Below are 228,610 nucleotides of genomic sequence, written 5' to 3'. Positions count from 1 at the left end.
TGCGGCCGAACAGTAGCAGCGTCCACAACTACTCTGACGTGCGGTGGAGTTGGCCCGGACGCGATCCGGCGAGGCGCGCGGCGGTGGGCGCGGGCCGCGATACTCATCCAATATCCGGCCGATACACGGCGGCACTGAACTGGCCGCATGCCCCCTTCCGTATCGGTCGTCATCCCGGCCCACAACTGTGCGCGCACGCTCGCCGCCTGCCTGGATTCGGTCTACGCCCAGACCTGTCGGATCCACGAGGTGATCGTGGTGGACGACGGCAGCACGGACCGGACCGCCGAGGTCGCCCGGGGCTACCCGTGCACCCTGATCCGCGGCGACGGGAACCGCGGGGTGTCGGCGGCACGCAACACCGGTATCGCCGCCGCCTCCGGCGACGTGCTCTTCTTCCTCGACTCGGACGAGGCCCTGACCCCGGACTCCGTGGCCAACGCCCTGGAGATCCTGGACGCGGACCCGGCCTGCGGCTGCGTGCACGGCGTGATCGCGCCCGACCCGCTCTTCGACGACGGGCCGGTCGAGCACTACAAGGTGCTGCACGCCCACTGGTGGCGCGCCAAGGGTGTCGGCGCGGTGGAGACCGCGTTCTTCGCCCAAGCGGCCGTGCCCCGGCGGGTGTTCGACCATCTCGGCGGCTTCGACGAGCGGCTGCGCGACTCGGAGGACCTGGAGTTCAGCGACCGGCTCGCCCCGCACTACCGGATCGTCCTCACCGACCGGATCGTCGCCCGCCACGACGAGGAGCACCGCATCGGGCCGCTCCTCGCCGAGACCTTCCGGCGGGCCCTGCTGCTCGTCCCCGCGCTCAGATCGGCGCGCCGGGGCGGGCGCAGCAACCTCACCGCCAACACCCCGGCCTCCGTCGCCACGGCCGCCCTGCTGCTCGCGACCCTGCCGTTCGCCTTCTGGTACCCCCTGCTGCCCGTGGCCGCGCTGCTCGCCTTCTGCGCCGCCAACGCCGGGCTGCTGGGGTTCGTCGCCCGTCACCGGGGGCCCTGGTTCGTGCCGTTCTTCGTCGGCGTCCATCTGCTGACCCACACCGCTCTGCTCACCGGTGCCGCACTCGGCGCCGTGCGCACGCCCGGCGGGGCGCCCTCCCGGCGCACCGCCCCCGGGACGGAGGTCGGCCGTTGATGGACCGACTGCGCCGGCTGCTCACGCCCGTCATCGTGGTCGCCGCCCTGATCGGCGTCTACGTCGTGGTGCGCAACGAAGGGGCGGACGCCGCACGGGAGTTCGCGAGGCCCGAGGCCCTCGTGCTGCTGGCGCTCTCCGTGCTCGCCAATGTCGGGGGCCTGGTCCTCGCCGTGCACGCCTGGCGGGTCCTCATCCCCGGCGAGCACCCCATCCGGGGCCTGTACGCCGCGAAGATCTACTTCCTGGGGCAGCTCAGCAAGTACGTGCCGGGGCGCGTGTGGGGCGTCCTCACCCATGTCGCCCACGGCCGTGCGGCAGGCGTGCCCGGGGCCCAGATGACCTCGGCCTACCTGCTGAGCCTCGCCCTGACCATCCTCACCGGTGCCGGCGTCAGCCTGCTCGCCGCGCCCGCCGCGATGCCCGACCAGTGGCTGTGGCTGTGCCTGCCCGCCCTGTTCTTCGTGGCCTGCGTGGTGTGGCCGGCGCTGACGACCCGGCCCGTCACGGCCCTGGCACGGCTGGCCCGCAGACCCGTCGAACCGGCTCCCGACGCCGCGGTGCGCCGGGCGATGCTGCTGGCCGTGGCCTCCTGGCTGACCTCGGGGCTGCACCTGTGGCTCCTGGCGGTCGCGCTGGGGGCGCCGCTGGGGGCGGGTCTCGCCGCGGCGGTCGGCGCCTTCGCGCTCGCCACCGTCGTCAGCAGCCTCGCCCTGATCGTCCCGGACGGCTGGGGCGTACGCGAGCTGACCATCACCGCGGCCCTGGCCACCGTGCTGCCCGGCGGCACCGCCGCCACCGCGGCCATCGCGAGCCGTGTCGTCTGCGTCCTGGCCGAACTCGGCAGCTCGGCCGTCGTCCTGGCCTGGGCCCGGCTCAGGCCCGCGCCCCACTTCCCCGAAACCCCGCGGCCCGTACCGGCCCGGTCCGAAACTCCGATGGGAGAAACCCGTGTACACCCTTGACGGCGCCGAACAACTCGAGGTCGGCGAGGTGCACGACCTGTACCGGCGGTACGTGAACAAGAGCCAGGTGTCCCTGATGACCTCGTTCGGCTTCGGCCGCGAGCTGGTCGACCACGCCGAAGGCGCCTACGTGACCCTGCGGGACGGCCGCCGGATCCTCGATGTGACCGGTGGTGTCGGCGTCCTCAACCACGGCCACAACCACCCGCGGATCCTGGCCGCGCGGGAACGCTTCGCCCGCGACAAGCGCATGGAGGTCCACAAGACCTACTTCTCGCCCTACCTCGCCGCGCTCAGCCAGAACCTCGCCGAGGTCCTCCCCGGCGACCTGAACATGTCGTTCCTGCCCAACTCCGGTGCCGAAGCGGTCGAAGGCGCGGTGAAGCTGGCATACAAGTACCACAACGGCAAGCGCCGGACCGTCCTGCGTGCCGACTGCGCCTTCCACGGCAAACTGCTCGGCTCCGGCGGCCTGACCGGACAGAACCAGTTCGCCTTCCCCACGATCCCCGGTATCGACACCTTCGACTACGGCGACCTGGACTCGGTGCGCGCGGCGATCGGCCGCCACCCCAAGGACGTCTACGCGATCCTCGTCGAGCCGTTCAGCGCCTCCACCATCCAGTGGTGCTCGGAGGCGTTCCTGCGCGGGCTGCGGGAGCTGTGCACCCGGCACGACATCGTGCTGATCTTCGACGAGATCTACACCGGCTGGGGCAAGACCGGCAGCATGTTCCACTTCATGCGCTACCCCGACCTGATCCCGGACGTGGTCACCACCTCCAAGTCCTTCGGCGGCGGCAAGTCCTCCATCTCCGCCTACGTCGCCCGCGAGCCGGTCTTCCGCAAGGCGTACGACAACCTCGGCGACTCCCTCCTGAACTCCACCTCCACCACGTACTACGGCTTCGGCGAGGAGTGCGCGACCGCCCTCGAAGCGGTCAACATCGCCGTGGAGGACGACTATCCGGCCCGCGCCCGCGCCATCGAGGCCGTCCTCGAACCCGGGCTGGCCCGCCTCGCCAAGGAGTACCCGGACGCGATCGGCAAGGTCGCGGGGGCCGGCGCGCTCTGGGGCGTCTTCATCGACGGCGGGCCCAAGATCCTCGACCTGGTGGCACGGCTCGCGCCGGGCGGCATGGCCAAGGACCCCCGTTTCAAGGCCAAGTTGGTGACCTGCGCCGTGATCAGCGCCCTCTACGAGGACCACGGCATCTTCGCGTACTACACCCTCAACGGCCGCAACCCGCTCATCCTCGGCCCGTCCCTGGTCACCGAGCCGGTCGACGTGGAGCGCACCGTCGACGCGCTCGGCGAGGTCCTCGAACAGAGCCTCGGCCGTCTTGTCACCCGTTTCATCAAGCAGAAGGTGAGCTCACAGTGGTGATCACGATCACCGGTGCGGCGGGCATGCTCGGCGGCAGGCTCGCCGAACGTCTGCTGGCCGACGGCCACGAGGTCCGCGGTGTCGACCTGCGCCCCGGTCCCGGCGTGCGGTTCGTCGGCGACATCCGCGACCGCGAGGTCATGGCCCGCGCCCTGGACGGCGCCGACGTGCTCGTGCACTCGGCCGCCGCCCTGCCGAGCTACCCCGACGAGCAGATACGGTCCATCATCATCGGCGGCACCAAGAACGTGTTCGCCGCGGCCGCCGCGGCGAGGACGCCGCGCGTGGTCCACATCTCCTCGACCGCCGTGTACGGGCTGCCGAGCGTGGTGCCCACCACCGAGCAGTACCCGCGCGAGCCCGTCGACACCTACAGCCGGGCCAAGGCCGCCGCGGAGGAGGTCGCCGAGCGGTATCGCGGCGACGGGATGTGCGTACCGATCCTGCGGCCCAAGACCTTCGTCGGGCCCGGCCGCATGGGCCTGTTCTCGATGCTGTTCGAGTGGGCGGAGGAGGGCCGCAACTTCCCCGTCCTCGGCAAGGGCGACGTCCGCATCCAGATGTTCGCCATCGACGACCTGATCGACGCCGTCGTCACCGTGCTGGGCGCGCCCGACGACACGGCCAACGACACGTACAACCTCGCCGCGGCCGAATTCGGCACGATCCGCGAGGACTTCCAGGCCGTCCTGGACGCGGCCGGGCACGGCAAGCGCGTCATAGGCCTGCCCGCGCGCCCGGCGCTCGGCGTGCTCAGCGCCCTGCAGAAGGCCAGGCTCTCCCCGGTGTACGGGCGGCTCCTGCACAAGCTGATGGACGACTCGTACGTCAGCATCGACAAGGCGCACACGAAGCTCGGCTTCACGCCGAAGTACTCCAACCAGGACGCCGTGCTGCGCACCTACGAGTGGTGGCGCACCGCCCGCCACGAGACCCCCACGGGCGGCGCGACCGGCCGCACCAGCAGGGACCCGTGGAGTCAGGGCCTGCTGACCGCCGCGAAGATCTTCTTCTGAGGGGCGCGCCATGACCTTCCTCGACACCCGGGCGAATACCGCCCCGGCCGGCGACGGCCCCCGGCCCGCCGGGCCGATCGCCCTGATCCGGCCCGGCCAGTGGCCCAAGAACTTCCTGGTCGTGCCGCTCCCCCTGCTCGGCGCGGCCTGGAGCTGGAGCGCGACGGGCCGGGTGGCCGTCGCCACGGCCGCCTTCGTCCTCGCGTCGTCGCTGGTGTACGTCGTCAACGACATGGCGGACGTGGAACGCGACCGGCGCCACCCCGTCAAGCGCCACCGGCCGCTGGCCTCGGGCCGGGTGAGCATGCGCGCGGCCGTCGTGCTGGGCGCGGCCCTGGTGGCCCTGCTCGCCCCGCTGCTCGTCTGGCTCGGGCCCGCGGGCGCCTGGCCGGTGCTGCTCTACCTGGTCGTCAACGCCGCCTACAGCTGGCGGCTCAAACACCTGCCGCTCCTCGACGTGTTCATCGTCGCCTCCGGATTCGTCCTGCGGCTGCTCGGCGGCTACGAGGCGAGCGGCACGCCCGTCGCCGGCTGGCTGGTGCTCACGGTCCTGACGCTGTGCCTGGTCCTCATCCTCGGCAAGCGGCGGCACGAGCTCGGCGTGTCCGGCACCGGGCACCGCCCCGCGCTCGTCGGGTACTCCGCCCACTTCCTGGACCTGATGCTGGTGATGTGCTCGGCGCTGACCATGGTCGGGTACCTGATGTACCTGCGCACCGAATCCGACTACGCGGCCGGCGTGCTGATCACGGCGCCCTGCGCGCTGTTCGCGCTCTTCCGCTACCTGCAGATCGTCGTCGTCAAGAGCGAGGGCGGCAATCCCGTCCGCACCCTGCTGCGCGACCCCACCATGATCACCAATTCGTCGCTGTGGGCCGCGCTGCTCGTGGCGTTCCAGATCGCCTGAGAGGACCGTTATGGCTGCACCCCTCGTGTCGGTGGTCGTGCCCATGTACAACGACCGCCGCACCGTCGACCTGTGCCTGCGCTCCATAGGGGAACAGACCTATCCGAAGCTGGAAGTGATCGTCGTCGACGACGCCAGCACCGACGACTCCGCCGAGCTGGCCGCCGCGCACCCCGTCACCCTGGTGCGGGCCGAACGCAACGGCGGCCCCGGCGCCACCCGCAACCTCGGCGTCCGCCACGCCACCGGCGAGATCGTCTTCTTCCTGGACGCCGACCTGACCATGCACCCGGAAGCGGTCGCGCAGGCGGTCGAGCTCTTCGAGGAGAACCCGTCCTACGCCGCGGTGTTCGGCATCCCCGACAAGGAGCCGCTGTTCGACGAGGGCCTCGTGTGCGACTACCGCATCCTGCAGTACCACTACTGGCGCAAGAGCGCCGAAGGCCTGGTCAGCGGCGGCTTCTACGCGCTCGGCGCGGTCCGCCGCGCCGCCTTCCTCGAAGCGGGCTGGTTCAACCCCCGGCTGCGCCAGACCGAGGAGATCGACCACGCGGAACGGCTCGCCGCCCGCCATCCGATGCTGCTGACCTCCAGGATCCGCGGCCGTCTCTCCGACGAGAGCAGGATGCGGCCGCTGCTGCGCAAGGCGTTCGTCCGCAGCAGGCTGCGGGTGCCGTTCTACCTGGACCGGGGCCGCGCCATGCAGGGCATGGAGACCGGCGGGCGCGCGGTGGCCTCCGTGCTGGCCGCGCTCACCCTGGCCAGCCTGCCGTTCGCGCTGGTGTGGCCGGTGGCGGCCCTGGTCCCCGCGCTCGGGCTGACCGTCTGTGTCCTGGCGGACCTGGGCCAGTACACGTTCGTCGCGAAGGAGCGCGGTCCGGCGTTCCTCGTCTTCTTCACCGCGTGCCACCTCCTGATGAACACGGCCGTGGTCGCGGGCCTGGCCGCGGGCCTGGGCCAGTGGGCGCTCAGCGGGCGCTTCCGCCGCATGTACCAGCAGGAGGCGACGGCGTGACGCAGGCAGCCGACGCCCCGGTCGCCGGGGAGACGGTCCCGAAGGAACCGGCCTCCGAGCAGCCGGCCCCCGCCGCCCCCGCCGCCCCGGCCGACGGGCCGGGGGTGGACGAGCCGGGCCGGGGGCGGCGGATCGGGCGTCTGCTGCGGCTCTGGTACGGGCGCGTGCTGCTCGTCGCCGCCGGGCTCTGGCTGGTGTACGCGGTCGTCCGGTGGCTGGTCAGCGGCCGGTGGCACTGGGCGATCCTGCTCGACGCCACGCCGCCGGTCCTCCTGGTCGCCGTCCCCGTCCTTCTCCTCACGGCCAGCGCCCTGGCCTGCGGACGCCGCAGGCCGTGGGCCGCCGCGGCCTCGTCGGCGGGCCTGCTCCTCGCGCTCACCACCGGCTCCGGCCTCAACTGGCCCGCACTGTGGCGCGATCCGGGCCCGGTGCCGCCCGGCGCGCTGCACGTGGTGTCCCTGAACACCCAGTACTGGGGCAAGGCCGCGGGTGTCGACCGGCTGTACGCCCTGCTGCACCGCCAGAAGGCCGACGTCTACCTCCTGCAGGAGCACGTGGCCTGGACGCCGGGGCGCGGCGAGGACGGGTACATCCGGCTCGACGACGACGCACGGCTGCGCGCCGAGTTCCCCGGCTACTTCATCGCCCGCAGGGGCGAGTTGCTCACGCTCTCCCGGTTCCCGATCGCCGCCGAGCCGCCGGTCGGCCCCGGCGCCGAGCTCGACGCCGCCCCCGGCACGCCCTTCAACCGGGTCTTCCTCAGGGACAAGGTGCTCCGCACCGACCTGCGGCTCGGCAAGAAGACCCTCAGCGTCTACAACACGCACATCACGGTGCCGCTGGCCCTCGACAACCTCAACCCGTTCTCGGGCTTCGACTTCGACGCGTACTTCCGCCGCAAGGCCGCCTGGCGGAAGGAGGAACTGCGGGGACTCGAACGGGACGTGGCCGGCAACGGCAACCCGGCGGTGATCGCGGGGGACTTCAACTCGACCGCCTCCATGCGCGACCTGGACGGGCTGCGCGCGACGGCCGACGACGCGCTGCGCGCGAACACCGACTTCGTGCCGCTGAGCTGGAAGTTCAACGCACCGGCCGAGTTCGAGATGAGCGGCCTGTTCAACCGGTCCCTGCCCTTCTGGCGGCTGGACTGGGCGTTCACCGCAGGGCCGGTCGATCTGCACCGGTACGACTTCAGGCCGACCGACGGGATCTCGGAGCACCGGATGCAGGACCTGTGGCTCTCCCTGTGACCGCGCCGGGCCCCGCCGAGAGGGCCACGACCTGGATTGACGCGCCGCACGGCCTGTGTGAGCCTGCCCGTCGTCAGAGGTCCGGCGACGGGGGGTCGACCATGCGTGCCATCACGGTGACGCCATGAACGAGACGGCAGCACCGGGAGTGCTCTCCCACCCCTACCGGGCCTGCACGCTGGCGGTGAGCAGCACGTTCGTGCTGGTCGCCTTCGCCGGTCTGGCACTCAGCACGGTGATGCCCGTCGCCGTGCAGGACCTCGGCGGCCTCGGCCTCTACGCCCTCGCGTTCGGCGGGTTCCTGACCACCGGCATCGTCGGGACCGTGCTCGCGGGCGGCTGGGCCGACCGGCGCGGGCCCGCGCCCGCCCTGTGCGCGGGGCTGCTGTGCTTCGCGGGCGGCGCGGTCATGTCCGGCGCCGCGCAGGCCATGTGGCCCTTTCTGCTGGGGCGTTACGTCCAGGGTCTCGGCGGTGGCGCGGTGACCGTGGCGCTGTACGTCGTCGTCGGCCGCGCCTATCCGGCGGCACTGCGCCCGCGCATGTTCTCGCTGATCACCGCGTGCTGGATCGTGCCGTCCATGGTGGGCCCGCCGATCGCGGGGGCGGTGACCGAGCGCCTCTCCTGGCACTGGGTGTTCCACGGCATCGCCCTGCTCGGCGTCCTCGCCCTGGCGCTGCTCGCCCGCCCGCTGGCCCGCCTCACGCACCACGGTGCCGCCCCGGACGGCACCGACGGCACTGATGGCACCGACGGGGGCGGCCTGCGCGTCGGGCCCGCGCTCGCCGTGGCCGTCGGCGCCGGCCTGTTGCAGTACGCGGGCGCGGAGTCCGCCCCCTACCGGTGGGTGGCCGCCGTGGCCGGACTCGCCCTGCTGGTGGCCCGGCTGCGCCCGCTGCTGCCCGCGGGCACGCTGAGCGGACGGCCCGGCATCCCCTCCCTGGTGCTGCTGCGCGGCGTCGCGGCAGGCGCCTACTTCACCATCGAGACGTACATCCCGCTGATGCTCGTCAACGAACGGCAGTGGTCGCCGGGGCTCGCGGGCATGTCGCTGACGGGGGCGGCACTGACCTGGTTCGCCGCCTCCTGGCTGCAGGGACATCCCGGGCTGCCCTGGCCGCGCGAGCGGGTCGTGTTCGCCGGGGCACTGATCCACGGGGCGGGCGCGGCGGTGACGCTGAGCGGCGCGCTGCGCGCCATGCCCGCCGCGACCGTCGCCGTGGGCCTGCTCGTCGCCGGCTTCGGCATGGGCCTGCTGCTGCCCGGGGTCGGCGTCCTGACGCTGGAACACTCGCCGACGAACCAACAGGGCCGCAACTCGGCCGCGTTGCAGCTGTCCGACAACCTGTCGAGCGTGCTGCTCGTCGGCGCCTGCGGGGCGCTGTTCAACGTGGCCCACGTGCGGTCGGGCCAGGACTCGGCGGCGTTCCTCGCCGTCTTCGCCGCCGCTCTCGCCGCGGCCGCGGCGGCGGGCCCGCTCGCCCGCAGGATCACCCCCGCACGCGCAGAAGAGGAGAAGAACGATGCGACGCTATGAGCTCGTCGGCAGGCACGACATCCGCCTGGTCACCGACGCCCCGGTGCCGGTGCCCGGGCCTTCGGAGGTCCTCGTGCGGGTGCGGGCCTGCACCGTGTGCAACCGCAGCGACCTCGCGTACTACCACTACTACGGCCTGCGCGAGCACTGCGCCCAGGGCTGTTACGGACACGAGATCGCGGGCGTCGTCGAGTCGGTCGGGGCGGGCGTCACCCGGGTCTCCCCCGGCCAGCGCGTGTTCGTACGGACGCCGTTGACGACGGGGTACGCCGACTTCGCCCTGGCCCGCGAGATATCCGTGGGCGCGCTGCCCGACAGCGTGCCCTTCGAGCAGGGCGCCATCCTCCAGCTCCTGCCGCTCGCCGTGCACGCCACCCGCGGCGTCCGGCTCGGCGACCGGGTCGCGATCGTCGGGCAGGGGCCGGTCGGCCTGATGGCGCTGCGCGTCGCGGCACTGCGCGGGGCCTCGCACATCGCGGCGGTCGACCTCGACGACTGGCGGCTGCGGCGCTCGGCCCTGCTCGGCGCCGACGCCACCCACCGGGTCGACGGGTCGGCCGAGCAACTCCGCGCCGTCGGGGACGGCTTCGACGTGTCCGTCGACGCCGTGGGGACGCCGACGACGCTGAACGCGTGTGTGGGCCTGGTGCGGCAGAACGGCCTCGTGGTCATGCTCGGCACGCACCACGTCGACACCCACGTCACCGTCGACCTGGTGACCTGGGAGCGCAAGGGGCTGCGCGTGCACAGCTCCGCGGAGCCCGTCGACACCGCGCGGGCCGAGGCCCTGGCGACCGCCGAACGCATCGCGCACACCCGGGAACTGCACCTGCCGCGGATCCTCACGCACACGTACGCCTTGGACGAGCTGCCCAAGGCGATGGAGCGGCTCTCGGCGAGCCGCGCCCTGTACCCGGACGCCGAGCAGGCGCCGTACGACGGGCCGCCGCAGGAGACGCTGAAGGTCGCGATCGTCCCGTGAGATGGGGCGTGGCCGGGTACGGCGACATCGTGGCCCGCCGGGTGCTGCCGGCGCTGCGCGCGCTGGGCGAGGAGCCCGTGTTCCTGTGGGGCCGGGATGCGGCCCGTGCGGCGCGGGCGGCGCGGGAGTGGGGCGTCGCGGCGGGCGGCAGCGATCCGCGGCGGCTCGTGGCGGGCACGGACGCGGTGTACGTGGCCACTCCCGTCGTCCACCATGTGCCGTTCGCCGAGCGGGCGGTGGCCGCCGGTCTTCCCGTCTTGATCGAGAAGCCGCTGGCGGGGGCGCTGGGCGCCTCCGCCGCGCTCGCCGACGGGTGGGCGGGAGCGGGCGTCGCGTACTACCGCAGGCTCTCCCCCGTCGTGGCGGACCTGCGCCGGCGGCTGGAGGGGTGGCGGCCCGAGCGGGTGGACGTGCGGTTCCGCTGCGCCTTCGAGCCGGGCCCGGACCATCCGATGCGCTGGCGCACCGATCCCGCCGTGGCGGGCGGCGGGGTGCTCGCCGACGCGGGCAGTCACCGCATCGACCTGCTCCTCATGCTGTTCGGGCGCCCCGCCGAGGTGCGGGCACGGCTGAGCCGCCCCTTTCCCGCGGGGGCCGAGCGCGTCGCCGATCTCGCCCTGGAGTGGCCGGGGTTGAGCGCCCGCTGTGTCTTCGAGTGGGGCGAGGCCGCCCCGGTGGACCGCATGGCCTTGCACGGCGGCGGCCGTTCGCTCGTCCTGGACCCCCTGGACGCGTACGCGCCGGACGCCAATCCGCATCTGCCGCTCGTCGCCGACTTCGTCGCGGCCGTGGCGGCGGGGCGGCCACCGGTGTGCCCGGTGGCCGATGCCGCGCTCGTCGACGACGTGATCGTGGCGGCGGGCCGCTCGCACGCCCTGGGCGGGACGCCCGTCAGGCCGTGGCCGCGATGAACTTCTCCCGGTCGCCGTAGCCGTGCGCCGGTGCCCAACTCAGCGGTTCGATGTGGGCGTTGAACGGAACACCGTCGTCCCGGGTCATCTCGGGGCGGGGATGGTTCAGGTGGAGCAGGGGGTCGGTGTAGCGGAGCAGCGTGGCGGCGGCGCCGAGGCGGGCGACCACGTCGTCGTCCTCGCCGCCCCATCCCTCGTACCGCTCGTCGAAGCCGCCCACCGCGTGGAACACCTCGGTGCGCACCCAGACGCAGCCGCCCGGCGGCTCGCGCAGGAGCAGGCCGCGCAGCACGGACTCGGGCACATCCGCGGCAGCGTCGTCGTTGCGCAGCGCGATCGCGCGGAGCGTGGACGGCTCGTCGAGGGAGAGCGACCAGCGGAAGGTCAGGTGGGCGCCGTGGTCGCCCTCGCGCAGCCGCTCGGCGTTGCGGGCGACGAAGTGCCGGTCGACGAGGATGTCGGCGTCCAGGACGCAGGTGTACGGGGTGTCCGCGGCGGTCGCGACGACGCCGACGTTGACCGCCCACGCCTTGTTGAACAGTCCGTCCTTGCGGGCGAACACGTAGTCGTCGACGAGGTCGGCGAGGATCTCGCGCGAGCGGGGTTCGCTGTCGGTCTCCACCACCGTGATCCGGTGGGCGGGACCGCCCTCCTGGTCGGCGAGGGCGCGCAGGCAGGCCAGCAGGTTACGGGTGCGCAGACCGCCCGCGCGGTCCCGGAAGGGGATCACGATGCGGACGGCGCCGGGCCCGTCGGGGCGCGGGCGTGCGACGGGGGCGGCGGTCGCGGCGGACGGCTCGGGTGCCTCCGGCGACGTCGCTTCGGGTGCCTGCGCGGTGTAGTCGGCGCCGAGGTGGTAGTCGATCCAGATGTGCCGGTCGGCCTCCGCCACCGCCTGCGCCAACTGGTCCGCGCTGTCCGGGCGTTCGGCGAGACGTGCGGCGAGGGCCTCGCGCAGCGCGTGCTGTGCCGCCGCGCGCGTCGGGTCGGCGAGCACGTCCGCGTACGGGCGCGCCGTGGCGGGTGTGTCGGCGACGCATGAGGTGAGTGCGGCGTCGACCTTGCGGTAGTGGGCCTCGCTCTTGGCCCAGTAGTCCGCGGCGATGCCGGGCACGGCCGGGTCGTGGGCCAGGACCGCGTAGGCGGTGAGGCGTTCGGCGAGGTGGGGCACGGACGGCTCGGGCGGCGTGGACATGTGCGTACTCCGATCGACGGGGCCGGGGGGCCGGGGCTTCGGTGGTGCCGGCGGGGTCATGCTCCGTCGTCCGCCGACCAGGGCCGCAGCCAGCGGGCGTCGGGCGCGTCGCCCGAGCGCATGAAACGGACGTCGACGGAGAGCCGCATGGCGTCGGTCGTCGTGTCCAGCGAGGCGTGGATGATCTGCGGCACGTGCACCATGAGGTCGCCGGCGGAGAAGTCGGTCCACAGCCAGCGGCGCCCCAGATGGCGGGCCGTCCGTTCGAGGTCGTGGCTGATGGGCCGCCGGTCGTCGGGCCGGTCCGTGGTGTCGCGCAGCGGCGCGTACTCCTCGGGCGCCAGCGTGTGGGAGCCCTCCAGGTAGACGAGCGGGCCGGTCCGGGGCGGGCAGTCGCCCACGGGGATCCATGTGGTGAGCACCTGGGGTGACGCGCCGTCCATGTAGTCGAGGTCGACGTGGGCGCGCGAGGCCCGGTCCGAGCCGCGGTGGAAGTGGCGCAGGATGCGGCGGGGCAGCATCTCGACGCCGCCGCCGAGCAGGGTCTCCGCGAGCCCGGCGAGCCGCGGCGTCCGGAGGAACCGGAGGAAGGGTTCGGACCGTACGAAGGTGTGGGCGGGGTGCCCGGCCACACCGTATGCGGGGAGCCCGGCCGGGACGCTGCCGGAGAAGACGCCGTCCTCGGGGTCGGTGCCCGGGGCCAGGTAGCCGGCGGGGAAGAGCGAGAAGTACGCGCCGCGCAGCCGCAGCACCTCGGCCCGGTCCAGGACGCCGGGAAGGTACAGGTAGCCGTCGGCTCGCAGGCGTGCGCGCAGGGCGTCGGCGTCGCCCTCGTGGAACAGGTCCGCGCTGGGGGTGAGCGGGCCGAACAGGTCCGGTGTGACGCTGATGGGCACACCGTTCGAGTGCAGGGTCGGATGCGGCGTCATGGCGGCGGTCCTTCGGTGGGAGGAGGCGGACAGGGCGGGGCGGGGCTCGGCGAGCCGGTCAGTACACGCCCTCCACCGACTCCTCCGCGTTCCCCTCGAAGGGCCGTACGGCGGCCACGCCGTCCCACGGGAACCAGGGGTGCGGGCCCGTCCGCACGGCGCTGTCGCGCTCCAGGAGGTTGGGGATGAAGAGGTCCTCCAGCAGCGTGGTGACGCGCACCCGGCCGCGTTCGCCCACCGCGACCTCACGCCAGGGGGCGTCGGGGTCGACGACCTTCTGCACCGCGAACGGCGGCGGCAGGTGGTACGAGTGGGTGCTGCCCTCGGGCAGGGCGGGCCCGCCCGCCACGGCGTCGGCCTGCAGGGCGTGACCGACGAGCGTGTTGCCGTACGTGTCGATCCACTGGACGCCCACCAGGTGTTCCTCGCGCAGGAACTGGGCTTCGGCCGGGGTGCAGGAGGTGCCGCCGGTGCACACGGCCCTGACGCCGTACGTGTGCAGGGGGCGCGGCAGCCGCATGGCGAGCTCGATGAGCAGACGGGGGGTCGTGAACAGCAGCGCGGGCCGCTCGGCGGCCAGCAGGGGGAGGGTCTGCGCCACGAGGTGGTCGGTGTAGGCGCGGGTGTCGTCGCCCGAGCGCAGCGCCGCCTTGACCCAGCGCGGGTCGAAGTCGATGGCGTGCACCGCCCCGCGCATGCTGTCCGCGAGGCCTTCCACGAAGTGTCCGTAGGCGTGCGGACCCATGGGGGTCATCGCCAGGATGTCGCCGTCGGCGAGGCCGCGCGCCCGGAGCATGATCCGGTAGATCTCCACGTCGTACGCGAGCCGGGTGACGTTGACGATCCGGCAGGGCGTGCCGGTGGTGCCGCCGGTCTCGAAGATCCTGAAGGGGCGGTCGCGGTAGCCGTGCGGGCGCAGGTCGCGGGCGCGGGCGGCGCGCAGTTCGGCCTTGTCGAAGAGGCCGAAGAGCTCCAGCGCGGCGAAGCCGTCGACGTCCCGCACGGGGTCGAAGCCGAGGGAGTCCCTGCGGGAGAGCCAGAAGGGCGAGCCCGTCCCCGGCGAGAAGTGCCACCGCATCATGCGGCGGGTCCAGGTGTCGAGGTCGACGGCGAGTTCCGGCACGCGCTCGCGCATCGCGGCGTACGCCGTCTCCGGGCCGTTCCGCACGGTCGTCGTCATGGTGTCCCCCTCCTTGCCGCCGCGTCGGGCAGCGGCCGGTACACGAACAGGGACCCGTCGGTGATGGCCGCGGCGGCCGGTCCCGTGGCGCTGACGACAGCGGCGAACGGGAACGGCACTTCGTGGCCGATCAGCGGATGCGGGCCCGTCTGTCGCCGTCCTTGGTCGATCAGTACGAGCTGAGGCAGTACGTAGGTGTCGCCGCCGGGGCCCTCGGCGACCGCGGGCGTACGGGTCAGGATCCGGTCCTCGGGGGCCAGCCGGTCCGTGACGGAGCGGGCCGTGCGGTGGGCCTCCTCCGGCTCGCGGAACGCGGTCAACGGCCAGACGGGGTCGGCCGGTTCGGGACGGATGGCGTCGAGCGCCGCCGCCAGGGCGGTGGCCAGCGGTGCGGCGGGTCCCGCGCAGACGACCGTGCGGACGTTGCTGCAGAACCGTCCGGAGTCGGCCGCGATCAGCGGCAGCAGCCAGTCGACCGCGTCGGCCGTCACCGACGAAGCGGGCACCAGCGCACAGCCGCGGCCGGGCCCCCGCACGGTGAGGGCGGCCGAGGCGCGGACGGATGCCGCCAGGCCGGCGCCGCCGAAGACGATCTGCCGGTCGGTGAGCGCGATCAGTCCGGTGAGGGCCTGCTGCCCGGTGGGGTAGAGCGCGAGCCGCTCGGGCGGCCAGCCCGCCGCGAGCAGGGCCGCGACGAGCCGCGCGGCGGAGAGCGGCTCGCGTCTGCTGGGGCGCACCCAGACCGCGGCGGAGCGCTCCGCCTGCTCCAGCACGGATTCGAGGCAGGTGAAGGTGTTGCCGGGCAGGGAGACGAGGGCGAGCGCCTCGTCGGGAACCGGGATGTGACGGTTCGTCAAAGTGCTGCGGAGCATGCCGCACCACCGGTCGACCAGGGCCGCGGGGAGTCCGGCGGTCCGCCACAGGGCGGTGCGGAACTGGTCGCCGCTCTGCGGGCCGAGGCCTCCCGGGGTGAGCACGCCGTGCTCGAACAGGTCGAGGGCGCGCAGCAGGAGCGCGCGGCGGTCCGCCGGTGCGGGTGGCAGGCCGGGGGCGACGCCGTCCCACCAGCGGCGGTCGGCGGCCGCGACGATCTCGGGGACCAGGCAGAGGCGGACGCCCCCTTGTCCCGGCGGCTCCGCCGTGTCGAGCGAGGGCTGCCAGGTGCCGCGGCGGAATGCGTGGAGGAGCGGGGGTGGCGTCATGGCAGCTCGCTGCGGAGCGCCGCGACCACCCGGGCCTGCTCGTCGTGGGTGAGGGACGGGTACAGCGGCAGGGCGATGTGGTGGCGGGCGAACCGGCGGCCGTGCGGATGGGCGGACGCCGGGTCCTCGTCACCCTGCTCGGTGAAGTAGGGGTGGTCGCACAGGAGGTGGTCGTAGACCTCTCCGGCGAGTTGCACACCGTGGCGTTCGCGCAGCCGCTTCTTCAGCAGGTCGCGGTCGACGGACTCGTCCAGGTGCACGAGGTACTTGTAGTAGTTGCTGTGCGTGCCCGCGGGCACGGTGTGGGCCCGCGGCGCTCCGGGCGCGTCGAGCAACGCGTCGTAGTGCGCGGCGAGTTCGCGGCGGGAGGCGAGGGTGTCCGCGAAGCGTTCCAGGTCCACGGTGCCGACGGCGGCGTGCAGTTCGCTCAGCCGCCAGTTGCCGCCGGGCCGGTCGTGCAGGGTGGAGCCCTGCGCGCTCTTGCCGTGGTCGCGCCAGCGCCGGATCTGCTCCAGGTCGTCGGGGTCCTGCCCGGTGAGCAGTCCGCCCTCCCCGCTGATGGCGACCTTGGTGGGGAAGAAGGAGAACGCGCCGAAGCGGCCGAGGCTGCCCGCGGGGCGGTCGCCGAGGGCGCTGCCGAACGCGTGGGCCGCGTCCTCCAGGACGGGGATGCCCCGCTCGTGGCACTGGTCAAGGATGCCGTCGAGCGCGGGCGAGACGATGCCGCCGATGTGCACGGGCACCACGGCGGCCGTGTCCGGGTGCCGGTCGAGCGCCGAGCGCAGGGCGTCCGGGTCCATGCCGAGGCCGTCGAGCTCGATGTCGACGAAGCGGACCCGGGCACCGGCACGCACGGCGGCCGCGGCGGTCGCGAAGAACGTGTTGACGGGGGTGAGGACGGTGCGCCCGGCCACGCCGATCACGCGCAGGGCGATCTCCAGGGCGGCGGAGCCGGACGCGACGGCCGCGCCGGGCGTGCCGGTCCAGTCGCGGGTCAGCTCCTCGAAGCGGGCGACCAGCGGACCCTGCGTGAGGATGCCGGAGGCGAGTGCGGCATCGACCCGGTCGAGCACGGCCCGCCGCTCGGCGGGCTCGAACCGGATGCGCTGGGCGGGTACCGGCGGGCTCGGCCGCACCTCGGTGGCGGCGAGCCGGCGGGTGAAGAAGTCCACCGTGTGCCCCACGTGGGTGCCGTGCCCCATGGGGAGGGCGAGGATCTCCGGCTCCGGGGCGACGGCCGCCGCATACCCCGCGCGGACCGTGTCGGCGGCGCTCCGGGCGTCGTCGGGGTCGAGGTCGGCGTCGGCCGTCCCGTACTGGAGCATCAGGGGTGCGGGGGCCAGGGCCGCGTACAGGTCGGGCAGGTCGGCGTACTCCAGGATGCCGGGCAGGACCGCGCCCTCGAAGCCGGTGAGCAGGCGGGCGTACAGCGCCGGATAGGTGCCGAGGTGGCTCGCCGCGCAGACCGGCAGCGGGCGGTCGGCGAGGAGGGCCGTGTGCAGGGCGACGGCCGCGCCGAGGCTGTGCCCGAACAGGCCGATCCGGTCCGGGTCGGCCGACGGGTGGGCGCGCAGCACGTCCAGGGCGCCGAGCGCGTCGCCGACGAGGGCACCGAGCAGGGAGCGCCCGGTCAGCGCGAACGCGTGGGCGAGCAGCGGGCCTTCGTCGCGCCCGGCGAGCCGTTCGGCGTCGAGCCCGCCGGCGATGCCGTGGTCGAAGGTGAGGGTGGTGAACCCGGCCCGCGCCAGGTGTTCGGCGACGTTGCGGTCCGGGTGGTCCGGTGCGGCCTCGCCGGTGAGCTGGTCCAGGCGCGCGTTCTTGCCGCCGAGCACCAGCACCGAGGGGCGCCGTCCGGCGCCCTCCGGGGAGAGCACCGTGGCGCGGAAGGTGCCGCGCTCGGGCGATGCGAGGGTCAGCCGCTCGTGGCGCAGGCCCTCCCGGGTGCGGATGTCGGTGTCGGTGACGGTGAGGGGGGCGCGCCGGACGCGCGCGAGCCGCTCGACGGTGGAGCGGACCCGCGCGGCCACGGGGACGTGGCCGTCCGGGGCCGCGGGAGAGCGCAGCGCGGGCTCGGTGGCGAGGAGCCGACGCACATGGCTGATCTGCATGGTGATGGTGGAACCGGTTCCGTGAGAACGTGCGGAAATGTACGGGGAGTCCGTGAGAGCGTGCGGAGAAGTACGAGGAGTTGGAGCCCTGCTGACGCCGGGTCAGATGAAGTCGGCGTGTAGCGTGCTCGGGACCTCCACGGCGTACTGGTCAAGGGCCTGGTCCAGATGCACCTGCCCGCGGTGCAGGCGCTCCAGGAGCTCGTTCTGCGGGCGGTAGAAGCACGACTTGCACAGGTCGGTGCGGCGCGGGTTGGCGGCCTCCCACTCGGCGCGCGGACCGCCCTCCAGGACCTGCGCGTAGCCCTGCTCCAGCACATTGCCGATCAGGTAGCGGCTGTTGAGGTGGACCTGCGGGCACGGGTAGAGGTTGCCGTCGGCGCCGACGGCCGTGACGAACCGGCTGTAGTGGCAGCGTTCGAAGTCGCCCTCGACGGACTCGACCTGGTCCATCGGGCCGCGGTCGAGCTTGGGGACGGACACCTCGTACGCATCCGTGGACAGCTGCGCCGCCTCGCGCAGGGCGTCCGCGATGTCCGGCATCACCGTCTCGATGGTCTCGTGGCCGAGCGCGCTGTAGAACTCCGGCTCGAAGCGGACGTAGTGCGCCCCGGACTCCAGGCCGATGCGGGCCGCGTCGAGGATCTCCCGGTGGTTCTGACGGGTGATCACGAAGTTGAAGCCGATGCGGAAGTCCGGGGCGACGGCGTTCTCGCGCAGCCGGCCCACCGCGCCGATGAAGGACGCGAAGGTCTGCTCGCGGTCCCGGGTGATCTCGTTGAAGGTCGCCTCGGTCCCGGCGTTCAGGCCGATGCGCACCCAGGTGTGGGTCGCGGCGACGACGTCGGCGACCTTGGGCCTGCCGAGCCGGGAGCCGTTGGTGATCAGACCGATGCGCAGTCCGGCCTCGTGGGCCGCCCGGCTGATGTCCCCGTACCCGGGGTGGATGGTGCACTCACCGCTGCCGCAGAACGTCACCGCGCGGCCGTCGTTGGCCGCGAACTCCCGCATCAGGGTGATCGCCTTGTCGGTGGCGATGGAGTCCTTGAACGAGAACAGGTCGTAGAACTGTTCCTCGTTGGGAGAGTGGAAGTTGCAGAAGTTGCAGCGCATGTTGCAGGCGCCCATGATGCCGATCCGCATGTGGATCGGCTTGAACTCCTCGCCCGCCGTGAAGCGGCGCAGCAGGTCCCCGTGCGCCATGACCTTCTGCGGCGAATGTGCCTCGTCGAGGCTCACGACCGGCAGGGTCTCCCTGCCCTCCACGAGGACGACCCCAGCGTTTTCAGACTCACCAGAACTGCTCACGAATCCCCCCCAGGTGCGCCTTTTCGGCGCATGTTCGATCGCTGGGTTGTGACCCTAGGAGGGCCTCTTCGACGGTGTCAATAGGTCTAGACAAGCGTCGGGGTCCGCCCCGATTTGCCTGCCTTCAGGCCCACTTGGGCGGCTGCGGCACCCCAACTCCGTCCACCATTTGATTACTCCGCGTATCCGCTTGACACCCCAATAGGTCCATACCAAGCTTGCGCGCAGTCTGAGCAGTAACACCATGGCCGCTTCCCCTCAGGTGCCCGGATGTGGGCGCCTCGAGCGGGAGAAGCGGTTGTCATGCGTTGGATCGGATGCGTCGCACGGCACCGACGACTGCTCGGAGGATCACGTACGGGGGGAGTCACTACTGTGCTCATTCATGCTCTGGGCCCACTGCGCATCACCGCAGACGGAGCCCAGGTTCACGTCGGGGGCAGACGGACCAAGATCGTCCTGGCCGTCCTCACGCTCGAGGCCAACTGGGTCGTCAACATCGACCGCCTCGTCGACGCCGTGTGGGGCAACTCCCCACCGGCCAGCGCTCGTACCCAGATACGGATCTGCGTCTCGGGCATGCGGCGGGTCTTCGCCGCGGCCGGCGAGCCGGATCTGATCGAGACCCACCCCTCCGGGTACTGCCTGCGGCTGTCGCGCTCCGACCTGGACGCCACGGTGTTCGAGGACCAGGTCGACCGGGCGCGGTCGCTCGCCGGGACGGGCCGACTGGCCGAGGCCGTACTGGAGTTGCGCGGCGCACTGTCCCTGTGGACGGGCCCCGCGCTGGCCGGTCTGGCGGGCCCCGCGGTGGAGTCGGGCGCGCGCCGCCTGGAGGAGACGCGGCTGCGCGCCATCGAGGAGCGCATCCGTCTCGAAATGGAACTCGGCAGGCACCGGGACCTGATCGGCGAGCTCGCGGAGCTGGCCGCGGCACACCCGTACCGCGAGCATCTGCACGCCCAGCTGATGCTCGCCCTGTACCGCTCGCACCGCACGGCCGAATCGCTGGCCGTCTACCGCAGCATCCGATCGACGCTGGTCGAGGAACTGGGCATCGAACCGGGGCCGGAGCTGAGCGAGTTGGAGCAGGCGATCCTGCTCGGCCTGCAGACGGTCGAGGTGTGCTGACGCGCTCCCCGCACGTGCCGGCGACCCGGCGGCGGGGCGGTGCGAGCCGGGGGTGACGAGCAGGGCCGTTCCCCGGTGGTGGGCTCCGCGGCGGGAGCGCGCCGGCCTCGTCCTGCGGTGCGCGAGGTACGACGGGACGCGGTGACGCGCGACGTCCGACGAGGTGTGTCGGTGCGCGAGGTCCGACGAGCGGGCGGCCGACCGAGCCGGCCCGCTCGCCTCCCCTCCGGACCTCGCGCACCGACCGGGCCGCGGCACGGTCAAGGCGAAACGTCCCTGCCGTACCGGACCGGTCAGGAGGTTCAGGACGTGGGGTGGGCCGTGATGGTGCGCGGGTCGCTGCTGCCGGTGAAGATCTCGACCATCATCAGGAGTTGCTCGACGAGCGGCTCCGGCACGACGGCACCCGTGCCGGAGCCGGAGAAGTACCCCCAGACCGCCTTGCCGGAGAGCCCCGGCGCGGTCCAGCCCCACACGTCGCTCGCCGCTTCGACGACACGCAGGCCGACGCCCCTGCCGGACAGCCGCGGCGTGGCCGTCCCGGGATCGAAGACGGCGCACGTGAGGTCGCGGCCGTCCCGGAGCAGGGTCACCATCCCGGCGCTCGGGAAGGGCTGCGGGCAGAGCTGTCGCGGCCCGTGGGTCAGCGCGTTGCCGACGAGTTCGTCGACGACCGCGCGGGCGCGTGGGGCCAGGTCGTGCAACTCCCAGTTCTCCAGCGTCGACCCGACGAAGTCCCGGGCCGCCTCCTTGGACTCGGCGCTGTCCACCAGGAGGCAGCAGGCGGAGTAGGCAAGAACGTCACAGTCAAGGGCCAGGCCATCGGTCCAGCCCACGGTTTCCGTCATCAGAACTCCCCCTACCCGAAAGGGAACTTGGCGGAATAAGTCCCCTCCACCCATGGTGATGTGGCGCACTTACATCTGCAAGCACATCCGCAAGTACAATCGTAAGTACGCCTGCACGTGCAGATGTACTTGCATCCGGAATGGCCTGCCCCGTCAGGTGCGGGCTCGGGGCGAGGTCAGGGGGTCCCTATGCAATCTCGGCACGACTGCGACACGGAATATGACAACGGCATTCCTGCCGCGAACATTCTCGGAGTCAGCTGGCGCAAGAGCGGTCACAGCAATCCGAACGGCGAATGCGTGGAGCTCGCCGTCCTGGCGGGCGAACAGGTGGCGGTGCGCAACTCCCGCTTCCCCGCAGGGCCCGCGCTCATCTACACCAAGGCGGAAATCGCGGCTTTCATCCGGGGCGCCAAGAACGGGGATTTCGACGATCTGGACCTGCCCAGGAGCTGACAGGAACGCTGTACAGACGAACAGACCCGGTGCGACACTGACCCGACGGACGAGCGGGTCACCAGAAGGGCGAGGCGGCGCAATGTCCTCTCCAGCAGAAGGTGTTCCGCAGGTCGGGGGCTCCCTCGCGCAGCGGCGCGGCGGCCCGACCGTCCTGCGCATCGTGCTCGGCACCCAGTTGCGCAGGCTGCGCGAGAGCCGGGGCATCACCCGTGAGGCGGCCGGCGACGCGATCCGCGGCTCCCACGCGAAGATCAGCCGGATGGAACTGGGACGGGTGGCGCAGAAGGAGCGCGACGTCGCCGACCTCCTGACGCTCTACGGAGTCCTCGACCCCGACGACCGCGCCGGGTACCTCGGGCTGGCGAAGCGAGCGGGCACCCCCGGCTGGTGGCAGCAGTACAGCGACGTCGTGCCCAGTTGGCTGGAGACCATCCTCGGCCTGGAGGAAGCCGCCTCCGTGATCCGCAGCTACCAGGTCCAGTTCATCCCCGGCCTGCTGCAGACACCGGACTACGCGACCGCCGTGGCGAGCCTCGGCGAGGCGCAGGGCTCGCTGCGCGACATCAACCGCAAGGTCGAAGTGCGGCTGCGCCGCCAGCAGTTGATCACCCAGCCGGGCGGCCCGAAGCTGTGGTTCGTGATCGACGAGGCGGCGGTGCGCCGCCCCATGGGCGGACACGCGGTGATGCAGGAGCAGATACGTCACCTCATCACGATGGCCCAACTGCCGCATGTCACCGTGCAGGTGGCGCCGCTCGAAGCGGGCGCGGCCACCGCGGTGGGCGGCCCGGTGACGATCCTGCGCTTCCTCGAACCGGACCTGCCGGACATCGTCTACCTCGAACAGCTCACCAGCGCGCTGTACCTGGACAAGCGTGCGGACGTCGAGAACTACATGCTGGTGATGGACCGGGTGTGCACCGCCGCGCCGGACGCGGTGGCCAGCATGCGCTTCCTGGAACAGCTGCTCGACTGAGACCGGCCCCGGAACAGCCGCCCGGCCGACACCGCCTCAGGGCTTGCGGGCGACCGCGCCGAACTCGTCCACCTGCGCGGGCTCGCCGAACGGAGTCGCCGGGGCCCGCCACCGCGAGCACGACACCACGCCCGGCTCCAGCAGCTCCAGGCCCTCGTAGAAGAGCGCCAGCTGCTCGGTGCCGCGCAGGTGGTAGGTCGGCCGGCCGACCTCGTTCCACAGGGAGATCGCGTGTTCGAAGGCGGCCCCGGTGATCACGTTCGTGCCGTCGGCGGAGACGAGGTGGCTGCCCGGCGGCAGGGCCGCCATCAGCCGCCGCACGATGGAGACGGCCTCGGTGAGGTCCTCCACGTGCCCCAGGACGTTGAGCAGGATCAGGGCGATCGGGCGGTCGAAGTCCAGCAGCCGCCCCGCGCGCTCCACGATCGTGTCGGGGTCGCGCAGGTCCGCGTCCAGGTAGTGGGTGGCCCCCTGCGCACTGGACGTCAGCAGGGCGCGCGCGTGGGTCAGGACCATCGGGTCGTTGTCCACGTAGACGATCCGCGCGTCGGGGGCGGTGCGCTGGGCCACCTCGTGCGTGTTGTCGAGCGTGGGCAGCCCGGTGCCGATGTCGAGGAACTGGCGGATCCCCCGCTCCCCCGCGAGATGCGTCACCGCCCGGCACAGGAAGGCGCGGGAGTGCCGGGCGATCGGCACGATGTCGGGGTATATCCCGACGAACTGGTCGCCGACCGCGCGGTCGACCTCGTAGTGGTCCTTGCCGCCGAGCCAGTAGTTCCAGATCCGCGGCGAGTGCGGCACGGTGACGTCGACGGCCGCGTCGACGCGGCCCCCCGGACCGGTCACGGCGTCTTCGCTCACGAGGGCATCTCCCGACGGGAAGCAGGTACGACACCGCACAACCTAGCGGGGCGGGGTGGGCCCTGACCATCGGTTCCCGGGCACGTCAGGCGGGGGACGTACCCGCTGTCCCGCGCGGGAACGGGTAGGGAGTCCCCGACAGATCCTTCCCGCCCGCACCACGAGGACCCCGTATGAGCGCGCCGCACCCGGCCCCCGCCCTGCCCCACGTCGACGCCGACGCCCTGACCCGGCACGTCTCGATGTCCGCCGCCGTCGACGCCCTGGAGTCGGTGCTCGCCGCCGGGCTCGACCCGGAGGCGGAGCCGCCGCGCGGGGTCGTGGACGTCCCGGGCGGCCACCTGCTGATGATGCCGTCGGCCACGGCCTCGTACACCGGCGTCAAGGTCGCCACGGTCACGCCCGGCAACGCGGACCGCGGGCTGCCCCGCATCCAGGGCCTCTACCTGCTGCTCGACGGGGTGACCCACACGCCGCTCGCCCTCCTGGACGGCATCGCGCTGACGTCGCTGCGCACCCCCGCGGTGTCCGGGGTGGCGCTCCGGCACCTGGCCGTCGCGGACGCCGAACGGCTGGTCGTCTTCGGGTCGGGCCCGCAGGCCTGGGGGCACGTCGAGGCGGTACGGGCGGTGCGGCCGTCGCTGCGTCACGTCGACGTCGTCGCGCGCGACGCCGGGCGGGTGGCGGCGTTCGTCGACCGCTGCCGCGCCCTCGGACTCTCGGCGGACGCCGCGGCTCCGGACGCCGTGGCACTGGCGGACGTGGTCTGCTGCTGCACGACGGCGCGCGAGCCGCTCTTCGACGGCGCGCTGCTGCCCGGCCACGCCGCGGTCGCCGCCGTGGGCTCCCACGAGCCGGACGCCCGCGAGGTCGACGCCGCCCTGGTGGGCCGGTCCACGGTGGTGGCGGAGTCCCGCGCGGTGGCGGCCCGCGAATGCGGCGACCTGGTCCTCGCGGCCGCCGAGGGCCCCTTCGACATGGCGGGTCTGCACACGCTGGACGCGCTGGTCAGGGGTGCGGTGAAGGTCGAGGAGGGGCGGCCCCGCCTGTTCAAGTCGGCGGGCATGGCCTGGGAGGACCTCGCCGTTGCGGCCGCCGCGTACGAGGCGTGGACGGCCGCCGGCTGAGGCGCTCAGGCCGCGACCGTCACCGCGTGCCGGACCACCGCGTCGAAGAGGTACCCCTGGGTGTTGTGCACCGTCGTCTCCGGCTGGGTCCTGCCGGTGCTGTCCGACGCGCGGGAGAGGAGTTCGGCGGGGCCCGTCCTGTCGGGCGTCCAGGGGACCGACCAGCGGGTCCACGTTCCCCGGTAGGAGGGGTCGTGCAGGCGGGCGCGCCGCCAGGTCCCCCCGCCGTCCGTGCTGACCTCGACCCGGGTGATGGCGCCCGACGCGGACCAGGCGCGGCCGGTGAGGCGGTGGCGCCTGTGGGCCGGCAGGGTCGCGTTCCACGGCAGCTCGAAGGCCGACTTCAGGGTCTGGCGGGTCAGCGGGGCGCTGCCCTCGGGCGGGTACGCCTCGCCGAAGAGGCGGTACAGGTCGGTGTTCCACGGCGAGTACAGCGGCGTGGCCGACACCTCGATGTCGCCGACCCACTTGATCGAGGAGATGCCGATCCAGGAGGGGGCGAGGACGCGGACCGGGTAGCCGTGGTCGGGCGGCAGCGGGGCGCCGTTCATCTCATACGCGAGGAGGACGTCGTCGAGCGCCTTGGAGACGGGCATCGGACGGCGCACCCGGCCGTAGTTCGTACCGGTCGAGGTGAGGTACTCGTCGTCGAGGCCGCGCGGCATGACGTCCACCGCACGGTGCGAGAGGCCCGCGAGGCGCAGGACGTCGGCGAGGCGTGCGCCGCGCCAGCGGGCGGTGCCGATCGCGCCCAGGGTCCACGCGGTGCCCGAGGCGGGCTGGTGCTGCTGGGTCGTGTAGAAGTTGCGGCCGTTGCCCGCGCACTCGACGAAGGCGGTGCGCGTCACGGAGGGCAGCCGCTTGAGGTCCGCGAGGGAGAACGTCCGCGCCTTGCCGGTCAGCCCGTCGCCCCAGACGGTGAGCCGCCAGGTCTTCGCGTCGACGCGGGGCGTCGTCGTGTGGTTGCGGACGAAGAAGTGCGAGACGGGCGTGGTGTGGCCGGTCTCCGCCAGGGCCTCGAAGCGGGTCTCGGCGTTCGTGCCGTGGATGATGAACCGCTCGGGCGGCAGCGGCTTGACGATGCCGGGGCCGGCGGCGGCGCTCGCCGCGGGCGCCGACAGGCCGAGGGGCACGGCGGAGGCTAAGCCCGCGGCGGCGAGGAGGCGCAGGAGATCGCGACGGTCCGCACCGTCGGCGCGCGCCTCCCCGGCCAGCCACTGGTCGAGTCTTCGACGGTCGTAGGACGACTCCGATTCCGGGGTTTTTGTCATGGCCACACTGTAGGAGGCCGGGGCGTCGGCCACGGGCCGTTCGCCCTGATCGTCACACGCGCGAAAACTTCCGGGACGGCTCCCGTTCCGTCCGGGTTCCTTCCGGGGCGGCTCCCGTTCAGGGAGTCGTCGTCGACACCACGTAGACCATCGGGTGCTGCGCGTTCGAGCGGTCCACGACGACGTCCAGCGTCGGCGTCGGGTCCTTCTGCTCGTGGGTCAGACCGGACCAGGGGCCGGGGCCGGTGAATTCCCAGCCGACGACCTTCTGGTCGCGCTTGCTGATGGTGATCTCGTTCTTCTCCAGCGCGTCCTGGGTGGTGCCGACCCGCTTGAGGAACTTGTCCAGGCCCTTGTTGCTGGTGAGGAACTGGACGTAGAGGCGGCTGGTGCGCCAGTTGTTCGTCTCGTAGTAAGCGACCTCTTCGGAGTACGCCGGGATCGGCACGTCGTACAGGCGGCGCTGGACCTTGGAGGGCCAGCCCGCGGTGAGGCCGGTCGCGGAGTACTTGTCCTCCTTGTCGCGGCCGCTGTTGCGGCTCTGGTTCGCGGAGATCACCAGGTAGCCGGCGGGCACGCCGATGAGCAGCACGATGATGATCGCCGTCAGCCAGCGGCGGCGGATCATGTGGCTGCGGTCCTCGGTCTTGCCCCCGCCGCGCTCCGGCGGCTCGGGGGCGCCGGGCAGGTCCGGGGACGAGGGCTGGCGGGGCACGGTCATCTACTGGGTTCCCTGGGCGGTGCGGTCGTTGGTGCGGCGCGCCTCGGCGTAGCGCTCGTAGCGTTCGTAGCGCTCCACGCGGCGCCGGTTGGCGCGGCGGAAGCGGCGGGCGACGAGCCGGGCCAGGTCGGCGGCGCCGACCATGCCGGCCTCGGGGCCGAGCTGGGCGCGGGCGATGCGGGCCTCGGGGCGGTAGCCGCGGCCGGTCAGATGGCGGCGGAAGGCGTCGCGGGCCGGGCCGATCAGGAGGTCGTCGGCGGCCGAGACGCCGCCGCCGATCACGAAGCAGGACGGGTCGAGGGCGGCGGCGAGGTTGGCGATGCCGACGCCCAGCCACTGGCCGATGTCCTGGAGCAGCTCGACGCACATGGCGTCGCCCTCGCGGGCCAGCTCGGTGATGAGCGGCCCGGTGATGTCGGGGACGTTGCCCTTGACCCGCTCGATGATGCCGTACGCGACCGGGGAGTCGGCGGCGGCGAGCTCGCGGGCCTCGCGGACCAGCGCGTTGCCGGAGCTGTACTGCTCCCAGCAGCCGCGGTTGCCGCACGGGCAGCGGTGGCCGCCGGGGACGACCTGCATGTGGCCGAACTCGCCGGCCACGCCGAACTTGCCGCGCTTGACCTGGCCGTCCTCCAGGATGGCGCCGCCGATGCCGGTCCCCAGGGTGATCATCACCAGGTGGTCCTCGCCGCGGCCCGCGCCGAAGCGCCACTCCGCCCAGGCCGCGGTGTTCGCGTCGTTGTCGACCATGACGGGGACCGCGAGGCGGCCGGAGATGCGGTCGCGCAGCGGTTCGTTGCGCCAGGACAGGTGGGGGGCGAAGAGCACGCGGTTGCGGTCCGCGTCGACCCAGCCCGCGGCGCCGATGCCGACGGCGTGCACGTCGTGCCGGTCGGACAGGTCGAGGACCAGCTCGACGATGGTGTCCTCGACGACCTTGGGGCTCTTCGACTTGTCCGGGGTCTCCGTGCGGAGGGTCTCCAGGATGTTCCCGTCGGGGTCGACGACGCCCGCCATCACCTTGGTGCCGCCGATGTCGATGCCGACGGTGTTCACGCGGGGGGCCGTCAGGTGCGATCGGCGTTCCCGGGTGCCCACGGTCCGCAGGACGGTGGCTCGGGCGGAGCCGCGGTGCGCGAGGTCGCGGTAGGTGCTCATTGCGGCGATTCTGCCTCACTCTCGCGGGGGCGCGCACAACGGGATGCGGGGCCGGAGTTCCCCGAGGGGCTCGGGGAGCTGTGCCGTCGGTCATGAACTATCGGGGGCCGTGGGGCGACGCGGGGGACGCGTCTGCCGCTGGTCGGTGGCCTGGCGCGGCGTTCCCCGCGCCCCTTACCGGGCACGCCCCACGGAATGTCGGGGCCAGAATCGCCCCAGGGGCGGGGTACTGCGTCTGCCGCTTGCTGGTGGCTGAGCGCGCCGTTCCCCGCGCCCCTTACGGGGCACGGCCTCACGGGAGCCCGAGGTCAGGGTCGCCCCACCCAGGGGCGCGGGGTACTGCGTCTGCCGCTCGTCGGTGGCTGAGCGCGCCGTTCCCCGCGCCCCTTACGGGGCACGGCCCACCGGGGCCCGAAGCCAGGGTCACTTCAGGGGCGCGGGGAACTGCGCGAGCGGCCACGAACGGTGCCGCGGCCGGGGCGCGGGGGCGACCCGGCAGACGCGACCGCGGCCCGGCGCGGGCCGGGGCGTCAGGCGGGGTCCCGGCCCTCCAGCTCGTGGCGGAGGTCGTCCAGTTCCGAGCCGCCCGCCATCTGGCGGGTGAGTTCGTCGAGGGTCACCTCGGCGCGCGTGTAGCTGCCGAACATCGTGCCGCGCTTGAGCAGCACGAAACGGTCCCCGACCAGGTACGCGTGGTGCGGGTTGTGCGTGATCAGGACCACGCCGAGCCCTGCGTCCCGCGCCGCCGCCACGTACTTCAGGACCACGCCGGACTGCTTGACGCCCAGCGCGGCGGTCGGCTCGTCGAGGACGAGGACCTTCGCGCCGAAGTAGACGGCGCGCGCGATGGCCACGCACTGGCGCTCACCGCCGGAGAGCGTGCCGATGGGCTGGTCGACGTCGCGCAGGTCGATGCCCATGCGCAGCAGCTCCGCGCGGGTCGTCTCGCGCATGAGGTCGACGTCCATGCGGCGGAAGGGCCCCACGCCCTTCGTCGGCTCGGAGCCGAGGAAGAAGTTCCGCCAGACCGGCATCAGGGGGACCACCGCGAGGTCCTGGTAGACCGTGGCGATGCCGAGGTCCAGCGCCTCGCGGGGCGAGCCGAGCCGCGTCTCCTCGCCCTCGATGCGCAGCACACCCGCATCGTGCCGGTGCAGCCCCGCGATGATCTTGATGAGGGTCGACTTGCCCGCGCCGTTGTCGCCGAGCACGCAGGAGATCTCGCCCGCGTGCACCTCCAGGGAGACCCCTTCGAGGGCGCGGATGTTGCCGTAGTACTTGCTGACGTCGTCCAGCTCGACGAGCGGGGTGCGCCCGGACTCGGCGGCCACCGCGTCGGTCTTCGTCATGTCCGTGGTCACTTCGTCGCCTCCGCGCGCTTGCGGACCCAGTGGTTGAGCAGGGTCGCCAGGAGGAGCATCACGCCGAGGAAGAACTTGAACCAGTCCGAGTTCCACTCGGCGAACACGATGCCCTTGCTGACCATGCCGAAGATCAGCGCGCCGACGGCCGCGCCGACCGCGGAGCCGTAGCCGCCGGTGATGAGACAGCCCCCGATGACGGCGGCGACGATGTAGATCAGTTCGTTGCCGACGCCCTCGCCGGACTGCACGGTGTCGTACGAGAACAGCAGGTGCTGGCCGGAGATCCAGGCGCCGAACGCGACACCCATGTAGAGGCCGATCTTCGTCTTGGCGACCGGGACGCCGACCGCGCGGGCCGCGTCCTCGCCGCCGCCGACCGCGAAGATCCAGTTGCCGACGCGGGTGCGCAGCAGGATCCAGGTGGCGACCGCGATCAGGCCGAGCCACCAGAGGATGGTGATCTTGAAGTCGACGCCGCCGACGGTGATCGTCGAGGCGAAGACGTCCTTGGCCGAGGAGAAGCCCTCCATGTCGGAGATCGACTTGGTGGACACCGTGCCGCTGATCAGCTTGGTGAAGCCGAGGTTCATGCCGGTCAGCATCAGGAACGTGCCGAGCGTGATGATGAAGCTCGGCGGGTCCGTGCGGGTCAGCATCACGCCGTTGAAGACGCCCACGGCGAGCGTGACCAGGAGCGAGACGCCGACGCCCACCCAGACGTTCGCCGTCATCTGGTAGCTGAACATCGAGGACACCAGGGCGGACGTCGTCACGAGGACGCCCGCGGACAGGTCGAACTCGCCGCCGATCATCAGCAGGGCCACCGGCACCGCCATGATGCCGAGGGTCGATGCGGCGTAGAGGACCGTCGCGAGGCTGGTGGCCTGCAGGAAGCTGTCCGCGACGATCGAGAAGAAGATGAAGACGGCGATGGCGCCGACGACCGAGCCGAGCTCGGGGCGGCCCATCAGCTTCTTCAGCGGCGAGCTCCGCACGAGCCGCTCGTCGGTCCCGGCATCCGGGGCGGGCGCGGGTGCTGTCGCGGTCATCGGGTCCCTCGCTTCGCGTATTCCTCCAGCTCGTCGGCCTGGTCCTTGGTGACGATCTGCGGTCCGGTCAGGACGGGCTTGCCGCCGCCCAGGACGTCGGCGTTGTACTTGTACAGCCACAGCAGGTCGACGGCCTCGTAGCCCTGGAGGTAGGGCTGCTGGTCGACGGCGAAGCCGAGGGAGCCGGACTTCAGGCCCGCGGCGACCTTCTCGTTGAGGTCGAAGGTGTCGACCTCGGCCTTGCTGCCCGCGCTGTCCGCGGCCTTCACCGCGGTGTCCGCGAAGGGCGCGCCGAGCGTGACGACCGCGTCGACCGACTTGTCGGACTGCAGCTTGGCCTCGATGGAGGACTGCACGTCGGGCATGTTGGTGCCGGTCACGTACAGGTTCTGCAGGGTGCCGTCGAAGGTCTTCTTGGCGCCCGCGCAGCGCTGCTCGTGGCCGACGTTGCCCTGCTCGTGCAGGATGCAGAGCGCCTTCTTCTTGCCGCGCTTGTTGAGCTCCTCGCCGACGGCCTCGCCCGCGATCGTCTCGTCCTGGCCGATGTGGGTGAGCGCGCCGAACTTCTTGGACTCCGCGGAGCCCGAGTTCACCGTGATCACCGGGATGCCGGCCTTCTCGGCGCGGGCGAGGGCGCCCTTCATCGCGTCCGGCTTGGCCAGCGTGACGATGATCCCGTCGACCTTCTTGTCGATGTAGGAGTCCACGAGCTGGGCCTGCTGCTGGGCCTCGTCGTCGTGGGCGTACAGGAACTTGATGTTGTCCTTGACGGCGGCCTGCTTGGCACCGCTCTGGACGATGTCCCAGAAGGTGTCGCCGTCGCCCGAGTGGGTCACCATGCCGAACGTCCAGCGCGGCGTGTCGACCGCCGCCCTGCCACCGGCGGCCGCCTTGCGGGCGTCCTCCGCGCGCTTGCCGCCGGTGCTGCTGCACCCGGTCAGTCCCGCGGTCACGCCGAGCACCGCCACCAGCACGGCCCCCACCGCGCGTACCCCTGTCTTCACCCTTGCCACGACGCCGTGCCCTTCTAGCTCTACTGCTCTGTGCGACCGGTCCGGATCCCCGGCCCCAGCCGCCCAAGTATCGACCACGCGGATCACGCGTGTGTTCATCGGGTACCGCGAGCGGTGTACTTCTCCAGCTTCGGCACATCCTTCCCGGTGACGATGGCGGGTCCGGTGAGGACCGGCTTGCCGCCGCCCAGCACGTTGGCATTGGTCCGGTAGAGCCACAGCTCGTCCACGGCGAGGTATCCCTGCAGGTAGGGCTGCTGGTCGACGGCGAAGCCGACCTCCTTGGCCTTGAGCCGCTTCACCACCTCGGCGTTCAGGTCGAAGGTGTCGACCTCCGCCTTGCTCCCCGTCTCGTCCCTGGCCTTCACGGAGTACGCGGCGATCGGCGCGCCCAGCGTGACGACGGCGTCGATGTCCTTGGTGGCCTGCAGTTTCGCGCTGATGGAGGACTGGGCGCCGGGCGCGTTCGTGCCCTCGACGTCGAGGTTCTCGACCGAGCCGTCGAAGGTCTTCCGGACGCCGGCGCAGCGCTGTTCGAGGGACACGTTCCCCTGTTCGTGGATGACGCACAGGACCTTCTTCTTCCCGCGCGTGTTGAGCTCCTCGCCGACGGCCTCGCCCGCCACGGACTCGTCCTGGCCGATGTGGCCGAGCGCCCCGAATCCCGCCGAGAACTCCCCGCCGGAATTGATCGTGACGACCGGGATCCCCGCGGCCTTCGCCCGGGCCAGGACGGACCGCATCGCCTCGGGCTTGGCCAGGGTGACGACGATCCCGTCGACCTTCTTGTCGACGAAGGACTGGACGAGCTCGGCCTGGCCCTTGGCCTCCTTGTCGTTGGCGTAGAGGAACTGCACGTTGTCCTTGCTCGCCGCCTGCCGGGCGCCGCTGCGCACGATGTCCCAGAAGGTGTCGCCCTCGCCGGAGTGCGTGACCATCGCGATCTTGAGGCGGGGCGTGTGCACCCCCTTGCCGCCCGACCCGTCGCCGGAGCGGTCCTCGTCGCCCTTGCCGCCGGAGCCGCTGCAGCCGGCCGCGAGCGCGGCCACCGCCAGACAGGCCGTGACACCTCTCGCCGTACGGGATGCGCGCATGATGGACCACCCCTCGTCTCCCGGCCGCCTCGGTGCGGCTGGGGGAGTTCTAGCGGTGGGCGAGCGCGAGCGTCAATGGCTTTGTCAGAACATTCTGACGACTGTTACGGCCGGACGAGGAGCTGGAACTCGAAGGAGTAGCGCGCGGCGCGGTAGACGTGCGAGCCGTACTCGACCGCCCGGCCCGTGTCGTCGAACGTGGTGCGGCGCATGGTGAGCAGCGGGGCACCGGCGGGCTCTGCGAGCAGGTCGCCCTCGTCGGCGGTGGCGGCGCGGGCGCCGACGGACTGGCGGGCGCTGTGCAGGGTGTGGCCGGCGGCGCGCATCAGGCGGTACAGCCCGGTGGCCTCCAGGTGGGCGCTGTCCAGGTCGAGGAGGCCGGTGGGCAGGTGGTTGCGCAGGTGGGCCATGGGCTCGCCGTGGGCGAGGCGGAGCCGCTCCACGAGGTGCACCTCGTCGCCCTCGGCGACCCCGAGGGCGGCCGCGACCTCTGCGGACGCGGGCTCCAGGGTGTTGCGCAGGACGCGGGTCTCGGGGCGCTGGCCGGCGGCCTCCAGGTCGTCGTAGAGGCTGCTGAGCTCCAGCGGGCGCTTGACCTGGCTGTGCACGACCTGGGTGCCGACGCCTCGGCGCCGCACCAGCAGGCCCTTGTCGACGAGGGACTGGATGGCCTGGCGGACGGTGGGCCGGGACAGGCCGAGCCGTCCGGCGAGCTCGATCTCGTTGCCCAGGAGGCTGCCCGGGGTCAGGGCGCCGCGCTCGATCGCCGCCTCCAGCTGCTGGGCGAGCTGGAAGTAGAGCGGGACGGGGCTGCTGCGGTCGACGCCGAGCCGGAGGACCACGGTGGGGTCCTTGACCGACGAGCCCTGAGCTGCTTTGGCGACTGGTTTGGACACGGGGCGAGCGTAGTCCCAGGAGATGATGACGGGAAGTTCTTAAGTTCTGTTGTCAGGACAAAGGATTGACAGGAGGGTCCGGCGTCGCGAGGGTGGATCCATGCGCATCGGACTGATCGGAACGGGCCGTATCGGCACCTTTCACTCGGCGGTCCTCGGCCGTCTCCCCGAGGTGACGTCCCTGGTCATCGCCGACGCGGACGCCGCGAGGGCGACCGCCCTCGCGGCCCGGACCGGGGCGCGGGCGGCCTCCGTGGACGAGCTCTTCGGCGCCGGGCTCGACGCCGTGGTGATCACCGCGGCGACCTCGGCGCACGCCGAGCTGATCGGCAGGGCGGCCCGGGCCGGGCTCCCGGTGTTCTGCGAGAAGCCCATCGCCCTCGACCTCGCGGGCACGCTGGCGGCCCTCGCCGAGGTGGAGACCGCGGGCACGGTGCTGCAGCTCGGCTTCCAGCGGCGCTTCGACGCGGGGTACGCGGCGGCCCGCGAGGCGGTGCGCACGGACCGGCTCGGACGGCTGCACACCGTACGGGCGATCACCTCGGACCCGAATCCGCCGCCCGCCGCGTACCTGCCGCTGTCCGGCGGCCTGTACCGCGACTGTCTGGTGCACGACTTCGACATCCTGCGGTGGGTGACGGGCCGCGAGGTCACCGAGGTGTACGCGACCGGGTCCGACGCGGGCCCCGCGATGTTCCGCGAGGCGGGCGACGTGGACACGGCGACCGCGGTCCTCACCCTCGACGACGGCACGCTGGCCACGGCGACCGCGACCCGGTGCAACGGCGCGGGCTACGACGTGCGGATGGAACTGGCCGGCGAGCGCGACCAGGTGGCGGTCGGCATGGACGAGCGCACGCCGCTGACCTCGACGGAGCCCGCGGGCCCGGCCGCCCCGCTCAAGCCCTGGTCCGGCTTCCTGGAGCGCTTCGCCCCCGCGTACGAGGCGGAGCTCGCCGCCTTCGTCGATGTCGTCGCCGGGCGCAGGGCGAACCCCTGCGACGGCCGCGAGGCGCTGCACGCGCTGCGGATCGCGGAGGCGTGCGAACGGTCGCGGCGGGAGCGGCGGCCGGTGCGGCTCGCGGAGATCGCCGAGGGCTGAGCCGCCCGCTCAGGCCGTGGCGAGCACCGTGCCCTGCGCGATCGCGGACAGCGTCTCCGTGCCGTCGCCGCGCACGGCGAACAGCTCGCAGCGCACCACCGCCTGACGGCGTCCCGAGTGGACGACGACGGCGCGGGCGACGAGTCGGTCGCCGGTCGCGGGACGTACGTACTGTATGGAGAAACCTGAGGTCAGCACCGCAGGCCCCAGGGTGGTGCCCGCGGCGAACGTGATGCTGTTGTCCGCCGCGTAGGCGAGCACGCCGCCGTGCACGAAGCCGTTCTGCTGGCGCAGTTCCTCGCGGATGCCGATCTCCAGCGTGGCGGCGCCCTCGCCGAACCGGGTGATCCGGGCGCCGACGAGCCGGCTGAACGGCTGGGCGTCCAGGACCTTCCGGGCCATGGCCAGGTCGATGGGGTCGGCCGCGGGCGGTTCGGCCTGAGGCCGGTCGGCGGGGACCTGATCGGCGGGCGGGTGGTCGTACGGCGGCTGGTCGTACGGCGGCTGGTCGGCGGGCTGTTGGTCGTGCGGCGGCCGCGCGGCCGAGGGGTCGGTCATGTCCGACTACTACCACCGGACGGGAAGCCGCCGCACCCCCCGGATCAGGGTGCCCGGCAGCCACTCCCCCGGCGGGCCGTCCGGAGCGAGGCCGGGGCAGCGCTCCAGGAGCGAGCCGAGCGCCGCCTTCGCCTCGATCCGCGCCAGCGGGGCGCCCAGGCAGTAGTGCAGGCCGTGGCCGAAGGCGAGATGGCCCTGCGGGGCGCGGCGGATGTCGAAGCGGTCCGGCGCGGGGAAGCGGGCGGGGTCGCGGTCGGCCGCGGCGAGGCCTATGCGGACGACGGCGCCCGCGGGGATGACGAGGCCGCCCAGCTCGGTGGGCTCGGTGGCGAAGCGGTACGTCGCGCTCTCCACCGGGCCCTCGAAGCGCAGGGCCTCCTCGATCGCACCGTCCAGCAGGGACAGGTCGGCGCGCAGCGCGGCCAGTTGGCCGGGGTGGGTGAACAGGGCGTGCATCGCGTTGGTGATGAGGTTGACCGTCGTCTCGTGCCCGGCGATGAGCAGCACGAAGGCCATGGCCCGCAGCTCCTCGGGCGAGAGCCGGTCGTCGTCCGCGTCGTCCGTGGTGCGGATCAGGGCGCTCAGCAGGTCGGCGCCCGGCGCCGAGCGCTTGTCCTCCACCAACGCGTCCAGATAGGCGGCCAGTTCCTCGAAGGCCGCGCGCTCGGCCTCCTGGGTGGGCGAGGCCACCACGCCGTTCGACAGGCGGCGGAAGGCCGTGCGGTCCATGTCGGGGACGCCGAGCAGCTCGCAGATGACGGTGATCGGCAGCGGGAAGGCCAGCGCCTCCACCAGGTCGGCCCGGCGGGTCCGGTCCGGCCCGCCGTCCTGGAGCATCGCGTCCAGGAGGTCGTCGGTGATGCGCTGGACGCGCGGGCGCAGGGCCTCGACCCGGCGGGCGGTGAACTCCCGTGTGACGAGCCTGCGCAGGCGGGTGTGGCGGGGCGGGTCGGCGATCAGCAGATGCGTGCCGATCAGCTCCTCCTCGTGGAAGGTGAAGTGCGCGGCCGCCGACGACTTGGCGAACCGGGGGTCGGTGAGCGCGGCCCTGCCCTCCTCGTACCCCACGATCAGGTAGGTGTCGCCGATGTCCTCCGGCGGTGGCAGGCGGACGCGGTGGACGGGACCGTGGGCGCGCAGGTCCGCGTAGACGGAGTGGGGGTCGTCCTTGAAACGTGTGCCGTACGTCGCCAGGTCGACGCTCTCCGCCATGGGGTCCTCCTCCGGGGTGGTCATCCGACCAACGCGCCGGTGACGGTGATCAGTTCCCCGGATCCGGTGCGGCGGGCTCCCGGCCGGACCGGATCAGCCGTCCTGGTCCAGCAGTCCCGCGTCGTGCGCGAGCAGGGCGATCTGCACCCGGTTGTTGAGGTCCAGCTTCGTCAGGATCCGGGAGACGTGCGCCTTGACCGTGGCGACGCTCAGGAACAGCTCGGCGGCGATGTCGGCGTTGGAGCCGCCGCGGCCGACGGCGACGGCCACCTCGCGCTCCCGCTCCCCCAGCGCCGCGAGCCGGTCCAGCGCCCGGCGCCTGCGGTCCAGTTGCGGGTCGACGCCGGTCACCCGGGTGATCAGCTGCTGGGTCACCGTGGGCGACAGGACGGGCTCCCCGGCGGCCACCGCGCGGACCGCCGCGATGATCTCGGCGGGCGGGGTGTCCTTGAGGACGAAGCCCGCCGCGCCCGCGCGCAGCGCCCGCAGCACCTGCTCGTCGGCGTGGAAGGTGGTCAGGACGATGACCTCGGGGGCGCCGGGGCGCCTGCGCAGGGCCTCGGTGGCGGCGAGGCCGTCCATCCGGGGCATGCGGATGTCCATCAGGACGACGTCCGGGCGGAGTTCGCCGATCAGCGGGGCGACCTCGGTGCCGTCGCCGGCCTCGCCGACGATCTCGATGTCGGCCGCGCCGCCGAGCATGAAGGAGAGTCCGGCACGCACCAGCGGATCGTCGTCGACGAGCAGCAGCCTGATCGGTTTCATGGCGCCCACGGTAGCCAGGCCTCCAGGCGGAATCCGCCGTCGGGGCCGGGACCGTGGCCGAGCCTGCCGCCGGCGAGCGAGGCCCGTTCGGCGAGTCCGATCAGGCCCTGGCCGGAGCCCGGCACCTCGGGCACGGGGCCGGGCGGCGCCGGGTTGCGCACGGACAGGGCCAGGCCCTCGCCGGGCGCGCCCGTGACGGCCACCGTCACCACGGCGCCGGGGGCGTGCTTGCGGGCGTTGGTCAGGCCTTCCTGGGCGATGCGGTAGGCGGTGCGGCCGAGGGCGGCGGGGACGGCCGCGGGGTCCGCGACGCGGTTGTCGAGGTCGACCTTCATGCCCGCGTCGCGGGACTCGGCGACGAGGGTGTCCAGGGCGGTGAGCGTGGGCTGCGGGCGGCCCGCGGCGTCCTCGTCGCCGCCGCGCAGCACGCCGATCACCTGGCGCAGGTCCTGCAGCGCCTCGTGGGAGCTCTCCCGGATGACGCCGGCCGCCCGGACGATCTCCTCGCGGGGGGCGTCCGGGCGGAACTCCAGGGCCCCGGCGTGCACGCTGAGCAGGGTGAGGCGGTGCGCGAGGACGTCGTGCATCTCGCGGGCGATGTTCTCGCGGGCGAGCCGCTGGGCCTGTTCGGCGCGCAGGGCGGCCTCGTTCTCGGCGCGGACGGCCCGGTCGCGCAGGCTGAGCAGCAGTTCGCGGCGGGAGCGCACGAACATGCCCCAGCCGATGACCGTCGCGGTCAGCAGCACGCCGAAGGCGATCGCGATCCCGTAGGGCATGCCCGGGTCGGGGCGCAGCCAGTAGGTGAGGGGGACCACGGCGATCGAGGCGCCGCCGATCCACGCGACGTACCGGAAGGGCCGGTGCACCGCGAGGGTGAAGAGGGCCACGGCCGCCGCGCCGCCCGCCGTGTCGGAGGCCACCGAGACCGGCACCATCGCGAGGGCGAGGCCGACCGGCCAGCGTCTGCGCAGCCAGACCGCGGCGCAGGCGGCCGCGCCGAGGACCTGGTCGAACGCGGCGACGCCCGGGGAGACGTGCGGGTTGCCGCTGACCGCGTCGGCGCCGATCATCCCGATGAGGACGGCGGCGAGGAAGCAGCTGAAGTCGGTGATCCAGTCGCGCGCGGTCCGCCGCGTCCGGCCCCCCTTGCGGCCGGGGTCGAACTCGCGGGCGACGGCGGAGGGCAGGGTCCAGGGGTTTTTGGCCAGGGGGCCGCCGCCCGGATCGGCGTGCGCCGTCGCGGGACCGGCGGGCGGCACGGGCTCGGCGCGGGGCCCGGACCCGGTGCTCTCGTCGGGCCGGGGCCGGCGTGGGGGTTCAGTGCCGCTCATGGTCGACAAATCTACGCACCCGGGGTGCCGACAGGCGCGTCGCGCATGTGATCGTCGACCAAAGTCGCGCAGGTGGACGACTTTCGGACCGGCGCGCTCCGGAGATCCTCGCCCGGCGGCGGATGCCCGCGCGGAACGTGCGGGGCGAGGATCCTGCCATGAAGCAGCTACTGGAGTTCCTCGGCGTGGTCCTGTTGATCCAGGGCGTGATCGGCCTGGTCAACAGGACCACCGGCGAGCTGCGCGGCTGGGGCCTGGTGCAGCGCGCCGCGTTTCTCGACGGGTACGAGATGTACGCGAGCGTCACGCTGCTGGTCCTGGCCGTCGCCGTGTTCGCCGCCGCCGGGAGCGGGCCGCGGGACTGAGGCGTACGGCGGGGAGCCGTACCGCCTGCCGACCTGTGGGGAGGTCAGCAGCCGTGGTCGACGAGGTCGAACGAGGCGTAGTGGTCGGCGGTGTAGTAGTCCTCGTCGTTCTTCTCGCCGGTGACGATGCGGCGGGCGCCGCGGTCGTCGGAGCCCGGCGTGACGACCGTGTACTCGTGGTAGTAGCCGGAGCCCTGCTGCGGCAGCTCACCCTCGCGGTTCTGGAAGACGGTGCCGTCCTGCGGGAAGGGGTAGGGCCCGCCCTTGTCGATCAGGTCGAGGGTGTCGTGCGCCTGGGCGGGCAGCTTGGAGAGGCAGATGTCGCCGACCGCGGCCACGGAGTGGCTGACGGGGGCGGCCGGGGCTGCGCTCGCGGTGGCCGCGACGGGGCCGCCGACGAGGAGGGCGGCGGCGAGGGCGGTGATGCTGACGATTCGTGGTGGGGGGATTCGCATGGGCCCAGTGTGACGCGCGTAGAGGTTGGCGTGTCAACGTCAAGTTCGTGAAATTTTCCGGGAGTTAACCATCCGGCACCGCACCTCCCCCGAACGACCCCCTCGACGCGAACCTCAGCGCACGGCCCGACGCCCCCAGCTGGTCCCCGCCAGCACCAGCAGGCCGCCCGCCAGGCCGAGCGCGCCCAGCCGTTCGCCGCCGATCGCGATGCCGACCGCCGCCGCCCAGAGCGGTTCCGTGCCGAGCAGCAGGCTGACCCGGGAGGGCGAGGACCTGCGGACCGCCCACATCTGCACGAAGAACGCGAACAGCGTGCAGCAGACCGAGAGGAAGAGCAGTCCCGCCCACTCCCGCGCCCCGAAGTCCGCGGCGGCCGACCACGGCGCCGCTCCCGTGCCCGCCGCGGCGAGCAGGGCGAACACCAGGACCGCGGAGCCCAGTTGGACCGTGGTCAGCGGCAGCGCGGCGGCGCCCCGCACGCCCTTCATACGGGCCATCGCCAGGACGTGCGCGGTCCGGGCCAGCGCCGCGAGCAGGATCAGCAGGTCGCCCGCCGACGGCCGGGTGAAACCGCCGCCCTGGGTCAGCAGGACGACGCCGAGCACGGACAGCCCGGCCGCGGCGAGGAACGCGCGCGGCGGCCGGGTCCTGGTCAGCGCGGCCTCGGCGAGCGGCGTGAAGATCATGGTGAGGCTGATGAGGAGGCCCGCGTTGGTCGCCGAGGTGTGCACGACCCCGTACGTCTCCAGGAGGAAGATCCCGCCGAGGATCAGTCCCAGGATCCCGGCTCCGCGCCACTGCGCGCCGGTCAGCGCGCGCAGCGGTCGCAGTCCCGCCACGACGAGGGCGGGCAGGACCACCGCGAAGCGCAGCACGAGCACGGCGACGACCGTGTGGGTCGTGGTGATGCCCTTGGCGGCGAGGTAGCTGGCGCCCCAGACGGCGGCGACGAGCAGCACGGGCAGATCGGTGAGCCAGGCGCGGCGCGGGGCGAGCGCGGCGGGGGTGGCGAGCGTCGTCACGGGCGCGGTCTCCAACGGGCGGTGCGGTGCTCGGGTGTGGAGACGTCGGCGGCTCGCACGCGGAGCGCACACGGTATCCGGCGAAGATCACGGCGGAAAGGCCCCGGACGCGCGCCGTCGTCCGCCCGCGGGCCCACGACGACCGGGCCGCGACCGTTCCCGCTGGTCAGCGGCGGACCTTGGACGTTCCGCCGAGGGGGCGCGAGGTCCTTTGGTCGGGACCGCGCCTTGCGGGCGGGGGCGGCGCCGGACTTGGCTGGCCGGGCCCGGCACCCTCCAGGAAGCGACGGACCTCCATGCCCGACGGCTGCACGCCCTGGCCCGAGATCTTCACCGACCGCTACTGGGCGGCCGGGCACTGGCGGGGTGTCACGCTGGACAACCTGCTGCGCGACTGGGCCCTGGAGCACGGGCCGCGGACCGCGCTCGTGCACGGTGACACCCGGCTGACCTACGCGGCCCTGAACCGGCGCGTGGACCGCACGGCCGCCGGATTCCGGCTGCGCGGGCTGCGCCCCGGCGGGCGGGTCGTCGTCCAGCTGCCGAACGTCCCCGAGTTCGTCGTCACCGTGTTCGCGCTGCTGCGGGCCGGTGCCGTCCCGGTGCTCTGCCCGGTCGCGCACCGCACGGCCGAGGTCGCCGCGACCGTGCGGGCCTGCGAGGCCGTCGGCTATGTCGGACCGGCGACGCGCGACGGCTTCGACCACCGGGCGATGGCCGAGGAGATCGCGGCGCGGAGCCCCTTCCTGCGGCGGGTGTTCACCTACGAGCCGCCGGGCACCTCGTCCCCGTACGGCGGGATGGCCTCCGACGCGGCGGGCTGTCACTACTTCCCGCTGGGTTCCGTGGACGCCCCGCCGGAGCGGGCACGCGCGGGGCGCGCCGACCACGTGGCGTTCCTGCTGCCGTCCGGGGGCGCGGCCGGGGCGTCCGTGCTGGTGCCGCGCACCCACGACGACTACGCCTATCAGGCGCGGGCCGCCGCCGAGCTGGTCGCGCTGACCGCGGACGACGTGTACCTCGCGGCGCTGCCCGCCGGGTCCCCGCTCGCCCTGGGCTGCCCCGGCATCGTCGGCACGCTCGGCGCCGGCGGCACCGTCGTCCTGGTCGAGGACGCCGGGCCCGCCGCGTGTCTCGCGGCCGTCGAGCGGGAACGGGTCACCCTCACGTCCGTGACGCCCGACGCCGCCGGGCGCTGGCTCGACGCGCTCGGCGCGAGCGGTGCCGACCTGAGCAGCCTGCGGCTCGTGCAGTTGGGCGGCGCGCCCCTGGACCGGGCGGAGCGGGCGCAGGCCGAGCGGACGGGCCGGGAGCTCGGCTGCCGTCTCCAGCAGGTCGTCGGCACGGCCGCCGGACCGCTCGTCCTGACCAGGACCGACGACCCCGACGAGACGGTGCTCGGCACGCAGGGCAGGCCGCTCTCGCCGGACGACGAGATCCGCGTCGTCGACGCCGACGGCCGGGACGTGCCGGACGGCGAGAGCGGCGAACTCCTGGCCCGGGGCCCGTACATCCCGCGCGGCTTCTACCGGGCGCCCGACGCCGACGCGCGCTCCTTCACCGCCGACGGCCACCTGCGCACCGGCACGCTCGTGCGGCGCACCCCCGCCGGGGACCTGGTGGTGACCGGCCGCCTCGGCGGGGCCCGGCGGGACGCCCGGAGCACGCGGGACCGGGGCGCCTAGAAGGTGCCGTACTCCGGGCGTCCCGCGCGCTCGTACGTACTGATGACGACGCCTGTGGAGGTCGTCCGGGAGCGGGCGAGCCGGAAGGCGGTGGGCAGGCCGCCCTCGGTGAACAGCCGCTTGCCGGCGCCGAGGACCACCGGGAACGTCGCCAGGTGCATGCTGTCGATCAGGTCGTGCGCCAGCAGGGTGCGGGCGAGCGCGCCGCTGCCGTGGATCTGCAGTTCGCGCCCGGGCCGCTCCTTGAGCGCGGCGACGTCCTTGACCACGTCGTCCCGGCCGATCAGGTGGGTGCCCTGCCAGTCGGCCGAGGTCAGGGTGGTGCTCGCGACGTATTTCGGCAGCGCGTTGAACCGGGCGGCGACCGGGTCGGCCGGGTCCGTCCGGTGCGGCCAGTACCCGGCGAAGATGTCGTACGTCCCCCTGCCGAACAGGAAGGCGTCCGCCCGGTCGAAGACCTCGGTGACGAAGGCGCCGAAGTCCTCGTCGTCGTAGGGCACCGACCAGCCGCCGTGCGTGAATCCGCCGCCGGTGTCCTCCTCGGGGCCGCCCGGGGCCTGGAAGACGCCGTCCAGGGTGAGGAACTGGGTGAACGTGAGCTTCATGGCGAGCGCCTTCTCTCGGTCGTCGTCCGTCTCTCACCCACTCAGACCCCGATCGGGGCGGGAAGTCATCGCCGGTGCCGCCCGGCCGCCCGGTGCCGCCGCAGCTACGTGTCCGATGACCGCCAGCCCCCACCCGCCCGGACGACTTTGATTGAACCCGCAAGCACTTCTCGCCCACAGCGGCGGACACCCACAGATTTCCCGGAAGTCACGCGGAAGAGGTTCGGACATGTCTTCATTCACCGGTCCCACAGGCCCCACCGGCCCCACCGGTCCCACCGGATTTACTGGTCTCACTGGTCTCACCGGCAAGACGGCTCTGGTCACCGGCGGCAGCCGCGGCATGGGCGCGGCGATCGCGCTGCGGCTGGCCGCCGAGGGCGCCGATGTGGCGCTCACCTACGTGCGGCGCGAGGACGCGGCACACGAAGTCGTCACGAAGATCGAGTCGATGGGCCGGCGTGCCGTCGCCGTCCGGGCGGACGCGGCCGACGCCGGGGACGCCGCGGGCGCCGTGGAACGCGCGGCCGACGACCTGGGCGGCCTGGACATCCTGGTGAACAACGCGGGCATCGGCGTGCTCGGCCCGATCGGCGAGCTCTCGCTCGGCGACGTCGACCGGGTGCTCGCCGTCAACGTCCGCTCGGTGTTCCTCGCCTCGCAGGCGGCCGCGGGGCTGCTGCGCGACGGCGGCCGGATCATCTCCGTCGGCACGGCGCTGACCCGGTACGCGGGCGGTCCGGGCGGCACGCTGTACGCGCTGAGCAAGTCGGCGCTGACGGGCATGACGAAGGCGCTCGCGCACGAGCTCGGCAGGCGCCGCATCACCGTGAACCTGGTGCAGCCCGGCCCCGTCGACACGGACATGAACCCGGCCGACGGGCCGTTCGCCGAGGGGCAGCGCGCCGGCACCGCGCTCGGCCGGTTCGGCTCGGCCGACGAGGTGGCGTCCCTGGTCGGCTATCTCGCCGGCGCGGACGCGGCGTACGTCACGGGCACCGAACTGACCGTGGACGGCGGCCACTCGGCGTAGCGCCGCCCGGACGTGGGTGCGGGGCGCACCGGGGCTGTCCACCCGGTGCGCCCCACGTTCAGCGGGGGCGGATCAGCCGCCCAGCTCCTGGTGGCGGGCGGCCAGCTTGGCCGCGCCCGCCTCGGTCAGCGAGCCGTACAGACGCAGCCGCGAGATGCCGCCGTCCGGGAAGATGTCGATGCGCACGTGCGTGCCGACGACCGGCGCGTCGAGGACGAAGCGGTGGTTGGTGTCGGGCTGCAGGCGGGTGCGCGGCAGGGCCTCGACCCACTCGCCGCTCTCCCCGTCGCGTACCGAAAGGGACGCCCAGCCCGCCGAGTTGCCCTTGAGGTAGGCGGTGTCGATCTCGACGACGCGGACCTCGGCCTGCTGGACGAGGCGGTAGCGGATCCAGTCGTTGCCGGTGTCGCGGCGGCGGCGGGTCTCCCAGCCGTCGTCCATCTTGCGGGAGCGGCCCGGCTGGATGGTGTTGGTCGCCGGGGAGTAGAAGCGGTCGGAGGCGTCCTCGACCTGGCCGCCGTTCTCCAGGGCGACGACGTCGAACGCGCCGAGCGCCTCGAGCCACTTGGGGTCGGCGACGACCTCGCCGTACACCCGCAGGCGGGCGATGCCGCCGTCCGGGTGCTGGTTGACGCGCAGGTGCGTGAAGCGCTGCTCGACGTCCACCGCGAAGCCGTTGGCCGCGTGGCCGCCGACCGGCGTGCGCGGGACGAGGGTCGTCCACTTCACGTCGTCCGCGAGGAGCTCCTCGGGGGTGGGCGAGCCGGCGACGCTGGTGCCCTCGACCGAGACGGCCTGCGGGTAGTTGCCGCGGAAGTGGGCGGTGTCGATGACGATGCCGCGGACGACGCCCGGGGCGCCCAGGCGCACCAGCGCCCAGTCGTGGTCCTCCGCGGTCGGCCAGGGGTGCTCGCCGGAGACGCCGCGCCTGCGGCGGGTCTCCCAGCCGTCCATGACCTTGCCCTTGTGCCCGAAGTGCTCCGGGTCGAAGACGGCGTCGTGCGGCAGGAGCAGGTTCTCGCGCATGGCGAAGAACTCGTCGTTGGCGGCGATGACACCGGCGCCGAGCTGCCGGTCGGCGAGGTTGGCGTACTGGGTGAAGGGGAAGTCGGCCGTGCGGTAGTCGGCAAAGGGCTCGCCGCCGCCGTAGGGGCTCGCGTCGCCGGTGAAGGAAGGTATCGCCGTCACTGTCTCAGTTGTTCCTTTCCAGAAGTCGGCCTGCGGGTTCGCTGAACTCGCCGCCGTGCAGGATGCGTTCGCCGCGCAGCCAGGTGGACTTCACGACGCCGCTGAGGGTCTTGCCCGCGTACGCCGTGACCCGGTTCCGGTGCTGCAGCTCCGCGGGGTCCACGGTGAAGGTCTCGTCGGGCGCGAGGACCGCGAAGTCGGCGTCGCGGCCGGCCTCGATGGCGCCCTTGTGGCCGAGGCCGACCAGTTCGGAGGTGCGCGTCGACATCCAGCGCACCACGTCGTCGAGGCCGTGGCCGCGCTTGCGGGCCTCGGTCCAGATGGCGGGGAGGCTGAGCTGGAGCCCGGAGATGCCGCCCCACGCGGTCGCGAAGTCGTCGGTCTTGAGGTCCGCGGTGGACGGGGAGTGGTCCGTCACGATGCAGTCGATGGTGCCGTCGGCGAGGGCGTCCCAGAGCAGGTCCTGGTTGGCGGCCTCACGGATGGGCGGGCAGCACTTGAACTCGCTGGCGCCGTCCGGGACTTCCTCGGCGGTCAGGGTGAGGTAGTGCGGGCAGGTCTCGACGGTCAGCTCGACGCCCTCGCGCTTGGCGGCGGCGACGAGCGGGAGCGCGTCGGAGGACGACAGGTGCAGGACGTGCACGCGGGCGCCGATCCGCTTGGCGACGGCGATGAGCCCCTCGATCGCGGTGTCCTCGGAGATGCGGGGCCGCGTCTGGAGGTAGTCCGCGTACTTGGGCCCGGCCTTGTGCGGGGCCGCGTCGAGCTCGTGCGGGTCCTCGGCGTGCACGATGAGCAGCCCGCCGAACCCGGCGATCTCGGCCATGGAGGCGGCCAGCTGGTCCTGGTTCAGCTCGGGGAACTCGTCGACGCCCGAGGGCGAGAGGAAGCACTTGAAGCCGTAGACGCCGGCGTCGTGCAGCGGCTTGAGGTCCTGGACGTTGTCCGGCAGCGCGCCGCCCCAGAAACCGACGTCGATGTGCGCCTTGCTGCGGGCGACCTCCTGCTTGGTGCGCAGGTTGTCCACCGTCGTGGTGGGCGGCAGGGAGTTGAGCGGCATGTCGACCAGGGTGGTGATGCCACCGGCGGCCGCGGCGCGGGTGGCGGTCCAGAAGCCCTCCCACTCGGTGCGGCCGGGGTCGTTCACGTGGACGTGCGTGTCGACCAGGCCGGGCAGCAGCGCGTCGTCGCCGAAGTCCTCGAGCCGCGCGCCGTCCGGCACTTCGGCGTCGTACGCGCCGACAGACACGATCGTCCCCGCGGCGACGGCGACCGAGGCGGGCCGAATCCCCTCGGGGGTGACGACCCGGGTCGAGCGGAGCACCAGCTCCACCGTCGCGTTCACGTCTACGTCCCTTTCGGACACCCGCGTCCCCTCTCTTCTGTTCCGCTACACAGACCTTTTGCTTCCGCTTAACGGAATTCAACGTTCTGTTGAAGGAGTTTTCACGCTTGTCCGCGCGACGTCAAGGGTGGGCTTCGGCACCCCGGCGCCCGACCGGCCGGATTCCGCTCCGCACTGGACGTTTCCACAACGTGGAATTAAGATTCCGCTTACCAGAACGTAGCTATGCACAACGCGGGCGTCGGGGTTCCCGGGACAACCCCGCGAAGACACGGACAAAGGACCCCTGACCGGCGACGACGGCATGACGAGCAAGAGTCCTCGCGAAGAACCGAACGGTAGGCTGCTTCCTTGCCCGCCAGCACCGAAAGGAACGCGCCGTGCCGACGTCAAGCGCCAGCGACGCCCCTGCTGAACCCGCCGCCTCCAAGACCCCCGCCGCCAGCGGTGGCGTCCAGTCCCTCGAGCGCGCCTTCGATCTGCTCGAGCGGATGGCGGACGCGGGGGGCGAGGTCGGTCTCAGCGAACTCTCCGCCAGCAGCGGCCTGCCGCTGCCCACGATCCACCGCCTCATGCGCACGCTGGTCGCCTGCGGGTACGTGCGCCAGCAGGCCAACCGCCGCTACTCCCTCGGCCCCCGCCTGATCCGCCTCGGCGAATCGGCCTCCCGCCTGCTCGGCACCTGGGCCCGGCCCTATCTGGCCCGGCTCGTCGAGGAGACCGGCGAGACGGCCAACATGGCTCTTCTCGACGGCGACGAGATCGTGTACGTCGCGCAGGTGCCGTCCAAGCACTCCATGCGCATGTTCACCGAGGTCGGCCGCCGCGTCCTGCCGCACTCCACGGGTGTGGGCAAGGCGCTCCTGGCCAACACCTCGCCGGACGAGGTCCGGGCGCTGCTCGCCCGCACCGGCATGCCGGCCGCCACGGAGAAGACGATCACCACCCCGGAGGGCTTCCTCGACGCGCTCGAGGACGTGCGCCGCACGGGGTACGCGGTGGACGACAACGAACAGGAGATCGGCGTCCGGTGCCTGGCCGTGCCGGTCCCCGACTCCCCCACGGCCGCCGCGATCTCCATCTCCGGGCCCGCGGGCCGGGTGACGGAGGCGGCCACGGACAAGATCGTGCCGGTCCTCCAGCAGGTGGCGGTCGAACTCTCCGCCGCGCTCGCCTCGGCGGGCCCCGGGGCCTGACCCACGCCACGCCCGACGGCCCGTCCCGCCACAGCGCGGACGGGCCGGAGCAGCCTTTCCCCTCGGGCCGGCCACTCTTCTCCTCCGGTCGGCGACCCTCCCCCCTCCGGTCGCCCCCCTCCGGCCGTCCCGCCCCTCAGGCAGGCCGCTCCCCTGAGGCCCAAGGCCTGCCGCTCCCCTCAGGCTCGCCCGCGGTCGCCCGCCGCCTCCGCGATCATCCCGCCGGTAGGGGCGCCGCGCCGTCCGTCAGGCGGCCGTCCGCCATCTCCGCCACCCGGTCCGCGACGCCGAGCCGCGCCCGGTCGTGCGTGACCAGGACCGTCGCCGTTCCCCGCTCCCGGGTGAGACCGGCCAGCAGATCGAGGACCGCCGCGCCCCGCTCGTGATCCAGCGCGCTGGTCGGCTCGTCGACCAGGAGCACGGCGGGACCGTTCATCAACGCCCGTGCGATGCCGACCCGTTGGCGCTGCCCGCCGGACAACTGGTGCGGCCTTCGCCCCGTTTCGCCCGAGAGCCCCACCGCGGCCAGCAACTCCCGCGCCCGTTCCCGCACCTGGCGGGCCTGCCCGCCCCGGCGCCGCCGCCCGTCCACGTGCGCCATCAGCTCCAGCTGTTCGAGGGCGGTCAGCGAGGGCAGCAGGTTCGGCTGCTGGAAGACGATGCCGAGGCGGCGGCGCCGCAGCTCGGCCTTCTCGGCCCGGCTCAGGCCCGCCGTGTCCACGCCGTCGAGCACGACCCGCCCCCGGTCGGGCGTGACCAGGGTGGCGGCGACGGCGAGCAGGCTCGACTTGCCGGACCCCGAGGGGCCGACCACCGCCGTCATGGTCCCGGCGGGCACGTCGAGCCCCACCCCGTCGAGGGCGGTCAGCCGCCCCGCGCCGTCGGGGTACGTCAGCGTGATGTCGGTCAGCGACAGCGAACGGTTCATCGGGCACTCCCCAGGGCCACCAACGGATCGACGGCGGTGATCCGCCGCACGGACAGACCGGCGCCGAGCGCGCCCAGGGCGACCATCACCCCGGCCGGCCACAGCACGGTCGACGGTTCCAGGACGAACGGGACGTCGCCGCCGCCGAGCGCGCCGCCCACCGCCACGGCGATGCCCGTGCCCAGCGCCGTCCCCGCGACGAGCACCGCCACGGCCTGCCCCAGCGCGTCCCGCAGCAGATACGGCGTGGCGGCGCCCAGCGCCTTGAGCACCGCCACGTCGGCGCCCCGCTGGATCGTCCACACCGTGAAGAACGCCCCGATGACCAGCGCGGAGATGACGAAGAGGAACCCGCGCATCAGCTGCAGCGACCCGTTCTCCGCCCGATAGGAGCCGATGGCGGACAGCGCGTCGCCGAGCGAGGCCGTCTCGGTCCCCGCGGCCTCGTCCCCCGCCGCCAGATCGACGCCGTCCCCGGTGCGCAGCGCGATCACCGTGGCCTGATCGTCCACCGACGTGCCGCGGTGCCCGAGCGCCTGCCAGTCGTCCAGCGCGAGCCACACCACGGGCGTGTGGCTGTACGAGGCGTCCGAGGCGATCCGCGCCACCCGCTCCTCGACCCCGCGGGGCCCGATTCTCACCGTGTCGCCGACCCGCACGTCGAGGTCGGCGGCGGCCTTGACCGACAGCACCGCCCTGCCGGGCGCGATGCCGTCCGGGGCGATCCCGGAGTCCGGCGCGACGCCGAAGGCGGAGACCGCGCCGGAGCGCCCGCCCGCGGTGGCGTCCAGCGTGCTGATGCCCACGGGCTGCGCGGAGACCACCCCCGGACGCCCGGCCCACCGCTCCCAGGCACGCCGGTCCACCTGCGAGTCCGTGAAGGAGACGGACCGGCCGTCGGACGGCGCGGCGAACGCGAGGTGGTCGGCGGGCAGGCCGGTGATCGCCGAGGTGTTCTCCCTGGCGAGCCCGGCGGTCAGCCCGGACAGCAGGCCGACGAGCAGGGTGATCAGCACGACGACGGTCCCCATCAGGGCGAACCGCCCCTTGGCGAACCGCAGGTCTCTCCATGCGACGAACATGCCCCCACCCTCCGGCCGGACCCCGCCCCCGGGCATCGCGCCGCGGCACGCTTCCCCCGCATCGAAGTGCGGGGCCGCCGGTCAACCTTTCGATTGACGAGCGACGCCCGCCGCGCCCGTACCGTGGAGGGCGACCAGCGCGCCGCCACCGCCCACCGGCCGGCCGCCCGCCTCCCACCCCACCGGACCCGCCACCCGCCATGCCCCCTCTCCTCCCCCTCCCCGGCACCGGCACCCGCGCCGCGACGGGCCCCCGAACGCCCGTGGCGCCCGCCCTGCGCGGGTGCCTGCACGCCCTCCTCGCGGGGCTGCTCGCCCTGCCCGCGGTGAAGGCCCTGACGGGCGCGGGCGACCCGGCGGCGCACCCCGTCGCCGTCCTCGCCGCGGCCCTGGTGACGGGCGCGGTCTACGCCGCGGGGGCGGCGGGCCCCGCCGTCGCCCGCTCGCCGCGCGCGGCGGCCTGGTGGCTGGCGGCGCTCGCCGCGAGCTGGCTGGTGCTGCTCGTGCTCTCCCCCGACGGGCTGTGGGCGGCCTTCCCGCTGTACTTCCTGCAGTTGCACCTGCTGCCGCCCCGCTGGGCGCTGCCCGCCGTCCTCGCCACCGCGGCCGCCGCCATCGCGAGCTTCCTGGTGCACAGCGCGCGGATCACGCCGGGCAGCTTCATCGGACCGCTGCTCGGCGCCGCCGTGGCCGTCGCCACCGTGTACGGGTACGAGGCGCTGTACCGCGAGAGCGAGCACCGCCGCGAGCTCATCGACGAACTGATGGCCACCCGCGCCGAACTCGCCGCCGCCGAGCGCACCGCGGGCACGCTGGCCGAGCGGGAGCGGCTGGCCCGGGAGATCCACGACACGCTGGCGCAGGGCCTGTCCTCGATCCAGCTGCTGCTGCGGGCGGCCCAGCGGACCCTCGGCCCGGACTCCCCCGCCGCGCCGCACGTCGAGCAGGCGCGCGCGGCAGCGCAGGACAATCTCGCCGAGGCCCGCCGGTTCGTGCGCGCGCTCGCCCCGCCCGGCCTGGCGCACGGCTCGCTCGCCGGGGCCCTGGAGCGGCTGAGCACGACGAGCCGGGAGCCGCGCGTCCGCTTCTCGCTCAGCGGTACGCCGACGGAACTGCCCACGCCGTACGAGGTGGCGCTGCTGCGCGTCGCGCAGTCCGCCCTCGCGAACACCGTGCGGCACGCCGGGGCCGGCCGCGCCGAGATCACGCTGACCTTCATGGACACCTCCGTCACGCTCGACGTGGTGGACGACGGCCGCGGTTTCGACCCGGCGGGCGCTCGGCACGGGGACGGGAACGGCGGGGACGGCGGGGACGGCGGGGACGGCGGGGACGGCGGCTTCGGGCTCGTGGCGATGCGGTCACGGGCGCGGTCGCTGGGCGGCACGTTCACCGTCGAGTCGGGTCCCGGGCAGGGCACGGCGGTGGCGATCTCGCTGCCGCTGCCCGCGCGGGCCGGGGAGGCGGCATGACGGAGACCCACGGCGGCGGGCCCACGGTCCGGCTGCTGCTCGCCGACGACCACCCTGTGGTGCGCGCCGGACTGCGCGCGGTGCTGGCCGCCGAGCCGGACTTCGAGATCGTCGCGGAGGCCGCGACGGCGGAGGCGGCGGTGGAGCGGGCCGCGGCGGACGGCGTCGACGTGGTCCTCATGGACCTGCAGTTCGGCGCGGGCCTGCACGGCGCCGCCGCGACCGCGCGGATCACCGCACGGCCGGGGGCGCCCCGGGTCCTGGTCCTCACCACGTACGACACGGACGCGGACATCCTCGCGGCGGTGGAGGCGGGCGCGGCCGGCTACCTGCTCAAGGACGCGCCGCCGGAGGAACTGGCCGCGGCGGTGCGTACGGCGGCGTCCGGACGTTCGGCGCTGGCGCCGGCGATCGCGCACCGGCTGATGGACCGGATGCGGGCGCCCGCACAGGCGCTGAGCCGCCGCGAGCTGGAGGTGCTGCGGCTGGTGCGGGACGGTCTGTCGAACCAGCGGATCAGCAAGGAGCTCTTCCTGAGCCAGGCCACGGTGAAGTCCCACCTGGTGCACATCTACGCCAAGCTGGGCGTGGACTCGCGCACCGCGGCGGTCGCCGCGGCGACGGCCCGGGGGCTGATCCGCAACCAGGGCTGACGCACCCGCCCCGGGTCTCCCCGGAGCGACGGGCCACCCCGGCAGGAGCGGCCCGCGCGGCGCCGCGCCCTCGTTCTGCAGAACCGATTCGCCGGGCTCAGCGACCGCCGGGGTCGCCGAACATCTCCACCGCCACGCGCACCCCGGCGAGCCCGGCCGCCAGCGCGCTGACGGAGCCGATCGCACCGGCCACGAGGAGCAGGGACCGGCGCATCCTGGGGATCTCGGGGGCGCCGCCGTACGCCATCTCCGCGAGGGCCGCGAGCTCGTCCTCGGCGATGCCGCGGTCGGCGAACTCGGCCGGGTGGGCGGCGAGCTCGCGGCGCAGCCGGGACACGGCGGCCCGCAGCTCCGCCACCCGTGGGTCCTCTTCGCTCCCGGCCACCCGTTCCCGCTCCACGCTCCGCACCACTGCTCTCCCCCTCGCACGCCCTCGTGCGATGTCCTCGTGCATGTCCTGCGGCCCCGTGGTGCTGGTCGGGCACGTGGGGACCGCGGGTCAGTAAACCGTCCCCGATACGGGATGCGCCACTTCACCGGCGCCTCGCGGCGTGTATCCAGGAGGCATGACGACAGATGCGAGGAACGAGCGGACCGACGGGGCGGGAGAGGTCGTCGGGCTGCTGCTCGCCGCGGGGGGCGGGCGACGGCTCGGCGGGCGGCCCAAGGCGCTCCTGGAGCACCGGGGCCGGCCGCTGGTGGAGCACGCGGTGGACGTGCTGCGCGCGGCCGGGTGCGAGCGGGTCCACGTGGTGCTCGGCGCGTCCGCCGGCACCGTGCGCCGGCGGGCGTCGCTGCCGGGCTGCGTCCTGGTCGACAACCCGGACTGGGCGGCGGGCATGGGCTCGTCGCTGCGGGTCGGCCTCGCCTCGCTGCGTACGACGGGGGCGGCGGCCGCGCTCGTCTCGCTCGTCGACCAGCCGGGCATCGGCGCGACGGCCACGGCGCGGGTGCGGGCCGCCTACCGCTCGCCGGGGACGCTCGCCGCTGCCGCGTACGACGGCCTCCGGGGGCACCCGGTCCTGTTCGGCAGCGCGCACTGGGCGGGGATCGAGGAGCATGCGGTCGGCGACCGGGGGGCACGCGACTACTTGCGGGAGCACGTGGGCGAGATCACGCTCGTGGAGTGCGGGGACGTGGCCGAGGCGTACGACATCGACACGGCGGCGGACCTGCGGCACCTGGCGCCCCCGCCCGAGCCCGGTCAGGGGCCCGGAATCCCGGCGTCCGGGACGCCGGACTCCGCGGCCCACATGGAGTGACCGGCATGGCACTCAGCGACACGTTCTGTCGACGAGAAGAATCTCGACGTCAACAAACCATTGAACTTCCACCATGAGGAAACTAGTATCCACTGACCAGAAGGCCCGTTACCTCGGACGGGGCCCTACAGCCGTACCTCGGCTCCTGTGGCACCCAGTGCCACCGCGTCTGCCCGGCGGCTCGGCCGGCACCGTCCGTGCAGCTCTCTGAAGGAAGTGACAGCTCATGTCCGCACTAGCGCCGTCGCCGCTGGCCATCGTCGACGCAGAGCCCCTGCCCCGGCAGGAAGAGGTGCTCACCGACGCGGCCCTCGCCTTCGTGGCAGAGCTGCACCGGCTGTTCACGCCGCGGCGTGACGAGCTCCTCGCCCGCCGCGGCGAGCGCCGTGCCGAGATCGCCCGCACCTCCACCCTCGACTTCCTCCCGGAGACCGCCGCGGTCCGCGAGGACGACTCCTGGAAGGTCGCGCCGGCCCCGGCCGCGCTGAACGACCGCCGGGTGGAGATCACGGGCCCGACCGACCGCAAGATGACCATCAACGCCCTGAACTCGGGCGCCAAGGTCTGGCTCGCGGACTTCGAGGACGCCTCCGCCCCCACCTGGGAGAACGTCGTCCTGGGCCAGCTCAACCTCACCGACGCCTACGAGCGCCGCATCGACTTCACGGACGAGCGCACCGGCAAGTCGTACGCCCTCAAGGGCGCCGACGAGCTCGCGACCGTCGTCATGCGGCCGCGCGGCTGGCACCTGGACGAGCGCCACCTCCAGGTGGACGGCCGCCCGGTCCCCGGCGCGCTCGTCGACTTCGGCCTGTACTTCTTCCACAACGCCAAGCGCCTCATCGAGCTCGGCAAGGGCCCGTACTTCTACCTCCCGAAGACGGAGTCGTACCTGGAGGCCCGCCTCTGGAACGACATCTTCGTCTTCGCGCAGGACTACGTCGGCATCCCGCAGGGCACGGTCCGCGCGACCGTCCTGATCGAGACGATCACCGCCGCGTACCAGATGGAGGAGATCCTCTACGAGCTGCGCGACCACGCCTCCGGCCTGAACGCGGGACGCTGGGACTACCTCTTCTCCATCGTCAAGAACTTCCGTGACGGCGGCTCGAAGTTCGTCCTGCCGGACCGCAACCTGGTCACCATGACCGCCCCGTTCATGCGGGCGTACACCGAGCTCCTGGTGCGCACCTGCCACAAGCGCGGCGCGCACGCGATCGGCGGCATGGCCGCGTTCATCCCGTCCCGCAAGGACGCCGAGGTCAACAAGGTCGCGTTCGAGAAGGTCAAGAACGACAAGGACCGCGAGGCCGGCGACGGCTTCGACGGCTCGTGGGTCGCGCACCCGGACCTGGTCCCGATCGCCATGAAGTCCTTCGACGCGGTCCTGGGCGACAAGCCCAACCAGAAGGAGCGCCTGCGCGAGGACGTCGAGGTCTCCGCGGCCGACCTGATCGCCATCGACTCGCTGGACGCGAAGCCCACCTACGACGGCCTGGTCAACGCCGTCCAGGTCGGCATCCGCTACATCGAGGCCTGGCTGCGCGGCCTGGGCGCCGTCGCCATCTTCAACCTGATGGAGGACGCGGCCACCGCCGAGATCTCGCGCTCGCAGATCTGGCAGTGGATCAACGCCGGTGTCGTCCTGGAGAACGGCGAGACCGTCACCGCCGACCTGGCCCGCAAGGTCGCCGCCGAGGAGCTCGACGCCATCCGCGCCGACATCGGCGACGAGGCCTTCGCGGCCGGCAAGTGGCAGCAGGCCCACGACCTGCTCCTGCAGGTCTCGCTCGACGCGGACTACGCGGACTTCCTGACCCTTCCCGCGTACGAGCAGCTGCGCTGACCTCGGCGTCGCACCCGCTCCTCCCCGCCCCCGGCACCGCACAGCGCCGGGGGCGGATTGCGTGGTCCCACGACCAATCCGGCGCGCCGTCGGCTCCGGATCAGTCGTGTACGTAGGTCTGCGCCCTGGAGGATCACCGCGTGAATGAAGTCGTGCCCATCGGATCCCGCTCCGCCCCAGGTCCCGATCTCCAAGAGCTCGTCGGCCGGGTCGCCCGCGGTGATCAGGAGGCCTTCTCCGGTGTCTACGACGCCGTGGCGGGCCCGGTCCTCGGCGTGGTGCGCGGCGTGCTGCGTGACCACGCGCAGTCCGAGGAGGTCGCCCAGGAGGTCCTGGTCGAGGTGTGGCGCACCGCGCCGCGCTACCGGCCGGACCGCGGGTCGGTGATGAACTGGGTGCTCACTCTGGCGCACCGGCGCGCGGTCGACCGCGTCCGGTCCGTGGAGGCGTCCCACGCGCGGGAGCACAGGGCCGCGCTGCTCTCCCAGACCCCGGAGTTCGACGAGGTCAGCGAGCAGGTCGAGACGCGGCTGGAGCGCGAGCAGGTGCGCCGGTGCCTGCGCAACCTCACCGAGGTCCAGCGGCAGTCCGTGACGCTCGCCTACTACCGGGGCCTGACCTACCGGCAGGTGGCCGAGCTCCTGTCCCTGCCCTTGGGCACCGTCAAGACCCGCCTGCGCGACGGACTCATCCGGCTGCGCGACTGCCTGGGGGTGACCGCGTGAACACCGCTGCCGACCTGCACACGCTGACCGGCGCCTACGCCGCCGATGCCTTGGACGACGACGAGCGCGCACAGTTCGAGGAACACCTGGCGCAGTGCTCCTCGTGCGCCCAGGAAGTGCTCGAGCTGACCGAGACCGTCGCGCGGCTCGCGGCTGCGGCGTCCGTCGCGCCCCGCCGTGCCCTCAAGGACGAGGTGCTCACGCGCATCGCCAGCGTCCGCCAGGACGTCCCGCGCGGCGAGCCCGCACCGGGTCCGAGCGCGGCGCCGCGCCGGGCGCGCCGGTTCTCCCGGTGGGCCCTCGCGGCCTGCCTCGCCGCCGCGGCGGCCTTCGGCGGCACCGCCGTGTGGCAGCACCAGCAGGCGCAGGACGCGCGGGACGAGGCCCGCCAGGCCCAGGCGCAGGCCAGGGAGCAGTCGCAGCAGCTCGCCGAGGTGCTGGCCGCCCCGGACGCCAGGACCCGGACCGGCGAGCTCGGTGACGGGGCGAGCGGCACGGTCGTCGTGTCCAAGGACCTCGACAAGGCCGTCTTCGTGGCGGACGGCATGGCACGGCTGCCGGGCGGCAAGGTCTACCAGCTGTGGTTCAACGAGGGCGGGACCATGCGGTCGGCCGGGCTCATGGACGCGGGCCGGGCGACCGAGGCGGTGCTGATGCAGGGCAAGGTCGGCGGGGCCACCGGCATGGGCATCACGGTGGAACCGGCGGGCGGCTCGGCCGAACCGACCTCCTCCCCCGTGGCGCTGATGAACTTCCCGACCTGAGGGCGGCGGCGGGCCGGGCGGGGGCTGAGGCCCCTCGGGGCCGGGCGGGGCGGAGACCCCTCGGGGCCGGACACGGTGGGCACCCCGAGCATTACAAGGGGTGAAATCGGGACAAAAGCAATCCGTATCCCCACCCGCTCCGGATTACGTGTGCGTCGGTCACCCGGCCGACCGCCACGCTCCCGGGCCAGCCCGGGACGACCCTCCACCGAGGAGGAACCGATCATGACTGTCCACCGCACCCGCCACGCACGCCGCACCACGGTCTCGGTCCTCGCCGCGCTCGCCCTGCCGGTCTCGCTCGGCCTGCTCGCCCCCGCGGCCCACGCCGACAGCATGTCCGGGCCCTTCGGACCGGCCTGTTCCGCGGTCCCCGAGGACGGCGCGGGCAGCTTCGACGGCATGGCGGACGACCCGGTCGCCACCGCCGCCTCCAACAACCCGGAGCTGTCCACGCTGGTGACCGCCGTCAAGAAGGCCGGCCTGGTCGACACGCTCAACAACGCCAAGGACATCACCGTCTTCGCGCCGACCAACGCCGCCTTCGCGAAGATCCCGAAGGCCGACCTGGACAAGGTCCTGGCCAACAAGGACCAGCTCACCAAGATCCTCACGTACCACGTGGTGGCCGAGAAGATCGCGCCGGACAAGCTGGCCGACGGCACGTTCAGGACCATGGAGGGCGGCAACCTCACCACCAGCGGCTCCGGCGAGTCGTACAAGGTGAACGACAGCGCCAAGGTGGTCTGCGGCAACGTCAAGACGTCCAACGCCACGGTGTATCTCATCGACTCGGTGCTGATGCCGAAGATGTGACGCGCGGGCCCGGACGACGTGGCCTCCGACAGCGGTTCACGGACCGCCGTCGGAGGCCACGTTCACTCGATCGGGGAATCGACCAATCCGCCCGGCCGTCGGCCCCGGATACCCCACGTGAAGACAGCGTGGAAAGTCCCCCGGCCGCACGGCGGTTGGCGGCGTACGGCGGCCGGCGCCCTCAGCGGCGCCCTGGCCGGGTTCGCCGCCCTCGCCGTGGCCGAGCTGGTGTCCACGGCCGTGCGGCCCGAGGCCGGGCCCGTGGTCGCCGTCGGCGGAGCGGCCATCGACCGCACCCCCGCGGCCGTCAAGGACTGGGCGATCCAGGAGTTCGGCACCAACGACAAGCTCGTCCTCAAGTCGGGCATCCTCGCGGTGCTCGGTCTGCTGGCCGTGGCGCTCGGCCTGTTCGCCCTGTACCGGCGCAGGACCGGCTCGGCGGGCGTGCTGCTCTTCGGGGTGGTCGGCGCCGTCGCGGCGACCTCGCGCCCCGACTCCACCGGCCTGGTGGACGCGCTGCCGTCCCTGGTGGGCGCGCTCGTGGGCGCGGTCCTCCTGTACGTGCTCGTGGGACGTCTCGCCCTGCGACCCGCCCCGGCGGGGGACGCGGCGGCGGAGACCGGGTGGGACCGGCGCGGTTTCCTGATCGCGGCGGGCGCGGCGGCTGCCGCGTCGGCGGCGGTCGGCGGTCTCGGCAGGACGCTGGGCGCCTCGCTCGGCAAGGACGCCGTCGCTTCCCGCAAGGCCGTCACGCTCCCCGCCGCCGCCTCGCCCGCCGACGCCGTGCCCAAGGGCGCGCAGGTGCGGGTGGCGGGCGTCAGCCCGTTCGTCACGTCCGCCGACGACTTCTACCGGGTGGACACCGCGCTCGTGGTGCCGAAGGTGAACGCCGACACCTGGCGGCTGCGGATCCACGGCAAGGGCGTCACGCGCGAACGGACGCTGTCCTTCGCGGACCTCCTCGGACGTGAACTGATCGAGCGGGACATCACGTTGACCTGCGTGTCGAACGAGGTCGGCGGCCCCTACGTGGGCAACGCCCGCTGGATCGGGGTGCGGCTCGCGGACCTGCTCGACGAGTGCGGTGTGCGCCCGCCCTCCCGGGGCGGCCCGGCCGACCAGTTGGTGGCCAGGTCCGTGGACGGCATGACCATCGGTACGCCGGTGGACGACGTCATGGACGGCCGGGACGCGATGCTCGCCCTCGGCATGAACGGCGAGCCGCTGCCGTTCGCACACGGCTTCCCGGTCCGCATGCTGGTGCCGGGGCTCTACGGCTACGTGTCCGCCTGCAAGTGGATCCAGGACATCGAGCTGACGACGTTCGACGACTACGACCCGTACTGGGTGAAGCGGGACTGGGCCCGCAAGGCGCCGATCAAGACCCAGTCCCGTATCGACACCCCCAAGCCGTTCGGCAGGCCGAAGGCCGGGACCGTGATGGTCGCCGGGGTGGCCTGGGCACAGCACCGCGGCATCGACAAGGTCGAGGTGCGCGTCGACGACGGGCCCTGGCAGGCCGCCGAACTGGCCGCGGAGGACAGCAGGGACACCTGGCGCCAGTGGTCCTTCCGCTGGCGGGCCACCCCCGGCAACCACACCCTCACGGTGCGGGCGACCGACCGTACCGGCGCGATCCAGACCGCGCGGCGCACCCGCACGATCCCCGACGGGGCGAGCGGCCGGCATTCGGTGGTGGTCACCGTCGACTGACCAGGGCTCCGCGAGCCCTTCCCCCCGCCGCAACACCCCCTCACGAAACCCTCGCCGCGGGCAGCAGCCCCGGCCTACTCCAGGAGATTCACCATGAACACCTCGTCCCGCCGTGTCCGCCGTGCCGCCGTCGCCGTCGCCTCCGTCGCGTTCCTGCCGCTGGCCCTGACGGCCTGTTCGGACGACAGCAAGGACAGCGCGTCGTCCGACGCGTCCAAGTCCTCGTCCGCCGAGGAGAAGAGCTCGTCGAGCCCGTCCGACGAGATGGGCACCATGGCCAAGCCGTTCGGCCCGGGCTGCGCCTCGGTGCCGAAGGACGGCAAGGGCAGCTTCGACGGCATGGCCAAGGACCCGGTCGCCACCGCCGCCTCGAACAACCCCGACCTGTCCACCCTGGTGACGGCCGTGAAGAAGGCCGGGCTCGTGGACACCCTGAACAGCGCCAAGAACATCACCGTGTTCGCGCCGACCAACGACGCGTTCTCGAAGATCCCGAAGGCCGACCTGGACAAGGTCCTCGCCGACAAGGCCCAGCTCACCAAGATCCTGACCTACCACGTCGTGGGCCAGAAGCTGGAGCCCAAGGACCTGGAGAGCGGCTCCTACCCGACGCTGGAGAAGACCAAGCTGACGACGTCCGGTTCGGGCACGTCGTACAAGGTCAACGACTCCGCCAACGTGGTGTGCGGCAACGTGAAGACGTCCAACGCGAACGTCGAGATCATCGACACCGTCCTGATGCCGAAGAGCTGACCCGCACCGCGCCTCCCGGCTGACGCCGGCCGCCCGTCCCCGGTGGCCCGCGTCAGCCGAGGTGTCTGGACCAGTCCTGCTCGGCCGCGGGTTTCCCGTGCAGGTCGGGCACGCGCTTGAGCCAGGCGGGGCGGGCCTTCTCGGTGGCGGCGGCCCGCCGGGCGTCGGCCGCGGCGAGTTCGTCGCGGCCGGGGAAACAGGTGGGCAGCCAGGCCGCCGAGGCACGGGCGCGGGCCAGGAGATGGTTCACGTACGCCTCGCGGACCGCGTCCGGGGAGGCGAAGCCCGGCTCGTCGGCGAGCCACGCGTCGGGCACCAGCGCGGCGATCCCGCGCAGCGCGGACCGAGTGACCAGCGGCGCCAGTGCGGCGTCGGCCGCTGCCATGTCCGGGCCGTACCCGCCGAGGGCGTGGTGGCGGAAGTCGTAGGTCTTGTCGGACGCCGAGCTGCCCCAGCGGTGGTGGAAGACCAGGGCGGCGCCGTGGTCGATGAGCCACAGCCGCGGCTCCTGCACGCCGAACGTGGGCCAGATCATCAGGTTCGAGCTGTGCACCGTGCGGTCGACGTTCGCGGTGAGGGCGTCCAGCCAGACGATCTTGCCCGCCTCCAGCGGGTCGACGTCGATGGCGTCCGGGCTGAAGTCCTTCGCGCCCGGCAGCAGGTCCATGCCGAGGTTGCGGCCCGCGCTGGCGTGCAGCAGGTCCTGGACCTCCTGGTGCGGTTCGTCGGCGGCGACGGCCGGGTCGAAGTCCACGAGGACCAGCTCGGGAAAGCGCAGGCCCAGCAGGCGCGCCAGCTCACCGACGATGATCTCGGCGACGAGCGCCTTGCGGCCCTGGGCGGACCCGGTGAACTTCACCACGTACGTCCCCAGGTCGTCGGCCTCGACGACACCGGGCACGGAGCCGCCGGTGCGCAGCGGCTCGACGTAGCGGGTGGCGGTGACCACTCTCAACATGTCCTCGGGCCACCTTCCCCTTCACTTGTCCGGACCACGGCCTTCCCGACGGTGCCGGGGCTGGGGCGTGAGGTGTGCATCGTAACGAAGGTCAAGTCTGGCGCCGGACTCCGGCTGGGGCGGCGGTTCGTGGGGTGAGCAGGGGCTCGGCGGTGCTGGTCGTCGAGCCCCTGCCGGACTCGTGGCGGACTCAGTGGAGGACTCGCTCCACGAACGCGTCGAGGTTGCCGCGCAGGCGCTCGATCTGCTGCTCGACGGTGAGGGACTCCTCCATGCGTCCGCCCGGAGCCGCCTTCTTCCTGCCCCTCACGTACAACGAGCAGTCCAGGTCGCTGCAGATGTACAGGCCCACCGAGTTGCCCGCGCGGCCGGCCGGGCCTGCCTTGGGGGCGGTCATCAGGGAGACGCCGCTGCCGGGGTGCGTGGTCAGGCACAGCGAGCACAGGCTGCGGCGCAGGAAGCCGCGGTTGCCGGAGGCGGAGCGCAGGGACAGGCCGACGAGCTCTCCGGCACGATCAAGGACGAGATACTTGCGATCGGGCGCGGACAGGTCGAACCAGCCCAGGAAGTCCAGGTCGTCCCAGTGGTCGAGGTCCGCCAGGTTCTTGGGCAGGGGGAGGCGCTTGGCCTCGCCCTTCGAGCAGTTGACGAACGAGGTCCGGATGTCGTGCTCGGTCAGGGGTTTCATGGAGAGTCCTAGGTGAGGTGAGGTGAGGTGAGCTGAAGTGAGGTGCGCGCTTCGGCGTCGTGGCCGGTCGCGTCGCCCTGGGCCGGCACGCCGGCGGGGGCCGTCGCGTAGAGCGGCATGAAGGTCAGGCCCGTGCCCGGGCCGAGGAGCAGCAGGGCGGGCAGCAGGCGAGCCGCGATCCGGGGCGTACCGATGACGGTTTCTTGGTCATGTTGATCACGCTTGTTTCGTGTCGAGGTGCTGTCGGGACGGCCGGGGTCGGTCGCATGAGGACGACGGGCCGGTGTACGCAGCACGGGGACACGGCAGCGTGGCGGGGCAGCGGGTACCGCGGAGAGCACCCGGGCCTGCCTCACCGCCTGTGTGTCACACGCGTCGGCGCTCTGCTGGGCGTGCGGCTGAGCGAAAAGGCCGAGATCACGGTGACCAGCAAGAGGAGGGCCCGTCTTCGGGCACGCGCCCCCGCAGCCCGCGCGGCAGATCAGAGGAACCGAGCAGGCCGGGACGTCTCGTGGCACGGCATCTCAGGAAGACGCCGAGGACAGGAAACGAGTAAGGGGGAAGAGTTACCGCGCGCCGCAGAGGAGGGAGGGCACACGGCCTGAGGCAACTATGGCCGCAACGCATTCGGCACGGTCCATGTCTCTCGCCTCCTTCCGGGCAGGGCACGCGGTGCGTGTCGACGCCGAGCGCGCCGAGCGGGGCGGCAGAAACCCTGCCGCGCGAAATCCGGGCCAGGCTACCCCACCGCTTCGACCGCGTGCCCGGAATTACCGACCGCCCGCTCGCAGGGAGGGAGGGAGGGGGGGAGGGGGGAGGGGGGGAGGGAGGGAGGCGGAACGCTCGCCTTCGCAGCCGGTGCGCGGCGGGGAGCCGAGTCCTTCGCCGGTGCTCCTAGCGGACGTCGCGGAAGTCCTCGGCGTCTCTGACCAGGAGGGCCAGTTGGACCCGGTTGTCGACGGAGAGTTTGGCGAAGACGGCGGTGGTGTGAGCTTTGACCGTGGCGACGGAGATGCCGAGGCGGGCCGCGATGTCGGGGTTGGCGAGGCCGTCCGCGATGGCATGGGCGGTGTCGCGTTCGCGGTCGGTGAGCGCGGCGAGGCGGCGGCGGGCGTCCTCGCGGGTCTCGGCACGGACGTACGAGGAATGCGGGGCGGTGGCCGCGGCGATCACGCGGGCGGTGACCGACGGGGAGAGAACGGGTTCTCCGGCGGCGACGCTGCGAATGGCGTCGGCGATCCTGGCCGACGGGGTGTCCTTGAGGACGAAGCCGAGGGCGCCCGCACGCAGGGCGCCCAGGACGAGCTCGTCGGCGTCGAAGGTGGTCAGCATCAGGACGGCGGGCGGAGAGGGCCGGGCGAGGATGTCCCGCGTGGCGCTCAGCCCGTCGCGGCCCGGCATCCGCACGTCCATCAGGACGACGTCCGGACGGTGCCGGTCCACCTCGGTGAGGGCGCCGTCCCCGTCGGCGGCCTCGGCGGCGACGGTCAGGTCCGGCTCGCCGTCGATGACCAGGCGCAGCGCCAGACGGGCCAGTTGGTCGTCGTCGACGACCAGGACGCGGAGCGGTTCGGCCCGCTGCTGGTGGCTGTCCAACTCATGCTCTCTTCCCGCGGTGGTCGGGCCAGGGTAGCCGCGCGGTCAGGAGGTGGCCGCCGTCGGAGGTCGGGCGGTGGTGGAGTTCGCCGCCCGCGAGGGTGACGCGTTCGGTGAGGCCCAGCAGGCCGTAGCCGGAGGACGGCAGCGCCGTGCCCCGGGGTGCGGGCGCGGGCGAGTTGCGTACCGTGACGCGCAGCCCGTCGCCGGGGGCGCCTTCGACGGTGATGCGGACGCGGGAACCGGCGGCGTGCTTGGCGGCATTGGACAGGCCCTCCTGAGCGACGCGGTAGCAGGTGCGGCCGATCGGGTCGGGAGGGTCGTGGCGGACCGAGCCGGTATAGGTGACGTCGAGTCCGGCGGCATGCGCCTCGGCCACCAGGTCCGGTATCAACTCCATCGAGGGTTGGGGCGGTTCGGGGCGTTCGGGTTCGGAGCGCAGGACGCCGAGGACGTCGCGGAGTTCTTCCAGGGCCTGGTGCGAGCTGTCCAGGATGGAGCGCACCAGCATGCGGTTCTCCTCCGGGGTGAGGTCGCCGCGGTGGTCCAGCACTCCGGCGTGCAGCGCCACCCGGGAGATGCGGTGGCCGAGGACGTCGTGCATCTCCCGGGCGATCCGGGTCCGCTCCTGGGACCGGGCGTGGGCGGCCCGTGCGCTCTGCTCGCGCTCCGCGCTCACGGCCCGCTCCCACAACGACCTGACCTCGGCGCGGCGGGAGCCGATGGCCAGGCCGACGGCGACGGCGATGCCCGCGCTCAGCGCGGAGAGCAGCAACGCCAGCCAGGGCGAGGGGGGTTCGCCCCGCACGGGGTAGAGCCCCATGGCGCCCTGGGCGGCCAGCAGGTAGGTCGCCATGACGGAACCGGTCCACACCGGCCGCCGGTGGGCGGCGATCGAGGTCAGCGCCAGGAAGGCGGCGCCGGTGGCCAGGACCGACACCGCGGATGCGGCCACGGCGACCAGGGCGGTGGGCAGGGGGTGGCGCCGGCGCCGGGCGAGCGCGGCCAGAGCGACGAGGGCCACCAGCGGGTCACCGGTGACGAACCAGTAGCCGCCCTCACGTACGTAGCCGTACGGCATCTGCATCGCGGTGAGGAACCAGAAGGGAACGCCCAGTGCCGCGGCGGCCAGCAGACGCCAGGCGTGGCGCCGGGCCCCGTGGCCGGGTGGGGCCGGTGCGGCCCGCGTGATCGTCGTCGCCATGGTGCCATTGTCGCGAGCGCGCGCGGCCCGCACAGCCTCCCGAAGAGGGGCCACCTCCGACCTGGGTCGGAGGTCGACCTCGCCCTGGGGCGAAGGCAGCCGCAGCCCGACGGCCGATGTGCGCGGCGGGACCCGCACAGCAGGCTCGTGGGGCAGCCGGATCGACACCCCACGCCGCCGGGCGGGGGTGCGGCCGGACGGACGACCTCGCCCCCAGGAGGACACAGATGCGCCGCATCACGACCCTCGCCGTCGCCCTCTCCGCCACCGCGGCCACGCTGACCGCGGTACCGGGAGCCTCGGCGACACCCCCGTCACCGCCGCCCCTGCAGTGGAAGCCGTGCCCCCAGGAGCGGCCGGCCACGGCCGAGGCCAAGGGCACGGGCACGGCCACGGCCACGACCAAGGGCAAGGGCAAGGCCGGGGCTCCCGGCGAGTTCCCGCCCCTGGAGTGCGCGAAGCTCGCAGTGCCACTGGACTACGCAGATCCCGCAGGCCGTCAGATCGAGATCGCCGTCTCGCGGCTGGCCGGCACGAAACCCGAGCGGCGCCGGGGCGTCCTGCTGACCAACCCGGGCGGACCCGGCATCCCGGGGCTCGGCTACCCGGCCGTCCTCGCCGCCACCGGCCTCCCGCAGAAGGTGCGTGACACCTACGACATCATCGGCTTCGACCCGCGCGGCACGGGCCGGAGCGCCCCCGTGAGCTGCGGCCTCACCCAGGAGCAGCAGGACCGAGGGAACTTCCCCGCCTACGCCCGCACTCCGGGTGACGTCGTCCGTGAGGCCGGTCGCGCCCGGGGCATCGCCGAGCGGTGCGCCGCCTCGCCCTCGGCCCCGGTGCTGCCGCACATCGGCACCGCCGACACCGCCCGCGACATGGACCGGCTCAGGGCGGCGCTCGGCGAACGGCGCATGTCGTTCCTGGGGGCGTCGTACGGAACCCACCTGGGCGCCGTGTACGCCTCGCTGTTCCCCGGGCGCGGGGACCGGATCGTGCTGGACAGCAGCCTGGGGCCGGGCGGGTACGACGCCGGGGCGATGCGGATGCTGGGCCGCGGCATGGAGGAGCGCTTCCCGGACTTCGCCCGGTACGCCGCCGCTCATCCCCGGTACGGCCTGGGCAGGACTCCCCGAGAGGTACGCGCGAAGTACTTCGAGCTGGCCCGGCGGCTGGAGCGGGAACCGGCCCAGGGATTCGACGGGACGGCCTTCCGCGGGATCACCTTCGACCGGCTCTACCTCGACGCGAACATGCCCGAGCTGGCCGCGCTCTGGCAGGCGCTGGACACCGGCAAGCCCGTGCCGGAGCTGCCGTCCAGCCCTGACGCGGAGCAGTTCATGTCCGCGCGATTCGCGGTGATCTGCGGAGATGCCGCCTGGCCCCGGACGCTGCGCGCGTACCAGCGCGGGGTGGCGGCCGACCGCAAGCGCTACCCGCTTCTGGGCGGCTCCACGGCCAACATCGGTCCGTGCGCCTACTGGCCGCGCTCCTGGGTCAAGGATCCGGTACGCGTCAGCGACCGCGGCCCGGCCAACATCCTGATGGTGCAGAACGAACGCGACCCGGGAACACCGCTGGCCGGTGCACACGCGATGCGGCGGGCGCTCGGCAAGCGGGCGGTACTGGTCACCGCCGACCAAGGCGGCCACGGCGCCTACCTGTACGGCGGCAACGGCTGCGCCGACGACGCCGTGACCACGTACCTGACCACCGGTGAACGTCCCGCACGGGACCGCGCCTGTGCAGCCGAGCCCGTGACCCGCGGGCGCTGACCGACGGGCGGTCGCGGGCGGCGACGCGCCGCGCCGCCGGGTCGGACGGCTGTTAGGTCGGGCGCCGTAGAAAGATCGACCGCTGGTGTGTGATCCGTCCGCGGGGGCAATCGGGCGCTTACCTGATGGATGCCATGTCAACCGGGGAGGGCGCTGTGCAGGCGAAGGCGAAGGCGAAGGCGAAGGTCCGATTCTCGAAGACGACTGCGTACGGTGTGGTCGGCCTGTTGGCCGCCGCGACGTTGGCCGGGTGCGGGTCGGGGGACGATTCCGGCTCCGACGCGAGGTCCGGGGACACGAAGACGGACAGCACGACGAGCAGAACCGCCGAGCGGTCGTCCTCACAGGTGGTGCGGGCGACCAACGAGAAGACCAGCCGGGCGGGTTCCGCGCGCCTGGAGATCACCTCGACGGTCAGCGCGGGCGACGAGACGCAGAAGATCACCGGCAAGGGCGTCATCGACCTCGACGACGGCACGAGCAAGCTCACCCTCGGCAAGCCCGGCCGACGCATCGAGCAGCGCGTCGTGGACCAAGTGCTCTACCAGAAGCCGCCGAAGGGCGAGGCCGGTCTGCCCGGCGGCAAGTCGTGGATGAAGATCGACCTGAAGAAGCTGCGCGCCTCCGGAGCGAGCGGGGGCGATCAGGTCAGTGACCCCTCCGATTCCTTCGCCTACTCCAAGTCCCTGTCCGAGAAGGACGTGCAGAAGGTCGGCCAGGAGTACATCGGTGGCGTGAAGACCACGCACTACCGGGTCTCGGTCGACATCGACAAGCTGGCCCGGGGTGACGAGAAGGAGGCCGAGAAGCTGCGCGAGCAGCTCGGCGAGACGGTTCCCATGGACTTGTGGATCGACACCGAGGGCCTGACGCGTCGTCAGCAGATGGAACTGAAGGCTCCGTCCGACAAAAGGCCCGGCAAGAGCCCGGACAAGAGCTCCGACAAGACCAGCAAGGCGGCGGGCGCCGCCGGGATGAAGAAGGCGACGGTCGTGATGGACTTCAGCGATTTCGGGACCGATGTCGCCGTCGACGCACCCGCGGCCACCGATACCGCGGACATGACCGACCAGGTCGTCGCCCAGGGCCGGCAGAAGGCCTGAACCGTCCCCGCACGGCGCACCGGTCGTCCTGACGCACGGCCCGGCGGGCTCCGCCGAGCGGGGTGCTGTCGGCGAGCGCGGGGCAAGTAGCCTGGTTCGGCGGCCTGGGACTGCCAAGGGGAGGGACGACGGGTGCACCGTGCTCGCGAGAAGGACACCGGCCGACACGTCTTCCGGCGTCATATCGGTCCGCCCCGGGCCCTCCACGGTGATCTGATCTGCTGGAAGTGCACGGCTCCCTGCATCGCGGTGGGCGCCCGCCTGCGCGAGGGGCAGCCGGTGCAGGCGCACTACCGCCTGGAGGGCAGAGGGCACGATGCCTCCTGCCCCCTCGATCCGGACACCGTCGCCGGGCGCGTCGCCCGCCGCTCGCACGGCCTGGCCGAGGTGGATACGGGCGGAACCGTGCAGCTCACGTTGCCGCGCCGCCTCGACGACATGCTGCCGCCCGGTCCGGACCACGGCACCGGACCCGCGACCGAGACCGAGGCCGAGACCGAGGCCGAGGAGGACTCCGTCGCCCCGGGCCGGCCCCTCCTGCCTCCTGCCGTCGCCACCGCGGCCGAGATCGCGCAGTTCCTCCAACTCCACGACCACGAAGCGGAGATCGCCGCCCGGTTCCACGTTCACCCGCACCAGGGGCGACTCATACCGTGGACGGATTTCTGCTACGGGCCCCTGCCCGAGTCCTACACCCGGCTCTTCTCCCGCTTGCGGACCACGCCCCACCTGCCCCACCCGGTCGCTGTCGTGGGCACGGTCCAGCGCGTCAGCCGGGACAGCAACTACAGCCCCTTCGCCGATCTCGCCGTCGGCGTCCCCTCCCGGGCCGGACAGTTCCATGTGACGGTGCGCTCCGATCTCGCCGACCTGATGGAGCCCCTGGCCGTAGGCACCGACGTCCTGGCGGTGGGCGGCTGGGAGATCTACGCCCGCGGGTCCACCCCCGCGCTGCGCCTGTGGGTCGACTCCCCCTGGCAACTGGCCTTCTGGCACACCGCCGAGGACGGCACCCAGACGCCGCCCCGCTGCCCGGCACGCGTGACACCCGCATACGAGGCGATGGAGCGCTGGCGAAATCCAGCCCCACAGCCCCGCCCCACCCCGACACCGCGGGCCCCAGCGCCCACCGCGCAACCGCCCCAGCCTCCCGAGCTCCGCCGTCCCGCACCAGAGCCCCACCCTCCGGCACCCGAGCATGAACCGGAACCCGAACTCCACCGTCCGGACCCCGAACCCCACCGCCCCGCACCCGAGCATGAGCCGGAGCCCCACGACTCCCCGGCGGAGCCCCCGGCACCGCTCGACGAGGCGGCCCCACCGCGGCAGCCTGTCGCCCTCACGCCGCCGTCACCTCCCGGGCCACCGGAGCCGCGCGACCCGTCCGCGCCGCCCTCCGCCCGGCCCGAGCCTGGCAGCACACCGCCACGCCGCGGGATCGGCCAATGGCTCCGCCGCCGACGAAGGCCCAGCTAGGGCTTGTCGTTGGGATCTCCGGTAATCGGCCGGGGCGGCTGACCGGAAAGTCGATCGCGATGTCGCTCGTGGCATCGGCGCCGAGGACGTCCGTACGGGCTCACTGGAGCAGTTCGAAGTGAGGGTGGTACGGGGATGCCGGACAGATGTGGAGCTGCAGGTTGTTGCCGCCGGTGATGTCGATCAAGGTGAAGTTGCCATCCCGTGCGCCCAGGGCCGGCGGGCCCGGGGTCGGCCGGTCCTGCTCGGCGATCCAGGTCGCGCTGCCCCCGTCCCATTCCGACGAGGCGATGGTGAGGAGCGGGACCGCCTCGGTGCCGCACTCGGGGCAGGAGCGGTCGATCGGGTCGGTGGGGCTCCAACGGGTCCAGCCGCCGGTCTTCCAGCCGGGGGCGGTGCAGAGGTTGTTCAGGTAGAGCTCGCCAGGGTCGTCCGCGTACGTGTCGTACCGCGCGGAGTCGATCGTCTCCCAGCGGCTCATGTCGTCCAGCTGGTCCCGAAGTTCCTCGCTCAGCTCCGAGGGGTGGGGGTATTCGACGACCTGCTCCGGTGAGAACAGGCACGGCTCCGGGAGGTACCAGCCGTCCTGGACGATCGGCGGCTCGGGCGGTGCCTCGAGGACGTCGGTGACGGTTACGGAGGACCGCCAGAAGAGGGCGGTCTTGGGGTGGGCCATCTCGTGGTCGAAGGGGCACCACAGGACTTGGAGCAGGTCCGCGTCGGGCGGGCAGGGGAAGGGGACGTCGCGGGCGTACAACTGGGCGACGGGCACGAGAGGGATCGGGCCGTCGAACCATGGGCGGCCCACCTTGATCCGATCCAAGATCTCCTGTTCCTCAGGAGTCCGCTCGGGTACCCAGGGATCGAGGTCAGGGCGCTCGGGTGCCTCGGGGTCGGGGTAAAGGCGCTCGGCCGCCGCGGCGAGGACGCGGCGCTGGAGCCGGACGTCGTCCGGGGAGTTGATTCTGAGCGACGCATGCCTGTCATGCGGTTCTTCGCAGTACGGCCACGGCTCGTCGGCCGGCCACAGAAGCGGCCCGCCGACAGAGCTGTCGTGCACGGTCGGCGATCCCGGCCGCGGGTGCAGCCGGGTCGCCCTCCGCGCCAGCGAGGCCAGTTGAGGGAAGAGCGCGGTGACATCGAACGGCCGGGGCGGGGTGGTGAATATGGCGTTCATAGCGGTGATGCTGCCACCGGTGTCTGACAGTGGGTGGACTCGATGGGTGGGCTGATCCTCGGCGGGCCGACACCCGGCAGGGTTCCGGGTCGGCGGGCGGGCCAAAGGAAGATTCGTCGGCGGCCGGCGGTCGGCCGAGCCGAAGTCGCATCGAACGTAAGTGCTACAATCGAGCGCCAGACGCTTAGGACAGCAGGCGCATGGCCGCCGCGGTGAACTCCCGTATCAGGGTGGAAATCCGGGGCGGTCTTGTCATTCCTTTATTCCGTGAAGGACGCCGCATGTCCCAGCCTTTCGACGAACAGCCCCGATACACCGTGGTCACCCATCAGCGCAGCGCGGCATGGGTCGTCGAGCTCGCCGGCGAGGTGGATGCCAGCAGCATCGGCGATCTGGAAGAGGCCACGTCGCACGCCCTGCGGATGCAGGAAGGGCCCCTCGTCTTCCACTTGGCGGGCCTGCACTTCGCCGATTCGACCTTCCTCAATCATCTGCTGAAGACCCGGGCCGAGCGCCAGGTGATCCTCTCGGCCACGCCGCCACCGATTCAGCGGCTCCTGGACCTGACCGGCGCCGCCATCCTCTTCGAGGCGCACCCGTCCCTCGAAAGTGCCTATGCCGCCGCCCAGGAAGGCCCACGGGCTTCTTGACGCCGCCCGCCGCCCGCCGCCCGCCGCCAACCGCCAACCGCCCCGAAATTCGATTGGGCGCATGACTTTTACCCCAAAAGTGTCTGCGTGAATGTATTCCGATGTGTCGGGTATCGGTGGAGTCATCCATTCTCGATGACCGGAGGGATGGCACCGATGCATCCGAAGCGGGCGATCAGGAAATGGCTGCAGCGACACGGCCGCCATACGGCGAATGCGGCGGCGAGGCCGGGCTCACGGGCAGCGGCCCGACCGCACTTGAGCCGGTCACGCCTTCCCGCCCTGCCGGCGCAGCGGAGTCGGCCTCCGCTCTAACGGGCGCGCGCTGTCGCGAAGCCCCCCCGACCGCCCTCGTCCAGAGCCGACCTGCTCCCGTGATCCCGCACGCGGCCGCACCCCTGCGTCCGCGTGCGGGGCGGCCCCCCGGGCCCACGGCAATGAACCAGCAACAAACCCTTCGCGCCCCGTGCATGGATCCGGCCCGGCCCCACGCCTAGCGTTCGTGTCACCGCCACCACCGCCGTCGCCCGTCCCGCACTCAGACGAGAGGGTCACTTTGTCATGAGCACCTCTAGCCCGTCCGGCAGCGCCTCCGGTCCCACCCGCCGCGGTGTCCTCGGCACCGCCGCGGCCGTCGCCGCCGGTGCCACCCTGCCCGCGCTCGCCGCCTCCCCCGCCCGCGCCGCCGCCGCCCGGCCCAACATCCTGCTGATCGTCACCGACGACCAGCCCAAGCAGACCGAGTGGGCCACCCCGAAGACCGTCGACTGGCTGACCGGCCACGGCGTGCGCTTCACCAACGGGCACGTCACCACCCCGCTGTGCGCGCCGTCGCGGTCCTCGGTCTTCTCCGGCCGCTTCGCCCACAACCACGGCGTGCGCAACAACGGTGCCTCGCACGCGCTGGACCAGCACACCACCCTGCAGCGGTACCTGAAGGACGCCGGCTACCGCACGGGGCTGTTCGGCAAGTACCTCAACTCCTGGAACGTCGCCGACAATCCGCCGCACTTCGAGGACTTCGCGCTGCTCAGACCCTCGTACGTGGACGGCACGTTCAACGTGAACGGGACGGTGCAGACCGTCACCGGCTACACCACCACCGTGGTCAGGAACCGCACCCTCGCCTTCCTGGACAAGTCCCGCTCCGACGACCGTCCCTGGTTCGCCTACGTCACCCCGTACGCCTCGCACGGCCCCCGCACCCCGGAGGCCAAGTACGCCGGGACCGCCGTGCCCGCCTGGGACGGCCGCCCCTCCGTGCCCGAGAGCGACCGCAGCGACAAGCCGCCCTACGTCCGCAACGCCACCCAGACCCTGGCCGACGGCCGCCGGGTGCGCGCCGAACAACTGCGCACCCTGCGCTCGGTGGACGACGCGGTCCAGGCGTTCCACGACAAGCTGGCGGACCTGGGGCAGCTCGACAACACCCTGGTCATCTACATCGGCGACAACGGCTTCAACTGGGCCGACCACGGCCTGACCGGCAAGGGTGTCCCCTACCGTCCCGCCCACGAGGTGCCGTTCTACCTCTCCTGGCCCGGCGGCGGGCTCGGCGGCGGCACCACCGACAACCGCATCGTCGCGAACATCGACATCGCCCCGACCGTCCTCGACGCGGCCGGCATCACCCCGGACACCCCGCACGACGGCCGCTCCCTGCTCAGCGGCTACTCCCGCGACCACCTGCTCATCGAGTGGTGGAAGCAGGGCACGGGGGAAGGGCAGCGGACCTGGTCGTCGTACGTCGCCAAGGACCGCCAGTACACCGAGTACTACGACCTGCACACCGATGCCTCGGGCAAGGTGACCGGCACCGGCCAGGTCGGCTTCCGCGAGTACTACGACCTGCAGGCGGACCCGTACCAGCTGAGCAACAGCCTCTACCAGGCGACGCCCGCGCAGGAACGGGCCCTCGGGATCCCGGGCCTCGCGGCCGCGCTGGCCGCGGACCGCACCGCCTGACGGCACGGCCCCGATACCGGCATACCGGCATACCGGCAACCGGCACACCCCCTGTCCGTCCGGCCGTCGGGCCCCTGCCGCCCGACGCCTGACGGCACCCCAGGAAGGAACCCCCGATGAGCCGCCACTGCTGCGCCCCCGCCCGCTCCACCGCACCGGGCCGCACCACCCTGCCGCTGCTCGACCGCGGCGCCGGGGAGCAGCACGACGGCCGGTCCGCCGGGGAGCGGCCGGGCGGCGGCGCCTTCGCTCCGCTCCTGTCGCTGCCCGGCGGGACCTTCCGGATGGGCACCGAGGACGCCGACGCGTTCCCCGAGGACTGCGAAGGGCCGGTGCGCACGGTCGGGGTGGCGCCGTTCCTGATCTCCGCCACGGCCGTCAGTCACGCCGAGTTCCGCGCCTTCGCGGACGCCACCGGCTACCGCACGGAGGCGGAGCGCCACGGCTACTCGTTCGTCTTCCGCGGCAGCCTCACCGCCGAGGCCCGCCGGTGGGCCGAGTCCGTGCCCGGTGCCGACTGGTGGCTCGCGGTGCCGGGCGCCTGGCACCGCGAGCCGGAGGGCCCCGGATCGCGCTCGGACGACCGCCTCGACCATCCCGTCGTCCACGTCTCCTGGCACGACGCGCAGGCGTACTGCGCCTGGTCCGGCACCCGGCTGCCCACCGAGGCCGAGTGGGAGTACGCCGCCCGCGGCGGCCTCGACCAGGCGCGCCACCCGTGGGGCGACGAACCGCCCGACCCGGACCGTGCGGTGATCTTCCGCGGTACGTTTCCGGACGGCCCGACGACGGCGGTCGGTACCGCGCCCGTACGCTCCCTCGCCCCCAACGGCTTCGGGCTGCACCACGCCGTCGGCAACGTGTGGGAGTGGACCGGCGACCGCTTCGCTCCCGGCTCGCCCGCGCGGGCGCTGCGCGGCGGCTCACACCTCTGCCACGCCTCGTACTGCAACCGCTACCGCTGTTCGGCGCGGACCTCCAACGCCCCGGACTCCTCGACGGGTCACACGGGCTTTCGCGTGGCGGCGGATGCCCGTGACGGCGCCGGCGGCGCTGGCGGCTCCGCTTGATCCGGTGTCGCGCGGGTCAGGTGGCTCCGGCCGCACAGCCGCGCAGGGTGGCCTCGGCGAGGGCCGCGCCGTCGTTCGGGGAGGGCTTCACATGGTCCTCGCACCAGCGGTGGACGTCGTCCGCCATGCCGGACCCAGGTCCTTTGCCCTGTCTGGTCAGTGCGGCGGCCTCGTCCCGGCCGCGGGACCAGCGGTCGTGTGCCGTGGTGTCGGGGGCGTACGGATTGCCCGTGGGAAGGGCCGGGTCGGGCCGGGGCCTGTCGTTGTCGGTCTGCGCGGTGGCGATCCAGCCGACCAGCAAGGCCAGGGGCAGGCCGATCACGAGCGCGGCGAACCACCAGCCGGTCCTGGGTGTGGTGCGGCGGCCGACCGCGCGGGCCAGCAGTGCCAGCGGCAGCAGCAGTACGACCGCCAGGAGGGTGAGGATTCCTGCGCCGGATCCCATGGTTCGGGTGCTTTCCGTTCGTTCAGGGCCGGGTGACCGCCCGCCCGGGGCGGAGCTCCGGCGGGAATGCGTGTGCGGGGGCGGGGCCACTGCCCCGCCCCCGCACACGGGACACTACGGCGTCTCGTTCTCGATGAACCCCTTGCCGGGTTCGTCGCAGTGCACGAGACCGGCCGGGACCTTGCCGGGCCCGTCCCCGATGACGGGGATGGGCGCGTCGACCGCCCACGGGTTGCCGCCGCTGCCACGCCCCATCACGTCGCACTTCCCGAAGGCGTGCCCGTCGATGGCGGTGAGGCCGGGGATGTTGGAGAAGTTCTTCCAGTCGCCGACCTGGATCCGCTTGTTCGACGGACGGCCGAGGTTGTCGGTCATCTTGTCGTCGACGTACAGGTACAGGTCGGGCATGTAGCTCTGGAAGACGATGCCGTTGGCCGGGTTGGCGTCACGGTTGTTCGCGAGGTGGGTGGGCTTCACCGACCCGTCGGCGCAGAAGGCCGCGGCGATGTCCTGCCAGATGGGCGGGGCGTTGCCGATCGAGCTGCCGAAGGTGTTCACGTCGCCCGAGTTCTTGAAGAACATCGAGTAGATGTCCCCGGCGAGGTTCTTCACCGTGTAGTTCATCTCGGTGTTCGCCTTGATCTTGTCGACCCACGCCTTGACGTTGTCGTTGATGTACTTGTTGGCGACCATCGGCCGGTAGCCGTGCACGCCGCCTCCCACACCGCGGACGTCGACACAGGTGTTGTCCGAGTTCAGGCGTGCGCCGCGGAAGTGCGGGAAGTACGCCTGGCCCGGGGTGTCACCGGTGGTGTACGGCGAGACGTGCTGGTCGCGCCCGAACTCCAGCGCGTCGGGCGTCGTGTAGCTGATGTTCGGCTTCGCGATCCCGTAGTCCGCCTCCACCGCCTTGATGAAGTCCGTGACGAAGTGCGGCAGGTGGGCGTTGCCGACCCGGACGCGGTAACCGGCGGACTCGCTCCCGGAGATGATCTTCCCCGAGGAGTCGTCGACGATGTAGCTGACGTCGATGTCACTCTTGATCTTGTAGCTGTTGTCGCTCTGGTAGGCGACGCTGGCCGGCTTCGAGGGGTCCGGGCGGAGGTTGGACATGGCCATCCACACCGGGATCGACATGCTCGGGGCCGTACCGTCGGCGTTGGGCTCCTCCCCGCCGGCCTTGATGTCCTTGTACCAGTCGTCGGCCACGTCGTAGGTCCGCTGGCCGACGCATTCGCCCAGCGGGGTCGTCCCGGTGCAGCGGGCGGCGGAGGTGATGCCCTGGTACTCCACCTCGGGGTTGTCCCAGCGCGGCCCGCGGTAGGCGTGGCCCTGCGCCCAGCGGAAGAGGGTGGTCGAGGTGCGCAGCGGCGTCTCGATCACCTCGGGCATGCTGCCGTCGAGGTCCTGGTTGGGGTCGAAGATGGCCGCGGCCGTCAGGCTGCGCTCGACGAACCGGCCCTTGATGGGCGTGACGGCGACGGCGTCGTAGGCGATGTCCTTGTCGCCGGTCGCGTCGGGGGCGATGGTCGACAGGGACACCTTGGGCTTGCCGTCGAACATGAACGCGCCGAGGGAGACCCAGCGGTTCTTGTCGCCGTTCTGGTTGAGGACGCGGGTCTTGACGCCCTTCGCGGTGTGGATCTTGTACTGGGCGCGGGTCTCCTGCGCCCCGTGGTCGGGCAGGTGGACCCAGACCTTGGCCGGGCCGTCGACGGTCTTGCCGAGCGTCCAGCTGCCGGTGAACTCCAGGCGGCGGCCCTTGGCGTCGTCGGACCGGGAGTGACCGAAGTAGAAGTGTCCGCCCGCGCCTGCGCCGAGCTGGTGCAGGTCGACCTTGGCGGGCCAGCGGTTGGGGCCGCCGAGCGTGGGATGGCTGCCGTCCCCGTCACCGAAGTCGATCGAGAACGAGCCTTCGTTGGTCCATGACGTATTGGCACAGCGCTGCGCCGGGACGTCCGAGGGCAGGTTGTCCACGATCATCGAGCCCGCCGGAAGACCCGCGTTGGGCGAGCAGTTGGGCGGATAGGCGGTGCCGTCGGGCTCCTCGGCCCAGTCGGCGGGGAAGCGGGTGAAATCGTTGCCGCAGGAGTAGTCGCAGTCGGTCTTCCAGGTGGAGGGCATGTGCCACCAGCACTTGAAGTCGTCGCGGGTGCACGGTCCCATGCCCGGCTCGTTCTGCGCGCTGTCGGAGATCTTGCCGGGCGTGCAGTCGTTGCCGACGTCGCAGAAGGTGCTCTCCGGCGGCTTGGCCTTGGCGCGGTTCTGGACGGCGCTGCCCTCGATCGAGGCTCCGCCCTCCTTGCCGTTCCACCAGGCCGCGCGGAAGGCGGGGACGAGCTTGCCGGGGGCCTCGAGGAAGGACGGCGGGTGCGCGGCGAAACCGATCACCTTCTCCTGGTACGGCCAGTCCTGCGGGTGAGCCGCGTCGGAGGCCTCCTCGTTGCCGGCGCTGTCCTCCATGAACGGGGAACGGGCGGCGTCCCACATGGGGTTGGCGGGGTTGTTGGCCCAGCCCACGCCCCAGGGGCTGCCGTCGCCCTTGTTCGGGTAGAAGCCGGCGTTGTACGCCCACAGGGCGAACGACCAGTTCTCGATCTTGGCGGGGTTGCCGTTGTTGATCTGCAGCCCGGCCTTCTTGGTGTCGTTCCACTTGGCGACGAGGATCTGCAGGCCCGCGGCGACGTTGGTGGCGTAGTCCAGGGCGACCGCACGCTGCTTCTGGTAGTCCCAGGCGGCACCGCCGTGGCCGTCCTCACGGCCGGCCATGCGCATGTGGTCGGTCACCTGGGTGATGCCGTAGCCGCAGTCGGCCTCCGGCCAGGCGATGTCCCAGTCGTTGTCCGTGTTGCCGTCGTAGTAGTCGATGCCGTAGTAGTTGCCGATCAGCGGGCTGCTGGAGACGCCGGGCACGGCGACCCGGGACGCCTGCCACATGTTGGACTCCTGCGCGGTGACGCCGAGCATCACCTGCGCCGGGACGACACCGCCGCCCTCCAGCTCCGGCTTCTTGAACAGGGTCTGCGGCTGGTACGCCGGCATCCCCAGGTCCTTCCAGTTCGCCGGCCGGCTGATGTGCGCGTTCAGGTTGCCGCGCAGGGCCTGGTTGACCGCCCACTCCACCTGGCGCGGCTTGGGCTGGGTCGCCTGGTTGCGCGGATCGTTGCGCGGCACGGAGCACACCCGCTCCGACTCCACGATCTCGTTGCGGTCCTCGGCCAGCGTGCTCACACCTCCCTTCGCCTTTGCCTCGGCCTTCGCCGGGGGTGCGCCCTTGGCGGAGGTCAGCGCGGGGCTCATGGCCGAGCCCTCGTCGCGGGTCCGCGGCGTGCGCGCCAGGGGAGGCACGGTGAACCGCGCCTTCTTCCCGCTGTCGACAGCGGTCAGATCGACGCTCACCGCACGCGTGGCGTCCGGCTTGTCGGCGCGGATGAGCGCGCCCTGGCCGTCGGACCAGGTGGTCCTGGTGACCACGGCCTCGCCGCGGGTCGAGACCCTGGTGTCCATCGGGGTCCGCGTCAGCTGCGCCACGCCCGACGGCAGGGTGCGGCCCGGCACGCGCTGGGCCTTGCCCGTCAGGAACACCTTTCCGGCGCCCCGGGTCAGCCCGGTGCCGTGCAGCGGTCCTTCGGCGAACGCGCCGGCCTTCGCGGTGCGCACGTGCGGCGTGTCGATCGCCGACGCGGTCAGGCGCTTGGCCCGTACGGTCGTGGAGCCCGCCGCCGTGCGGTCCAGGAAGACGACACCGCCGTCGGCGTCCGCCGCCACACGGTGCGGAACGGTGGAGGTGTTCAGCAGCGGCGTCTTCCGGCCACGGCCGTCGACCTTGACCAGCTGTGCGCCGGCCGCGCCGACGATCGTGCCGTCCGCGGTGACGACGGACGACGTCAGCTGTCCCTTGGTCTCGATGGGGGCGGACACCTTGCCGCTCACCGCGTCCAGCTTGATCAGCCGGGTGGCGTTCTTGCCGTCGCCGCCGGCCTGCGTCAGCACGGCGCTCTCCCCGGCGCCGCAGCCCGGGTTGAAGTGGGCCAGCGTCGTCTGGGTCCGCAGTTTGGTGACCTCGCCCGAGGCGAGGTCCACCACGGCCGTGAACGCGCCGCGCGCCATCAGCTCGGCCTCGTTGGTGAACGTGCGCGGGGCGTAGACCACCACCGCGCGCTTGCCGGACGCGGTCACGCACGCGTTGCCGATCCAGGAATCCGCGTCGAAGCCGGGCTCGGACAGCGAGGCCGTGGTGCGCCACTGGTAGCCGCTGCTCTCCGACGCGGTCAGCAGGTGAAAGCCCTGGGCGTCCCCACTCGTGGTCCAGGCGATGTCGCCCGACTTCTTGTAGTCCTTGCCCAGGACGGCCGTACGGTCGGCCGTCGGCACCGCGTCGCGCTGCTTCGGCTGCGGCTCGGACTGCACGGACGGCGACTTGCCGACCGTGTCATCGGCCCAGGCGGATGCCTGGACCACCCCTCCCAGCACGGCCCCGGCGACGACGGCCGCCAGGGGGACACGTGCTCTCCCACGGAATCTCAACGATTCTCCTCGATGTGAAGCGGCCCTGCGGCATGCAGGACCGTCCGGGCCCGGGCGCGGATGTGCGCCGAGCACGGTGACTTGAGCCGAATGCCGGTGTGCGGGCCGGCGCCCGGAGCGACGCTCCGGGAGAAGTACGGGGCCGGGCCGTCCGTGACGGCGCCTGTGGCGGCGGGTGACCCGCGCGCGCGACCGGGCACGGGGCTCTGTGGCGGGCAGTCGCCCTGCCGGGGCCGTACCTGCCCCGGGACATACGGGGCGCACCCCCGTCCCGTGCCAGCCGGACGAGGGTGCGCGCGTCAGTCCGTGTCAGCGCCGGTGCGCGCGGATGCGCGGACCGGCCTGCCGTGCGCTCAGGCGCAGGGCGAGGAGGGCGACGACACGGTGAAGACGTAGCCGCCCTTCCAGTTGATCAGGTTCGCCGTGCCGGCCTCGTTCTTCATGAGGGCCGTGATGGTCACGCACCGGCCGCCGACCGCCTCGGTGCTGCTGCGCACCGGACCGGCGTAGGAGGAGAAGTCGCCGCTGTCGCGGTCACCGGCGCTCGGGCTGTCCCCGGGGTACATGCGCAGGTCCATGAAGTTGGCGCCGCCGGGCGTGTTGTTGTCCAGGATGGCGCAGGCGCTGTTGCCCTTCATGTAGAAGAACAGCGTGCCGTAGCGCTTGTCGGCGTTCGGAAGCGCCTTGGCGTCCACGAACTCGTAGCCGGTTCCGCACACGGTGGCCGAGGCGAACACCTCGGCCTCGTTCTCGGCGGCGAAGGCGCGCGCCGAAGCCTTCGCCTCGGACGAGATCACCGGGCCCGCCTCGGCCGCCGTGGCGGCGGGCGCGGAGACGCAGGTGGCGGCAAGGGCAGCCACGGCCATACACACACGTGTCACCGTGGAACGAACAGAAAGCATGGATCCCCCCAGAAGAAAGCAACTTCAGTTGCGTCGGCCCCACTTCGCGATCGAAGTAAAGGCGAGGTGAAGGTAGCCACTCATGCTCTTCACAGGCAACCGGTCTAGACCTGGCTTGATCCCGCCGCGCGTCGCGTTCTCACTCAGAGGACAGGAACGCATTCCGCTTGCCGCGCTTTTCAGCTCCGTTGCATCTCGTTTGGCCGGATTGGGACGTCACTCTCCGTCGAGAGGTGAACTGCGTCACACTCCCTGGTTCCAATCGAGCCGGAGTACGGCGAGGTCGTCGGAGTGCCGTCCGGCGTTGAGGGCGTGGGTCTCCTTGATGAGGCGGTCCACGTGGGCGGCCGGATCGGTGGGCGGCAACTGGTCGATGAGGGTGAGGAGTCCGTCGACGCCGAGCCGCCGGCCGGCGGTTCCGCTGTGGCCTTCGGTGAGGCCGTCGGTGTAGAGGGTGAGCGCCCCGCTGGCCGGGAGCGGGATGACCGTGGAGGGCCAGCTGCGCAGGTCGGGAGCGATGCCGAGGGCGATGCCGTGGGCGGCAGCGGCCTCGCGGGTCCCCTCGCCCGTGGTGAGCAGCGGTTCGTGGTGGCCGGCCAGGTGCAGGGTCGCGGTACCGGCGTGCTGGTCGAGGGTGAGCAGGGTGCAGGTGGCGAAGAGCGGGTGGCTGCCGCGTTCGGCGAGCAGGATCCGTTCCATCAGGTGCAGCAGGTCCTGTCCGCGGTGCCCGCCGAGGATCAGCGAGCGCCAGGCGATGCGCAGGCACACGCCCAGCGCGGCGGCGTCCGGGCCGTGCCCGCTGACGTCACCGACGACGGCGTGCAGCAGCCCGTCGTCCCCCTCCACGACGTCGAGGAAGTCCCCGCCGAGCAGGGCCATCGCGGCACCGGGCAGATAGCGGGTGGTGACCCGCACGGTGGAGGTGCCGAGCATCGGCTGGGGCAGCAGGCCCCGTTCCAGACGGGCGTTCTCCTCGGCGCGCAGCCGGGTGGCCTGCGCCTGGGCGTTGGCGCGTTCGGTCTGGCTGCGATAGACGGCGTAGCGGACGGTGCGGTCCAGCAGGTCGGCCTCGACCTTGCCCTTGACCAGGTAGTCCTGGGCACCCGCGGCCATCGCGTCGGCGCCCGCCTGGGCCTCGGACAGGCCGGTGAGGACGATGACCGCGGTGTGCGGGGCGAGGGCGCGGACGGCGGTGACCGCGTCGATGCCGGACACGTCGGGCAGGTGCAGGTCCAGGAGCACGCAGTCGACGGCGCCCGCGCCCAGGTCCGGGCGGGCTTCGGCCAGTGTCGTGCGCGTGACCAGCTCGAAGCGCAGCCCGGTGTCCTGGAGGAGCTCGTCGACGAGCAGGGCGTCGCCCGCGTCGTCCTCGATGAGCAGGATGCGGTACGGCGGTTCGCCGGCGGGGTCGCCCGGCACGGCACCGAGAGGAGCGGTCACGAGGACAGCTCCGCCGCGGCGCGGGTGGCTTCCGGCAGGGTGGAGAGGCCGGGGACCTCCGGCGGCTCGGGGGCCAGGGTGAAGGTGATGCGCGCGCCGTCCCGGTAGCCGGGGTCGACGGCGATGGTCCCGCCGTGGAACTCGACGATCTTCTTGCACATGGCGAGGCCGATGCCGCTGCCGGAGTAGGTGTCCTTGGTGTGCAGCCGCTGGAAGATGACGAAGACCTTCTCCACGTAGTCCGGCGCGATGCCGATGCCGTTGTCCGTGACCGTGAAGGCCCACAGCTCGCCGTCCTGCCGGGCCGTGATGTGAATGGCCGGCGGTACGTCGGGGCGGCGGAACTTCACGGCGTTGCCGATCAGGTTCTGCCAGAGCATGCCCATCTGGGTGGGATCGGCGACCAGGGTCGGCAGCTCGTCGTGCGTGATGACGGCCTCCGCCTCCTCGATGCCCACGCTGAGGGAGGACAGGGTGCGCTTCAGGACCTCGTTGTGGTCGACGCTCTGGTGGGTGTTGTGCAGCCGTCCCACGCGGGAGAAGTCGAGGAGGTCGTTGATGAGGACCTGCATGCGGTTCGCGCCGTCGACCGCGAAGTCGATGTACTGGTCGGCGCGTTCGTCGAGCTGGCCGCCGTAGCGGCGCTGCAGGAGCTGGGTGAAGCTGGAGACCTTGCGCAGCGGCTCCTGCAGGTCGTGCGAGGCGACGTACGCGAACTGCTCCAGCTCCGCGTTGGAACGCTGCAGATCGGCGGTCTGCGCGTCCAGCCGCAGCCGGGCCTCCTCGGTGAAGGCGAGCTCGCGCACCAGGCGCCGGCGCATGAAGTCGATCTCGCCGCTGAGGTGGCGCAGGTCGGCGGGGCCTATGGGGGTGATGGGGTGGTCGAAGTCGCCGCCCGCGATGGTGCGGGCGTCGGCGCCGAGCTGCTCCAGCGGGCGGGTGATGCCGCGGCGCAGGCCCTCGAAGATGATCGCGGTCAGGATGAGGATGAGCGTCCCGATCGCGCCGAACACCCAGTTCCGTACGGTCATGGTGGCCATCAGGTCGTCCCGCGCCTGCAGGCGGTCCGCGCGCAGCCGCTCCTGCTGGCCGGCCATCGCCTTGCGGACCTGGTCGAAGGACTCCTTGCCCTCCGCCGCGCGCTCGGTGGCGAGCGCGGAGGCCGCGCCGGGCGTCGCGGCGGCGATCGGGCGGGCGATCCGCTCCTGCCACGTGTCCAGGGCGTTCCGCACGGTCTCCAGGTCGTTCAGGCGGTCCCGGTCGCCGTCCAGGAGCTCGGTCAGGCTCGCGGCGTACGCCTTCTGCTCGGTGAGCCCCTTCCGGTAGGGCAGGATGAAGTCCTTGGTGCCCGTCAGTCCGTAGCCGCGGATCCCGGTCTCCTGGTTGAGGACGGCCGACTCCAGGCGGATGGCCGTGGTCAGCGCGGGCGAGCGCACGTCCACCAGCTCCTCGCTGAGCGTGGTGGTGCGGCCCAGCACCCATGTCCCGAGCGCGCCCAGCGCGGCCAGCACGGCCAGCGACAGGGCGACTCCCACCCGCAGCCAGCGCCGCGTCGTCCACGCGGACAGCCCCTGCCCCTGCGGGTGTCGTACCTCGCCGCTCATCTTCAATGCCCCTTGGTGTGTGGCCGCTTGAAGGTGCGGCGCCGACACTATATCGGGCCGACAACTGTTGTTGTCACCATCCGTGGCAGGGCCTAGAGTTCCGGGCATGCCAGACAAGAACTTCCAGCTGCGGGCCGACCCCCAGGAGACAGCGGCGATCGCGGACACGGCGATCGCCGGGCTCGCGCAGCGTCTGGCGCGACAGTTGCTGCAGGACCCGGCGCTGCCGGCGGCGGCCGGCGATTCGGCTCCGGCCCTGGCCCTGCTCCACCTGCTCGACCATTTCCAGCATGCCGCCGAGCGGCTCCAGCAGGACGCCGCCGCCGCGGCGGCCCGCGCGGGCGCGGGCTATCCGCAGATCGGCGCCGCCTGCGGCATTTCCCGCCAGGGCGCCCGCCGCCGCTGGCCGGGACTCTTTGACCACTCAGACGAAAAACCCACGGAGCGTCCGATGATGACGACCCCCGCCCGCCCCTTCGACGTCCTGCTGGTCGAGGACGACATCGCCGACGCCATGCTCATCGAGGAAGCCCTCTCCGAGCGCGGAGCCCGCAACCTCGTCCAGGTCACCGACGGCGTCGCCGCGCTGGAGCACCTGCGCGCCCCCGACAGCCCCCGTCCGGACCTCATCGTCCTGGACCTCAACATGCCCCGCATGAACGGACGGGACCTGCTCAAGGTCCTCAAGAACGACGAGAACCTGCACACCATCCCCGTCGTCGTGCTCACCACGTCCACCGCCCCCGACGACGTCACCGGTGCCTACAGCAGCCACGCCAACGCGTACGTCACCAAGCCGGTGAACCTGGACGAGTTCGAGCAGGCCGTGCAGAGCATCGACGCCTTCTACCTCGACACCGCGGCCCGCCCCCGCCCCTGAGGCCCGCGGGCGGCAGACGCGAGAGGCCAGACGCCAGACAGGGCCCCCGGCACCAGCCGGGGGCCCTGTGCGTGCCGGACGCCACCACCGCGCCGACCGGCGACGAGGGCGCCGCCGGAACCGGTCCGACGAGAATCACGTGCCGGAGTGCATGCGCGGTGAAAGCCGGGGCACTCGGGGGGAGCACCACACACGAACGGCAGCCGCCGCACACGGGCGGCAGCGCCTCCCCCTCAGCCGGAGAACCTTCAGGCCTGCGGGGGCGGCGGGCAGGATTGACGCGTACGCGTCAGAATGCGCCGGCAACGGAAACTCGAGCGAACGGATTCACGATGATTGTTGTTGGGCTGATTCTGCTGATCATTGGCCTTCTGGTGGGCCTGTCGCTGCTGACGACGATCGGCGGCATACTCATCCTGGTCGGCGCGATCCTCTGGATCCTGGGCGCCACCGGCCGTGCCGTGGGCGGTCGCAAGCATTACTTCTAGGCCGCTCGCCGATGCCTGCCCCCAGCTGCGGCTGCCGGCAGGACGGCCTGCGGCGACGGTCGTCGACCGTAGACGCGGCCCGTCAGGTGCCGCACGCCCCTCGGGGCCACACCCGCATCCCTGTATCCGACGAAGTCCGGCATCCGGATACAGGGACGCGGGGTAACCTGACCCGCTGTACCAGTGCCGCCCACAGGCGCTGATGAACGAACACCGCGGGGGCCGTGCATGGCGGGAAGCCCAGGGCAGGAAGCAGACGACGCGCCGGACCGTCCCGACCTCCCCGGGGCCGCCGGCCCCCTCGAGCTCGCCGTCCCCCTCGACGGGGACGCGGGGTGCATCGCCGAGGCCCGGCACACCGCGGCCCGGTTCCTGACCCTGGCGCGCGAGCAGGACAAGGTGCCGGTGGCCGAGCGGACGGTCGAGGTCGTCCAGCTGATCGTCAGCGAGCTCGTCACCAACGCCGTCAAGCACGCCCCCGGTTCGGCCCTGCTGCGGCTGCGGATCGACGAGGGGACCGTACGCGTCGAGGTCTGGGACGGCGACCCACGGGGTCCCGCCGTCCACGACCCCGACCCGCAGCGGATCGGACAGCACGGGCTCGAGATCGTCTCCCTGCTGGCCCGCACCCTCAGTGTCCAGCCCACTCCGGTCGGCAAACGCGTCACCGCCGTCCTGGACCTGGACCCCTGCACCAGCGCCGTCTGACCCCGAGGCCGCCCTCCGGCCTCGGGTTTCCGGCATGAAGCGCGCATAGTCGGCGCGCCGCGGAGCAGGCTGCCCACACTCACCGCACATACCTCGCACGGGTCCGTCACGCGTTTTGACCCGATTCGCAAACCGTGGCTACGGTCCCCGCTGCGATCAGTGCGCGAGCAGTGATCTTCAGTGCTCTTTCGACCGAGTGGAGGGAAAGCCGTGTCACCCACCGACGTGTCGGTGTCGCACATCCTTGCCGACGGCGCCGGCCAGGCCGGGTCCATGGAGACCCAGGCGATCGAGGCCCCGGACTGGCTGCGGGACAACGCAGGAACCCTGATAGGCATCCCGCTGCGCATCGCGCTGATCATCGTCGGCGCGATGATCGTCCGGGCGCTGGCCAAGAAGGGCATCACCCGCGTCGTGCAGCGCATCCTGCAGCCCGCGGGCGAGGAGGGCGAGCCGCGCCGCACCAACCGCGGCCCCGCCGTGCTGCAGCGCGACCGCAGGCGCGCCCACGAGCGGCGCGAGCAGCGCGCCCGCACCATCGGCTCGGTGCTCAGCAGCATCGTCACCGTCGTCGTCGGCGTGATGGCCGTGGGCATGCTCCTCGACCAGATCGGCATCGCCCTGGGCCCGCTGCTCGCGAGCGCCGGTGTGGTCGGTCTGGCCATCGGTTTCGGCGCGCAGAGCCTCGTCGCCGACTACCTGTCCGGCATGCTGATCATGCTGGAGGACCAGTACGGCGTGGGCGACTCCGTGGACCTCGGCGAGGCGGTCGGCGAGGTGGAGCACGTCGGCCTGCGGCTCACCCAGGTCCGCGACCTCAACGGCGGCCTGTGGCACATCCGCAACGGCGAGATCATGCGCGTGCGCAACGACAGCCAGGAGTGGGCCCGCGCCGTCCTGGACGTCTCGGTGGCCTACGAGTCCAACCTCGACACCGTCTACGCCGTCCTGGAGGACACCGGGCACGCCCTGCGGCAGGATCCGCGGTTCGGCCCCGCGATGCTGGAGGACCCCGCGGTCTGGGGCGTGCAGTCCCTGGACGCGGACGGCGTCGTGGTCCGCGTGGCCGTCAAGACCGTCCCGCTCCAGCAGTGGTCCGTCACCCGTGAGCTGCGCCGCCGGACCAAGGAGGCCCTCGACGCGGCGGGCATCGAGATCCCCTTCCAGCAGCGCACGGTGTGGATCCGCAGGGACGACGACGACACGCCCGCCCCGGACGAGGCCCTCCACCGCCAGCCGTCCTGACCGGCCCGCCGGGGCCTCACGGGGTGGCCGGTGCCTCGCTCCCCGGCCGCGCCTTGCCGACGGTGATGTCGGAGTACGGCAGGTCGAGGGCGCACTCCTCGGGGATCTCGGCGGCCGACTTCTCGCACTTCTCGGCCTGCTTCCCGGCCTGCTTCGACGTGTCGGGGCCGCCGGTCTCCGGCCCGTGCTCCTCCCGCTCACCCGTCTCGACGCGCCCCTTGGGGGCCTCGGCCTCGGCGGGGCCGGGCCGGGCGGATCCGGACGGCCCCGCGGGGCGCTTGCTGTCGGCGGCGTCCGGCGACGAACAGGCCACCGCGGCCGTCGCGGCACACAGGACGAGAGCGGCGGAGGCCGCGACGGTACGCACACGCATGGTGATCCCCCTACGCGGACGCTCGGGCGTCCGCCTCATCAGTCGATCTACGATGCCACACCGTACGGCCCGAACGGCCCGCAGGGCGGGGAGAATGCGTGGCGATCCCGTGCGCGGGACCGGGTGCGCTCCCCGTACCGGACGAGACCGGTGGGAAGGGCGGCGGGAGAGCCGGGGGGGGGAAGGCGGCGGGAAAGGGAGCGGCGATGGACGTCAGGCAGCTGGAGTACTTCCTGGCGATCGTCGATTCCGGCGGCTTCAACCGGGCCGCCGCGGCGCTGTACGTCTCCCAGCCCTCGCTGTCGCAGGCCGTCCGGACACTGGAACGTGATCTGGGGTCCGCGCTCTTCCACCGGATCGGGCGGCGTGCCGTGCTCACCGAGGCGGGCCGGGCGCTGATCGAACCGGCCCGCGCGGCCGTGCGCAGCCTGGAGACGGCACGGGCGAGCGTGGCGTCCGTGCACGCGCTGCGCTCGGGGCGCCTCGACGTGGCGTCGATGCCGTCCCAGGCGGTGGAGCCGCTCACCTCGCTGATCCGGGCGTTCAGCACGCGCTACCCGGACGTGGTGGTCGCCGTGCGGGCGGTCTTCACCGTCCGCGACGTGGTCGACGCGGTGCGGACGGGCGCCGCGGAGCTCGGCCTCGCCGCGTCCGGCGGGCCGCTGCCGCAGAAGGAGGTCGCCTCGCTCGCGCTGGCCCGCCAGCGCTTCGTGCTCGTCGTACCGCCCGGCGGGCCCTTCGCCGGGCGGGCGGGTGTGGCCTGCGAGGAGCTGGCGGGGCAGCGGTTGATCGTGGGGCAGCCGGGGACCGGGATGCGCGCGTACGTCGACGCGCTGCGCGAGCAGGGGATCGCCTTCGCCGTGGCGGCCGAGATCGAACACCGGGTGGCGCTGCTGCCGTTGGTGCTCGCGGGGGTCGGGCTCGCGGTCGTGACGGAGGCCTGGCGGGACCTGGCGCGGCAGGCGGGGGCCGAGGTCCTGGACATCGAGCCGGCGACCGCGCTACAGGTGGGCCTGATCAGCCGCCACGGGCCGCTGTCGCCCGCGGCGGCCGCCTTCCTGGAGACGGCCCGCACGGAGGCCCTCGGGCATCATCCGCGCACCGGAACTCCCGGCCACCCATAGGCGCCCGCTATCAGCGAGATCCGCGGTACGTCTTGGACGCCGCACCGGCCGCGTTGCTGGAATCGACGGCATGACGAACCACCACATCGCCCTCATCCCCGGTGACGGGATCGGCGCCGAAGTCCTGCCGCCCGCCCGGCAGGTGCTCGACGCGGTCGGCACACGGCACGGCTTCGCCCTGCGCTACACCTCGTACGACGACTGGTCGTGCGCACGCTACCTGCGCGAGGGCGCGATGATGCCCGAGGACGGCATCGATCTGCTGCGCGACAAGGACGCCATCCTGCTGGGCGCGGTGGGGCGGCCCGACGTGCCCGACCACGTGTCGCTGTGGGGGCTGCTGATCCCGATCCGCCGCAGTTTCCGCCAGTACGTCAATCTGCGGCCCGTCCGCGTCTTCGAGGGCGTCGAGAGCCCGGTGCGCGGCGCGCTGGCCGGCGAGGTCGACTTCGTCGTGGTCCGTGAGAACGTCGAGGGCGAGTACAGCGAGGCGGGCGGCCGGATCAACCGGGGCCTCGACGACGAGATGGCCGTCCAGGAGGCCGTGTTCACCCGGGCGGGCGTCACGCGGGTCCTCGACTACGCCTTCGGTCTTGCCGGGCGGCGGCGCGGCACCCTCACCTCGGCGACCAAGTCGAACGGGATCGTGCACACCATGCCGTTCTGGGACCAGCTCGTCGCCGAACGGGCCGCCCACCACCCCGGGGTGGCCTGGGAGCAGGAGCACATCGACGCCCTCGCGGCCAAGTTCGTCCTCGATCCCGCCCGCTTCGACGTCGTCGTCGGCTCCAACCTGTTCGGCGACATCCTCAGCGACCTCGCGGCGGCGGTCGCCGGGTCCATCGGCATGGCACCGGCCGCCAACCTGAATCCGGAGCGCGCCTTCCCGTCCATGTTCGAGCCCGTGCACGGCTCCGCGCCCGACATCGCGGGCCGGGGCATCGCCAATCCGCTGGGCGCGATCTGGTCGGCGGCCATGATGCTCGACCACCTCGGCCACCCGCGGGCGGCCCGCGACATCACCGACGCCATCGCGGCCGTGCTGGCCGGGACCGATGTGCGCACCCGCGATCTGGGCGGCACCGCGAGCACCGCGGAGTTCACCGACGCGCTGCTCGCCCGGCTCTGACTTCGGCGCACCGTCGCGGGTGGCCGCGCGGGGCGCCCGTACGTCGGGGACCGGGTCAGGCCGCCTCGTCGCGGCGTTCCCCGACCACCGTCGGACGGTGTCCACCGCGCGCGTGCCCGGAGACCAGGCGGAGGTGGCGTCGGTGACGGCCCGAGGGCGGGGAGGCGTTTCCCCTCAACCGGTCCTCGACCCGGTCCATTCCGATCAGCAACAGCCCCATGGCGGGCAGCAACAAGAGAGCAACAACCAACATCTGCGGCAACCTCCGCGGCGTCTTCTTTTCGGCTGCCCCGCCCGTCCGCCTTCACGGGCGCGAAGATGTGAAGGTCTCGCAACGCCGTCCGCCCGGGCGGTGGTCGGCCGTGCCCCGCACCGCTTCCGCGACGTCACCCTTCGGTGAGGTTTCGCCCCCGCGGGCGCGGACATGAGGTTTCCCACACGTACGACAACTGCCCATCGCGGCGGAGAGGCTCAGCCATGACCGACAGCGTCCAGGCCTTCAGAACTCCCGACGGCCCCCTCGTGTCCACCGACCTCATCGGCTGCGCGGTGGAGGCGAGCGACGGCTCGGTCGGGAAGGTCGACCCCGTATCCGAGGAGGTGGCGCCCGACCACCTCGTCGTCGACACCGGCGGGCCGCTGCTCAGCAAGAAGGTGCTGCTGCCCCTCTGGGTCGTCGCGCACGTCGACGAGGGGACCCGCACCCTGTCCGTGCCCCGCACGAAGGACCACGTCAAGGCCGCCCCGCGGTTCGACAGGGACCTGCGGGTGACCGACGCCGGCTACCGGGCCCGGATCGACGAGCACTACCTGGACCGGATGGACCGGCCGGACGAGTCGGGCGTGTCCGGGAGCTGACCCCTGCGTGACCGCCCCGGCGCACGGTCGGGGCGGCACACCCTTTCCCGGGGCCCCCGAACGGCTCTACGCTCCCGGGGTGTTCTTCTGCTCGCGGCCGGGCGCCGACGTCATCACCCGGGGGAGACCGTGGACGTCCCGACGCTGATCCTCCTGGGGGCGGCGGGCGGGCTCCTGCGCGGGGTCCTGGACGTGTACACCCGGTTCGTGTCCTGGCAGGCCGACCGCCGCGCGTACCGGCAAGCGGCGGCGGCCGGGGCGTACCACGGTGAACTTCCCCGTTTCCAGGTGTACTTCGACCCGTCCGTGGACGTCGCGGCGGCCGCGGTGCACGGCGTGATGGGCGCGGGCGCGGCGGTGCTGTTCGGCACCACGGACCAGATCAGCGGCGAGTACGCCGCTCTCGTCGTCGGCATGTCGGCGCCCATGCTCCTCACCCAGCTCGGCCGCATCCAGACGGTGAACGAGGCGGTGACGGGCGGGGCGCAGGCCGCGGAGGCGGCGACGGGCGGCTCTCCGGCCCCCGAGTCGGTGGGCTCCGCCGCGACCGCCCCCGCCCCGGCCGCGTCCGCTCCCCCCTCCCCGGCGCAGGCGTCCCCGGCCGCCCCCGCGAACGACCCGGCCCGACCGCTGCCGGACACCGGCGCTCCCCCGTGCGTCCCCCGGCCCCTGGACGTGCCCGGACCGCCCGCCCCGTTCGGCCCGCTCACGCCGCCCGCCGGCGCCCCCGAGCCCGCGCCCGCCGCCTCCCTCGAACTCCCCCCGGAGCAGCGCCGCTTGCCGCGTCCCGCCCCACCCCACGATCCCCCGCAGGCCGGCGCCGAAGGGCGCGACGCGCCCCCCTGGCGAGCGAGGCCCGCGGCCGGAGAGGAGGGGCTGTGAACAGTGCCCCGCACCTGCTGGCCGAGGACCGGGCGGAGTACGAGCGCCTGCTCGACGAGACGCTGCGCACGGCTTCGGCGCGCCCGGAACTCGCCGCGCTCGGCGAGCGGTTGACCGCCGAGCAGCTGCGCACCATGGCGCTGAACGCCACGGCTCTCCTCACGTCGGCCGCGGCGGACGAATACGCGCACTATGTGGCCCTGCGGGAGCGGCTGCGCACCGCGGCGCATCGCTCACCGTCGGGCCGCGCCGCGCCGGGCCCGGGTCGCCGACTGGGCGCGGCCGTCCTGGGCGCGGGCCGACCGGACGGCACGGAGGTCGCCAGGGACCGGTGGGCCGGGATGCCCTACGGGCGCCGGTTGCTGGCGGCACTGGTCGGGCTGCGCGTGCGGCCGGTGGTGCCGGGTGCGGTGCGGGCCGATCAGGCGCGGGCGTCCCGACCGTCCGTACCCCGTCGGGCAGGGGGCGGACGGGACGGGCGGATGCACCCCCCGAGTCCTTCGTGGGGTCCCGGCGCGTCCCGGCCGGCCTTCGGCGCACCGGAGGGGACCGGCGCCGGTCCCTTCGCCGCCTTCGTGGTGCTCGGCACCCTGCTGTCCGGAGCCGTCGCCGCGCTCCTCCTCGTCGTCGGTCTCGTCCTGAGGCTGACCGGTGCCGCCTTCGCGGGCTCCCTGATCGGCGCGGGGTGGCTGGTCGGCGCGCTGGCGGTGGCCGGCCTGCTCGTCGCCGTGATCGGAGTGGTCAGGACCGCCCTGCGCGACGGCCGGGCCGGTCCCGGGCCGGAACACCGGTCCGAGCTGGACGAGGAGGTGGCCCGGGCCAGGGAAGAGTGGCACCACGCCCTGTTGGAACGGGGCGTGGTCCCCTTCCTCCGCGAGGCCCTGGCCGGCACCGGCGCCGTCCCTGATGCCGCGCGCGCCGGCCGTATTCCGCGCCTCGGCTACTCCGCCCCCGGTCCGGCGCCGGCCCCCGCGTCGGCCGACCGGCCCGCGTCCGGCGACCGTCCCCGCCTCGTGCGCCCGGACTTCACCAGCCCCGACTTCGGCGGTCCCGACACTCCCCCGGCACGTCCCTCCCCGGCCGAACCGCGCACTCCCGGCGACCGGGGTGACCAGCGGTAAGGGGGTTTCACCTGGGACGGAAGGGGCAGGTGCCGAGCGCACCGGAACGGATGGAGAGACCACCTTGACCCCTCGCGACCGCACCCGCCCGACCGCCCGGGCCGTGACCCTGACCGCCGCCTGCGGCGCCCTGCTGTGGGGTCTCGCGGCCCCGCCGGCCGGTGCCGCCGCCGGTCCCGCCCCCGGTGCCGCCGCGTCGGGCAAGGAGCGGAGCGAGCGTCCGGTCTGGGCCATCGCGCACCGCGTGCTGACCGTCGGCGGCGTCGACAAGGCGCTGGAGCACGGCGCGAACGCGATGGAGATCGACGCCACCGCCTGGAAGAAGGGCTGGTGGGCCGATCACGACGGGCTGCCGACGAGCGCGGGCAACACCATGGCGGAGATGTTCGACCGCATCGCGCAGCAGCGCAGGGCGGGCAAGAACGTCGGATTCGTCTGGCTGGACATCAAGAACCCCGACTACTGCGACAGCGGCGACCCGAAGTGGCGGCACTGCTCGACCGCGGCCCTGCGCGACCTGGCCCGCGCGAAGCTGGAGAGCGCCGGGGTACGGGTCCTGTACGGGTTCTACGGCACCGCGGGCAAGGCGGGCTGGAAGGACGTCGCGGGCGGCCTCAACCACCTCGAGGGTGTCGACATCAGCGGCGACTCCGCGGAAGTGGCGCGCCAGTACGACGAGTTCGGCGGTTCCGTCGCGCACAACCAACGGGTCATGGACAAGGGCCTGTTCAACCTGAGCCTGCCCACCGTCCTCGGGAAGGTCGAGGAGCAGCTGCGGCTGAGCGCGCGGGCCCGGGACCGCGGTTATCTCGCGCGCGTCTTCGGCTGGACGGCCGCGGCGGGCGACGACGGTGCCGCGCGGAGCCTGCTGGATCCCGCCGGGGGCGACGCCGACGGCCTGATCTACGGCCACCGGGCGTCCTGCTACCCCGACGGGGTGTCGGGCACCGGCGGGTGCGGCACGGACGAGTCGTCCGCGCGGCGGGCCATCGGCCACATCCACGACGTCGTGCAGGCGCACGGCGGGACCCGCCGCATGGCCACCACGGACGACGTCCCCTTCGGGAGCTGAGCCGGGAGCTGAGCGCCGGGACCCGACCTGCGCGACGATGTCCGGGGCCCGCTCGGGGCCACGACGTCATCACCGAGGGAGAGACATGACGGTTCAGCACGATCTGCCCGCCGGGCAGCCGCTCTACGGCTGCATGGGACTCGGCGGCAGCTGGGACGCCGCGCCGTACACCGCCTCGGACATCGCGCATGCGGAGGCCGCGGTGGAGGCCGCGCTGGACGCGGGCATCACGGCGTTCGACCACGCCGACATCTACCGGCGCGGCAAGGCCGAGGCGGTCTTCGGTGAACTGCTCGCCCGGTCCCCGGGCCTGCGCGAGCGGATCGTCCTGCAGACCAAGTGCGGGATCCGGCAGGCCGACGGCGGGCTGCCCGGCATGTACGACCTGCGGGGGCCGACCATCGTGCGGCGCGTCGAGGAGAGCCTCACCCGGCTGCGTACGGACGTGATCGACGTCCTGCTCCTGCACCGTCCCGACCCGCTGGCGGATCCGGCGGAGACCGCCGAGGCGCTGACGTCCCTGCACCGGCAGGGCCTGGTGCGCCGGTTCGGCGTGTCGAACATGAGCGCCGCGCAGATCGCCGAGCTGCGGGCGCATCTCGATCTGCCGCTGGTCGCCAACCAGTTGGAGATGAGCCTCGCGGACCGGGACTGGGTCGAGGCGGGCGTCCTGGTCAACACGTCCGCCGCGACCGGGAACGGCTTCCCGCACGGGACCCTCGAGTACTGCCGGGCCCACGACGTGCGGCTGCAGGCGTGGGGGGCGCTCGCCCAGGGCCGGTTCACCGGCCCTGACGCGGGCGACTCGGCGGCCGGGCGGCTGGTCGCCGACCTCGCCGAGCGCAAGCGGACCACGCCGGAGACGATCCTGCTGTGGTGGCTGCAGCGCCACCCGGCCCGGATCGCACCGGTCATCGGCACCACCCGGCCGGAGCGGATCCTGGCCTGCCGGGACGCGGTCGCCCGTGAGCCCGAGCTCACCCACGAGGAGTGGTACGAGCTGTGGGTCACCGCCCGCGGGGTCCCGCTGCCCTGACCGGGACGCCGCGCGGGTGCGGGGCCCGGGCCGTCCGTGGCGTCACGTCGCGCGCAGCGCCTTGGCGAGGACGGACTCGCCGGTGACCTCGACCCGGCCCTCCCGCACGCCCTGCCCGAGCGTGAGGTCGCCGCGGCCCACCGCGACGCACGTGTCGGCGTCCAGCGTGATGCCCGCGTCGGCCCCGTCCGGCGCGGGCCCGTCGCCGTAGGACTCGGCGTCCGGGGCGAGGCGCACGTGGAAGCTGCCCTCGGGGAGCCGTACCTCCGCCACGCCCTGCGCGCCCGCCGCCGCGAGGTGGCGCAGGAGCGGCAGGGCGAACCAGTGCGCCCGCACCGCGTCCGTGGGCGCGCGCTCGGCGAGGCCGGGCGCGCCCCACGCGGAAAGGGCCTCCAGGACGGGCAGCAGCGCACGTCCCCTGGGCGTGAGTTCGTAGACGTAGGCCGCCGAGGGCGGGGGCAGCCTGCGGCGCGTCGACAGGCCCCGCTGTTCCAGGTCCTTCAGCCGGGAGGCGAGCACGTCCGTGCTGACGCCGGGCAGGTCGGCGTGGAGGTCGGTGTAGCGGCGGGGCCCGACCAGCAGTTCCCTGACGACGAGCAGGGTCCAGCGGTCGCCCACGGCGTCGAGCGCCCGGGCTGCCGCGCAGTACTGGTCGTAGCTTCGGCGAGGTGGCATGCGACGCAGTCTAGACAAGTTGTTGGACTTTCCAAGCGGAGACTTGGTAAAACCAAGTACCACACGTCTCGGGAGGCACAGCGCATGGAGTTCCGGCAGTCGAGCAAGCTCAGCGAGGTCTGTTACGAGATCCGGGGCCCCGTCATCGAGCATGCCAACGCCCTGGAGGAGGCGGGCCACAGCGTGCTGCGCCTCAACACCGGCAACCCCGCGCTCTTCGGCTTCGAGGCGCCCGAGGAGATCGTCCAGGACATGATCCGGATGCTTCCCGGCGCGCACGGCTACACGGACTCGCGCGGTGTCCTCTCGGCCCGCAGGGCGGTCGTCCAGCGCTATCAGGCGCTCGGCCTGACCGACGTCGGCGTGGACGACGTCTTCCTCGGCAACGGCGTGTCCGAGCTCGTGACGATGGCCGTCCAGGCGCTCCTGGAGGACGGCGACGAAGTCCTCGTCCCCGCGCCGGACTTCCCGCTGTGGACGGCCGTGACGACCCTCTCCGGGGGCAAGGCCGTCCACTACGTGTGCGACGAATCGGCCGACTGGTACCCGGACCTCGACGACATGGCGTCGAAGATCACCGACCGGACCAAGGCCGTCGTGATCATCAACCCGAACAACCCCACGGGCGCGGTCTATCCGAAGGAGATCCTGGAGGGCATCCTCGATCTGGCCCGCCGGCACGGCCTGATGGTCTTCGCCGACGAGATCTACGACCGGATCCTGTACGACGACGCGGTGCACCACAGCGTCGCCGCCCTCGCGCCCGACCTCGTCGTCCTGACCTTCTGCGGCCTGTCCAAGACGTACCGGGTGGCGGGTTTCCGGTCCGGCTGGCTGGTCGTCACGGGGCCGCGGCAGCACGCGAAGAGCTACCTGGAGGGGCTGACGATGCTCGCCTCCATGCGGCTGTGCCCCAACGCCCCCGCGCAGTACGCCATCCAGGCCGCGCTCGGCGGCCACCAGTCGATCCACGAACTCACCGCGCCCGGCGGCCGGCTGCGCGAACAGCGCGACCGGGCCTGGGAGAAGCTCAACGAGATCCCGGGCGTCTCCTGCGTCAAGCCGAAGGGCGCGCTGTACGCCTTCCCGCGTCTCGACCCGAAGGTCCACCCGATCCACGACGACGAGAAGTTCGTGCTCGACCTGCTCCTCCAGGAGAAGATCCAGGTCGTGCAGGGCACCGGCTTCAACTGGGCGCGCCCCGACCACTTCCGCATCCTGACCCTGCCGCACGCCGACGACCTGGATGCGGCGATCAGCCGTATCGGCCGGTTCCTCAGCGGCTACCGCCAGTGACCCCGGACCCCGGGAGCCCCGCCGTGCCGCCCTGCGCCACCTGCGCCGCGCCCGTCCGGACCCAGTTCGCCTCGCCCGACCTCGTCGGACCCATCGTGTACGAGGACTTCGACCGCGCCGCGGACCCGGCCTGGCGCACCTCGGGCGCGGCCACCGTGGAGGACTACGCGCGCTGGTGCGGCCACCTGTGCGGCCTGACGTGCTTCCGGATGTGGCTCGGCCCCGGTGCGCCCACCCTGTTCGCGCTGCGGGACGGCGCGCTGAAGTACGGCGCGTACACCGAGGCGGACGGCGTGATCCGCGGCCTGGTCTACGCCCCCTTCGCGGAGTACGCCCGCCAGGAGCACGGCGCCGACGCCCGGGTGCACCGGCACCTGTCCGTCGAGGAGATCTGCGCGCTCCTCGACGAGGGGCGGCAGGTGATCGCCTCCGTGCACTTCGAGATCCGCCGCCCGCACCGCCCGGCGCCGGGCCGCGGCGGTCACCTGGTGCTGCTGACCGGCCGCACGCCCGACGGCTCGCTGCACTTCCACAATCCGTCGGGCACCGCCCCGGCGAGCCGGACGGCCCTGCTGTCCCCCGCCGCTTTCGAGCCGTTCTTCGCCGGGCGCGGGGTGTCGCTGCGCTGACACGGCGTCACCCCGGCTGCCAGGATGGCGCCATGATGCGTGGAGGCAGGGTCGCCGTCGTCGGTGGCAGCGTCGCCGGGTGTGCCGCGGCCCTGGCCGCGCACCGGGGCGGCGCGGACGAGGTCACCGTGTACGAGCGGGCCGCGGGCGGCCTGGCGGAGCGCGGGGTCGGGCTCGCCGTGCACGACTCCCGTTACGCGGAGCTGGAGTCGGCCGGCTACCTGGACGCGGCCATGCCGTGGGTGCAGCTGCGGCGGCGGCGCTGGTACGTGCGGGACGCGTCGGCCGGCACCGCGGTGGGCCGGGAGATCGCCGCCATGCCCTTCCCCTTCCGCACGTACAACTGGGGTCCGCTGTGGCGGGAGTTGCGCGGCCGGCTGCCGCACGGCGTGGACTTCCGCGCGGGCTCCCCGGTGCGGCAGGTGGTGCCCGTGTCCGACGGCGTCGAGGTGGTCACCGATTCCGGCAGCGCACGCCACGACCTCGTCATCGGCGCCGACGGCTACCGCTCGACGGTCCGCGCCGCGCGCTTCGGCGACGTACGCCCCGCCTACGCGGGCTATCTCGCCTGGCGCGGCGCCTTCCCCGAGGCCCGCCTCGCCGATCCGCACCTGTGGAGCGCCGACGACTGCGCGTACGCGGTGTTCCCCGGCGGCCACGTGATCGTCTACCGCATCCCGGACGGCGCGGGCGGACGGCGCGTCAACTGGGTCCTGTACACCGCCCCGCCCCCGGACCTCGACCTCGGGCTCGGCCTCGACCTGCGGCTCACCGGCCCCACCGGCCTGCCGCCCGGCGGCCTGACCCGGGCCCTCGCCGCCCACCTCACGCATGTGGCCGACGAGCTCCTGCCGCCCTACTGGGGCGCCCTGCTGCGCGCGACGGCACCCGACGAGCTGTTCCTGCAGCCGATGTACGACTTCGCCGCGCCCCGCTGCACCGACGGCCGCGTCCTGCTCGCCGGGGACGCGGCCGCCGTGGCCCGCCCGCACACCGGGGCGGGCGCGGTGAAGGCGCTGCAGGACGCGACCGTCCTGGAGTCCGCCCTCGCCACGGCCGACACCTGGGCGGACGCGCTGGACACCTACGACACCGACCGGACCGTCTCCGGGCGCGCGATGGTCGACCTCGGGCGGCGGCTCGGCGGGGCGCTCGTCCAGGCGACGCCCGACTGGCGGGCGATGGACCAGTCGGCGATGGAGGCCTGGTGGCGCCGGGCGGACGGGTCGGGGGCGTTCGGCGGCCGGCGCCTCGGGAACTGACGCCGGCACCCCTCCCCGGGGGTGATGCGTAGTCAGGCGGTGGCCCTGCGTGCGCTTCTGATCTCGTTTTGGGGATGCGCGCCGGAGATCAATAAGATCCGGCGATGATCACAAGACAACGGCCGGCGGCCTGGGTGATCGCCCTGCTCGCCGCCCTGACCGCCGGGCTCGTCACGGCAGGCCCCGCCGCGGCCGATGACGACGACGAACCGGCACAGCCCTCCCCCAAGGTCGAGCTGGTCCTCGACGTCAGCGGCTCCATGCGGGCCCGCGACATCGACGGCAAGTCGCGCATGGCCGCCGCGAAGCAGGCCTTCAACGAGGTCCTGGACGCGACCCCCGACGAGGTCGCGCTCGGCATACGCACCCTCGGCGCCAACTACCGCGGCGACGACCGCAAGGCGGGCTGCAAGGACAGCGAGCTGCTCTACCCCGTGGAGCGGCTCGACAAGGCGGGCCGCACCGACGCGAAGACCGCCGTGGCGACGCTCGCGCCGACCGGCTGGACCCCGATCGGCCCGACGCTGCTCAAGGCCGCCGACGACCTGACGGACGACGAGGCCGGGCGCAGCCGCCGCATCGTGCTGATCTCCGACGGCGAGGACACGTGCCAGCCGCTCGACCCGTGCGTGGTCGCCCGCGAGATCTCCGCCAAGGGTATCCATCTGACCATCGACACGCTCGGCCTGGTGCCGGACGCCAAGACCCGCGACCAGCTCAGCTGCATCGCCGAGGCGACCGGCGGCACGTACACCTCGATCCGGCACACCGACGAACTCTCGGGCCGTGTCAAGCAGTTGGTGGACCGTGCCGCCGACCCGGTGGTCACCCCGGTCGAGGCGAAGGGCGCCGCGCAGTGCACCGCCGCGCCGAAGCTGGAGTCGGGCCTCTACACCGACCGCGAGAAGTTCGGCGAGCACCGCTGGTACCGCGTGGAGGTCCCCGCGGGCAAGGAACTGCGCGCCTCCGTGAGCGTGTCCGCCGACCGGGCCGTCCACCCGGACTACGGCGTGCTCCTGCGCGCCGAGACGCCGGGCGGCCGGGAGATCGTGCGCGGCCAGGAGTCCGGCGACGGGCGCACCGACGTCATCTCGACCGGCCTGCGCTACCCGCGGCCCGAGGCGGACGACGCCGACGAGGACGCCAAGTACGGTGCGAGCGAGACCGTCTGTCTGCGCGTCAGCAACTCCTTCTCCGCGCCCGCGTCGGTGAAGACGTCGCCGGGCCTGCCCGTCGAGCTCGCCGTCGACCTGGTCGACTCCCCCGACGACGCCTCCGACGTCGCCTTCTTCGGGCTCGGCCACGGCTGGTGGCTGCTGGGTCTGCTCGTCCTCGTCGGCTTCCTCGCCGGTGTGCTCTGGGGCTGGCTGTCGCGCTGGCGCTTCGCGGTCTGGAGGACCAACTGATGCGTACGACACGTGTGGCGCGGCGCCTGGCCGCCGTGACCGGTGCCGCCCTGCTGCTCCTCGCGGGCACCGCGGGCACGGCCCTCGCGGACGGCGACGAGAAGGGCGACGCGCCGACCGAGGCGGGCACGTCGTTCCGTACCGCCACCGCGATCCGGCCGGACCAGGACGCCACGGCGGAGGCGTCCACGGGCGACTACCTGTACTGGGCGTTCCCCGTGGACACCGGGCAGCGCGCCACCGTGCACGCCACGGTGAAGCTGCCCGACGCCGCCGCCCGGCAGGCCGCGTCGACCTGGCAGGTCGACGTGTACGACGGGCTGCGGCGCCGCCAGGCCTGCCGGCTCGGCACGCCCACCCGCACGGCCGCGCAGGACGCCGCCTCGGTCTCCCTCTCCTGCACGCTGCGCACGGTGCGGGCCTGGTCGGAGCAGTGGGCGAACGACCCGCTGCCGGGCACCTACTACCTGCGGCTCACGGTCACCGACCTCAAGGCGGACGACCTGGGGCTGCCGGTGCGGGCCGAGACCAAGGTCACCACGACCGACGCGGGCGGCGCGCAGGCGGTGGACGGCTCGCTCGGCGAGCCCCTGGTGCCGGGCGCGGGCTCGGACGACCGGCGGCCCGCCGCCGCCACCGGGCCCGAGGACGGCTGGTCCGGCGGCTGGTGGTCCTCGCGCTGGCTGTGGACGGCGGCCGGCGGCGTCCTCGCGGCGCTGGCGGGCGTCGGCGGATACGCCCTGACGCGCGGCTCGGGTCGGCCCGCACGGGTGCCGCAGGGCCTGTGACGAGGCCCCCCTCACGCGCGTGACCTGCACCGCGTGGCAGTCTCGGGGGTGGCGGGACCGGACGGTTCCGCCACCCCGGAAGAACAGGATCTTCGCGACCATGGGCGATCTGCTCCTCGTCCGGCACGGCGAGACGCCGTGGGCCCTCTCAGGGCAGCACACCAGCTGGACGGACATCCCCCTCACCGACAACGGCAGGGCACAGGCCCGCTCGCTGGCGCCGCTCGTCGGCACGTACCGGATCGGTGCGGCGTTCACCAGTCCGCGCGCGCGGGCCCGCGAGACCGCGGAGCTGGCCGGGTTCGGGAACGCGCTGGTCGACCCGGACCTGAGCGAGTGGGAGTACGGCGCGTACGAGGGCCTGACGACCCTGGAGATTCACCGCACCGACCCGGACTGGTACCTCTTCACGGACGGCGTGGCGCCCGGCCCGCCCGACCACCCCGGCGAGTCGCCCGAGCAGGTCGGCGAGCGCGCCGACCGGATGCTGGCCAAGATCGACGCGGCGCTGGCCAACAACGAGGGCAGCGTGGTCGTCTTCGCGCACAGCCACTTCCTGCGGGTCCTCACGGCCCGCCGCCTGGGCCTGCCCGTCTCCGGCGGTTCGATGTTCCTGCTGGCCACGGGGACCGTGAGCCGGCTGAGCACCGAGCACGGCAGGCCGGTGGTGGCCGGCTGGAACCTCCGCCCGCAGCCCGCCGCCTGACGGAGGAATCCCCGGATTCCGGCGCAATGCTGGGCTTCCGGGCCGATTCCGGAGGATCCGAGGCATTCGACAGCCGCATTCTTGATCATCAAGACTGCGGCCATGCGATACGGCGTGAATCTCCTCAACTTCGGCTCCGGCACGACCCCCGAATCCCTCGTACGGCAGGCGACCGACGCACGCGACCTCGGCTTCGAGTTCGCGATGATCTCCGACCACATCGCGGTGACGCCCGACGTCCACGAGGTGTATCCGGCGCCGTTCTACGACCAGTTCGTGCTCGCCGCGCACCTCGCGGGGCGGGTGCCGGGGCTGCGGCTCGGCACGACCATCACCGTCATCCCCTACCGGCACCCGCTGCAGACCGCCCGGCTCGCGGCGAACATCGACCGGCTCAACGACGCCGGGTTCATCCTGGGCGCGGGCGTGGGCTGGTCCGCCGCCGAGTACGAGGTGCTCGGCGTGCCCTTCCGCGAGCGCGGCGCGATCACCGACGAGTACCTGGCGGCGATCCGCGCCGCGTGGACCGAGGACCCCACCTCGTTCCGGGGGACGTACGTCTCCTACGAGGGCGTGCGCACCGCCCCGGCCCCCGCGACCCGCCCCCACCTGCCCGTCTGGGTGGGCGGCAACTCCCGCGCCGCGCAGCTGCGGGCGGCGCGGCTCGGCGAGGGCTGGCACCCGTTCATGCCGACCGCGGACCTGCTCCGCGAGGCGCTGCCCCGCCTCGCGGACGAGGCCGCGTCCGCGGGCCGCGCGACCCCCGCCCTGGTGCCGCGGCTGCAGATACGCGTCGGGCCGCGGCAGGACGGCGCGGACCGCCCGCTCGGCCACGGCAGCGTGGAGCAGATCCGCGCCGACCTGGAGACGCTGGCCGCGCTCGGCGCCACGGACGTCCTCCTGGACACCTATCCGGGCAGCCCCGGGGAGCGGGCGGACGCGGACGAGGACCGGCGGGTCCTGGAACTCCTGATGACCTCGGCCTCCTGATGTCAGTGGCACAGGGCACCATCGGAGGCAGGTGACCGAACCGGCCGGGGAAGGGGTGCGTGCGGTGAAGCCTCCGACAGCCGCGCAGCGACGGATCATCGAGGCGGCCGACCCGGCGACGGGGCGGCTGTCCGGCACGGAGCACCAGCTGACGGCCCTGGTGCGGGCCCGCCTCGCCTTCCGCCACCCCCGGCCGCCGCACGCGTACTTCCTGACGCCCGCGGGCCACCGCATACGGGACGAAGACACCGCCCCCGCCCCCGCGCCGCGGGAGCCGTCGCCGGCGACCGCGTCCACCGGCGTCTTCGCCGCCCGCACCGGCACGGAGACGGCCCCCGCGGGCCCCGAGGGCCCGGCCCGCGCGCGGGAGGTGCGCAGCGCCTGGGAGGGCCTGGTGGAGCTGCGCCGCATGACGAACGCGGACGGCGCCCGCGACCGCCCGTGCGCCTGGGAGCGGACGCATCTGGTGCAGGCGGCGGCGCTGGTCCTGGAGGCGTCGGGCCGCCTCCCCGCGGCTCCGGGCCGGGACGGCTACCGGGTGGCGGACACCCCGCAGCCCGAGGCCGTCGCCGTCCGCGACCCGGCGCCGGACGGACTGCGCGCCTGCGCGGCGGCCCTGGAGCGGGCGGGCTGGCAGACGAGCGAGCACGCGGGGGCGCGGGCGGCCGGACGGTATCTGCTGGCGTCGCCGCGGCGGACGTGAGCCCGCCTCGCTCCTGGCGGACGTACGCCTCGCGCCGGGCCGATCACGGCGTGCGGCTCAGGCCCGCCGGGCGAACACGGCAAGCGGCTCAGGCCCCGGCCCGCCCCGCGAGACGCCTGATCGTCCAGCACATGCACAGGACCGCCGCCACCAGCGCCAGGTCGATGAGCGCGGAGACCGTCATGGCGTGCGCGTAGTCCCCGGCGGACGGGTCGGCGCCGAGCACCGCGAAGAAGACGGCGCCGACGACGGCCACCCCGGCCGAGCTCGCGAACTGCTGGGTGGTGGTGAGCACTCCGGAGGCCGCGCCCGCCTTCGCCGGCCGTACCCGGACGAGGGCGGCACCGATCAACGCGGGCAGCACGAGGCCGTTGCCGCACCCGACCAGACACAGGCACAGCACCACCGGGAGCACCGCGACCGGGCCGTCGGAGAAGCCGTCGGAGAAATGGAGGAGCATCGTCAGGAGGAGCAGCCCGGTCCCGGTGGTCGCGCTTCCAGCGACGAGGACCGTGGTGCCGTACCGGTTCACGAGGCTCCTGCCGAGCAGCGAGCTCGTGGCGAAGAGCAGGCCCATGGGGGCGAAGGCGAGTCCGGCCGCGGCGGGGCCGAGGCCGAGTCCGGACTGCAGCAGCAGCGTGAGGGTGAACATGAAGCTGCCGAAGTAGAGCTGGAAGGCGACCCCGGCGACCAGCCCGGAGCGGAACGACGGACTGCGGAACAGCGTGAGGTCGAGGACCGGGCTGCCCGAGCGGCGGGCCAGGGCACGTTCCCAGAGCAGCGTGCCGACGGCCACCGGCACGGCGGCTCCCAGGCAGGTCCACGACCAGGCGGGCCACCCCGAGGCGTGGCCGAGCGAGAGCGGCAGCAGGATCAGGACGAGCGTCAGGCAGACACCGGCCGCACCGACCGGGTCGAGGCCGGTGGTCCTGCCGGGGACGGGGGCCGGCAGTCGGCGGGCCGCGAGCAGCGCGGCGAGCGCGCAGACCGGCACGTTCACCAGGAAGATCAGCCGCCATCCCGGCACCGGCAGGTGGGTCTGCAGGAGGGCGCCGCCCAGCACCTGTCCCGCGATGGAGCCCAGGCCGCCGGCCATGCCGTAGGCGGCGAGTGCGCGCGGCTTGGCCGCGGCCGGGACGTGGGCGGTGATCACGGCGAGCACCTGCGGGACCATCAGGGCCCCCGCCGCGCCCTGCACCAGGCGTGCCGCGACGAGCTGCCCCGCGGTGGCCGTGATGCCGCACAACAGGGAGGCGGCGGCGAACGCGACCATGCCGACGACGAAGAGGCGGCGGTGCCCGTAGAGGTCGCCGAGCCTGCCGCCGGTGATCATCCCGCTGGCGAAGGCGAACGCGTACCCGCCGACGACGAGTTCGAGCGTTCCCGCACCGGCGTGCAGGTCGCGCTCCAGGGAGGGCGCGGCCACGTTCACGACGAAGAAGTCGAACTGGACGATGAACATCGCCGATACCAGCACGCTCAGGACCAGGAGGCTGCCGGGGGCCGACGGCTTCCCGTCGCGCGCGGCGAGCGAGGGGACGGCAGGCAACACGACTCCTTGGTGGAGAGGTCGGGGGCACGACGATCACTCCGCACGCTAGGACGCGTGGCCGACCCAGGCAATCGGAATTCGGAAGTCCTCTTCCGTCGAACGGAATCTCCGCACCCGGAATGCCGCCCCCCGCCCCGGGGTTGACGTGTCCGATCGTCCAGCGCCAGGTGCCGGGCGCCACGCGCGGCGGCACCGGGTGAAGTCCAGCGAAGGGAACGCAGTGACCGAGCCGTACTCCGTGAGCATCTCCGTCCGCGGCTACGAGACCGACTCGCAGGGCCATCTCAACCAGGCCGTCTACCTCCAGTACGCCGAGCACGCCCGCTGGTCCCTGCTGCGGGCCGCCGGGATCGAGCAGGCCGATCTGCTGGGCAAGGGCGTCGGGCCCGTGGCCCTGGAGAACACCGTGCGGTACCGCAGCGAGCTGCGCGCGGGCGACGACATCACGGTGAGCTGCCGGTTCGTGTGGGGCGAGCGCAAGACCTTCCGCACCGAGCAGACGATCGCCAAGGCGGACGGCACGGTGGCCGCCACGGTCATCGGCGTCGCGGGCCTGCTGGACCTCCAGGAGCGGCGGATGGTGACGGATCCGCTCGACCACTTCCGGGCGCTGGCGTCCGACCCCGGACTGCTCGGCCTGTAGCGGCGGCGCGGTCCGCGGCGGCCGCCCGGCCCGGGCGGCGGCGTGACGGCGGGGCGAAGAGGCGGCGCAGGGCAGGACAGGGAAGGGCGGGACAGGACAGGACAGGGCAGGAAGGGAAGGGCAGGGCAGGACAGGGCAGCCGACCGTGTCCATGACATCGTCACGCAACCGTCCCACGACGTTCACACGACGATGCGCACATCCGTGCCACTCTCCCGGTGGTTGATTGGTCAACCCGCGTAGACCGCACGCCTGTTGGACGGGCGTGCGGCGCGCGAAGCCTCCGGGAAAGGACAACCCCCACATGCCCCTCCCGCGCGTACGCCGCTGGAAACCGCTGGCCCTGACCGCCGCCGCGGTCCTCGCCGGCCTCACCGTGCCGGTCACCGCCACGGCCTCCCCCACCACGGCCCCGGCGCCCGCAGCCGCCGGCGCCTACAACGACACGTACTACGACGACACGTACTACAAGGACGCGCTCGGCAAGACGGGCCCCGAGCTGAAGTCCGCGCTGCACACGATCATCAGCGAGCAGACCAAGCTCTCCTACGACCAGGTCTGGGACGCGCTGAAGACCACCGACCAGGACCCGGCCAACAGCGCCAACGTGATCCTGCTCTACAGCGGCACCTCGCGGAGCAAGGGCAGCAGCGGCGGCGACCAGGGCGACTGGAACCGCGAGCACGTGTGGGCCAAGTCGCACGGCGACTTCGGCACGTCGACCGGTCCCGGCACCGACATCCACCACCTGCGCCCCGAGGACGTCACGGTCAACAGCATCCGTGGCAACAAGGACTTCGACAACGGCGGCAGCGCGGTCGAGGGCGCCCCCGGCAACCTCACCGACGGCGACTCGTTCGAGCCCCGCGACGCGGTCAAGGGCGACGTCGCCCGCATGATCCTCTACATGGCCGTGCGGTACGACGGCGAGGGCGGCTTCCCCGACCTGGAGCCCAACGACAAGGTGGACAACGGCAGCGCGCCCGCCATCGGCCGTCTCTCGGTCCTGAAGCAGTGGAGCGACGAGGACCCGCCGGACGCGTTCGAGAAGAACCGGAACCAGGTCATATTCGACTCGTTCCAGCACAACAGGAACCCGTTCATCGACCACCCGGAGTGGGTGGAAGAGGTCTGGTGACCTGACCGGCCGGCTCAGCGACCGCCGCCACCGCCACCGCCCTCGAACTCCTTGGGCGGTGGCCCCCCACCGGTGTCGGCGAAGAACTGCCAGAGCGTGACCGCGGCCACCGCCTGGGCGACCAGGTAGGCCAGCTGGAGCGAGAAGTACCGCATCTGGTAGATCGACAGGAGCAGCCCGAACCGGCTCTGCCAGAACCGGCGTTCGCCCTGGAAGATGTCGAGGTCCAGGGCGATGCCGGTGAGCGTGAGGACGAGCAGCATCGTCACGACGACGAGGCCCGAGTCCCCGTACCCGAGATCCATGAACCAGTTGCCCAGCGCGTCGGCGCCGACGGGCAGCGCGAAGGCCGCCGCGACGGCCAGCGCCTTGACCGGCCCGCGCCGCCCGGGCAGACGGCGCCAGAGCGCGCCGAGCACGAAGCCCGCGCCCGCCCAGCTGACCTGCCAGACGACGAAAGCGCACACCAGGTCCGGCAGCCCGAAGCCGTAGTACGCGGTCCAGCGCCAGTTGTCCCCGCGGATCCAGCCGGACCACACCAGCACCGTGCTGGCGGGCAGGCCGAAGAAGCAGGCGATGAGCGCGCCCCGGCGGCCGTTGCCCCACCAGGTGTCGCGCGGGCCCATGGCCAGCGCCACGTCGACCACCGACACCCGGGAGGGCAGCCGGTCGGGGCCGCCCGCGCGGCCGGTCCAGGTATGCAGCCCGCGTACCTCCTGCTCCAGCAGGCGGCGTTGGAGTATGTCGTCGTCCGACTGGCCCGCGTCGAGGCGGCGCATCTGCGCGTGGATCTCGCGGTAACGGCGGGCCCGGCCGAGGATGTCGGAGCGCCGGGCGGCGGTGACCGTGTCGCCGAGCCGCTCGCCGGTCGACTCCAGGGGGTGTTCGAGCACGGTCCGGCTGGTGCCGACGGCCGTGACCAGGCGCAGGGCCGCCATGTTGAGCAGCAGCCATACCCCTTCGAGCAGGTGGTTGTTGGCGTACGCGCCGAGGCCGAGGCCGACCATGACGGGGAAGAAGAGCAGGAACAGGCGCCGGTCCGCGGCCTCGGCGACCGGCGACTCGGTGGCGCGCGGCACGGCGGCCCGCAGCGCGGCGAGGACGACGAGGCCGGTGACGAGCCAGCTGAGCCCGAACCACCAGTTCTGGAAGTTGGCGCTGAACCAGGTGAGGTCGCCCCTGATGTCCTGGAGGTGCGCGATGCCGTACTGCGGGTCGCCGCGGCGGCTCAGCCAGGAGATGCGCCGCCAGTCCCGTTCCACGGTCAGCGTGTAACAGGTGCCGACGAACGCCGTACCGGCCAGGACGGCGGGGAGCGCGTACCGCGCCCGCAGCACGCGCGGGGCGTGCGGCGCCGTCCTGCCCGGCGGCAGGAGACCGCACTCCCGGGACGCGCGCCAGACGGCCGCGGTGAGGCCGAGCAGGCCGAGGGCCAGCACGCTGCCGTGCGCGGCGAACAGCGCGTACACCGCCCGGTCCGGTGCGGACTGGAGGAGCTCCATCGACGGGGGCAGGTCGAACCACCGGGGCGCGCAGGACACCACGAGAGCGGGTGCGGCGAGCGCCGCCGCCGTCCAGACGATCGTGCGGCGCGGCCTGCCGAAGGCGAGCGCGAGGGCGCCGAGGCCGAGGGTGAACGGCAGGCTGAGGCGCTGCTCCCGGTCGTACCAGAGTTCCTTGTCCCCCAGCGTCCTGGCCGTGCGGTACAGCACCTCGTCGCCGAGGACGACGACGATGAGGCCGAAGGAGACCCACGCCCAGTCGCTCAGCGTGCGGGCGGCGGCGGTCTCGGCCGCGGTGACGGCGCCGCGTCGGCGGATCCGGCGGGCCGCGTACAGCATCAGCACGCTCGCCAGGACGGTCCAGGAAGCGGCGCCCGCGTTGCTCACGTTGGCGAACAGCAGCCGGTCGTCCTGCGCCGCGAAGGAGCGCCGCCAGTCCGGTGCGAGGCGCACCGCGACGGGCGGCGGCGACTTCTCTCCCTTGGGCCGCCACACCAGGGCGGTGTCGCCCTCGCGGGTGGTCGGCTTCGGCTCGGCGGACTCCGCGCCGGGCGCACCGGGATCCACCAGGATCTTCGTCCAGTTCACCCGGCGCAGGGCGGGGGCGGGGTCGAAGTGGATCCGCCAGCGGGCGGTGCCCAGTTCGATCCACCACGGCCCGAACCCGATCCAGCCCGTGGCGTCCTCGATCCACGCGAAGGTGTCGACGACGACCTTGAAGCCGCCCTTCTCCGCCGCGACCCGCGGACTGCCCCCGGGCCGCCACTCGCTTCCCCAGGAGAACTGCGTGGCGTACGGGCGGGTCAGGCATCCCATGGCCTTGCGGTACGCCCCGGAGTCGTGGCCCAGGAGCAGGGACTCGGCGTGTCTCCAGGACCTGGGGACGTGCACGGTGAGCCGGGCGGTCGCCTTGGTGTGCACGCGGCCGCCGTGCCGGAGCCGGACGGAGGCGCCGGCCCGCGCCCTGTCGAGGCCCGCGCTGTCGCACCGCCGGTCCCCCGGCTGCTCCGCCGCTCCCGCCCGCACGGGGTGCCGCTCCGGCGCGGCGGCCGCCGGCCGGGCGGGCCCGAGACCCGCGCACAGGGCGAGCAGCGGCACGACCACGACGACCGCGGCCACACGTAGCCGTCCCAATCGACGCCCCCCGCCCCCGAGTTGCTGTGCGCGCCAGTGTCCCGCACGCGCTCCGACGGCGCGCGGGGTTCGACGTGATCCCCTGCTGCGGACGGATGCGGACGGATGCAGACGGATGCGGACGGATGCGGACCGCTACCGACGGATGCGGACGGCTGCCGGATCGTGCCCGCCTGCTGCCGGATCGTGCCTGCCTCCTGCCGACAGGTGCCGGGTGCGGACATCCCGCGGCCACCGCATGCGAACACATGGCCACTTGCTGCCACCGTTGACCCCTCGCGCGGGGCGCGGCCACACTGTCGCCACCATGCCGAGCACACCCGGATCCACGAACAGCGCGAGCGCTCCGAGCACCGACCAGGTCGTGTCCCTGCGGGGCGAGCGCGAGCTGGTGCGCCGGGCGGGCGGCCTGCTGACCGGCGCCCGCGACGAGTTGCTGTGCGCGGCGGCCGACCTGGCGACCTTCTCGCCCGCCGTGCACGCCGCGTTCACCGAGGGCGGCCGTCCGCCGCCCGCACCGGAAGGACCCGCGCTGCGGGGGCTGTACGCGCCGCGGGCCCTCGCGGGCCGGGAGGCCGAGGAACGCCTGCTCAGGATCGCCGAGTCGGGGGCGCAGGTGCGCATCGCGACGGCGCCGCTCGCGCACGAGGCGATCGTCGTCGACCGGCGCGTCGCGATCCTCGCGGGGGCGACGGTGCGGGGCGTGCGGACCTTCACGGTGATCCGGTCGCCCGTCGCGGTCGAGGGCGTCAGGGCGGTGCTGCACGCGGCGTGGGAGACCGCGGCCGATCTCACCGAGTTCCGCCGCACGCGGCCGCCCGCGCTGGACGAGCAGGCGCGCCGGATCCTGCGGGAGCTGAGCGCGGGCCGGACCGACGAGGTCGCGGCGCGGGAGCTCGGGATGTCGCTGCGCACGTACCGCAGGCGCGTCGCCGACCTGATGACGGTGCTCGGCGCCACCTCCCGGTTCCAAGCGGGATTGCGGGCCCGCGAGTTGGATCCGGGCAGACGGGGTGGGGCAGACAACTGAAACGGACGGCGAATCCGTCTAGATTGGTACTTGATCGTCGAACTGTTCAGTGCGACGGGCGTGTCCACACGCCCGGATCGCTGTACGCCGCCAGGAGGCTCCCGTGTCGGACAACGACCCCCAGTTCGGTTCCACCGCTGACATACGCGCGCGCATCGACACCAGCACGCCGCACTCGGCGCGTTTCTGGAACTACTTCGTGGGCGGCAAGGACAACTACGAGAAGGACCGGGAGCTCGGCGACCACATCAAGCAGATCTTCCCCGGCCTGGTCGACGTGGCGCGCACCAGCCGCCTCTTCCTCGGCCGCGCGGTCCGTCACCTGGCCACGGAGCAGGGCGTACGGCAGTTCCTCGACATCGGCACGGGTCTGCCGACGGCGGACAACACGCACGAGGTCGCCCAGCGGGTGGCCCCGGACTCGCGGATCGTCTACGTCGACAACGACCCGCTGGTCCTCGCCCACGCGCGGGCCCTGCTCACGAGCACGCCCGAGGGCGAGACGGCGTACATCGACGCGAACCTGTACGAGCCCGAGGCGATCCTCGCGGAGGCGGCGAAGACGCTGGACCTGTCCCAGCCGGTCGCCCTCATCATCCTCAACACGCTCGGTCACGTCGCCGACCACAAGCAGGCCGCCGACCTGGTGTCCCGCCTCATGGCGGGCCTGCCGTCCGGCAGCCACCTGGTCATCAGCGACTCCACGTCGACCAGCGAGGGCATGATCGCGGCGTCGAACGAGTACAACAAGAGCGGCGCGATCCCCTACTACGTCCGCGGCGTCGAGGAGATCGGCGGCTTCTTCGACGGCCTGGAGCTGGTGGAGCCGGGCGTCGTCCAGGTCACGCGGTGGCGCCCGGAGACGGACGACGAGACGGTGGTCGACGCGTACGGGGCGGTGGCGCGGAAGCCGTAGCGTCGCGTGGTGGGGGGCCGGTGCCACCCACCGGCCCGCCCCCCTGCCCCTGTCGCTGTCCGTCCCCCTCCCTCTCCCTTTCCCTTTCCTCTCCCTTTCCCCTGTCGGCACCCCTCCCCCTGACCGATGACTTCCCGCCACCGCTCCGGTCTCCCTTACGTGGCATACGTGGAGCACGGATACGTGGAGCACGGACCGGTGGACGAGGAGAGGGTGGCCCCATGAACGGCACAGGCCTGCGGGACGTTCTGGAGGCGCACGTCGGCAAGGGGCCCGGGGCGGCGCCGGGCGCGGTCGGCCTGGTGGCGCGCGGCGACCGGGTCGAGGTGTGCGCCGTCGGCTCGGCCGACACCGACGGCAGCGCGCCGATGGCCCGGGACTCGCTGTTCCGGATCGCCTCGATCACCAAGCCGATCGTGGCGGCGGCCGTCCTGATGCTGGTCGAGGACGGGCGGCTGGGCCTCGACGACCCCGTCGCGCCCTGGCTCCCGGAGCTGGCAGCGCCGCGGGTCGTGCGGACCCCGTCGGCACCGGTCGACGACGTCGTCCCGGCCGCCCGCCCCATCACCGTCGAGGATCTGCTGACCTTCCGGGCCGGTTACGGCTTCCCGTCCGACTTCGCGCTGCCCGCGGTGCGGCCGCTGTTCGACGAACTCCGGCAGGGGGCACCGGAGCCGGAGCACGAGCGGGGGCCCGACGCGTGGATGGCGGCGCTGGCGCGCGTACCGCTGCTGCACCAGCCGGGTGAGGCGTGGCTGTACAACACCTGCTCCGACATCCAGGGCGTCCTGATCGCGCGGGCCGCGGGCCGTCCACTGCCCGAGTTCCTCGCCGAACGCATCTTCGCGCCGCTGGGCATGACGGACACGGGATTCCACGTGCCGCCCGCCGCGCTCGACCGCTTCACCAGCTCCTACCGGCCCGATCCGCAGGACGGCACGGCGCGGCTCGTGGACGCGGCGGACGGCCGGTGGAGCCGGGCGCCGGCCTTCCCCTCGGGCGCGGGGGGCCTCGTCTCGACGGTCGACGACTGGTACGCCTTCGCCCGCTTCCTGCTGGCCCGGGGCACGGCCGACGACGGCCGCCGGCTGCTGTCCGCCGAGTCGGTCGCCCGCATGACCACCGACCACCTGACCCCCGCCCAGCGTGCGGCGAGCGCCCTGTTCACGGAGGGCCAGGGCTGGGGCTACGGCGGCTCGGTCGACGTCGCCCGCACGGCACCGTGGAACGTCCTGGGCCGCTACGGCTGGGTGGGCGGCACGGGCACGACGGCCCACGTCACCCCGGCCACGGGCACGGCGGCGATCCTCCTGACCCAACTCCAGATGACGGGCCCGACGCCGCCGGCGTCGATGCGGGACTTCTGGACGTACGCGGCGGGGGTGTAGCCCCCGGGGGCCTCCCTCGGCGGCTCAAGCGCTCCGCAGCCCCCGACGCGCCAGGTCATGGGCGACCGTGCCGAAGTCCGTTCCGATGAACTCCGTTTCGGTCGCGCTGTGGGCGCCGGACCCCCACGCGTACACGGGGGCCTCGCCGTCCGGGCCGACCCGGCTCGTGTCGAGGACGAAGTAGCCGCCCATCCCGTCGGGCCGGAACGCCACCAGCTGCGGTGCAAGCCCCGCGGAGTCCCGGAGGTCGAGGGTCTCCGTGACCGCCCCCAGCATCTGCCCCTCGCGCAGAACGATCCCGTAGAACTCGTCCCCGGCCACGTCGCAGTCCCCGAGCTCGCGCAGGAACAGCTTGTACGACGCGGGAAGGACCACGCCCAGGCGCCGCTCCGCCTCGGCGATGTCGTCGTCCGAGCACCCCCCGGCGAAGACCGACTCCTCCGGGTGATCCCGCACGAGCCGCACGAACTGCTCTGCTTCCCTAATTCCCATCTCGGCTCTCCACGTATGCTCTTGCGCGGTCTTTCCAGTATTGCTTGCGCCAGATATCGAATTCTTCTCGGTTGATCCCGGACGGTATCTTCGTTCCCGATTTCCAATGCAATTGATGATAGTTGCCGAAGTGCATGCCGTGCGTCAGCTCCGCCATCGGTCCGTCCTCGGTCTGCAGCATATGGTGCACGTTCATCGGGCGGCCGTCGGGGCCCAGGGGCGCGAGCCCCTGCTGCATCCGCTTGAGGTTGGAGCGTCCGTACCTGTCGCGCGCCTGTATGGCCTCGGGATTGTCGAGTACCAGGTCATCGCGCTGATAGACACGCTGCCCCCGGTACTCGACGAGGCTCCAGAAACGGCACGAAGGCGCCAGGCCGAGATGGTCGGTCCATAGGTGGGGGTTGTGGACGTAGGTAGCGGGATTTGGAGCGGGTGAGAGCCCGAGGGGGTCGAGCGAGGCATAGCGGCCCGTCTCGGCTTCATAGTGGCGGAAATAGTTGTAGTGCAGCCCGGTTTCCGGGTCGTGATACTGCCCCGGGAACCGCAGTGGGGTGTGTGTGCGGGCATCCCCTTCCCACGCCGTGACGCCCCACAGAGTGCTACGGCCGCGCCAGGCGACGGCTCCGTCCTCGTCGAGGAGCTCGGTCGGCGTACCGACCAGATCGGTGACGATGGCGAAGAACCTTGAGTCGATCGCGTGCTGCGGAGCTTCGGCGGCGCCGACACGTTCGGTCTGCGTGATGGGGCACAGGCCTTGGTGGTCCCAGGTGAGGGTGATCGAGTCCGGGAGCTCATCGCCGGCCGTGGTCTGCTCACACAGCAGTGCTCCGTCCCAGGTGAAGTCGACCCGTTCCACCACGGACTCGCCGTCGTCCCCGAGACGGGCCTTCGCGATCCGTCGCCCCAGAGGGTCATAGGTGTAGCGCCATCGGGTGCCCTCCGGAGTCACGACCGATACGAGTCGGTCTTCCGCGTCCCACTCGTACCGCCATGTGTCCGCCTTGCGCGACAACCGCGTCTTCTGACGGAGCACGAGGCGGCCGCCGGCGTCGTACCGGTACCGGACACGGCCTGCGCTCGACAGAGTCGTACCGGCATACTCACGCCGCCCCTGTGCCCCCTGACCCGGGTGATCCGAGGGCCATGAGGCGTCGGTCTGGCCGCCTGCCAGGTCGTACGCATACGTCTCACGCCAGCCCTCGGCCCGGACGTGTGTGACGCGTCCTGCCGGATCGAGGTCGAACTGCGTCGCGCTGCCGCCGTGTTGCTCAATTCCGGTCAGACAACCGTCGGCGCGGTACCGATAGGAGCGTTCCTGGACTCGCCGCCCGCCGGAACCCGTGACGCGCTGAGACGCCGGACGGCCCAGTACGTCGAAGACATGCGAAATGGTGAGGTGATCACCGACATGCCGGGACACCTCGGCCCCTGCCTCGTCGTACTCGAAACCGAGACGCCTGTCGCCTGTCAGCAGGCTGCTGCGGTTGCCCGCCTCGTCGTAGGTCCACGCGCTCACCGCGCCGGTCGGGGTCACGCGTCGCGAACGTCGGCCCAACGCGTCGTAGGCAGAGGACATGGTGCGGCCGTTGACGGTCTCGGACAGCACCTGGCCGGTTGCGTCGCGCTGCATCTCCACGACGGCGTCCGGGGCAGCGGCACCTGTCATCCGGCCTGCCGGGTCGTAGGTGAATTCCGTGATGCGGCCCGCCGCGTCCTTGCGTCGGACCGCGCCCAGTTCGTCGCGATCGAAACGAATGACTTCGCCGAGCGGCGTCACTCGTTCCTTGAGCCGACCAGCCGCATCGTGGCGATATCTCTGCAGCCTGCCGTCGAAGTCGACTTCCTCCACCATGCGGCCCGCAGCGTCGAACGCGTAGGCCCAGGTCGATCCGAGCGGATTACGCACCCGGACGAGGCGGAGTTCGCTGTCGTACATGAACTCGTGACGGGCGCCGTCCGGATCCGTGCGTGCGGCCAGCAGGTCGAAGTGGGTGAACTCGAACCGGGTGACGCGCCTTTGGGGATCGGTGTGCGAGGTGCAGTTGCCCTCACCGTCATAGAGCCATGTCTCCTGCGTACCGTCGGCGGCGCCCCTGCGGGACAACCGGCCCTCGACAGTCCACTCCAGAAGGGTCTGCGCACCCAAAGGGTCCGTCAGGACCACGGGCTGCCCCAGTGCGTCACGCCGGTACGAGGTCACCGCTCCGCGGGCGTCGGTCACCTCGACGGGGAGGCCTGCCTTGTCGTTACGGATCGTGGTGCTGTGACCGAGAGCATCGGCGACGCGGGAAAGGCCGCCGTTGCTGTCGTAGGAGAGGCGCGTGGCACGGCCGACGGCATCGGTCACGGTCACCGGGTTGCCCGCGCCGTCGTATTCCTGGGACCAGCGCGACCCGTCCGCCTCCACCACCAGCGTCGGCAGGCCGAGCCCGTTGTACTGCGAGACGATCGCTCCGCCGTCCGGGCGCGTCACTCGGGTGACATGACCCGCCGGATCGTAGGTGTACTTGGTCGCGTGCCCCAGCGGATCCGTCACCGCGGTCAGCCGCAGTTCCTCGTCCCAGTCCTGTCGTGTCACGTGGCCGAGGGGATCCGTCTCGCGGATCAGGCGGTACGACTCGTTGTGCGCGTAGGTGCGGACGCGGCCGAGGGAGTCCGTCACCCGCGTGGTGCGGGTCGCCTCGTCGTACGTGAGGGTGGAGGCCAGCGCGTCCCCCGTGCCGCCGGTGGCCGTGACGCGGCCGCGCTCGTCGTAGGCGTACCAGTACGTCGTGCCGTTGCGGTCGGTCCAGGAGGTGACACGACCTTCAGCGTCGTAGGTGTAACGCATGGGCAGACCCGAGGAGTTGGTCTCCTCCACGAGTCGGCCCGACGCGTCGTAGCCGAAGGTGACCAGCGGGGTGCCGGGCGCCGAGGCATCGACGGGGTCCAGGAGGCGCAGGCCCGTGACCCGGGAGTCGGACCCGTCCCGGTCCAGAGCGATGCGGTAGCCCCCGGAGTGGCTGACCACCGCCGGGACGTCCCCCTCCGCGTACTCGATGGTGACGCGGTTGCCGTTGCGGTCCTGGACGTACTGCAGCGGCACGTCGACGGCCTCGCCCCCGGCGGCCGGGACCGGGCTGTGGAAGACCTGGACGATCCCGGTGTCGGGGTCCGTGACGCACAGCGCGCCGTCGAAGCCGTCGGCCCAGGACAGGGTCAGGCGCGAGCCGGGAGTGTCGGGACGCACCGCCTCGCCGCTCTCCGCGTCGGGGAGGGGGAAACAGATCCGGGCGCCGTCGGCGGCCGCGTAGACGAAGCCGTCCTCGTCGGCCTGGACGCGCTGGTCCAGGGTCGAGGCCCACGACGGGCCGAACCAGCCGCCGAAACGGTACGAGGAGAGGTGTGTCCGCTCCAGGATCAGCGGCAGAACTCCCGGCAGCCGCACGTCGACGCGCGGGAGCGCCATGTCACCGGTCGCCACGTCGATCGGGTCGCGGACGAACTTCTTGAGCGCGTTGCGCACCGAGGCGGGGAGCTTGTCGAAGCCCGGCCGCAGGGCGAGGCGCTCGAAGGAGGCGCAGTTGAGCTTCATGGCGCCGCGCAGTTTCGAGAGGTCCTTGGGGCTGAGCTTGCCCAGGCCCTTGCCGAGCAGCGTGCCCAGGCTGCCCAGGCCGACGCCCAGGGCCGCCCCCAGGGCGAGCGTCTCGGCGAGCTTCCCGGGGTCCTTGAACGTCGACGGGTCCTTCAGGAGCGTGTCGAGCGCCGCGAACTTCGCCCCCTCCCCCGCCATCTTGCCGACCCGTGCAACCGTCTTGATCTCCTTGAGCGCCTTCAGCGCCCGACGCAGGCCGCGGATGACCTCCAGAACGGCGCGGATGGTGCGCGCCATCGCCGTTCCGGCGTGCTCGATGCGGCCGATGAGCGCCATCACTTTCGCGAAGCGGGCGCCTGCGGCGAGGCTCCCGACCACGGCGGAGGCGCCGCCGGTGAGGACGGAGAGGGCGAGGCCCGCCATCTCCACCTCGATGATCTCGACGATGATGACGTTGAGTTCGGTCAGGAGCCCGTGCGCCTCGTCGGCGTACTTGTCCAGGGCGTCGGCCCCGTCGCGCAGCGAGTCCGCCATCTTCGTGGCCTGCGAACGGGTCTTCCTGGACCGCTTGTTGAACTCGGTGGCGGTCTTGCCCTCCCACGTCACATCCCGCAGGGCGGCTTCCGCGTCCTTGACGGAGGCGTCCACGGCCTTCGCCAGCGAGCGCCACTTCTTGGCGATCTCCCGGACGCCGTCCGGGTCCACGGCCGGGTCGGAGATCCCCAGGAACTCCATCATGCTGGCCGTGTTGTCGCCGGCCATGTGGTTGAACTTGTTGATGTAGTGCAGGGGGTTGAGGTCGACCACCGGGATCAGCTCTGCTTCTTGCCGCGGGCGGCGGCTTCGAGTAGGACGTCTAGGACATCGAACGCCTCGGAGAGGTCGGTCATCAGCTTCGCCTCGCCGTGCCACTCGTCCACGAGGTCCCCGGCGACCTCGGCGAGTGTCTCCATGCCCTCGCGCACGTCGTCGGTGGCGCTCATGAGGGCGCCCAGCGCGCCCAGGGCGGAGAGGTCGTGCGAGGCCGTCCTGAAGTCGTGGAGCGGTTTGGCGATGTGGTGCGGGGCCTTGCGCAACAGCGGGGCCGCGTTGGCTATCGACTCCGAGTCCTTGCCCAGGTCTCCCATGGTCGAACGTCCCCCGATACCTCACGTTGCTGTGTGCACAAGCCAACGGGGACAGTAACCGGCTCGAGCAAGCGGGAAGTATAGGGATGATCATGAACAGGTAAAGCAAGTGGTGTGCGGGGGCTGCGGTCCGCCGGTCAGGACGACGCCTCCCGGAGTGCCTCCAGCCCCGCGAGCTCTTCCGTGAACGACCCCGGACTCTCCCGCTCCAGCTCCCGGTACAGCGCCAGCGCCTCGTCACTCGCCTCGCGGGCCTGCGCCGGGCGGCCCAGGTTCAGGAAGGTCTCCGCGTGACGTGCGCGGGCGTGTGCGTGTTCCGCCATCAAGTCGCTCCTGGAATCTTCGGGCAGGCCGGCGATCAGCGCTGCGGCTTCGGCCGCGATCAGCTCGGCCTCTTCGAGGCGCCCGAACAGGATCAGGAACTGGAGTTGGTTCGTCAGCGCGGTCAGCAAGCCTCTCGCGTATGCGGGGTTCTGCTCATGGACGGTCCGGAACACCTGCGCGGCCTTGTTGTTCACCCGGAAGGCGACCTGGACGAACGGTGTACGGGACAGCGCCAGCGTCTGAATGAGGAAGGACCCACCGAGCAGGGGTAGGTAGTCCTGTCCGTGTGCGGTCACGAGCTGTCGCGCCAGGCCGACGGCTTCTTCCGCCTCCCCCAGGGCCTCCGCCGTCGCACCGGCCTCCACACTCAGCTCCACTGCCTCTTGCAGCGTCATCACAAGGTCTTCTCGTGCGTGCGGCGAACCCGCCTCGATGAGCCGGCGTTCCACCGATGCGTTCTCCGCCAGTGTTTCCCTCGCCGCGTCGACGTCACCGAGGGCCACCAGCACGTGGGTCTTGTTGGTGAGCGTGGACGCCAGTTCCTCCAAGAACGCGTCCGGGTACTCGTCGGCCGCCGCCCTGCGTACGTCCAGGGACTCCTCGGCGGCCTCCAGCGCCTCAGTGAGCAGGTCGGCCTCTTGAAGACGCACGGTGAGCGTGTTCAGCGAGCGTGCCAGGTCGGGAAGCCCCAGGCGGTTGAGCCCCGCCAGTTCGCGCCGCATCGCGACGGACCTACGGGCCGCGGACAGGGCCTCCTCGTCGTGGCCGACGTCGGCAAGTTGTTGGGAGAAGTTGTTCAGCACGGCCGACAGGATGAATGTCTTGTCCTGAGGGTCCTCCGGCTCCCACTCGGTCAACAGAGTCACACCGCGACGTCCGTCCTGCAGCGACTCCTCCCGGCGGCCCAGCTTGCCCAGTGCCGCCGCACGCTGGCTGAGCGTCAGCCCCAGCAGTACCGGGTCCTCGTCTTCCGCAGCCGCCAAGATGTCCAGCGCCGCCGTCGAGGCCTGCAGGCTCTCCTCGTACCGACGGGCGCCCGTGAGCCGCATCGCGAGATTGTGCAGCGAACTCGCGCGCTGCAAGGCGGGTGAACCCGCCGACTGGTCGTCCGCCACCTGTACCAGCTTCTCGTGCAGCCGGATGCTCCAGGACGACAGCGCCCGGGTCAGGGGCGGGATCCGCTGGGCAAGGTCCAGGAGTTGGTCCGGTGGAAGGAGTTCCTCCACCAGGATCTGGTCCAGCGCCGCTATCAGGATCGCCGGTTCCGCGCTGCGCGTGCCCGCCGCCACCAGCAGGGGCGCCAGGCGGGCGGGGGACGTGCGGACGGCCGTGCGCAGGACGTCCGCCAGGGGTTCCGGCTCGGTCTGGGCCGCCGCGCGGCTCAGGACCAGGAGGGCCTGCGCCGTCTCCTGGGCGTCCAGCACCGGCAGGAGGCGCAGGAAGATCTCCGGTTCGGCGGCCACCTCGCGGCCCACCAGGTACTCGCCCAGGGGATCCGGCTGCAGCGGGCCCCACTGCCAGGACGTGCCGCCGTCGGCCGAGTCGGGGCGCGGGTACAGCTCGTGGAGCCAGTCCGCGACCGCGCGCCGCACCGACTCCGGGTGGTCGCCGATGCGCGGCACCCCGGCGAGGATCGCGTGCGCGCGGGCGCCCGGCACCGCGCCCACCAGCGTGGCCGTGACCACCGCGTTGCGCAGCGCCGCGTCGCCGAGGGCGCCGAGCGGGGCGCGGCGCGAGGTCTCGCGCCAGTACGCCGACTCGTGGTCCAGGAGCGCCTTCTGCGCATCCCGCACCCGCACCCGCGCGCTCGGCGCGAGCACGCTCGCGAGCGCCGCCATGTGGATGTCGAGGACGGTCCGGTGCGGGCGGCGCGAGGCGGCGGGCGGCCCGGGGGGCACCGCGTCCGGCGACACCGCGAGGCCCAGCGCCGTCGCGCCCCGCGTGAGGTCCTCGACCGCCGTACGGTAGATCTCGTCCTCGGCGACGCCGAGGGACGCCGTGTCGAGGATCGACCAGCGCCGGGCCCGCCCCGTCGCGTCGGCCGCCTCCGCCCCGCCGAGGGACCGCACCTCGTCCCACCACTGCCCCACGGCCCGCGCGACGAGCAGGACCTTGAAGGGCACCCCGCGCGGGCGCCGGCCCAAGTGGCGGAGCAGGCCGCCGAGTTCCTCCACCCGGCTCTCGGCGTAGTCGATGACGAGGAGGACGGGAGCCGTCGTCCGGGCCAGGAGCCGATGCCGGTCGGGGCCGCTGCCCCGGTTGAGGTGGACCACCGCGTAACGGGCCGCGGCGAGCCGGTGGCCGACCTCGCGGGCCAGCCGCGTCTTGCCCGCGCCGCCCGCCCCGGTGAGCAGCGCCACCGACACGTCCTCGCCCTCCGTGCTCCACCCGACCATCTCGTCGAGGAGTTCACGGCGCCCGGTGAACCGCACGGTCTCCGCCCGGGGGTGGAGCAGCGTGGCCGCGGACCGGGGCACCAGCGGCACGATCGGCTCGACGTCGTCCGCGAACTCGGCGGGTTCCAGCGGGGCGGCGGCACCCGTGTGCTCCCGCAGCAGCGCGCGGAACGCGTCGTCGGCGAAGAGGACATAGCTGGGGACGGCCTCGATCCTGCTGTGCGGCCAGCCCGGCAGGTCGGCGACCGCGACGCCCACGAGCGTGCCCGCGCACCACACCGCGCCGCCCGAGAGGCCCGCCCAGGGCGACTGCTCCGGCGAGCCGACGGGCGGGCTGCCCGTCAGGCCCAGGACGTAGCGGTCCGACTCGACGGCCTCCATCGGGTCGAGCGTGCCCACGAACGACGTGGACCCGAGGCGTCCGTCCCGCCCGGACAGGCCCGTGTATCCGCGGGCGGACGTCTTCGACTCCTCCTGCGTCACCAGGCGGCCCCAGCGGACCGGTTCGAGGTCCCGCCCCAGGTCACTGTCGGCCACCAACAGGGCCGTGTCGTACGGGCCGTCGGAGCGCGCCCAGACCACCCGGCAGGGCACGGGCCCGCCGCCGGGAATCTGCGCGGTCACGTCCGTGCGGTCGCCGATGACGTGCTGCGCGGTCAGGACGAGGCGCGGCGCGAGCACATACCCGGAGCCCTGCCCCTCCCGCCGCCCGGGTCCCGGCCCGCCCGAGGCCCGCACCACAGCGGTCCGGCGCCTGTCCTCCACCCGCGCACCGCCTCTTCTCAGCGTCCGATGCTCAGTGTCCGACGCTCGGCGTCGGATTCTCAGCGTCCGAAGGACGAGTCCAGTCCGCCCGTCTCCGGCGGCTTCTCGTTGCTGATCAGGAGAGGGTTGCCCGTACGGTCCTTCGGCGTGAGGACGAGACGTACGTGGTGGACGTCCTCCTTCGCGAGCTTTCCGGCCGCGCCGACGGACACGACCGCGCTCAGGACCCGGCCGAGGCCCGCCTTGGCGGTGCCCTCGACCTTCGCGGTGACCTCCCGCGTGAGCGTGACCGCGAACTCCAGCTCGATGGGCCCCACTTCGAACTGCACGTCGCTGCCCGCGCCCGCGACGGCCGCGCCCAGCAGCTCGTCCCGGAGCGCCTGTACGGCCTCGCCGACCCCGATGGGCTCGCTCATATCTCCCCAACTCCCCGCCGCTCGCCTGCAGACGGCACTTTACGGCGCGGGCAAGCGCCACCGGGGCGTTACGCCTCCATCAGTCGCGCAGGGCCTGCACGACCCTGCCGAGGTCGACGAACTTGAAGTTCGTCGAGGGCCGGTCGCCCTCGCCGGGGGCGTCGTGGCCGTCCTGGACGACGAGCAGGCCGTGCGGGTACTTCGGCCCGAGAGGTTCGTTCAGCGCGGCCGCGCCGTCGCACTCCTCGGAGCCGTCCAGGGTGCCGCCCGCCGGTGCGACACGGAAGCCGCCCTCGTACGCGTTGCCCTTCTTCGCCGCACGGTCGTACGCGGCGAAGGTGTCGTCGCCCTGGCTGGAGGCGAGGAGGTGTCCGCCGCCGCCGGATTCCTGGATCAGGGTGAGGCCCTCCACGTCGGCGGCGACCCGCTTCCCGCCGTAGCCGGGGTCGGCGCCCGGGGTGCACTCCTCGGTCTCCTCGTCGTAGACGCCGGGTACGCCGTACTCCCGCACCTTGTCCACGAGTCGGGGCTTGCCGGTGAGGTCGGCCCGCAGGCGCCAGATGCCGACGTCCTCCTGTCCGGCGTAGAGCGTGCCGGTGGCCGGGTCGACCACCATGCCCTCGACCTGCGGGAGTTCGCCGGGCTCGGCGCACGGCGACCACGAGGTGCCGTCCGGCAGCCGGAACGACGACGGCAGGTCGAGCGTGCGGACCGTGCGGTAGGTGACCTTGCCGGCCCGGCCCGGGGTCAGTTCGAGGAGCGCGACCCTGGTCCGCTCGCGGCGGCTGACCAGGGCGTACGAGCGTCCGGTGGCCCGGTCCCGCCAGGTGGCGAGCCCGTAGGCGGTGCGCTGTCCGTTGATCTCGGCCTGATCGGCGGAGAAGACGGGCGGCGCGGCGGGATCGGTGACGTCGGTGAGCGGGCCGCCGGGGCGGTCGCGGTCGATGCGGTAGAAGCGGAGCCGGTCGTGGCCCCGGTCGCTGGTGACGGCGAGGTCGGCGGGCCCGGAGGACAGCGGGAGGCCGTGCACGAGGTCCACGTTGTTGAAGCGGCCCGGCGCGTCGTCGGGGCGCTCGGCGGGCGGCGCCGCGATCGACTGCACGGGCCGCGCGTCGAGGTCGTAGGCGCGCAGCCCGCCCTCCTTCGCGGTGGCGATAACCAGGCTGCGGCCGGGCGCCGCCGGGTTGCGCCAGATCGCCGGATCGTCCGCGTCGGCGTTGCCGCCCGCCTCGTCGTCGTGGAGCGCGGGCGTCTCCGCCCGGGGCGTGACGGCCGGCAGCGGACCGGCGGGGGCGGGCGCGGCGGCCGTGGCCGTGGCCGCCGCGACGACGGCGGTCAGGGCGAGCGCGGCCGGGCCGAAGGTGCGGCGGATCGGGCGGTGTCTGGTCACGCGGTGTCTCCTCGTTCCGGGAACGGACGGATCGTGCGTGAGACTGCGGCCTGTCCGTGTCGCCCCGGCGTACGCCGGGCGTCCGGCAGCACCCCGCCCGAATGTACACAGGGTGAACCGGCGCCCCGCCCGCCCGCGTCACCCCTCCTTCTGCGCCCCCGTGTCGAGGCGCAGACAGGCCCACACCGTCTTGCCGACCTCGCGCCCGGCCACACCCCACTCCGCCGCGAGCGCCGCGACGATCACCAGCCCTCGCCCCGACTCCCCCTGGGGCAACGGCGGTTCCGGTTCCTTCGGCGGCCTGCGTTCGGTACGGGTGTCGGTGACCTCGACACGGAGCGTGTCCGCGAAGAGGGTCAGGCAGAGCTCGAAGTCACGGCCCGGCACACGGCCGTGCGTGACCGCGTTCGCCGCGAGCTCGGCGACGACCGCCTCGGCGGCGTCGGACAGTTCGGTGTCGTAGGCGATCCCCCAGCCGTCCAGGTGGTACCTGGCCAGCCTGCGGGCGAGGCGGGCACCTCGGGGCGTCGCGCTCAGGCGCTCGGTGACTTCCCGCACGGGAGTGGCGGGACGGGCTTCGGTCGACATGCGGCAACGGTGTCGGTCCGCCGCGGCGACCACCAGGACCGGAACTCGTACGCTGCGTAATTGTACGAGTGCGAACGGTGGACAGTACGGGTAACCCAACGTGACCATGGGCGGGTTGGCGGGGAACGGTAAGCGAGCGTCAGGGGATACCCGTGATGTCGTCAAGTACGCCGGGCAGCAATGAGCCCGAGCCGACCGATGGCCTGAAGGCCTTCGGGGCGGTCCTGAAGAGCTTTCGCAAGCACGCCGGATACACCCAGGAGTCGCTGGCCCCGGAGATCGGTTACTCGGCCCACTTCCTCGCCTCGGTGGAGCAGGGCAGGCGCTTTCCGCCGACCCGGTTCGTCGACCAGTGCGAGGCGGCGCTCGACGCGTTCGGAACCTTGCAGCTCGCCGTGAACCAGTTGTCCCGGCAGCGCGGGCTCGCCTCCTGGTTCCGGCGGTGGGCGCTCCTGGAACAGGAGGCGGTGGCCCTCTCCACGTACGAGTGCCGGTTGATCCCGGGACTGCTGCAGACCGAGGCGTACGCGCGGACGCTGTTCGTGAACCAGTTGCCCCCGCTGGGCGACGAGCAGATCGAGGCGCAGCTGGCGGCTCGCGTGGAGCGTCAACTGCTCCTCACCGAGCGCCCGAACACGGCGTACAGCTTCATCCTGGAGGAGCACTTGTTCCTGCGGCGCATGGGCGGGCATGACGTCACCATGGAACTCGTCGACCATGTTCTGGAGCTCGCGGGGCGCCGGAACATCGAGGTGCAGATCATGCCGGTGGTGCAGGAGAGTCACGCCGGGCTGGACGGACCCATGCAGCTGCTGGAGACGCCGGAGAACATGTGGCTCGCCTACACCGAGGGACAGGAGAGCGGCCAGTTCATCTCCGCCCCGAAAGTGGTCAGCATGCTTCAGATGCGGTATGCCAGGATGCGCGCACAGGCTCTCCCCCTGGAACACTCCTTGAGCCTGCTGGAGCGGATGCGAGGAGCACGATGAGCACCCCCGAACTGGCCTGGTTCAAGAGCAGTTACAGCAGTGGCGGCTCCGGCGACTGCCTCGAAGCCGCCCTCTCCTGGCACAAGTCGAGTTACAGCAGCAGCGGCGACGGCGACTGCGTCGAGTTCGCCCCCTGCCCCGCCGCCGTCCACGTCCGCGACTCCAAACGCCCCGAAGGGGCCCGGCTCGCCCTGGAGCCGCGTACCTGGGCGGCGTTCGTGTCGTACGCCGCCCAGGTGTGATCCCTCAGTACTGGGGCTGGGAGGACGGCTGGGACTCGACCAGCTCGCGCGCCTCCTCGTCCGAGGCGACCGAGGGCGGCGAGCCCTCCAGCGGCTGGCGGGCCGTCTCCTTCATCGCGGCGACGGCGATGATGCCGACGAGGCCGGCCAGCATCGTGTAGAACGCGGGCATCAGGTCGTTGCCGGTGGCGCTGATCAGGCCCGCGACGACCAGCGGGGTCGTACCGCCGAAGAGCGAGACGGAGATGTTGAAGCCGATGGACAGGGAGCCGTAGCGCACGTCCGTCGGGAAGAGGGCCGGGAGCGACGAGGACATGACGCCCAGGTAGCAGACCAGGGCGAGGCCCAGGATGAGCAGGCCCGTGAAGACCGCGACCGTGCCGCCCTGCTTGATGAGCAGGAAGGCGGGCAGCGCGAGGACGAAGAAGCCGATCGAGCCGGCCATCAGGACGGGCTTGCGGCCGATGCGGTCGGAGAGGCGGCCGACGGAGTTGATGAGGGCCATCAGGATCAGCATCACGATCACGATGGACATCAGGCCGCCGGTCTCGCCGAAGCCGAGCTGGGTGAGGTACGTCGGCATGTACGACAGCAGCATGTAATCGGTGATGTTGAACGCGGCGACCAGCGCGATGCACAGGAGCATGGCGCGCCACTGGCCGAAGAAGGAGTCGCGGAAGGACTTCTTCTGGCGCTCGGCGGCGGGGCCGCTCTCCGCCTCGTTCATCTTCTGGAAGGCGGGCGACTCGTCGAGCTTCATCCGCAGGTAGAGGCCGATGAGGCCGAGCGGGGCGGCCACCATGAACGGGATGCGCCAGCCCCAGGACTGCATGGAGGAGTCGCTGAGCAGCGCGGTCAGGGTGGTGACGAGGACCGCGGCGACGGTGTAGCCGATCAGGGTGCCGAACTCCAGGAAGGAACCCCAGAAGCCGCGGCGCTTGTCGGGCGCGTACTCGGCGATGAAGGTGGCGGCACCGCCGTACTCGCCGCCCGTGGAGAAGCCCTGCACCATGCGGCAGAAGACGAGGAGGATCGGCGCCCACACGCCGATCGTGGCGTAGCTGGGGATGAGGCCGATGGCGAGGGTCGCCGCCGACATCATGATCATGGTCAGCGCGAGGATCTTCTTGCGGCCGACCTTGTCGCCGAGCGGGCCGAAGAACATGCCGCCGATGGGGCGCACCAGGAAGGCCGCGGCGAAGGTCGCCAGGGAGGAGAGGGTCTGCGCCGTGTCGTTCCCGGAGGGGAAGAACTCCTTGCCGATGATCACGGCGAGGTAGGCGTAGACACCGAAGTCGTACCACTCCATGGCGTTGCCCAGCGCGGTCGCCTTCACCGCGCGCTTGACCTGCGCTTCCTCGGTGACGGTGATGTCCGACTGACGCAGGCGCGGGTTCTTGCGGCGGTGTATCACGCGGAACAGCGCTCGGTGTCGGGCCACGGCTTCCGGAGCGGGCGGTGCCGGTGTTTCAGGGGCTTCGGGCGCGCTCACGGATTCAGTCACTCTCTCTGTCGGCATGGTGGGACGTCGATCTACATTGCCAATCAGAGGGACGGAAAAGTGCCCGCCATTGGTCCTGACGCCGATGGCCCCAAGTCCCTGGGATCAAGGACTTGGGGCCCTTTTCACCAGAAAATGCGGCTCCAAACTCGTATGACCATGTGAATCTCAGCGCGTGTGCAGCTGTGACCTTGGAATGACCTGCTGCTCCTGGCCGGGGGCGGACCACAGCAGCTTCAGGTGGGCCTCACCGGTCTGCTCGGCGTACTCGACCCGGACGGTGTGGCGCCTGCCCGCGGTGAGCGCCACCCGCGCCTTGTCGAGCCTGGGCTCGTGCGGGGTCCAGGAGTCGATCACGAGCTTGCCGTCGATCCATACGCGGGCCATGTCGTCGGACACGGTGGTCAGGGTGTAGGTCTCGGTGCGGCGCGGTTCGACCGTGCCCGTCCAGCGGATGCTGAAGCGGTCGGCGGGGATCGAGGCGGCCGGGGAGCCCGTGTACTTCCAGGCGTGGTTCAGGGTGGCGTCGGTGCGGGTGATCCTCGGGGTGCCCGTCAGGGTCGCGTTGTCGAAGATCTCCTGCTTGAGGCCCGTGCCGGTGCCCGGCCGGGCGGTCGGGCCCGGGTCGACCGCGAGCTGGATCACGGTGGCCGTGTCGTCGGTCGCCGCGCCGGCCGGCCTGACGTCGAAGCCGTCGCCCGCCGTGGTGACGGTCACCTTCTGGTCGCTGCCGAGGACACGGGCCGACCGCACCGTGAAGGCGGTGCGCGCCGTCAGGTGCAGGGCGGCGCCCGGCGCGGGCCAGCGCGTGACCGCCGCGTACAGCGTGTCGCCCTTGCGGCTGACCGAACCCCAGGACGGTTCCTCGACGAGACCGGCGTAGCGGGCGCCGAAGACCGCCTGGCCCTGGCCGTCCTCGCGCAGCCAGTCGCCCATCTGCCGGAGCCGGTCGACGGAGGGCTGCGGGATGCGGCCGCGGGCGTCGGGGCCGACGTTCAGGAGATAGTTGCCGCTGCGGGAGGTGGTGGCGAGGAGGTTGCGGGTGAGGGTCTGCGCCGACTTCCAGTCCTGGTCGTAGCGGGCGTAGCCCCAGTGGCCGTTGAGGGTCATGCAGGACTCCCAGAGCTGGCCGTCCACGGGGGCGCCGGGGATCTCCTGCTCCGGGGTGCCGTAGTCGCCGTCGACGACGCGGCGCTTGCCCACGCGGTTGTTGATGACCAGGCCGGGGTCGAGGCCGCGCAGATAGGCCTCCAGGCGCTCGCCGTGCTCGGCCGTCCAGGGGTTGTGCGGGTTGTCGGTGTCCCACTCGCCGTCGAACCACAGCAGCGCGGGGTCGTAGGTGTCGACGAGCTCCTTGAGCTGGGCGTACATGCGCTTCTCGTACGCGGGGAAGGTCGCCGGGTCCGCGAAGTCCTTGTCGTGCCAGTCCCAGATCGAGTAGTAGAAGCCGAGCTCGATGCCCGCGTCGTCGGACGCCTTCTTCAGCTCGGCGAGGATGTCGCGGTCCTTGTCGAAGGAGGAGTGGTCGCGCAGGTTCCAGTCGTTGACCTTCGTCGGCCACATCGCGTAGCCCTCGTGGTGCTTGGACGTGATGACGATGTAGCGCATCCCGGCGTCCTCGGCGGCCTTGACGACGGCCTTCGCATCGAAGTCGGCGGGGTTGAAGTTCTGCGCCTGCTTCTCGTACGCGTCCATGGGGATGTCGCACTGCCGCTTGATCCACTCGGCGTCGCGGCAGGTGGTGCCGTCGGGGCGGCGGTACTCGCCCTCCAGGTTCGAGTAGGCGCCGAAGTGGATGAACATGCCGAAGCGGTCCTGGCGGAACCAGTTGGTGCGGTCCGCGGTGAACGGGTCGTCGGCGGCGTGGTCCGTGCCCGGTCCGGCGGCGTGCGGGGGCCGCGCGGCCGGGGCGTCGGCGGGGGCGGCCGGGGCGGCGGTCGCGACGGTCGCGGGGACGGCCGTGGCCGCGAGGGCGGCGGCGAGGAGCAGGGCGAGTCCAGTGGCTCTGTGGCGCATGGGGCGGCTCCCGGGTTCCCTGGGTTGGGGGTCGCACGGGAACGTAGGAGTGAATACATCGGATGTCAATGGGCCCAACTCCCGCCGCAGGGCGGTCGGTTCGGCGCATATACCCCCACTGATCCGATGACATCGATCCGATGACATCAATCCGATGACTGGCGAGATGACCGGTGAGGCATCGTCGACGGCCGCCGAGTGGTCGGCACGGCGGGCGGCCACCCGCCACCCATGCTCGCGCCCGCGCCCGCGCCCGCACCCGCACCCGCCGCGCGGCGCGGCGCGGCGCGGCGCCAAGCGCCTTACGCCTTAAGCGACTTGACGGGTATACGTCACGCCGAATCTCTGGTAGGAAACCTTCCTAACAGAACGCGGAACGTCGAACTCCCCCATCTGCACCCCCATTTGGAGGCCCCCGTGGAGACCCCCCACATACGCCCGCGCACCACTGACACCCCCCGCACCACCGAACTCCCCCGCACCCTCACCTCCCGGCGCACGCTGCTCGCCTTCCTGGGCGCGGCGGCCGTGGCGGGCCCGCTGCTCACCACCCCGTCGGCGGGCGCGGCCCCGCTCCCCGGCCCGCTCGCGGCCGGCGGACTCGACGACCCGGCGAAGAAGGAGATCGCGATGCAGATCGTCTGCAGCGCGGAGAACTCCTCCCTCGACTGGAAGAAGCAGTACGGCTACATCGAGGACATCGACGACGGCCGCGGCTACACCGCGGGCATCATCGGCTTCTGTTCCGGCACCGGCGACATGCTCGACCTCGTCGAGCTCTACACGCAGCGCAAGCCGGGCAACGTCCTCGCCACGTACCTGCCCGCCCTGCGCCGGGTGGACGGCAGCGACTCGCACGACGGCCTCGACCCGAACTTCACCAAGGACTGGGCGAAGGCCGCCAGGGACACGGAGTTCCAGCGGGCCCAGAACGACGAGCGGGACCGCGTCTACTTCAACCCGGCCGTCCAGCAGGGCAAGGCGGACGGCGTCGGCATCCTCGGCCAGTTCGCGTACTACGACGCGATCGTCATGCACGGCGACGGTGGCGACCCCACCGGTTTCCGCGGCATCCGCCAGCGCGCGCTGCGCACGGCCAAGCCCCCGGCCCAGGGCGGCAACGAGGTCACGTACCTCAACGCGTTCCTCGACGCGCGCGTCTGGGCGATGAAGCAGGAGGAGGCCCACGAGGACACCAGCCGGGTCGACACCGCCCAGCGGGTCTTCCTGAAGAAGGGCAACCTCGGCCTCAACACGCCCCTGGACTGGAAGGTCTACGGGGAGTCGTTCCACATCGGCTGACGCCCCGGCCCACCCGGCCGACCGCACCGCGCGGGGCGTCCCCGACGTCCCGCGCGCCTGCGCCCCCCTCTTGCCTCACCCCTGTAGAGATGGGTACCGTCCCGGCCAGCCTTCCCCGGGACGCGACCAGCTCCTCGTCTACGCGCGTCTTCCTGCACAGACCAGCACAGACCAGCACAGAGGTGAGAGATCCATGTTCCTCCGTACGACCGTGCTCGCCGCCGCCACCGCGGCGGTCGTCGCCTCCGGCGGCACGACCGTCGCCGCTCCCGCGGCCCCCGCGACCCGCGCGGCGCCCGACGGCTGGCAGCAGGCCGGCGACGGCATCACCTCCGGCATCAGCGGGCTCGCCCTCGCCGGCCGCACCGCGGGCGCGGCGCACGCCCTCGTCGTACGCGACAACAAGAAGCCCGGCGAGAACCGGATCGCCGACCTCACCTACCGGCCCGGCCGTTCGGCGGTCGTCGAACCGCTCGCCTGGTCGGGCGGCGCCGAGCCGATCGACCTGGAGGCCGTCGAGAAGGTGCCCGGCACCTCCGACGAGTACGTGGCGCTGGCCAGCCGCGGCCTCGTCTACCACCTGAAGGTGACCGGCTCCGAGACCCAGGTCCTCGACACCTCCCCGCTCCCCGCGATCGCCGAGGGCGACGACTACGAGAGCTTCGCGCTGACCTCCGCGCACGGACGGATGGCGGCGGTCTGGTCCGACCGCGGCGCGGGCAAGGACCGGCCCGCCGCCGTGCACGCCGCGCCGTTCTCCTTCAACACGTACGACGAGGCGGACTTCGGCCCGGTCACCACGGCCGACTACCGGGCGCCCTACCCCTCGGGCGAGATCCGGCACGCCTCCGACATCACCGTCACGGACGACGGCCGCCTGCTCATCGGCTCGGCGGCGGACGCGGGCGACGACGGCCCCTTCGACTCGGCGGTCGCCGACGCGGGCACGGTGTCCGTGGGCCGCGACGGCGAGGTCCGGCTGTCCATCGCCAAGTCACCGGTCTCCGTAAGGAAGTTCACGGGTCACAAGATCGAGGCGGTGGAGTGCGTGCCCGGCACCCGGACGGCACTCCTCGGCACCGACGACGAGAACGCGGGCGGGGCGGTGCGGGCGTCCGCGATCTGCTGAGCCCCACCACGGGGCACCGCCAGGGCCGGAGACGAGAGGAGCGACGGGCGACGACGGGCCGGGATCGGGCGCCGGGTGTCAGGACAGGATCGGGGTCGTCTGGGCGGAGGCGATGCGCCAGCCGCTCTCGCCCTCTTCCTTGACCAGGACGTAGGTGAGTCGTCCCGCCGTGGCGGGCAGCGGTGCGGGCTGCTCGCCGTCGGCGTCCGGCGCTCTCCGGTCGGAGACTGTCTTGATGTTCGCCACGATCGCGACGTCGGCACGCAGGAAGCGGATGTCCTCGACCTCGACCGTGGTGACGACGTCGGCGAGCGGTGAGGCGAGGGCCTGGCTCATCGCCCCGGCCAGCGTGTCCCGCCCGGCGACCCGGCGCCCGCCGAAGTTCACCACCGTGGCGTCGGCCGTGTGCAGGGGGATGAAACGGTCCACGTCGTTCTGGAACGCGGAGGCGTCCGCGACGAGTTGGCGGATGGCGGCGAGGTCGGCGGCGCTCCCGGCAAGCGGGGCGGCGGCGGTGGCAGCGGCGGTGGTCGACGTGGCGCTCATGGCGGTTCTCCTGGGTGTGCGTGGGAGCGGTCGGGAAAGGGGCCGGGTCGGGATCGATCGGCTCCTGGCCGGGATTCTTCTGCCTCAAGTGGACTTGAGGTCAACCGTGCTCGCCGTCGTGGGCGGCACCGCGCCCGCCGGCGCCCCGACGGCTTGCCCTGACGCCTGCTCAGGACGGCTTTCCTGTGGTCAACTTGGGATTCCTGGCGGGAGTTGATGCCGGAGTACTGGTGGGGGGCCGAGTGGGGACGGGGCTGCGCAGGACGGCAGCGGTGGCATCGGTGGTCACGGGGGCCGTGGTGGCGACCCTGCTCGGCCTCGCGGCGAACCAGGCGTCGGGCGAGGAGCGGTGGCCCGGCGCCCTGGACGTGCTGCGGCGGTACCCGTGGGAGTCGGGCGCGACCCTGACCCTGGTCGGCGCGGTGCTCTCCCTGGTGCTGCAGCGGCTCGCCCAGGTCGACGCCGCGGGCGACCCGCCGCCGCCCCCGGCCGGTGCCGTGCCGGACTGGGTGGTCGACCGCGGGGAGGCGTCCGAGGTGATCGCGGCGGTGTGCGGGCGCCGGCGCCGCACGGTCGGCATCACCACGGCGCTGGAGGGCGCGGGCGGCTTCGGGAAGACGACGCTGGCGGACATGGCCTGCGCGAGCCCCCGGGTGCGGCGGCTCTTCCGGGGGCGCGTCTTCGTGGTGACGGTCGGGCGGGAGGTGCGGAGCCGGGCGGCGATCGCGGCGAAGGTCGCCGAGGCCACCCGGTTCATCACGGGCGACACCGCGGTGTTCGACGACCCGGTGCTCGCGGGTGCCCACCTGGGGCGGCTGCTCGACCAGCGGCCCCGCACCCTGCTGGTCCTCGACGACGTGTGGGAACAGGAGCAGCTCGAACCGTTCCTCGTCGGCGGGCAGCGGTGCGTACGCCTGGTGACGACCCGTATCCCCGGCATCCTGCCGCCGGGGGCGGCCCGGATCCGGGTGGACGCGATGTCGGACGAGCAGGCCCGCGCGGTGCTCACCTGGGACCTGCCCGCGCTCCCCCGGCCCGTGGTCGAGCTGCTGTTCGCGGCGACCGGGCGGTGGCCGCTGCTGCTGCGGCTGACCAACCGGCTCATCGCCGCGGAGCTGGCCACCGGCGCCGGTCCGGACGCGGCGGCGCGCGGAGTGCTGCGGCGCCTGCGGGAACTGGGTCCGGTCGGCGCGGACCCCGCGCGGTTCCTCGACCTCGACGACCCGAGGCAGCGCAGGAAGGCGGTCAAGGCGACGGTGGAGGCCGCCACCGAACTGCTGCCGTCCGGCGGCGCCCGGCGCTTCGCCGAGCTCGGCGTCTTCGCCGAGGACGAGGCCGTGCCGGTGGAGCTGGCGGCGCGGCTGTGGCGGGCGACGGCGCGGACGTCCCCGGCGCAGGCGCGGGAACTGTGCCGGGTGCTGGCCGGGTTCTCCCTGCTGACCCTCACCGCGGAGGACGGCGGCCACCTGATCCTGCACGACGTCATCCGGGACTACCTGCGCCGGGAGATCGGGGCGGCCGGGCTCGTGGCGCTGAACGGCGTCCTGGTGGACGCGGTGGCCGCCGGGCTGCCGACGGCACAGCCCCTGCCCCCGGACGACACCACGGGTCCCGCGGTCGCCTGGTGGGACACCGAACACGGTTACGTGCTCGACCACTTGGTCGCCCATCTGGTGACCGCCGACCGCCTCGACGCGGCCGAGGCGGTCGCGGGCGACCTGCGCTGGACCGAGGCGCGCCTGCACCAGCGCGGGGCGTCCGCGCCCTGGAACGACCTGGTCCGGCTCCCCACGGAGACGGCCAGGGCCAAGGCGCTCGGCCTGTCCCGCGCGGCGCACCTGTTGCGGCCCACGCATCCGGGGCATGCGTTGACCGCCGTTCTGCACAGCCGGCTCGAGGGGGTGCCGGCCTGGCGGGCGCAGGCGCGGGCGCGGGCCCGGCAGGCGCGGACCGGCTGCCCCGCGCTGGTCAACCGGTGGGAGCCGCCCGACCAGTCCGACCCCGCGCTGCAGCGCGTGCTGGTGCACTCCTCCGCCGTGCACGCGCTCGCGGTCGCCCCGGACGGGGCGTGGCTCGTCACCGGGTGCGGTGACGGGACCGCCCGGATCTGGGACACCGACACCGGGACCTGCACCGCGACGCTCTCCGGTCACATCCGCCCGGTCACCGCGGTCGCGGTCGCCCCCGACGGCACGTGGGTCGCCACGGCGTCGGCCGACGGGACGGCCCGGATCTGGGACGTGGAGACGGGCACCTGCACCGCGACGCTGACCGGTCACAGCGCCCCCCTCAGCGCGGTCGCCGCCGCACCCGACAGCACCTGGCTCGTCACCGCGTCCGAGGACCGGACCGCCCGGGTCTGGGCGGCCGGGACCGGGGTCTGCACCACGGTCCTCTCAGGTCGGCACGTCCTTGCCATCCGGGCAGTTGCGGTCTCCCCGGACGGGGCGTGGATCGCGACCGGTGGCGAGGACGTACAGATGTGGGCGATGCCGAGCGGCCGTCCGGTGCAGATCCTCCATACCGGATCGAACAGCACTGCGGACTCAGTGGCCTCACTGGCCTTCACACCGGACGGTGCGCGGCTCATCTCGGGCCTGACCAAGAACGTGCGCACGTGGCGACGGGGCGGGGCCAGCCGTGGCTTTTCCAGCTACGGTAGCCACTCGACCCGATCGGACGGTGGCCGTGTCAACGCGCTGGCCGTCGCACCGGACGGCACGTGGATGACGACCGGGGACCCCCGGCGAACCGTCCGGATATGGCAGAGACAAGAAGACGCGGACGTCTGCGCAGTCGTCCTCACCGGTCACACGGATGACGTCACGGGTACGGCCATCGCGCCGGACGGGAGTTGGCTCGCCAGTGCCAGCCTCGACGGCACCGTGCGTGTCTGGAATGCGATCCAGACCCAGGCAGCCGACCTGTCCAGCCCACCGGGGTGGCTGACGGCCGCCTTCGCCCCAGGGGGAACCCATTTGGTCACCGTCTCCCGGGACCCGGACGACTGGTGGAAGGGCTCCTTCGAGTTCTGGGACACGACGACCCGCCGACGCGCGGCATCCCTGGCCAGTGACGACCTGCTGCCCTACGACATGTCGACGATGGCCGTCTCTCCGAACAGAAGGTGGATCGTCTACGGAGGATCCGACTCCGGCAGGATCAGGATGCCGGGCGCCGCGAACAACCGGGCGCGGAGCGCCTCCGTCGGCGAACCCGTCACCGCCGCCGCCATCGCCCCGGACGGGACCTGGTACGCCACGGCGAGCGAGCGCAGGAACACCAAACTCTGGCGCGCGAGCACCCACACCTGTTTCGCCACCCTCGGCGACCACGTGGGTCCCGCCGACGCCCTGATCATCGCGCCGGACGGATCGTGGCTCACCACCGGGGACGGCCGGAACCTCAAGATCTGGGTCACCGCCACCGCGTCCCGCGCCGCCACCCTCACCGGGCACACCGCCCCCCTCAGCGCCGCCGCCGTCGCGCCCGACGGCACCTGGCTCCTGACCGCGTCCGAGGACCGGACCATCCGGGTGTGGGACGCGGCCGCGCACACCTGCACGGCGACCCTCACCGGCCTGCCCGCGCCGGTCACCGGGCTGGCCGTCGCCCCGGACGGGGTCCACTTCGCCGCGATCAGCGAGGAGTCCGTGCTGCGGATCTGGGACCGGGAGTCCCGGGACGTCGTCGCGATGATGCGTACCGACAGCCCCTTGGTCGCCTGCGCCTGGCGGGCGGGGACGGACGACCTGACCGCGTGGGGACCCCGGGGCGCGTACGGCTTCGCGTTCCGCCGGGGCGGCCCCGGTGTCAGTGCGTGACGACCGGTTCCGGGTCGGCCGCCGGTGAACCGTCCTTCGTACCGAGGTGGTTGAAGACCAGGTTGAGCGCGACGGCGAGCAGGCAGCCGGTCGAGATGCCGGAGCCGAGCACGATCTGCGCCCAGGCGGGGAACGCGTCGTAGAAGCCGTCGGAGAGGGCGGGCGCGAGGCCCGCGCCGAGGGTGACGACCACGATGAGGGCGTTGTCGCCGCGGTGCAGGTCCGCCTGGAGCAGCGTCTGGATGCCGCTGACCGCGATCGAGCCGAAGAGGAAGAGGCTGACGGCGGCGAGGACCGGCATGGGGACGGCGGAGATGAGGGCCGCGGCGGCGGGGCTCAGACCGAGGAGGACGAGGATGGCGCCGCTGAGCGCGACGACGAAGCGGCTGCGCACCTTGGAGATCACGACCAGGCCGATGTTCTGGGCGAACGCGCTGGCGTGGAAGGCGTTGAAGAGCGGGCTGAGCGCGGAGCCGAGGGCGTCGGCGCGCAGACCGGCAGCGATGGTCCGCTCGTCGACGTCCTTCCCGACGATCTTGCCGAGGGCGATCATGTCGGCGGTCGACTCGGTGAGGATCACCAGCATCACGACGCACATGGAGATGATCGCGGGCAGGTTGAACTGCGGGGCGCCGAAGTGCAGCGGGGAGGGAATGCCGACGAGGTCGGCACCGTCCAGCTTGGAGAAGTCGGCGAGGCCCATGGGTATCGCGAGCAGGGTGCCGATGATCATCGCGACGAGCATGCTGATCTGCTTGAGGAAGCCGCGCGTGAACCGCTGCAGCAGGAGCATCACGAGGACGGTGGCGCCCGCGAGTCCGATGCTGCGGGGCTCGGGCGTGCCGGACGCCGAGTCGTCGACGATCCAGTCGTAGGCGACGGGGATGAGCGAGACGCCGATCAGGGTGATGACCGAGCCGGTGACGACGGGCGGGAAGAACCGGACGAGGCGGGAGAAGTACGAACTGACCAGGAATCCGAAGAGACTGGAGACGATGATCGCGCCGAAGACGACCGGCATGCCCGCCCCGACGCCGCCCTGGGTGGAGATGATCGTCAGCATGACGCCGACGCCCGCGAAGGAGACGCCGTTGACGAAGGGCAGGCGCGAGCCGATGAAGGTGCCGATGCCGAGGGTCTGCAGCAGCGTGGCGATGCCCGCCATCAGGAGGCTGCCGCCCATGAGTACGGCCGTGTCGCCCGGCGACATCTTCGCGGCGACGGCCACGACGAGCGGGACGGAGACCGCGCCCGCGTACATGGAGGCGACGTGCTGGAGACTGGCGACGAGCATGCGGCCCGGCGGCAGGATCTCGTCGACCGGGTGGACCTCTGGGGCGTCGGCACGCGCGCCGGCGGACTTCACTTCAGAACTCATGGGTGGCGCTTCTTCCGTTGCGTGACGCCGGAAGTCGCCCCGGTTCCGTGGGAGTTCATGAGACGCGGAACAGGACCGACGTATCCGACTGGAAAGTAACTTCCGCCATACGGTCGGCGGCGGCACGACGTTACGTCAGCACACCCCGGCTGCGGAAGACCTCTGGGCCACCCGCCTCGTCCGGCCCGGCCGCGCCCACCTGCCCGTTCGGCCACCGCAGGACTGCCCTTCGGCTTCTGGCCGCGGCCGGGGGCCACCGGGAAGACTGGGTGCCTCTGTCACCGAGGAGCCCCCCGTTGCGCGAACACGAGCACGCCAGGAAGAACGACCCCGCGACGTCACGGGCCGCGGGCCGCAGAGCCCCGGCCGAGGCCGAGACCCCGATGCAGCGGCTCCTGGCGCTGCAGGGCGCCGCGGGCAACGCCGCCGTGGTCCAGATGCTGCGGGCCGACCGGTCCGCGGGGCAGGACCGGCACCAGCACGGCGCGGGCTGCGGCCACCAGCAGGCCACGGAGCCCACCGTGCAGCGCGCGCCCGGCCGGAGCCCGGACGCGATGGACGTCGACCCGCGGGACTTCTCCGACGCCGAGGAGATCTCGGACGGCGGCACCGACTCGGAGGCGGGCGAGTACGACTACGCGTCGTTCATGGACGAGCGGAACAAGTTCCCGCGCGAGACCACCCCGACCCCGCAGCCGACGGTGGGCTTCGGGGACAGCACGTACGGTCCCGACCCCGGCAAGGTGAAGTCGATGCGGGAGGACCGCAAGCAGGGGCGCGACGTCCCGCCGCTGCGGTACCGCAAGGACAGCGAGCTTCTGTACCGGTGGGACAAGCGCACGCCCGACCAGATCCTCGGCAAGGGTTTCGAGGCCTGGAACGACAAGTTGCCCGCCAGCCTGCGGCACTACCAGAAGCTGCTGCAGAAGACCGGATTCGTCAGCACCACCCGCTCCCCCGGCGGATACGTGCCGGACTGGGCGCGCCAGCCCGACGGCAGCGGCTACCGCTACGTGATCAGCGCGCCCGGCGGCATCGACCTCGTGGACACCCTGGGCACCACGTCCTTCGCGCAGCAGCAGGAGGTCATCTTCTGGAAGGGCATGACGGCCGGTCACGTCCTGCGCGCGGAGCTGTGCGACAAGGACGGCAAGATCCTCAAGGTCATCCCCGCCGGTGGCGCCGGGGCCGCGCAGGGTGACGCGATGGACATCGACAGCGAATGAACGGTGGCCCCTCGCGCGGGACCTGACCGCGCGAGGGGCCACCCGGGCCATGGCCGGTGGATCAGTGGGCGACGGCCTGACCCGGCACCCGCGTCTCGGCGATCTCACCGCCCGGCTCCATCGGCGCGGTGACGTCGTCGTCGCCGGCGCCCTTGCCGATGTGGTTGAAGACCAGGTTCAGGAGCACGGCCGCCACACAGCCCGTGGAGATGCCCGAGTCCAGGATGATCTTCGCGGTCTCCGGGAAGGCGTGGTAGAACTCCGGCGCCGCGATGGGGATCAGGCCGACGGCCAGCGAGACGGCCACGATCAGGACGTTGTTGTCCCGCTCCAGGTTCGCCTTGACCAGCGTCTGGATGCCGCTCGCCGCGACCGAGCCGAACAGGACGACGCCCGCGCCGCCGAGCACCGGGCGCGGCACGACCGCGATCAGCGAGGCGGCCATCGGGCACAGGCCCATCAGGACCAGGAACCCGCCGCCCGCGGCGACCACGAAGCGGCTGCGGATCTTCGTCATCGCGACCAGGCCGATGTTCTGCGCGAAGGCGCTGCACATGAAGCCGTTGAAGAGCGGGCTGACCGCCGAGCCGAGGGTGTCGGCGCGCAGACCGGCGGCGATGGTCTTCTCGTCGGCGGGCCGGCCGACGATCTCGCCGAGGGCCAGCATGTCCGCGGTGGACTCGGTCATCGAGACGACCATGACGACGCACAGGGAGACGATCGCGGCGGCCGCGAACTGCGGGGCGCCGAAGTGGAAGGGCGTCGGGAAGCCGACGATGTCCGCGTCGCCGACCGGGCCGAAGTCCGTGACGCCGAACGGGATCGCGACGAGCGTGCCGATGACCAGGCCGAGCAGCACGGCGATCTGCTTCACGAAGCCGGTGGTGAAGCGGCGCAGCAGCAGGACGATGACGAGCGTGATGCCCGCCAGGCCCAGGTTCTTCATGGAGCCGTAGTCGTCGGCGCCGGGAACCGGACCCTGCGCCCAGCCGAAGGCCACCGGCATCAGCGAGATGCCGATGAGGGTGATGACGGTGCCGGTCACGACCGGCGGGAAGAACCGGATCATCTTGGAGAAGAACGGGGCGGCGAGGAAGCCGAGCACGCCCGCCACGATCACCGCGCCGAAGATGATCGGCAGGGCGTCGTCCTTGTTGTCGGTCGAGTCGACGACCGCGATCATCGGCGCGACACCGGCGAAGGTGACGCCGTTGACGAAGGGCAGCCGGGCGCCGATCTTCCAGATGCCGAGGGTCTGCAGGAAGGTCGCGAGGCCGGCGGTGAAGAGGCAGGCGCCGGTGAGGAAGGTGAGTTCCTTGGCGGAGAGGCCGATCGCGGCGCCCACGATGAGCGGCGGGGCGACGACTCCGGCGTACATGGCGGCGACGTGCTGGAGGCCGGTCGTCGCCATCTTCAGGGCGGGGAGCTTCTCGTCGACGGGGTGGGTGGCCCCGCCGTCGCGTATGGACCCGTCGTCGGTCTCTGGGTCCGGGGTGGTGCCTTGCTTGGTGAACCTGGGCTGAGTGGCCACTGTGGCTCCTCCGGTTGTTTTCCGGTCCCGGCTGGGCCGCCGGCACTTTTCGCTTCTGGGAGGTGGTGCGTCGTGCAAGGACTTGCTCGATGTGAAGTTGTGGGTGGTGCTACGGAGTACCGGTGTGTCCGGTGGGAAATGCGCCCAGGTAGTACTGACCGCCCCGGGAACGCGAAGCTTTGGGCCACGTTCCGGGGCGGCACTTGAGCAGCCCGCTCGGCTGCTCAAGTCCGGTCAAGGGCCGTCCCCCCCGACCGGAGTTCTTGGGTCAGGCCTCGGCGGCGATCCGCGCGAGACGCTGTGCCTGGTCCCGCGTGTCGCGGGCGATGGCGTCCTCGTCGGCGTGCAGCAGGCGGCCGTTCTCGACGACCGGCTTGCCGTCGACGAGGGAGAGCGTGACCGGGGCCGCCGCGCCGAAGACGATGGCGGTCACCGGGTCGGCGATCGAGGCGTGTCCGATGCCGTCGACCTTCCAGAGGACCAGGTCGGCGAGCTTGCCGGCCTCCAGGGAGCCGATCTGCGTGCCGCGGCCCAGGACCTGCGCGCCGCCGAAGGTGCCGAGGCGCAGGGCCTGACGGGCGTTCAGGGCGGCTTCCCGGTGGGCGCCGAGGCGGTTGATCAGCAGGGCGTTGCGCAGCTCGGTGTGCAGTTCGCCGGACTCGTTGGAGGCGGTGCCGTCGACGCCGAGGCCGACGGGTACGCCCGCCTTGAGCATGTCGGGGACCCGGGCGATGCCGGCGGCGAGGCGGGCGTTGGAGGAGGGGCAGTGGGCGACGCCGGTGCCGGTGCGGGCGAAGGCGGCGATGTCGGAGTCGTTCATGTGGACGCAGTGCGCCATCCACACGTCCTCACCGAGCCAGCCGGTCGACTCGAAGTAGTCGGTCGGGCCCATGCCGAACAGCTCGTGGCAGAACTTCTCCTCCTCGACCGTCTCACTGCCGTGGGTGTGCAGACGCACGCCCAGGCGGCGGGCCAACTCGGCGCCCTGCTTCATGAGTTCGGTGGAGACGGAGAACGGCGAACAGGGGGCGACGGCCACCTGCGTCATCGCGTCGAAGGAGGCGTCGTGGTGCTTCTTGACGGTCTCCTCGGTCGCGGCGAGCGCGCCCTCGAGGGTCTCGACGGCGAAGTCCGGCGGCAGGCCGCCGTCCTTCTCGCTGCGGTCCATGGAGCCGCGGGCCAGCGTGAAGCGGACACCCATCTCGGAGGCGGCGCGGATGATCGAGCCGGACAGGTCGCCGGAGCCCTGCGGGAAGACGTAGTGGTGGTCCATGGCGGTGGTGACGCCGCCGCGGGCCATCATGCCGAGGGAGCCCTGCGCGGCCGCGTAGGTCATCTGCTCGTCGATGCGCGCCCACGTCGGGTACAGCGCCACCAGCCAGTTGAACAGGTTGTGGTCGGTGGCCAGGCCCCGGGTGATCCACTGGTAGAAGTGGTGGTGCGTGTTGACCAGGCCGGGCGTGACGAGGTGGCCGGTGGCGTCGACGCGGCGGACGACGTTCTCCAGGCCCTCGGGGGCCTTGCCCGCGCCGATGGACTCGATGCGGTTGCCGGCGACCACGACGTGGCCGGAGGCGTACTCCGTGTCCTGGGCGTCGACCGTGGCGATCGCGGCGTTCTCGATGACGATGCGCTCGACGGCGCCTTCAGGGGTTGCCGATGCTGCCATGGTGCTTCCTCACTGTGTGTGGCGTTGGGTTCCCCCCTGCTCCCGCGGAGCCCGGGGGAGGGCACGGCATGACCCTAGGAAGATTTGAGTGCCGCAGCCGCGTTGGCGCTGCTACGGGTGCCGAGATGGTGAAAGAACAGATTGAGCGATACCGCGACGAGCGCACCGGCGCTGATGCCGGAGCCGAGCACGGTCTGGGCCCACGCGGGGAACTCCGCGTAGAAGGTGGGAGCGGCGAGCGGGATGATGCCCGCTCCCAGCGACACGGCCACCAGGATGATGTTGGAGCTGTCGTCGAGGCCCGCCTCGGAGAGCGTACGGATGCCGCTGACCGCGATCGAGCCGAAGAGGACGATACCCGCACCGCCGAGGACCGGCATGGGGACCACGTTCACGACGGCGCCGAGCACCGGGAAGGCGCCGAGCACGATGAGCGCGCCGCCCGCGACCGCGACGACGTAGCGGCTGCGGACCCGGGTCAGCGAGACCACGCCGACGTTCTGGGCGAAGGCCGAGGTCGGGAAGCCGCCGAAGACGGGGCCGACCAGGGTGGCGATGCCGTCGGTGCGCAGGCCGCGGGTGATGGTCCTGCCGTCGGTCTTGCGCTCGCAGATCTCGCCGAGGGCGAGCATGCCGGCCGCGGACTCGGTCATCAGGACCAGCATCACGATGCACAGCGAGAGGATCGCGGCGGGCTGGAAGACCGGGGCTCCGGCGGCGAAGGGCGTGGGCAGCGCGGCCAGCGGGGCGGTCTGCACGGAGGTGAAGTCCGCCATGCCGAAGGGGATCGCGGCGAGCGTTCCGATGAACATGCCCGCGAGCAGGGCGACTTGCTTGAGGAAGCCGCGTCCGAAGCGCTGGAAGAGGAGGATCACGACGAGCGTGAAGGCGGCGAGCGCCAGGTACTTCATGTCGCCGAACGTCGGGTCCGTGTCGTCCCCGCCCTGCGCCCACTTCACGGGCACGGGCATCAGCGTGACGCCGATGAGGGTGATGACGACGCCGGTGACCAGCGGCGGGAAGAAGCGGAGCAGCTTGCCGAAGAAGGGGCCCACGGCGAGGCAGAAGACGCCGGCGACCATCACCGCGCCGTAGATCGCGGGGAGTTGGTCACCCTTGGCGTTGGTCTCGGCGATGGCGAGGATGGGCGCGATGCCCGCCGAGGAGGCGGCGTTCACGAACGGCAGGCGGTTGCCGACGAAGCCCTTGACGCCGAGGGTCTGCAGGATGGTGGCGAGACCGGCGATGAGGAGACCGGCGGCGATCAGCCGGGTCTGGGCCACGGTGTCCAGGCCGCAGGCCTGGCCGATGATGAGCGGAGGGGTGACGACACCCGCGTACATGGCGGCGATGTGCTGGAGCGCGGCGGGGACCAGTCGCGAGGGGTGAAGCTTCTCGTCCACCGGGTGACAGGCGGCTGCTGACGTGCCGTCGGCTGTCTCCGATGGGGTGGAACATGGGCCTTCTGCCGGCCCCGTTGCAGGCTGCTGTGCCATTGCTGTTCCCTCCGGTGTGGCGCGCCCCCGCCCACTGCGGTGAGGCGGGGGCGCGCGTCCCGAATCAGAGGTTGGTCATGTCGACCGGGATCTTCGGCTCGACGCCGTCCCGCAGGATCGTGGCCTCGATGAGGCCGTAGGGGCGGTCGGCCGCGTAGTAGACCGCGCCGTCCTTGGCCGCGTTGTCGAGGCCGAAGGGCGAGAGGTCCTGGCGGAAGTGGTGCTTGTTGGGCGCGGAGAAGCGGATCTCGTCGATCTCGCTGCGGTTGTTGATGACCCGCGAACCCATCTGGTACAGCGTCTGCTGGAGGGAGAGCGAGTAGGTCTCCACGAAGGCGTGCAGGATGTGCTTCTTGGACTGCTCGTACGAACGCTCCCAGCTCGGCATGCGCTGCTCGTCGCTGGTCCAGTTGTGCCGCCACCAGGTGGACAGGGAGGTGGCGAGGATGCGGTCGTAGTCTTCCTGGAGGGTCGTGTACTTGTCCTTGATGTAGCCCCAGAACTCGGAGTTCGTGGAGTTCATCACGGTCAGGTCCTTCAGACCCGAGAGGACCTCGAAGTTCTCGCCGTCATAGGTGATCTGGGCGAGCCGCGTCTCCTGGCCCTTGCGGACGAAGGAGTGCTTGACCTCGTCGGCACCGATGAACTTGGAGTTGCTGTCGGAGCCGCCGATGCGCTCCCAGGAGTACTCCTCGATACGGATCCGCGCGCGGTGGATCGAGGGCTGGCTGTCCACGAAGTGGCGGGCGAGGTGGATGCCGTACTGCTCGGCGGACTCGATGCCGTATTCCTTGGCGAACGCGAAGCAGGTGTTCTTCGTGGTGTCCGTCGGCAGGCAGTTGGCGTTCGAGCCGTTGTAGTGGACGTCGTCCAGGTCGCCGGAGAGGGCGACGGAGACGTTCAGGTCCTTGATGTGATGGGTGTCGCCGTCCCGCGTGATCTTTACGACCCGGTTCTCAGCCTTGCCGTACTGGTTCTGTCCCAGAATGGTGGGCATGTCTGCTAGCTCCCTCGGTAAACGGAGTAGCCGAACGGGTTGAGCAGCAACGGCACGTGGTAGTGCTCGCCCGGCGTGACGGCGAACGTGATCGCCACCTCCGGGAAGAACGCTCCGGTCGTGCCGCTGTCCCGATTCGCGGGGGCGTCCTGCTGCGCCTCGGCTTGCTTGTTCTGCTTGTTCTGCTTGGTCAGGAAGTACGCCTCGGTCTCGAAGTCGAGGCGTACGTGCGTGGTCCCCTCCGGCAGCGCCGGCAGGTCCTTGCAGCGCCCGTCCGCGTCGGTCGCGCTGCCGCCGAGCGCCTGCCACTCCGCGCCGGAGCCACTGCGGGCCGACAGGGAGATGGTGACGCCCTCAGCGGGGCGTCCGACGCTGGTGTCCAGGATGTGCGTGGACACCGAGGCGGTCGTTTCCGTGCTCATGCGGTCTCGTCCTCCAGGAGGCGGGTCAGGCGGATGCGGTTGATCTTGCCCAGTTCGGTGCGGACGATCTCCCGCTCCTGTTCGGGCGAGTTTCCGATCCGTTCCTTGACCGCGTCCCGCATCTGCTCGCCGGTGCGACCGGTGGCGCAGATCAGGAAGACGTGACCGAACTTGTCCTGGTAGGCCAGGTTGAGTTCGAGCATCTCGGTCTTCAGTTCCTCGGAGGCGCCGGCCATGCCCCGCTGTTCGCGGGACGAGGTCGGGTCCCCGGGCTTCGGGCGGCCGATCGGCGGGTGCCCGGCCATCGCTTCGGCCAGGTCCTCGGCGCCGAGCTCGGCCATGGCGGCGTCGCTCGCGGCGAAGAGGGCTTCGGCGGTGGCGTAGGGGCGCCGGGAGAGCAGCTTGCTCCCCCAGGCCGAAGAGGCGCAGGCCTCGTGGAGTGCGGCGGTGGCCGCGGACTCCGCCAAGGCGTTGAACCGGGTCAGCCCCGCGGGGGGCGTGGGGGGCTCCCCCACGGAACGCTGTGTACTCGACGTCACGGGAGCCTCCGTGGCCTTGTGCTGGACGGGCTGCGGAACAGCTAAGACCTTCAACAACACCGCGTCAACAGTTTGTTGAAATAACTTGAACAAAGAAGCCGCCACCCGCGATACGGGTGACGGCTCGGCCGCGCAGAGTGACGGATCGGGCGGGGGATTCCGGCGCGGGGCTACTCGCCCTTGGCGGCGTTCTCCCTGTTCAGGTAGTTGTACACGGTGAAACGGGAGACTCCCAGGGCGCCCGCCACCGTCTCGACGCCGTGCCGGACGGAGAACGCCCCGCGGGCCTCCAGTATGCGCACGACCTCCTGTTTCGCCTTGCGGTCCAGCTCCGAGAGGGGCCGCCCCTGCTTGCGCTCCAGGGCGATCAGGATGTGGTCCAGGGAGTCGGCGAGCTGCGGCAGCCGTACGGCCACCACGTCCTCGCCCTCCCAGGCCAGGACGACGTCGTCGGCGCCGGCCTGGTCCGGCGGCATCATCTCGCCGCCCATCGCGTCCACCAGCGGCTTGACCGCCGTGACGAAGGGGTCGTCCCCGAAACCGGTCACTTATCCGCCTCCCCCTCGGCCGCCGGCCCGCCCGGCTCACCGATCACGTTGACCTGGAGCGAGACGCGGGTGGCGCCCGCGCCCAGGGACCGGCGCAGCATCGCGTCGACGGCAGTCAGCACCGCGTCGACGTCGCCCTCGGCCGTATTGCCGAACGGACCTACGTCCACGGTGTCCAGCGGGGCCCCCTGAATGACCTCACGGGCCACGAGCGCATGCGCCGGGGCCTCGTCGAGATCGAAGGGTTCGGTCGTGAACTCCACTCTCAATCGCACGCCCCACAACCTAATGCCGTGGCTCGATTTTTCGGCAGCCCCCTCTTGACAGCTTCCGCAGATCGGAGGCAGTCTTCCATCAAGCAGAAATGAACTTCCGCAATACGGAAGGAGCGCGGAAGCCCCATGGGATACTCCGACCAGCGCTTCAATGTGAACCTGTCGATCCTCTTCACCGAGCTCCCGCTCCTGGAGCGCCCCGCGGCCGCCGCGAAGGCCGGCTTCAGCGCGGTCGAGCTGTGGTGGCCCTGGGTCGACGCCCCCACCCCCGAGCAGTCCGAGCTCGACGCCCTGAAGAAGGCGATCGAGGACGCGGGCGTCCAGCTGGTGGGGCTGAACTTCTACGCCGGCCAGCTGCCGGGCCCGGACCGCGGCGCCCTGTCGATCCCCGGTGAGGAGAGCGCGAAGTTCCGCGCGAACCTCGCGGTGGCGGCGGACTTCGCGCAGTCCCTCGGCTGCACGGCGCTGAACGCGCTGTACGGCAACCGCGTCGAGGGCGTGGACCCGGCCGTCCAGGACGAGCTCGCCCTGGAGAACCTGGTGCTCGCCGCCCGCGAGGCCGACCGCGTCGGCGCGATCCTGCTGATCGAGGCGCTGAACAAGCCCGAGTCGCCGCTCTGCCCGATCGTGAGCGCGCCCAAGGCCGTCGAGATCGTGGACAAGGTGAACGCGGCCACCGGCCTCGGCAACGCCAAGTTCCTCATGGACCTGTACCACCTGTCCATGAACGGCGAGGACCTGCCGTCGGTCATCGAGCAGTACGCCGACAGGACCGGCCACGTGCAGATCGCGGACAACCCCGGCCGCGGCGCCCCCGGCACCGGCTCGCTCCCCCTCGAGGGCCTTCTCGACCAGCTCAAGAAGGTCGGCTACGAGGGCTGGGTCGGCCTGGAGTACAAGGCCGGCGACCGCCCGAGCGCCGAGTCCTTCGACTGGCTGCCGGCCGAGGCCCGCGCCGCGCGCTGAGCGCCAACTCACCGACGTACGACAGCAGTTAGAGAGGCACCCGCATGAGCAACCTTCCCAAGATCGCGTGGATCGGCCTCGGCATCATGGGCTCCCCCATGTCCGAGAACCTGATCAAGGCGGGTTACTCCGTCACCGGCTTCACCCTGGAGCAGGACAAGCTGGACCGCCTGGCCGCGGCCGGCGGCACCGCCGCGAAGTCCATCGCCGAGGCCGTCAAGGACGCCGACGTCGTCGTGACGATGGTGCCGGCCTCCCCGCAGGTCGAGGCCATCGCGTACGGTCCTGACGGCATCCTGGAGAACGCGAAGTCCGGCGCGCTGATCGTCGACATGTCGTCGATCACCCCGCAGACCTCGGTGGACCTGGCCAAGGCCGCCAAGGAGAAGGGCCTGCGCGTCCTGGACGCCCCCGTCTCGGGTGGCGAGGCCGGTGCCATCGAGGCCGTGCTCTCCATCATGGTCGGCGGTGAGCAGGCCGACTTCGACGAGGCCAAGCCGCTCCTGGACGCCCTGGGCAAGACCATCGTGCTGTGCGGTCCGCACGGCTCGGGCCAGACCGTCAAGGCCGCCAACCAGCTCATCGTCGCCGTGAACATCCAGGCGTGCGCCGAGGCCGTGGTCTTCCTGGAGAAGTCCGGCGTGGACCTGAAGGCCGCGCTCGACGTCCTGAACGGCGGCCTCGCGGGCTCGACCGTCCTGACGCGCAAGAAGGACAACTTCCTGAACCGCGACTTCAAGCCCGGCTTCCGGATCGACCTGCACCACAAGGACATGGGCATCGTCACCGACGCCGCCCGCAACGTGGGCGCGGCCCTTCCGGTCGGCGGCGTCGTCGCCCAGCTCGTCGCCTCGCTGCGCGCCCAGGGCGACGGCGGCCTCGACCACTCCGCCCTGCTGCGCTCCGTCGAGCGCCTCTCGGGCTCCGAGGTCTAAGACCTCCCCCGGCCCCCCTTCCGGGGCCCCCAGACTTCCGGGCCGTGGCGTCGCTGACACCTGTCCTGTCGCGCCCAGGCGCCGCCACGGCCCGGAACACCCACTGCTCCACCCGCCGCACCAAGGCCCACCCAAAAACTTCAACAAACTGTTGACGTAGCTGCTCAGGGGTCCATACGCTCCCGAACACCGTCAGCAGTTGAAGCAGTTCCGTACGGAAGGTCAACCCCGCCACCATGTCGAAGCGTGTGCTCACGACCGAGTCCGGCGCCCCCGTCGCCGACAATCAGAACTCCGCCACCGCCGGCGTCGGTGGCCCGATCCTGCTCCAGGACCAGCACCTCCTGGAGAAGCTGGCCCGCTTCAACCGTGAGCGCATCCCGGAGCGCGTCGTGCACGCCCGCGGTTCCGGCGCCTACGGCCACTTCGAGGTGACCGACGACGTCACCGGCTTCACCCACGCCGACTTCCTCAGCGAGATCGGCAAGCGCACCGAGGTCTTCCTGCGCTTCTCGACCGTGGCGGACAACCTCGGTGGCGCGGACGCGGTCCGTGACCCGCGCGGCTTCGCGCTGAAGTTCTACACCGAGGACGGCAACTACGACCTCGTCGGCAACAACACGCCGGTGTTCTTCATCAAGGACCCGCTGAAGTTCCCCGACTTCATCCACTCCCAGAAGCGCGACCCCTTCACGGGCAAGCAGGAGCCGGACAACGTCTGGGACTTCTGGGCGCACGCCCCCGAGGCCACGCACCAGGTCACCTGGCTCATGGGCGACCGCGGCATCCCCGCCTCGTACCGCCACATGAACGGCTACGGCTCGCACACCTACCAGTGGACGAACGCGCAGGGCGAGGCCTTCTTCGTCAAGTACCACTTCAAGACGAACCAGGGCGTCCGCAGCCTCTCCGCCGAGCAGGGCGCCGAGCTCGCGGGCAAGGACCCGAACTCGCACCAGACGGACCTGCTGCAGGCCATCGAGCGCGGCGTGAACCCGTCCTGGACGCTGCACGTGCAGATCATGCCGGCGGCGGAGGCGGCCGAGTACCGCTTCAACCCGTTCGACCTCACCAAGGTGTGGCCGCACAAGGACTACCCGCTGCAGCGCGTGGGCCGTCTGGTCCTCGACCGCAACCCGGACAACGTCTTCGCCGAGGTCGAGCAGGCCGCCTTCTCCCCGAACAACTTCGTTCCGGGTATCGGCCCCTCCCCCGACAAGATGCTCCAGGGCCGCCTGTTCGCCTACGCGGACGCGCACCGCTACCGCCTGGGCGTCAACCACACCCAGCTCGCGGTGAACGCCCCCAAGGCGACGAAGGCCGACAACTACGGCCGCGACGGCCTGATGGCGTCCAACGCCTACGGCCGCGACCGCAAGAACTACGAGCCCAACTCGTACGACGGCCCGGCCGAGACCGGCCAGCCGCTGTCCGCACCGCTCGCCGTCAACGGCTACACCGGCACGCACGAGGCTCCCGCCCACACCAAGGACGACGACTTCTTCCAGGCGGGCGAGCTGTACCGCCTGATGTCGGAGGACGAGAAGTCCCGTCTGGTGGCGAACATCGCCGGTGGCCTCTCGCAGGTCTCCCGCGACGACGTCATCGAGAAGAACCTCGCCCACTTCCACGCCGCCGACGCCGACTACGGCAAGCGCGTCGAGAAGGCCGTCCGCGCCCTGCGCGAGGACTGAGCGAGCGAGTAACTCCCAGGCTGCGCCGGTGAGTTGACGGGAGGTCGACTCGCCGGTGCTGAGCCCGCACCGCCACGGACCCGGATGAGGGGTGGTCCCGTGAGCACCGCGGGCACGTCCGCTGAAGCGGACAGGCACGGGTCCGCGGCGGCTCTGCGAGCCAGTGCGGTGGTCAAGGTCCGGTGACTTCCTTCTCGACCTGAGGGAGGGGAATTCACGGTCCATCGCCGGCCGCCGCGGTCCCAGCCGACATCCTCCGCCCGCCCCGGCGGAACCGAGAGCTCCGCCCGGCAGCGCGCATGCATGTTCCGCCAGTCGCGCGCCGTCGGGCGGTCACAACGTCACATCACATCAGGCCAGAGCGCCGAGCACGGACGGTCCCGTGCTCGGCGCTCTTTCCATTGTCCGCCGGCCCGTTGCCCGGCCGCTGTCCGCCCGCCTGTCGTCCGCCCGCCCGTTGCCCGGCCGCTGTCCGTCGGGGGCCGTCCGGGGGGCCTTACGTCCTCGCGTACGAGGGCGGGTCCTCGTCCCCTCGTGCCCTGGCGTACGAGGTCAGGCCCTCTCGTCCTCGCGTACAAGGAGCCGCTCGACGGTACCAACCGCTCTCTCCGGGCGACGGGATGCCGGACTCCCCGCGGATACGGACGCGGGCGCTCGTCCGGCCCCACGAGGTGGTCGACGGCCCGACCGACGGCCTCGTGCACCCGGCCAGGCGCACGAAGAGAGCGCCCGGCACGCACGCCGAAGGGGCGGTCCACCCCGCCGGGTGGACCGCCCCTGTCAGTGGCTCAGAAAGCCGTGTGTCAGACCTTCAGCGGACGGATCGCCGTCGGCGCGTGGCCCGGCTCCGTCGCGATCTCCTCGAACTCCTTGACCGCGCTGATGTCGGCCGTGGGGCTCATCGAGATGTTGGTGATGCGCTCCAGGATCGCCTCGACGACCACCGGGACGCGGAACTCCGCGGCGAGCTTCTTGGCCTGCTCGAAGGCCGGCAGCAGCTCGTCGGGCTCGGTGACGCGGATCGCCTTGCAGCCCAGGCCCTCGGCGACCTTGACGTGGTCGACGCCGTAGACGCCCAGCTCGGGGCTGTTCTGGTTCTCGAACTCCAGGTTGACCTGGAAGTTGATGTCCAGGCCGATCTGCGCCTGACGGATCAGGCCCAGGTAGGCGTTGTTCACCAGGACGTGGACGTACGGGATGCGGTGCTGCGCGCCGACCGCCAGCTCCTCGATCATGAACTGGAAGTCGTAGTCGCCGGAGAGGGCGACGACGGGGGTCTCCGGGTCGGCCTTGGAGACGCCGAGCGCGGCCGGGATGGTCCAGCCGAGCGGGCCCGCCTGGCCGCAGTTGATCCAGTGCCGCGGCTTGTAGACGTGCAGCATCTGCGCGCCCGCGATCTGCGAGAGGCCGATGGTGGTGACGTAGCGCGTCTCCGGGCCGAAGGCCTTGTTCATCTCCTCGTAGACGCGCTGCGGCTTCATCGGGACGTTGTCGAAGTGCGTGCGGCGCTGCAGCGTCTCCTTGCGCTTGAGGTGGGAGGCGACCCACTCCGAGCGGTCGGGGAGCTCGCCCGCGGCCTTGAGCTCCTTGGCGACCTCGACGAACAGCTCCAGGGCGACCTTGGCGTCGGACGCGATCCCGTAGTCCGGCGCGAAGATCTTGCCGATCTGCGTCGGCTCGATGTCGACGTGCACGAACGTGCGGCCCTGGGTGTACACGTCCAGCTTGTAGCCGGTGTGACGGTTGGCCCAGCGGTTGCCGATGCCGAGGACGAAGTCCGACTCCAGGAACGTGGCGTTGCCGTAGCGGTGGCCGGTCTGCTGGCCGACCATGCCCGCGTTCAGGTCGTGGTCGTCGGGGATGGTGCCCCAGCCCATCAGGGTCGGCACGACCGGGGTGTTGGTGATCTCGGCGAACTCGACCAGCAGGTCGGAGGCGTCGGCGTTGATGATGCCGCCGCCCGCGACGATCAGCGGGCGCTCGGACTCGACCAGGAAGCGGATCGCCTTCTCGATCTGGGCACGGGTCGCGGACGGCTTGTAGACCGGCAGCGGCTCGTACGTCTCCGGGTCGAACTCGATCTCGGTCTGCTGGACGTCGATCGGCAGGTCGATGAGGACCGGGCCCGGACGGCCCGAGCGCATCAGGTGGAACGCCTGCTGGAAGACGCCGGGGACCTGGGCGGCCTCCAGGACGGTGACCGCCATCTTCGTGACCGGCTTGGCGATGGTCGCGATGTCGACGGCCTGGAAGTCCTCCTTGTGCAGGAGGTGGGTCGGCGCCTGGCCGGTGATGCACAGGATCGGGATCGAGTCGCCGATCGCGGAGTACAGGCCGGTGATCATGTCGGTGCCGGCCGGGCCCGACGTACCGATGCAGACACCGATGTTGCCCGGGTTGGCCCGGGTGTAGCCCTCGGCCATGTGCGAGGCGCCCTCGACGTGGCGGGCGAGGGTGTGGTCGATGCCACCGCCCTCCTTGAGCGCCTTGTAGAAGGGGTTGATCGCGGCGCCCGGCACACCGAACGCGTTGACGACGCCTTCGCGCTTGAGGATCTCAACTGCCGCGCGGGCAGCGGTCATACGAGCCATGGGGTTCTCCTGCTTCGACAGCTTCGACAGCTCTTCGGCTGCCGGATACGGCTGGCGGATCCGGCTCCCGTCGCGCCCCGCGGTGAGCTTCTGTTTCCGCATTGTGGAAATTATGTTCTGCTATATGGAAGCAATGTAAGCGGGTCCGCCCGAGACCGTCAAGAGAGATCCGGGGGAAGCTCTCGCCGCGGCCCCTCGGACGCGATGACCCAACTTGCAGCCGACGGGCATCCCTTGGGTGGAGGATGAGGGGCGAAGGCCCCGGCGTACGCGGCAGGCGGTGGTGACGGTGACGGACAGTGGTGTGCCGGTACGGTGCCCGGGCTGCCGGCGCAAGCATCTGTACGCTCCCCCGGCCTACCCGTGCGCGTGCGGCGCCCTGGTGACCCCGCAGGTGGCGGGGGACGCGGCGGCGACACCGGTCACCGAACGGGCCTGGGCCGACGCATGGGTCACCGTGCGGTGCGGGGCCTGCGGTCACCCGGGCCAGTGGCCCCGGCCGGAGCTGGACTGCGCGTGCGGCACGGTGCTGCGCGTGCCGGTCGTCGCCGGGCCGCCCTCCCCCGCACCGCCGCCCCGCAGCACTCCCCGCCCCGCGTTCCAGCCGGTCACGATCCGTGACGCGCGCGACGCCGTCACCGTGACCGCGCTGTACCTGCGGTGGCTCGGCTACCTGAACACCCGCAGCGCCGCCCGGCGCCCGCCCTCCGGGGCCCGCATCTCCGCGCGCGGCATGCTGGCGCAGGTCGAGCCCGCGCCCCGGCCCACCACCCTGCGGGACATCGAGTGCCTGTGGCTGACCGCCATGACGGACACCGGCGACACCCCCTTGAACTGCGCCTTCTTCTCCCTCGCCGGATACACCGACGGGGCGAGACAGCGCGCGGACAGCCTGGGCGTGCCGCTGTTCACCATGGACGTGAGCGGCACGCCCCAGCCGGTCAACGGCGCGGCGGACGAGCTGGTCGCGGCGGGCGCCTGACGCCCCCCGCGCGAGCGGGACGCGAGCCGGGCACGAGCTCGGCCCCGCCCCCGCCCGGGCGGGGCGCTAGCGGCGCGTGCGGGAGGCCCGCCCCGCGCCCCCGCGCAGATGCACGGCGTGCCGTACGAGCGCCAGCGCCGCCATCAGCGCGACGAGGCCGCACACCCCCGGCCAGCCGAAGCCGCCGTACGCCCGCACCGCGAGCCAGGACCCGATGCTTCCGCCGAGATAGGCGCAGGTCATGTACGCCGTGTTGAGCCGGGCCCGGGCCCGGTCGCTCAGCCCGAAGATCCGCACCTGGTTCGCGACCGTGCCCGACTGCATCGCCACGTCGAGGACCAGCGACCCCACCGCGAGCGCCGCGAGACCCGGCACCCCGCCGAGGCCCCCCGCGAAGAGGATCGCGGACGCCACGAGCACGGCGACGATGCAGACGAGGTTCACGGCGTCGGACCCGCGCCGGTCGACCTGGCGCCCGGCGATCGGCGTACAGATCATGGTCGCCGCGTTGACCAGGGCGAGCACGCCGACCGCCGAGGCGCCCAGGCCGTACTCCGGCCCGGTCAGGAGCAGCGCGACGCCGGTCCACAGGGCGGAGAACCCGCCGAAGAGCATCGCCTGGTAGAAACCGGAGCGGCGCAGCTCGGGCTCGGTGCGCAGCAGCCGCAGCGACTCGGCGAGCAGCGCGGGGTAGCGCTGCCGGGAGGCCGCGGTCGACCGCGGCAGCGCACGGGCCAGGACGCACGCGATGACCAGGGCGACGGCCGAGGTCAGGAGGTAGGGGGCGCGCCAGCCCAGCCATTCCCCGACGGTGCCGCCGAAGACGCGGGACAGCAGCATGCCGCCGATCGACCCGCTCAGGAGCGTGCCGGTGACGGCGCCCCTGCGCTCCTCGGGGACCAGGCCCGCCGCCGTGGGCGCGATGACCTGGGCGACGACGGTGGTGACACCGATGAGGACGCTCGCCACGATCAGCGGCGAGATGCCGGGTGCGGCCCCCGCGCCGAGCAGGCCGAGGCCGGTGAGGGAGAGCAGGGTGACGATGAGGGTGCGGTACGGGACACGGTCGGCGAGCGGTACGAGGAGGAAGATGCCGCCCGCGTAACCGAACTGCGTGGCGGTCACGACGAACGCCGCCGTGTCGGCCGAGACGCCGAGCCCGTCGGCGACCAGCGGGCTGACGGCCTGCGGGAAGTAGACGTTGCCGACGGCCACGCCGCAGGTGACGGCGAGCAGCAGCACCATGCCCCGGCTCAGCCCGGGCGGCCCGGCGGACACCGGTGCCGTGCCGGCCTCTTGCGCACCGGCTCGTTCCGTCCCGGTCTCTTCCGTCCCGGTCTCTTCCGTCCCGGTCTCTTCCGTCCCGGTGTTCTCCGTCCCGGTCTTCTCGGGGTCACCGGACGTGGACAGGTGCACACTCACCTCGCGGAGTCGGCCGACGGACCGGCCCACGATCGCCGGTCGGCCCCCCGCGGCACAAGGGGTTTTGGGCGGGGCATACTCGCCGCATGATCATCCGACCCGTCACGGCGGCCGAACTGCCCGTGCTCCAGGACATCGAACGCGCGGCGGGCGAACCGTTCCGCGCGCTCGGCATGGCCGCGATCGCGGACGACGAGCCGCCCGCCGTCGCGGACCTGGACCGCTTCCGCCGGGCGGGCCACGCCTGGGTCGCCGTGGATCCGGAGCGCGCGGACGGCGCCCCCGTCGCCTACCTGATCGGTGAGCCCCTCGCCGAGGCGGGCGGCGCCGTGTTCCACATCGAGCAGGTCTCCGTGCACCCGCGCGCCGCCCGCCGCGGTGTCGGCCGTGCCCTGATCGAGCACGCGGCGGACCGGGCCCGCGCCGAGGGAGCCCGGGCGCTGACGCTCACCACCTTCACCGACGTCCCGTGGAACGCGCCGTACTACGCGCGGCTCGGCTTCCGCCCGCTCGCGGACGCCGGGCTCACCCCGGCGCTGCGCGCCGTCCGCGCGCACGAGGCGGAGCTCGGCCTCGACCGGTGGCCCCGCCTCTGCATGCGCCGCGACCTGCCGGGCGCCGCGGGCCCCGTCACCGCCCGTACCGCTCCCTGAGCTCGATCTTGCGGACCTTGCCGGAGACCGTCATGGGGAAGGAATCCAGGATCCGCAGCGCGGCCGGCACCTTGTAGTGGGCCAACTGCCCCTCGCAGTAGGCCTGCAGCTCCTCCAGGGTCAGCGGGTCACCGGGGTCGCGCACGATCACGCAGGCCAGCGGCACCTCGCCGTACCGCTCGTGCGGGACGCCGACCACCTGGACGTCGGCGACCTTCGGGTGGCCGTACAGGAACTCCTCGATCTCCCGGGGGTAGATGTTCTCGCCGCCCCTGATGATCATGTCCTTGATGCGTCCGACGATCCGGACGTAGCCGTCGTCCGCCATGACCGCCAGGTCGCCCGTGTGCATCCAGCGGCCGGCGTCGATGACCTCCGCGGTCCGCTCGGGTTCGTCCCAGTAGCCCAGCATCACGCTGTAACCCCGGGTGCACAGCTCGCCGGACGCGCCGCGCGGCAGCGTCACCCCCGTCGCCGGGTCGATCACCTTGACCTCGACGTGCGGCAGGACCCGGCCGACGGTGCCGGTACGGCGGCCCAGGTCGTCGTCGCGGCGGGTCTGGGTGGAGACGGGTGACGTCTCCGTCATGCCGTAGCAGATGGAGACCTCCGCCATGTGCATCTCGGCGATCACGCGCTTCATCACCTCGACCGGGCAGGGCGAGCCCGCCATGATGCCGGTGCGCAGCGAACTCAGGTCGTACGTCGCGAAGTCCGCGAGGTTCAGCTCGGCGATGAACATCGTCGGCACCCCGTAGAGGGAGGTGCAGCGCTCCCGCTCGACGGCGTGCAGCGTGGCCACCGGGTCGAAGGACGGCGCGGGGATGACGATGCACGCGCCGTGCGAGGTCGCCGCGAGGTTGCCCATCACCATGCCGAAGCAGTGGTAGAAGGGCACGGGCAGGCAGACCCGGTCCTGCTCGCTGTAGCCGACCGTACGGCCCACCCAGTAGCCGTTGTTGAGGATGTTGTGGTGCGAGAGCGTGGCCCCCTTGGGGAAGCCGGTGGTGCCCGAGGTGTACTGGATGTTCACCGGGTCGTCGCAGCTCAGCCCGGCCTCGCGGGCGGCGATCTCGTCGGGCCCGACGGCCCTGGCCGCGTCCAGGAGGACGTCCCAGGAGCCGTCCTCGATGTAGTGCACGGCGCGCAGTCCGGGGCAGCGGGGCCGCACCTCGTCGACGAGCGCGCGGTAGTCGCTGCTCTTGTGGGACTGCGAGGCGACCAGGACGGAGATGCCCGCCTGCCGCAGCACGAACTCCAACTCGTGCGCCCGGTAGGCGGGGTTGATGTTCACCATGATCGCGCCGATGCGGGCGGTGGCGTACTGCACGAGCACCCACTCGGCGCAGTTCACCGCCCAGATCCCGACGCGGTCCCCCTTGGCGACGCCCGAGCCGAGGAAGCCGCGCGCCAACTGGTCGACGGCCGCGCCGAATTCGGCGTACGTCCACCGGGTGCCCGCGCCGACGTCCACCAGGGCGTCCCGGTCGGGCCAGGCCGCCACGGCCCGGTCCAGGTTCTGCCCGATGGTGTCGCCGAGCAGCGGGGTGCCGCTCGTGCCGTGCGCGTAGGACAGGTCGCCGACGGGCAAACAGGACAGGTCGCTCACCGGAAGTCCTCCTCACGGTATTCCGCGTCCGAACCCGAGGCGGTCGCCTCGCGCAGCTCGATGCGGCGGATCTTGCCGGACACGGTCTTGGGCAGCGCCCCGAACTCGATGCGGCGCAGCCGCTTGTAGGGCGCGAGGACCGCGCGGGAGTGCTCGAAGAGCAGCTTCGCGGTGTCCGGGCCCGGCGCGAAACCCTCGGCGAGCACGACATAGGCCTTGGGGACGGCGAGCCGCACCGGGTCGGGCGCGGGGACGACGGCCGCCTCGGCCACCGCCTCGTGCTCCAGGAGCGCGCTCTCCAGCTCGAACGGGGAGATCTTGTAGTCGGACGCCTTGAAGACGTCGTCGGAGCGGCCGACGTAGGTGATGTAGCCGTCGGCGTCGCGCGAGCCGATGTCCCCGGTGCGGTAGTGGCCGCCCGCCATGGCCTCCGCGGTCCGGTCGAGGTCGCCGTGGTAGCCGGCCATCAGGCCGACGGGGTCGGCGCCCAGGTCGAGGGAGATCTCGCCCTCGTCGGCGCCGGGCTCGCCGGTCACCGGGTCCAGGAGCACCACGGTGTAGCCGGGCGTCGGGCGGCCCATGGAGCCCGGCTTCAGCGGCTGCCCGGGCGAGTTGGCGACCTGTACGGCGGTCTCGGTCTGCCCGAAGCCGTCGCGGATGGTGACGCCCCAGTCGCGCCGCACCTGCTCGATGACCTCGGGGTTGAGCGGCTCGCCCGCGGCGACGACCTCCCGGGGCGGGGTGCGCAGCTGGGTCAGGTCGGCCTGGATGAGCATGCGCCACACGGTGGGCGGCGCGCAGAACGAGGTGACCCCCGCCCGGTCCATCTCCGCCATGAGCCGCCCGGCGTCGAAGCGCGTGTAGTTGTGGAGGAAGACGGTGGCCTCGGCGTTCCACGGGGCGAAGAGGTTCGACCAGGCGTGCTTGGCCCAGCCGGGCGAGGAGATGTTCAGATGGACGTCGCCGGGCCGCAGCCCGATCCAGTACATCGTCGCCAAGTGCCCGATGGGGTAGGACACATGGGTGTGCTCGACGAGCTTCGGGCGTGCCGTGGTGCCCGAGGTGAAGTAGAGCATCAGCGGGTCGTCCGCGAGGGTGATCCCCTCGGGCTCGAAGGCCTCGGGGGCGTCGTCGGCACCGGCGTACGACACCCAGCCCGCCCCGGCGTCCCCGCCGACGACGATCCGCGTGTAGTCGCCGGGGACGTCGTCGAACTTCGCGGCGTCCTCGGGCCGCACGATCACGTGCCGGGCGCGGCCCCGGTCGATGCGGTCGCGCAGGTCGGCCGGGCCGAGCAGCGGGGTCGCCGGGATGACGACGGCGCGCAGCTTCATCGCGGCGAGGGCGATCTCCCACAGCTCGACCTGGTTGCCGAGCATCACGACGATCCGGTCGCCCGCCCGGACGCCCCGGCCGCGCAGCCAGTTGGCGACACGGTCCGAGCGGGCGGACAGCCCCGCGAAGGAGGACCGGCTCTCCGTGCCGTCCTCCTCGACGATGTGCAGCGCGGTCCGCTCGTTGCCCTCGGCGATGACGTCGAACCAGTCGAGCGCCCAGTTGAACCGCTCGGGCCGCGGCCAGGCGAAGCCTTCGTATGCGGTGGCGTAGTCCTCTCGGTGCCGCAGCAGGAAGTCCCGTGCGGTACGGAACTGTTCCGTGGCGCTCGTCCCGTTCGTCGTCATGTGCACCCCTAGTCGGTCCCGCGCTCTCGTGGTTCACGCGGTGGATCACGTCACGCCCGTGCCGCGCACGCACCGCGGGAAGCCGTGCCGTACGCATGGCCGGACGCTTTGCCGTACGCATTGCCGGACGCTGCGTAACATCGTGTAATTCGTGAGGCGGATCCACCACCCCCGGACGGGGGTGTCGCGGAGGGAAAGGGCGGACGCGTGTCGGCTGACGGCGGCGAGACCGTGGAGATACGGGCCGCTCTGCTGCGGCTGCGCCGGGGCACGGGGCTGCCGGTGGCCTTCGGCGGGCTCCTCGACGGAGCGCAGCAGGTCCGGATCGGCGAGCTGAGCGGCACGGGGACGTGCGCCCTCGACGGGCTGGCCATCTCGTCCGGCAACGGCCTCGGCGGCAAGGCCGTCGCCCTGTCCCGGCCGTGTGCGGTCACCGACTACCACGGGTCGCGGCACATCAGCCACGAGTACGACGCGGCGGTCGCGGCCGAGGGCCTGCGCTCGGTGCTCGCGGTGCCGGTCGTGGTGCGGCGCCGGGTGCGCGGGGTCCTGTACGGCGCGCTGCGCGCGGCCCAGCCGCTCGGCGACCGGACGTTGTCGGCGGCGGTGGCGGCGGCCCGGGACGTGGAGCAGTCCCTCGCCGTGCGCGACGAGGTGCGCTCGCTGCTCTCGGCGGCCCGGGAGCCGGTGGCGGGCCCGGAGGCGTGGGAGCAGGTACGCGAGGCGCACGGCGCGCTGCGGGCCCTGGCCCCGCGCATCGCCGATCCGGCCCTGCGGGCCGAACTCCTCCTGGTCTGCGGTCGTCTGGAGTCGGCGACGACGGTCCCGGAACCCACCGGGGACCGCCCCGTCTCCCTCGCCCCCCGCGAGGTCGACGTCCTGTCGTGCGTGGCCGCGGGCGTCACGAACGCGGCAGCCGCCGAACGGCTCGGCCTGCGCCCGGAGACGGTGAAGGGCTATCTGCGCTCGGCGATGCGCAAGCTGGGCGCGCACACCCGCCTGGAGGCAGTGGTGGCGGCGCGGCGCGCGGGACTGCTGCCGTAGCGCCCCCTGGTACGGGGTACGGGGTACGGGGATACGGGCGCTGTTCCGACGGCCGCCGGGCGGCCCGTCCGCCCTCTGTCAGGCGTCGATGACGGTCCCGAAGCGGATGTCGTACGAGGAGGAGGCCCCGGCGATCCGCGTCAGCATCCGCTCGGCCTCGCGGGTCAGCTCCTCCCGCTGACCGCGCCGGAGCGGCTCGAACGGCTCGATGGTCAGGAGGGCCGTCCCGCCCTCCGTGTCCTGCGTCAGGCGCCACACCCCGGCGAGGAATCCGTCGAGCAGGAAGACGGGGTAGGAGACGTTCCCCTTCCAGGTGCGCCCCTTGTACGCGGCGGGCACGACACGGGCCCGGTCGGCGTGCGAGAGGAGGAGGTTGTCGAACTCGGGCAGGAAGCGGGGCGGGGCCGGGGTGTCCGGGTCGGGCCGCGGCGCGTCGGGCAGGTCGAACAGCTCGACGCCGTTCTCGTCGCGGAACGTGCGCAGCCCGGGCCGTAGCCGCTCGAAGACCTCCCGCATGCGGGTGAGCCCGGCCCAGGTCTGCAGGTCCTTGACGGAGGCGGGCCCGAAGGCGCCGAGGTAGCGCAGGACGGTGTCGTCGGGCGCGGGGACCGTCCCCTCGTCGCCGCCGAGCCACGCCCCCACGGTGGTGAGCGCGACCTGCCCGCCGCGCCGCCACAGTCCGCGCGGGGTGACCTGGACGAGCGGCAGCGTGCACCGGGCGGCGATGCCGAGGGACTGGGGGTCGGCGTCGGGCCAGCGGACGAGGAGCAGCTCGCGCAGTTGCTTCGGCGTGCGGGGCTCCGCCTCGACGGCCTCGCGGGCGAGCGCGGCGAGCTCGGTCAGGTCGACGCCTGCCAGCCCCTTCCGGAAGGCCGAGAGCTCGCGTTCGAGCGCGCCCTGCACGAGCGGCCGCAGCGTGCGCGCGTCGGCGGCGGTGTGCAGATGGATGGTCGAGCGCATCGTCACCATCCGGACCAGGTCGCGGGACTCCAGGAGCGCGGAGAGCCCGGCCGGGTCGAAGTCCTCGAGACGCGCGGCGAGGGCGTGGTACGGCGGCTTCACGTTCTGCGCCTGGAGACCGACGAGGTGGGCGACGGCATCCCCGACGGACAGGTCCGCGGAGCGGCGCAGGAGGAGCTGCCGGTCGAGCGTGGCGCGGTTGAGGGCGCGCACCCCGAGGACGGGGGCGGTGCCGGCCGGGGCCCGGTGCGTCGTCTTGGTCATGGTCGGCACGCTAGCGGGGCTTGCGGACACATCCGGTCCGCAAGTCCCGCCGCGCCGCTCGGGGACCGCGCGCCGCCGCCTCGTCAGCCGTGCGCCTTTTGGCCCGTATATCCTGCCCGGAGACCGGCGGGAGCGGTCGGCCCCCGGGCCGGTCGGGCGCGCCGGAGCGGCACGACGTGGGCGGCACGACGTGAGGGACCCGCGGCTCGACAGGAACGGCACGGCCCGCGGAAGACGGACGAGGGAAGGCGGAAAGCATGGCGGAACGCCGATCCCGTCCGGCACCGGCCGCGAAGAAGCACGCGTGGCGGCGCACGGCACGGACGCCGACGGACCCACCGGCACCGGAGGCGGACTCCGCCGTGGCGGAGGTTTCCCCCGAGGCGGGTGCGGACGCCCTCGTCGAGGCGGCGCTGTACCGCGACGGCGTACGGGTGGCGACGCCAATGTCCCTCGCGGACACCTTCCGCGAGCTGCGTGACGAGCCGGACGGCATGGCGTGGATCGGCCTCGCCCGCCCGACCGAGGCCGAACTGATCTCCCTGGCAGCCGAGTTCGACCTCCACGAGCTGGCCATCGAGGACGCGCTGGAGGCCCACCAGCGCCCGAAGCTGGAGCGCTACGGCGAGACGCTCTTCGTCGTCCTGCGGGCCGCGCGCTACCTGGACGCGTCCGAGGAGGTCGACTTCGGCGAGCTGCACGTCTTCGTCGGCCCCGACTTCGTCGTCACGGTCCGGCACGGCGCCGCCCCCGACCTCTCCGGCGTCCGCCGCCGCCTGGAGGAGAGCCCCGGCCTCCTCGCACTCGGCCCCGAGGCGGTGCTGTACGCGATCCTCGACGCGGTGGTCGACGGTTACGCCCCGGTCGTCGCCGGTGTGCAGAACGACATCGACGAGATCGAGACCGAGGTGTTCGGCGGCGACCCCGCGGTCTCCCGCCGCATCTACGAACTCTCCCGCGAGATGGTCGAGTTCCAGCGCGCCACCCGCCCCCTGGTCGGCATGCTGCACGCCCTGATGGCGGGCTTCGCGAAGTACGGCACGGACGAGGAACTCCAGCGCTACCTGCGTGACGTGGCCGACCACGTCACGCACACCAGCGAACGCGTCGACGGCTTCCGCCAGGCCCTCGCGGACATCCTCACGGTCAACGCGACACTGGTGACCCAGCAGCAGAACGCGGAGATGCGGGCGCTGGCGGAGGCGGGCTTCGAACAGAACGAGGAGATCAAGAAGATCTCGTCCTGGGCGGCAATTCTGTTCGCACCCACACTCGTGGGAACGATCTACGGCATGAACTTCGACGCGATGCCCGAGCTGGACTGGGCGTTCGGCTATCCGTTCGCGATCGGCCTAATGGCAGTGGTGTGCGTGAGCCTGTACTTCATCTTCAAGCGGCGGGACTGGCTGTAGCGGGGAACCAGTAGGCTTGCTCGACTTCGCGTACGCGAAGGGTTCAGAAGGGCTCTCCCGGCCCCCTGGGGAGAATCTGGGGAGAATGCGCGGCGCTGGGGAGCGGGCCATCACCCGCCGCACGTCATTCGCCGTTGGGTGTAGCTCTCCCCGGGAGACGCCTGCGGTTCAGACCGTGAGGTCGTAGTCGTGCTGGTCAGAGGTGGAATAGAGCCGTTCGTGCTCGCGGGCGAGATGGAAGGCGAAGTAGGCGTCGAGGTCACCGTTGTCCTTCACCGCCCTGAGTTTGAGGACGGCCTCGGCGCCGCTCAGCCCCCACCTTGCCCCGGTGATCTCCAAACGGTCGCCGATGAGATGCCTGCATGCGCCCTCGATCGGGCCGGTGGCAATCGGCCAGCCCTCGGCCAACGCGGTCTCGTAGCAGAGTTGGTCAAGGTGGCCGCCCAGGTAGCGGACGCAGGTGGCTGCGGCTTCGCGTTTCGCTCCGCGCAGGCCGGCCCGCTCCGCCTGCGCGGTGATCTCCGCGGCTGGCCCGGCCGTGGAGGATCGTGGTCAGATGCCCGGCGCCCCAGGCTTCGGCTGCCGGGGTGCCGGGCCGGTGGAAGCTGTGCGCGGCAGCCCAGATGTACTCGCTGACGTGCACGATGTCGAGCAGGACCTACACGGTGATCCCGCGCCGGTCGGCTTCGGCGCGGATCGGGTCGAGTTGGTGGCGGGCGCCGTCGACCAGGACGACCCAGGTCCGCACGTGGTCGCGGTCGCGGGCCTGGGCCGCCGCCTCCCGCGCCTCCAACTCCCCGATCAACGACCCCATCAGCGTCGCCTCCTCCACCCACCCGGTAGAGACCCGACCACGCCGCCATCACCCACAACCACGATCTCCCAGCTCAAACCATCGGGGCCGTCCCCGGAAGAGAGCTACACCCTTCGCCGTTTCCTGCGTGGCTCACCCCGGCCCTCCCCGGCTGTGCCGAACCGTCACCGACGGTATTGACCGATCAGGATGTGGACAGGAAGGGCCGCGCCACTGTGCGGGAGATCAGGCACCGCATGTTGCATGCAGCCCAGATCAAGGACCTGGTCCGCTCGGCGGATCGGCTTCCTGGCTCATCCCCGATGCTCGCTCGCGCAGCACCGCCCGCAACTCGTGCCATGTGCGCACGACAGCGATCAGGTTCGTCAACACGACACGGGCTTGGGACAGCAGAAGCCCCAAGAGACCCAAGAGCGCGAGGATCCCCAAAGCCAAGGTGGCCCATGTCACCACGCACCCCTTCCCGTTGGCCCCATGGCACGCGAAGCACCTGGGGTCACCGACCCACCGTCTTGGTCCGCATACTCCCGTCGCAAAAGATCAAAGTCTGCACGGCAAATGAGGCAGCGGGGGCGATCATCGTGGACGAGCTCCACCGAGTGCTGTCCCTGCGGCACGGCGGCGGCTACTCCCTCGCCGAGCTGGCCCCAGAGGTCCAGGACGACTCACTCAGTGGGGTGGCCCTGCGCTTACTGACCGAAGAGGTCGGCATCTGCGACGTCTGGACGGAGCCCGGCAGCGAGGGGCCTTTCCTGGTGGACGTAGCCAAGGCTCCACGCGAGTACGGCCCTCGCATGAGGGTCGGCTTCCGGTACCTCTTCCGTGCCCACTCGGGGGCCATCTTCCCCACCATGATCGAGACCGGCCGCCCCGGAGTTTGTCAAGTCCATTCGAGGTAACGGCCGTTGCAGCATAGCTTCGAGGAGCGAGTATCAACTGGTTCGAAGGGCGGGCACCGTGAAGAGTCATGACAGGACACGAGGTGCGAGTGGCAAGCCGTCCGAACTGGTACGCCGGGAGGTATGGGTGCGCAGTGGGGGCAGGTGCGCACTCTGCAACGCCTACCTGTTGGAGGGTTCCATGTCGTGGCGAACGCTGAATCTTGGCGAGCTGGCTCACATCGTCGGCCGCGGCAGCACCGTCCGCTCTCCACGGGGTGAGCATCCACTGGACCGCGCGCAGAGGGAGGATGCGGACAATTTGATGCTGTTGTGCGCCGATCAGCACGATGAGGTCGATGCAGCAGGCGGGCTGGAACTGTTCACGGTGGAGAAGCTGCGCCGGGTCAAGCAAGACCATGAGGACCGGATTCGGCATGTGACGGGTCTTGGTTCGGACCGCGCAACCACGGTGGTGCGCATGGTGGGTTCGGTGCACGGCAATCAGGTGGAGTTGTCCCGGCAGACGGCTGCGGCTGCGGTCATCGCCAGGGACCGATATCCGCTGTTCCTGGAGTCCTACACGCGCCATGGCCTCGAAATCGACCTGCGTGGTGTGCCCGGCGAATCGCTGGCCGCCCCATGCACGGCGTCGCAAGTTGCTGCCGGTCGCTCGTACTACCGCATGGCGACCCAACTGGTCGACGACGTGATCGAACGGCAGTTACGGCCCGGCATCACGCGCGATGCCGTGCGGCATGTGAGCGTGTTCGGCTTCGCACGCCTGCCGCTGCTGGTGCATCTGGGTTCCCGGCTGGACGACACGGTGCCTACGGACATCTACCAGCGGCACCGTGAGGACGAGTCGTGGGTGTGGCGCGAGGAGGACGGTCTGGCCCCGAGTTTCACCGCACGGGTCGATCACGATGTGCCGTCCGGGAGTGAGGCCGTAGTGCTCATCAACGTGTCGGGGGCTATCGGGGCACAGGAAGTGCCGACGCCGCTGCGTGGAATGCGTCGCTGGGAGATTCGTCCGGTTGGGGCGCCGACGAGCCCGGACATCATGGCTGCTCGCGGCTGCCTAAAGCGCTTCACGGAGGCGCTTCGGGGCTTCTTCGCCGAACCTGAGGCAGAGGTGAAGATGTTGAAGCGCCTGCATGTGCTGTCCGCGTTGCCCATGTCCGCCGCGATCGTACTGGGCCGTGTCCATCACCCGCAGGTTCACCCACAGTTGGTGGTCTACGAGCGGCTGGCCGGATGCTACGTGCCGACACTTGAGGTGGGCGGAGACAGCGGGTCAGGCGTGGGGACAGTGACCAGCGCGGCTGGCGGGTCTTCGGGATGGGCGGTGTAGGGGACGAAGTGCTGAGCCGGTTGGGTTCCGGTGTGCGGCTGAGCACACAGGTGGGTTCCGGAAACTGGGTGGTGCATCTGCGTGCCCAGGAGGGTGATGAGACTCGCGGCGATGCCGACGAGGTCGGCAGCGGCTCCGTGGAAAGTGGGCACGGAGCAGCCACGCGTGGGTCGGATCTCCTGGCCCGACTGTGGTTCGCTCCACAGTGGGTGGTACCGCTCCAGGGTGGAATCGGCCAGAACATGCTTGCCGGTGGTGCGATCAATGAACGCTGGGCCGTGGATGGTGCCGGGGGCTGAGACCGTAAGGATGCCATGACTGGCCGTGGTGACGTCGGTGGCCATCTGAGCTAGCACTGCTTTGCGGCCGGGGAGGCGTGCCAGGAGGTCGAGGTATCGTCCCGCGGTGATGCTGACAGTGGCGTCGATGACGACGTCGGCCTGGTGGGCTGCGTCGAACAATTCAGGTGAGGGTGGCGACGGACAGATGTCGACGGTGAGGTCGTCGCGCAGGCTGAGGAGGCGTTTGGCCAGGGCTACCGCTTTGTTCTCGCCGATGTCGGACTCGGTGTAGTTCTGTCTCACGAGCAATCCTCCGGTGATGGGGGTGCCGGGATCGGTGAGGCTGATACGGGCGGCTCCTGCGCGGGCAATCAGTTCTGCGGCCCAGGAACCGATTCCGCCGCAGCCCCAGAGATGAACGTGTGTGTTGTAGAAGGCGTTGACGGGTCGTTGGACATCACGGCGAGTGGTCACGGCTTCCCGTTCGTCAGAGAGGTAACACCATTCGATGGCGCTGTCGCGTACCTCGGCTGGCAGTGCGAATGGGCCTTGTTGGATGCGGGGTATGCGACGGAGGGCGTCACTGGCCGGGGTGGGCAGGCGGCCGACCAGGAGGAAGCGAGGGTCTGCTGGGAGACGGGGGTGGGGTACGGCGAGGAGGAAGTACTGACTGGTTCCCTGGGGGTTACGGCGGGCTGTTTGGGTCAGAGCCGTCAAGAAGGCAGATGAGGAACGTCGGGTCTGGTGGGGGGTTCTTGTTTCGTTGGGCGTGGGGTTGTCGATGCGGTCGAGGAGAGCGGCGAGGGTGTGACCGGCCGCCAGCGGCAGATGATGACTGAGGGGTAGTACGGGCAGGCGCTGACTGTGCTCGCTGACCCGGTGGCTGGACAGGTCGAGTCGCTGACCGGAGCGTGGGGTGAGCCAGGCGGTGTGCGTGGTGCGGTGCTCGTCCGGTTCCCGGGCAACGATGGTGGGTGTGCCATCGGTGCGGTGGAGGACTCCCCCGACGGCGTGGTACAGGGCGGTAGTGGCGTCGAATCGGTTGGAAGCAGCGTCCGTGAGCCACTGCCACAGTCGGTTCAGGACGGCGGGGATGCCTCCTTCGGGGTTCCACTCGCGGGCGGCGTCAAGGTAGATGCACAGGCGCACTCCCTCCAGCACATGCGGGGTGCCGGCGAAGCGGGTGTGCGGGGTCAGTACCTGCGGAGGCACCCGCTCGGTGGGCGGGAGGCCAACGATGAACTCCTCTGCCTCGCCCAGAGCAAGACCGCCCTCGACGTGCGGGATGTCGGCGGTGAACAGGCGGATGGAAACCAGAGCCGTGCCGTTGGGCAGGATTTGGGGGCCGCCCAGGACCCGGAGGTCTGCTGGGTACTGGGCGGCAAGAGCTTTGAGACCGGACAACAGGTCCTGCTGCCACGGGTTCGCCTTGAGAGCGGGTGGCCTGCGCTTGGTCATCCGGCACGTCCAGTTCGGGTGGGGGTGATCAGGGGCGGCACCGGGAACTTGAGACCGGCCGCCGGGGTGGTGGACGAGGAGGACGCCTCGGGCGGCTCGGGGAAGCGGTCGCCGAACAGATCCCGCCACAGGCGCAGGCTGGTAGTGGGGTCCGTCTCCTCGTAGGCCGCGCGTATCTCTCGTGCGTGGGTGTGGATCCGGTCGCGGAAGTAGGCATAAGTGGCCTGGTTCCAGCGGTGGTCGAAGGTGAGGCCCGATTGGGACGGGTCGGGGATGGAGGGCTTGTAGGGGCGGGCCTGCAGCCATTCGTCGAGGTCTTCGACAATGGTGAGGAGCGCGGTGGGCACGTTGGCGTAGCAGCCCGTCTCGAGTAGGGCGGTGGCCTGGGTGACGCGTCCGCCGAGGAGTGTGGTGAGGATGATGGAGCGGGTTCCGGTGAAAGAGTTCCTGTGGTCACGCAGGTACTTCATCAGGCGGATGACCTTACGAAGGTTGCCACCTGCGATGTCGTCCTTCTCTTTCATCCAAGCCGTGAACCCGGCGGGGTTCGTCGGCTCGAACCGGTTCTCGTCACGGTTGACGATGACTTCGCGGCCGTCGGCGAGGCACAGGTAGGGGACGATGTCGACGTGCATGGAGTTGGCGTAGGTCAGTTGCACACACCGGCATTTGCGGGTGTGCGGCATGCCCTTGTAGGTGCTGTTCCGGTGGAGCGCGGCGTAGATCTTGTCGATGTAGGTTGCGGGGTCGCCCGCCCACTCCAGGAGTTCCTGGAGGTGGAGCATAAAGTCGGCGTCGAACTCCTTGTCTCCGACCGGGTTGATGATGGTGCGCTGCGCCCACGAACCCTGCGGTTTCTTGCCGAGGATGAGCGGTCCGAGCTCCGGGTCGTTCTTGAGTGCCTGGTAGATGGCCTCCACCCGGGAGCTGAGGAGATCGAGCTTGGCTTGGCTGAGGTTGACGACGTCCCGCAGGAACGTGGTGAAGCAGTTGACGTGCTGCATGGGGGTCTCTCCTTTGATGACGCGGCGAGTTGCCCTGCCCTCCGTACGACGCTTGGGCGCCGCACAAGACGGGGAATGCTGCGCGGTCCTTGGGCGTGGGCAGCGCGCAGGCCACGTGCCGGCAGGCCGGTTCGCCGCAACGGGCACACGAGAGAGGTGTGCGACGGGGCTGTCCGCGCAGGGCAGAGGTGACGGAGTGGCCGCGTATCCAAGAGGGTGCGGGATACCACGGCAGTCAGTGAGTACATCTGACGGTGCTGACGCCTTGCGCCCCGAGCGTCGTGATCAGAGGCCGACTGGCGCCTGTGCTCGGCTGGTTGGGGCGGCGTCTATAGAGCAGACCGCGCGTGCAGTGGTGCCGTCCGGTCAGTGCTGCGGTCCGTCGTCACGGCCCGGCATGCAATGCGGTACGACCCTGGTCAGGTGGTCACCTGCCCGGCAACACGCTGGGCAAGGTGCACGTTGTCCCCAAAGAGCTTGCCTGCTCTCTGGCGTAACAATGACAGCACACACAGCGACCAGCACGCAAGGCATCTTTTGATAGTCAGTTTCGCTGACATCACTTCACCGGGCGTGCCCCCGGGTCGAGTCGGGTCGGCGGCGGCCACCTGTGGAGACGCCGAGCGCCTGAACTCTATTGCGGGGGACCCGAGATGATGCCCAGATTCATCAAGCGATAGGTCATCGCGATCTCGCTCAGCGCGAATGTGCGCCCCAACTGGGCCACCAGTTCTCCTACGGTTCGGAAGGAGGTCTGGTGCACCGCACCCCGGACCAGCGCCTCGGGAGCGAGCAGGGCGGCGGCGAAGCGGTTGGCCTCAACCTCCTCACGGTCCGTCGCCATACTCGACACCGTATTGCGGTAGTTCACCCGGGTATCCGTATCAAGGATCAAGGGGCGGCCACGGTGTATCCGCTGGTGCCCGAGTTCATGCGCCACGGTGAATCGCTGCCGCAGGGGAGAATGGGTACGGTTCACACCGATCACACATCGGCCGTCCCGCCGCAGCAGCATGCCCGAGACATCGTCATCCAAGTCCCTCAGCACGACAGGAACATCAAGGCTCCCCGCCAGTGCAAACGGGTCGATCGGAGCGGCGTTGATCTCGAACTCCTGCAGCAGAGCCCGCGCGGCGGTGTCAGCCCTGGCCATGAGTATCTTTCAGATTCTCGGAGTCAGACCACACCGAAGCGACATCGGCCGCGTACTGGGCCGGAAGACCAGCGGCCTCCGCTGGCAGAAGCTGCGGAAGGAGTTCGGCCGGCTGCACGTGCAGCGCCGCCGCGATACGGACGAGCCGGTACAGCGGAGGCGCCTGCGTCCCGCTCTCGATGTTCGTGATCGACGCCCGCGACACCCCGGCCTGGCGCCCCAGCAGTTCTTGCGTTAGCCGCGCTCTGATCCTGGTCTCCCTGATGCGCCGCCCCACAGCGGTGTTGAATGCCTTTTCCTCCACGCTGCCCCCAAGCAATGCCAGCCTCACTGACAACCTACTTCCCCAGCTACGGCGCTACCAGGCCCGAGACGAACGGGCGATCGATCACGTAGCACGCCTCACCATCACGACATGGCTCACAGAAGGCCCGAGCTTCCCTGCTCCACCCTTGCTGCACACGTTTCCCGCGGCACCCCGCGGTCAGAGAGGGCGCCGCAGGGCTGACAGCAACGGAGTGTGACCGACACTCCCGGGTGACGCAGTATCGTGACGCCGCCTAACCGGGTTCCGGCACAACCCGCGCCATGGGGAGACTCTGGGGAGAACGAAGCCTCGTTGGGGAGCGACTGGGGAGAATCGACCACGCAAACGAACAGCAACATGAAAGCTTCGGAAACGCCCATCCTCCCAGGTCAAAGGACGGCACCAGCCGATTCCCGCAGGTCAGCGCCGCGAGGACGACACCTTCAAGAAGATCTCGTCCTGGGCGGCCATCCTGTTTGCGCCCACGTTGGTGGGAACGATCTACGGGATGAACTTCGAGACGATGCCCGAGCTGAAGTGGGCCGGCGGGTACCCCTTCGCGATCCTGCTCATGGCCATGGTCTGCGTCAGCCTGTACTTCATCTTCAAGCGGCGGGACTGGCTGTAGCGTCGAGCACGCGACCTTCGGTCGGGTTCGCGAAGGAAGCGCACCTCCTGCCGAGCCTGGCCGCGCTGTCGCGGGGCTCGACCGGCGAGCGGCGGCCCTGACTACTGGGCCCAGGGCGGTGCGAAGGTGGTGCCGTCAGCCAGTTCGGCGGTGAGCCCGACGCGTGTGGTGACCCATAGGCGGGCGGGTTGATCGGTGGTGTTGGCGATCGCGAGTTCGGAACCCGCAGGTGCCACTGCCGCGTCACCTGCCCGGAGTTCGGCGCTTTCGGCGTCGATGGTGAGCCGGAGTCGACCGGCGAGGACGTAGAAGGTCTCCTCTTCACTGATCGTGTGGGTCGGCCCGACCATGGCGGCCGGGATCTCGACGCGCCAGGCGGCGACATCCCTGCTGCCGGTGTCCGGACGGACGTAGGACACGAAACGGCCACCGTGGATCTCGTGCACCACGGCCTCGTCGGCGCGGATGAACGGCATGCTCCAGCCCCCCTGTAGTCAACCAGCTTGTCTATATAGACAAGCTGGTTGACGAGTTATAGTCAAGCCCATGGATGACGCCCTGGCCTTCTCCACACTTGTGCTGGCACTCTCCGGACAGCTGGTGCAGGAGATCCACACCCACGTGTCCGAGCAGGGATTCGAGGATGTACGACCCGCGCACGGCTTCGCCTTCGCCCGTATCGCGGCAGGCGGCGCCACCACGGCCGCCCTCGCCGGGCACCTCGGGGTGACCAAGCAGGCCGCCGCCCAGCTGGTCGAGGAACTGGTCCGAAAGGGATACGTCGAACGGCATCCGCACCCGCACGATGCCCGCGCCCGCCTCCTGGGACTGACCGAGACCGGCTGGGCCGCCACACGGGCCGCCGACCAGGCGGCCCGTGCCGCCGTCACACCCTGGCGAGAAACACTGGGCCAGGCGCGCTTCAGCCAACTCGTCGCCGATCTCACCCTCTTGGCGCCGCCGGGACCGATCCGCCCTGCCTGGTGAGCCGTTGACCCAGCCGATGCCCCACCGTCCTGGAGACCCCCGACCGGGACCGGACCGACACGGGTGAATGTTCCCCTTTTCCTGACGCGGCGCGCCGTGCCCGACATGCGCCAGGGGCCGCTACCGGGCGCCACGTTGACCGCCAGCGGAGTGCCCTCGTACTTCTGGAGAAGCGCGCCCGGGGCCGGTTTTCGACCGTATGCGCCTCCTTGGAAACCTTTGCGATTCCACAGCAACGCTTCGGACCGGTCTTGCAGGATAGGCGCCTGGGGCAACCCTCGAACGAGCAAGGAGTGTTGGTGGTCAAGGACCTGGCCAGTGCCGGCGGAGACGACAGTGGCGCGTCGGGCCCGGCCGGCGGGCGCAGTGGTGTGCGTTTCCTGCACAGTGAGGCGGCGCCGTCGGCGCAGCGGCTGCGGCTGGGTCTGCTCCTGCGGGGGCTGAGGCGGCGGGCCGACCTGATGCAGAAGGACGTCGCCCGGCGGCTGAAGTGGTCGGAGTCGAAGATCAGCCGGATCGAGACGGGAACGTTCAACCCCAAGGCGGTGGATCTGGAGCAGCTGGCGGCGCTGTATGCGGCCAGCTGCGAGGAGTCTGAGCGCTTACGGGAGAGCGCGGCGCACGCCAACGAGCCGGCCTGGTGGCAGCCGTGGAAGGGGGTGTCCCATCCCTACCTCGAGGCGATGGTGAGCTGCGAGGACCTGGCGGTGCGGGTCAGGTCGTACGAGCCGCAGATCCTCAACGGCCTGCTGCAGGCGCCCGCCTACGCGCGGGAGCTGATCAGCCGCGGCCGCGGCGACCAGGACCTCCACGAGCAGTTGTGGCAGTTCCGGGCGGAGCGGCAGAGGCGGTTCACCCAGGACGCGGGCAAGTCGTTCTTCGGCGTGGTGGACGAAGCTTCCCTGCTGCGGCCCGTGGGGACGGCGGCGATCATGTTGGAGCAGTTCGAGCACCTGCTGCAACTGATGGACCACGGCCGTTTTCACCTGCGTCTGGCCGAGCAGTCCAATCCGCGGGTGCACACCGAGATCGGGCCCACGACGATCTTCGACTTCGACGAGCCGATGATGCCCTCGGTCGCCTACGCCGAGCTCTTCGACGGCTCGGTGGCCTACCAGGACACCGACATGGTGGACCGTCGGATGCAGAAGTTCGACGCCCTGCAGGTCGCCTCGCTCAACCCCGCGGCCACCCGCCGACGGCTGCACGACCTGCTCCGGACCTACCCCCGCTCCTGACCACAGGGAGACAGGTCTGCCGGGCCGTTTCGGGCGCCGGGAGGTCGGTCAGGGTTTGCGGGCGACGCCCGCGTAGAGGGAGACGAGCCGGTCGGTCAGGACCGCGGGGCCGCTGCCGGGCTCGGGATGCCACTGGTGGGCCAGCACCACACCGGGATCCAGGAGCTCCAGGCCGTCGAAGAAGGGCAGCACCTCCTCGCGGGAGCGGACCTGGGCCGGGGTGCCGCGCGCGATGTAGGTTTCGATGATCTTCTTCCATGCCGCGGGGTCGAAGTCACCGGTGCAATGGGTGAGGCTGAGGTAGGAGCCGGAAGCCAGCTCGTCGAGGAACGCGGCCACCATCCGGGCGGGCTCCCGGTCGTCGGGGACGAAGTGCAGCAGGGCGTGCAGGCTCAGCGCCACCGGCTTCGTCAGGTCCAGGACGCCCTGCTCGCGGACCGCGGCCAGCAGGCGGGCCGGATCGGTGGCATCGGCCTGGACATAGGCGGTGCGCCCTTGTGGACTGCCGGCCAGGAGCGCGTCGGCGTACACGAGCACGATGGGATCGTTGTCGGCGTAGACGACCCGCGCCTCGGGCGCGACCTGCTGGACGATGTCGTGCAGGTTGGGCGCGGTGGGGATACCGGTGCCCACGTCGAGGAACTGCCGCACCCCCGACTGCGCAAGGTGGCGCATGGCACGGTGCATGTAGGCCCGGTTGACCCGGGCGACGGTCTCTATCGCCGGGAACGCCTTGATGACCTGCTCGGCGGCTTCCCGGTCGACGGCGTAGTTCGTCTTCCCGCCCAGGTAGTAGTCGTACATGCGGGCGCTGTGGGCCTGATCCTGGCGTAAGTCGCTACCGGCGTCGTGGTCCTGCTCCGGCACGGGCGTTCCCCCCATTGCTCCCCCAGGCATACGTGGCGTCCTCCCCCGCGTGCAGGGCGGACTGCACTTGCAGTTCCTCTATCCATACCGACCGGTCACTTACACAGTCCAGCCTCGAACGGCTTTCTCGACAAACCGGCTACGGCCGCATCCGCCGGGCTCCGCAGACGCCTCCACCGCCGGTGGCCCGCTTCCCTCAGGGCGGGCCACGGCGCGGCCTACCGGGCGGGCGGACCCGCCGGGGTGACCGACAGGCCGGTCACAGGCCGCCCTGTAACAGCGCGTCCGCGAAGAGCGCCGCCGCCTCGGCGCGGATCTGGACGACCGGCCCGTCGGCCACCTTGGAGTCGCGGACGAGAACGTGGTCGCCGCCGGGCCGGGCGATCTCCACGCAGGCGCCCTCGGGCTGGCTGTAGGAGCTCTTGCGCCAGGCGTGGCCGGCGGACCGTGCGGACGTCAGGGGGGTGCGGGTCCGGTTCTGCATGGATGGCCTCCATAGATGACCTGCTTGTTTCCACCGGACTGCAATTGCATTCCGGCCTGCTCCTGTCAGGATCACCCGCCCGGCCCGGGCCCATGCCGCCGCCGGGGACATCGACGCGATTCCAACTGATAAGCACCGCATGCAAGTGCAGTTGGCATGCTCACCAATTCGTCCACCGTTCCGACCACACGGCGAAGACGGCACGCACACGCGCAGCCGATTCGCACATGCCACCGCTTCCGGACCGGCCGCACGGGGTGGCATGGGGCTCTCAGCAGGAGCGTTGGCGGCGCACAAGCCCGCGCACCGCGAGGCGAACGAATCGAACGTCCCCCTCAGCACGGGCGGCAGCGGGCCTCGCACAAGGGCCGCAAACGAGCCACCCGGTCACGCATGAGCCGATCCAACACACCCCACATGGCTACGAGTTGGCCCTAACGTTCACCATCGCCCGGCCCTCGCGTCCGGGCAGCACAAGGGCCCCAACTCAGCGATTGGCGTCAACGGCTGGGGCCCAAGCCACGCACCCCGCATCCAGAAGGAGTACGCAGAGATGCCCTCCCCGAGGCGGCGCCGCGGCAAACCGCGCCACGCCCGCCCCCGCACACCCCGCCTTCCCCGCCTTCCCCGCCTTCCCCGCCTTCCCCGCCTTCCCCGCCTTCCCCGCCCCTGCGTCTGTCGCCTTCACGACACCTTCAACACCACCACGGCCGGCGCGAGCCAACTCCTGATCACTCAGCCACCTGCCCACTGGCAGCCCGTCCTGGGCACCTGGGGCCTGCTCCTCCTGCACGGCGCCCTGCGCACCTGCCCCCACACCACCCCCCGGCCTGCTGCCACACAAACCCAGCACGCACAGGCAGCCGGCCGATGACCCCAGGAGCCGGCATCGCCTCCACCGACCCCGAGCCCGCGGGCCACCAAGGACACTTCGCCCGCCTGCTCCACCACATCCGCCAGCATGCGGCCACCACCGTCAACGACCTCGTCCACGCCACCGGAACCGACCCCGACCACCTCCACCAAGTCCTCGCCGGCCACCGCTTCCCCACCCAAGCCTTCACCCGCCGCTACGCCCGCGCCTGCGGCGCCGACCCCCACATCCTGCTCATGGCCTGGCAGCACGAACACGACCGCCGCACGCGTGCCGGCCGCCCCGACTGAAGCCCCGACGCGGAAGAGCCGACTGCCCCCGGAAGCGGGCCGAGCAGGGCTGCGCAGCGGTTCAGCCGGTGAACTGCCGTCAGCGGTACGGGTGCCCCGACGGCGAGCGATCAGCCGACGGGGGCCCCTGCAGGGAGAATCTGGTGAGTACGACGGGCGCTGGGGAGCGCCCGGGGAGAACGAACCGCGTAACGCCGGGTGAAGCCGAAAGCCCCTGCAAGAAGCGTTCGCGTAGGCGGAAGACAGCCAGCGGCGATAACCGCAGGTCAGGCCGACTTGGTCCTCTTCGCCTCGACGACGCCGCACCGCGGGACTCGTCCGGCCCCGCGCAGGGTCGTCGGCCCTGCGAGGCCTTGGTGCAAACCCTGCCGGACGTGTACGGCGACCACCGGCGGGGCGGCGCCACCAGGGGCCGCGGAGCGCTGCCCGGCAGTTGATTGCGTATTCGTGGATTCGGCTCCCTGATGTGCACGGGCGTGCAGCGGTGTCTAGTTTCGGGTGTCGGCCCACCGGACTCGCAAGGCCGCTCAGCACGTGCGGGGAACTTGTCCAGCCTCGGTTGGCCGGCTCGTGCACGGGCGTGCGGAACGAGCCGCGCATGCCGGTCTACGGCTGTCCCGAGCCGGACGGCACGGCGTGCCGCTTTCCAGCGGTCGGCCGGGCGCGCTCCGCGGTGCGCCTCGACGCCGGCAGCTCTTCCGCGCGTCCGGGCACGCACGCCCTGAGCATGGCGGGGGTGCGGGCCCGGCCGCCCGCTTCTTGCATGTGTTCGATGATGTGATCACCTTGGTACGGTGCGGCGATGGGCGAGGATGGCGGCGTGATCGCTGTGCGTGGTTCTGCTGGCTGGCCCCTGGCCGGCGTCCTCGCCGGCGAGCGTGCCGACCCGGTGCTGCTGTTCGTCGAAGGGGTCGCCGGTGGGGGCAAGAGCCACCTGCTCCAGGAACTGGCCTGCCTGCCCAGGACGGCCGAGGTCACCCGGTTGTGGTGGCGGTGCGGTGCCGGCGGCGAGCCGCCGCACGAGGACGAGAACCGCCCGGCGTTGTGGCTCGTGGACGACGTCCAGCGGGCGGACGAGGACGAACTGCGGCGGCTGCGCCAGGTGTTGGCGCGACTGCGGCCGGGCTCGGCGGCTGTGGTGGCCTACCGCCCCGAGGAACTTCGCCTGCCTGGAGCGCCGTTGGGGGCCCGACCGATGGCGTACCCGTCCGGGATGACCGTCCTGCGGCACCGGCTGGCGCCCTGGGACGAGGAGCGCGTCCGCCGGGCCGCCGCAGAGGCGCTGGGTGACCGCGGTTCGCCCGAGGCGGTGCGCAGGCTCCACGAGCGGACCGGCGGAGTGCCGCAGGTCGTCGTCGACGTCCTGGCCGTGCTGCGGGAGCAGCGGCCGACGTGCACCGGCACGGCCGCCGACGTGGACGCGGCGGGGGCTCCGGTGCGGCTGGCGGAGCTGGTGCTGAGCCGTGTGCACGCGCTGAGCCCCGAGGACCGGCCGGTGGTCTGGGCGGCCGCCGTTCTCGACGGGCCCGCCGGTCGCGACGAACTGGTCGCGGTGTCGGGAATCGCGGCCGCGCAGGGCAGGACCGCGCTGCTGCGCGCCCTGGAGGGTGCGACGCTCACGGAGCTCGGGGAAGACCGCTACGGCTTCGCCGTCCCGCTTGCGGCGTCGGTCGTACGTGACTCCCTGGCCGGACCCGTACGCCAGGACCTGCACGGGCGGGCGGCGAAAGCCCTGTCCCGCAGGCAGCCCGTGCCCTGGGCGGCTGTCGCCGGCCATCACAGGGCGGCCGGCGACAGCCGCAGGTGGATCAACGCGGTGGAGAAGGCCGCCGAGGCGGCGGCGTCCGCCAGCCGGCATCAGGAGGCCATCGCTCTCCTGGAGCGGACGCTGGCCACCCCTGGCCTGTCGCCCCAGGTCCGCGCCCGGCTGGCGCCACTGCTGGCCCGCAGCGCCGTGACCGGGCTGCGCTCGGACCAGACCGTCGAGGTTCTGGCGCAGATCGTGCAGGACGCCTCCCTGCCCGCGGCCGTACGCGGGGAACTGCGGCTCGACCTCGGCCTGATGCTGTCCAACCAGGTGGGCCGGTATGCCGAGGGCTGGCGGGCCCTGGAGACCGCCGCCGCCGAACTGCGCGAGGTGCGTCCCGGCCTGGCCGCCCGTGCGATGGGAGCCTTGTCCAGCCCGTTCTGGCCGGACAAGGCCGTCGGTGTCCACCGGGAGTGGCTGGTCGAGGCGATGGCCGCCGCGGACGCGAGCGGGGACGACGCGATGCGTACGGCGGTGCTGGCCAACAGGGTCGCTCTGGCGATGAGTTGTGCTGAGGACGGCGCGTGGGGGCTGGTGTGCGAGCTGCCCAGGGACACCTCTGATCCCGCCCGCGCCGGGCAGGCGGCACGCGGTCTGTGCAATGCCGCGGACTCCGCCGTGTGGCTGGGCCTGCACGAGCGGGCGCCCGGCCTGCTCGCCGAGGGGCGGGAGCTGTCCGCGCGCAGCGGTGCGCCCTACTTCGAGCACAACGCGCTGGGGGCGCAGCTGCTGCAGGAGTGGTGGACCGGCCAGTGGCCGGGGCTGGCCAAGCGGTGCGAGGACTTCGTCGCGGCGACCGCCGACATGCCGCTCATCGCTTCCGATGCCTATATCGTCCGGGGCCTGCTCGCCGTGGCCCAGGGGGAATGGGGGGAGGCGGTGTCCTGGCTGTCACCCTGCGGGACGTCCCACGCGGGATCCCTGCCCGTGCCGCTGGTCGCGACGGCGGCCGGCGCGCTGATCCGCCTCGCCCTGGCCCGCCAGGAGACGAAGAGCGCGGCGGAACAGGCGCGTGTCGCTTGGGCGGTGGTGGCCGGGAAGGGGGTGTGGCCATGGGCAGCGGAACTCGCGCCGTGGGCCGTGGAGGCACTGGTACGCGCGGGTGACGGTGTCACGGCGCATGCCATGGTGCGGGATCTGTCCGAGGGCCTGGGCCCCGGTGACGCGCCCGCCGCACAGGCCGCGCTGGTGTGGTGCCGGGCCGTACTCGCCGAAACGCAGGCACAGGACCGGGAGGGGTTGTCGCGTGCGGCGGAGCTGTACCGGCAGGCCGCGGCGGCGTACGGGCAGCTGCCCCGTCCCTATACGCAGGCAGTCACGGTGGAGGCCGCTGGCCGCTGCGTGCTCGCGGCACACGCCGCTGCCGGACCCGGTCCGGACGGCGGGAGCGAGCACGCCGCGGTGTCGGCGGAACCGGCGGCCGACTGCGCCCCTGTACTGGTGGCGGTGGCCGAGCTGGAGTCCTGCGCCCAGCGCTTCACCGATCTGGGGGCCGTCTGGGACGCGGCCCGCGCCAGGGCCCTGCTGCGCACGCGCCAGCCGGTCAGGAGGAATCGTCCGCCGGGGCGCCCCTCGCACGCCGACGAGCTGTCTCCCCGGGAGGCGGAGGTCGCGCAGCTCGCGGTCCGCGGCCTGACGAACCGGGAGATCGCCTCGACTCTGCACCTGTCACCCCGCACAGTGGAGCAGCACATCGCCCGCGCCATGCGCAAGACGGGGGCGCTCTCCCGCCGTGACCTCGCCCACCGCCTCCGCGGCGACGAATCGACGAGTGCCTGCCCGTCCTCCGGTGGCGGTCGGCCCGTCAGGGCAGGTGAGATTTGCTGAGCCCGAGCGTTCTGTCCTGAGCCCAGGCGTCCACGGTCGCGGCCGTCCAGTCGAGGACCCAACCCGGGCGCAACCCGCGGGCCGACCAGCCGTCCGGACGCCTGCCCAGGGCGGGAAGGCCCGCCTCCTGCGCGGCCACTTCCGCGTCACAGGTCTCCCGCGCGATGCGCAGGGCCGCCGACCAGGTGGCGGCCGAGCCGGCGAAGACGTGCAGTCCGCGCTGCTCGGGCCGTGCGGGGTTCCGGATCGGGACATGGACCTGGAAGTAGATCTCGGGCACGGCACCGGCTCCTTGCGTCTGCTTCTACGTCTACGTCTGCGTCTGCGTGTTTCTGCGTCTGCGTCTGCGTCTGCGTCTGTTACGCGCTTTCCCCTGGGATCGCATCAGCGTAGGCACCGGCCCAGTCCGCGTACATACGTGTTCGGCGATCACTTATACCTATTCCGGTACCTGCACCCGGCGACTACGTCGGCAGCACATCCCATTCCGGTTTTCTGCGTATCCGTGAAAGCGTCGGCCTGCTATGTCGGCGACCGTGATTCGCTTATCGTCCGCCAACGACGCGCGCGTTCCCGCTGGTTGAGCCTGTCCAACCCGAGCAGCCCGATTTCCATTGAATGAATTCGCCGCCGTCGGCATCTTGAAATCCGAAGAATTGCTGCGCGATAGTTCGGTTCCACGGAGGGCCACTGGTCCTCCGTTTGACAGGAACTACCCCTATCCGGCGTGCAGTTGCACTCCGGAGGTAACCCCCCATCGGGTTCCTGTCTGACACCTGGAAGGAATCAACGTGCGCAACTCTCGTAAGTACCGCCTGGCTTCGGCAGGTATCGCGCTGTCGGCCTGTGCGGCCCTGGGAACCCAGACCGTGGCGCAGGCACAGGGCTCGGACGACACCCCCCACTACCAGCCCGAGATGGTGCGGGCGCTGGCCGCTTCGCTCGGTGTGAGCGAGGAAGCCGCGGTCGAGCGTCTGGACCGGCAGGACGAACAGCAGACCAAGCTGGCCGGACTCGCCAAGCGGGGCATAGCCGGCGACGGGGCGTTCTTCGATGCCTCCGGCAGGCTCACCGTCAACGCCGCCGACCGGGCCGAGGCGGCCCGGGTGGAGAGAGCCGGCCTCGACGCCCGGGTACCTGCCCGCGGCCAGTCCGCGCTCGACAAGGTCAAGGCCGAACTGGACGCCCTCGCCGCCAAGAAGGTCCCCTCCGGAGTGGTTGCCTGGTCCGTGGACCTGGCCGCCGACAAGGTCACCGTCAAGGTCAACAACGACCGGGGAGCCGCGGCGCAGGCGTTCCTGGCCCGGGCCGCCGAGCACGGATCCGCCGTGCGTATCGTGCGGGACCAGGACAAGGTCGAGGCCAAGTCGGCGATCTACCCCGGCAGCAAGATGACGTTCAACGACACCAGCCAGTGGTGCTCCGTCGGGTACGGGGCCCGTGACCGGTCGGGCAACCAGTACCTGGTGAGTGCCGGACACTGCATCGTGAACACCCTGCGCTACGAGGGATCGGCCTTCGCCAAGGGCTACAAGACCCGCTACGCCCTCGGCACCCAAAGCGTCGACATGGGCATCGCCACGGTCAACTCCGGCCACTCGATCACCACCAGCGTCGGCACCTGGGGCCAGGCGGGCAGCAACGTGGCCGTCAAGGGCAGCAGCCGTGCCGCGTCCGGAGCGGCCCTGTGCAAGTCCGGTGCGACCACCGGGTGGACCTGCGGCACGGTCGGCTCCTACAACAACACCGTCACCTACGTCGCCGACAACGGCCCCGACACCGTCGTCAGCGGCCTGGCCTCCTCCAGCGTCTGCGTCGAGGGCGGTGACAGCGGGGGCGCGTACATCTCGGGCAACCAGGCCCAGGGCATGACCTCCGGCGGCCCGAAGAACCAGCAGTGCACCGGCGGAGTCAACTCCCGCGGCTCCTCCTACTTCCAGCCGCTCGACGACGCCCTCAGCTACTACGGACTGACGCTCAACACCAACTGAGCACACCTGTGACAGGGCCGGCCGGGGGTCGCTCGTGCGCCACGACGAGCGGCCCCCGGCTGCCGCCCGGCCCGCCTTGGCCACAGGCGCTCCCGCCCGGACCCGGCCCGCGCCGCGCGGATCGGGCAGTGCACGCACCGTTCTTTGTCCCCTCCGTCGGGGAGTGCCGCAGACCCCGAACAGGGTTCTTGCCGCGTCACGTCATCAGGCCGTCCTGCGCGGTCCGCTGCGGCGGTATCCCTCCCAGAGGGGGCCGCCCGCCGCGTCGAGGACCTCCGTGACCACCGAGGCGAGACCCTTCGGTGCCCCGCGCAGGGCGGCCTGCGCCGCCGTATCCAGGCGCGCGGCCAGGTCCGGCGCGACGGCTTCGAGACGCCGGGCCAGCCACTTGCCACCGCCTAGCCACGTGTCGTGGGTCAGCAGGGCCAGCTCGCCGCTGCGCCGCACGAGCTCGGCCACGACGAACAGCCGCTCCCCCGTATCCGTACAGACGGCGAAGTCGTCGAGCAGGTCCGTCAGCGCGTACCGGGCATCCTCGAGCGCCGTGCCGGTGACCGGGGGCGGGCCCGCGGCCACGAGGCGCTTCGCCGTTTCCGCGATACGGGCTCCTGTCCCGTCGGCGTCCAGCAGCAGCGCCCCGTCGGCGCACATCCACAACAGGGGCGAGTTCCGCTGCACGACCTCCGGCGTCACGAAGCCGTGCCAGGAGTCCTCCGTGTGCACGAACAACTCCACCGGCCAGTTCCCGAACCGCAGGCTCTCGCGGTACGGGGCGGGCGGGCCCGCCAGCAGCACGACGACGTCCAGGTCGGACCGGGCGGTGCGCCGGCTCGTCAGGACACTGCCGCCGAGAAACGCGGCGCGGGCGTCGGGATGGCGTTCCATGACAAGCTCACGGGCAAGGTCGACTACGTCCATGCGCCTACTCTGCCGTGATCCCCTGGTTTGAGTACTCGGCCGAACACGCCCGACTGCTGTGTCCCGGCCTGACACCGCTCCAGGGAGGCCCTGTCCACGAACGCGCCCTTGGTCCCGGCGCTGTTCTGCCGCTCTATACCGACGGACTGGTGGAACACCACGGCCGCGATGTCGACCGGACCACCGGCGGCGCGGCGCGCCTGCTGGCCCGGGCCACGGCCGGGACGACCGCGCTGCCGCAGTTGCTGGACCTGCTCGCCGTGCGGGTCAAGGACACGGACGAAGGCTGACCGACGGCGTGACCTGATTTCTCGGCGGTCGGCGAGCCGCAGGTACCGGGCCCGGACGGCCCGGCGGAAAATTCCTCGACACGGGGCGGGGTGATCGGGGACGCTTCGCGCGATGACGAGAATCGATGACACACCGCCCGCGTGGGACGACCGTACCCAGCTCACCACCTTCCTCGACTACGCACGGGACACGGCCCGGGCCAAGTGCGAGGGCGTCTCCGCGGAGCATGCCCGCAAGGCGCTCCTGCCGGGCTCACCGCTGATGACCATGAGCGGAGTGATCAACCACCTCCGCTGGGTCGAGTACTACTGGTTCCAGGTGGTCTTCCTCGGCGAGGAGGACCATGCGCCCATGACGGACGACGACCCCGACCGCGAGATGCGGATCGCCGTCGACTTCCCGCTCCCGCAGCTGGTCGACGAGTACACGGAGCAGAGCGCCCGCTACCGCGAGCTGGTCGCCGGGAACGACCTGGGCACGCGGGCCCGGCGAGCGATCCGCGGGGGCCTCCACGTCGACCTCCGCTGGATCCTGCACCACCTCGTCGAGGAGACGGCCCGCCACAACGGCCATCTGGACATCCTGCGCGAGCTGCTCGACGGGACGACGGGCGACTAGGACGTTCCCTCCGCCGGGCCAGGGACCGTCAGGGCCGCCCGCACCGGTCGGGCAGGTGCGGGCGGCCGGGAATCGGCGGTAAGGACCGGAGCGGTGCCGGCGGGCTAGCGGGCCGTGAACTCGCGGACGGGCGAGCCCGGCGCCCCGCCTCCGTTGATCACGAACTGGGAGCCGGGCTCCTTGAAGATGTCGCCGTCGCGCGAACCGCTGATCGACACGTCGGTGAGCGTCGCGCTGCCCCGCGCGCCGCTCATGGCGAGGATGCCCGAGCCGTTGTTGGACTTGGAGATCGTCACGTCGGAGATCTTCACGTCCGGCATCGTGCCGCCACCCGTCTTGAACTGGATGCCGTCGTACGTCGAGTCGTGGATGTCGGTGTCGCGGATCGTGACACCGGGGATGTCCGGGCCCTGGGCGAACAGCGTGATGGCGCCGAACTCCTGGTCCTCGTTCCAGAACGCGCCGCCGGTGCGGTAGAGGCCGTTGTTGGCGATCAGCGTCTGGCCGGTGAAGGGGATCGGGTCGTGGTCGGTCGCCAGCATGATGCCGGGGTAGTTCATGGTGTCGTAGACGAGGTTGTTCTCGATCTTGTTGCCGTAACCGCCGTACACCGCGATGCCGTTGGCGCGCCAGGGCAGTTGCACCGTGTTGTTGCGGAAGGCGTTGTCGTGGCCGACGTCGGTCGACGTGTCCTTGACGTACTTGCTGGCCCACACGGCGAGCGCGTCGTCCCCGGTGTTGCGGAAGGAGGAGTTGAAGACGGTCGAGTTACGGGTGCCGTTGGTGAAGTTGACCCCGTCCGCGTAGGTGTTGCGGATCCGCATGCCGCTGAACTCCAGGCCGTCGCCGGGACCCCACAGCTCGGGGATGTTGCTGTAGTCGCGGCCGACCCAGGCACCCACGTTGGCGTGCTCGATCCAGACGTTCTCGATCTTGGTGTTCTTGCCGAAGCGGCCGTTGAGGCCCACGCCACCCTCCGCGTTGCCGTCGCCGCCGCGGATGGCGCCCGAGCCGAAGATGGCGATGCCGGAGATCTTGGTGTTGTCGTCGATGTCGAAGCCGAAGTTGCCCTCGTGCGGGTGGTTGATGCCGCCGGCCTGGTGCGGCGGGGTCAGCGTGTAGAGCTGGGAGTGCCACATGCCCGCGCCGCGGATGGTCACGTCACGGATACCCACCTGGTTGAACTGGCCGCGGTTCAGCGGGTCGTCGGTGAGGATCTTCTGTTCCTGGCGCCACTGACCCGCCGGGATCCACACGCAGGAGATGTCGCCGTTCTGGTCGGCGGTCACGGCCCGCTGGATGGCGGTCGTGTCGTCGACGCCGTCGTTCGGGACCGCTCCGTACGTGGTGATCGACGTGCACTCGGCGGGCTTGCTCGCCGGCGGGGCCACCTGCTCCAGGTCCACCAGGTCGACGATGTAGAAGGCGGCGTCGTCACCGGCGTCGCGCTGCAGCTTGAACTTGGTGCCCTGCGGATACGTCTGCGTGAGCAGGGCGTGCGACTCGTCGAAGAGCCGCCGCGCGTCGCCGCCCGGCGTGTTCGTCAGCCCCTCGGGCTGGTCGGTGTTGCCGTACAGCCAGCTGTGCTTGGAGGACAGGGCGAGCTTCTGCACGAACTTGCCGTCCGCGTAGAGGCTGAGCGTCTTCTCCTGTCCGCCGCCGCCCGGCGCGTCGGGGATCGAGTTGCGTACGACGATGGAGTTCGCGGCGCTCGTCGAGGTGAACTCGACGTACTGGCCGGTGGAGTTGAGGCGCACCGACTTGCGGCCGGAGGACTCGGAGGCGTAGTTCGTGTGCCCGAAGGTGCGCTTGGCGTCGGCCTCGAGGAGCGTGCCGTCGTAGCGTCCGTCCTCCGCCTCGTACTCGATGTACGGGACGGCCGCACCGCGCCCGACCACGATCGAGCGGGCGAAGACGTTGTTGTTCTCGTTCGTCTCGGCGACCGTGTTCGTGGCGTCGGCGGTCGCGGTCAGTGTGGCGCCGCCGCTGGTCGCGGTCCAGCTCCCGCTGATGTCCACCGTGGCCGTCTCGCCCGCGGCGACGGCCGGAGCCGTGCCGTTGAGGGTGGTGCCGCCCACGGTCAGCCGGGTCACCGAGCCCGCGCCCGCGGTGCTGGTGCCACGGTTGTGGACCTTCGCCGCGAAGGTCACCTTCGCGCCCACGGCCGGGTTCGCCGGGTTGGACGTGATCCCGGTGATCTCCAGGTCCGGTCCAGGACTCTGGGTGACCGTCAGCTTGGTGTCGGCGGTACGGCTGTTGTTGTCCTCGTTCTGCTCGTCGATCGTGTCGGTCGGATCGACGATCGCCGAGACGGTGTAACTCCCCTGCGCGCGCTTGCCGACGGCGACCTTGGCGACGGCCGACTCGCCGGCGCCGAGCGCGGGCACCGCCGCACTGCCCGCGACGGTCCCGCCGACGCTGACGTTCGCCGTGGTCGCGGCCGAGGCCGCGCTGCCGGTGTTGCGCACCGTGGCGTTCACGGTGACCGCGTCGCTCTCGGAGGGCTTCGCGGGGTCCCAGGTGAGGTTCGAGACGGTCAGGTCGGGGTTGGGCGCCGGGGTCCCGATGACCTGGAACTCGGCCGCCTGGCCGCCGTATCCGGAGCTGTTGCTGAAGATCTTCAGCTGGACGTCGGCGTACCGGCCGGTGACCGGAATGGTCACGATGTTCCGGTTCGCGGACGGGTTGAAGCTGTAGTCGGCGCGCGCCTTCAGGGACTTGAAGCCCTGGGCGGACTGCTCGCGCCCGAGCACCTCGATGCTCTGCGTGCGCGTGGCCCACGCCGCGTCGGGGTTGAGCTTGACGACGACGGACTGGAGGTCGGCGTTGGCGCCGAGCTTCACCGTCAGCGTGGAGGGATGGCCGGTCGCCTCCCAGTAGGTGCTCGTGTTGTTGTCGTTGGCATTCGGGGCGAAGTAGTTCTGCGTCGTCGAGGACGCCTCGATCGGCTTGTTGAGGGCGAGGTTCGTGGGCTCGGCCGCGGGGCCGGCGGCGGCCTGGCCGGCCCCGGCCGGCACCAGTCCGAGGGCTATCAGTCCAGCACTGAGCGCGGCGGTGATCAGCCGCCGGCTACTGCGTTGCTTCCGTCTCATGGCGTCCTCTGTTCCACGGGGGGCTGCGGTACCGCGGTGCGACTGAGCGACGCAGCGCGGGGAGGAACGGGGCATCCGGGCGGGGGATCACCCGGCGTGAACGCTCGACTCGACTCGCGCCTCAGACCACGAAGGCCTATGTGAAATTTGCCGAGTACAGTCAATTTCTTGCGCGCACAGCAGCACAGATTTGCCGCACGCACCAGGAATGTCAACGCTTCGCACACGCCGCTCAACTGGACCGCCACCCGGGCCGGTTCGGCCTGCCCGGCGGCCACAGGGGACACGCACCTGGCCAGAGGGCCTCCTGGCCGGGCCGCCGGGCAGCAGAAGGCCCGGTCGGTCAAGCGAATTTCTTGCTCGATTCCATCAGGATCTTGCGGTCATCATCGACTGGAGGGCGGAACGACGGATGAGGCCGGGCTCCGTGGAGCCCGGCCTCATCCGGGTACGTCTCTGCACTTCTCCGTACTTCTACGCCAATTCTCCGTACTTCTACGCCACGTCCGGCCGCGCCGTCCGTCGCGCCGGGCGGTGCCGTCCGGTTCAGCCGCCCTGGCCCGCGCTGCCCATGGGGCCAACCTTGACGGGCGTGCCGCCGTCCTCGGTGACGGGGAGGGTGGCGTCGCCCGGCCACTCCAGGGAGACGGACTTGGTCTCGTTGGGCGGCGTCACGACCAGGCCGGTGACGCTCACGCCGGAGCCGCCGGAGTCGTTCTGCGGGTAACTGATGCGGAAGGAGACCGACTTGCCGACCTTGAGGACCATCGGGGAGGCCTGCTCGCCGGTGCGCTTGGCGGACAACTGGCCCTGGCTGGTCTTGAGGTCGACGCCCGCGTAGGCGGCCAGCGTGCAGTCCTTCTGGCTGTTGTTGTCGATGGTGACCGCGACCGAGCCCTCGTCGTCGCCGCCGATCGTGCTGTCCGACGCGGTGATGTTCAGGGCGTCCGTACGGCACATGGAGCCCTTCGCCCCCGCGCCCGAACCGTTCCCCGCGGTCTGCCCGCCGCCGTCCTTCCCCGCGGAGTCCTTGCCGGCGCCGTCCGAGCCCGCGGACTCCTTGCCGCCCTGGTCCGCGCCGTCCGAGCCCGCACCACCCGTGGACGACTCGCTGGACACCGACGACGGCTCGCTCCCGCCCGTGACGTCGTCGTCGTTGCAGGCCGTGAGCGAGAGGCTCGCGGCCACGGCCAGAACAGCGAAGGTGGAGAGCTTGCGAACACGCATCGTCTTGATTCCTCAGTCTCGGTGGGAGGTGCCGGTCGCTTCGTACGCACCGGTTCGAGTGAACGTTTCTGACCTCCCAGAGCGGCTCGCGGCGCCCGGTCGTTCCGCCCAACTGGCCGCTAAGACATTCCTGTTACACGCACGGACCGGCGCGGGGACGTCACGCCCTCCGGCCCGCCCCCACCCCGGGCCCTGCCCGCCGGGTCCGCTCCGTGCTCCTCCGACCTCGGGAAACCGGGCCCGAACGCAGGTACGCGCCCGGGGTGCCCGGGATGGAGGCGGGGCACGTGCCGGTGCCTGCGACGGTTCCCCTCACCCGGCCCACCCCCACCCGCATCCGGCGCCCGCTGGGACAGACCCGTGACTCGACTGATCTTGACCGGGGCCGCCCGCGGGTGGGTGGCGGAACGTACGGACGGCGGGCCCCGGGTGGGACCCGCCGCTATTTCCTTACGCTTTGGCGTACTTGATACCTGGTGAGCCCTTGCGGGCCCCGAGTGGCGGCTAGGAGGACACCGGCATGCAGATCGTCAGGACCTGGATCGTGGCGTCCGACGAGCCGTTGTTCCTGACGCGGATGCGCCACCGATTGGTGTCGGTCTTCGAGTAACTGTCCGCCACGGTGAGGGCGGAGGCGGGGTTGCTGCGGTAGTAGCCGCCGCTGACGACCGCCGTGCCGCTCGGGCAGGCGGGGCCGTCGAGCGTGGCGAGAGCGCCGCCGACCGGGACGGTCTGGTCCGAGCTGTAGAGGTGCTGGAGCGGGCCGGTGGGCCCGACGGACCCCTTCTCGCCCTTGTCCCCCTTCTCACCCTTGTCCCCCTTGGCACCTTGGGCCCCGGCGTCACCCTTCTCGCCCTTCTCGCCCTTGGCACCTTGGGCCCCGGCGTCACCCTTCTCACCCTTGGGCCCCTGAGCGCCGGTCTCGCCCTTTTCACCCTTCGCCCCCTGGGCACCGGTCTCGCCCTTGGCGCCCTTGGGACCGTCGGCACCCGTGTCACCCTTGGGGCCCTGGGCGCCCGCCTCACCCTTCGGCCCCTTGGGCCCGTCGGCACCGGCGTCGCCTTGTTCACCCTTGGCGCCCTTGGGCCCGTCGGCGCCCGCGTCGCCCTTTTCGCCCTTGGCGCCCTTGGGCCCGTCCGCGCCCGCGTCGCCCTTCTCGCCCTTGGGACCCTGGGGCCCTGCCTCGCCCTTCTCGCCCTTCGCCCCTTGGGCACCGGTCTCGCCCTTGGCGCCCTTGGGCCCGTCGGCACCGGCGTCGCCCTGCTCTCCCTTGGCACCCTTGGGACCATCCGCGCCCGCGTCGCCCTTCTCACCCTTAGGCCCCTGGGCGCCGGCCTCGCCCATGGCCCCCTTGGGGCCGTCCGCGCCGGTGTCGCCCTTCTCCCCCTTGGGACCCTGGGCGCCGGCCTCGCCCTTCTCGCCCTTCGGGCCGCCCGCGCCGGTGGCACCGTCGTCCCCCTTGGCGCCGGCCGTACCCTTCTCACCCTTCTCGCCCTTGGGGCCTTGGGCGCCCTCATCGCCCTTCTCACCCTTGGGCCCCTTGAGCCCGTCCGCGCCGGTGTCGCCCTTCTCCCCCTTCTCCCCCTTGTCCCCCTTCTCGCCCTTCGCCGCGGCAGCCCCCGCTTCCCCCTTGGGACCCTGCGCCCCGGTCTCGCCCTTAGGTCCCTCGGCCCCGGTGTCGCCCTTCTCGCCCTTGTCACCCTTGGGGCCCTTGAGCTTGTTCAGGTCGTCCTTCGAGGCGGTGTCCAGGTCCCACTTGGGGCCGGGCGGACCCTTCGGCCCAGCAGGGCCCGCGGGACCCGCAGGCCCGGCGCTGCCCTTCTCGCCCCGGTCCCCCTTCGCGCCCTTCTCACCCTTGTCGCCCTTGTCGCCCTTCGGGCCCTGGACCACGGGCGTCGGCCTGGGCCCCCCGCAGAACGGGATGTACGCGAGGTTGTCGACGTAGCGCGCACTCATCCACCCCGGCCGACCGCTGAGCCGGTACCAGAGGGAGTTCCCCCCGACGTTCTGGCCGCGCACCTTGCACTTGATCGGCACGATGGAACGGGACGGATACGTGCGCAGGGAGCGGGAGTTCGCCGTCGGCTGGGTGCGGACGTGCTGGCCGATCTGGGAGACGACCCGGCCCGATTTGGCCGGCTTGCCGCGGAACACCGCCAGCGTGTCCTGGGCCTGCGCCGGACCGCACATGCCCACGGTCAGGCTCAGACAGAGCGCACCGAGCGCGAGCGTGCCCGCCAGCGGGCGCAACGGTCGATTCGACGGGTCCGGCATCTGCATCTCCCTTGTCGGCGTGGGGCTACGCCAGGAGCCTCCGGCACCGGTGCCGCCCGGACGGGACGACACTTAGGAAGATCACTCAAGCGGTTCAACGGATATGCCGATTGCCTCACCGTCACACCCCGGATGGCCGACTCGCGCCGCCCCGCAGCGACTCGCGCAGGTTCGCGCCCGCCTACGAGGTGCGCGCGAGCTGCGCGTGCAGCGTGCGGCGGATGCGGAGCTCCGCCTCGGCCCTGGTCGGGCCCCACGCCACGGCTCCCGTCTCCTGGTCGAGGGCCATGACACCGTCGGTGTCGCTCTCGACGTCGTCGGCGAGGTAGATGATCTGCGCGTCCATGGGGTGTCCTGCTTCTTCCGGGCCGTCCCCTGTCGGCGGACGGCAGTGCTGAGGTTCTCGATACCAACGGGAGAACCACGCCGCCGGTCACGGAGGATCACCCGACCCCCGCATCGCGACCACGTCCACGTCCACGTCCACGTCCACGGAGCCGCGCGGCAGGTGCGTCGACCAGTGGGTTAACGTCGCTCTTCATGCGCTTCACCCGAACACGTACTCGTACTCGTCATCCCCTGAAGGTGCTCAGAGCTGCGGCCCTGAGCACCTTCCTCGCCGCCGGTCTCCTCGCCGGCAGCGGGGTCTCCCACGCCGCCGACGCGATCTCCGAGATAGCCGCCCCCGGCGATTTCAAGCTCACCAAGAAGTACGACTTCGGCGACCAGGTCGACAAGCTCAAGGCCAACGACGCCCTGACCGTGGTCAAGAACCCGCTGTCCGCGCTGGCCGGGACCGGGCACACGGGCAAGAAGGGCCTGTGCTACCCGACCCCCTTCCATCCCGGCATCGGCGCCGACGGCTACTGCTGGAACAACGAGGACGACTCCACCGGCGGTGCGGCGGAGAGCTGGGCCCCCCAGGGCTTCGCGGTGAAGGTGGGGGACCCGAACTGGCAGGCCGTCACCTGGCACGCCAAGGAGACCGAGGGAAGCACGGAGCGGTTCGCCCGCATCACGCTCGTCGACCGCTCGTCCGGCACCCCCCGCTTCAATCACGTGCTGCTGGTGCTCCCGGACAACCTCTCCGCCTTCAGGCCCGACGGCATGCACGCCGACAGCGTGGTCTGGAAGGACGACCGGATCACCATCGGCACGGGCAGGCGCCTGCTGACGTACGACATCAACGACCTGATGAAGGTCCAGGAACTCAACGGCACGGTCGGGATCCGGGAGGACAGGACGTCCTCCGCCCACTTCCACAACTACATCCTGCCGCCGAGGGCCGAGTACACCACCGCCGCCGGTGGAGGCACGTGCACGGCCGTCACCGGCACCAGCCCCTGCCTGACCTCGCTGAGCTACGACAGCACCGGCGGCGGCTCGCTCATCTCCAGCGAGTACGTGAAGGACGGGCCGGGCGGCCGGATCGTGCGCTGGCCCTACCAGCTCGACGGGGAGCTCGGGAAGAGCAAGCAGGCCACCGCGGCCTGGAAGTCGCCGATCCACAGCCAGCAGGGTGCCGTCTACGCCGAGGGGAACCTCTTCGTCAGCGGCTCGTGCCCGGACAGCTTCGACAACAGCGCCGACCACGCCAACGGCATCGACTCGTGCATCCACAAGGCGGTCCCCGGCCAGAGCCCGCACGTACTGACCGCCGCGCCGGACATGACCCAGAACCTGGCCTACGACTCGGTCGGCAAGCGGGTCTGGGGCATCAACGAGCGGCACAAGGCGGGCGAGCCCCGGCGGGTCGTGTTCAGCATCAAGACGACGCCCACGCCCATCACCGCGGTCCGGTTCAAGAACATCGGCAGCGACAAGTGCCTGATGCAGTACGGCGGGAGCCTGAACTCCGGGGCCAACGCCATCCAGTGGGACTGCAACGGCAAGAGCCCGCAGAACTGGTACTGGGACGGGCAGAAGATCCGTAACTTCTCCAGCAACCTCTGTCTGACCGTCTCCGGCGCGAGCACGTCCAACGGCGCCCAGGTCACGCAGTGGACGTGCAACGGCAGCGCCGCCCAGAACTGGACGCTCCGCAAGAACCAGGCGGCCGGCGGTGCCCACATCGTCAACGCCCACAGCAACCTGTGCCTGACCACGAAGTCCGGCAGCGCCGCCAATGGGGCCGACGTCGTCCAGTGGGCCTGCAACCCGAAGGAGATCAAGCACTCCTGGAACGGCGGCTGATCCCGCCCCGGCCGGGACCGCCCTACGCCCTCGGCCGCCTCCCGGGGCCGAGGCCGAGGGCGGTCAGCGCGGACGCCCCGGTCGCGGCGTGGTCGCCGCCCGCGAGCAGCAGCGTGCGCGCCGACTGGTAGGGGGAACCCGCCGCGTCGAAGGCCGCCGCCGTCGCCGTCAGACGGCGGCGGTCGCCGTCCAACAGGGCTTCCGCGCGGTCGAGTTGGGCGGTCGCGACGGGATTGCCCGCGACCACCGCCCGGGCTTCGGCGATACGCGGCCGCGCGCCCGGGTGGCCCGCAAGTACCGCGGCCTCCGCCCTGAGCGCCACGTACCAGTGCAGCCACACCCAGCACACCCACTTCCACACCTCGGCCGGTTCCGGCGCGAGGCGGGCCAGCGCGGCCTCGGGGTCGCCGTCGTGGAGCAGGACCGTGGCGTCGAAGACCGCCCCGTAGCCCTTGCGGTGCTGCTCGGCGGAGTCGGCCAGGTCGGCGGTCGCGAGCCAGGCGGCGCGGGCGTCGCGTTCGCCGCGCAGGCCGTGGACCATGGCGACCGAGGAGGCCGCCGCGCCGAGGGAGAGCGACTGCGGGCGGCCGTTCCGCCCCCACGACTCATGGAACCTCACGCTCCGGGTGAGGACGTCGTCGGCGTGCCCGGCGAGCGCGTCGGCGACCAGGATCCAGGACGTGGCGTGGTGGCCCGCCTCGGCGAGCAGGGGGTGTCCGGCGAGCTGTCCGCCCCGGCGGCGGGCCTGCGGCAGCGCGCCGACGCCGAGCGCCGTGCCCGCCGCCATGGCGAGGGCGTCCATCTGCTCGTGGGTGGCTGCCGGGGTGCGCGGCAGCGCGGCGAGGACGTCGATGCGGCGCCGGGCGGCGGCCGCGGCGGCGAAGGAGTCCCCGGCCCAGCACTGGGCGCCGGAGAGCGCGTCGAGGGCGGCGGACTCGGCCACGGGGTCGGCCGCCCTGCGGGCGAGTTCGACGGCGCGTTCGGCACAGGCGACCGTCTGCGGCGCGGAGTTGTCCGCGTCTCCCTGCAGCGCCCCGAACGCGTCCGCGGTCACTGCGGCCTCGGCGAGCGCGACGGCCGCGACGGCGGTGGGGTCGGCGGTGGCGCGGACTGCCCCTTCGGCCGCGGGGTCGATCGCGCCGGGGACCGCGGGGCCGCTCGCGGCGGGGTCCATGGGAGCGGTCGTCCCCGGGGGCGTCGCGCCGGACAGCGCCCTCGCCCGCGCGAGCAGCCCCGCCACCTCGGCGACGTCCGGGAGCACGGAGAACGACGTGGAGAAGCGGTACGCGACGGTGGCGGCCGCGGCCAGCTCGCACCCCTCCCCGACGGTGTCACCGGCCAGGCGGGCGGCCTCGGCGGCACCGCGGTGCAGACGGAACATGTCCTCGCCGAGCCTGCGGCACCCGGCCACCGCCGCGGCCCCGCGCAGCGCGTCGGCGGCGTCGGCCGGGGCGTCCCCGGCGAGCGCGGCGGCCTGTTCGAACCGCTCCTGGGACTCGCCGAGCAACGTACGGGTGAAGGCCGACCCGGCCAGTGACAGGGCGAGACGGCGGGCGTCCGAGCGGCGCTCGGGCCGGTCGGCGGCCCAGGCGAGGGCGGACCTGAGATCCTCGGCCAGTTCGTCGAACCGCACGCGCCAGTCCGCGCCGTCGGCCGCCGCGAGGGCGGTCGCGCCGGCCAGGCACCACCGCACGTGCCGTATGCGGACGTCGGTGAGCTCGCCTGCATCGGTGAGCCGTTCCGTCCCGTACTGGCGGATGGTCTCCAGGGCCCGGTAGCGGGTGCCGGCCGCCGACGGTGTCACGGCGAGCAGGCTCTGTTCGGCGAGCCTGCCGAGACCGTCGGCGACCGCGGTCGGCGTCCCGAGCCCGGCCACCTCGGCCGCCGCGTCGGCGGTGAACGGCGCCATGAACACCGAGACCCGCCGCAGCAGTACCCGGTCCGGCGGGTCGAGCAGACCGTGGCTCCAGTCGAGGACCGCCCGCACCGACCGGTGCCTGCCGTCGGCGCGGGGACCGCCCGCGAGGATGCGGAGCTGGTCGGAGAGCCCGGCCGTGAGGCCGTCGAGGCCGAGCGTCGGCCAGCGCGCGGCGGCCAGTTCGATGGCCAGCGCCATGCCGTCGAGCCGCTCGCACAGCGCCGCGACCCGGTCGTGTTCCGCCGGATCCGGCGCCCGGCCGACCGCCGCCGCCCGTTCCAGGAACAGGGCGACCGCCTCCGACCCGCCGCCGCCGGCACGCGACAGCGGCGGCACGGGAAAGACCCACTCGAAGGGGACCATCAGCCGGGCCCTGCTGGTCGCGAGCACCCGTATCCCCGGGCAGGCGGCCAACAGCCGTTCCAGGAACGGCGCCACCCCGTCGAGCACGTGCTCGCAGTTGTCGAGGACCAGCAGCGCCCTGCGGTCGGTCAGGGCGGCGACCACCGTGTCGCCGATGCCGCGCCCGGGCTGCTCGCCCACGCCCACGGCGCCCGCGACGGCCGCCGCCACCCGGCCGGGGTCGGTGACCGGGACCAGGTCGACGAACCACACCCCGTCCGCGAAGGCACCGGCCGCGTCCGCCGCCACCGCGAGCGCGAGCCGCGTCTTGCCCACTCCCCCGAGCCCGACCGCCGTCACCAGCCGACGGTCCGTCACCGCCCGTGCCAGTTCCTCTCGTTCACGTACCCGTCCGACGAATCCGGTCAGCGGGGCGGGCAGTGCGGGCGCAGGAAGCGTCGGGGCCGCTCGCCCCTCGTCGGCCGGGGCGCGCCCGGCACGCCGGGACAGCGCGCGGCGGTCGGGCAGCTCCAACTTGCGCAGCAGCGACGAGACATGCGACTCGACCGTCCGTACGGAGATGAACAGCCGCGCGGCGATCTCCGCGTTGCTGAGGTGCTCGCCGAGCAGTGCGAGCACTTCGGCTTCCCTGGACGAGATCACTGGGGTGGTCACCGGCCCATTATCAGTGGCCGGTTTCCGCTCCCCGCGCATCCGTGGCCCTCCGGAGCCCTCCGTGGTCCTCCGTCGTCATTCCGTGGTGTTTCCGTGGTGAGCACGGACGCGCGCCGCCTGCCGTGCGGGAGAGGCTGCGGGCACAGCGAACGACGAGGAGTGAGCATGTCCGTCTCCCCCACCCGCGGAATCCCGGGAAGTCCCACAGCACCGGGAAGTCCCGTAACGCCGAAAAGTTCCGGACTCCCGGGAACTCCCGAAATCCGAAGAAGTCCCGCACCCCCGGAACCCCCTACCCCCCGGGCGCCCCAGGCGGTCCGGACGACCAACGGAATCCGGACCGTGCTGCATCCCGTGTCCGACCTCGGGCGGGCGAAGGCGGTGTACGCGGCACTGCTGGGCGTACCGCCGCGGTCCGACGAGCCCTGCTACGTCGGCTTCGAGGCGGCCGGGCAGCATGTCGGGCTGCTGCCGGACGGCGGTCCGCTCGGCCTGACCTCGCCGTTGGCCTACTGGCACGTGGACGACGTCGAGGCGAAGGTCGCCGAGGTGACGGCGGCGGGCGCCACCGTGAAGAACGCCCCGGCCGACGTCGGCGGCGGACGCCTGGTCGCCACGGTCATCGACCCCGACGGCAACCTCATCGGCCTCCTCCAGGACCGATGAGCGCCGGCCCCCGGCCCCGCGCCGTGCGCCGCCGCGACACCGAGCACCGGCTCGCCCACGACGTCGACGTCTGGGTGGCCAGCGCCTCGGCGGACGGCCTGCCCCACCTCGTACCGCTGTCCTTCGACTGGGACGGACGGACGCTCCTGGTGGCCACGCCGACGGACAGCCCGACCGGCCGGAACCTGGCCGCCACCCGGTCCGTGCGGCTGGCTTTCGGCCCGACCCGGGACGTGACGGTGGTCGACGGCGAGGTCGCGTTCCTCGCCATGGACGCGCTGCCCCGCGAGGCCGCCGACCGCTTCGCCGCGCGCACCGGCTTCGATCCGCGCACCCTGACCACGGCCTACCGCTGGTTCCGCATCACGCCGAGCCGCATCCAGGCCTGGCGCGAGGAGGACGAACTCCGGGGCCGCCTGCTGATGCGCGACGGCGCCTGGCTGACGTGACACCGCCCGGCCGACCACCGGCTCCCCCGGGCCCGACGACCCCACGCCCCGACCCACACACCTCACCCCGCCCCGCCCTGTCCTCCTGCGTTCCGTACGCATCCTCACCTCGAAGGAGCACCTCACCATGAGCGCCACCACCGCGAACAGCACCCCCAGCAGCCCCGACAGCACCGCCCACCGTGGATTCTCGGCCGAGGAGCGGGCCGCGATGAAGGACCACGCCCGGGAGTTGAAGAAGGCCGCCCGCCGCGCCACCAAGGAGGAGAAGGCGGCGGAGGCGCTGCGCGACGTGCTCGCGAAGATCGGGGAGATGCCGGACCAGGACCGTGCGATGGCCGAGCGCGTCCATGCCGTCGTCACGGCCAACGCCCCGGCCCTCGCGCCGAAGCTCTGGTACGGCATGCCCGCCTACGCGCGGGACGGCAAGGTCGTCTGCTTCTTCCAGAGCGCGGACAAGTTCAAGACGCGCTATGCGACCCTCGGCTTCAGCGACCAGGCCCGGCTGGACGAGGGTGCCATGTGGGCGGCCGGTTACGCCCTGACCGAGGTGACGCCCGAGGTGGAGGCGCGGCTGGCGGAGCTCGTGCGCCGGGCGGCGGGCTGAGGCGTCGCGCGACCGCCACGCCCAGGGCCCGGCTTGAGGGGCGTCGCGGCCGTACGGGAGCGGGGCGCGGGCCGCGAAGAGCTCCCCGCCCGATCCTGGCGAGGAGCTCTTCGCGGCGACGGGCGCCGGAACTCCGGTTGCCCCTGACGGTGGATCAGACGGTGGCGAGGGAGATCTCGGTCGCCTTGATCAGCGCGACGACGGAGGCACCGGCGGCCAGGTCCAGGTCGGCGACCGCGTCCTTGGTGATGGCCGCGGTGAGCGCGCCGCCCTCGACGTCGACCTTGACGGAGGCCATAGCGCCACCTGCGGCGACATCGGTGACGGTGCCGGCGATCTGGTTGCGGATGGAGAGGCCCTGGACGGGGCCGGTGGCCAGGGAGACCTCCGTGGACTTCACGAGGATCCGCACCTCGGAGCCCTCGGCGAGGCCGAGCTCCTTGACGGACTCGGTGGTGATGGCGGCGGTGACGTCCTGGCCTCCCGCGAGGCGGACCTTCACGGTCGCCATGGCCTCACCGGTGGTGACGGAAGCGACGGTGCCGGCGATCTGGTTGCGGATGCTCAGGCTCATGGTGGTACTGCCTCACAGATTCGGATTCGAGGGTGCGGGGCCGCGGGGGCGGCCTGCTGCGTCCGAAGGTAATACGTCCGCAAAGACCCGTTTCCGGGCGCGCCGCATCCGCGAGGCGGAACCGCGCGAGCGGCTGGCAGATCACTCGGGACCGAACGTCACGAGTCTCCCGGGCCGTTGGTCCCGCACCGCTCCCGCTGGGTGATCGACCAGCGAAAGGGCCCGCCGCCCGACACCTTTCGGATCTTGACCCGGTGGTGGCGGCCGCCCGCCCGCTGATGCACTGGAGTCCGCGCCGACGGGCCGCACCGGCTCTCGCGGACCGGCCGGCGCACATCGAGGAGGGGCTGCGTGGCGTTCGTGGAGTGCGCCACGCACTCCCACTCCACCCGCGCTCTCCGCGCCCCCGCCCGACCGGGGCGATCCCCCCCCCCGGCGCACACCCGGACCCGGCACCGCGCAAGCCCCGAACACACCAAGGCACATACGCGGAACTTTGGCGGATGGGCCAAGCATCTGCCAGCCCTCTATGAGAAGCAGGCTCGCAGATGCAATATAGGAAGCATCGTTCGGGATGCGGAACATGCCGCCCCGGCCCAGGTCCAGGCCCGAAAGGCGAGGTCCCATGGTGATGCGCACCCACGACGGCACCTCCGGGGACCTCGGCCGAGGGACCGCCGCCGGGCCGGCCCACACGGCCCGCCGCCCCGATCCGCGGATCGCCGGCCTCATCGCCCGTGCCCTCGGCGACGCGCGCTCGGTCCTGAACGTCGGGGCGGGCACGGGTTCGTACGAGATCGCGGCGCACACGATCACCGCCGTCGAGCCCTCCCTTGCGCTGCGCGCACAGCGCCCGGCCGCGCTCGCCACGGCCATCGACGCGGTCGCCGAGGACCTGCCCTTCGCCGACGGGCGGTTCGACGCGTCGATGACCCTCTTCAGCGTCCACCAGTGGTCGGACGTCGAAGCCGGGCTGCGTGAGATGCGGCGCGTCACCCGCGGCCCCGTCGTCGTCCTGACCCACGACCCGGCGCGCGTCCGCGACTTCTGGCTCTACGAGTACGCCCCGGACGTGCTGGACGTCGAGGTGCGCCGTCATCCACCGCTGCGCACCCTCACCGCCGCGCTCGGCGGCACCACCACGGTCCGGCCCGTGCCCATTCCGCTGGACTGCACCGACGACTTCAACGAGGCCTACTACGGCCGCCCCGAACTCCTCCTCGACCCGGCGGCGCGCCAGGCCTGCTCCGCATGGAGCTACCTCGACGACCGCGCCCGCCAGGACTTCGACACCTCGCTCCGGCACGCCCTGGGTTCCGGCGCGTGGGACGCGGCCTTCGGCCACCTCCGCAACCGGCCCGCGTACGAGGGGTCACTCGTCCTGCTCCGCTCCACGCCCTGACCACGGGTCACCGGGCCGCGCCGCGCGGAGATGTCCGCGTACTCTCCCGGAATTGTCCGTGATCGGTAACAGGCGCATCCCCCGCGCGCGTTCCTCCGTCCTGCCGGGTGGCCGGCGATCGGCGAGGGACGGCACGCAAAGGGGCGGGTATGGCGCGGCATGGTGGTGGGCGGGGTTGGTACGGGAAGTTGTTGGGGGCGGCGTTGGGGGTGACGGTGCTTGCGACGGGTGCGTCGGTGTGGACGGCGCAGGCGGGGGAGACCGATGAGGCGTCTCCGGCGGTGAGGGCGCCGGCGGTCAGGGCGGTGTCGGCGTCGATCGCGCATGCGTCGCAGGGCGGCCGGGGGGCCATCAACCTGACGATCGATGACGGTCCTGATCCGAAGTGGACGCCGCGGGTGCTGGAGTTGTTGCGGCAGTACCGGGTGAAGGCGACGTTTTGCATGGTGGGTACGCAGGCGCGGGCGCATCCTGATCTGGTGCGTCGGGTGGTGGCGGAGGGCCACCGGCTGTGTGATCACTCGGTGTCGCACAACACGGCGATGGACAAGGAGTCCGAGGCCTATCAGTCCCGGCAGATCCTGGATGCGGAGCGCATGATCACGCGGGCGTCGGGTGGGGTGCGTCCGCAGTACTACCGGGCGCCGGGTGGGGCGTTCACGCCGTTCAGCCGCAAGCTGGCCGCGTCGCGGGGGATGCGGCCGCTGGGCTGGAACGTGGACAGCAAGGACTTCGAGCGGCCCGGCGTGGGAGTAATCGTGGCGACGGTGGAGCGGGAGTTGTCGGGCGGGCCCACGGTTCTCTTCCATGATGCGGGCGGGGACCGGTCCCAGACGTTGGAGGCGTTGCGCCGCCTGTTGCCGGGCCTGCGGCAGCAGGGACACACGTTCAGCTTCCCGGTCCGTTAAGGACTGCCCTTCCCGGCGGGGCGGGGCGGGGGGCGGGACGGGTCGGTTGGGTGGGGGTCCCTCCCGCTGCCCGTCTGCGGGCTCCAACAGGCCCGCCGCTGCGCGGCGGATACCTCCCACCCACCCACCCGTTTGCCCCGCGCCGTGAGGCGGGAGTAGGGGCGGGTGAGTCCCGCTTCGCGCGGGGCGGTGGCGGGTGAGTGGGTCCCGCTCTCGTGCCGGGCGGGTGGGCGGGTGGGTGGGAATCTCCCCCACCCCTCCCGTCGAGGGGACTTGTGGACCAGCCCCCACCGGCCCGCACCCGAGACGGATGCCCCACCGGCCCGCACCCGCCCAACCGGCCGGAGGGGACGTGGGGGTATGTGCGCACGGAGCACCGAGCGCACCATGGCGTCTTTGTCCGTGCAGCGGGGCGCAGGGATAGCGAGTACGCACATACCCCCGCGGCCCCGCCCCACCACACGGAGAGGGCGCAGACGGCAACCCCGCACCAGCAAACAGGCACGGGGAAACGCCCCGCCACATAGACCTGAGGGCCTTTCAAGGCGTCCACGGATATTCCCCGGAGCCGCTCGTCGAGCCCGTAGTAGAAGGTCAGGCCGAGCCCCCAGCACTCCCCTTTGACGATGCCCGACCGCCCCGGCGACAGCGGCGCCCGCGTGCAGTGCTGAGGGCTCTCCGCGATGCCGCCGAGCGCGGCGGTCACCTCGGCGGGGCGCATCCCGAAGGACAACGGGCCCACACCTTCGTACGGTTCCAGCGACCAGCGCCGCCGCTCGGCGTCCGGCAGCGCCTCCCACACACCCATCGGTCGATCATGTGCGGCCACCCCTCAAGCGGTGGGACGGCGACGCCTGCGGGCGGCGACGGCCAGCGCGGCACCGAGCGCGATCGACGCACTGCCGGCGCCGAGCAGCCGGCCCGACATGTCACCGCCGCCCGTCTCGGCCAGGGACGCTCCGGCTCCGGCACCGCCGGGGGCATGTCCCTGGCCCGTCCCGGGGCCGACGGCGTGGGAGCGCCCGGTCGCGGGGGCGACGGCTGCGGCACCGGGGCGGGTGGTGCCGGGCCCGGTGGCGTCGCCTGCGCCATCGGCGCCGCCGTTCCCGCCGAACTGCCCGCCGCTGCCGGGCCGCTCCGCCTCACCGGGCTTCCCGTCTCCGGGTTCCTCGACCGGCCCGCCACCTGGCTCCACTCCGGGCTCCTCCCCGGATTCCTCACCCTCCCCGGAACCCGGCTCGGAACCCTCCTCCGGCTCCTCCCCGGACGGCGCGACGATCTTCGTCGCGACCCAGTAGGAGCCGTCCGACTGGACGTGGTCGTCATAGACGAGCGGATTGATGAAGAACTCGATGAGCGGGGCGTCCGCTCCGGCGCGGATACGGACGGGGACGACCGTCCGGCCGGTCGGGATCGTGAACGTCGGCAGCAGGGAGAGATCCTTGTCGTCCTGCTCAGGGGGGCTCAGGAGCCTCGCGTCGCGCCACTCGCCGTCGACCCGGACCTGCACCCGCACGGACTCCCCGTCCCCAAAGAATTCGATGGAGTTGAGGGACATGTCGAGCGCCCAGTCCTCCAGGTCCCGGTGGGCGTTGTCGATGACGACGGAGAACTCCGCCCAGTCGCCGCCCGCCACGATCTCTTCCGGTACGCCTTCCAGCTCGACGTCCGGAATCGCCTCGGCGGCGGGGTCCTCACCGTGCGGGCCAGTGGGCGCCTCGGAAGCCGTCGCGTCGGGAGCGGGCCGGTTCGCCTCGGGCGCCGGAGCGTTCCCGGCCTCCGCCGAGCCCTCTCCCCCTTCAACCTCCCTGACCTCCCCCTCCTGCGCCCCTACCTTCTCCCTCTCCTCATCCGCTTCCCCTCCCCCATCTCGATCAGGAACCGTCACGGCCGCGTCGAGGGCGTCGGCCGCCGTCGCGGGCGGAGCCACAAGCATCGACGGAGCCATCGCGACGGCGGTGGCGATCGCGGCCATGTACTTCAGTTTCACTTCGTCATCCCTAGGTGCGGACCGGTGCGGTGTCGTGGAACCCAGCCTCGGGGTGCGCAACACACCGGAGTAGAGGTTTCCGGCTTATCGGCCCATAAGCCGCACCTATGACCGCGTTCACGCCGCCCCGGGACGGGACACACCCCGGGGCGGCAGCCAGACTCAACCAGACCCCGCCCCCTCACCGCCCCACCGACTACCCCGCAGCCGACACCGCGGCCGACGTCCACGCCGCGCGCAACGCCTTCTTGTCCACCTTGCCGACCTTCGTCGTCGGCAGCCGGTCCAGCAGGACCGTCTTGCGGGGCGTGTACAGGTCGCCCAGCTCGGCGGTCACCGCCGCGCCGACCTCGGCCGGGTCGACGTCGGCGCCCTCGGCCGTGGCCAGGAAGACCTGGACCGCCTCGCCGAAGTCCTCGTCCGGCACGCCGAGCGCCGCCGCGTTGCGCACGCCGGGCAGGGTGAGCAGGAAGTCCTCCAGGACGCGGGAGTAGACGTTGTCGCTGGTGCTGCCGGTGACGATGATGTCCTTGGCCCGGTCGACGAGGTAGAGGTAGCCCTCGGCGTCGAGGTAGCCCATGTCGCCCGTGCGCAGCCAGCCGTCGTGCAGCGCGGCCGCGGTGCGCTCCGGGTCCTCGTAGTAGCCGAGCATCACCGACCTGCCGCGGACGCACACCTCGCCCACCTCACGGACGGCCAGTGCGGCCGTGTCGTCCTCGGCCCGGATCTCGATCTCGGTGTCGGAGATCGCGCGGCCGCAGCTGCGCCACAGCTCGGGCCGCCGGGCGGCCTCCGCGGCGAGTTCGTCCGCGCCGAACGCGGCGATGCCGAGCGCCTCCGACTGGCCGTACCCCTGGCTGAGTACCGGCCCGAAGACCTCGACCGCCTGCTGCAGCCGGCTCGGCGAGGTGGCCGCGCCGCCGACGACGATGCGCCGCAGCGCGGGCAGGGCGCCCGGCACGCACTCCGGGTGGTCGAGCAGCGCGTACATCATGGGCGGCACGAACATGGTCGCGGTGATGCGTTCCTCGCGCAGCGCCGCCAGGGCCGCGCCCGCTTCGAACTCGGGCAGGACGACGAGGGCGGAGCCCGTCACCAGCGCCTGGAGCGAGGTGAGATGGCCGCTGCCGTGCGTGAGGAGGGTGGCGGCGAGCACCCGGTCCGTGCCGGCGGCCATGGCGGGGAAGAACGCCGAGCGGGTGTCCCCCGCGGTGTCGTCCGCGGTGTCGTCCGCGCGGTCCATCAGCGTGTCGTAGAGCCGGTGGCTGTGCGCGGCGAGCTTGGGGCGGCCCAGGGTGCCGCCGGTGTAGAGGACGGTGACGGCCTCGTCCGCTGCGGGGGCCGGTATGCCCTCGGGGCGCGTCTCGGGGCACGCGTCGGCCAGCGCCAGCAGGTCCGCGCACGGCTGGTCGCAGGGGCCGAGGCCGAGCAGCACCGGGGCGTGGACGCTGCGGCCCGCGGCGTCGGCCGCGCGGGCCGCGAAGAGCGGGTCGGTGACGACGGCGCGCGCCCGCGACTGCTCGACCAGCGCGGCGAGTTCGCCGGGTCCGGGCTCGGGCGGCAGGAACACGACGCGGCAGCCGATGAGGTGGACGGCGAGCTGGACGAGCACGGAGTCCACGCGATTGGCGAGGAACAGGCCCACTCCGTCGCCGGGTTCCAGACCCTGTCCGCGCAGGGCGTGTCCGAGGGAGAACAGCCGCCGCCGGGCCTCGCCACGGGTCAGCCGCCGCGCACCCTGGACGAGCGCCTCGGCGTCCTCGTTCTCGTGCCAGTGCTCCAGGATGCGGTCCACGTACGTCCGGGGCGCGGTTGTTTGCTGTCCGTTGATGATCATGGGCATATGCAAACATGCGCCGCGGAAAGCGCAGACCCGCAGGGGGCACCTTCGGCCATTCCCCCGTGCAGTGTTATGTCCCTTTTTCGAGAGGCTAATGAGGATTCCTCATCCCGGCCGCGCAAGGCGGTGTGCGCCGAGGGCAAGGAATGCTGCCCGTCCGGTCCACGTGCCGGATCAGGCAAAGCGCACGCCTGTCACCTCCGGTTCTGGCACCGTAATGTCTTGGTGGTACGAGGTCACCGCGGTGCCGTACGCGTGTGGCCACGACCCCGGACCGGGACGGTCGTGTGGTGGTTGCCGTCGGCCGAGCCGGCCGGGACGAAGGGATGTCGCGCGATGGGTTCGGAAGCTGGCGACCGCGAGCCGTCGGTGCGTTCCGTGACCGGAACCGACGTGTTCGCCGCCGATCCGGAGGTCGGCCGGGACCTGGCCGGGGTGGACTGGGCCGCCACACCGCTCGGCCCGCCCGCGGACTGGTCACAGAGCCTGCGGGCCGCGGTCAACATCCTGCTGTCGTCCCGGTTCTCCATGTGGATGGCGTGGGGCCCCGATCTGACGTTCCTGTGCAACGCCGCCTACCGGCGCGACACGCTGGGCGGCAAGTACCCCTGGGCGCTGGGCAGATCGGCCCGCGAGGTGTGGGCGGAGATCTGGGACGACATCGGTCCCCGGATCGACGCGGTCCTGACGACCGGTCAGGCCACCTGGGACGAGGGCCTGTTGCTGTTCCTCGAACGCTCCGGGTTCCCCGAGGAGACGTACCACACCTTCTCCTACAGCCCGCTGCGCGACGACTCGGGAACGGCCGTGGGGATGCTCTGCGTCGTCAGCGAGGACACCGACCGGGTCATCGGCGAGCGGCAGATGGCGACCCTGCGGGACCTCGGCTCCGACCCGAGCGCGGTCCGCACCGAGCAGGAGATGCTGGCCTTCACCGGACGGCAGCTGAGCAGGAACCTGAAGGACCTGCCCTTCACGCTCACCTACCTCTTCGGCCCCGACGGCTCCGCGTCCCTCGCGAGCGTCTCCGGGATCCCCGCCGGCCACCCCGCCGCGCCCGTCACCGTCCGCGCCGACGACCCCCGCCCGCCGTGGCCCGTGGCGACGCTGAGACGCGGCGAACAGACCCTCGTCGGCCTCGGCGACCTCGCCGGGCTGCCGACCGGCGACTGGGCGGACCCGCCCGCCGAGGCCCTGGTGGTGCCGCTGCTGCAACAGGGCAGCACGCCCTACGGATTCCTGGTGGCGGGCACCAACCGCTACCGGCCGCTGGACGGCGGCTACCGGGCGTTCGTCGAGCTGGCGGCGGGGCACATCGCGGCCGGTGTCTCCAGCGCCCGCAGCTACGAGGCCCAGCAGCGCAGGGCGGAGACGCTGGCCGAACTGGACCGCGCCAAGACCGCGTTCTTCTCCAACATCAGCCACGAGTTCCGCACGCCCCTGACCCTGATCATGGGCCCGCTGGACGAGCTGCGCGCCCGTACGGCCGACGGGGACCCGCAGCTGCGCCAGGAGCTGGACCTCGTCCACCGCAACGCGCTGCGCCTGAGCAAACTGGTCAACACCCTGCTGGACTTCTCCCGCATCGAGGCCGGCCGGATGCAGGCCGTCTACGAACCGGTCGACCTGGCCACCGTCACCGCGCAGCTCGCCAGCGTCTTCCGGTCCGCCGTCGACCGGGCGGGGCTGGCCTTCGAGGTCGACTGCCCGCCGCTCGCCGAACCGGTCCTCGCCGACCGCGACATGTGGGAGAAGGTGATCCTCAACCTCCTCAGCAACGCGCTGAAGTTCACCTTCGAGGGCACCATCCGCGTCACCGTGCGCGGCGAGGACACGCACGCGGTCGTCACGGTCGAGGACACCGGCGTCGGCGTCCCCGCCGAGGAGATACCGCGGCTGTTCGAGCGCTTCCACCGGATCGCGAAGACCCGCGCGCGGTCCAACGAGGGCAGCGGCATCGGCCTCGCCCTGGTCCAGGAACTGGTCACCCTGCACAGCGGCACCATCACCGCGCGGAGCACCGAGGGCGAGGGCACCCGCTTCACGATCCGCCTGCCCTTCGGCACCGGCCACGTGCCCGCGGACGCCGTCGCCGCGCCGGGCGGGGCGACCGACGCGGCCGACGCCCGTACGGGAGTGACGGCCGCCGAACCCTACGTACAGGAAGCCCTGCGCTGGCTGCCCTCCGACACCGACTCCCCGGAACCCACCGGCTCCCCCGAACCCACCGGCTCCCCCGCCGACACCGCGCCGCCCGCGCGGGACGCCGAGGTGCCGGGTCCGGGAGCCGCGGCGCCCCCGGCGGCGCGGGTCCTGATCGCCGACGACAACGCCGACATGCGGCAGTACCTCACCCGCCTGCTGACCGGCGCCGGATACCGCGTGGACGCGGTGAGCGACGGACGCCGTGCGCTGGACGCCGTCCGCACGGCCGCCCCCGACCTCGTCATCAGCGACGTGATGATGCCCCGCATAGACGGTCTGGCCCTGGTGCGGGTGCTGCGCGAGGACTCCCGTACGGCCTCCGTGCCGGTCCTGCTGCTCTCGGCGCGGGCCGGGCAGGAGGCGTCCATCGAGGGCCTGCGGGCCGGCGCCGACGACTACCTGGTCAAACCGTTCGCCGCCGCCGAACTCCTCGCGCGGGTACGGGCGAACATCGAGCTGGCGCGGCTGCGCGGCCACCACGCGCGGTGGCGGACCGCCCTGGTCGACTCGCTGCAGGAGGCGTTCTTCGTCTGCGACGAGAACGGCGCGGTCATCGAGATCAACGCCGCCTTCGCCGACCTGCTCGGCCACGGCCCCGAAGGCCTGCCCTACGCCCCGGTCCACCCCTGGTGGCCGACCGCCGACACCGAGGGGGCGGCCGACGCGTCGTTCGCGTGGATGCGCGGCGGCAACGGCTCGCGGACCGTCCCCGTCGTCCACCGCGACGGCCACCGACTATGGGCGACCGTCACCTACGCCCAGGCGCAGGACCCCGACACCGGGCGCCGGGTCGTCGTGGGCACCCTGCGCGACGTCACCGCCGAGCACTACGCCATCCAGCGCGAGAGCGCCCTGGCCTCCCTCAGCACCCGGCTCTCCCGGGCCACCAGTCTCGGCGAGGCCCTGTCGGGCGCCCTCGCCGAGCTGCGGACGCTGTGGCAGGCGCGCAGCGTGCTGGCCGCCGTCTTCGACGGGCCCGACGAGCCCACCCTCACCGCCACCGAGCCGCCGACCTGGGCCGAGCTGCCCGAGGCCCGCCGCCGCGCGGTGCTCGACCTGCGCGGGCGCCCCGCGCTCATCCCCGTCCCCGGGGACACCGGGGCGGGCGTCGTCCTGGAGCACCCGCACGGGCCGATGGTCGTCTGGATCGACCTCGGCGAGCGCGCCTTCACCGAGGAGGACCAGCTGCTGCTGTCCCTGCTGGCGGGCCACCTCGCCCAGGGGCTGACCCGGGCCCACCAGATCGACCAGCAGCGCGAGACCGCCATCGCCCTGCAGCGCGCCATCCTCGGCCCGTCCCGGCTGCCCGAGGGCTTCGCCGTGCGCTACGAACCCGCCACCCGGCCCCTGGAGGTCGGCGGCGACTGGTACGACACCCTCACCCTGACCGACGGCCGGATCGGCATCGTGGTCGGCGACTGCGTGGGACACGGCCTGCCCGCGGCCACCGTCATGGGGCAACTGCGCAGCGCCTGCCGGGCTTTGCTGCTCCAGGACGCGAGCCCCGCGCGCGCCCTGATGGCACTGGACCACTTCGCCGCCGAACTGCCCGGCGCCATGTGCACCACCGTCTTCTGCGGCGTCCTCGATCCGGAGACGGGACGCCTGGTGTACTCCACCGCGGGGCATCCGCCCGGCATCCTCACCGACCCCGACGGCACCTCGCGGCTGCTCGACGGGGCGCGCTCCCTCCCGCTGGCCGTGCGGCCCGGCAGGACCCGCCCCGAGGCCGAGTGCACGCTGCCCGCGCGGGCCACGCTGCTGCTGTACACCGACGGGCTCATCGAGCGCCGCGGCCTGCCGCTGGACGAGGGCATCACCGAGGCGGGCGAGGTCGTGCGGCACCGCAGACACCTGGCCGTCGACGAGCTCGCCACCGAAGTGCTGCGGCAGCTGACCCCCGCGGACGGCTACGACGACGACGTGGCACTGCTGCTCTACCGCCATCCCAGCCCCCTGGCCCTCGCCTTCCCCGCGGAGTCCTCCCAGCTCGCGCCGGTCCGGCACGCCCTGCGCAGCTGGCTCTCCCGGTGCGAGATCCCGGTCACCACGAGCCAGAACATCCTGATCGCCGCGGGCGAGGCGTGTGCGAACGCCATCGAGCACGGGCACCGCGACGCCCCGGGCGACGTCATCCGCCTGCGGGCCGAGGTCTTCCTCGACGACCTGCGGCTGACCGTGGTCGACTCCGGCCGGTGGAAGATGCCGCACCCCGAGGCCAACCCGCACCGCGGGCGCGGGATCTTCCTCATGCGCGCGCTGATGCAACAGGTCACCATCACCCCCGGAGCCTCCGGCACCACCGTCGACATGCACGCGAGGATCTCGTCATGACCACCCAGCTGCTCCTCACGGAGAGCCCGCTCGCCGACGGCGCCCATCGGATCGCGGCGGCCGGTGAGATCGACATGACCAACGCCGACACCCTCGACCGGGCGCTGGCCGCCGTGTCGGGCCGGGTCGTCGTCGACCTCACCTCCGTCGGCTACCTCGACAGCGCGGGCCTGAACGTCCTGTTCGCCCACGCGGAGCGCCTGGAGCTGATCGTGCCCGCCCTGCTCGCCCCCGTGCTCGCGATCTCCGGGCTCACCGACCTGGCCACCGTGCGGTCGGACGGGCCGCCCGCGCCGCCGGACTGACTCCGTGCGCGCGGCGCAAGCGGGTCCGCGCCCTCTCCGGTTCGAAGGCGGACGGCGGCGGGCCTGCCCGTATCCCAAGGTCATACAGGGGTCAACAGCACAATATGGGGGGCTCGTTGGCGAACGGCAGGGACCCGGCGGCCGGACGTGCCACCATGAGGAGGCGCGAGGGCGAATCGCCGCCACGGCCCGGGGGCCCACTCCGCACCCCGCCGGGCGGCATCGGCGTGGAGTGCAGGAGAGCGCATTGAGGTTCCGGGAGCGGCAGATCCACGAGGTGGGCCACGGTCACCACCTGTGTCTGCCGTTCGACGACGAGGACGAGCGGCAGCGGCTCGTCGGGGCCTATCTGTCGGCGGGCCTGGACCGCGGCGAACGGCTGAGCTACTTCAGCGACCTCCGGCCCGTGCCGGACGTGCTCGCCTGGCTGGAGAAGGCCGGGGTGCCGGCGACGGCGGCGGCGGAGAGCGGCCAGCTGACGGTGGCCACCGCCGAGGACGCCTATCTGACGGCGGGCCGCTTCGACCCGGACGCCGCCGTGGCCAAGCTGCACCGCACCGTACGGTCGGCGCTGGCCGCCGGCTTCGCCGGCCTGCGGGTGAGCGGCGAGATGAGCTGGGCGCTGCGGGACGCGCAGGGCGCCGGGCTCCTGGAGGAGTACGAGACGAAGGTGAACCGGGTGTTCGCCGGGCGGCGGGCGTCGGCCATCTGCCAGTACGACACCCGCCGGTTCGGCGCGGCGCGGGTCGCGTCCCTGGACCGCAGGCACCCGGGCATCGTGGGGCTGGCGCCGCTGCACACCTCGCCGACGCTGCACCTGGTCCCCGCCTTCCAGGCGGGGCAGCTCTGTCTACGGGTGGAGGGCGAGGTCGACTACCACACCGCCGACGTGTTCGCGGCCGCGCTGCGGACCGTCGCGCGGCGGCCGGGTGACGTGCGGGTGGACATGAGCAGGCTCGACTTCATCGACCTCTCGGGCATGCGCATCCTCGCCCAGGCGGCCGATGAGCTGGCGCCGGGGCGACGGCTGCACCTCGTGGAGCTGGCGCCGACGCTGTGCGAGGTGATCCGCGTGGCCGGCTGGGACGCGGGCTCGTCCCTGGTGGTCAGCCCGCCGTCGCCGTGAGGAAGAAGTCCGCGCCGGGTCGTCCGCCCGGTCCCCCTTGGGGCGATCCGCCCGAACCGCCCCCGGATCCGGCGGCCGCGCGCCCGCTACCTATAGTTTCGCGAGTGCTTTCGCGAATACAGCGCAGAATTGATTTCTCCGTGTGGCGTCGACCGCGGGTGATCCTGTGGGCCACGGCAGGGGTGGTGGCCCTCGGGCTGCTCATCGCGCTGGAGATCGCCGCACGGCGCTACGGCGGCGAGCCGGGACCGCTCACCAACCAGGCGCGCGAGGTGATCTTCGCGCCGAAGCCGGGGCCGCTGTACGGCGGACTGGCGCTGATGATGGTGGTGCTCACCTGGCGCCAGCGGTTCGTCGCCGCCGGCTTCGCGATCGGCGTCGACCTCGTCTTCGTCCTGGTGCGGTGGGCGGTCGACGCCCATGTGCCCGAGGGGCAGGAGTTCGGCAACGGCGCGCTGTGGGCGATGCTGGGCTGCGCCGTCTTCGCGGTCACCCGCCGCACCGGCCGCGAGCGCGTGCTGCTCCTGAAGGGGGTCGGTCTCGGGCTGCTCCTGGTGGCGGGCCGCAAGACCGGCGACACCTGGCTGCTGATCACCGCGAAGACCCGTCCGACGGTGCTGGACCCCTATGTGGCGCTGGCCGATCACGCGCTGGGCAACCCGTCCTGGTTCGCGGGCCGCCTCCTGCAGTCCAGCGGTCCGGTGCTGACCCACGTCATCGACCTGGTGTACGCCCAGCTCGCGGTGGCCGCGGTCGTCGCCGCCCTGTACCAGCTGCGGAACGTGGCGCGCGAGGGCCGCTTCCCGCGCCATCACCTGGTGCGCACGTTCCTGGTGATCGGCCTGCTCGGCCCGGCCTTCTACATGATCTTCCCGGTGGTCGGGCCGATCTTCGCGTACGGCCCCGGCACCTCGGGCACCGGCGGACTGCAGTGGGCGGTGGCCGACCTGTGGCCGCACACCCCGCCCGGCATCGCGGTGCCGCACCCGGTGCCCTACGACGGCATCACACCGCGCAACTGCATGCCGAGCCTGCACACGGCGTGGGCCGTCGCGATCTTCGTCCACACCCGCAAGGGGCCGCGCCTGCTGCGCTACGCGGGCACGTTCTGGCTGGTCGCCACGCTCAGCGCGACGCTCGGCTTCGGCTACCACTACGGCGTGGACCTCGTCGCGGGCGTGGTGTTCGCGCTCACCGTCGAGGGGGCGCTGCGCGCGTTCGACCACGGCTGGGACCGCTCGGGCGTCCGCCTGGTCGCCCACGGCACGGGCGTCTTCGCCGCGCTCCTGCTGGCGTACCGCTTCCTGCCCGAGCAGATGGCCGCGCGCCCCTGGGCGGCCGGTCCGCTCGTCATCGTCTCGATGCTGTCGGTGATCCACGCGTACGTGCGCACCACCGGGGCGTGGGAGCCGAAGGCGGCGCCGACGCTCGAGCCGGAACCACAGCCGGAACCGGCCTGAGCGTCGGCGCCGGTCACCGCCGCCGGGTCGTCTCCCCCCTCTCCGTCACCGGGCGGTCGTGCCGCAGGTCGTCGAAGAGCCGGGCCGACCTGCGCGCGTCCCACGTGAGGACGTTGCCCTTGGAGGTGGGGACGCCGATCCCGGACACCGGCACGTTGATCTGCTTGCCCTGGCCGCCCGCGACGCCCCGCACGGCGCGGAACATCGTCCCGAGGTCGCGCAGGTCCATGTCCTCGTCGACGATGAGCGTGTCGAGCCCGGCCTGCGCGGCGGGGCCGGCCCGCAGCGGGTCGAAGAGGGTGTCGGGCCGGGCGGCCTGGTGGGCGAGGGTCGACAGGAACTTCTGCTGGTTCTTCGACCGGCCGAGGTCGCCCTCGCGTTCCTGGTGGCGCTGGCGGACGAAGGCCAGCGCCTGCCGACCGTCCAGGGTGTGGCAGCCCTTGCGCAGGTCGGCGCCCGACTTCTCGTCCACGATGTCCCGGTCCAGGCACATCCGGACCCCGCCGATGGCGTCGACGATGTTCACGAATCCGGCGAAGCCGATCTCCGCGTAGTGGTCGATGCGCAGGCCGGTGTTCCGCTCGACGGTGTGCGCGAGCAGTTCGGGGCCGCCGTAGGAGAAGGCCGCGTTGAGCTTGTCCCGCTCGGGGCGCTTGGTCTTGCCCGTGAGGGTGTCGAGGCGGCCGGGCAGGGTGACGTAGGAGTCGCGCGGCAGGCTGACCATGGTGGCGCCGTGCGCCCCGGTATGCACGAGCATCATCGAGTCGGTGCGCCGCCCGCCGCCTCCGCCCGCGTGCAGGTCCTCGACGTCGCCCTCGGAGAGCCCGTCGCGGCTGTCCGAGCCCACGATGAGGTAGTTGGTGCCCGCGCCGGGCGGCGGACGGTGGCCGTACGCGCCGAGGTCGACGTCGCGCCGCAGCCGGGACTCGGCCCAGCCGTAGGTGCCGCCCGCGACGAGGACCGGCACGACGAGGACGACGAGCACCGCCCGCCGCAGCCGCCTGCGCCGCTTCGAGCGCCGGGCGTGGGCGCGCCGGGGTCCGTAGCGGGAGCTGGGCCGTTCGGCGAACCGTTCGCGCTCCGCGGCGCCTTCCGTGAGGGTCATGGCCGGCTCCCTTCCAGGCTCCGCCGCGCCTCGTCGGCCGGCGGTTCGAGCAGGTACGGGTCGGCGGTCCCCGCGCGTTTCATGCTGTGCCACTTCAGGCGGGTGCCGAGCAGCGCCGTGGTCACCGAGTGGATGACCACGGCGTACATCAGCTGCCGGTAGACGAACTGCTGGAGCGGCAGCGCCCACAGCACGCGCAGCCGTTCCCGGTCGAGCCGCAGCGCGTACGCCGCGGTGGCGAGCTGGACGGAGAGGAACCCGAACCAGACGAGGGCCGCCTCCACGGGGTCGCGGAACAGCGCCCCGAACAGGGCGAACAGGTCGACGACGGGCGCGCACAGCGGCAGCACGATCTGGAACAGCGTGACGTAGACCATCACGCGCCGCCCGAAGCGTCCGCCCGGCCCGATCTCCGTCACCGCGTGCCGGTGCTTCCACATCGACTGCAGGGTGCCGTAGCACCAGCGGTAGCGCTGGCGCCACAACTGCCGCAGGCTGGTGGGCACTTCGGTCCAGGCGACCGCGGATTCCGCGTAGACGACGCGCCAGCCGGCCCGCCAGAGCGCCATCGTGAGGTCGGTGTCCTCGGCGAGGGTCTCGTCGCTGACGCCGCCGACGCCCATCAGGGCGTCCCTGCGGAAGGCCCCGATGGCCCCGGGGACGGTCGGCATGCACTCCAGGACCTCGAACATCCGCCGGTCGAGGTTGAAGCCGAGCACGTACTCCAGGTGCTGCCACGTGCCGAGGAGGTGGCGGCGGTTGCCGACCTTGGTGTTTCCGCTGACCGCGCCGACCGCGGGGTGGGCGAGCGGCTGGACGAGCCGGGCCAGCGCCTCCGGTTCGAAGATGGTGTCCGCGTCGACCATCACGACGATGTCGTACCGGGCGTGCGCGAGGCCGGTGTTGAGGGCGCTGGGCTTGCCGCCGTTGGGCTGGCGGATCACCGTCACGCGCGGGTCGTCGATGTCCTCGGCGATGTCGGCGGTCGCGTCGGTCGACCCGTCGTCGACGACGATGATCTGGAAGTGCGGGTGGGTGGAGGCGAGCAGCGAGTACACGGTGGAGGCGATGCCCGCCTCCTCGTTGTACGCGGGCACCAGGACCGTCACCGGGTCGCGCACCTCGCGCAGCCGCGGGGCGCCGGGCCGGTAGCGGTGGAGCCGGCGCACGTGGAGCCGGGCGAACAGCGCGAACAGGAGCATGCGCAGGACGCCGAGCACGCCCGCGAGGGTCAGCGTCCACACCATCACGGTGAGGAAGGCCTTGCCGAGCCGCTTCGCCCAGATCAGGCCCTCGCCCTTGACCTCCTGCGCGACCGGTACCTGGTCGACGAAGGAGGGCCGCCCGAGGCCGCCGCTGATGGTGGTGAACCGTTCGACGCGCGGGTCCCGCAGCAGGTCGCGCGCCTCGTGGTAGCCGAGGTCGGTCTGGCTGTGCTGCGTCACCTGGCCGCGCCACGGCTTGCGGTCCTTGTGGTCGGAGGCGACCACCAGGTACCCCTGTTCGGCGGCGCGGCGCGCGGCGGGCCACTGGGGTCCGCAGAGGGTGTCGGCGGCCGTGGTGTGCGGCAGGCGCAGCAGGGTGGTGCTGACGCCCGTCGTGCCCGCGAGGGCGCTCTGGGTGAGGGACAGTTCGAGGCGGGCGCGCAGCGGCGAGGCGACGCCGAGATCGCCGCCGCTGTAGGTGTACGAGCCGATCTCGTGGCCCTCGTACAGGATCCGCCGCATCAGGTCGGGGTGTTCGGCCGCGTCCTTCCCGTAGACGAAGAACGTCGCCCGTGCGTGGTGTCTGCGCAGCAGGTCGAGCAGGCGGGGCGTCCACTCCGGGTCGGGTCCGCCGTCGAAGGTGAGCGCGACGGTGCCGGGCGGCATGTTGGTGGTGGTGACGCCCTTGGGGCCGAACCGCAGCAGGGGTTTGCCGTCGTCCGCCGCGCGCGGGATCGGCCGGGTGCAGGGCGGTTTGGTGCGTGCGGCGTCGACCTGGTGGGTCGTCCAGCCCTCGAAGAGGAGGGTGACGGCGACGACGAGGAGGACGAGGAGGAGGACAAGCCAGTGTCCGCGCGGTGGGCGGCGGACACCGGCCCGCTCGCTCACTGCCCCGGGCTTCCGGCCGGCCGGGCGGCTCTGCCGTCCGCCGCGCCGCCGCTGTCGTGACCGGCGGCGGGCGCCGGTGCGTCGGTGCCCGGCGGGTGCGTGCCGACGGGTTCGAGGAGTCCGCCGGCCAGCGTGCCGACGAAAAGGAGATATCCGAGGCAGACGCAGCCGACGACGAGGCCGGCGCCCTGCAGTGCCCGTCTGCGCCAGCCCGACGGGTCGATGAAGACGGGCGGCCGGGACGCGGCCGGTGGTCCGGCCGGGCCCGGTGGGCGGGCGGGTGCGGACGGCGGCCGCCCGTCGTACGGTGTGCCGGCTATGTGGGGGGTGCCTTGCACTGGTGCTCCTGATCTGCGGCCGCGCACGCGCGACTCTTTGTGTGGGGGGTGCGGGCCCGGGGGCCCGCCGGTGCTCCGCGGGACGTCGAGGGCCGCTCTCCGGTGCCCGACGCGCACGGAGGGATCCCGCACGCGCGCATGCCGTGCGCCCTTCCCGGGTGGGGCCGGGAAGCACGTACGCATACGCCCTCGCAAGGGCCGGACGGCGGGGTGCGGCCGTCGGCGATCACGCAGCCCCCGACCCTACTCGGGCACCCGGGTGCCGGGGCAACAGCAACTCGGGCCCATGGGGCGGTCTGCGACCCAGATCACGGAAGCGGGACCCGGTGGACCGCGGTGGCTCGCGCCGGGGGTGCTCACCGGCGTGCGGGACTAGAGCGGCGCGTCCGGGTCGTGGGTGATCAGGTCGCCCGGCTGGCAGTCCAGGGCGTCGCAGATCTTCGACAGGGTCGAGAAGCGGACGGCCTTGGCGCGGCCGTTCTTGAGCACGGACAGGTTGACGACGGTGATCCCCACCCGGGCGGAGAGCTCGGTCAGGGTCATGCCGCGCGCGGCAAGGATCCGGTCCAAGTGGATCCGGATCCCGTGGAGTTCCTCTTCGGGCATCAGATGGTTCCCTCGAGGTCCTCTCTCATGCGCACACCCTCTCGCATGATGCCGCCCATGACCACCGCGGCGAGGCCGGCGAGGATGAGCGCCATCGGTCCGGTGGTCGTCGGCCCGGAGCCCACGATCGGCGCCATGCTCCCGACGAGCCAGGACTGCGACCAGCCGACGACGAGACCGGCGAGCGGCGTCCCCAGCGTGACGGTCCAGCCGAGGACGGTGAGCCGCCGCGCGACCTCGTGGGTGAACGGCCCCTGCTGCACCACGGCGTCCAGCAGCCGGGAGAAGAGCCACAGGGCCAGCGCGGCGAAGAGCAGCCAGGGCAGTTGCCCCCCGAGGTCGGCGGCGCGCTGCCCCACGGAGGGGTCGTCCTGGCAGAGCCGGGTGGCGCTGCCGGACGCCTCGACGCCCGTACCGACCGACAGGTCGTCCGCCAGCGGGGAGTTGGCCCAGAAGCCCGTCTCCACGCAGACCGCCCCGTCGTCCGTCATGTGCGTGATCGCCTTGCCGGCGAAGGCGAGCCCGCACAGGACCGCCACCGCGAGGCTCACCGTGGCGAGCATCCTCGTAAACCGCGTGTTCATCGCACTCCCACCCATCGACTTTCGATATGCCCACTCTAGAGGGGCATATCGATAATCGACAAGTCCGTGCCGTACGCCGCGCGCCGGGACCCCGCCCGCCCGCTCCCCTCTCAGCCCGACGATCCCGACGACTCCCCCGTCGCCCACTCCGCCCCCGCACTCCGCCGGGGCGCCCGCGCGGCCGTGAGGTAGTCGAGCGTGCCGGTCAGCTGGAGCAGCCGCTCCAGGCAGAGCGGGCGGTGGTTGATGCGCAGGGCGGCGCCGTGCGTATCCGTCACCCGGCGGATCATCAGCAGGGCGGCCAGACCCATCGAGTCGATGAACGTCAACTCGGCCACGTCCAGGTCCAGTTGCCGGGTCTCCGGGCCGCCCGCCCGGCTCCGGTCGAGCTGGTCCCGGACGATGGCGACGAGGCTCTCGGTCACTCCGTACTCCAGGCTGCCGCCCACGTGGACGGTCACGACGCCCTGGTGGAACTCGGCGTGCAGGGTGAGGCGGGAGGCGGGGCGGATCATGCGTTCTCTCCGGGGTTGGGGCTCGCCTGCCGAGCGCCGAGGGCATGGTGGGCGGATGCCAGCACGCGGGTCGCGCGCGGGAAGTCGGACAGCCTGCGGCCCAGCACGTCCAGGGCGAGGAGCAGGCTGTGGGCGGGGACGTGCCGTGCGGCGAGGATGTCCGCCGTCCAGTCGAGGAAGCTGGCGAAGAGCTCGTCGTCGTCCAAGTAGAGGGCCGTGGCGAGGTAGTCGGCGATGTGCGCGATGTCCTCGGCGGTGTGCTGGCGCTGCTGCGCCGTGTACCGGGCCATCGGGGGGAAGAGCCGCTCCAGTTCGACGAGCACCTCCTTGACGAGTTCGCCGCGGGTGCGCGCCACCATCGAGTACTCCTGGTCGATGAGGTGCGGCAGGTCGTCCACGGCCTGATGGAGCATCACCCTCGGCCGGTCCAGGCCGTGTTCGAGCAGCACGGCCGCGTCGCGCGCGTCGGCGGCCCAGGCGTCGGCGCCGAGGACCTCCGCGTAGCGCCCGCCGGGGCCGAAGGCCGCGCCGCCGACCAGGACCGGCATGCCGATGGCCTGGCAGGCGGTGAGCGCGGCGTGGGCGACGGGGAGGTTCGTCGGGATCGAGGAGGACAGCGCCACCGCGTCGGGCACGTGCTGGTGCAGATGGCGGACCAGGTGCGGGGTGGGCGTGTGGGCGCCGAGGAAGTCGACCTGCCAGCCCCGCAGCCGCAGCACCTCGGCGAGCAGCCGGGCCGGCAGGGCGTGCCACTCGCCGTCCACGCAGGCGATGGTGACGCGGCCGCGGTGCGGCGGCGCGGCGGGCAGGCCTGCGGTGAGCGTGATGACGCGTTCGTTGATGGCCGTGGCCGCGTGCTCCTGGGCGACGGTGATGCGGTTGGCCTGCCATTCGAGCCCGACCCGCCGCTGCACGGGGGCGATGAGGTCGAGCAGGACGCTCTCGTACGAGGTGCCCGCGTCGACCGCGGCCCGCACCGTGCGGGCGGCCGCGGTCTCGTCGCCGTCGCGCACGTCGTGCCAGAGCTGGGCGCGGACTGGGTTCAGGGCGTCCTGGGCGTCCTGGGCGGGAGGAGCGGTCATCCGGTGTACCTGCCTCGGGTGTGTCCGTCGACGGCGCTGAGGTGCTGGTGGCGCGGCACGGCTATGGCGACCACGGCCATGTCGTCGTGCGCGCCCCGGCCCACCCACTGCGTCGCCAGCATCTGCACCCGCTCGACGACGGCCTCGGCCACCATCCCGAAGCACTCCGAGAGCGCCCGTGACAGCCGCTCCTGCCCGAACATCTCCGTGCCCATCGGCCCGCCCGTCGCCTCCAGGATGCCGTCGCTGAACAGCAGGCACACCTCGCCCGGCTTGAGCCGGATGTGCGCCGTGGTCGACGTGACGTCGGGCAGGGCGCCGATCAGCGTGCCCTTCGTCTCGGCCTCGGTCACCGTGCCGTCCGCGCGGGCGATCAGCGGCTGCGGGTGGCCCGCGCTGGTGACGCGCAGGTCGACGCCGTTGCCGCGGCGCACCACGGAGGCCAGCGCGAGGGTGGCGAACCGGGTGTGCTCGTTCTGCAGCAGCGATTCGTTGAGCAGCCCGAGCAGCCGCTGGTGGTCGTCGCCCATCGAGCGCAGCGCCTGCACGGTGTTGCGGATCTTGCCGGTGAGCGCGGCCGCTTCCAGGCCCTTGCCGCAGACGTCGCCGAGGACGGCGAGCGTCTCGTCCTCCGAGCTCTGCCCCGCGTGCACGTCGTAGAAGTCGCCGCCGATCCGCTCGTCCGGGCCCGCGGCGATGTAGCCGCCCGCGAACTCCACGCCGTGCACCGCGTGCAGCGTGGGCGGCAGCAGGTCGCGCATCAGGGTGCGGGAGATGGAGCTCTGCTCGGCGTAGAGCCGGGCGGCGGAGACCGCGGCGCCGGCCCGGGCGGCGAAGATCCGCGCGAAGAGCTCCTCGGCCTCGGTGAACGCGCTGCGGTCGGTGGACCGCAGCAGCATCAGCACGCCCGCCGGCACGCCGTGGCCGGGCAGCGGGGTGATCACCACCGAGCAGACGGGGCCGGTGAAGTGCGCGGGCACGGCCCACTCCGGGAGCACGGAGGGGTCGATCCAGCGCGAGGGCACCGGCGGGAAGCCCTGCATCGCCTCGCTGAGTCCGGGCACCTCCGCCAGGTCCACGGTGAGGGTGGTGTGCGTGACCTCCCCGGCCGGGCCGGTGAAGGTCACCGGGTACACGTTGCCGCGGCCCGGTGCGATCACCAGGGCCGCGTCGCACAGGTGTCCTGCCGCCATGGTGGCCGTCACTTCCATGCAGCGCTCGACGTTGAGCGAGGCCAGTAATTGCTGGGAGACATCCGCGAGCAGTGCCGTGCGTCTGCGTTCCGCACGGAGTTCGTCCTCGGCGGCGCGGCGGTGCGTGTCCTCCGCGAGCCACCAGGCCCAGTGCCGGTCGTCGAGGCGGGCGGGGCGCGCCTCGAAGCTGCGCTCGCCGATCCCGCCGCGCACGACGTCCGGTTCCCGCCGGGTCTGCGCGGGCAGGGCGAGCCGGGAGCCGTCGTCGACCAGCCGGGCGTGCGCGTCGGCCAGCCACTTCGGTACGGCCTCGGCCAGCGGCATGCCGTGCGTGGCCCGCGGCAGCAGCAGCCCGCCGACCTCGTTCGTGGCGGCCACCCGGCCGCCGTCGTCGGCGACGAGCACGGGGTGCGGTGCGCCGGCCCATGCCTCGGCCAGGGCCGCCGGTGCGGCGCGGGTCGTCGCGTCGGCCTGTTTCGGTGCGGTCATGTCGTCCGGGCGCGCGGTGCGGGCCCCCACCCCCTTCCGGAGCGTCAGCGGGCGTGGGAAAACGGTCCCTCGTCAGCACCGGTGGAGGCAAACCATCGCCAGGAATCCACCCCATGGGGGAGGTTCTGCGCCGCTCAGCCCCATGTGTGCGCGAGCGTGCGCCAGATGTTCGAGCGGCGGCGGATCACCTCGGGGCAGCGGATCACCTCAGGGGCAGCGTCACGGTGATGAGCTTGCCGTCGCGCTCCAGGGTGATCGTGATCCCGGTGGCCAGTTGGTGGACGAGGGGCCAGCCGTAGCCGCCCTCGCCGCCCGCCCGGGCGCGCTGCTGGTCGACGGTCCGCCGGCGCGGCAGATCCGTCGACCGGTCGCCCACGGTCACCCGTATCTCCTCGGCCCGGGCGCCGACCTCGAAGCGGGTGACGCCGCCGCCGTGCCGCAGGGCGTTGGTGAGCAGTTCGGAGACGACGAGGAGGATGTCGGCCAGGGCGCGTTCGCCGACCGCGGTCCCGCAGTGGTCGGCGCGGGCCTGCAGGACGGCGACGACCTGCCCGCGCGCCTCGCTCGCCGTGGCCGGGAGCGGCGCGGCGGCGGGCAGCGTCGCCAGGGGCTCGCTCTCGCGCGGCCAGTCGGACGGTGCGTCGGGACTCACACGCAAGCCCCCCTCATCGGGCCGCAGACAAAGCCGTCTCGAGGTCCTCGGACAGGTCGAAGAATTCCGCGGTGCCCGTGACGTCGAACAGTCGGTGCACCACCGGCCGAAAAGGGCCGCACACCACCAACTGTTTACCGGTCGCCCTGTGTTGACGCTGGGACTCCAGGAGGACGTGCAGCACCGACGAGTCCGCGAAGTGCAGCCCCGAGAGGTCGAGCACCGTGCGCACCCGCGGTCCGAAGGGGGCGGACGGGTCCGCGGCGGCGCCCGACGCGCAGGCATCGGCCAGTGCCGTCTGCAGCTCGTCCACGTTGTCCGCGTCGAGCGAGCCCGCCGCGGCCACGACCGGGACCGGGCCGCGGTGCGTGACCGAGAGGTCCGCCGCGGTGTCGTGCCGTGTGCTCACACTGCTCTCCGGTCTCTCCGTCATGGGCAACTCCCTGGTCCGGGCGGCAGTGCGCCCGCGGTCGGCATTGGGTACCCGGGCGATTCTACGTACCCCCGACCTGCCCCCTTACGCCCTCACGTCAGGGCTCGCCCCTTCGAGAAGACCGTTCGGATCCGCCCCAGCGCGTCGGGATCCGCGAGCGGATCGCCGTCGACGAGGAGCAGGTCGGCCCGGAATCCCGGGGCGATCCGGCCGGTCACCGCGCCGAGCCCGAGGGCCTCGGCGGCGTGCCGGGTGGCCATGGCGAGGATCCGTTCGTGCGGGATGCCGAGGTGGGCGTAGAACGACAGTGCGCCGGGCAGCCCGTCGAAGCCGGTGCGCTGGACCCCGGCGTCGGTGCCGAGGATGATGTTCGCCCCCGCCTCCGCCATCCGCCGGACCTGGTCGAACATGGTCGCGGCGCGCTCCTCGCCGAACACCTTGGGCAGCAGGCGCCAGTGCGGGCTGACGGTCAGGCTGACCGCGATGCGCCGGTCGACGATGCGCCGGAGCACCTCGGGCCGCAGGTCGAAGCCGGTCTCGGTCATCCACGTGCAGTGTTCGAGGGTGTCGGCCCCGGCGTCGACGGCCGCGGCGATCGCGTCCGCGCCGTGGGCGTGCGCGGCCACGGGCAGCCCGGCGCGGTGCGCCTCGTCGACCAGGGCGTGCAGCTCCTCCGGCGTGAACTGGCTCTGCCAGCTGCGCGGGCCGTCCTTGGTCAGCCCGCCCCCGCTGGTCATGACCTTGATGACGGCGGCGCCCGCGGCGGCGTTGCGCCGGACCAGGTCGCGCACCTGGCGCTCGCCGCGGACCTCGCCGCCCAGGAAGTGGCAGTGCCCGCCGGGCGGCGTCGCGGGGGTGCCCGCGGCGAGGAGGTGCGGTCCCGCGAGGGCGCCGGACGCGGTCTCGGCGGCGACCCGCAGGGCCAGGCCGTTCCGGTCGCCGAGGTCGCGCGCCGTCGTGACGCCGGCCCGCAGCAGGTGCCGCGCGCGCTCGCGCATCCGGTCGAGGAGTACGTCGTCGGGCTCGTGGAGGCCGGCGACCGGGTCGGGGCCGCCGTCGAAGATCAGGTGGACGTGCGAGTCGACGAGGCCGGGCATGAGCGTGCCGGGGTGGAGGCGGCGCGGGACGCCGGGGTCCGTCAGGGCGTCGAGCTCCGCGGCGGGGCCGACGGCGGTGATCGCATCGCCCTCGACGAGCACGGCGCCGTTCTCCAGGAAGGTGTCCGTGTCCGTCAGGACCCGGTCCGCGATGATCAGCATGTCCCCATTGTCCCGCCCGCACGGCCCGTGGCGGCGGTGGTACGAAGCGGTGCCCGGGATGGGCTAGGATCGATCTTGCTTCCGCGGGCCGGACTTCCGGCCGGTGGACCGGCGTTGGTCGTCCAAGGAAAGACGCCCCGCTTCCTGCGGGGAAATGCAGGTGCAAGGCCTGCCCAGCGCTCCAGACAAGCCCTGGACTCCGTACGCGGACGTCCGGGGCTTCTGTCGTCCCCGGACGCATCGGCGGCCCGCCCGCACACAAGTCCCGGACGAACCCGGACAAATGGCCCGGCACAAAGATGTTCCGGCTCTCTCCGTCACAAGATCCCGCGCCGCGTGTCCAACCAGTCGTGACGTCCGACGGTCGGGCCCGAAGCGGTCACCGGCCCGTACGGGGGAACAGCCCGTACGAGGGAACAAGGGAACAAGACGGCGGCTTCCGTGCCGCCGACACGCAAGAAGGAGCACCCCGATGGAGAGTTCACCGCCCACCGTGCACGGCGTGCCCGCCCGGCTCCCGCACGGTCGCGGGGCAGGCTCCTCCCCCGCGTCCGCGACCGCGGCCGACGGCCCCGACACCCCCTCGCCGTGGGCCCTGCGCCGCGCCGCGCTGCGCCGCACCCCGGTGTCGATGTGGGACGACGACGTGTCGGACTGGGCGGCGGCACTGACGTACTACGCGATCCTCTCCCTGCTCCCGGCCATGCTGGTCACCGTCAGCCTGATCAGTCTGGTCAGCCCCTCCACCACCCAGACCCTCATCGCCGAGGTCACCGACTGGGCGCCCGCCGAGTCGGGCCGCTCACTGCACTCGGCGCTCACCGAGATGGCGGACGCACGCTCCGCCGCGCTGACCGTGGTGATCGCCGGCCTGGTCAGCGCGCTGTGGTCCGCCTCCAGCTACGCGGCCGTGTTCCGGCGGGCGCTGCACGCGATGCACGGCGTCGAGGACACCCGGCCGGCCTGGCGCAAGGCGCACCGCGTCCTGATGACCGCGGTGACGCTGCTCGCCCTGCTGGTCGCCAGCGCCCTGCTGCTCGTGCTCACCGGGTCGCTCGCGGGCAGCGTCGGGCGGCGCATCGGCCTCGGCGACGCGGGACAGACCGCCTGGGCCGTGCTGCGCTGGCCGGCCCTGCTCTGCCTGGTGGCGCTGCTCGTCCTGGTCCTCTTCCGCAACGCCCCGCCCGCGGCCCGCGACTGGCGCCACATCCTGCCCGGCGGGCTCCTCGCGTCCCTGTTGTGGCTGCTCTCCTCCGGCGTGTTCACGCTGTACGCGTCCGGGTTCGGCACGTACGGCAAGCTCTACGGCTCGCTCGCCGGGGTCGTCGTCTTCCTGGTGTGGCTGTGGGTGTCCAACCTGGCGCTGCTGGCCGGGGCCCAGTTCACCGTGGAGATGGACCGCGCGCGGGCCGCCGCGGGCTGAACCCCGGGCGGCGCGGGCCCCGTGGGCCGTTCGGGCGATACCCGACGCCCCGGGTGCGCGGGACGCATCAGTGCGCCGACTCCGGGTATCGGAGCGGGAACGGACGAGAGGCGGGCACGTGATGTACGCGTCGCAGGACGTGATCGAGCTGATCCTCAAGGACCACCGGATCGCGGGAGATCTGCTCCGGCAGTTGCGCGGCGGCATGGAGAGCGTCCGCCGCCACGCGCTGCACGAGTTCGCGGATCTGTACGTCGCCCATGTGCGGGCCGAGGAGGCCGAGGTCTACCCCGCACTCACACGGTACGAAGGCATCGACGGCCGCGCGATCGAACGCGGTGTCGCCGCCCACGAGGAGGGCGCCGAGGCGCTGCTCGACCTGTTCGAGGCACTGGCGGGATCCCCGCACACCTGGGACGCCAGACTCGACGAGCTCGCCGGATCGGTGACCGCCTACACCCGGGAGACGGAGACGACGCTCCTCGCGGACACCCGCGAGAGCGTCCCCAGCGCGGGCCGGTCACGGCTCGGCGCCGCTTTCGCCGACGAGCGGGGCCGACAGCTGCGGGCGCGCTGCGGCGACATCGACAACGTACGCCGCATCGTGCACGCCTGACCGCGCCCGCGGTCGGGGCAGCGGCCGGGGCCCTGCGGGGCACGGCCACGAGTGGGGACTCAGCATGGACACCACCCTGGAAGTACTGCTGGATCAGGTGCGGGAGAAAGGGGACTTCGCCAGTCGTCAGCAGGCGGCGGGCGCCGTCGAAAACGTCCTGGTCGTCCTCGGGGCCCACCTGGTCGGGGACGACCGCACCGACCTGGCGCGGCTGCTGCCCGAGCAGTGCGGGCCGCTCCTGGACGGCGCGGAGCCGGCCGGCGAGGCACTGACGCCCGTGCAGTTCGTCGACGCGGTGGCCACCCGGACGGGTGACGGCGCGCCCGGCGCGCGGCGCGCCGTCACCGCCGTGCTCGGCACGGTCGCCGAGGCGGTGGACGACGCGCTGCTGCGCCGCATCCTCACCCAGCTCCCCCCGGGGCACGCGGGCCTGTTCGGCCGCACCGATCCGACCTGAGCGTCGAGGCACAGCCTTTCTGGAGGGTTCGATGGCATGGACAGGCCGATCCAAAGCGATAGGTGGCACCGGGAGGGCCACCCGGACCGGCAGGACGACCCGGTCCGGCAGGACCGGTGGCGCCGGTGGCTCCACCGGCGCCAAGGGAGCATTCCGCTCCGGAACGGCGGGGCGGCGGCCCCGGGCGACCGCCCCGCCGCCCGCCGACGACGCGGCCCGGCGCGCGGCGCCGCTGCCCCCGCTGGCCCGCGTCACGATGATGCTGCTCGGCTTCGCGTGCATGGTCGGGTTCGCGGTGGTGCTCGCCCGGCTCACGCTGGAGCCGTCCGCGTCCTCCGAGGCGCTGACGCACAGCAACTTCACGCCGGGCGACTCGATCGGCGACTACCTGGCACAGCCCGCCTTCCGGGACACCGTCAAGCAGCTCGGCGGGAACATCCTGCTGGGCGTGCCGTTCGGGATGCTGCTGCCCGTGGTGCTCCCCCGCACCCGCGGCTTCATCCGGGTCGGTCTCGCCACGGCGCTGACCATGGTGCTCGTCGAGCTGGCGCAGGGCGCCTTCGTGACCGGACGCACCTTCGACATCGACGACGTCATCCTCAACACGTCGGGCGCCCTGCTGGGTTACCTGCTGCTCGGCCGCCGGCTGGGCCGGGCCGTGCATCCGCGGCGGCGGCACTGGTGGCACCGCTTCACCCGGCGGGACGCGGCCACCCGCGCCTGACGCGCGGGCGCCGCGGAGTGCCCCTCAGGGCACGGGCTGCTGCTGTGTGACGCAGTGGATGCCGCCGCCGCCCGCACCGAGCCGGTCGATGTTCAGCTGCTCGATCCTGCGGTCCGGGTACAGGCGGGAGAGGACGGACTTGGCCGCCGCGTCGGCGCGGGTGTCGCCGAAGTGGGCGCAGATCAGGGCGCCGTTGCAGAGGTAGAAGTTCGCGTACGAGGCCAGGAAGTCCGGGTTCGTGGAGCGGATGCGCGCGTAGTCGGGGCCCTGCAGCCGCAGGACGTCCATCGGCCGGCCCGCGGCGGTCGTCGCCGCGGTGAGGGCACGGTACTGGCGGCGGGCGTCCTCGGCGTACGCGTCGTCGTCCGAGGCCAGGGGCAGTTGGACGAGCGCCTCGCCCTCGGCGAGGAACCGTGAGGTGGCGTCGACGTGGTCGTCGGTGATGTCCTGTCCGTACACGCCCTCGAACCAGATGACCTTGGACGCGCCGTAGGCGTCCCGCATCGCTCCCTCCAGGCGGGCCTGGGTCATGCCGGGGTTCCTGTTGCGGTTGAGCAGGCTGCTGCGGGTCGCCATCAGCGTGCCCGCGCCGTCCTGTTCGACGGCGCCGCCCTCACCGACGAACGCGGCGCGGGTGAAGGGCACACCGACGTGGGCGGCGATGCGTTCGGCGACCCGTGCGTCCTTGGCGTGGGTCTGTTTGCCGCCCCAGCCGTTGAAGTTGAGGCCGACCGCGTCGAGTCCGCCGGTGCCGTCGGTGCGGAAGACCGGGCCGGTGTCGCGCGTCCAGCAGTCGTCGACGGGGATCGAGTCGATGACCGTGACCGACGTCCCGCACTGCGAGCGGGCCTTGGCCGCGCTCGCCGGGTTGGCGCACATGACGACCGGTTCGTACCGGGCGACGGTCCGCGCGATCAGCGCGATGTCGGCCTGCACCCCGGCGAGGCTCCCGCCGTTCCAGATCGCCGTGCTGTCCGGCCACGTCATCCAGGTACGGGTGTGGCGGACGTCCTCGACCGGGACGCGGAAGGCGGCGGCCCCGGGGGCGCGGCCCGGCCGGGCGGCGGCGCTGTCCCGGCCGGCCACGGCGAGGGCGGCGCCGACGGCGGTCGCTCCCGCGGCCGCGAGGAATCCGCGTCTGCCGGTCCGCGGTGCCGTGTGCGCGCGGGTGGTGGGATCGTTCACTTGGTGCCTCCTGGTGTCGGTGTCGTGCGGTCTTCTCTTCTGTGGTGGTGACGGGTTGTGGACGGGGTGACGAGTCGTGGTGGCGAGCTGATGGTTCGTCAGAGGGCCCTGCGGGCGGCCGCGATGCGTTCGGGGTCCCAGCCCGGGCGCGGCACGGAGTCCATGAGCAGGCGCGTGTACGGGTGGCTCGGTCCGTCGAGCACGTCGGCGGTGGCGCCCGACTCGACGACGCGGCCGTGCCGCATGACGATCACGTCGTCGGTGACGCACCGGACCACGCCGAGGTCGTGGGTGATGAAGAGGTAGCCGATCGCCGTCTCCTCGCGGATGTCGGCGAGGAGGTTGAGGATCTGGGCCTGGACGGAGACGTCCAGGGCGGCCACCGCCTCGTCGAGGACGAGGACGGCGGGTTCCACGGCGAGGGCGCGGGCGATGGCGACGCGCTGGCGCTGGCCGCCGGAGAGCTGTCCGGGCCGGGCGTCGGCGGCCCGGGTCCCGAGCCCCACCCGGTCCAGGAGTTCGCGCACCCGCGGTGCCGGGTCGCGGCGCGGGAAGTGCAGGCGCAGCGTCTCGCGCAGCACCGCGTCGACGCTGGTGCGCGGGTCGAGGGAGAGATACGGGTCCTGGAAGACCATCTGCACCTCGCGGGCGCGGGCCAGCCGCCGGGCGCGCCCGCGCACCGCGGCGGGCCGGGGCACCCCGCCCACCAGGACCTCCCCGGCGTCGGCCCGGTCCAGGCCGACGACGATGCGGGCGGTGGTGGTCTTGCCGGAGCCCGACTCGCCGACGATGCCGAGCGAGCCGCCCTCCGGCAGGACGAAGGAGACGCCGTCGACGGCTCGTACGGCGCCGAAGGAGCGGGTGAGACCGTCGGCCCGGAGGGCGGGCGCGGGCTTCGGAGGGGAGGCGGGCGGGGCCGTCGGCTCAGGCATCGGCGGCGCTCCTTTCGGGATGGTCGCCGTGGTGGCAGGCGGCCCGGTGGCCGGGCTCCGCGGAGGCCGGGCGGAGCACGGGCTCCCGGGTGTCGCACACCTCCGTGGCCAGCGGGCAGCGCGCGGCGAACGGGCAGCCGGTCAGCGGGGTGCGCAGGTCGGGCGGCTGTCCTTCGATGGCGGCGAGCCGCCCCACGGGTGCGTCCGGGCGGGGTGTGGAGGAGAGCAGGGCCGCCGTGTACGGGTGGCCGGGGCGGGCGAACAGGGCGTGCGCGGGGCCGCTCTCCACGATCCGCCCCGCGTACATCACGTAGACGCGGTCGCTGATCGTCGCGGCCAGGTCGAGGTCGTGGGTGACGAACAGCAGGGCCGTGCCGAAGCGTTCCTGGAGCCGTCGCAGGAGGGCTATGACCTCGGCCTGGGTGGTGACGTCGAGGGCGGTGGTCGGCTCGTCGGCGAGCAGCAGCGCCGGGTCGCCCATCAGCGCGGCCGCGATCATGACGCGTTGCAGCATGCCGCCGGAGACCTGGCTCGGGTACGCGCGCAGGACCGCCTCGTCGACGCCGACCTCGGCGAGGAGTCCGGTCGCGCGGGCGGTGGCCGCCGCCCGGTCCCGCGCCCCGCCCGGCACGGCGCTCTCGGTGAGGAAGTCGCCGATGCGGCGCAGGGGGTTGAGGGCCGCGCGCGGGTCCTGGAAGATCATCGCGGCGGTGCCGGTCCGCAGGGCGCGCAGCCGTTCGGCGTCCATGGTCAGGACGTCGTCGCCGGCGACGCGCACCGTGCCCGAGGTGCGCGCTCCGGACGGCAGCAGGCGCAGGGCGCTGCGTGAGGTGAGGGTCTTGCCGGAGCCGGACTCGCCGACGAGGGCGACGGTCTCCCCGGCGGTGACGGTCAGGTCGACGCCGTCGAGGACGGGTCGGGCGGTGCCGGGCAGCGTCATGCGCAGCCCGCGGATGTCGAGGGTGCGGCCCGTCGTGGCGGGCGGGGGCGCCGGGGCGGACGGGGTGCGGGCGGTGGACGGAGTCATCGGTCTCTCCTGGCGACGCGGTCGGCCCACCGTTCGCCGACCACGTTGAACGCGACGACGGTCAGCACGATGAGGACACAGGGCAGCACCGCCGAGAGCGGGTAGCCGCGCTGGACGGCGGTCTGGCCGTCGAAGACCATGCGGCCCCAGTCGGGGGTGAGCGGGGGCACGCCGAGCCCGAGGAAGGAGAGCCCGGCCAGGTCCATGAGCGCGTAGCCGAAGTTGATGGTGGCCTGGGCGAGGACGACGGGGGCGATGTTGGGCAGGACGTGGCGCAGGCAGATCTGCGCGGCCGAGTGGCCCTGGACGCGGTAGGCGCTCACGTAGGGGCGGGCGCGTTCGGCCAGGACGAGGGAGCGGGTCAAGCGGCTGACGTAGGGCAGGTAGGCGATGCCGAGGGCGAGGACCGGGGCGAGCAGCCCTTCGCCGTACACGGAGATGACGAGGATCGCGAGGAGGAGGCCGGGGAAGGCGAAGACGACCTCGGTGCTGCGGGAGAGCAGCGAGTCGAGGCGTCCGCCGCGCCAGGCCGCCGTGGTGCCGACGGCGACGCCGGCCAGCGTGGAGAGGACGACGACGCCGAGCGGCCCGAGCAGCGAGGTGCGGGCGCCCAGGAGCAGCCGGGAGAAGGTGTCGCGGCCCGCGGTGTCCACGCCGAACGGGTGCGCGGCGGAGGGGCCGGCGAGGGCGTCGCCGAGGTCGACGGCGTTCGGGTCGTGGGGCACGAGCCAGGGGGCGAGCAGCGCGGCGGTGACGGTCAGCGCGACGAAGCCGAGACAGGCGAGGTGGAGCGGCGGTCCCGCGGCCCGCAGGCGGGCGAGGCCGGGGCGGCGGGTGAGGACGGCGGTCATGCGGCGGACCCCCTGGTGCCGAGGGTGATCCGGGGGTCGACGAGCGGCAGCAGCAGGTCGACGACCAGGTTCACCGTCATGAACAGGGCCACGATCAGCAGGGAGATGGCCTGGACGGTCGGGAAGTCCTTGGTGGTGGTGGCCAGTTCGAGGAGCTGGCCGATGCCGCCGACGCTGAAGGCGGTCTCCACGAGGATCGTGCAGACGAGCAGCGTGGAGACGACGAGGCCGCCGGTGGTCAGGACGGTGCCGAGGGAGTTGCGGAACACGTGGCGGCGGATGACGTGGCGTTCGGGCACGCCCCTGCTGCGGGCCACGGTGACGTGCTCGCCGTCGAGCGCGTCGAGCATCGCCGAGCGGGTGACCCGGGCGAGCATGCCGATCAGGTAGAGGGCGAGCGCGACGGCGGGCAGCGTCAGGTGCCACACCTGGTCCAGGAGCCCGTCGCCCGCGCCGCCGCTGGGGAACCAGCCGAGGCGGACGGCGAAGAGACCCTGGAGCAGGACGGCCGCGACGAACGAGGGGGTGCCGACGGCGAGGGTGGTGACGAGGAGGACGGCGGAGTCGGTGCGCCCGCCGCGTACGGCGGCGAGCCGGCCGAGGAGGAGCCCGACGACCACGACGACGGTCAGCGCCATCAGGATCAGCAGGAGCGTGGTGGGCAGCCGGTCCGCGAGGAGCCGGGACACGTCGGTGCGGTAGGTGATGGACCGCCCGAAGTCGCCCCGCAGGACGCCGCCGAGCCAGTCGAGGTAGCGGACGGCGAACGGATCGTCCAGGTGGTACTGGGAGTTGATCGACGCGACGGCCTCGGGTGAGGCCGAGCGGCCCGAGAGGAGGAAGCTCGCGGGGCTGCCCGGCGCCAGATACATCGCGCCGAAGACCACGAACGACGCGGCGAGCAGGGTGGCGGCCATCTCGGCGACCCGCCGCGCGGCGAATCTGAGGAACGTCATCGCGCGGCCCCCACGTCGGCGGCCCACGGGTGGTACATGTACGAGATGCTCGTCGGGGCGCCCGTGATGCGGTCGTTGAGGAACACCGCGGTGGGCCACTCGGCGACCGGGATCCAGGGCAGTTGGCGGGCGGCGCGCCGCTGGAGGCGCGCCTCGACCGCCAGGCGCTCGCGCGGGTCGTCCAGCGTGGTGGCGCGGTCGACGAGCCGGTCGTACACCGGGTCGCGGTGCCCGGCGAAGTTCAGGTAGGCGCCGCTCCTGAAGTTCGTGAGGACGTCGAGCGGGTCGGTGATCGAGCCGTAGTAGGTGAGCGGGAACATGTCGATGCCCTTGCGGGCGCCGGGGTCGGTGAACAGCGCCGTGAACGCGTTGGGTGCGATGGACTTGAGCCGGATGTCGAGGCCGATGCGGGTTCCGGCGTCCTGTACGGCGGTGGCGAGGAGCGAGACGTCCTGGCCGATGGAGCTGGTGGCGACGGTCAGGGTCCGGCCGGTGGCGCCGGCCTTTTTCACGAGTGCCTTCGCCCGTGCGATGTCGGGCCTGCCGGGGCGCAGGCCCGCGAAGGCGCGTTTTCTGGTCCGCTCCGGCGCACCGGCCCAGGTGGCGCGCGTGGTGGGCGAGCCGGTGGGGGTGCCGGCGCCGCCGAGGCCGACCTGCACGAAACCGGAACGGTCGAGCGCCAGGGAGAGGGCGCGCCGCACGCGCAGGTCGCCGAGCGCGCCCCGCAGGTTTGTGACGGCGACGTTGACGGTGCTCAGGCCCTCGCCGAAGTAGAGCTTGCCGACGCCGCTGCCGCGCAGCCGGTCGTAGCTCTCGGTCGGGATCAGATAGCCGCCGTCGGCCTCGCCGCTCAGCAGGGCGTTGGTGCGGGCCGACGCGTCGGGCAGGAAGCGGAAGACGACCTTGCCGGATTTGGCGCGCCTGCCCCAGTAGCCGTCGAAGCGGTCGAGTTCGATGGACTGGCCCTTGTGCCAGGTGCCGAGCTCGAACGGTCCGGTGCAGGCGAGTCCGCCGGAGGTGCCGTAGTCCTTGCCCGCCGCCTCGACGCCGGCCTTGGAGGCGACCACTCCGGCGGCGCTCGCCATGTACTGGGGGAACTGCGAGTCGGGCTTCTTGAGCCGCACGGTGACCTGGAGCGGTCCGGTCCTGCGCACCGAGGTCACGTTCTGGAACACCTGGGCCCAGGCCGCGGCGTTGTCCGGGTCGCGCTGGCGTTCCAGGCTGTACACGACGTCGTCGGCGCCCATCGTGCCGCCGCTGTGGAAGCGCACTCCCGCGCGCAGGTCGTAGACCCAGGTGGTGGGGTCGGGGTGGGTGGTCCTGCGGGCGAGTCCCGGGGCGGTGGTGAGCTCGGGCGTCCAGCGCAGCAGGCTCTCGCAGACGTTGGAGAGGACCATGTTCTGCGGGTAGTCGAAAGCCACGGTGTAGTCGAGCGTGGGCGGTTCGGCGTACAGGGCCCAGGTGAAGGAGTCGATGTCGCCCTTGGGCCGCGGGGTGGCGGCCGAGAGGTCGAAGGGGGTGCCGGAGCCGTTCCTCGGTGGTCCCGCGCAGGCCGCCAGGGCGGCGAGGACGGCGAGCGCGGCGGCGGATCTGCGGTGGCGGCGGCGCCCGCGGCGCGCGGCACGCCGTGCGGGCGAGGCGGTCGGTGACGAGGTCGGTGACGTGGTCATGGTCGCTCACCCGTCCGTCACGCGGTGGGGCGTGCGGCGGGGATCTGCTGGGTGATGCAGTGCACTCCCCCGCCGCCGTACGCGACGGCGGCGGCCCGCACCCCGACGACCTTGCGGTCCGGGTGGGCGGCGGCGAGCACGGCCAGCGCCGCCTCGTCCTCGGGCAGCCCGGCGACCGGCACGACCACACCGCCGTTGGCGAGGTAGTGGTTGAGGTAGGACACCTCGACCTCCTCGCCCGCCACCCGGGTGAAGACGGTCTGCGGGAGGTCGACGATCTCCAGCGGGCGGCCCTGCGCGTCGGTGGTGACCTCCAGGACGGCCCGGTTGGCGCGCATCCGGGCGTGGTCGGGGTGGGCCGGGTCGGCGGGCAGCGAGACGACGACCTTGCCGGGCGCGACGAACGCGCAGACGCCGTCGACGTGTCCGTCCGTCTCGGTGTCGAGCAGACCGCCGTAGGGCAGCCACACGACCTTGGTGACGCCGAGGCGACTCTTCAGCTCGGCCTCTATCTCCTGGCGGCTCATGCCCGGGTTGCGGTTGGGGTGCAGCAGGCACTGTTCGGTGGTGATCAGCGTGCCCTCGCCGTCGACGGTGACCGATCCGCCCTCCAGGATCATGTCGGAGGCGATGCGCTCGACGCCGAGCCGGTCGAGCAGCAGTCCGCTGATCCGGTCGTCGGCGTCGTACGGGTGGTGCTTGCCGCCCCAGGCGTTGAACCGGAAGTCGACGCCGGCGCGGCGGCCGTCCCCGTCGAGGACGAACAGCGGCGCCGAGTCGCGGAACCACGAGTCGTCCAGCGGGAGTTCGATCACCTCGACGCCGTCGCCGCAGTGGGCGCGGGCGTCGGCCGCGTGGCCGGGCGGGGCGACCATGGTGACGGGCTCGAACTCGGCGATGGCGCGGGCGACGTCCGCGTACTCGCCCTTCACCTGGTCGAGCACGCTGTCCCACAGGTCGGCGCGGGTGGGCCAGGCCATCAGGCAGCCCTCGTGCTCGGACCATTCGGCGGGCATACGGAAGACGGTCATGAGGGTCTCTCTTCGTGCGGAAGGGATGGGAAAGGGTGGGGGGGGAAGGGGGGAAGCGGGGGGAAGGGGGGAAGCGGGGGCCGACCCGGTGGCCGGCCGGTCCTGGACGCCGTGCGTCACAGGAAGTAGAGGCGGCTCAGGGATACGGAGTCGGCGGGCCCGGAGCGGACCGGGTCGCCGTCGAGCGTGACCAGGCCGGTGCGGGCGTCCACCTGGACGTCCCCGAGGCGGGTGTTGCCGATCATGTCGGCGGGGCCGATGCCGCGGGTGCCGCGGACGGCGACCCGGCGGCGCCGGGTGGTCATGGTGTCGTTGCCCTGGTCGAGGGCGGCCTGCGCGACGAACGCCACCGAGATGTCGGCCGGCACGGCACCGTGCCCCCCGAACAACGGGCCCAGCACGAGGGGTTCGCAGTGGTCGGTCGCCGCGTTGGGGTCACCCGTCACGCCGTAGGCCGGCACTCCTGACTTGAGGACCATCTGCGGTTTGGCGCCGAAGTACTGGGGACGCCACAGGACGATGTCGGCGAGCTTGCCGACCTCCAGAGAACCGACCTCATGGGCCAGACCGTGCGCAAGAGCCGGATTGATCGTCAGCTTCGCCATGTACCGCAGCACCCGCGCATTGTCGTCCCGCGGCCCGTCCCCCTCCATCGGACCCAGCTCGGCCTTCATCTTCCC

At 72.3% G+C, this 228,610-nt stretch carries 198 protein-coding genes and 2 pseudogenes (1 of these 200 cut by a window edge); 95 read left to right on the top strand and 105 right to left on the bottom strand.

Annotated elements, in window-relative coordinates; all coding sequences use genetic code 11:
* Position 1, bottom strand: partial view of an endonuclease/exonuclease/phosphatase family protein gene (locus ACFYXE_RS30540; protein WP_389318096.1) — a 1-nt sliver only. Its footprint begins 1,172 nt before the window's first position; just 1 of its 1,173 coding nucleotides falls inside the window; only part of the start codon is in view: it crosses the left edge, with 1 base visible at position 1; the stop codon falls past the left edge of the window.
* Positions 2–147: 146 nt separating this feature from the next.
* On the opposite strand from ACFYXE_RS30540, the gene ACFYXE_RS30535 reads away from it, so the two are divergent.
* The 10 genes from ACFYXE_RS30535 (at position 148) to ACFYXE_RS30490 (ending at position 11,116) form a co-directional block, all read left to right on the top strand.
* Entirely contained in the window at positions 148–1,143 is a 996-nt protein-coding gene (locus ACFYXE_RS30535) for a glycosyltransferase family 2 protein (protein WP_389318094.1), read from the top strand.
* A complete protein-coding gene (locus tag ACFYXE_RS30530) occupies positions 1,143–2,108 on the top strand; it encodes a lysylphosphatidylglycerol synthase domain-containing protein (RefSeq protein ID WP_361167960.1) in 966 nt (321 codons plus the stop codon). Before ACFYXE_RS30535 ends, ACFYXE_RS30530 begins: the two co-directional genes overlap by 1 nt.
* The gene (locus ACFYXE_RS30525) at positions 2,095–3,495 is read left to right on the top strand and encodes an aspartate aminotransferase family protein (RefSeq protein ID WP_361167957.1); all 1,401 of its coding nucleotides are present in this window, start codon (positions 2,095–2,097) and stop codon (positions 3,493–3,495) included. Before ACFYXE_RS30530 ends, ACFYXE_RS30525 begins: the two co-directional genes overlap by 14 nt.
* Positions 3,489–4,511 (top strand): NAD-dependent epimerase/dehydratase family protein, encoded by a 1,023-nt coding sequence (locus ACFYXE_RS30520; protein ID WP_361167954.1) that lies wholly within the window; start codon positions 3,489–3,491, stop codon positions 4,509–4,511. Before ACFYXE_RS30525 ends, ACFYXE_RS30520 begins: the two co-directional genes overlap by 7 nt.
* A 10-nt stretch (positions 4,512–4,521) precedes the next feature.
* On the top strand, positions 4,522–5,418 hold the full coding sequence (locus tag ACFYXE_RS30515) for a UbiA prenyltransferase family protein (RefSeq protein ID WP_389318091.1): 897 nt from the start codon (positions 4,522–4,524) through the stop codon (positions 5,416–5,418).
* Between the two features lie 10 nt (positions 5,419–5,428).
* Positions 5,429–6,433 (top strand): glycosyltransferase family A protein, encoded by a 1,005-nt coding sequence (locus ACFYXE_RS30510; RefSeq protein ID WP_361167948.1) that lies wholly within the window; start codon positions 5,429–5,431, stop codon positions 6,431–6,433.
* Positions 6,430–7,686: an endonuclease/exonuclease/phosphatase family protein gene (locus ACFYXE_RS30505; protein ID WP_389318088.1), complete on the top strand. Its 1,257-nt coding sequence runs from the start codon at positions 6,430–6,432 to the stop codon at positions 7,684–7,686. The genes ACFYXE_RS30510 and ACFYXE_RS30505 overlap by 4 nt, the downstream gene beginning before the upstream one ends.
* A 124-nt stretch (positions 7,687–7,810) precedes the next feature.
* A complete protein-coding gene (locus tag ACFYXE_RS30500) occupies positions 7,811–9,223 on the top strand; it encodes an MFS transporter (protein ID WP_389318086.1) in 1,413 nt (470 codons plus the stop codon).
* Entirely contained in the window at positions 9,210–10,205 is a 996-nt protein-coding gene (locus ACFYXE_RS30495; RefSeq protein ID WP_389318084.1) for a zinc-binding dehydrogenase, read from the top strand. The genes ACFYXE_RS30500 and ACFYXE_RS30495 overlap by 14 nt, the downstream gene beginning before the upstream one ends.
* On the top strand, positions 10,202–11,116 hold the full coding sequence (locus tag ACFYXE_RS30490; protein WP_389318082.1) for a Gfo/Idh/MocA family protein: 915 nt from the start codon (positions 10,202–10,204) through the stop codon (positions 11,114–11,116). The genes ACFYXE_RS30495 and ACFYXE_RS30490 overlap by 4 nt, the downstream gene beginning before the upstream one ends.
* On the opposite strand, the gene ACFYXE_RS30485 is transcribed toward ACFYXE_RS30490, so the two are convergent.
* From ACFYXE_RS30485 to ACFYXE_RS30460, 6 genes are all read right to left on the bottom strand, one after another.
* A complete protein-coding gene (locus ACFYXE_RS30485) occupies positions 11,097–12,311 on the bottom strand; it encodes a galactosyltransferase-related protein (RefSeq protein WP_389318080.1) in 1,215 nt (404 codons plus the stop codon). The genes ACFYXE_RS30490 and ACFYXE_RS30485 overlap by 20 nt on opposite strands.
* A 56-nt stretch (positions 12,312–12,367) precedes the next feature.
* Positions 12,368–13,240 (bottom strand): phytanoyl-CoA dioxygenase family protein, encoded by an 873-nt coding sequence (locus ACFYXE_RS30480; RefSeq protein WP_389318078.1) that lies wholly within the window; start codon positions 13,238–13,240, stop codon positions 12,368–12,370.
* Between the two features lie 58 nt (positions 13,241–13,298).
* On the bottom strand, positions 13,299–14,420 hold the full coding sequence (locus ACFYXE_RS30475; RefSeq protein WP_361167926.1) for a hypothetical protein: 1,122 nt from the start codon (positions 14,418–14,420) through the stop codon (positions 13,299–13,301).
* Positions 14,417–15,622: a hypothetical protein gene (locus tag ACFYXE_RS30470; protein ID WP_389318076.1), complete on the bottom strand. Its 1,206-nt coding sequence runs from the start codon at positions 15,620–15,622 to the stop codon at positions 14,417–14,419. The genes ACFYXE_RS30475 and ACFYXE_RS30470 overlap by 4 nt, the downstream gene beginning before the upstream one ends.
* Positions 15,619–17,730: a DegT/DnrJ/EryC1/StrS family aminotransferase gene (locus ACFYXE_RS30465; RefSeq protein ID WP_389318074.1), complete on the bottom strand. Its 2,112-nt coding sequence runs from the start codon at positions 17,728–17,730 to the stop codon at positions 15,619–15,621. Before ACFYXE_RS30465 ends, ACFYXE_RS30470 begins: the two co-directional genes overlap by 4 nt.
* Positions 17,731–17,832: 102 nt before the next feature.
* On the bottom strand, positions 17,833–18,969 hold the full coding sequence (locus ACFYXE_RS30460; RefSeq protein ID WP_389318072.1) for a radical SAM protein: 1,137 nt from the start codon (positions 18,967–18,969) through the stop codon (positions 17,833–17,835).
* A 444-nt stretch (positions 18,970–19,413) separates the two neighbouring features.
* Between ACFYXE_RS30460 and ACFYXE_RS30455 the strand changes: the two genes are divergently transcribed.
* A complete protein-coding gene (locus ACFYXE_RS30455; RefSeq protein ID WP_389318070.1) occupies positions 19,414–20,169 on the top strand; it encodes a BTAD domain-containing putative transcriptional regulator in 756 nt (251 codons plus the stop codon).
* 302 nt (positions 20,170–20,471) lie between these two features.
* Here the strand turns inward: ACFYXE_RS30455 and ACFYXE_RS30450 are convergent, their stop codons facing one another.
* A complete protein-coding gene (locus ACFYXE_RS30450; protein ID WP_361167911.1) occupies positions 20,472–21,017 on the bottom strand; it encodes an ATP-binding protein in 546 nt (181 codons plus the stop codon).
* A gap of 189 nt (positions 21,018–21,206) precedes the next feature.
* On the opposite strand from ACFYXE_RS30450, the gene ACFYXE_RS30445 reads away from it, so the two are divergent.
* Positions 21,207–21,473, top strand: coding sequence for a DUF397 domain-containing protein (locus ACFYXE_RS30445; RefSeq protein WP_361167908.1), 267 nt, complete (start codon positions 21,207–21,209; stop codon positions 21,471–21,473).
* Positions 21,474–21,555: 82 nt separating this feature from the next.
* Positions 21,556–22,452 carry a helix-turn-helix domain-containing protein gene (locus tag ACFYXE_RS30440; protein WP_389318067.1) on the top strand — a complete coding sequence of 299 codons (897 nt, stop codon included), beginning with the start codon at positions 21,556–21,558 and terminating at the stop codon, positions 22,450–22,452.
* Between the two features lie 36 nt (positions 22,453–22,488).
* On the opposite strand, the gene ACFYXE_RS30435 is transcribed toward ACFYXE_RS30440, so the two are convergent.
* A complete protein-coding gene (locus ACFYXE_RS30435; RefSeq protein ID WP_389318065.1) occupies positions 22,489–23,313 on the bottom strand; it encodes an SAM-dependent methyltransferase in 825 nt (274 codons plus the stop codon).
* 173 nt (positions 23,314–23,486) lie between these two features.
* Between ACFYXE_RS30435 and ACFYXE_RS30430 the strand changes: the two genes are divergently transcribed.
* The gene (locus ACFYXE_RS30430; RefSeq protein WP_389318063.1) at positions 23,487–24,440 is read left to right on the top strand and encodes an ornithine cyclodeaminase family protein; all 954 of its coding nucleotides are present in this window, start codon (positions 23,487–23,489) and stop codon (positions 24,438–24,440) included.
* 5 nt (positions 24,441–24,445) lie between these two features.
* Here the strand turns inward: ACFYXE_RS30430 and ACFYXE_RS30425 are convergent, their stop codons facing one another.
* From ACFYXE_RS30425 to ACFYXE_RS30390, 8 genes are all read right to left on the bottom strand, one after another.
* Positions 24,446–25,711 (bottom strand): sulfite oxidase, encoded by a 1,266-nt coding sequence (locus tag ACFYXE_RS30425; RefSeq protein ID WP_389318061.1) that lies wholly within the window; start codon positions 25,709–25,711, stop codon positions 24,446–24,448.
* A 118-nt stretch (positions 25,712–25,829) separates the two neighbouring features.
* A complete protein-coding gene (locus tag ACFYXE_RS30420; RefSeq protein WP_361167893.1) occupies positions 25,830–26,432 on the bottom strand; it encodes a sugar kinase in 603 nt (200 codons plus the stop codon).
* A complete protein-coding gene (locus ACFYXE_RS30415; protein WP_389318058.1) occupies positions 26,433–27,590 on the bottom strand; it encodes an ROK family glucokinase in 1,158 nt (385 codons plus the stop codon).
* 530 nt (positions 27,591–28,120) lie between these two features.
* The gene (locus ACFYXE_RS30410) at positions 28,121–28,939 is read right to left on the bottom strand and encodes an ATP-binding cassette domain-containing protein (protein WP_361167887.1); all 819 of its coding nucleotides are present in this window, start codon (positions 28,937–28,939) and stop codon (positions 28,121–28,123) included.
* 8 nt (positions 28,940–28,947) lie between these two features.
* Entirely contained in the window at positions 28,948–30,003 is a 1,056-nt protein-coding gene (locus tag ACFYXE_RS30405; RefSeq protein WP_361167884.1) for an ABC transporter permease, read from the bottom strand.
* Positions 30,000–31,016: a sugar ABC transporter substrate-binding protein gene (locus ACFYXE_RS30400; protein ID WP_389318055.1), complete on the bottom strand. Its 1,017-nt coding sequence runs from the start codon at positions 31,014–31,016 to the stop codon at positions 30,000–30,002. The genes ACFYXE_RS30405 and ACFYXE_RS30400 overlap by 4 nt, the downstream gene beginning before the upstream one ends.
* Before the next feature lie 95 nt (positions 31,017–31,111).
* Entirely contained in the window at positions 31,112–32,110 is a 999-nt protein-coding gene (locus ACFYXE_RS30395) for a sugar ABC transporter substrate-binding protein (RefSeq protein WP_389318053.1), read from the bottom strand.
* A gap of 104 nt (positions 32,111–32,214) precedes the next feature.
* The gene (locus tag ACFYXE_RS30390; protein WP_361168040.1) at positions 32,215–32,952 is read right to left on the bottom strand and encodes a GntR family transcriptional regulator; all 738 of its coding nucleotides are present in this window, start codon (positions 32,950–32,952) and stop codon (positions 32,215–32,217) included.
* A gap of 154 nt (positions 32,953–33,106) precedes the next feature.
* Here ACFYXE_RS30390 and ACFYXE_RS30385 point away from each other — a divergent pair, with 154 nt between their 5' ends.
* Complete coding sequence (locus ACFYXE_RS30385) at positions 33,107–34,108, top strand: Gfo/Idh/MocA family oxidoreductase (RefSeq protein ID WP_389318051.1); 1,002 nt, start codon at positions 33,107–33,109, stop codon at positions 34,106–34,108.
* Between the two features lie 9 nt (positions 34,109–34,117).
* Here ACFYXE_RS30385 and ACFYXE_RS30380 read toward each other — a convergent pair whose 3' ends face one another.
* The 4 genes from ACFYXE_RS30380 to ACFYXE_RS30365 form a co-directional block, all read right to left on the bottom strand.
* Entirely contained in the window at positions 34,118–34,510 is a 393-nt protein-coding gene (locus ACFYXE_RS30380) for a PaaI family thioesterase (protein WP_389318188.1), read from the bottom strand.
* Between the two features lie 165 nt (positions 34,511–34,675).
* Complete coding sequence (locus ACFYXE_RS30375) at positions 34,676–35,878, bottom strand: cytochrome P450 (protein WP_389318049.1); 1,203 nt, start codon at positions 35,876–35,878, stop codon at positions 34,676–34,678.
* Positions 35,879–35,971: 93 nt separating this feature from the next.
* Positions 35,972–36,643 carry a response regulator gene (locus ACFYXE_RS30370; RefSeq protein WP_389318047.1) on the bottom strand — a complete coding sequence of 224 codons (672 nt, stop codon included), beginning with the start codon at positions 36,641–36,643 and terminating at the stop codon, positions 35,972–35,974.
* On the bottom strand, positions 36,640–37,974 hold the full coding sequence (locus tag ACFYXE_RS30365) for a sensor histidine kinase (protein ID WP_389318045.1): 1,335 nt from the start codon (positions 37,972–37,974) through the stop codon (positions 36,640–36,642). The genes ACFYXE_RS30370 and ACFYXE_RS30365 overlap by 4 nt, the downstream gene beginning before the upstream one ends.
* Before the next feature lie 158 nt (positions 37,975–38,132).
* Between ACFYXE_RS30365 and ACFYXE_RS30360 the strand changes: the two genes are divergently transcribed.
* The gene (locus ACFYXE_RS30360; RefSeq protein WP_389318043.1) at positions 38,133–38,339 is read left to right on the top strand and encodes a hypothetical protein; all 207 of its coding nucleotides are present in this window, start codon (positions 38,133–38,135) and stop codon (positions 38,337–38,339) included.
* 44 nt (positions 38,340–38,383) lie between these two features.
* On the opposite strand, the gene ACFYXE_RS30355 is transcribed toward ACFYXE_RS30360, so the two are convergent.
* Entirely contained in the window at positions 38,384–38,794 is a 411-nt protein-coding gene (locus ACFYXE_RS30355) for a ribonuclease domain-containing protein (RefSeq protein ID WP_389318041.1), read from the bottom strand.
* A 114-nt stretch (positions 38,795–38,908) separates the two neighbouring features.
* The gene (locus ACFYXE_RS30350; RefSeq protein WP_389318039.1) at positions 38,909–39,817 is read right to left on the bottom strand and encodes a DMT family transporter; all 909 of its coding nucleotides are present in this window, start codon (positions 39,815–39,817) and stop codon (positions 38,909–38,911) included.
* 296 nt (positions 39,818–40,113) lie between these two features.
* On the opposite strand from ACFYXE_RS30350, the gene ACFYXE_RS30345 reads away from it, so the two are divergent.
* A complete protein-coding gene (locus ACFYXE_RS30345; RefSeq protein WP_389318037.1) occupies positions 40,114–41,502 on the top strand; it encodes an AMP-binding protein in 1,389 nt (462 codons plus the stop codon).
* On the opposite strand, the gene ACFYXE_RS30340 is transcribed toward ACFYXE_RS30345, so the two are convergent.
* Positions 41,499–42,107 carry a dihydrofolate reductase family protein gene (locus ACFYXE_RS30340; protein WP_389318035.1) on the bottom strand — a complete coding sequence of 203 codons (609 nt, stop codon included), beginning with the start codon at positions 42,105–42,107 and terminating at the stop codon, positions 41,499–41,501. The genes ACFYXE_RS30345 and ACFYXE_RS30340 overlap by 4 nt on opposite strands.
* A 229-nt stretch (positions 42,108–42,336) precedes the next feature.
* On the opposite strand from ACFYXE_RS30340, the gene ACFYXE_RS30335 reads away from it, so the two are divergent.
* A complete protein-coding gene (locus ACFYXE_RS30335; protein ID WP_389318033.1) occupies positions 42,337–43,140 on the top strand; it encodes an SDR family NAD(P)-dependent oxidoreductase in 804 nt (267 codons plus the stop codon).
* Between the two features lie 72 nt (positions 43,141–43,212).
* Here the strand turns inward: ACFYXE_RS30335 and alc are convergent, their stop codons facing one another.
* Entirely contained in the window at positions 43,213–44,328 is a 1,116-nt protein-coding gene (gene alc, locus ACFYXE_RS30330; RefSeq protein WP_389318031.1) for an allantoicase, read from the bottom strand.
* 4 nt (positions 44,329–44,332) lie between these two features.
* The gene (gene allB, locus ACFYXE_RS30325; protein ID WP_361180932.1) at positions 44,333–45,673 is read right to left on the bottom strand and encodes an allantoinase AllB; all 1,341 of its coding nucleotides are present in this window, start codon (positions 45,671–45,673) and stop codon (positions 44,333–44,335) included.
* Positions 45,674–46,053: 380 nt separating this feature from the next.
* On the opposite strand from allB, the gene ACFYXE_RS30320 reads away from it, so the two are divergent.
* A complete protein-coding gene (locus tag ACFYXE_RS30320; RefSeq protein ID WP_361180931.1) occupies positions 46,054–46,869 on the top strand; it encodes an IclR family transcriptional regulator in 816 nt (271 codons plus the stop codon).
* A gap of 214 nt (positions 46,870–47,083) precedes the next feature.
* Here ACFYXE_RS30320 and ACFYXE_RS30315 read toward each other — a convergent pair whose 3' ends face one another.
* Together ACFYXE_RS30315 and ACFYXE_RS30310 are read right to left on the bottom strand one after the other, a co-directional pair.
* Positions 47,084–47,797: an ABC transporter ATP-binding protein gene (locus tag ACFYXE_RS30315; RefSeq protein WP_389318028.1), complete on the bottom strand. Its 714-nt coding sequence runs from the start codon at positions 47,795–47,797 to the stop codon at positions 47,084–47,086.
* Complete coding sequence (locus ACFYXE_RS30310) at positions 47,794–48,879, bottom strand: ABC transporter permease (protein WP_389318026.1); 1,086 nt, start codon at positions 48,877–48,879, stop codon at positions 47,794–47,796. Before ACFYXE_RS30310 ends, ACFYXE_RS30315 begins: the two co-directional genes overlap by 4 nt.
* 200 nt (positions 48,880–49,079) lie before the next feature.
* On the opposite strand from ACFYXE_RS30310, the gene ACFYXE_RS30305 reads away from it, so the two are divergent.
* Together ACFYXE_RS30305 and ACFYXE_RS30300 are read left to right on the top strand one after the other, a co-directional pair.
* Positions 49,080–50,351, top strand: a complete 1,272-nt coding sequence (locus tag ACFYXE_RS30305) for a sensor histidine kinase (protein ID WP_389318024.1) — start codon at positions 49,080–49,082, stop codon at positions 50,349–50,351.
* Positions 50,348–51,004, top strand: coding sequence for a response regulator (locus ACFYXE_RS30300; RefSeq protein ID WP_389318022.1), 657 nt, complete (start codon positions 50,348–50,350; stop codon positions 51,002–51,004). The genes ACFYXE_RS30305 and ACFYXE_RS30300 overlap by 4 nt, the downstream gene beginning before the upstream one ends.
* 97 nt (positions 51,005–51,101) lie before the next feature.
* Here ACFYXE_RS30300 and ACFYXE_RS30295 read toward each other — a convergent pair whose 3' ends face one another.
* Positions 51,102–51,413: a DUF5955 family protein gene (locus ACFYXE_RS30295; RefSeq protein WP_389318020.1), complete on the bottom strand. Its 312-nt coding sequence runs from the start codon at positions 51,411–51,413 to the stop codon at positions 51,102–51,104.
* Between the two features lie 157 nt (positions 51,414–51,570).
* Between ACFYXE_RS30295 and ACFYXE_RS30290 the strand changes: the two genes are divergently transcribed.
* From ACFYXE_RS30290 to ACFYXE_RS30260, 7 genes are all read left to right on the top strand, one after another.
* Positions 51,571–52,266 (top strand): NTP transferase domain-containing protein, encoded by a 696-nt coding sequence (locus tag ACFYXE_RS30290; RefSeq protein WP_389318018.1) that lies wholly within the window; start codon positions 51,571–51,573, stop codon positions 52,264–52,266.
* A 226-nt stretch (positions 52,267–52,492) separates the two neighbouring features.
* On the top strand, positions 52,493–54,112 hold the full coding sequence (gene aceB / locus ACFYXE_RS30285) for a malate synthase A (RefSeq protein WP_389318016.1): 1,620 nt from the start codon (positions 52,493–52,495) through the stop codon (positions 54,110–54,112).
* Positions 54,113–54,252: 140 nt separating this feature from the next.
* Positions 54,253–54,837 carry a sigma-70 family RNA polymerase sigma factor gene (locus ACFYXE_RS30280; RefSeq protein WP_361165906.1) on the top strand — a complete coding sequence of 195 codons (585 nt, stop codon included), beginning with the start codon at positions 54,253–54,255 and terminating at the stop codon, positions 54,835–54,837.
* A complete protein-coding gene (locus tag ACFYXE_RS30275) occupies positions 54,834–55,601 on the top strand; it encodes an anti-sigma factor domain-containing protein (protein ID WP_389318014.1) in 768 nt (255 codons plus the stop codon). The genes ACFYXE_RS30280 and ACFYXE_RS30275 overlap by 4 nt, the downstream gene beginning before the upstream one ends.
* A gap of 225 nt (positions 55,602–55,826) precedes the next feature.
* Positions 55,827–56,417, top strand: coding sequence for a fasciclin domain-containing protein (locus ACFYXE_RS30270; protein ID WP_389318012.1), 591 nt, complete (start codon positions 55,827–55,829; stop codon positions 56,415–56,417).
* Positions 56,418–56,534: 117 nt separating this feature from the next.
* Positions 56,535–58,130 carry a molybdopterin-dependent oxidoreductase gene (locus ACFYXE_RS30265; RefSeq protein ID WP_389318010.1) on the top strand — a complete coding sequence of 532 codons (1,596 nt, stop codon included), beginning with the start codon at positions 56,535–56,537 and terminating at the stop codon, positions 58,128–58,130.
* A 93-nt stretch (positions 58,131–58,223) separates the two neighbouring features.
* Positions 58,224–58,883 (top strand): fasciclin domain-containing protein, encoded by a 660-nt coding sequence (locus ACFYXE_RS30260; RefSeq protein WP_389318008.1) that lies wholly within the window; start codon positions 58,224–58,226, stop codon positions 58,881–58,883.
* A 52-nt stretch (positions 58,884–58,935) separates the two neighbouring features.
* Here the strand turns inward: ACFYXE_RS30260 and ACFYXE_RS30255 are convergent, their stop codons facing one another.
* From ACFYXE_RS30255 to ACFYXE_RS30235, 5 genes are all read right to left on the bottom strand, one after another.
* Positions 58,936–59,841, bottom strand: a complete 906-nt coding sequence (locus ACFYXE_RS30255) for a HipA family kinase (RefSeq protein WP_389318007.1) — start codon at positions 59,839–59,841, stop codon at positions 58,936–58,938.
* Between the two features lie 190 nt (positions 59,842–60,031).
* A complete protein-coding gene (locus ACFYXE_RS30250; protein WP_389318006.1) occupies positions 60,032–60,529 on the bottom strand; it encodes an FBP domain-containing protein in 498 nt (165 codons plus the stop codon).
* An 8-nt stretch (positions 60,530–60,537) separates the two neighbouring features.
* Positions 60,538–60,825: a hypothetical protein gene (locus tag ACFYXE_RS30245; protein WP_389318004.1), complete on the bottom strand. Its 288-nt coding sequence runs from the start codon at positions 60,823–60,825 to the stop codon at positions 60,538–60,540.
* A 598-nt stretch (positions 60,826–61,423) separates the two neighbouring features.
* Complete coding sequence (locus tag ACFYXE_RS30240; protein WP_389318002.1) at positions 61,424–62,125, bottom strand: response regulator; 702 nt, start codon at positions 62,123–62,125, stop codon at positions 61,424–61,426.
* A gap of 1 nt (position 62,126) precedes the next feature.
* Positions 62,127–63,329, bottom strand: coding sequence for a sensor histidine kinase (locus tag ACFYXE_RS30235; protein WP_389318000.1), 1,203 nt, complete (start codon positions 63,327–63,329; stop codon positions 62,127–62,129).
* A gap of 227 nt (positions 63,330–63,556) precedes the next feature.
* On the opposite strand from ACFYXE_RS30235, the gene ACFYXE_RS30230 reads away from it, so the two are divergent.
* The 3 genes from ACFYXE_RS30230 (at position 63,557) to ACFYXE_RS30220 (ending at position 67,683) form a co-directional block, all read left to right on the top strand.
* A complete protein-coding gene (locus tag ACFYXE_RS30230; protein WP_389317998.1) occupies positions 63,557–65,104 on the top strand; it encodes an alpha/beta hydrolase in 1,548 nt (515 codons plus the stop codon).
* 155 nt (positions 65,105–65,259) lie between these two features.
* On the top strand, positions 65,260–66,207 hold the full coding sequence (locus ACFYXE_RS30225; protein WP_389317995.1) for a hypothetical protein: 948 nt from the start codon (positions 65,260–65,262) through the stop codon (positions 66,205–66,207).
* A 132-nt stretch (positions 66,208–66,339) separates the two neighbouring features.
* Positions 66,340–67,683 carry a hypothetical protein gene (locus ACFYXE_RS30220; protein WP_389317993.1) on the top strand — a complete coding sequence of 448 codons (1,344 nt, stop codon included), beginning with the start codon at positions 66,340–66,342 and terminating at the stop codon, positions 67,681–67,683.
* Between the two features lie 100 nt (positions 67,684–67,783).
* Here the strand turns inward: ACFYXE_RS30220 and ACFYXE_RS30215 are convergent, their stop codons facing one another.
* Entirely contained in the window at positions 67,784–68,860 is a 1,077-nt protein-coding gene (locus tag ACFYXE_RS30215) for a hypothetical protein (protein ID WP_389317991.1), read from the bottom strand.
* A gap of 200 nt (positions 68,861–69,060) precedes the next feature.
* Here ACFYXE_RS30215 and ACFYXE_RS30210 point away from each other — a divergent pair, with 200 nt between their 5' ends.
* The 3 genes from ACFYXE_RS30210 to ACFYXE_RS30200 all read left to right on the top strand — a co-directional run bounded on the left by ACFYXE_RS30210 (position 69,061) and on the right by ACFYXE_RS30200 (position 72,545).
* Entirely contained in the window at positions 69,061–69,510 is a 450-nt protein-coding gene (locus ACFYXE_RS30210) for an STAS domain-containing protein (RefSeq protein ID WP_389317989.1), read from the top strand.
* A gap of 561 nt (positions 69,511–70,071) precedes the next feature.
* Entirely contained in the window at positions 70,072–71,475 is a 1,404-nt protein-coding gene (locus ACFYXE_RS30205; protein WP_389317987.1) for a sulfatase, read from the top strand.
* Positions 71,476–71,591: 116 nt separating this feature from the next.
* A complete protein-coding gene (locus ACFYXE_RS30200) occupies positions 71,592–72,545 on the top strand; it encodes a formylglycine-generating enzyme family protein (RefSeq protein ID WP_389317984.1) in 954 nt (317 codons plus the stop codon).
* A 16-nt stretch (positions 72,546–72,561) separates the two neighbouring features.
* On the opposite strand, the gene ACFYXE_RS30195 is transcribed toward ACFYXE_RS30200, so the two are convergent.
* The 5 genes from ACFYXE_RS30195 to ACFYXE_RS30175 form a co-directional block, all read right to left on the bottom strand.
* Positions 72,562–72,990, bottom strand: coding sequence for a hypothetical protein (locus tag ACFYXE_RS30195; RefSeq protein WP_389317982.1), 429 nt, complete (start codon positions 72,988–72,990; stop codon positions 72,562–72,564).
* A 114-nt stretch (positions 72,991–73,104) separates the two neighbouring features.
* Complete coding sequence (locus ACFYXE_RS30190) at positions 73,105–77,451, bottom strand: hypothetical protein (RefSeq protein ID WP_389317980.1); 4,347 nt, start codon at positions 77,449–77,451, stop codon at positions 73,105–73,107.
* A 419-nt stretch (positions 77,452–77,870) separates the two neighbouring features.
* Positions 77,871–78,383 carry a hypothetical protein gene (locus ACFYXE_RS30185; RefSeq protein ID WP_389317978.1) on the bottom strand — a complete coding sequence of 171 codons (513 nt, stop codon included), beginning with the start codon at positions 78,381–78,383 and terminating at the stop codon, positions 77,871–77,873.
* 279 nt (positions 78,384–78,662) lie between these two features.
* Positions 78,663–79,859 (bottom strand): PP2C family protein-serine/threonine phosphatase, encoded by a 1,197-nt coding sequence (locus ACFYXE_RS30180; protein ID WP_389317976.1) that lies wholly within the window; start codon positions 79,857–79,859, stop codon positions 78,663–78,665.
* Positions 79,856–81,463: an ATP-binding protein gene (locus ACFYXE_RS30175; RefSeq protein ID WP_389317974.1), complete on the bottom strand. Its 1,608-nt coding sequence runs from the start codon at positions 81,461–81,463 to the stop codon at positions 79,856–79,858. Before ACFYXE_RS30175 ends, ACFYXE_RS30180 begins: the two co-directional genes overlap by 4 nt.
* Positions 81,464–81,569: 106 nt before the next feature.
* Between ACFYXE_RS30175 and ACFYXE_RS30170 the strand changes: the two genes are divergently transcribed.
* The 4 genes from ACFYXE_RS30170 to ACFYXE_RS30155 all read left to right on the top strand — a co-directional run bounded on the left by ACFYXE_RS30170 (position 81,570) and on the right by ACFYXE_RS30155 (position 84,784).
* Complete coding sequence (locus tag ACFYXE_RS30170; protein ID WP_389317972.1) at positions 81,570–82,343, top strand: response regulator; 774 nt, start codon at positions 81,570–81,572, stop codon at positions 82,341–82,343.
* Between the two features lie 332 nt (positions 82,344–82,675).
* Complete coding sequence (locus tag ACFYXE_RS30165) at positions 82,676–82,831, top strand: DUF6131 family protein (protein WP_086020387.1); 156 nt, start codon at positions 82,676–82,678, stop codon at positions 82,829–82,831.
* 228 nt (positions 82,832–83,059) lie between these two features.
* Complete coding sequence (locus tag ACFYXE_RS30160) at positions 83,060–83,539, top strand: ATP-binding protein (protein WP_389317969.1); 480 nt, start codon at positions 83,060–83,062, stop codon at positions 83,537–83,539.
* A gap of 210 nt (positions 83,540–83,749) precedes the next feature.
* A complete protein-coding gene (locus tag ACFYXE_RS30155) occupies positions 83,750–84,784 on the top strand; it encodes a mechanosensitive ion channel family protein (protein ID WP_389317966.1) in 1,035 nt (344 codons plus the stop codon).
* 16 nt (positions 84,785–84,800) lie between these two features.
* Here ACFYXE_RS30155 and ACFYXE_RS30150 read toward each other — a convergent pair whose 3' ends face one another.
* On the bottom strand, positions 84,801–85,157 hold the full coding sequence (locus ACFYXE_RS30150) for a hypothetical protein (RefSeq protein ID WP_389317962.1): 357 nt from the start codon (positions 85,155–85,157) through the stop codon (positions 84,801–84,803).
* Between the two features lie 206 nt (positions 85,158–85,363).
* On the opposite strand from ACFYXE_RS30150, the gene ACFYXE_RS30145 reads away from it, so the two are divergent.
* The 7 genes from ACFYXE_RS30145 to ACFYXE_RS30115 all read left to right on the top strand — a co-directional run bounded on the left by ACFYXE_RS30145 (position 85,364) and on the right by ACFYXE_RS30115 (position 92,379).
* Positions 85,364–86,281 (top strand): LysR family transcriptional regulator, encoded by a 918-nt coding sequence (locus tag ACFYXE_RS30145; protein ID WP_389317959.1) that lies wholly within the window; start codon positions 85,364–85,366, stop codon positions 86,279–86,281.
* Between the two features lie 70 nt (positions 86,282–86,351).
* Entirely contained in the window at positions 86,352–87,410 is a 1,059-nt protein-coding gene (locus tag ACFYXE_RS30140; protein ID WP_389317956.1) for a tartrate dehydrogenase, read from the top strand.
* Positions 87,411–87,887: 477 nt separating this feature from the next.
* Positions 87,888–88,268, top strand: a complete 381-nt coding sequence (locus tag ACFYXE_RS30135) for a PRC-barrel domain containing protein (RefSeq protein WP_389317953.1) — start codon at positions 87,888–87,890, stop codon at positions 88,266–88,268.
* A gap of 129 nt (positions 88,269–88,397) precedes the next feature.
* The gene (locus ACFYXE_RS30130) at positions 88,398–89,150 is read left to right on the top strand and encodes a hypothetical protein (RefSeq protein ID WP_389317950.1); all 753 of its coding nucleotides are present in this window, start codon (positions 88,398–88,400) and stop codon (positions 89,148–89,150) included.
* Entirely contained in the window at positions 89,147–90,271 is a 1,125-nt protein-coding gene (locus ACFYXE_RS30125) for a hypothetical protein (protein ID WP_389317947.1), read from the top strand. The genes ACFYXE_RS30130 and ACFYXE_RS30125 overlap by 4 nt, the downstream gene beginning before the upstream one ends.
* A 64-nt stretch (positions 90,272–90,335) precedes the next feature.
* Positions 90,336–91,343 carry a phospholipase gene (locus ACFYXE_RS30120; protein ID WP_389317944.1) on the top strand — a complete coding sequence of 336 codons (1,008 nt, stop codon included), beginning with the start codon at positions 90,336–90,338 and terminating at the stop codon, positions 91,341–91,343.
* Positions 91,344–91,428: 85 nt separating this feature from the next.
* Positions 91,429–92,379, top strand: a complete 951-nt coding sequence (locus ACFYXE_RS30115; RefSeq protein ID WP_389317941.1) for an aldo/keto reductase family oxidoreductase — start codon at positions 91,429–91,431, stop codon at positions 92,377–92,379.
* Positions 92,380–92,421: 42 nt separating this feature from the next.
* On the opposite strand, the gene ACFYXE_RS30110 is transcribed toward ACFYXE_RS30115, so the two are convergent.
* The gene (locus ACFYXE_RS30110) at positions 92,422–93,054 is read right to left on the bottom strand and encodes a winged helix-turn-helix transcriptional regulator (protein WP_389317938.1); all 633 of its coding nucleotides are present in this window, start codon (positions 93,052–93,054) and stop codon (positions 92,422–92,424) included.
* Between the two features lie 84 nt (positions 93,055–93,138).
* Here ACFYXE_RS30110 and ACFYXE_RS30105 point away from each other — a divergent pair, with 84 nt between their 5' ends.
* From ACFYXE_RS30105 to ACFYXE_RS30070, 8 genes are all read left to right on the top strand, one after another.
* Positions 93,139–94,350 (top strand): pyridoxal phosphate-dependent aminotransferase, encoded by a 1,212-nt coding sequence (locus ACFYXE_RS30105; RefSeq protein WP_389317935.1) that lies wholly within the window; start codon positions 93,139–93,141, stop codon positions 94,348–94,350.
* Between the two features lie 23 nt (positions 94,351–94,373).
* Complete coding sequence (locus tag ACFYXE_RS30100; RefSeq protein ID WP_389317932.1) at positions 94,374–94,979, top strand: peptidase; 606 nt, start codon at positions 94,374–94,376, stop codon at positions 94,977–94,979.
* Positions 94,980–95,014: 35 nt separating this feature from the next.
* A complete protein-coding gene (locus ACFYXE_RS30095) occupies positions 95,015–96,241 on the top strand; it encodes an FAD-dependent monooxygenase (protein ID WP_389318186.1) in 1,227 nt (408 codons plus the stop codon).
* A gap of 104 nt (positions 96,242–96,345) precedes the next feature.
* Positions 96,346–97,647, top strand: a complete 1,302-nt coding sequence (locus tag ACFYXE_RS30090; protein WP_361165779.1) for a VWA domain-containing protein — start codon at positions 96,346–96,348, stop codon at positions 97,645–97,647.
* A complete protein-coding gene (locus ACFYXE_RS30085) occupies positions 97,647–98,435 on the top strand; it encodes a hypothetical protein (RefSeq protein ID WP_389317929.1) in 789 nt (262 codons plus the stop codon). The genes ACFYXE_RS30090 and ACFYXE_RS30085 overlap by 1 nt, the downstream gene beginning before the upstream one ends.
* A 100-nt stretch (positions 98,436–98,535) precedes the next feature.
* Positions 98,536–99,141 (top strand): histidine phosphatase family protein, encoded by a 606-nt coding sequence (locus ACFYXE_RS30080; RefSeq protein ID WP_389317926.1) that lies wholly within the window; start codon positions 98,536–98,538, stop codon positions 99,139–99,141.
* A gap of 102 nt (positions 99,142–99,243) precedes the next feature.
* Positions 99,244–100,131 carry a TIGR03619 family F420-dependent LLM class oxidoreductase gene (locus ACFYXE_RS30075; RefSeq protein ID WP_389317923.1) on the top strand — a complete coding sequence of 296 codons (888 nt, stop codon included), beginning with the start codon at positions 99,244–99,246 and terminating at the stop codon, positions 100,129–100,131.
* Positions 100,132–100,195: 64 nt separating this feature from the next.
* Positions 100,196–100,834, top strand: coding sequence for a hypothetical protein (locus ACFYXE_RS30070; protein ID WP_389317920.1), 639 nt, complete (start codon positions 100,196–100,198; stop codon positions 100,832–100,834).
* A gap of 88 nt (positions 100,835–100,922) precedes the next feature.
* On the opposite strand, the gene ACFYXE_RS30065 is transcribed toward ACFYXE_RS30070, so the two are convergent.
* On the bottom strand, positions 100,923–102,386 hold the full coding sequence (locus tag ACFYXE_RS30065; protein WP_389317917.1) for an MFS transporter: 1,464 nt from the start codon (positions 102,384–102,386) through the stop codon (positions 100,923–100,925).
* Between the two features lie 220 nt (positions 102,387–102,606).
* On the opposite strand from ACFYXE_RS30065, the gene ACFYXE_RS30060 reads away from it, so the two are divergent.
* On the top strand, positions 102,607–103,029 hold the full coding sequence (locus ACFYXE_RS30060; protein WP_361165761.1) for an acyl-CoA thioesterase: 423 nt from the start codon (positions 102,607–102,609) through the stop codon (positions 103,027–103,029).
* Positions 103,030–103,333: 304 nt separating this feature from the next.
* The gene (locus tag ACFYXE_RS30055; protein ID WP_389317913.1) at positions 103,334–104,167 is read left to right on the top strand and encodes an endonuclease I family protein; all 834 of its coding nucleotides are present in this window, start codon (positions 103,334–103,336) and stop codon (positions 104,165–104,167) included.
* Between the two features lie 14 nt (positions 104,168–104,181).
* Here ACFYXE_RS30055 and ACFYXE_RS30050 read toward each other — a convergent pair whose 3' ends face one another.
* On the bottom strand, positions 104,182–106,788 hold the full coding sequence (locus ACFYXE_RS30050) for a DUF6185 family protein (RefSeq protein ID WP_389317910.1): 2,607 nt from the start codon (positions 106,786–106,788) through the stop codon (positions 104,182–104,184).
* Between the two features lie 322 nt (positions 106,789–107,110).
* Between ACFYXE_RS30050 and ACFYXE_RS30045 the strand changes: the two genes are divergently transcribed.
* The 3 genes from ACFYXE_RS30045 (at position 107,111) to ACFYXE_RS30035 (ending at position 110,137) form a co-directional block, all read left to right on the top strand.
* Positions 107,111–107,833 (top strand): DNA-binding response regulator, encoded by a 723-nt coding sequence (locus ACFYXE_RS30045; protein ID WP_389317907.1) that lies wholly within the window; start codon positions 107,111–107,113, stop codon positions 107,831–107,833.
* 103 nt (positions 107,834–107,936) lie between these two features.
* Positions 107,937–108,749: an SAM-dependent methyltransferase gene (locus ACFYXE_RS30040; protein WP_361165749.1), complete on the top strand. Its 813-nt coding sequence runs from the start codon at positions 107,937–107,939 to the stop codon at positions 108,747–108,749.
* Between the two features lie 221 nt (positions 108,750–108,970).
* The gene (locus ACFYXE_RS30035; protein ID WP_389317903.1) at positions 108,971–110,137 is read left to right on the top strand and encodes a serine hydrolase domain-containing protein; all 1,167 of its coding nucleotides are present in this window, start codon (positions 108,971–108,973) and stop codon (positions 110,135–110,137) included.
* A 24-nt stretch (positions 110,138–110,161) separates the two neighbouring features.
* On the opposite strand, the gene ACFYXE_RS30030 is transcribed toward ACFYXE_RS30035, so the two are convergent.
* From ACFYXE_RS30030 to ACFYXE_RS30000, 7 genes are all read right to left on the bottom strand, one after another.
* Positions 110,162–110,629 carry an SMI1/KNR4 family protein gene (locus ACFYXE_RS30030; RefSeq protein ID WP_389317900.1) on the bottom strand — a complete coding sequence of 156 codons (468 nt, stop codon included), beginning with the start codon at positions 110,627–110,629 and terminating at the stop codon, positions 110,162–110,164.
* Positions 110,619–114,965, bottom strand: a complete 4,347-nt coding sequence (locus ACFYXE_RS30025; protein ID WP_389317897.1) for an HNH/ENDO VII family nuclease — start codon at positions 114,963–114,965, stop codon at positions 110,619–110,621. Before ACFYXE_RS30025 ends, ACFYXE_RS30030 begins: the two co-directional genes overlap by 11 nt.
* A gap of 50 nt (positions 114,966–115,015) precedes the next feature.
* A complete protein-coding gene (locus ACFYXE_RS30020; protein WP_389317894.1) occupies positions 115,016–115,330 on the bottom strand; it encodes a hypothetical protein in 315 nt (104 codons plus the stop codon).
* Positions 115,331–115,467: 137 nt separating this feature from the next.
* Complete coding sequence (locus ACFYXE_RS30015) at positions 115,468–118,815, bottom strand: hypothetical protein (RefSeq protein WP_389317891.1); 3,348 nt, start codon at positions 118,813–118,815, stop codon at positions 115,468–115,470.
* 59 nt (positions 118,816–118,874) lie between these two features.
* Positions 118,875–119,231 (bottom strand): trypco2 family protein, encoded by a 357-nt coding sequence (locus tag ACFYXE_RS30010; RefSeq protein ID WP_389317888.1) that lies wholly within the window; start codon positions 119,229–119,231, stop codon positions 118,875–118,877.
* Positions 119,232–119,310: 79 nt separating this feature from the next.
* On the bottom strand, positions 119,311–120,621 hold the full coding sequence (locus ACFYXE_RS30005) for a phytase (protein WP_389317885.1): 1,311 nt from the start codon (positions 120,619–120,621) through the stop codon (positions 119,311–119,313).
* 138 nt (positions 120,622–120,759) lie between these two features.
* Entirely contained in the window at positions 120,760–121,209 is a 450-nt protein-coding gene (locus ACFYXE_RS30000) for an ATP-binding protein (RefSeq protein WP_389317882.1), read from the bottom strand.
* Positions 121,210–121,364: 155 nt separating this feature from the next.
* On the opposite strand from ACFYXE_RS30000, the gene ACFYXE_RS29995 reads away from it, so the two are divergent.
* Positions 121,365–122,198, top strand: a complete 834-nt coding sequence (locus tag ACFYXE_RS29995; protein ID WP_389317879.1) for a Scr1 family TA system antitoxin-like transcriptional regulator — start codon at positions 121,365–121,367, stop codon at positions 122,196–122,198.
* Positions 122,195–122,440 carry a DUF397 domain-containing protein gene (locus tag ACFYXE_RS29990; protein ID WP_389317876.1) on the top strand — a complete coding sequence of 82 codons (246 nt, stop codon included), beginning with the start codon at positions 122,195–122,197 and terminating at the stop codon, positions 122,438–122,440. The genes ACFYXE_RS29995 and ACFYXE_RS29990 overlap by 4 nt, the downstream gene beginning before the upstream one ends.
* Positions 122,441–122,444: 4 nt before the next feature.
* Here ACFYXE_RS29990 and proP read toward each other — a convergent pair whose 3' ends face one another.
* Both proP and ACFYXE_RS29980 read right to left on the bottom strand, forming a co-directional pair.
* Positions 122,445–123,959, bottom strand: a complete 1,515-nt coding sequence (gene proP, locus ACFYXE_RS29985) for a glycine betaine/L-proline transporter ProP (RefSeq protein ID WP_389317873.1) — start codon at positions 123,957–123,959, stop codon at positions 122,445–122,447.
* A gap of 150 nt (positions 123,960–124,109) precedes the next feature.
* On the bottom strand, positions 124,110–125,957 hold the full coding sequence (locus ACFYXE_RS29980) for an alpha-L-fucosidase (RefSeq protein WP_389317870.1): 1,848 nt from the start codon (positions 125,955–125,957) through the stop codon (positions 124,110–124,112).
* Positions 125,958–126,389: 432 nt separating this feature from the next.
* On the opposite strand from ACFYXE_RS29980, the gene ACFYXE_RS29975 reads away from it, so the two are divergent.
* Together ACFYXE_RS29975 and ACFYXE_RS29970 are read left to right on the top strand one after the other, a co-directional pair.
* Positions 126,390–127,259: a chitosanase gene (locus ACFYXE_RS29975; RefSeq protein WP_389318184.1), complete on the top strand. Its 870-nt coding sequence runs from the start codon at positions 126,390–126,392 to the stop codon at positions 127,257–127,259.
* Between the two features lie 193 nt (positions 127,260–127,452).
* Entirely contained in the window at positions 127,453–128,388 is a 936-nt protein-coding gene (locus ACFYXE_RS29970) for a hypothetical protein (protein WP_389317867.1), read from the top strand.
* 78 nt (positions 128,389–128,466) lie between these two features.
* Here the strand turns inward: ACFYXE_RS29970 and ACFYXE_RS29965 are convergent, their stop codons facing one another.
* Positions 128,467–128,934: an SgcJ/EcaC family oxidoreductase gene (locus ACFYXE_RS29965; RefSeq protein ID WP_389317864.1), complete on the bottom strand. Its 468-nt coding sequence runs from the start codon at positions 128,932–128,934 to the stop codon at positions 128,467–128,469.
* Between the two features lie 272 nt (positions 128,935–129,206).
* Between ACFYXE_RS29965 and ACFYXE_RS29960 the strand changes: the two genes are divergently transcribed.
* Entirely contained in the window at positions 129,207–132,758 is a 3,552-nt protein-coding gene (locus ACFYXE_RS29960; RefSeq protein ID WP_389317861.1) for an NB-ARC domain-containing protein, read from the top strand.
* On the opposite strand, the gene ACFYXE_RS29955 is transcribed toward ACFYXE_RS29960, so the two are convergent.
* Positions 132,748–134,136, bottom strand: coding sequence for a nucleobase:cation symporter-2 family protein (locus tag ACFYXE_RS29955; protein WP_389317858.1), 1,389 nt, complete (start codon positions 134,134–134,136; stop codon positions 132,748–132,750). The genes ACFYXE_RS29960 and ACFYXE_RS29955 overlap by 11 nt on opposite strands.
* Positions 134,137–134,432: 296 nt before the next feature.
* On the opposite strand from ACFYXE_RS29955, the gene ACFYXE_RS29950 reads away from it, so the two are divergent.
* Complete coding sequence (locus ACFYXE_RS29950) at positions 134,433–135,362, top strand: hypothetical protein (RefSeq protein WP_389317855.1); 930 nt, start codon at positions 134,433–134,435, stop codon at positions 135,360–135,362.
* A gap of 61 nt (positions 135,363–135,423) precedes the next feature.
* Here ACFYXE_RS29950 and ACFYXE_RS29945 read toward each other — a convergent pair whose 3' ends face one another.
* The 8 genes from ACFYXE_RS29945 to ACFYXE_RS29910 form a co-directional block, all read right to left on the bottom strand.
* Positions 135,424–136,827: a nucleobase:cation symporter-2 family protein gene (locus tag ACFYXE_RS29945; protein ID WP_389318182.1), complete on the bottom strand. Its 1,404-nt coding sequence runs from the start codon at positions 136,825–136,827 to the stop codon at positions 135,424–135,426.
* Positions 136,828–137,161: 334 nt separating this feature from the next.
* Positions 137,162–138,562 carry an 8-oxoguanine deaminase gene (locus ACFYXE_RS29940; protein WP_389317852.1) on the bottom strand — a complete coding sequence of 467 codons (1,401 nt, stop codon included), beginning with the start codon at positions 138,560–138,562 and terminating at the stop codon, positions 137,162–137,164.
* 74 nt (positions 138,563–138,636) lie between these two features.
* Positions 138,637–140,058: a nucleobase:cation symporter-2 family protein gene (locus ACFYXE_RS29935; protein WP_389317849.1), complete on the bottom strand. Its 1,422-nt coding sequence runs from the start codon at positions 140,056–140,058 to the stop codon at positions 138,637–138,639.
* 64 nt (positions 140,059–140,122) lie between these two features.
* Positions 140,123–141,055, bottom strand: a complete 933-nt coding sequence (gene pucL / locus ACFYXE_RS29930) for a factor-independent urate hydroxylase (RefSeq protein ID WP_361181125.1) — start codon at positions 141,053–141,055, stop codon at positions 140,123–140,125.
* Positions 141,056–141,060: 5 nt separating this feature from the next.
* On the bottom strand, positions 141,061–141,477 hold the full coding sequence (uraH, locus tag ACFYXE_RS29925) for a hydroxyisourate hydrolase (RefSeq protein ID WP_389317845.1): 417 nt from the start codon (positions 141,475–141,477) through the stop codon (positions 141,061–141,063).
* A complete protein-coding gene (gene uraD, locus ACFYXE_RS29920) occupies positions 141,474–141,992 on the bottom strand; it encodes a 2-oxo-4-hydroxy-4-carboxy-5-ureidoimidazoline decarboxylase (RefSeq protein ID WP_389317842.1) in 519 nt (172 codons plus the stop codon). Before uraD ends, uraH begins: the two co-directional genes overlap by 4 nt.
* 194 nt (positions 141,993–142,186) lie before the next feature.
* Positions 142,187–142,564, bottom strand: a complete 378-nt coding sequence (locus ACFYXE_RS29915) for a helix-turn-helix domain-containing protein (protein ID WP_389317839.1) — start codon at positions 142,562–142,564, stop codon at positions 142,187–142,189.
* On the bottom strand, positions 142,561–142,839 hold the full coding sequence (locus tag ACFYXE_RS29910) for a hypothetical protein (protein ID WP_361181129.1): 279 nt from the start codon (positions 142,837–142,839) through the stop codon (positions 142,561–142,563). Before ACFYXE_RS29910 ends, ACFYXE_RS29915 begins: the two co-directional genes overlap by 4 nt.
* A gap of 126 nt (positions 142,840–142,965) precedes the next feature.
* Between ACFYXE_RS29910 and ACFYXE_RS29905 the strand changes: the two genes are divergently transcribed.
* The 3 genes from ACFYXE_RS29905 (at position 142,966) to ACFYXE_RS29895 (ending at position 146,434) form a co-directional block, all read left to right on the top strand.
* Positions 142,966–143,805, top strand: a complete 840-nt coding sequence (locus ACFYXE_RS29905; RefSeq protein WP_389317835.1) for a TIM barrel protein — start codon at positions 142,966–142,968, stop codon at positions 143,803–143,805.
* A gap of 44 nt (positions 143,806–143,849) precedes the next feature.
* Entirely contained in the window at positions 143,850–144,740 is an 891-nt protein-coding gene (locus tag ACFYXE_RS29900; RefSeq protein ID WP_361181131.1) for a 2-hydroxy-3-oxopropionate reductase, read from the top strand.
* Positions 144,741–144,976: 236 nt separating this feature from the next.
* Positions 144,977–146,434 (top strand): catalase, encoded by a 1,458-nt coding sequence (locus ACFYXE_RS29895; RefSeq protein WP_361181132.1) that lies wholly within the window; start codon positions 144,977–144,979, stop codon positions 146,432–146,434.
* 803 nt (positions 146,435–147,237) lie between these two features.
* On the opposite strand, the gene gcl is transcribed toward ACFYXE_RS29895, so the two are convergent.
* Entirely contained in the window at positions 147,238–149,025 is a 1,788-nt protein-coding gene (gcl, locus tag ACFYXE_RS29890) for a glyoxylate carboligase (RefSeq protein ID WP_389318180.1), read from the bottom strand.
* Positions 149,026–149,407: 382 nt separating this feature from the next.
* Between gcl and ACFYXE_RS29885 the strand changes: the two genes are divergently transcribed.
* Positions 149,408–150,007 carry a hypothetical protein gene (locus tag ACFYXE_RS29885; protein ID WP_389317830.1) on the top strand — a complete coding sequence of 200 codons (600 nt, stop codon included), beginning with the start codon at positions 149,408–149,410 and terminating at the stop codon, positions 150,005–150,007.
* A 66-nt stretch (positions 150,008–150,073) separates the two neighbouring features.
* Here the strand turns inward: ACFYXE_RS29885 and ACFYXE_RS29880 are convergent, their stop codons facing one another.
* Entirely contained in the window at positions 150,074–151,429 is a 1,356-nt protein-coding gene (locus tag ACFYXE_RS29880; protein ID WP_389317827.1) for an MFS transporter, read from the bottom strand.
* Positions 151,430–151,515: 86 nt separating this feature from the next.
* On the opposite strand from ACFYXE_RS29880, the gene ACFYXE_RS29875 reads away from it, so the two are divergent.
* Positions 151,516–152,082 carry a GNAT family N-acetyltransferase gene (locus ACFYXE_RS29875; protein ID WP_389317824.1) on the top strand — a complete coding sequence of 189 codons (567 nt, stop codon included), beginning with the start codon at positions 151,516–151,518 and terminating at the stop codon, positions 152,080–152,082.
* Here the strand turns inward: ACFYXE_RS29875 and ACFYXE_RS29870 are convergent.
* The gene (locus ACFYXE_RS29870; protein WP_389317821.1) at positions 152,060–153,691 is read right to left on the bottom strand and encodes an AMP-binding protein; all 1,632 of its coding nucleotides are present in this window, start codon (positions 153,689–153,691) and stop codon (positions 152,060–152,062) included. The two genes, ACFYXE_RS29875 and ACFYXE_RS29870, sit on opposite strands and share 23 nt — an antisense overlap.
* Positions 153,688–155,373, bottom strand: coding sequence for an AMP-binding protein (locus ACFYXE_RS29865; protein WP_389317818.1), 1,686 nt, complete (start codon positions 155,371–155,373; stop codon positions 153,688–153,690). Before ACFYXE_RS29865 ends, ACFYXE_RS29870 begins: the two co-directional genes overlap by 4 nt.
* 207 nt (positions 155,374–155,580) lie before the next feature.
* Here ACFYXE_RS29865 and ACFYXE_RS29860 point away from each other — a divergent pair, with 207 nt between their 5' ends.
* Positions 155,581–156,417: a helix-turn-helix transcriptional regulator gene (locus ACFYXE_RS29860; RefSeq protein ID WP_361171045.1), complete on the top strand. Its 837-nt coding sequence runs from the start codon at positions 155,581–155,583 to the stop codon at positions 156,415–156,417.
* Positions 156,418–156,495: 78 nt separating this feature from the next.
* On the opposite strand, the gene ACFYXE_RS29855 is transcribed toward ACFYXE_RS29860, so the two are convergent.
* On the bottom strand, positions 156,496–157,641 hold the full coding sequence (locus ACFYXE_RS29855) for a winged helix DNA-binding domain-containing protein (RefSeq protein WP_389317814.1): 1,146 nt from the start codon (positions 157,639–157,641) through the stop codon (positions 156,496–156,498).
* Positions 157,642–157,898: 257 nt separating this feature from the next.
* Between ACFYXE_RS29855 and ACFYXE_RS29850 the strand changes: the two genes are divergently transcribed.
* Positions 157,899–159,053, top strand: a complete 1,155-nt coding sequence (locus ACFYXE_RS29850; protein ID WP_389317811.1) for a magnesium and cobalt transport protein CorA — start codon at positions 157,899–157,901, stop codon at positions 159,051–159,053.
* Positions 159,054–159,221: 168 nt separating this feature from the next.
* Here ACFYXE_RS29850 and ACFYXE_RS29845 read toward each other — a convergent pair.
* Positions 159,222–159,831: pseudogene (locus tag ACFYXE_RS29845) on the bottom strand (ISKra4 family transposase); the annotation flags it as partial.
* Positions 159,832–160,448: 617 nt separating this feature from the next.
* On the opposite strand from ACFYXE_RS29845, the gene ACFYXE_RS29840 reads away from it, so the two are divergent.
* Both ACFYXE_RS29840 and ACFYXE_RS29835 read left to right on the top strand, forming a co-directional pair.
* Entirely contained in the window at positions 160,449–160,766 is a 318-nt protein-coding gene (locus tag ACFYXE_RS29840) for a hypothetical protein (protein WP_389317808.1), read from the top strand.
* A gap of 181 nt (positions 160,767–160,947) precedes the next feature.
* Entirely contained in the window at positions 160,948–162,099 is a 1,152-nt protein-coding gene (locus ACFYXE_RS29835) for an SAVED domain-containing protein (protein ID WP_389317805.1), read from the top strand.
* Here ACFYXE_RS29835 and ACFYXE_RS29830 read toward each other — a convergent pair.
* The 4 genes from ACFYXE_RS29830 to ACFYXE_RS29815 form a co-directional block, all read right to left on the bottom strand.
* Positions 162,006–163,838 carry a ThiF family adenylyltransferase gene (locus ACFYXE_RS29830; protein WP_389317802.1) on the bottom strand — a complete coding sequence of 611 codons (1,833 nt, stop codon included), beginning with the start codon at positions 163,836–163,838 and terminating at the stop codon, positions 162,006–162,008. The genes ACFYXE_RS29835 and ACFYXE_RS29830 overlap by 94 nt on opposite strands.
* Entirely contained in the window at positions 163,835–164,842 is a 1,008-nt protein-coding gene (locus ACFYXE_RS29825; RefSeq protein WP_389317799.1) for a cyclic GMP-AMP synthase DncV-like nucleotidyltransferase, read from the bottom strand. The genes ACFYXE_RS29830 and ACFYXE_RS29825 overlap by 4 nt, the downstream gene beginning before the upstream one ends.
* Before the next feature lie 634 nt (positions 164,843–165,476).
* Positions 165,477–165,995 carry an ImmA/IrrE family metallo-endopeptidase gene (locus ACFYXE_RS29820; RefSeq protein ID WP_389317796.1) on the bottom strand — a complete coding sequence of 173 codons (519 nt, stop codon included), beginning with the start codon at positions 165,993–165,995 and terminating at the stop codon, positions 165,477–165,479.
* Entirely contained in the window at positions 165,982–166,326 is a 345-nt protein-coding gene (locus tag ACFYXE_RS29815) for a helix-turn-helix domain-containing protein (RefSeq protein WP_389317793.1), read from the bottom strand. Before ACFYXE_RS29815 ends, ACFYXE_RS29820 begins: the two co-directional genes overlap by 14 nt.
* 418 nt (positions 166,327–166,744) lie before the next feature.
* On the opposite strand from ACFYXE_RS29815, the pseudogene ACFYXE_RS29810 reads away from it, so the two are divergent.
* Positions 166,745–166,930: pseudogene (locus ACFYXE_RS29810) on the top strand (CorA family divalent cation transporter); the annotation flags it as partial.
* Positions 166,931–167,031: 101 nt separating this feature from the next.
* Here ACFYXE_RS29810 and ACFYXE_RS29805 read toward each other — a convergent pair.
* Positions 167,032–167,406, bottom strand: a complete 375-nt coding sequence (locus ACFYXE_RS29805) for a cupin domain-containing protein (protein WP_389317790.1) — start codon at positions 167,404–167,406, stop codon at positions 167,032–167,034.
* 70 nt (positions 167,407–167,476) lie between these two features.
* Between ACFYXE_RS29805 and ACFYXE_RS29800 the strand changes: the two genes are divergently transcribed.
* Both ACFYXE_RS29800 and ACFYXE_RS29795 read left to right on the top strand, forming a co-directional pair.
* Positions 167,477–167,917, top strand: coding sequence for a MarR family winged helix-turn-helix transcriptional regulator (locus ACFYXE_RS29800; protein WP_389317787.1), 441 nt, complete (start codon positions 167,477–167,479; stop codon positions 167,915–167,917).
* A gap of 299 nt (positions 167,918–168,216) precedes the next feature.
* Positions 168,217–169,155: a helix-turn-helix domain-containing protein gene (locus ACFYXE_RS29795; protein WP_389317784.1), complete on the top strand. Its 939-nt coding sequence runs from the start codon at positions 168,217–168,219 to the stop codon at positions 169,153–169,155.
* A gap of 48 nt (positions 169,156–169,203) precedes the next feature.
* On the opposite strand, the gene ACFYXE_RS29790 is transcribed toward ACFYXE_RS29795, so the two are convergent.
* On the bottom strand, positions 169,204–170,037 hold the full coding sequence (locus tag ACFYXE_RS29790; protein ID WP_389317781.1) for an SAM-dependent methyltransferase: 834 nt from the start codon (positions 170,035–170,037) through the stop codon (positions 169,204–169,206).
* A 244-nt stretch (positions 170,038–170,281) separates the two neighbouring features.
* A complete protein-coding gene (locus ACFYXE_RS29785; RefSeq protein WP_389317778.1) occupies positions 170,282–170,506 on the bottom strand; it encodes a DUF397 domain-containing protein in 225 nt (74 codons plus the stop codon).
* Positions 170,507–171,376: 870 nt separating this feature from the next.
* Here ACFYXE_RS29785 and ACFYXE_RS29780 point away from each other — a divergent pair.
* Positions 171,377–171,670 carry a helix-turn-helix domain-containing protein gene (locus ACFYXE_RS29780; RefSeq protein ID WP_389317775.1) on the top strand — a complete coding sequence of 98 codons (294 nt, stop codon included), beginning with the start codon at positions 171,377–171,379 and terminating at the stop codon, positions 171,668–171,670.
* Between the two features lie 802 nt (positions 171,671–172,472).
* Positions 172,473–175,304 (top strand): LuxR C-terminal-related transcriptional regulator, encoded by a 2,832-nt coding sequence (locus tag ACFYXE_RS29775; RefSeq protein ID WP_389317772.1) that lies wholly within the window; start codon positions 172,473–172,475, stop codon positions 175,302–175,304.
* On the opposite strand, the gene ACFYXE_RS29770 is transcribed toward ACFYXE_RS29775, so the two are convergent.
* Positions 175,282–175,584 (bottom strand): hypothetical protein, encoded by a 303-nt coding sequence (locus tag ACFYXE_RS29770; RefSeq protein WP_389317769.1) that lies wholly within the window; start codon positions 175,582–175,584, stop codon positions 175,282–175,284. The two genes, ACFYXE_RS29775 and ACFYXE_RS29770, sit on opposite strands and share 23 nt — an antisense overlap.
* Positions 175,585–176,095: 511 nt before the next feature.
* Between ACFYXE_RS29770 and ACFYXE_RS29765 the strand changes: the two genes are divergently transcribed.
* Positions 176,096–177,295: an alpha-lytic protease prodomain-containing protein gene (locus tag ACFYXE_RS29765; protein WP_389317766.1), complete on the top strand. Its 1,200-nt coding sequence runs from the start codon at positions 176,096–176,098 to the stop codon at positions 177,293–177,295.
* A 204-nt stretch (positions 177,296–177,499) separates the two neighbouring features.
* Here ACFYXE_RS29765 and ACFYXE_RS29760 read toward each other — a convergent pair whose 3' ends face one another.
* Positions 177,500–178,213 carry a nucleotidyltransferase domain-containing protein gene (locus ACFYXE_RS29760; RefSeq protein ID WP_389317763.1) on the bottom strand — a complete coding sequence of 238 codons (714 nt, stop codon included), beginning with the start codon at positions 178,211–178,213 and terminating at the stop codon, positions 177,500–177,502.
* A gap of 14 nt (positions 178,214–178,227) precedes the next feature.
* Here ACFYXE_RS29760 and ACFYXE_RS29755 point away from each other — a divergent pair, with 14 nt between their 5' ends.
* Entirely contained in the window at positions 178,228–178,503 is a 276-nt protein-coding gene (locus ACFYXE_RS29755) for a SpoIIE family protein phosphatase (protein ID WP_389317760.1), read from the top strand.
* A gap of 112 nt (positions 178,504–178,615) precedes the next feature.
* On the top strand, positions 178,616–179,122 hold the full coding sequence (locus ACFYXE_RS29750; RefSeq protein WP_389317757.1) for a DinB family protein: 507 nt from the start codon (positions 178,616–178,618) through the stop codon (positions 179,120–179,122).
* Between the two features lie 104 nt (positions 179,123–179,226).
* On the opposite strand, the gene ACFYXE_RS29745 is transcribed toward ACFYXE_RS29750, so the two are convergent.
* The 4 genes from ACFYXE_RS29745 to ACFYXE_RS29730 all read right to left on the bottom strand — a co-directional run bounded on the left by ACFYXE_RS29745 (position 179,227) and on the right by ACFYXE_RS29730 (position 186,061).
* A complete protein-coding gene (locus tag ACFYXE_RS29745; protein ID WP_389317754.1) occupies positions 179,227–182,214 on the bottom strand; it encodes a CARDB domain-containing protein in 2,988 nt (995 codons plus the stop codon).
* Positions 182,215–182,760: 546 nt separating this feature from the next.
* Positions 182,761–183,441, bottom strand: coding sequence for a DUF4232 domain-containing protein (locus ACFYXE_RS29740; RefSeq protein ID WP_389317751.1), 681 nt, complete (start codon positions 183,439–183,441; stop codon positions 182,761–182,763).
* Positions 183,442–183,945: 504 nt separating this feature from the next.
* Entirely contained in the window at positions 183,946–185,715 is a 1,770-nt protein-coding gene (locus ACFYXE_RS29735; RefSeq protein WP_389317748.1) for a hypothetical protein, read from the bottom strand.
* A 181-nt stretch (positions 185,716–185,896) separates the two neighbouring features.
* Positions 185,897–186,061, bottom strand: a complete 165-nt coding sequence (locus ACFYXE_RS29730) for a hypothetical protein (RefSeq protein ID WP_361170983.1) — start codon at positions 186,059–186,061, stop codon at positions 185,897–185,899.
* Between the two features lie 239 nt (positions 186,062–186,300).
* Between ACFYXE_RS29730 and ACFYXE_RS29725 the strand changes: the two genes are divergently transcribed.
* Positions 186,301–187,908 (top strand): RICIN domain-containing protein, encoded by a 1,608-nt coding sequence (locus ACFYXE_RS29725; protein WP_389317744.1) that lies wholly within the window; start codon positions 186,301–186,303, stop codon positions 187,906–187,908.
* A gap of 22 nt (positions 187,909–187,930) precedes the next feature.
* Here the strand turns inward: ACFYXE_RS29725 and ACFYXE_RS29720 are convergent, their stop codons facing one another.
* Positions 187,931–190,843 (bottom strand): ATP-binding protein, encoded by a 2,913-nt coding sequence (locus ACFYXE_RS29720; protein WP_389317741.1) that lies wholly within the window; start codon positions 190,841–190,843, stop codon positions 187,931–187,933.
* A 342-nt stretch (positions 190,844–191,185) separates the two neighbouring features.
* Between ACFYXE_RS29720 and ACFYXE_RS29715 the strand changes: the two genes are divergently transcribed.
* From ACFYXE_RS29715 to ACFYXE_RS29705, 3 genes are all read left to right on the top strand, one after another.
* A complete protein-coding gene (locus tag ACFYXE_RS29715) occupies positions 191,186–191,509 on the top strand; it encodes a VOC family protein (protein ID WP_389317738.1) in 324 nt (107 codons plus the stop codon).
* On the top strand, positions 191,506–191,958 hold the full coding sequence (locus ACFYXE_RS29710; RefSeq protein WP_389317735.1) for a pyridoxamine 5'-phosphate oxidase family protein: 453 nt from the start codon (positions 191,506–191,508) through the stop codon (positions 191,956–191,958). The genes ACFYXE_RS29715 and ACFYXE_RS29710 overlap by 4 nt, the downstream gene beginning before the upstream one ends.
* Before the next feature lie 127 nt (positions 191,959–192,085).
* Positions 192,086–192,565, top strand: a complete 480-nt coding sequence (locus ACFYXE_RS29705) for an iron chaperone (protein WP_389317732.1) — start codon at positions 192,086–192,088, stop codon at positions 192,563–192,565.
* Positions 192,566–192,719: 154 nt separating this feature from the next.
* On the opposite strand, the gene ACFYXE_RS29700 is transcribed toward ACFYXE_RS29705, so the two are convergent.
* Positions 192,720–193,139, bottom strand: coding sequence for a TOBE domain-containing protein (locus ACFYXE_RS29700; RefSeq protein WP_361170971.1), 420 nt, complete (start codon positions 193,137–193,139; stop codon positions 192,720–192,722).
* A 625-nt stretch (positions 193,140–193,764) separates the two neighbouring features.
* On the opposite strand from ACFYXE_RS29700, the gene ACFYXE_RS29695 reads away from it, so the two are divergent.
* A complete protein-coding gene (locus ACFYXE_RS29695; protein ID WP_389317728.1) occupies positions 193,765–194,541 on the top strand; it encodes a class I SAM-dependent methyltransferase in 777 nt (258 codons plus the stop codon).
* A 149-nt stretch (positions 194,542–194,690) separates the two neighbouring features.
* Positions 194,691–195,449, top strand: coding sequence for a polysaccharide deacetylase family protein (locus ACFYXE_RS29690; protein WP_389317725.1), 759 nt, complete (start codon positions 194,691–194,693; stop codon positions 195,447–195,449).
* An 832-nt stretch (positions 195,450–196,281) separates the two neighbouring features.
* Here ACFYXE_RS29690 and ACFYXE_RS29685 read toward each other — a convergent pair.
* Entirely contained in the window at positions 196,282–197,439 is a 1,158-nt protein-coding gene (locus tag ACFYXE_RS29685) for a hypothetical protein (RefSeq protein WP_389317722.1), read from the bottom strand.
* A 196-nt stretch (positions 197,440–197,635) separates the two neighbouring features.
* On the bottom strand, positions 197,636–199,276 hold the full coding sequence (locus ACFYXE_RS29680; RefSeq protein WP_389317719.1) for a class I adenylate-forming enzyme family protein: 1,641 nt from the start codon (positions 199,274–199,276) through the stop codon (positions 197,636–197,638).
* A gap of 339 nt (positions 199,277–199,615) precedes the next feature.
* Here ACFYXE_RS29680 and ACFYXE_RS29675 point away from each other — a divergent pair, with 339 nt between their 5' ends.
* The 4 genes from ACFYXE_RS29675 (at position 199,616) to ACFYXE_RS29660 (ending at position 206,709) form a co-directional block, all read left to right on the top strand.
* The gene (locus tag ACFYXE_RS29675) at positions 199,616–203,818 is read left to right on the top strand and encodes a SpoIIE family protein phosphatase (protein ID WP_389317716.1); all 4,203 of its coding nucleotides are present in this window, start codon (positions 199,616–199,618) and stop codon (positions 203,816–203,818) included.
* The gene (locus tag ACFYXE_RS29670; RefSeq protein WP_361176500.1) at positions 203,815–204,123 is read left to right on the top strand and encodes an STAS domain-containing protein; all 309 of its coding nucleotides are present in this window, start codon (positions 203,815–203,817) and stop codon (positions 204,121–204,123) included. Before ACFYXE_RS29675 ends, ACFYXE_RS29670 begins: the two co-directional genes overlap by 4 nt.
* Before the next feature lie 247 nt (positions 204,124–204,370).
* Positions 204,371–205,249 (top strand): MEDS domain-containing protein, encoded by an 879-nt coding sequence (locus ACFYXE_RS29665; RefSeq protein WP_389317712.1) that lies wholly within the window; start codon positions 204,371–204,373, stop codon positions 205,247–205,249.
* Positions 205,250–205,353: 104 nt separating this feature from the next.
* The gene (locus ACFYXE_RS29660; protein WP_389317709.1) at positions 205,354–206,709 is read left to right on the top strand and encodes a phosphatase PAP2 family protein; all 1,356 of its coding nucleotides are present in this window, start codon (positions 205,354–205,356) and stop codon (positions 206,707–206,709) included.
* Positions 206,710–206,722: 13 nt separating this feature from the next.
* Here the strand turns inward: ACFYXE_RS29660 and ACFYXE_RS29655 are convergent, their stop codons facing one another.
* The 11 genes from ACFYXE_RS29655 to ACFYXE_RS29605 form a co-directional block, all read right to left on the bottom strand.
* Positions 206,723–207,814: an LCP family protein gene (locus ACFYXE_RS29655; protein ID WP_389317706.1), complete on the bottom strand. Its 1,092-nt coding sequence runs from the start codon at positions 207,812–207,814 to the stop codon at positions 206,723–206,725.
* The gene (locus ACFYXE_RS29650; protein ID WP_389317703.1) at positions 207,811–209,907 is read right to left on the bottom strand and encodes a bifunctional polysaccharide deacetylase/glycosyltransferase family 2 protein; all 2,097 of its coding nucleotides are present in this window, start codon (positions 209,905–209,907) and stop codon (positions 207,811–207,813) included. Before ACFYXE_RS29650 ends, ACFYXE_RS29655 begins: the two co-directional genes overlap by 4 nt.
* Complete coding sequence (locus ACFYXE_RS29645) at positions 209,904–210,245, bottom strand: hypothetical protein (RefSeq protein WP_389317700.1); 342 nt, start codon at positions 210,243–210,245, stop codon at positions 209,904–209,906. Before ACFYXE_RS29645 ends, ACFYXE_RS29650 begins: the two co-directional genes overlap by 4 nt.
* A gap of 372 nt (positions 210,246–210,617) precedes the next feature.
* The gene (locus tag ACFYXE_RS29640; RefSeq protein ID WP_389317697.1) at positions 210,618–210,851 is read right to left on the bottom strand and encodes a helix-turn-helix domain-containing protein; all 234 of its coding nucleotides are present in this window, start codon (positions 210,849–210,851) and stop codon (positions 210,618–210,620) included.
* Positions 210,851–211,435, bottom strand: coding sequence for a DUF2975 domain-containing protein (locus ACFYXE_RS29635; protein WP_389317694.1), 585 nt, complete (start codon positions 211,433–211,435; stop codon positions 210,851–210,853). The genes ACFYXE_RS29640 and ACFYXE_RS29635 overlap by 1 nt, the downstream gene beginning before the upstream one ends.
* A 110-nt stretch (positions 211,436–211,545) precedes the next feature.
* Positions 211,546–211,950 (bottom strand): STAS domain-containing protein, encoded by a 405-nt coding sequence (locus ACFYXE_RS29630; protein ID WP_389317691.1) that lies wholly within the window; start codon positions 211,948–211,950, stop codon positions 211,546–211,548.
* Positions 211,947–213,032, bottom strand: a complete 1,086-nt coding sequence (locus ACFYXE_RS29625) for a B12-binding domain-containing protein (RefSeq protein ID WP_389317688.1) — start codon at positions 213,030–213,032, stop codon at positions 211,947–211,949. Before ACFYXE_RS29625 ends, ACFYXE_RS29630 begins: the two co-directional genes overlap by 4 nt.
* Entirely contained in the window at positions 213,029–214,714 is a 1,686-nt protein-coding gene (locus tag ACFYXE_RS29620; RefSeq protein WP_389317685.1) for a PP2C family protein-serine/threonine phosphatase, read from the bottom strand. The genes ACFYXE_RS29625 and ACFYXE_RS29620 overlap by 4 nt, the downstream gene beginning before the upstream one ends.
* Before the next feature lie 202 nt (positions 214,715–214,916).
* Entirely contained in the window at positions 214,917–215,366 is a 450-nt protein-coding gene (locus tag ACFYXE_RS29615; protein WP_389317682.1) for an ATP-binding protein, read from the bottom strand.
* A 13-nt stretch (positions 215,367–215,379) separates the two neighbouring features.
* Positions 215,380–215,799 carry an STAS domain-containing protein gene (locus ACFYXE_RS29610; protein WP_361176476.1) on the bottom strand — a complete coding sequence of 140 codons (420 nt, stop codon included), beginning with the start codon at positions 215,797–215,799 and terminating at the stop codon, positions 215,380–215,382.
* Positions 215,800–215,891: 92 nt separating this feature from the next.
* Complete coding sequence (locus ACFYXE_RS29605; protein ID WP_389317677.1) at positions 215,892–217,058, bottom strand: amidohydrolase family protein; 1,167 nt, start codon at positions 217,056–217,058, stop codon at positions 215,892–215,894.
* A gap of 472 nt (positions 217,059–217,530) precedes the next feature.
* Between ACFYXE_RS29605 and ACFYXE_RS29600 the strand changes: the two genes are divergently transcribed.
* The 4 genes from ACFYXE_RS29600 to ACFYXE_RS29585 all read left to right on the top strand — a co-directional run bounded on the left by ACFYXE_RS29600 (position 217,531) and on the right by ACFYXE_RS29585 (position 220,278).
* The gene (locus tag ACFYXE_RS29600; RefSeq protein ID WP_389317674.1) at positions 217,531–218,481 is read left to right on the top strand and encodes a YihY/virulence factor BrkB family protein; all 951 of its coding nucleotides are present in this window, start codon (positions 217,531–217,533) and stop codon (positions 218,479–218,481) included.
* Positions 218,482–218,602: 121 nt separating this feature from the next.
* Positions 218,603–219,097, top strand: a complete 495-nt coding sequence (locus tag ACFYXE_RS29595) for a hemerythrin domain-containing protein (RefSeq protein ID WP_361176470.1) — start codon at positions 218,603–218,605, stop codon at positions 219,095–219,097.
* A gap of 64 nt (positions 219,098–219,161) precedes the next feature.
* Entirely contained in the window at positions 219,162–219,554 is a 393-nt protein-coding gene (locus ACFYXE_RS29590) for a DUF2267 domain-containing protein (protein WP_361176468.1), read from the top strand.
* A gap of 31 nt (positions 219,555–219,585) precedes the next feature.
* Positions 219,586–220,278: a VanZ family protein gene (locus ACFYXE_RS29585; protein WP_389317669.1), complete on the top strand. Its 693-nt coding sequence runs from the start codon at positions 219,586–219,588 to the stop codon at positions 220,276–220,278.
* A 24-nt stretch (positions 220,279–220,302) separates the two neighbouring features.
* On the opposite strand, the gene ACFYXE_RS29580 is transcribed toward ACFYXE_RS29585, so the two are convergent.
* From ACFYXE_RS29580 to ACFYXE_RS29545, 8 genes are all read right to left on the bottom strand, one after another.
* On the bottom strand, positions 220,303–221,463 hold the full coding sequence (locus ACFYXE_RS29580; RefSeq protein WP_389317666.1) for an agmatine/peptidylarginine deiminase: 1,161 nt from the start codon (positions 221,461–221,463) through the stop codon (positions 220,303–220,305).
* A gap of 98 nt (positions 221,464–221,561) precedes the next feature.
* A complete protein-coding gene (locus ACFYXE_RS29575; protein WP_389317663.1) occupies positions 221,562–222,395 on the bottom strand; it encodes an ABC transporter ATP-binding protein in 834 nt (277 codons plus the stop codon).
* Positions 222,388–223,422, bottom strand: coding sequence for an ABC transporter ATP-binding protein (locus ACFYXE_RS29570; RefSeq protein ID WP_389317659.1), 1,035 nt, complete (start codon positions 223,420–223,422; stop codon positions 222,388–222,390). The genes ACFYXE_RS29575 and ACFYXE_RS29570 overlap by 8 nt, the downstream gene beginning before the upstream one ends.
* Complete coding sequence (locus ACFYXE_RS29565; protein ID WP_389317655.1) at positions 223,419–224,273, bottom strand: ABC transporter permease; 855 nt, start codon at positions 224,271–224,273, stop codon at positions 223,419–223,421. The genes ACFYXE_RS29570 and ACFYXE_RS29565 overlap by 4 nt, the downstream gene beginning before the upstream one ends.
* A complete protein-coding gene (locus ACFYXE_RS29560) occupies positions 224,270–225,229 on the bottom strand; it encodes an ABC transporter permease (RefSeq protein ID WP_389317652.1) in 960 nt (319 codons plus the stop codon). The genes ACFYXE_RS29565 and ACFYXE_RS29560 overlap by 4 nt, the downstream gene beginning before the upstream one ends.
* Positions 225,226–226,899 carry an ABC transporter substrate-binding protein gene (locus ACFYXE_RS29555; RefSeq protein ID WP_389317649.1) on the bottom strand — a complete coding sequence of 558 codons (1,674 nt, stop codon included), beginning with the start codon at positions 226,897–226,899 and terminating at the stop codon, positions 225,226–225,228. The genes ACFYXE_RS29560 and ACFYXE_RS29555 overlap by 4 nt, the downstream gene beginning before the upstream one ends.
* Positions 226,900–226,916: 17 nt before the next feature.
* Positions 226,917–227,930, bottom strand: a complete 1,014-nt coding sequence (locus ACFYXE_RS29550) for an agmatine/peptidylarginine deiminase (protein ID WP_389317646.1) — start codon at positions 227,928–227,930, stop codon at positions 226,917–226,919.
* A gap of 116 nt (positions 227,931–228,046) precedes the next feature.
* Positions 228,047–228,610 (bottom strand): amidohydrolase family protein (locus tag ACFYXE_RS29545; RefSeq protein WP_389317643.1); only part of this gene is annotated, 564 nt, incomplete at its 5' end.

Source organism: Streptomyces sp. NPDC002564 (genome assembly GCF_042889645.1).
Classification (GTDB): domain Bacteria; phylum Actinomycetota; class Actinomycetes; order Streptomycetales; family Streptomycetaceae; genus Streptomyces.
Note: the sequence above shows the minus strand (reverse complement) of the source record. Positions and strands in the feature narration are given on the sequence as shown.

Excerpts from the sequence above, each read along its gene's own strand:
- ACFYXE_RS30535 (WP_389318094.1), top strand. The coding sequence starts at position 148 with ATGCCCCCTTCCGTATCGGTCGTCATCCCGGCCCACAACTGTGCGCGC.
- ACFYXE_RS30530 (WP_361167960.1), top strand. The coding sequence starts at position 1,143 with ATGGACCGACTGCGCCGGCTGCTCACGCCCGTCATCGTGGTCGCCGCC.
- ACFYXE_RS30515 (WP_389318091.1), top strand. The coding sequence starts at position 4,522 with ATGACCTTCCTCGACACCCGGGCGAATACCGCCCCGGCCGGCGACGGC.
- ACFYXE_RS30510 (WP_361167948.1), top strand. The coding sequence starts at position 5,429 with ATGGCTGCACCCCTCGTGTCGGTGGTCGTGCCCATGTACAACGACCGC.
- ACFYXE_RS30500 (WP_389318086.1), top strand. The coding sequence starts at position 7,811 with ATGAACGAGACGGCAGCACCGGGAGTGCTCTCCCACCCCTACCGGGCC.
- ACFYXE_RS30495 (WP_389318084.1), top strand. The coding sequence starts at position 9,210 with ATGCGACGCTATGAGCTCGTCGGCAGGCACGACATCCGCCTGGTCACC.
- ACFYXE_RS30485 (WP_389318080.1), bottom strand. The coding sequence starts at position 12,311 with ATGTCCACGCCGCCCGAGCCGTCCGTGCCCCACCTCGCCGAACGCCTC.
- ACFYXE_RS30480 (WP_389318078.1), bottom strand. The coding sequence starts at position 13,240 with ATGACGCCGCATCCGACCCTGCACTCGAACGGTGTGCCCATCAGCGTC.
- ACFYXE_RS30475 (WP_361167926.1), bottom strand. The coding sequence starts at position 14,420 with ATGACGACGACCGTGCGGAACGGCCCGGAGACGGCGTACGCCGCGATG.
- ACFYXE_RS30470 (WP_389318076.1), bottom strand. The coding sequence starts at position 15,622 with ATGACGCCACCCCCGCTCCTCCACGCATTCCGCCGCGGCACCTGGCAG.
- ACFYXE_RS30465 (WP_389318074.1), bottom strand. The coding sequence starts at position 17,730 with ATGCAGATCAGCCATGTGCGTCGGCTCCTCGCCACCGAGCCCGCGCTG.
- ACFYXE_RS30450 (WP_361167911.1), bottom strand. The coding sequence starts at position 21,017 with ATGACGGAAACCGTGGGCTGGACCGATGGCCTGGCCCTTGACTGTGAC.
- ACFYXE_RS30445 (WP_361167908.1), top strand. The coding sequence starts at position 21,207 with ATGCAATCTCGGCACGACTGCGACACGGAATATGACAACGGCATTCCT.
- ACFYXE_RS30440 (WP_389318067.1), top strand. The coding sequence starts at position 21,556 with ATGTCCTCTCCAGCAGAAGGTGTTCCGCAGGTCGGGGGCTCCCTCGCG.
- ACFYXE_RS30430 (WP_389318063.1), top strand. The coding sequence starts at position 23,487 with ATGAGCGCGCCGCACCCGGCCCCCGCCCTGCCCCACGTCGACGCCGAC.
- ACFYXE_RS30425 (WP_389318061.1), bottom strand. The coding sequence starts at position 25,711 with ATGACAAAAACCCCGGAATCGGAGTCGTCCTACGACCGTCGAAGACTC.
- ACFYXE_RS30420 (WP_361167893.1), bottom strand. The coding sequence starts at position 26,432 with ATGACCGTGCCCCGCCAGCCCTCGTCCCCGGACCTGCCCGGCGCCCCC.
- ACFYXE_RS30415 (WP_389318058.1), bottom strand. The coding sequence starts at position 27,590 with ATGAGCACCTACCGCGACCTCGCGCACCGCGGCTCCGCCCGAGCCACC.
- ACFYXE_RS30410 (WP_361167887.1), bottom strand. The coding sequence starts at position 28,939 with ATGACGAAGACCGACGCGGTGGCCGCCGAGTCCGGGCGCACCCCGCTC.
- ACFYXE_RS30405 (WP_361167884.1), bottom strand. The coding sequence starts at position 30,003 with ATGACCGCGACAGCACCCGCGCCCGCCCCGGATGCCGGGACCGACGAG.
- ACFYXE_RS30395 (WP_389318053.1), bottom strand. The coding sequence starts at position 32,110 with ATGCGCGCATCCCGTACGGCGAGAGGTGTCACGGCCTGTCTGGCGGTG.
- ACFYXE_RS30385 (WP_389318051.1), top strand. The coding sequence starts at position 33,107 with ATGCGCATCGGACTGATCGGAACGGGCCGTATCGGCACCTTTCACTCG.
- ACFYXE_RS30380 (WP_389318188.1), bottom strand. The coding sequence starts at position 34,510 with ATGGCCCGGAAGGTCCTGGACGCCCAGCCGTTCAGCCGGCTCGTCGGC.
- ACFYXE_RS30375 (WP_389318049.1), bottom strand. The coding sequence starts at position 35,878 with ATGGCGGAGAGCGTCGACCTGGCGACGTACGGCACACGTTTCAAGGAC.
- ACFYXE_RS30370 (WP_389318047.1), bottom strand. The coding sequence starts at position 36,643 with ATGAAACCGATCAGGCTGCTGCTCGTCGACGACGATCCGCTGGTGCGT.
- ACFYXE_RS30365 (WP_389318045.1), bottom strand. The coding sequence starts at position 37,974 with ATGAGCGGCACTGAACCCCCACGCCGGCCCCGGCCCGACGAGAGCACC.
- ACFYXE_RS30360 (WP_389318043.1), top strand. The coding sequence starts at position 38,133 with ATGAAGCAGCTACTGGAGTTCCTCGGCGTGGTCCTGTTGATCCAGGGC.
- ACFYXE_RS30355 (WP_389318041.1), bottom strand. The coding sequence starts at position 38,794 with ATGCGAATCCCCCCACCACGAATCGTCAGCATCACCGCCCTCGCCGCC.
- ACFYXE_RS30345 (WP_389318037.1), top strand. The coding sequence starts at position 40,114 with ATGCCCGACGGCTGCACGCCCTGGCCCGAGATCTTCACCGACCGCTAC.
- ACFYXE_RS30340 (WP_389318035.1), bottom strand. The coding sequence starts at position 42,107 with ATGAAGCTCACGTTCACCCAGTTCCTCACCCTGGACGGCGTCTTCCAG.
- ACFYXE_RS30335 (WP_389318033.1), top strand. The coding sequence starts at position 42,337 with ATGTCTTCATTCACCGGTCCCACAGGCCCCACCGGCCCCACCGGTCCC.
- ACFYXE_RS30315 (WP_389318028.1), bottom strand. The coding sequence starts at position 47,797 with ATGAACCGTTCGCTGTCGCTGACCGACATCACGCTGACGTACCCCGAC.
- ACFYXE_RS30310 (WP_389318026.1), bottom strand. The coding sequence starts at position 48,879 with ATGTTCGTCGCATGGAGAGACCTGCGGTTCGCCAAGGGGCGGTTCGCC.
- ACFYXE_RS30305 (WP_389318024.1), top strand. The coding sequence starts at position 49,080 with ATGCCCCCTCTCCTCCCCCTCCCCGGCACCGGCACCCGCGCCGCGACG.
- ACFYXE_RS30300 (WP_389318022.1), top strand. The coding sequence starts at position 50,348 with ATGACGGAGACCCACGGCGGCGGGCCCACGGTCCGGCTGCTGCTCGCC.
- ACFYXE_RS30290 (WP_389318018.1), top strand. The coding sequence starts at position 51,571 with ATGACGACAGATGCGAGGAACGAGCGGACCGACGGGGCGGGAGAGGTC.
- aceB (WP_389318016.1), top strand. The coding sequence starts at position 52,493 with ATGTCCGCACTAGCGCCGTCGCCGCTGGCCATCGTCGACGCAGAGCCC.
- ACFYXE_RS30270 (WP_389318012.1), top strand. The coding sequence starts at position 55,827 with ATGACTGTCCACCGCACCCGCCACGCACGCCGCACCACGGTCTCGGTC.
- ACFYXE_RS30260 (WP_389318008.1), top strand. The coding sequence starts at position 58,224 with ATGAACACCTCGTCCCGCCGTGTCCGCCGTGCCGCCGTCGCCGTCGCC.
- ACFYXE_RS30255 (WP_389318007.1), bottom strand. The coding sequence starts at position 59,841 with ATGTTGAGAGTGGTCACCGCCACCCGCTACGTCGAGCCGCTGCGCACC.
- ACFYXE_RS30250 (WP_389318006.1), bottom strand. The coding sequence starts at position 60,529 with ATGAAACCCCTGACCGAGCACGACATCCGGACCTCGTTCGTCAACTGC.
- ACFYXE_RS30235 (WP_389318000.1), bottom strand. The coding sequence starts at position 63,329 with ATGGCGACGACGATCACGCGGGCCGCACCGGCCCCACCCGGCCACGGG.
- ACFYXE_RS30230 (WP_389317998.1), top strand. The coding sequence starts at position 63,557 with ATGCGCCGCATCACGACCCTCGCCGTCGCCCTCTCCGCCACCGCGGCC.
- ACFYXE_RS30215 (WP_389317991.1), bottom strand. The coding sequence starts at position 68,860 with ATGAACGCCATATTCACCACCCCGCCCCGGCCGTTCGATGTCACCGCG.
- ACFYXE_RS30210 (WP_389317989.1), top strand. The coding sequence starts at position 69,061 with ATGGCCGCCGCGGTGAACTCCCGTATCAGGGTGGAAATCCGGGGCGGT.
- ACFYXE_RS30205 (WP_389317987.1), top strand. The coding sequence starts at position 70,072 with ATGAGCACCTCTAGCCCGTCCGGCAGCGCCTCCGGTCCCACCCGCCGC.
- ACFYXE_RS30200 (WP_389317984.1), top strand. The coding sequence starts at position 71,592 with ATGAGCCGCCACTGCTGCGCCCCCGCCCGCTCCACCGCACCGGGCCGC.
- ACFYXE_RS30195 (WP_389317982.1), bottom strand. The coding sequence starts at position 72,990 with ATGGGATCCGGCGCAGGAATCCTCACCCTCCTGGCGGTCGTACTGCTG.
- ACFYXE_RS30185 (WP_389317978.1), bottom strand. The coding sequence starts at position 78,383 with ATGGCCGTGGCTGCCCTTGCCGCCACCTGCGTCTCCGCGCCCGCCGCC.
- ACFYXE_RS30175 (WP_389317974.1), bottom strand. The coding sequence starts at position 81,463 with ATGAGCGGCGAGGTACGACACCCGCAGGGGCAGGGGCTGTCCGCGTGG.
- ACFYXE_RS30170 (WP_389317972.1), top strand. The coding sequence starts at position 81,570 with ATGCCAGACAAGAACTTCCAGCTGCGGGCCGACCCCCAGGAGACAGCG.
- ACFYXE_RS30165 (WP_086020387.1), top strand. The coding sequence starts at position 82,676 with ATGATTGTTGTTGGGCTGATTCTGCTGATCATTGGCCTTCTGGTGGGC.
- ACFYXE_RS30160 (WP_389317969.1), top strand. The coding sequence starts at position 83,060 with ATGGCGGGAAGCCCAGGGCAGGAAGCAGACGACGCGCCGGACCGTCCC.
- ACFYXE_RS30150 (WP_389317962.1), bottom strand. The coding sequence starts at position 85,157 with ATGCGTGTGCGTACCGTCGCGGCCTCCGCCGCTCTCGTCCTGTGTGCC.
- ACFYXE_RS30145 (WP_389317959.1), top strand. The coding sequence starts at position 85,364 with ATGGACGTCAGGCAGCTGGAGTACTTCCTGGCGATCGTCGATTCCGGC.
- ACFYXE_RS30140 (WP_389317956.1), top strand. The coding sequence starts at position 86,352 with ATGACGAACCACCACATCGCCCTCATCCCCGGTGACGGGATCGGCGCC.
- ACFYXE_RS30135 (WP_389317953.1), top strand. The coding sequence starts at position 87,888 with ATGACCGACAGCGTCCAGGCCTTCAGAACTCCCGACGGCCCCCTCGTG.
- ACFYXE_RS30115 (WP_389317941.1), top strand. The coding sequence starts at position 91,429 with ATGACGGTTCAGCACGATCTGCCCGCCGGGCAGCCGCTCTACGGCTGC.
- ACFYXE_RS30110 (WP_389317938.1), bottom strand. The coding sequence starts at position 93,054 with ATGCCACCTCGCCGAAGCTACGACCAGTACTGCGCGGCAGCCCGGGCG.
- ACFYXE_RS30105 (WP_389317935.1), top strand. The coding sequence starts at position 93,139 with ATGGAGTTCCGGCAGTCGAGCAAGCTCAGCGAGGTCTGTTACGAGATC.
- ACFYXE_RS30095 (WP_389318186.1), top strand. The coding sequence starts at position 95,015 with ATGCGTGGAGGCAGGGTCGCCGTCGTCGGTGGCAGCGTCGCCGGGTGT.
- ACFYXE_RS30090 (WP_361165779.1), top strand. The coding sequence starts at position 96,346 with ATGATCACAAGACAACGGCCGGCGGCCTGGGTGATCGCCCTGCTCGCC.
- ACFYXE_RS30085 (WP_389317929.1), top strand. The coding sequence starts at position 97,647 with ATGCGTACGACACGTGTGGCGCGGCGCCTGGCCGCCGTGACCGGTGCC.
- ACFYXE_RS30080 (WP_389317926.1), top strand. The coding sequence starts at position 98,536 with ATGGGCGATCTGCTCCTCGTCCGGCACGGCGAGACGCCGTGGGCCCTC.
- ACFYXE_RS30075 (WP_389317923.1), top strand. The coding sequence starts at position 99,244 with ATGCGATACGGCGTGAATCTCCTCAACTTCGGCTCCGGCACGACCCCC.
- ACFYXE_RS30055 (WP_389317913.1), top strand. The coding sequence starts at position 103,334 with ATGCCCCTCCCGCGCGTACGCCGCTGGAAACCGCTGGCCCTGACCGCC.
- ACFYXE_RS30045 (WP_389317907.1), top strand. The coding sequence starts at position 107,111 with ATGCCGAGCACACCCGGATCCACGAACAGCGCGAGCGCTCCGAGCACC.
- ACFYXE_RS30035 (WP_389317903.1), top strand. The coding sequence starts at position 108,971 with ATGAACGGCACAGGCCTGCGGGACGTTCTGGAGGCGCACGTCGGCAAG.
- ACFYXE_RS30030 (WP_389317900.1), bottom strand. The coding sequence starts at position 110,629 with ATGGGAATTAGGGAAGCAGAGCAGTTCGTGCGGCTCGTGCGGGATCAC.
- ACFYXE_RS30025 (WP_389317897.1), bottom strand. The coding sequence starts at position 114,965 with ATGGCCGGCGACAACACGGCCAGCATGATGGAGTTCCTGGGGATCTCC.
- ACFYXE_RS30020 (WP_389317894.1), bottom strand. The coding sequence starts at position 115,330 with ATGGGAGACCTGGGCAAGGACTCGGAGTCGATAGCCAACGCGGCCCCG.
- ACFYXE_RS30010 (WP_389317888.1), bottom strand. The coding sequence starts at position 119,231 with ATGAGCGAGCCCATCGGGGTCGGCGAGGCCGTACAGGCGCTCCGGGAC.
- ACFYXE_RS30000 (WP_389317882.1), bottom strand. The coding sequence starts at position 121,209 with ATGTCGACCGAAGCCCGTCCCGCCACTCCCGTGCGGGAAGTCACCGAG.
- ACFYXE_RS29995 (WP_389317879.1), top strand. The coding sequence starts at position 121,365 with ATGTCGTCAAGTACGCCGGGCAGCAATGAGCCCGAGCCGACCGATGGC.
- ACFYXE_RS29990 (WP_389317876.1), top strand. The coding sequence starts at position 122,195 with ATGAGCACCCCCGAACTGGCCTGGTTCAAGAGCAGTTACAGCAGTGGC.
- proP (WP_389317873.1), bottom strand. The coding sequence starts at position 123,959 with ATGCCGACAGAGAGAGTGACTGAATCCGTGAGCGCGCCCGAAGCCCCT.
- ACFYXE_RS29980 (WP_389317870.1), bottom strand. The coding sequence starts at position 125,957 with ATGCGCCACAGAGCCACTGGACTCGCCCTGCTCCTCGCCGCCGCCCTC.
- ACFYXE_RS29970 (WP_389317867.1), top strand. The coding sequence starts at position 127,453 with ATGTTCCTCCGTACGACCGTGCTCGCCGCCGCCACCGCGGCGGTCGTC.
- ACFYXE_RS29965 (WP_389317864.1), bottom strand. The coding sequence starts at position 128,934 with ATGAGCGCCACGTCGACCACCGCCGCTGCCACCGCCGCCGCCCCGCTT.
- ACFYXE_RS29955 (WP_389317858.1), bottom strand. The coding sequence starts at position 134,136 with ATGAGTTCTGAAGTGAAGTCCGCCGGCGCGCGTGCCGACGCCCCAGAG.
- ACFYXE_RS29940 (WP_389317852.1), bottom strand. The coding sequence starts at position 138,562 with ATGGCAGCATCGGCAACCCCTGAAGGCGCCGTCGAGCGCATCGTCATC.
- ACFYXE_RS29935 (WP_389317849.1), bottom strand. The coding sequence starts at position 140,058 with ATGGCACAGCAGCCTGCAACGGGGCCGGCAGAAGGCCCATGTTCCACC.
- pucL (WP_361181125.1), bottom strand. The coding sequence starts at position 141,055 with ATGCCCACCATTCTGGGACAGAACCAGTACGGCAAGGCTGAGAACCGG.
- uraH (WP_389317845.1), bottom strand. The coding sequence starts at position 141,477 with ATGAGCACGGAAACGACCGCCTCGGTGTCCACGCACATCCTGGACACC.
- ACFYXE_RS29905 (WP_389317835.1), top strand. The coding sequence starts at position 142,966 with ATGGGATACTCCGACCAGCGCTTCAATGTGAACCTGTCGATCCTCTTC.
- ACFYXE_RS29900 (WP_361181131.1), top strand. The coding sequence starts at position 143,850 with ATGAGCAACCTTCCCAAGATCGCGTGGATCGGCCTCGGCATCATGGGC.
- ACFYXE_RS29895 (WP_361181132.1), top strand. The coding sequence starts at position 144,977 with ATGTCGAAGCGTGTGCTCACGACCGAGTCCGGCGCCCCCGTCGCCGAC.
- gcl (WP_389318180.1), bottom strand. The coding sequence starts at position 149,025 with ATGGCTCGTATGACCGCTGCCCGCGCGGCAGTTGAGATCCTCAAGCGC.
- ACFYXE_RS29875 (WP_389317824.1), top strand. The coding sequence starts at position 151,516 with ATGATCATCCGACCCGTCACGGCGGCCGAACTGCCCGTGCTCCAGGAC.
- ACFYXE_RS29865 (WP_389317818.1), bottom strand. The coding sequence starts at position 155,373 with ATGACGACGAACGGGACGAGCGCCACGGAACAGTTCCGTACCGCACGG.
- ACFYXE_RS29855 (WP_389317814.1), bottom strand. The coding sequence starts at position 157,641 with ATGACCAAGACGACGCACCGGGCCCCGGCCGGCACCGCCCCCGTCCTC.
- ACFYXE_RS29850 (WP_389317811.1), top strand. The coding sequence starts at position 157,899 with ATGGCGGAACGCCGATCCCGTCCGGCACCGGCCGCGAAGAAGCACGCG.
- ACFYXE_RS29835 (WP_389317805.1), top strand. The coding sequence starts at position 160,948 with ATGTCGTGGCGAACGCTGAATCTTGGCGAGCTGGCTCACATCGTCGGC.
- ACFYXE_RS29830 (WP_389317802.1), bottom strand. The coding sequence starts at position 163,838 with ATGACCAAGCGCAGGCCACCCGCTCTCAAGGCGAACCCGTGGCAGCAG.
- ACFYXE_RS29825 (WP_389317799.1), bottom strand. The coding sequence starts at position 164,842 with ATGCAGCACGTCAACTGCTTCACCACGTTCCTGCGGGACGTCGTCAAC.
- ACFYXE_RS29820 (WP_389317796.1), bottom strand. The coding sequence starts at position 165,995 with ATGGCCAGGGCTGACACCGCCGCGCGGGCTCTGCTGCAGGAGTTCGAG.
- ACFYXE_RS29805 (WP_389317790.1), bottom strand. The coding sequence starts at position 167,406 with ATGCCGTTCATCCGCGCCGACGAGGCCGTGGTGCACGAGATCCACGGT.
- ACFYXE_RS29800 (WP_389317787.1), top strand. The coding sequence starts at position 167,477 with ATGGATGACGCCCTGGCCTTCTCCACACTTGTGCTGGCACTCTCCGGA.
- ACFYXE_RS29790 (WP_389317781.1), bottom strand. The coding sequence starts at position 170,037 with ATGGGGGGAACGCCCGTGCCGGAGCAGGACCACGACGCCGGTAGCGAC.
- ACFYXE_RS29785 (WP_389317778.1), bottom strand. The coding sequence starts at position 170,506 with ATGCAGAACCGGACCCGCACCCCCCTGACGTCCGCACGGTCCGCCGGC.
- ACFYXE_RS29780 (WP_389317775.1), top strand. The coding sequence starts at position 171,377 with ATGACCCCAGGAGCCGGCATCGCCTCCACCGACCCCGAGCCCGCGGGC.
- ACFYXE_RS29775 (WP_389317772.1), top strand. The coding sequence starts at position 172,473 with ATGGGCGAGGATGGCGGCGTGATCGCTGTGCGTGGTTCTGCTGGCTGG.
- ACFYXE_RS29760 (WP_389317763.1), bottom strand. The coding sequence starts at position 178,213 with ATGGACGTAGTCGACCTTGCCCGTGAGCTTGTCATGGAACGCCATCCC.
- ACFYXE_RS29750 (WP_389317757.1), top strand. The coding sequence starts at position 178,616 with ATGACGAGAATCGATGACACACCGCCCGCGTGGGACGACCGTACCCAG.
- ACFYXE_RS29745 (WP_389317754.1), bottom strand. The coding sequence starts at position 182,214 with ATGAGACGGAAGCAACGCAGTAGCCGGCGGCTGATCACCGCCGCGCTC.
- ACFYXE_RS29740 (WP_389317751.1), bottom strand. The coding sequence starts at position 183,441 with ATGCGTGTTCGCAAGCTCTCCACCTTCGCTGTTCTGGCCGTGGCCGCG.
- ACFYXE_RS29735 (WP_389317748.1), bottom strand. The coding sequence starts at position 185,715 with ATGCCGGACCCGTCGAATCGACCGTTGCGCCCGCTGGCGGGCACGCTC.
- ACFYXE_RS29730 (WP_361170983.1), bottom strand. The coding sequence starts at position 186,061 with ATGGACGCGCAGATCATCTACCTCGCCGACGACGTCGAGAGCGACACC.
- ACFYXE_RS29710 (WP_389317735.1), top strand. The coding sequence starts at position 191,506 with ATGAGCGCCGGCCCCCGGCCCCGCGCCGTGCGCCGCCGCGACACCGAG.
- ACFYXE_RS29705 (WP_389317732.1), top strand. The coding sequence starts at position 192,086 with ATGAGCGCCACCACCGCGAACAGCACCCCCAGCAGCCCCGACAGCACC.
- ACFYXE_RS29700 (WP_361170971.1), bottom strand. The coding sequence starts at position 193,139 with ATGAGCCTGAGCATCCGCAACCAGATCGCCGGCACCGTCGCTTCCGTC.
- ACFYXE_RS29695 (WP_389317728.1), top strand. The coding sequence starts at position 193,765 with ATGGTGATGCGCACCCACGACGGCACCTCCGGGGACCTCGGCCGAGGG.
- ACFYXE_RS29690 (WP_389317725.1), top strand. The coding sequence starts at position 194,691 with ATGGCGCGGCATGGTGGTGGGCGGGGTTGGTACGGGAAGTTGTTGGGG.
- ACFYXE_RS29680 (WP_389317719.1), bottom strand. The coding sequence starts at position 199,276 with ATGATCATCAACGGACAGCAAACAACCGCGCCCCGGACGTACGTGGAC.
- ACFYXE_RS29675 (WP_389317716.1), top strand. The coding sequence starts at position 199,616 with ATGGGTTCGGAAGCTGGCGACCGCGAGCCGTCGGTGCGTTCCGTGACC.
- ACFYXE_RS29670 (WP_361176500.1), top strand. The coding sequence starts at position 203,815 with ATGACCACCCAGCTGCTCCTCACGGAGAGCCCGCTCGCCGACGGCGCC.
- ACFYXE_RS29655 (WP_389317706.1), bottom strand. The coding sequence starts at position 207,814 with ATGACCCTCACGGAAGGCGCCGCGGAGCGCGAACGGTTCGCCGAACGG.
- ACFYXE_RS29640 (WP_389317697.1), bottom strand. The coding sequence starts at position 210,851 with ATGCCCGAAGAGGAACTCCACGGGATCCGGATCCACTTGGACCGGATC.
- ACFYXE_RS29635 (WP_389317694.1), bottom strand. The coding sequence starts at position 211,435 with ATGAACACGCGGTTTACGAGGATGCTCGCCACGGTGAGCCTCGCGGTG.
- ACFYXE_RS29630 (WP_389317691.1), bottom strand. The coding sequence starts at position 211,950 with ATGATCCGCCCCGCCTCCCGCCTCACCCTGCACGCCGAGTTCCACCAG.
- ACFYXE_RS29625 (WP_389317688.1), bottom strand. The coding sequence starts at position 213,032 with ATGACCGCTCCTCCCGCCCAGGACGCCCAGGACGCCCTGAACCCAGTC.
- ACFYXE_RS29620 (WP_389317685.1), bottom strand. The coding sequence starts at position 214,714 with ATGACCGCACCGAAACAGGCCGACGCGACGACCCGCGCCGCACCGGCG.
- ACFYXE_RS29610 (WP_361176476.1), bottom strand. The coding sequence starts at position 215,799 with ATGACGGAGAGACCGGAGAGCAGTGTGAGCACACGGCACGACACCGCG.
- ACFYXE_RS29605 (WP_389317677.1), bottom strand. The coding sequence starts at position 217,058 with ATGCTGATCATCGCGGACCGGGTCCTGACGGACACGGACACCTTCCTG.
- ACFYXE_RS29600 (WP_389317674.1), top strand. The coding sequence starts at position 217,531 with ATGGAGAGTTCACCGCCCACCGTGCACGGCGTGCCCGCCCGGCTCCCG.
- ACFYXE_RS29595 (WP_361176470.1), top strand. The coding sequence starts at position 218,603 with ATGTACGCGTCGCAGGACGTGATCGAGCTGATCCTCAAGGACCACCGG.
- ACFYXE_RS29590 (WP_361176468.1), top strand. The coding sequence starts at position 219,162 with ATGGACACCACCCTGGAAGTACTGCTGGATCAGGTGCGGGAGAAAGGG.
- ACFYXE_RS29585 (WP_389317669.1), top strand. The coding sequence starts at position 219,586 with ATGGCATGGACAGGCCGATCCAAAGCGATAGGTGGCACCGGGAGGGCC.
- ACFYXE_RS29575 (WP_389317663.1), bottom strand. The coding sequence starts at position 222,395 with ATGCCTGAGCCGACGGCCCCGCCCGCCTCCCCTCCGAAGCCCGCGCCC.
- ACFYXE_RS29570 (WP_389317659.1), bottom strand. The coding sequence starts at position 223,422 with ATGACTCCGTCCACCGCCCGCACCCCGTCCGCCCCGGCGCCCCCGCCC.
- ACFYXE_RS29565 (WP_389317655.1), bottom strand. The coding sequence starts at position 224,273 with ATGACCGCCGTCCTCACCCGCCGCCCCGGCCTCGCCCGCCTGCGGGCC.
- ACFYXE_RS29560 (WP_389317652.1), bottom strand. The coding sequence starts at position 225,229 with ATGACGTTCCTCAGATTCGCCGCGCGGCGGGTCGCCGAGATGGCCGCC.
- ACFYXE_RS29555 (WP_389317649.1), bottom strand. The coding sequence starts at position 226,899 with ATGACCACGTCACCGACCTCGTCACCGACCGCCTCGCCCGCACGGCGT.
- ACFYXE_RS29550 (WP_389317646.1), bottom strand. The coding sequence starts at position 227,930 with ATGACCGTCTTCCGTATGCCCGCCGAATGGTCCGAGCACGAGGGCTGC.